Source organism: Sphingopyxis sp. GC21 (genome assembly GCF_025727575.1).
In the GTDB taxonomy this organism is placed as follows: Bacteria; Pseudomonadota; Alphaproteobacteria; order Sphingomonadales; family Sphingomonadaceae; genus Sphingopyxis; species Sphingopyxis terrae_A.
Genome location: NZ_CP095845.1, coordinates 2,213,049 through 2,440,844 on the forward strand (window position 1 = coordinate 2,213,049; position 227,796 = coordinate 2,440,844).

At 64.4% G+C, this 227,796-nt stretch carries 213 protein-coding genes, 5 tRNA genes, 3 pseudogenes and 1 riboswitch (2 of these 222 running past the window's edge); of the genes and pseudogenes, 94 read left to right on the plus strand and 127 right to left on the minus strand.

The window, feature by feature from the left end:
- Both MU856_RS10665 and MU856_RS10670 read left to right on the plus strand, forming a co-directional pair.
- Positions 1-483 carry the 3' end of an AMP-binding protein gene (locus MU856_RS10665; RefSeq protein ID WP_263587528.1) on the plus strand. Its footprint begins 1,401 nt before the window's first position, so only the last 483 of its 1,884 coding nucleotides appear in the window; its start codon lies beyond the left edge, outside the window; its stop codon occupies positions 481-483.
- 165 nt (positions 484-648) lie between these two features.
- Positions 649-723, plus strand: a tRNA-Thr gene (locus tag MU856_RS10670).
- A 200-nt stretch (positions 724-923) separates the two neighbouring features.
- Here the strand turns inward: MU856_RS10670 and MU856_RS10675 are convergent.
- Positions 924-1,754 carry a 23S rRNA (adenine(2030)-N(6))-methyltransferase RlmJ gene (locus MU856_RS10675; RefSeq protein ID WP_263587529.1) on the minus strand — a complete coding sequence of 277 codons (831 nt, stop codon included), beginning with the start codon at positions 1,752-1,754 and terminating at the stop codon, positions 924-926.
- A complete protein-coding gene (locus MU856_RS10680) occupies positions 1,754-2,794 on the minus strand; it encodes a hypothetical protein (RefSeq protein ID WP_263587530.1) in 1,041 nt (346 codons plus the stop codon). The genes MU856_RS10675 and MU856_RS10680 overlap by 1 nt, the downstream gene beginning before the upstream one ends.
- A gap of 172 nt (positions 2,795-2,966) precedes the next feature.
- Between MU856_RS10680 and MU856_RS10685 the strand changes: the two genes are divergently transcribed.
- Positions 2,967-3,042, plus strand: a tRNA-Thr gene (locus tag MU856_RS10685).
- Positions 3,043-3,163: 121 nt separating this feature from the next.
- A pseudogene (locus MU856_RS18750) lies at positions 3,164-3,685 on the plus strand (tyrosine-type recombinase/integrase); the annotation flags it as partial.
- A 263-nt stretch (positions 3,686-3,948) separates the two neighbouring features.
- On the opposite strand, the pseudogene traG reads toward MU856_RS18750, so the two are convergent.
- From traG to MU856_RS18760, 3 genes and pseudogenes are all read right to left on the minus strand, one after another.
- A pseudogene (gene traG / locus MU856_RS18730) lies at positions 3,949-6,822 on the minus strand (IncP-type conjugal transfer protein TraG); the annotation flags it as partial.
- A 903-nt stretch (positions 6,823-7,725) separates the two neighbouring features.
- A complete protein-coding gene (locus MU856_RS18755; RefSeq protein ID WP_412072788.1) occupies positions 7,726-8,082 on the minus strand; it encodes a DUF2285 domain-containing protein in 357 nt (118 codons plus the stop codon).
- Between the two features lie 130 nt (positions 8,083-8,212).
- The gene (locus MU856_RS18760) at positions 8,213-8,449 is read right to left on the minus strand and encodes a transcriptional regulator domain-containing protein (RefSeq protein ID WP_412072829.1); all 237 of its coding nucleotides are present in this window, start codon (positions 8,447-8,449) and stop codon (positions 8,213-8,215) included.
- 285 nt (positions 8,450-8,734) lie between these two features.
- On the opposite strand from MU856_RS18760, the gene MU856_RS10705 reads away from it, so the two are divergent.
- The 7 genes from MU856_RS10705 (at position 8,735) to MU856_RS10735 (ending at position 14,387) form a co-directional block, all read left to right on the plus strand.
- On the plus strand, positions 8,735-9,487 hold the full coding sequence (locus MU856_RS10705) for a helix-turn-helix transcriptional regulator (protein WP_263587533.1): 753 nt from the start codon (positions 8,735-8,737) through the stop codon (positions 9,485-9,487).
- A gap of 78 nt (positions 9,488-9,565) precedes the next feature.
- The gene (locus MU856_RS10710; RefSeq protein WP_263587534.1) at positions 9,566-10,207 is read left to right on the plus strand and encodes an acyl-homoserine-lactone synthase; all 642 of its coding nucleotides are present in this window, start codon (positions 9,566-9,568) and stop codon (positions 10,205-10,207) included.
- Positions 10,197-11,084, plus strand: coding sequence for a phytanoyl-CoA dioxygenase family protein (locus tag MU856_RS10715; protein WP_263587535.1), 888 nt, complete (start codon positions 10,197-10,199; stop codon positions 11,082-11,084). The genes MU856_RS10710 and MU856_RS10715 overlap by 11 nt, the downstream gene beginning before the upstream one ends.
- Positions 11,081-11,683 (plus strand): GntR family transcriptional regulator, encoded by a 603-nt coding sequence (locus MU856_RS10720; RefSeq protein WP_263587536.1) that lies wholly within the window; start codon positions 11,081-11,083, stop codon positions 11,681-11,683. The genes MU856_RS10715 and MU856_RS10720 overlap by 4 nt, the downstream gene beginning before the upstream one ends.
- Positions 11,684-11,800: 117 nt before the next feature.
- A complete protein-coding gene (locus tag MU856_RS10725; protein ID WP_263587537.1) occupies positions 11,801-11,935 on the plus strand; it encodes a benenodin family lasso peptide in 135 nt (44 codons plus the stop codon).
- Positions 11,936-11,985: 50 nt separating this feature from the next.
- Positions 11,986-12,645 (plus strand): lasso peptide biosynthesis B2 protein, encoded by a 660-nt coding sequence (locus tag MU856_RS10730; protein ID WP_263587538.1) that lies wholly within the window; start codon positions 11,986-11,988, stop codon positions 12,643-12,645.
- Entirely contained in the window at positions 12,642-14,387 is a 1,746-nt protein-coding gene (locus MU856_RS10735; protein WP_263587539.1) for an asparagine synthetase B family protein, read from the plus strand. Before MU856_RS10730 ends, MU856_RS10735 begins: the two co-directional genes overlap by 4 nt.
- On the opposite strand, the gene MU856_RS10740 is transcribed toward MU856_RS10735, so the two are convergent.
- From MU856_RS10740 to MU856_RS10775, 8 genes are all read right to left on the minus strand, one after another.
- On the minus strand, positions 14,379-16,451 hold the full coding sequence (locus tag MU856_RS10740; protein WP_263587540.1) for an Atxe2 family lasso peptide isopeptidase: 2,073 nt from the start codon (positions 16,449-16,451) through the stop codon (positions 14,379-14,381). The two genes, MU856_RS10735 and MU856_RS10740, sit on opposite strands and share 9 nt — an antisense overlap.
- Positions 16,445-19,333: a TonB-dependent receptor gene (locus MU856_RS10745; protein WP_263588981.1), complete on the minus strand. Its 2,889-nt coding sequence runs from the start codon at positions 19,331-19,333 to the stop codon at positions 16,445-16,447. Before MU856_RS10745 ends, MU856_RS10740 begins: the two co-directional genes overlap by 7 nt.
- Positions 19,334-19,454: 121 nt before the next feature.
- Entirely contained in the window at positions 19,455-20,450 is a 996-nt protein-coding gene (locus MU856_RS10750; RefSeq protein ID WP_412072789.1) for a FecR family protein, read from the minus strand.
- A complete protein-coding gene (locus MU856_RS10755; protein WP_263587542.1) occupies positions 20,447-21,031 on the minus strand; it encodes an RNA polymerase sigma factor in 585 nt (194 codons plus the stop codon). The genes MU856_RS10750 and MU856_RS10755 overlap by 4 nt, the downstream gene beginning before the upstream one ends.
- A gap of 775 nt (positions 21,032-21,806) precedes the next feature.
- Positions 21,807-22,217: a VOC family protein gene (locus MU856_RS10760; protein ID WP_263587543.1), complete on the minus strand. Its 411-nt coding sequence runs from the start codon at positions 22,215-22,217 to the stop codon at positions 21,807-21,809.
- 154 nt (positions 22,218-22,371) lie between these two features.
- Positions 22,372-23,061, minus strand: a complete 690-nt coding sequence (locus MU856_RS10765; protein WP_263587544.1) for an SDR family NAD(P)-dependent oxidoreductase — start codon at positions 23,059-23,061, stop codon at positions 22,372-22,374.
- 89 nt (positions 23,062-23,150) lie between these two features.
- Complete coding sequence (locus tag MU856_RS10770; RefSeq protein WP_263587545.1) at positions 23,151-24,278, minus strand: DUF819 domain-containing protein; 1,128 nt, start codon at positions 24,276-24,278, stop codon at positions 23,151-23,153.
- Positions 24,279-24,300: 22 nt separating this feature from the next.
- A complete protein-coding gene (locus MU856_RS10775) occupies positions 24,301-25,113 on the minus strand; it encodes an SDR family NAD(P)-dependent oxidoreductase (RefSeq protein ID WP_263587546.1) in 813 nt (270 codons plus the stop codon).
- Positions 25,114-25,211: 98 nt separating this feature from the next.
- Here MU856_RS10775 and MU856_RS10780 point away from each other — a divergent pair, with 98 nt between their 5' ends.
- The 4 genes from MU856_RS10780 to MU856_RS10795 are packed head-to-tail and all read left to right on the plus strand — an operon-like array spanning position 25,212 to position 29,258.
- Positions 25,212-26,792, plus strand: a complete 1,581-nt coding sequence (locus MU856_RS10780; protein ID WP_263587547.1) for a phytoene desaturase family protein — start codon at positions 25,212-25,214, stop codon at positions 26,790-26,792.
- 22 nt (positions 26,793-26,814) lie between these two features.
- On the plus strand, positions 26,815-27,975 hold the full coding sequence (locus MU856_RS10785; RefSeq protein WP_263587548.1) for a nitrilase-related carbon-nitrogen hydrolase: 1,161 nt from the start codon (positions 26,815-26,817) through the stop codon (positions 27,973-27,975).
- A 10-nt stretch (positions 27,976-27,985) separates the two neighbouring features.
- The gene (locus MU856_RS10790; protein WP_263587549.1) at positions 27,986-28,270 is read left to right on the plus strand and encodes a hypothetical protein; all 285 of its coding nucleotides are present in this window, start codon (positions 27,986-27,988) and stop codon (positions 28,268-28,270) included.
- Positions 28,271-28,292: 22 nt separating this feature from the next.
- Positions 28,293-29,258: a sugar kinase gene (locus MU856_RS10795; RefSeq protein WP_263587550.1), complete on the plus strand. Its 966-nt coding sequence runs from the start codon at positions 28,293-28,295 to the stop codon at positions 29,256-29,258.
- On the opposite strand, the gene MU856_RS10800 is transcribed toward MU856_RS10795, so the two are convergent.
- Together MU856_RS10800 and manD are read right to left on the minus strand one after the other, a co-directional pair.
- On the minus strand, positions 29,255-30,511 hold the full coding sequence (locus tag MU856_RS10800) for an MFS transporter (RefSeq protein WP_263587551.1): 1,257 nt from the start codon (positions 30,509-30,511) through the stop codon (positions 29,255-29,257). The genes MU856_RS10795 and MU856_RS10800 overlap by 4 nt on opposite strands.
- Positions 30,512-30,542: 31 nt before the next feature.
- Positions 30,543-31,751, minus strand: a complete 1,209-nt coding sequence (manD, locus tag MU856_RS10805; RefSeq protein WP_263587552.1) for a D-mannonate dehydratase ManD — start codon at positions 31,749-31,751, stop codon at positions 30,543-30,545.
- 100 nt (positions 31,752-31,851) lie between these two features.
- On the opposite strand from manD, the gene gcvA reads away from it, so the two are divergent.
- Positions 31,852-32,784 (plus strand): transcriptional regulator GcvA, encoded by a 933-nt coding sequence (gcvA, locus tag MU856_RS10810; protein WP_263587553.1) that lies wholly within the window; start codon positions 31,852-31,854, stop codon positions 32,782-32,784.
- Here gcvA and MU856_RS10815 read toward each other — a convergent pair.
- The 10 genes from MU856_RS10815 to MU856_RS10860 form a co-directional block, all read right to left on the minus strand.
- A complete protein-coding gene (locus MU856_RS10815) occupies positions 32,768-34,246 on the minus strand; it encodes an aldehyde dehydrogenase family protein (protein WP_263587554.1) in 1,479 nt (492 codons plus the stop codon). The genes gcvA and MU856_RS10815 overlap by 17 nt on opposite strands.
- Positions 34,247-34,252: 6 nt before the next feature.
- The gene (locus tag MU856_RS10820; RefSeq protein ID WP_263587555.1) at positions 34,253-35,362 is read right to left on the minus strand and encodes a pyridoxal phosphate-dependent aminotransferase; all 1,110 of its coding nucleotides are present in this window, start codon (positions 35,360-35,362) and stop codon (positions 34,253-34,255) included.
- 7 nt (positions 35,363-35,369) lie between these two features.
- Positions 35,370-37,007 (minus strand): thiamine pyrophosphate-dependent enzyme, encoded by a 1,638-nt coding sequence (locus MU856_RS10825; protein WP_263587556.1) that lies wholly within the window; start codon positions 37,005-37,007, stop codon positions 35,370-35,372.
- Between the two features lie 154 nt (positions 37,008-37,161).
- On the minus strand, positions 37,162-37,668 hold the full coding sequence (locus tag MU856_RS10830) for a flavin reductase family protein (RefSeq protein ID WP_263587557.1): 507 nt from the start codon (positions 37,666-37,668) through the stop codon (positions 37,162-37,164).
- Positions 37,665-38,453, minus strand: coding sequence for a 3-oxoadipate enol-lactonase (gene pcaD, locus MU856_RS10835; protein ID WP_263587558.1), 789 nt, complete (start codon positions 38,451-38,453; stop codon positions 37,665-37,667). Before pcaD ends, MU856_RS10830 begins: the two co-directional genes overlap by 4 nt.
- Positions 38,450-39,154: a CoA transferase subunit A gene (locus MU856_RS10840; RefSeq protein WP_263587559.1), complete on the minus strand. Its 705-nt coding sequence runs from the start codon at positions 39,152-39,154 to the stop codon at positions 38,450-38,452. Before MU856_RS10840 ends, pcaD begins: the two co-directional genes overlap by 4 nt.
- A complete protein-coding gene (locus MU856_RS10845; protein ID WP_412072830.1) occupies positions 39,151-40,059 on the minus strand; it encodes a dioxygenase in 909 nt (302 codons plus the stop codon). The genes MU856_RS10840 and MU856_RS10845 overlap by 4 nt, the downstream gene beginning before the upstream one ends.
- A 19-nt stretch (positions 40,060-40,078) precedes the next feature.
- The gene (catC, locus tag MU856_RS10850; protein ID WP_263587561.1) at positions 40,079-40,363 is read right to left on the minus strand and encodes a muconolactone Delta-isomerase; all 285 of its coding nucleotides are present in this window, start codon (positions 40,361-40,363) and stop codon (positions 40,079-40,081) included.
- A gap of 11 nt (positions 40,364-40,374) precedes the next feature.
- Complete coding sequence (locus MU856_RS10855) at positions 40,375-41,490, minus strand: muconate/chloromuconate family cycloisomerase (RefSeq protein ID WP_263587562.1); 1,116 nt, start codon at positions 41,488-41,490, stop codon at positions 40,375-40,377.
- Positions 41,491-41,661: 171 nt separating this feature from the next.
- Entirely contained in the window at positions 41,662-44,187 is a 2,526-nt protein-coding gene (locus MU856_RS10860) for a TonB-dependent receptor (protein ID WP_263587563.1), read from the minus strand.
- A gap of 404 nt (positions 44,188-44,591) precedes the next feature.
- Here MU856_RS10860 and MU856_RS10865 point away from each other — a divergent pair, with 404 nt between their 5' ends.
- The 10 genes from MU856_RS10865 to MU856_RS10910 are packed head-to-tail and all read left to right on the plus strand — an operon-like array spanning position 44,592 to position 55,487.
- Positions 44,592-47,804: a S41 family peptidase gene (locus tag MU856_RS10865; protein WP_263587564.1), complete on the plus strand. Its 3,213-nt coding sequence runs from the start codon at positions 44,592-44,594 to the stop codon at positions 47,802-47,804.
- 2 nt (positions 47,805-47,806) lie between these two features.
- Positions 47,807-49,171 (plus strand): amidohydrolase family protein, encoded by a 1,365-nt coding sequence (locus MU856_RS10870; protein WP_263587565.1) that lies wholly within the window; start codon positions 47,807-47,809, stop codon positions 49,169-49,171.
- Entirely contained in the window at positions 49,168-50,301 is a 1,134-nt protein-coding gene (locus MU856_RS10875) for an amidase (protein ID WP_263587566.1), read from the plus strand. The genes MU856_RS10870 and MU856_RS10875 overlap by 4 nt, the downstream gene beginning before the upstream one ends.
- Complete coding sequence (locus MU856_RS10880; RefSeq protein WP_263587567.1) at positions 50,298-51,443, plus strand: acyl-CoA dehydrogenase family protein; 1,146 nt, start codon at positions 50,298-50,300, stop codon at positions 51,441-51,443. The genes MU856_RS10875 and MU856_RS10880 overlap by 4 nt, the downstream gene beginning before the upstream one ends.
- A gap of 20 nt (positions 51,444-51,463) precedes the next feature.
- Positions 51,464-51,823 carry a hypothetical protein gene (locus tag MU856_RS10885; RefSeq protein ID WP_263587568.1) on the plus strand — a complete coding sequence of 120 codons (360 nt, stop codon included), beginning with the start codon at positions 51,464-51,466 and terminating at the stop codon, positions 51,821-51,823.
- Positions 51,820-52,347 carry a nuclear transport factor 2 family protein gene (locus MU856_RS10890; RefSeq protein WP_263587569.1) on the plus strand — a complete coding sequence of 176 codons (528 nt, stop codon included), beginning with the start codon at positions 51,820-51,822 and terminating at the stop codon, positions 52,345-52,347. Before MU856_RS10885 ends, MU856_RS10890 begins: the two co-directional genes overlap by 4 nt.
- The gene (locus MU856_RS10895; RefSeq protein ID WP_263587570.1) at positions 52,344-53,579 is read left to right on the plus strand and encodes an aromatic ring-hydroxylating oxygenase subunit alpha; all 1,236 of its coding nucleotides are present in this window, start codon (positions 52,344-52,346) and stop codon (positions 53,577-53,579) included. The genes MU856_RS10890 and MU856_RS10895 overlap by 4 nt, the downstream gene beginning before the upstream one ends.
- Entirely contained in the window at positions 53,576-54,067 is a 492-nt protein-coding gene (locus MU856_RS10900; protein WP_263587571.1) for an aromatic-ring-hydroxylating dioxygenase subunit beta, read from the plus strand. The genes MU856_RS10895 and MU856_RS10900 overlap by 4 nt, the downstream gene beginning before the upstream one ends.
- Positions 54,064-54,810: an SDR family oxidoreductase gene (locus MU856_RS10905; protein ID WP_263587572.1), complete on the plus strand. Its 747-nt coding sequence runs from the start codon at positions 54,064-54,066 to the stop codon at positions 54,808-54,810. The genes MU856_RS10900 and MU856_RS10905 overlap by 4 nt, the downstream gene beginning before the upstream one ends.
- Before the next feature lie 14 nt (positions 54,811-54,824).
- On the plus strand, positions 54,825-55,487 hold the full coding sequence (locus MU856_RS10910; RefSeq protein WP_263587573.1) for a 3-oxoacid CoA-transferase subunit B: 663 nt from the start codon (positions 54,825-54,827) through the stop codon (positions 55,485-55,487).
- A gap of 7 nt (positions 55,488-55,494) precedes the next feature.
- On the opposite strand, the gene MU856_RS10915 is transcribed toward MU856_RS10910, so the two are convergent.
- On the minus strand, positions 55,495-56,727 hold the full coding sequence (locus tag MU856_RS10915; RefSeq protein WP_263587574.1) for a tyrosine-type recombinase/integrase: 1,233 nt from the start codon (positions 56,725-56,727) through the stop codon (positions 55,495-55,497).
- A 111-nt stretch (positions 56,728-56,838) separates the two neighbouring features.
- Between MU856_RS10915 and MU856_RS10920 the strand changes: the two genes are divergently transcribed.
- Positions 56,839-57,147 (plus strand): hypothetical protein, encoded by a 309-nt coding sequence (locus MU856_RS10920; RefSeq protein WP_263587575.1) that lies wholly within the window; start codon positions 56,839-56,841, stop codon positions 57,145-57,147.
- Here MU856_RS10920 and MU856_RS10925 read toward each other — a convergent pair.
- Together MU856_RS10925 and traA are read right to left on the minus strand one after the other, a co-directional pair.
- On the minus strand, positions 57,129-57,881 hold the full coding sequence (locus tag MU856_RS10925; RefSeq protein WP_263587576.1) for a DUF6118 family protein: 753 nt from the start codon (positions 57,879-57,881) through the stop codon (positions 57,129-57,131). The genes MU856_RS10920 and MU856_RS10925 overlap by 19 nt on opposite strands.
- A gap of 10 nt (positions 57,882-57,891) precedes the next feature.
- Positions 57,892-60,777 (minus strand): Ti-type conjugative transfer relaxase TraA, encoded by a 2,886-nt coding sequence (gene traA / locus MU856_RS10930; RefSeq protein WP_263587577.1) that lies wholly within the window; start codon positions 60,775-60,777, stop codon positions 57,892-57,894.
- A gap of 172 nt (positions 60,778-60,949) precedes the next feature.
- Between traA and MU856_RS10935 the strand changes: the two genes are divergently transcribed.
- Together MU856_RS10935 and MU856_RS10940 are read left to right on the plus strand one after the other, a co-directional pair.
- Positions 60,950-61,255 carry a conjugal transfer protein TraD gene (locus tag MU856_RS10935; protein WP_263587578.1) on the plus strand — a complete coding sequence of 102 codons (306 nt, stop codon included), beginning with the start codon at positions 60,950-60,952 and terminating at the stop codon, positions 61,253-61,255.
- 22 nt (positions 61,256-61,277) lie between these two features.
- On the plus strand, positions 61,278-61,499 hold the full coding sequence (locus MU856_RS10940; protein ID WP_263587579.1) for a conjugal transfer protein TraD: 222 nt from the start codon (positions 61,278-61,280) through the stop codon (positions 61,497-61,499).
- A gap of 34 nt (positions 61,500-61,533) precedes the next feature.
- On the opposite strand, the gene MU856_RS10945 is transcribed toward MU856_RS10940, so the two are convergent.
- The 4 genes from MU856_RS10945 to MU856_RS10960 all read right to left on the minus strand — a co-directional run bounded on the left by MU856_RS10945 (position 61,534) and on the right by MU856_RS10960 (position 65,124).
- Positions 61,534-62,970 carry a hypothetical protein gene (locus MU856_RS10945; RefSeq protein WP_263587580.1) on the minus strand — a complete coding sequence of 479 codons (1,437 nt, stop codon included), beginning with the start codon at positions 62,968-62,970 and terminating at the stop codon, positions 61,534-61,536.
- 92 nt (positions 62,971-63,062) lie between these two features.
- Positions 63,063-63,980, minus strand: a complete 918-nt coding sequence (locus tag MU856_RS10950) for a nucleotidyl transferase AbiEii/AbiGii toxin family protein (RefSeq protein ID WP_263587581.1) — start codon at positions 63,978-63,980, stop codon at positions 63,063-63,065.
- A gap of 4 nt (positions 63,981-63,984) precedes the next feature.
- Positions 63,985-64,773 (minus strand): type IV toxin-antitoxin system AbiEi family antitoxin, encoded by a 789-nt coding sequence (locus tag MU856_RS10955; RefSeq protein ID WP_263587582.1) that lies wholly within the window; start codon positions 64,771-64,773, stop codon positions 63,985-63,987.
- A gap of 162 nt (positions 64,774-64,935) precedes the next feature.
- Positions 64,936-65,124 (minus strand): hypothetical protein, encoded by a 189-nt coding sequence (locus MU856_RS10960; protein WP_263587583.1) that lies wholly within the window; start codon positions 65,122-65,124, stop codon positions 64,936-64,938.
- Between the two features lie 829 nt (positions 65,125-65,953).
- Here MU856_RS10960 and MU856_RS10965 point away from each other — a divergent pair.
- Positions 65,954-67,201: a reverse transcriptase domain-containing protein gene (locus MU856_RS10965; RefSeq protein ID WP_263587584.1), complete on the plus strand. Its 1,248-nt coding sequence runs from the start codon at positions 65,954-65,956 to the stop codon at positions 67,199-67,201.
- Positions 67,202-67,214: 13 nt separating this feature from the next.
- On the opposite strand, the gene MU856_RS10970 is transcribed toward MU856_RS10965, so the two are convergent.
- Positions 67,215-69,446 (minus strand): DEAD/DEAH box helicase family protein, encoded by a 2,232-nt coding sequence (locus MU856_RS10970; RefSeq protein ID WP_263587585.1) that lies wholly within the window; start codon positions 69,444-69,446, stop codon positions 67,215-67,217.
- On the opposite strand from MU856_RS10970, the gene MU856_RS10975 reads away from it, so the two are divergent.
- Entirely contained in the window at positions 69,399-69,842 is a 444-nt protein-coding gene (locus tag MU856_RS10975; protein WP_263587586.1) for a hypothetical protein, read from the plus strand. The genes MU856_RS10970 and MU856_RS10975 overlap by 48 nt on opposite strands.
- Here the strand turns inward: MU856_RS10975 and MU856_RS10980 are convergent.
- From MU856_RS10980 to MU856_RS10995, 4 genes are read right to left on the minus strand one after another with little or no spacing between them, the layout of a single operon-like run.
- Positions 69,761-71,356, minus strand: a complete 1,596-nt coding sequence (locus MU856_RS10980) for an Eco57I restriction-modification methylase domain-containing protein (protein ID WP_263587587.1) — start codon at positions 71,354-71,356, stop codon at positions 69,761-69,763. The genes MU856_RS10975 and MU856_RS10980 overlap by 82 nt on opposite strands.
- The gene (locus MU856_RS10985; RefSeq protein WP_263587588.1) at positions 71,353-72,240 is read right to left on the minus strand and encodes an N-6 DNA methylase; all 888 of its coding nucleotides are present in this window, start codon (positions 72,238-72,240) and stop codon (positions 71,353-71,355) included. Before MU856_RS10985 ends, MU856_RS10980 begins: the two co-directional genes overlap by 4 nt.
- 16 nt (positions 72,241-72,256) lie before the next feature.
- Entirely contained in the window at positions 72,257-72,592 is a 336-nt protein-coding gene (locus tag MU856_RS10990) for a HigA family addiction module antitoxin (RefSeq protein WP_263587589.1), read from the minus strand.
- Positions 72,593-72,601: 9 nt separating this feature from the next.
- A complete protein-coding gene (locus MU856_RS10995; RefSeq protein WP_263587590.1) occupies positions 72,602-72,892 on the minus strand; it encodes a type II toxin-antitoxin system RelE/ParE family toxin in 291 nt (96 codons plus the stop codon).
- Between the two features lie 434 nt (positions 72,893-73,326).
- On the opposite strand from MU856_RS10995, the gene MU856_RS11000 reads away from it, so the two are divergent.
- Complete coding sequence (locus MU856_RS11000; RefSeq protein ID WP_263587591.1) at positions 73,327-73,539, plus strand: helix-turn-helix transcriptional regulator; 213 nt, start codon at positions 73,327-73,329, stop codon at positions 73,537-73,539.
- Positions 73,540-73,580: 41 nt separating this feature from the next.
- Here the strand turns inward: MU856_RS11000 and MU856_RS11005 are convergent, their stop codons facing one another.
- Positions 73,581-74,804 (minus strand): tyrosine-type recombinase/integrase, encoded by a 1,224-nt coding sequence (locus MU856_RS11005; protein ID WP_263587592.1) that lies wholly within the window; start codon positions 74,802-74,804, stop codon positions 73,581-73,583.
- Positions 74,805-75,022: 218 nt separating this feature from the next.
- A tRNA-Leu gene (locus MU856_RS11010) sits at positions 75,023-75,109 on the minus strand.
- Positions 75,110-75,322: 213 nt separating this feature from the next.
- Between MU856_RS11010 and MU856_RS11015 the strand changes: the two genes are divergently transcribed.
- The 8 genes from MU856_RS11015 (at position 75,323) to MU856_RS11050 (ending at position 86,511) form a co-directional block, all read left to right on the plus strand.
- Positions 75,323-76,249: a complex I NDUFA9 subunit family protein gene (locus MU856_RS11015; RefSeq protein WP_263588982.1), complete on the plus strand. Its 927-nt coding sequence runs from the start codon at positions 75,323-75,325 to the stop codon at positions 76,247-76,249.
- A 193-nt stretch (positions 76,250-76,442) separates the two neighbouring features.
- On the plus strand, positions 76,443-77,243 hold the full coding sequence (locus MU856_RS11020) for an undecaprenyl-diphosphate phosphatase (protein ID WP_263587593.1): 801 nt from the start codon (positions 76,443-76,445) through the stop codon (positions 77,241-77,243).
- 158 nt (positions 77,244-77,401) lie between these two features.
- Positions 77,402-78,844: an NAD(P)-dependent oxidoreductase gene (locus MU856_RS11025; RefSeq protein ID WP_058811918.1), complete on the plus strand. Its 1,443-nt coding sequence runs from the start codon at positions 77,402-77,404 to the stop codon at positions 78,842-78,844.
- Positions 78,802-79,467 (plus strand): DUF2059 domain-containing protein, encoded by a 666-nt coding sequence (locus MU856_RS11030; RefSeq protein WP_156000893.1) that lies wholly within the window; start codon positions 78,802-78,804, stop codon positions 79,465-79,467. Before MU856_RS11025 ends, MU856_RS11030 begins: the two co-directional genes overlap by 43 nt.
- The gene (locus tag MU856_RS11035; RefSeq protein WP_263587594.1) at positions 79,464-80,627 is read left to right on the plus strand and encodes a DUF2059 domain-containing protein; all 1,164 of its coding nucleotides are present in this window, start codon (positions 79,464-79,466) and stop codon (positions 80,625-80,627) included. The genes MU856_RS11030 and MU856_RS11035 overlap by 4 nt, the downstream gene beginning before the upstream one ends.
- A 29-nt stretch (positions 80,628-80,656) precedes the next feature.
- Complete coding sequence (gene gltB, locus MU856_RS11040) at positions 80,657-85,183, plus strand: glutamate synthase large subunit (RefSeq protein WP_263587595.1); 4,527 nt, start codon at positions 80,657-80,659, stop codon at positions 85,181-85,183.
- Between the two features lie 141 nt (positions 85,184-85,324).
- Positions 85,325-85,747 carry a hypothetical protein gene (locus MU856_RS11045; protein ID WP_263587596.1) on the plus strand — a complete coding sequence of 141 codons (423 nt, stop codon included), beginning with the start codon at positions 85,325-85,327 and terminating at the stop codon, positions 85,745-85,747.
- Positions 85,748-85,839: 92 nt separating this feature from the next.
- Positions 85,840-86,511: a glutathione S-transferase family protein gene (locus MU856_RS11050; RefSeq protein ID WP_062902946.1), complete on the plus strand. Its 672-nt coding sequence runs from the start codon at positions 85,840-85,842 to the stop codon at positions 86,509-86,511.
- Between the two features lie 170 nt (positions 86,512-86,681).
- Here MU856_RS11050 and katG read toward each other — a convergent pair whose 3' ends face one another.
- The gene (gene katG, locus MU856_RS11055; protein WP_263587597.1) at positions 86,682-88,880 is read right to left on the minus strand and encodes a catalase/peroxidase HPI; all 2,199 of its coding nucleotides are present in this window, start codon (positions 88,878-88,880) and stop codon (positions 86,682-86,684) included.
- A 346-nt stretch (positions 88,881-89,226) separates the two neighbouring features.
- On the opposite strand from katG, the gene MU856_RS11060 reads away from it, so the two are divergent.
- A complete protein-coding gene (locus MU856_RS11060; protein WP_186402752.1) occupies positions 89,227-89,376 on the plus strand; it encodes a hypothetical protein in 150 nt (49 codons plus the stop codon).
- Positions 89,377-89,447: 71 nt separating this feature from the next.
- On the opposite strand, the gene MU856_RS11065 is transcribed toward MU856_RS11060, so the two are convergent.
- Both MU856_RS11065 and MU856_RS11070 read right to left on the minus strand, forming a co-directional pair.
- Entirely contained in the window at positions 89,448-91,871 is a 2,424-nt protein-coding gene (locus tag MU856_RS11065; protein ID WP_263587598.1) for a TonB-dependent receptor, read from the minus strand.
- Between the two features lie 87 nt (positions 91,872-91,958).
- Positions 91,959-92,129: a YezD family protein gene (locus tag MU856_RS11070; RefSeq protein WP_082813399.1), complete on the minus strand. Its 171-nt coding sequence runs from the start codon at positions 92,127-92,129 to the stop codon at positions 91,959-91,961.
- Between the two features lie 193 nt (positions 92,130-92,322).
- Between MU856_RS11070 and MU856_RS11075 the strand changes: the two genes are divergently transcribed.
- The 4 genes from MU856_RS11075 to MU856_RS11090 all read left to right on the plus strand — a co-directional run bounded on the left by MU856_RS11075 (position 92,323) and on the right by MU856_RS11090 (position 96,950).
- Complete coding sequence (locus tag MU856_RS11075) at positions 92,323-93,327, plus strand: NAD(P)H-dependent flavin oxidoreductase (RefSeq protein ID WP_062902947.1); 1,005 nt, start codon at positions 92,323-92,325, stop codon at positions 93,325-93,327.
- Between the two features lie 33 nt (positions 93,328-93,360).
- Complete coding sequence (locus tag MU856_RS11080) at positions 93,361-94,080, plus strand: hypothetical protein (RefSeq protein ID WP_234178592.1); 720 nt, start codon at positions 93,361-93,363, stop codon at positions 94,078-94,080.
- 76 nt (positions 94,081-94,156) lie between these two features.
- The gene (gene ptsP / locus MU856_RS11085) at positions 94,157-96,454 is read left to right on the plus strand and encodes a phosphoenolpyruvate--protein phosphotransferase (protein ID WP_062900471.1); all 2,298 of its coding nucleotides are present in this window, start codon (positions 94,157-94,159) and stop codon (positions 96,452-96,454) included.
- Between the two features lie 79 nt (positions 96,455-96,533).
- Positions 96,534-96,950: a GFA family protein gene (locus tag MU856_RS11090; protein ID WP_217372556.1), complete on the plus strand. Its 417-nt coding sequence runs from the start codon at positions 96,534-96,536 to the stop codon at positions 96,948-96,950.
- Positions 96,951-96,954: 4 nt separating this feature from the next.
- Here the strand turns inward: MU856_RS11090 and MU856_RS11095 are convergent, their stop codons facing one another.
- The 11 genes and pseudogenes from MU856_RS11095 to MU856_RS11145 all read right to left on the minus strand — a co-directional run bounded on the left by MU856_RS11095 (position 96,955) and on the right by MU856_RS11145 (position 106,273).
- Positions 96,955-97,350: a beta-lactamase family protein gene (locus MU856_RS11095; protein ID WP_263587599.1), complete on the minus strand. Its 396-nt coding sequence runs from the start codon at positions 97,348-97,350 to the stop codon at positions 96,955-96,957.
- 18 nt (positions 97,351-97,368) lie between these two features.
- Positions 97,369-97,860: a serine hydrolase gene (locus MU856_RS11100; protein ID WP_263587600.1), complete on the minus strand. Its 492-nt coding sequence runs from the start codon at positions 97,858-97,860 to the stop codon at positions 97,369-97,371.
- 9 nt (positions 97,861-97,869) lie between these two features.
- Positions 97,870-98,172, minus strand: a complete 303-nt coding sequence (locus MU856_RS11105) for a hypothetical protein (RefSeq protein ID WP_263587601.1) — start codon at positions 98,170-98,172, stop codon at positions 97,870-97,872.
- Between the two features lie 153 nt (positions 98,173-98,325).
- Positions 98,326-98,682: a hypothetical protein gene (locus tag MU856_RS11110; protein WP_263587602.1), complete on the minus strand. Its 357-nt coding sequence runs from the start codon at positions 98,680-98,682 to the stop codon at positions 98,326-98,328.
- Positions 98,679-100,005, minus strand: a pseudogene (locus MU856_RS11115) (replication-associated recombination protein A). Before MU856_RS11115 ends, MU856_RS11110 begins: the two are co-directional and overlap by 4 nt.
- Before the next feature lie 6 nt (positions 100,006-100,011).
- Positions 100,012-101,169: a glycosyltransferase family 4 protein gene (locus tag MU856_RS11120; protein ID WP_062900473.1), complete on the minus strand. Its 1,158-nt coding sequence runs from the start codon at positions 101,167-101,169 to the stop codon at positions 100,012-100,014.
- Positions 101,170-101,209: 40 nt separating this feature from the next.
- Positions 101,210-102,151: a hemolysin family protein gene (locus tag MU856_RS11125; RefSeq protein WP_062900474.1), complete on the minus strand. Its 942-nt coding sequence runs from the start codon at positions 102,149-102,151 to the stop codon at positions 101,210-101,212.
- A gap of 17 nt (positions 102,152-102,168) precedes the next feature.
- Entirely contained in the window at positions 102,169-102,675 is a 507-nt protein-coding gene (gene ybeY / locus MU856_RS11130; RefSeq protein WP_062900475.1) for an rRNA maturation RNase YbeY, read from the minus strand.
- A gap of 118 nt (positions 102,676-102,793) precedes the next feature.
- Positions 102,794-104,878, minus strand: coding sequence for a transglycosylase domain-containing protein (locus MU856_RS11135; protein ID WP_263587603.1), 2,085 nt, complete (start codon positions 104,876-104,878; stop codon positions 102,794-102,796).
- Positions 104,879-104,951: 73 nt separating this feature from the next.
- Positions 104,952-105,824: a sigma-70 family RNA polymerase sigma factor gene (locus MU856_RS11140; protein ID WP_062900477.1), complete on the minus strand. Its 873-nt coding sequence runs from the start codon at positions 105,822-105,824 to the stop codon at positions 104,952-104,954.
- Entirely contained in the window at positions 105,821-106,273 is a 453-nt protein-coding gene (locus MU856_RS11145) for a carboxymuconolactone decarboxylase family protein (protein ID WP_263587604.1), read from the minus strand. The genes MU856_RS11140 and MU856_RS11145 overlap by 4 nt, the downstream gene beginning before the upstream one ends.
- A 138-nt stretch (positions 106,274-106,411) precedes the next feature.
- On the opposite strand from MU856_RS11145, the gene MU856_RS11150 reads away from it, so the two are divergent.
- Entirely contained in the window at positions 106,412-106,795 is a 384-nt protein-coding gene (locus tag MU856_RS11150; protein ID WP_058813372.1) for a DoxX family protein, read from the plus strand.
- Positions 106,796-106,824: 29 nt separating this feature from the next.
- Here the strand turns inward: MU856_RS11150 and MU856_RS11155 are convergent, their stop codons facing one another.
- The 9 genes from MU856_RS11155 to MU856_RS11195 all read right to left on the minus strand — a co-directional run bounded on the left by MU856_RS11155 (position 106,825) and on the right by MU856_RS11195 (position 113,484).
- Complete coding sequence (locus MU856_RS11155) at positions 106,825-107,832, minus strand: PhoH family protein (RefSeq protein ID WP_086456848.1); 1,008 nt, start codon at positions 107,830-107,832, stop codon at positions 106,825-106,827.
- Positions 107,833-107,967: 135 nt separating this feature from the next.
- Positions 107,968-109,320: a tRNA (N6-isopentenyl adenosine(37)-C2)-methylthiotransferase MiaB gene (gene miaB, locus MU856_RS11160; protein ID WP_263587605.1), complete on the minus strand. Its 1,353-nt coding sequence runs from the start codon at positions 109,318-109,320 to the stop codon at positions 107,968-107,970.
- Positions 109,321-109,327: 7 nt separating this feature from the next.
- Positions 109,328-110,122 (minus strand): lysophospholipid acyltransferase family protein, encoded by a 795-nt coding sequence (locus MU856_RS11165; RefSeq protein WP_263587606.1) that lies wholly within the window; start codon positions 110,120-110,122, stop codon positions 109,328-109,330.
- Positions 110,094-110,519, minus strand: coding sequence for a Fur family transcriptional regulator (locus MU856_RS11170; protein WP_003039883.1), 426 nt, complete (start codon positions 110,517-110,519; stop codon positions 110,094-110,096). Before MU856_RS11170 ends, MU856_RS11165 begins: the two co-directional genes overlap by 29 nt.
- A 124-nt stretch (positions 110,520-110,643) precedes the next feature.
- Positions 110,644-111,075, minus strand: coding sequence for a MucR family transcriptional regulator (locus MU856_RS11175; protein WP_086456850.1), 432 nt, complete (start codon positions 111,073-111,075; stop codon positions 110,644-110,646).
- 112 nt (positions 111,076-111,187) lie between these two features.
- Positions 111,188-111,667 (minus strand): GNAT family N-acetyltransferase, encoded by a 480-nt coding sequence (locus MU856_RS11180; protein ID WP_062768585.1) that lies wholly within the window; start codon positions 111,665-111,667, stop codon positions 111,188-111,190.
- Positions 111,664-112,308: a tRNA (adenosine(37)-N6)-threonylcarbamoyltransferase complex dimerization subunit type 1 TsaB gene (gene tsaB, locus MU856_RS11185; protein ID WP_263587607.1), complete on the minus strand. Its 645-nt coding sequence runs from the start codon at positions 112,306-112,308 to the stop codon at positions 111,664-111,666. Before tsaB ends, MU856_RS11180 begins: the two co-directional genes overlap by 4 nt.
- Positions 112,283-112,876 (minus strand): malonic semialdehyde reductase, encoded by a 594-nt coding sequence (locus tag MU856_RS11190; protein WP_263587608.1) that lies wholly within the window; start codon positions 112,874-112,876, stop codon positions 112,283-112,285. The genes tsaB and MU856_RS11190 overlap by 26 nt, the downstream gene beginning before the upstream one ends.
- Positions 112,877-112,905: 29 nt before the next feature.
- Positions 112,906-113,484: a NifU family protein gene (locus tag MU856_RS11195; RefSeq protein ID WP_003039891.1), complete on the minus strand. Its 579-nt coding sequence runs from the start codon at positions 113,482-113,484 to the stop codon at positions 112,906-112,908.
- A gap of 62 nt (positions 113,485-113,546) precedes the next feature.
- On the opposite strand from MU856_RS11195, the gene MU856_RS11200 reads away from it, so the two are divergent.
- Entirely contained in the window at positions 113,547-114,419 is an 873-nt protein-coding gene (locus MU856_RS11200; RefSeq protein WP_263587609.1) for a hypothetical protein, read from the plus strand.
- Positions 114,420-114,437: 18 nt separating this feature from the next.
- A tRNA-Thr gene (locus tag MU856_RS11205) sits at positions 114,438-114,513 on the plus strand.
- 287 nt (positions 114,514-114,800) lie between these two features.
- Here MU856_RS11205 and MU856_RS11210 read toward each other — a convergent pair.
- The 5 genes from MU856_RS11210 to MU856_RS11230 form a co-directional block, all read right to left on the minus strand.
- Positions 114,801-115,034, minus strand: coding sequence for a hypothetical protein (locus tag MU856_RS11210; protein WP_263587610.1), 234 nt, complete (start codon positions 115,032-115,034; stop codon positions 114,801-114,803).
- A 49-nt stretch (positions 115,035-115,083) separates the two neighbouring features.
- Positions 115,084-116,361 (minus strand): DUF2254 domain-containing protein, encoded by a 1,278-nt coding sequence (locus MU856_RS11215; protein WP_263587611.1) that lies wholly within the window; start codon positions 116,359-116,361, stop codon positions 115,084-115,086.
- A gap of 84 nt (positions 116,362-116,445) precedes the next feature.
- Positions 116,446-117,438 carry a cation diffusion facilitator family transporter gene (locus MU856_RS11220; RefSeq protein ID WP_263587612.1) on the minus strand — a complete coding sequence of 331 codons (993 nt, stop codon included), beginning with the start codon at positions 117,436-117,438 and terminating at the stop codon, positions 116,446-116,448.
- A gap of 50 nt (positions 117,439-117,488) precedes the next feature.
- Positions 117,489-119,885 (minus strand): membrane-bound PQQ-dependent dehydrogenase, glucose/quinate/shikimate family, encoded by a 2,397-nt coding sequence (locus MU856_RS11225; RefSeq protein WP_263587613.1) that lies wholly within the window; start codon positions 119,883-119,885, stop codon positions 117,489-117,491.
- A 241-nt stretch (positions 119,886-120,126) separates the two neighbouring features.
- Complete coding sequence (locus MU856_RS11230; RefSeq protein WP_202988359.1) at positions 120,127-121,116, minus strand: MHYT domain-containing protein; 990 nt, start codon at positions 121,114-121,116, stop codon at positions 120,127-120,129.
- A gap of 144 nt (positions 121,117-121,260) precedes the next feature.
- On the opposite strand from MU856_RS11230, the gene MU856_RS11235 reads away from it, so the two are divergent.
- Positions 121,261-121,779 (plus strand): carboxymuconolactone decarboxylase family protein, encoded by a 519-nt coding sequence (locus tag MU856_RS11235; RefSeq protein WP_234178579.1) that lies wholly within the window; start codon positions 121,261-121,263, stop codon positions 121,777-121,779.
- A 349-nt stretch (positions 121,780-122,128) separates the two neighbouring features.
- On the opposite strand, the gene MU856_RS11240 is transcribed toward MU856_RS11235, so the two are convergent.
- Entirely contained in the window at positions 122,129-123,451 is a 1,323-nt protein-coding gene (locus MU856_RS11240; RefSeq protein WP_263587614.1) for a sigma-54-dependent transcriptional regulator, read from the minus strand.
- On the minus strand, positions 123,448-125,130 hold the full coding sequence (locus MU856_RS11245) for a sensor histidine kinase (RefSeq protein ID WP_263587615.1): 1,683 nt from the start codon (positions 125,128-125,130) through the stop codon (positions 123,448-123,450). The genes MU856_RS11240 and MU856_RS11245 overlap by 4 nt, the downstream gene beginning before the upstream one ends.
- A 231-nt stretch (positions 125,131-125,361) precedes the next feature.
- On the opposite strand from MU856_RS11245, the gene MU856_RS11250 reads away from it, so the two are divergent.
- Genes MU856_RS11250 through MU856_RS11265 form a run of 4 tightly spaced genes read left to right on the plus strand, consistent with a single transcriptional unit; the run spans position 125,362 to position 131,957 of the window.
- Positions 125,362-126,714, plus strand: a complete 1,353-nt coding sequence (locus MU856_RS11250; protein ID WP_263587616.1) for a dicarboxylate/amino acid:cation symporter — start codon at positions 125,362-125,364, stop codon at positions 126,712-126,714.
- Entirely contained in the window at positions 126,711-127,655 is a 945-nt protein-coding gene (locus MU856_RS11255) for an alpha/beta hydrolase (protein ID WP_263587617.1), read from the plus strand. Before MU856_RS11250 ends, MU856_RS11255 begins: the two co-directional genes overlap by 4 nt.
- Positions 127,656-127,684: 29 nt before the next feature.
- Complete coding sequence (locus tag MU856_RS11260) at positions 127,685-130,750, plus strand: TonB-dependent receptor domain-containing protein (RefSeq protein ID WP_263587618.1); 3,066 nt, start codon at positions 127,685-127,687, stop codon at positions 130,748-130,750.
- A 4-nt stretch (positions 130,751-130,754) separates the two neighbouring features.
- Entirely contained in the window at positions 130,755-131,957 is a 1,203-nt protein-coding gene (locus tag MU856_RS11265; RefSeq protein ID WP_263587619.1) for a M14 family metallopeptidase, read from the plus strand.
- A gap of 76 nt (positions 131,958-132,033) precedes the next feature.
- On the opposite strand, the gene MU856_RS11270 is transcribed toward MU856_RS11265, so the two are convergent.
- Positions 132,034-132,213, minus strand: coding sequence for a hypothetical protein (locus MU856_RS11270; RefSeq protein WP_062900524.1), 180 nt, complete (start codon positions 132,211-132,213; stop codon positions 132,034-132,036).
- A gap of 272 nt (positions 132,214-132,485) precedes the next feature.
- On the opposite strand from MU856_RS11270, the gene MU856_RS11275 reads away from it, so the two are divergent.
- Positions 132,486-133,301, plus strand: a complete 816-nt coding sequence (locus tag MU856_RS11275) for a hypothetical protein (protein ID WP_234178577.1) — start codon at positions 132,486-132,488, stop codon at positions 133,299-133,301.
- 16 nt (positions 133,302-133,317) lie between these two features.
- On the opposite strand, the gene MU856_RS11280 is transcribed toward MU856_RS11275, so the two are convergent.
- Positions 133,318-134,151, minus strand: coding sequence for a TauD/TfdA dioxygenase family protein (locus MU856_RS11280; protein ID WP_062900526.1), 834 nt, complete (start codon positions 134,149-134,151; stop codon positions 133,318-133,320).
- 75 nt (positions 134,152-134,226) lie between these two features.
- Here MU856_RS11280 and MU856_RS11285 point away from each other — a divergent pair, with 75 nt between their 5' ends.
- On the plus strand, positions 134,227-134,877 hold the full coding sequence (locus MU856_RS11285) for a Crp/Fnr family transcriptional regulator (RefSeq protein WP_263587620.1): 651 nt from the start codon (positions 134,227-134,229) through the stop codon (positions 134,875-134,877).
- 67 nt (positions 134,878-134,944) lie between these two features.
- On the opposite strand, the gene MU856_RS11290 is transcribed toward MU856_RS11285, so the two are convergent.
- Positions 134,945-138,190, minus strand: coding sequence for a TonB-dependent receptor domain-containing protein (locus tag MU856_RS11290; protein ID WP_263587621.1), 3,246 nt, complete (start codon positions 138,188-138,190; stop codon positions 134,945-134,947).
- Between the two features lie 349 nt (positions 138,191-138,539).
- Between MU856_RS11290 and MU856_RS11295 the strand changes: the two genes are divergently transcribed.
- Together MU856_RS11295 and MU856_RS11300 are read left to right on the plus strand one after the other, a co-directional pair.
- Positions 138,540-139,046, plus strand: a complete 507-nt coding sequence (locus MU856_RS11295; RefSeq protein WP_263587622.1) for an RNA polymerase sigma factor — start codon at positions 138,540-138,542, stop codon at positions 139,044-139,046.
- Entirely contained in the window at positions 139,043-140,038 is a 996-nt protein-coding gene (locus MU856_RS11300; RefSeq protein WP_263587623.1) for a FecR family protein, read from the plus strand. The genes MU856_RS11295 and MU856_RS11300 overlap by 4 nt, the downstream gene beginning before the upstream one ends.
- A 16-nt stretch (positions 140,039-140,054) precedes the next feature.
- Here the strand turns inward: MU856_RS11300 and MU856_RS11305 are convergent, their stop codons facing one another.
- Entirely contained in the window at positions 140,055-140,690 is a 636-nt protein-coding gene (locus MU856_RS11305) for a TetR/AcrR family transcriptional regulator (protein WP_234178575.1), read from the minus strand.
- A 177-nt stretch (positions 140,691-140,867) separates the two neighbouring features.
- Here MU856_RS11305 and MU856_RS11310 point away from each other — a divergent pair, with 177 nt between their 5' ends.
- Entirely contained in the window at positions 140,868-141,725 is an 858-nt protein-coding gene (locus MU856_RS11310; RefSeq protein WP_062902957.1) for a metal-dependent hydrolase, read from the plus strand.
- On the plus strand, positions 141,722-142,147 hold the full coding sequence (locus tag MU856_RS11315; RefSeq protein ID WP_062900531.1) for a DUF2147 domain-containing protein: 426 nt from the start codon (positions 141,722-141,724) through the stop codon (positions 142,145-142,147). The genes MU856_RS11310 and MU856_RS11315 overlap by 4 nt, the downstream gene beginning before the upstream one ends.
- 32 nt (positions 142,148-142,179) lie before the next feature.
- Here MU856_RS11315 and MU856_RS11320 read toward each other — a convergent pair whose 3' ends face one another.
- Both MU856_RS11320 and MU856_RS11325 read right to left on the minus strand, forming a co-directional pair.
- Positions 142,180-143,118, minus strand: a complete 939-nt coding sequence (locus MU856_RS11320; protein ID WP_062900532.1) for a winged helix-turn-helix transcriptional regulator — start codon at positions 143,116-143,118, stop codon at positions 142,180-142,182.
- Between the two features lie 100 nt (positions 143,119-143,218).
- Positions 143,219-145,504 (minus strand): TonB-dependent receptor, encoded by a 2,286-nt coding sequence (locus MU856_RS11325; protein ID WP_238929711.1) that lies wholly within the window; start codon positions 145,502-145,504, stop codon positions 143,219-143,221.
- Between the two features lie 124 nt (positions 145,505-145,628).
- Here MU856_RS11325 and MU856_RS11330 point away from each other — a divergent pair, with 124 nt between their 5' ends.
- The 18 genes from MU856_RS11330 (at position 145,629) to MU856_RS11410 (ending at position 160,739) form a co-directional block, all read left to right on the plus strand.
- A complete protein-coding gene (locus MU856_RS11330; protein WP_263587624.1) occupies positions 145,629-146,600 on the plus strand; it encodes an NAD(P)H-dependent flavin oxidoreductase in 972 nt (323 codons plus the stop codon).
- On the plus strand, positions 146,597-148,093 hold the full coding sequence (locus MU856_RS11335) for a carotenoid oxygenase family protein (RefSeq protein WP_062900535.1): 1,497 nt from the start codon (positions 146,597-146,599) through the stop codon (positions 148,091-148,093). The genes MU856_RS11330 and MU856_RS11335 overlap by 4 nt, the downstream gene beginning before the upstream one ends.
- A gap of 2 nt (positions 148,094-148,095) precedes the next feature.
- Complete coding sequence (locus MU856_RS11340; protein WP_186402688.1) at positions 148,096-149,787, plus strand: class I adenylate-forming enzyme family protein; 1,692 nt, start codon at positions 148,096-148,098, stop codon at positions 149,785-149,787.
- Position 149,788: 1 nt separating this feature from the next.
- Complete coding sequence (locus tag MU856_RS11345; RefSeq protein ID WP_186402687.1) at positions 149,789-151,018, plus strand: acetyl-CoA acetyltransferase; 1,230 nt, start codon at positions 149,789-149,791, stop codon at positions 151,016-151,018.
- A 1-nt stretch (position 151,019) separates the two neighbouring features.
- Positions 151,020-152,186: an acetyl-CoA C-acyltransferase gene (locus MU856_RS11350; protein WP_062900538.1), complete on the plus strand. Its 1,167-nt coding sequence runs from the start codon at positions 151,020-151,022 to the stop codon at positions 152,184-152,186.
- 85 nt (positions 152,187-152,271) lie between these two features.
- On the plus strand, positions 152,272-153,480 hold the full coding sequence (locus tag MU856_RS11355; RefSeq protein WP_263587625.1) for a serine hydrolase domain-containing protein: 1,209 nt from the start codon (positions 152,272-152,274) through the stop codon (positions 153,478-153,480).
- Entirely contained in the window at positions 153,477-153,968 is a 492-nt protein-coding gene (locus MU856_RS11360; protein ID WP_062900540.1) for a MarR family winged helix-turn-helix transcriptional regulator, read from the plus strand. The genes MU856_RS11355 and MU856_RS11360 overlap by 4 nt, the downstream gene beginning before the upstream one ends.
- A 275-nt stretch (positions 153,969-154,243) precedes the next feature.
- Positions 154,244-155,575, plus strand: coding sequence for a tyrosine-type recombinase/integrase (locus tag MU856_RS11365; RefSeq protein WP_263587626.1), 1,332 nt, complete (start codon positions 154,244-154,246; stop codon positions 155,573-155,575).
- On the plus strand, positions 155,572-156,423 hold the full coding sequence (locus MU856_RS11370) for a hypothetical protein (RefSeq protein WP_263587627.1): 852 nt from the start codon (positions 155,572-155,574) through the stop codon (positions 156,421-156,423). Before MU856_RS11365 ends, MU856_RS11370 begins: the two co-directional genes overlap by 4 nt.
- A 193-nt stretch (positions 156,424-156,616) precedes the next feature.
- Positions 156,617-156,811, plus strand: a complete 195-nt coding sequence (locus MU856_RS11375; RefSeq protein ID WP_263587628.1) for a helix-turn-helix transcriptional regulator — start codon at positions 156,617-156,619, stop codon at positions 156,809-156,811.
- A 200-nt stretch (positions 156,812-157,011) separates the two neighbouring features.
- Positions 157,012-157,242, plus strand: a complete 231-nt coding sequence (locus MU856_RS11380) for a hypothetical protein (protein ID WP_263587629.1) — start codon at positions 157,012-157,014, stop codon at positions 157,240-157,242.
- 176 nt (positions 157,243-157,418) lie between these two features.
- Complete coding sequence (locus MU856_RS11385) at positions 157,419-157,784, plus strand: hypothetical protein (protein WP_263587630.1); 366 nt, start codon at positions 157,419-157,421, stop codon at positions 157,782-157,784.
- 194 nt (positions 157,785-157,978) lie between these two features.
- Positions 157,979-158,776 (plus strand): hypothetical protein, encoded by a 798-nt coding sequence (locus MU856_RS11390; protein ID WP_263587631.1) that lies wholly within the window; start codon positions 157,979-157,981, stop codon positions 158,774-158,776.
- Between the two features lie 29 nt (positions 158,777-158,805).
- The gene (locus MU856_RS11395) at positions 158,806-158,940 is read left to right on the plus strand and encodes a hypothetical protein (RefSeq protein ID WP_263587632.1); all 135 of its coding nucleotides are present in this window, start codon (positions 158,806-158,808) and stop codon (positions 158,938-158,940) included.
- Between the two features lie 2 nt (positions 158,941-158,942).
- Entirely contained in the window at positions 158,943-159,791 is an 849-nt protein-coding gene (locus MU856_RS11400; protein WP_263587633.1) for a hypothetical protein, read from the plus strand.
- Positions 159,745-159,924 carry a hypothetical protein gene (locus MU856_RS18765; RefSeq protein ID WP_412072790.1) on the plus strand — a complete coding sequence of 60 codons (180 nt, stop codon included), beginning with the start codon at positions 159,745-159,747 and terminating at the stop codon, positions 159,922-159,924. Before MU856_RS11400 ends, MU856_RS18765 begins: the two co-directional genes overlap by 47 nt.
- A gap of 210 nt (positions 159,925-160,134) precedes the next feature.
- Positions 160,135-160,476, plus strand: coding sequence for a hypothetical protein (locus MU856_RS11405; RefSeq protein ID WP_263587634.1), 342 nt, complete (start codon positions 160,135-160,137; stop codon positions 160,474-160,476).
- 26 nt (positions 160,477-160,502) lie between these two features.
- Positions 160,503-160,739 (plus strand): hypothetical protein, encoded by a 237-nt coding sequence (locus MU856_RS11410; RefSeq protein ID WP_263587635.1) that lies wholly within the window; start codon positions 160,503-160,505, stop codon positions 160,737-160,739.
- 46 nt (positions 160,740-160,785) lie between these two features.
- Here MU856_RS11410 and MU856_RS11415 read toward each other — a convergent pair whose 3' ends face one another.
- The 6 genes from MU856_RS11415 to MU856_RS11440 form a co-directional block, all read right to left on the minus strand.
- Positions 160,786-161,388, minus strand: coding sequence for a hypothetical protein (locus MU856_RS11415; protein ID WP_263587636.1), 603 nt, complete (start codon positions 161,386-161,388; stop codon positions 160,786-160,788).
- 90 nt (positions 161,389-161,478) lie between these two features.
- Positions 161,479-162,231 carry a hypothetical protein gene (locus tag MU856_RS11420; protein ID WP_263587637.1) on the minus strand — a complete coding sequence of 251 codons (753 nt, stop codon included), beginning with the start codon at positions 162,229-162,231 and terminating at the stop codon, positions 161,479-161,481.
- Between the two features lie 191 nt (positions 162,232-162,422).
- Positions 162,423-162,638, minus strand: a complete 216-nt coding sequence (locus tag MU856_RS11425) for a hypothetical protein (protein ID WP_263587638.1) — start codon at positions 162,636-162,638, stop codon at positions 162,423-162,425.
- Between the two features lie 109 nt (positions 162,639-162,747).
- Positions 162,748-163,104 (minus strand): hypothetical protein, encoded by a 357-nt coding sequence (locus MU856_RS11430; RefSeq protein ID WP_263587639.1) that lies wholly within the window; start codon positions 163,102-163,104, stop codon positions 162,748-162,750.
- Positions 163,101-163,412, minus strand: a complete 312-nt coding sequence (locus MU856_RS11435; RefSeq protein ID WP_263587640.1) for a hypothetical protein — start codon at positions 163,410-163,412, stop codon at positions 163,101-163,103. The genes MU856_RS11430 and MU856_RS11435 overlap by 4 nt, the downstream gene beginning before the upstream one ends.
- Positions 163,409-163,798 carry a hypothetical protein gene (locus MU856_RS11440; RefSeq protein WP_263587641.1) on the minus strand — a complete coding sequence of 130 codons (390 nt, stop codon included), beginning with the start codon at positions 163,796-163,798 and terminating at the stop codon, positions 163,409-163,411. The genes MU856_RS11435 and MU856_RS11440 overlap by 4 nt, the downstream gene beginning before the upstream one ends.
- Positions 163,799-163,977: 179 nt before the next feature.
- On the opposite strand from MU856_RS11440, the gene MU856_RS11445 reads away from it, so the two are divergent.
- Positions 163,978-164,301, plus strand: a complete 324-nt coding sequence (locus MU856_RS11445) for a hypothetical protein (RefSeq protein WP_263587642.1) — start codon at positions 163,978-163,980, stop codon at positions 164,299-164,301.
- Between the two features lie 60 nt (positions 164,302-164,361).
- Here MU856_RS11445 and MU856_RS11450 read toward each other — a convergent pair whose 3' ends face one another.
- Positions 164,362-164,643: a hypothetical protein gene (locus MU856_RS11450; RefSeq protein WP_263587643.1), complete on the minus strand. Its 282-nt coding sequence runs from the start codon at positions 164,641-164,643 to the stop codon at positions 164,362-164,364.
- 252 nt (positions 164,644-164,895) lie between these two features.
- On the opposite strand from MU856_RS11450, the gene MU856_RS11455 reads away from it, so the two are divergent.
- Genes MU856_RS11455 through MU856_RS11470 form a run of 4 tightly spaced genes read left to right on the plus strand, consistent with a single transcriptional unit; the run spans position 164,896 to position 172,160 of the window.
- The gene (locus MU856_RS11455; protein ID WP_263587644.1) at positions 164,896-165,201 is read left to right on the plus strand and encodes a hypothetical protein; all 306 of its coding nucleotides are present in this window, start codon (positions 164,896-164,898) and stop codon (positions 165,199-165,201) included.
- Between the two features lie 11 nt (positions 165,202-165,212).
- Positions 165,213-165,668, plus strand: coding sequence for a hypothetical protein (locus MU856_RS11460; RefSeq protein WP_263587645.1), 456 nt, complete (start codon positions 165,213-165,215; stop codon positions 165,666-165,668).
- Positions 165,669-165,687: 19 nt separating this feature from the next.
- The gene (locus tag MU856_RS11465) at positions 165,688-166,740 is read left to right on the plus strand and encodes a hypothetical protein (protein WP_263587646.1); all 1,053 of its coding nucleotides are present in this window, start codon (positions 165,688-165,690) and stop codon (positions 166,738-166,740) included.
- Complete coding sequence (locus MU856_RS11470) at positions 166,722-172,160, plus strand: thermonuclease family protein (protein WP_263587647.1); 5,439 nt, start codon at positions 166,722-166,724, stop codon at positions 172,158-172,160. The genes MU856_RS11465 and MU856_RS11470 overlap by 19 nt, the downstream gene beginning before the upstream one ends.
- 238 nt (positions 172,161-172,398) lie before the next feature.
- On the opposite strand, the gene MU856_RS11475 is transcribed toward MU856_RS11470, so the two are convergent.
- Positions 172,399-173,394: an SDH family Clp fold serine proteinase gene (locus tag MU856_RS11475; protein WP_263587648.1), complete on the minus strand. Its 996-nt coding sequence runs from the start codon at positions 173,392-173,394 to the stop codon at positions 172,399-172,401.
- 217 nt (positions 173,395-173,611) lie between these two features.
- Positions 173,612-173,687, minus strand: a tRNA-Trp gene (locus tag MU856_RS11480).
- Between the two features lie 141 nt (positions 173,688-173,828).
- On the opposite strand from MU856_RS11480, the gene MU856_RS11485 reads away from it, so the two are divergent.
- Positions 173,829-174,761 (plus strand): DMT family transporter, encoded by a 933-nt coding sequence (locus tag MU856_RS11485; RefSeq protein ID WP_062900541.1) that lies wholly within the window; start codon positions 173,829-173,831, stop codon positions 174,759-174,761.
- Positions 174,758-175,390 (plus strand): glutathione S-transferase family protein, encoded by a 633-nt coding sequence (locus tag MU856_RS11490; protein WP_062900542.1) that lies wholly within the window; start codon positions 174,758-174,760, stop codon positions 175,388-175,390. The genes MU856_RS11485 and MU856_RS11490 overlap by 4 nt, the downstream gene beginning before the upstream one ends.
- On the opposite strand, the gene MU856_RS11495 is transcribed toward MU856_RS11490, so the two are convergent.
- From MU856_RS11495 to MU856_RS11655, 33 genes are all read right to left on the minus strand, one after another.
- Positions 175,385-176,593 carry an acyl-CoA dehydrogenase family protein gene (locus MU856_RS11495; RefSeq protein ID WP_186402684.1) on the minus strand — a complete coding sequence of 403 codons (1,209 nt, stop codon included), beginning with the start codon at positions 176,591-176,593 and terminating at the stop codon, positions 175,385-175,387. The genes MU856_RS11490 and MU856_RS11495 overlap by 6 nt on opposite strands.
- Positions 176,590-178,149 (minus strand): fatty acid--CoA ligase, encoded by a 1,560-nt coding sequence (locus MU856_RS11500; RefSeq protein WP_263587649.1) that lies wholly within the window; start codon positions 178,147-178,149, stop codon positions 176,590-176,592. Before MU856_RS11500 ends, MU856_RS11495 begins: the two co-directional genes overlap by 4 nt.
- A 124-nt stretch (positions 178,150-178,273) precedes the next feature.
- Entirely contained in the window at positions 178,274-178,909 is a 636-nt protein-coding gene (locus MU856_RS11505; RefSeq protein ID WP_186402682.1) for a DUF938 domain-containing protein, read from the minus strand.
- A complete protein-coding gene (locus tag MU856_RS11510; RefSeq protein WP_062900546.1) occupies positions 178,906-179,430 on the minus strand; it encodes a CcdC protein domain-containing protein in 525 nt (174 codons plus the stop codon). The genes MU856_RS11505 and MU856_RS11510 overlap by 4 nt, the downstream gene beginning before the upstream one ends.
- Positions 179,431-179,437: 7 nt before the next feature.
- A complete protein-coding gene (locus tag MU856_RS11515; RefSeq protein ID WP_058812652.1) occupies positions 179,438-179,887 on the minus strand; it encodes an ABA4-like family protein in 450 nt (149 codons plus the stop codon).
- Positions 179,888-179,899: 12 nt separating this feature from the next.
- A complete protein-coding gene (locus MU856_RS11520) occupies positions 179,900-180,244 on the minus strand; it encodes a hypothetical protein (protein ID WP_062900548.1) in 345 nt (114 codons plus the stop codon).
- Complete coding sequence (gene gcvPB / locus MU856_RS11525; protein ID WP_186402681.1) at positions 180,244-181,791, minus strand: aminomethyl-transferring glycine dehydrogenase subunit GcvPB; 1,548 nt, start codon at positions 181,789-181,791, stop codon at positions 180,244-180,246. The genes MU856_RS11520 and gcvPB overlap by 1 nt, the downstream gene beginning before the upstream one ends.
- Positions 181,788-183,146, minus strand: coding sequence for an aminomethyl-transferring glycine dehydrogenase subunit GcvPA (gene gcvPA, locus MU856_RS11530; protein ID WP_263587650.1), 1,359 nt, complete (start codon positions 183,144-183,146; stop codon positions 181,788-181,790). Before gcvPA ends, gcvPB begins: the two co-directional genes overlap by 4 nt.
- Before the next feature lie 3 nt (positions 183,147-183,149).
- Positions 183,150-183,965 carry a glycosyltransferase family 2 protein gene (locus tag MU856_RS11535; protein WP_062900551.1) on the minus strand — a complete coding sequence of 272 codons (816 nt, stop codon included), beginning with the start codon at positions 183,963-183,965 and terminating at the stop codon, positions 183,150-183,152.
- Positions 183,966-184,010: 45 nt separating this feature from the next.
- Entirely contained in the window at positions 184,011-184,382 is a 372-nt protein-coding gene (gene gcvH / locus MU856_RS11540) for a glycine cleavage system protein GcvH (protein ID WP_003039997.1), read from the minus strand.
- 3 nt (positions 184,383-184,385) lie between these two features.
- Positions 184,386-185,540, minus strand: a complete 1,155-nt coding sequence (gcvT, locus tag MU856_RS11545; RefSeq protein ID WP_263587651.1) for a glycine cleavage system aminomethyltransferase GcvT — start codon at positions 185,538-185,540, stop codon at positions 184,386-184,388.
- Between the two features lie 173 nt (positions 185,541-185,713).
- A riboswitch (glycine riboswitch) is annotated at positions 185,714-185,813 on the minus strand.
- Between the two features lie 58 nt (positions 185,814-185,871).
- A complete protein-coding gene (locus MU856_RS11550; RefSeq protein ID WP_186402677.1) occupies positions 185,872-186,528 on the minus strand; it encodes an NAD(P)H-binding protein in 657 nt (218 codons plus the stop codon).
- Positions 186,521-187,693, minus strand: coding sequence for a deoxyguanosinetriphosphate triphosphohydrolase (locus MU856_RS11555; RefSeq protein ID WP_062900554.1), 1,173 nt, complete (start codon positions 187,691-187,693; stop codon positions 186,521-186,523). The genes MU856_RS11550 and MU856_RS11555 overlap by 8 nt, the downstream gene beginning before the upstream one ends.
- A complete protein-coding gene (locus tag MU856_RS11560; RefSeq protein WP_062900555.1) occupies positions 187,690-189,438 on the minus strand; it encodes an SPOR domain-containing protein in 1,749 nt (582 codons plus the stop codon). The genes MU856_RS11555 and MU856_RS11560 overlap by 4 nt, the downstream gene beginning before the upstream one ends.
- Positions 189,439-189,495: 57 nt before the next feature.
- Entirely contained in the window at positions 189,496-190,935 is a 1,440-nt protein-coding gene (gene ftsZ, locus MU856_RS11565; protein WP_062900556.1) for a cell division protein FtsZ, read from the minus strand.
- A gap of 152 nt (positions 190,936-191,087) precedes the next feature.
- Positions 191,088-192,344: a cell division protein FtsA gene (gene ftsA / locus MU856_RS11570; RefSeq protein ID WP_003040016.1), complete on the minus strand. Its 1,257-nt coding sequence runs from the start codon at positions 192,342-192,344 to the stop codon at positions 191,088-191,090.
- Between the two features lie 5 nt (positions 192,345-192,349).
- Positions 192,350-193,288 carry a cell division protein FtsQ/DivIB gene (locus MU856_RS11575; RefSeq protein WP_263587652.1) on the minus strand — a complete coding sequence of 313 codons (939 nt, stop codon included), beginning with the start codon at positions 193,286-193,288 and terminating at the stop codon, positions 192,350-192,352.
- Positions 193,289-193,298: 10 nt separating this feature from the next.
- Positions 193,299-194,225, minus strand: coding sequence for a D-alanine--D-alanine ligase (locus MU856_RS11580; protein ID WP_062900558.1), 927 nt, complete (start codon positions 194,223-194,225; stop codon positions 193,299-193,301).
- On the minus strand, positions 194,222-195,121 hold the full coding sequence (gene murB / locus MU856_RS11585) for a UDP-N-acetylmuramate dehydrogenase (protein WP_217372600.1): 900 nt from the start codon (positions 195,119-195,121) through the stop codon (positions 194,222-194,224). Before murB ends, MU856_RS11580 begins: the two co-directional genes overlap by 4 nt.
- Positions 195,118-196,548 (minus strand): UDP-N-acetylmuramate--L-alanine ligase, encoded by a 1,431-nt coding sequence (gene murC, locus MU856_RS11590; RefSeq protein WP_186402672.1) that lies wholly within the window; start codon positions 196,546-196,548, stop codon positions 195,118-195,120. The genes murB and murC overlap by 4 nt, the downstream gene beginning before the upstream one ends.
- A complete protein-coding gene (gene murG, locus MU856_RS11595; protein WP_186402671.1) occupies positions 196,548-197,726 on the minus strand; it encodes an undecaprenyldiphospho-muramoylpentapeptide beta-N-acetylglucosaminyltransferase in 1,179 nt (392 codons plus the stop codon). The genes murC and murG overlap by 1 nt, the downstream gene beginning before the upstream one ends.
- 10 nt (positions 197,727-197,736) lie before the next feature.
- Complete coding sequence (locus MU856_RS11600; RefSeq protein ID WP_003040034.1) at positions 197,737-198,987, minus strand: FtsW/RodA/SpoVE family cell cycle protein; 1,251 nt, start codon at positions 198,985-198,987, stop codon at positions 197,737-197,739.
- Positions 198,980-200,287, minus strand: a complete 1,308-nt coding sequence (gene murD, locus MU856_RS11605; protein WP_186402670.1) for a UDP-N-acetylmuramoyl-L-alanine--D-glutamate ligase — start codon at positions 200,285-200,287, stop codon at positions 198,980-198,982. The genes MU856_RS11600 and murD overlap by 8 nt, the downstream gene beginning before the upstream one ends.
- On the minus strand, positions 200,284-201,354 hold the full coding sequence (mraY, locus tag MU856_RS11610; protein ID WP_062900564.1) for a phospho-N-acetylmuramoyl-pentapeptide-transferase: 1,071 nt from the start codon (positions 201,352-201,354) through the stop codon (positions 200,284-200,286). The genes murD and mraY overlap by 4 nt, the downstream gene beginning before the upstream one ends.
- Positions 201,354-202,730, minus strand: a complete 1,377-nt coding sequence (locus MU856_RS11615) for a UDP-N-acetylmuramoyl-tripeptide--D-alanyl-D-alanine ligase (protein WP_263587653.1) — start codon at positions 202,728-202,730, stop codon at positions 201,354-201,356. The genes mraY and MU856_RS11615 overlap by 1 nt, the downstream gene beginning before the upstream one ends.
- Positions 202,727-204,166: a UDP-N-acetylmuramoyl-L-alanyl-D-glutamate--2,6-diaminopimelate ligase gene (locus tag MU856_RS11620; RefSeq protein ID WP_186402668.1), complete on the minus strand. Its 1,440-nt coding sequence runs from the start codon at positions 204,164-204,166 to the stop codon at positions 202,727-202,729. Before MU856_RS11620 ends, MU856_RS11615 begins: the two co-directional genes overlap by 4 nt.
- The gene (locus MU856_RS11625; protein ID WP_263587654.1) at positions 204,166-205,860 is read right to left on the minus strand and encodes a peptidoglycan D,D-transpeptidase FtsI family protein; all 1,695 of its coding nucleotides are present in this window, start codon (positions 205,858-205,860) and stop codon (positions 204,166-204,168) included. The genes MU856_RS11620 and MU856_RS11625 overlap by 1 nt, the downstream gene beginning before the upstream one ends.
- Positions 205,857-206,453 (minus strand): hypothetical protein, encoded by a 597-nt coding sequence (locus MU856_RS11630; protein ID WP_062768706.1) that lies wholly within the window; start codon positions 206,451-206,453, stop codon positions 205,857-205,859. The genes MU856_RS11625 and MU856_RS11630 overlap by 4 nt, the downstream gene beginning before the upstream one ends.
- A complete protein-coding gene (rsmH, locus tag MU856_RS11635) occupies positions 206,447-207,439 on the minus strand; it encodes a 16S rRNA (cytosine(1402)-N(4))-methyltransferase RsmH (RefSeq protein ID WP_082819788.1) in 993 nt (330 codons plus the stop codon). The genes MU856_RS11630 and rsmH overlap by 7 nt, the downstream gene beginning before the upstream one ends.
- Entirely contained in the window at positions 207,436-207,936 is a 501-nt protein-coding gene (locus MU856_RS11640; protein ID WP_062900568.1) for a division/cell wall cluster transcriptional repressor MraZ, read from the minus strand. The genes rsmH and MU856_RS11640 overlap by 4 nt, the downstream gene beginning before the upstream one ends.
- 274 nt (positions 207,937-208,210) lie before the next feature.
- Positions 208,211-209,365 carry a hypothetical protein gene (locus MU856_RS11645; RefSeq protein ID WP_186402666.1) on the minus strand — a complete coding sequence of 385 codons (1,155 nt, stop codon included), beginning with the start codon at positions 209,363-209,365 and terminating at the stop codon, positions 208,211-208,213.
- Positions 209,362-209,748 carry a hypothetical protein gene (locus tag MU856_RS11650; protein ID WP_186402665.1) on the minus strand — a complete coding sequence of 129 codons (387 nt, stop codon included), beginning with the start codon at positions 209,746-209,748 and terminating at the stop codon, positions 209,362-209,364. Before MU856_RS11650 ends, MU856_RS11645 begins: the two co-directional genes overlap by 4 nt.
- Positions 209,745-210,725, minus strand: coding sequence for a cysteine synthase A (locus tag MU856_RS11655; protein WP_062768714.1), 981 nt, complete (start codon positions 210,723-210,725; stop codon positions 209,745-209,747). Before MU856_RS11655 ends, MU856_RS11650 begins: the two co-directional genes overlap by 4 nt.
- Before the next feature lie 195 nt (positions 210,726-210,920).
- Between MU856_RS11655 and MU856_RS11660 the strand changes: the two genes are divergently transcribed.
- Positions 210,921-212,993 (plus strand): TonB-dependent receptor, encoded by a 2,073-nt coding sequence (locus MU856_RS11660; RefSeq protein WP_263587655.1) that lies wholly within the window; start codon positions 210,921-210,923, stop codon positions 212,991-212,993.
- A gap of 65 nt (positions 212,994-213,058) precedes the next feature.
- Here MU856_RS11660 and MU856_RS11665 read toward each other — a convergent pair whose 3' ends face one another.
- The 4 genes from MU856_RS11665 to MU856_RS11680 all read right to left on the minus strand — a co-directional run bounded on the left by MU856_RS11665 (position 213,059) and on the right by MU856_RS11680 (position 216,282).
- Positions 213,059-213,598: a hypothetical protein gene (locus MU856_RS11665; protein WP_186402663.1), complete on the minus strand. Its 540-nt coding sequence runs from the start codon at positions 213,596-213,598 to the stop codon at positions 213,059-213,061.
- 29 nt (positions 213,599-213,627) lie between these two features.
- On the minus strand, positions 213,628-214,368 hold the full coding sequence (gene fabG, locus MU856_RS11670) for a 3-oxoacyl-[acyl-carrier-protein] reductase (protein WP_003040073.1): 741 nt from the start codon (positions 214,366-214,368) through the stop codon (positions 213,628-213,630).
- A 22-nt stretch (positions 214,369-214,390) separates the two neighbouring features.
- Positions 214,391-215,329, minus strand: coding sequence for an ACP S-malonyltransferase (fabD, locus tag MU856_RS11675; protein ID WP_062900573.1), 939 nt, complete (start codon positions 215,327-215,329; stop codon positions 214,391-214,393).
- Between the two features lie 125 nt (positions 215,330-215,454).
- Positions 215,455-216,282, minus strand: a complete 828-nt coding sequence (locus tag MU856_RS11680) for an LD-carboxypeptidase (RefSeq protein WP_263587656.1) — start codon at positions 216,280-216,282, stop codon at positions 215,455-215,457.
- A 102-nt stretch (positions 216,283-216,384) separates the two neighbouring features.
- On the opposite strand from MU856_RS11680, the gene MU856_RS11685 reads away from it, so the two are divergent.
- From MU856_RS11685 to rplI, 4 genes are all read left to right on the plus strand, one after another.
- Positions 216,385-217,773, plus strand: coding sequence for a Mur ligase family protein (locus MU856_RS11685; protein WP_062900575.1), 1,389 nt, complete (start codon positions 216,385-216,387; stop codon positions 217,771-217,773).
- Between the two features lie 158 nt (positions 217,774-217,931).
- On the plus strand, positions 217,932-218,297 hold the full coding sequence (gene rpsF, locus MU856_RS11690; RefSeq protein ID WP_003040085.1) for a 30S ribosomal protein S6: 366 nt from the start codon (positions 217,932-217,934) through the stop codon (positions 218,295-218,297).
- A gap of 11 nt (positions 218,298-218,308) precedes the next feature.
- Positions 218,309-218,533: a 30S ribosomal protein S18 gene (rpsR, locus tag MU856_RS11695; RefSeq protein WP_003040094.1), complete on the plus strand. Its 225-nt coding sequence runs from the start codon at positions 218,309-218,311 to the stop codon at positions 218,531-218,533.
- 13 nt (positions 218,534-218,546) lie between these two features.
- Positions 218,547-219,176 (plus strand): 50S ribosomal protein L9, encoded by a 630-nt coding sequence (gene rplI / locus MU856_RS11700; RefSeq protein WP_058812625.1) that lies wholly within the window; start codon positions 218,547-218,549, stop codon positions 219,174-219,176.
- 173 nt (positions 219,177-219,349) lie between these two features.
- Here rplI and trxB read toward each other — a convergent pair whose 3' ends face one another.
- Positions 219,350-220,315, minus strand: a complete 966-nt coding sequence (gene trxB / locus MU856_RS11705; protein WP_062900576.1) for a thioredoxin-disulfide reductase — start codon at positions 220,313-220,315, stop codon at positions 219,350-219,352.
- 101 nt (positions 220,316-220,416) lie between these two features.
- Between trxB and MU856_RS11710 the strand changes: the two genes are divergently transcribed.
- From MU856_RS11710 to MU856_RS11725, 4 genes are all read left to right on the plus strand, one after another.
- On the plus strand, positions 220,417-221,043 hold the full coding sequence (locus MU856_RS11710; RefSeq protein ID WP_062900577.1) for a class I SAM-dependent methyltransferase: 627 nt from the start codon (positions 220,417-220,419) through the stop codon (positions 221,041-221,043).
- A 64-nt stretch (positions 221,044-221,107) separates the two neighbouring features.
- Positions 221,108-221,578, plus strand: coding sequence for a hypothetical protein (locus MU856_RS11715; protein WP_062902960.1), 471 nt, complete (start codon positions 221,108-221,110; stop codon positions 221,576-221,578).
- A 184-nt stretch (positions 221,579-221,762) separates the two neighbouring features.
- Positions 221,763-222,008 (plus strand): hypothetical protein, encoded by a 246-nt coding sequence (locus MU856_RS11720; RefSeq protein WP_186402661.1) that lies wholly within the window; start codon positions 221,763-221,765, stop codon positions 222,006-222,008.
- Positions 222,009-222,066: 58 nt separating this feature from the next.
- A complete protein-coding gene (locus MU856_RS11725; protein ID WP_263587657.1) occupies positions 222,067-222,828 on the plus strand; it encodes an alpha/beta fold hydrolase in 762 nt (253 codons plus the stop codon).
- Here the strand turns inward: MU856_RS11725 and MU856_RS11730 are convergent.
- From MU856_RS11730 to MU856_RS11740, 3 genes are all read right to left on the minus strand, one after another.
- The gene (locus tag MU856_RS11730) at positions 222,773-223,816 is read right to left on the minus strand and encodes an alpha/beta fold hydrolase (protein WP_062900579.1); all 1,044 of its coding nucleotides are present in this window, start codon (positions 223,814-223,816) and stop codon (positions 222,773-222,775) included. The two genes, MU856_RS11725 and MU856_RS11730, sit on opposite strands and share 56 nt — an antisense overlap.
- Positions 223,817-223,865: 49 nt before the next feature.
- Positions 223,866-225,254 carry a DEAD/DEAH box helicase gene (locus MU856_RS11735; RefSeq protein ID WP_263587658.1) on the minus strand — a complete coding sequence of 463 codons (1,389 nt, stop codon included), beginning with the start codon at positions 225,252-225,254 and terminating at the stop codon, positions 223,866-223,868.
- A gap of 140 nt (positions 225,255-225,394) precedes the next feature.
- Positions 225,395-225,589: a hypothetical protein gene (locus MU856_RS11740; RefSeq protein WP_263587659.1), complete on the minus strand. Its 195-nt coding sequence runs from the start codon at positions 225,587-225,589 to the stop codon at positions 225,395-225,397.
- Here MU856_RS11740 and MU856_RS11745 point away from each other — a divergent pair.
- Entirely contained in the window at positions 225,588-227,060 is a 1,473-nt protein-coding gene (locus tag MU856_RS11745) for a glycerol kinase (RefSeq protein ID WP_062900580.1), read from the plus strand. The two genes, MU856_RS11740 and MU856_RS11745, sit on opposite strands and share 2 nt — an antisense overlap.
- Before the next feature lie 33 nt (positions 227,061-227,093).
- Here the strand turns inward: MU856_RS11745 and rpmE are convergent, their stop codons facing one another.
- Both rpmE and fabZ read right to left on the minus strand, forming a co-directional pair.
- Positions 227,094-227,321, minus strand: a complete 228-nt coding sequence (rpmE, locus tag MU856_RS11750; protein ID WP_003040127.1) for a 50S ribosomal protein L31 — start codon at positions 227,319-227,321, stop codon at positions 227,094-227,096.
- 139 nt (positions 227,322-227,460) lie between these two features.
- Positions 227,461-227,796, minus strand: the 3' portion of a protein-coding gene (fabZ, locus tag MU856_RS11755; protein WP_186402657.1) for a 3-hydroxyacyl-ACP dehydratase FabZ. 138 nt of this gene lie beyond the right edge of the window; only the last 336 of its 474 coding nucleotides appear in the window; its start codon lies off the right edge, out of view — the gene reads right to left on this strand; it ends in the stop codon at positions 227,461-227,463.

The following is a 227,796-nucleotide window of genomic DNA, read 5'->3' on the forward strand; positions in this document are numbered from 1 at the left end:
GAAAGCTTCCCCGGCTATTATGAGACGGGGGACGCGGGCCATTTCGATGCCGAGGGTTTCCTCCACATCATGGGCCGCACCGACGACATCATCAATGTCGCGGGCCACCGCCTGTCGACGGGTCAGATGGAACAGATCGTCGCGCAGCAGGACGGCATCGCCGAATGCGCAGTCATCGGCGCCGACGATGCGATCAAGGGGATGATCCCCGTCGCCTTCGTCGTCCCGCGCGCCGGAGCCGCGGATCCCGACACGCTGGTACGCATGGTCATCGCCGCGGTGCGCGCCGAACTCGGCGCGGTCGCGGCGCTCAAGACCGCCTATGTCGTGCCGCAGCTTCCCAAGACGCGGTCGGGAAAGATACTGCGCAACCTGCTGCGCAACATCGTCAACGGCCAGCATGTCGAATGCCCGCCGACGATCGAGGATCCGGGGGTACCCGCGATCGTCCGCGCAGCCGTCGCGGCGCGGTCAGCGCCCTGACATTGGAGAAAGACCGTAGCGTTCCGCGCCGATGCGGCGGCCGGACAGAAATGGCCGCTATCGTCGTCACACATCGCCCCCGCAGGCGCACGAAATCGCCGGAAACAGTTTCTTCGCAAGGACGCTTGTCTTCGCCACAGCACGCTGATAGAGGCGCCCATCGTTGCCGCTTTAGCTCAGTTGGTAGAGCACATCATTCGTAATGATGGGGTCACAGGTTCGAGTCCTGTAAGCGCACCACTATTCTCTCTAAGCAATCCCGACACATGCGGCTGAAAAGCCCTTTGCGTGGGCGCTTGATTGGGTCTTGTCCGGGACGCCTTTAGCAGCGTCGCGTTACAATTGGCCGCCTATCCTTTGAATTTGGCAACAAAGTCCGGGACACGCTGGAAAACGGGGCTCGCTGTGACCTCTTCAGCGAAATCTGCGATGGGGATGTTTTAATCCCCCAACCAATCCGCCGCGATCTCGCCCTTGTGCCCTTCCGGCGCGAGCGCGGCGCGGAGGGCTTCGAGCAGCGGGGGCAGCGCCTGCGTGAAGGCGTATGGCGGGTTGATGATGAAAAGACCCGCGCCGTTGTAGATGCCGGGCTGATCGGCATCGTACAGCCAATGTTCGACCCACAGGAATTTCGGGATACCCAGCCGCCTGAGCTGCTGCTTCCATCGCACATGCGCCGCGCGGTCTTTCAGCGGATACCAGATCACCGTTACGCCATGCGCCCATTTGCGGTGAGCGGCAGCGAGAGTGGCGGCGATCCGGGCGCGTTCATCCGTTTGCTCATAGGGCGGATCGACCACCACCACGCCGCGAGACGTGCGGGTCGGCAGCATCGCCAGCCACAGCTCATAAGCGTCGCGCTCATGCAAGGCCGCGGATGTGCCACGCATCGCGCTGCGCAGGGCCATGACGTCTTCGGCATGTTTTTCGTTGAGGATCAGAAAATCCTGGGGCCGCAATAGCTGCTCCAGAATGCGCGGCGAGCCGGGGTAGAGGTGCGGCTCGCCCCCGGCATTCACTGCCTGTACGGCGGCGCGGTAGTCGTCGAGCAAGGGATTCGCGTCGGCAAAGGCCCGCAGCACACCCTGCGCAGCCTCCCCGGTGCGTTGCGCCTGATCGCCCTTGAGATCATACAGCCCACAACCGGAATGGGTGTCGATCAGGGTCAGCGCGCCGGGCTTTTGCTGCAAGGCCCGCACGAGAGCGATCAGCAGGCTATGCTTCACGACATCGGCGCTGTTGCCTGCATGGAAGGAATGACGATAATTCATCAGAATTCAAAGCTCTGCGATCTGCTTTTCCATGAAGGGCTGCGCGCGGCGGCCGACCGCGAGACGAGTGACGCAATCGATCTGGGCCCCATATAGCGTCGGGCGGAAAGCATCAAAGTGCTTCTGCGCAAGACCTCAAGCCCGCGCTGCAGCAAATGACCCTTACCCACGGCGATATCGCCAGCGATCAATTCGAGGCGCTGGACCTTGGCGTCGCGAAACGACCGCCGCGGACTGGCGTCCCAGAAATAGTGCTGATCGAGTTCGAATGAGAGCTGTCCGGTGGGATGATAATCCCATTCGGGAAACCGAGGTGCGAACTCGAAGCCGAAGTCGTCGTCGTCATCCCAACCCCGCGGCGTTCGGCGCTTGGCCCAGTATCGCTCCTGCTTCTTTTCCCAAGCTTCGCGCTCTTTCTGCTCCTTCTCGGTCAGCACATGCTTCTCGCGCCGCGTTAGCTCCGTCACCGCGAAGCCGACGGTCTCCCCGTCGCAGAGAAAAACAGCGCCCTTCTCTCCTGCCCGGAGCGTGATGCCGAGAGCCTCTGCCGCCGCGACGATCCGGTTGAGCACCAGTTCGAAGCGGTCGATCGATCCGGTGTCAACCAGCGTAGGGATGATGCCGCTTCCGCTCGCTGCGACGAGGATGGAATCGGCGTCGGGTTTTGCTTTCCGAAGTTTCGCGACGGTGGCCGCGACTATCCGATGCGAGGGGACCTCGGCTTCGCTGTCGATCCCCGATGCCGCAATACGTGCCCGCTCGCGGGCAGCCGACATCACCTCCGACTCCTTGCGCAGCTCGCCGCTCATGATGCTGATCTTGGCTGCCGCGCCCTCCTTCGTTGGCGGCAGGGGCGTTTGCTCGACCGGCTTGCCGGCATGTTTCTTTGCCCACCAGCCGAGCGGAGGCTTGGGAATGTCGTGCTTCTTGCAAATCTTGTGCAGCGCCACGTCCGAAAGGAAAAATTCCTTGGCGAGCTGGGTCATCGGCTTCGACCAGACGAGGTCGTAGAATTCCTGGCGGCTGAAAGATTGGGACATCGCGCGGCTCCGGACCGTTGGGAAGACAGGATTCTGGGGTGGACGATATCCCCATGCCCGGCGCCGGAAATCAAACCCTTTCGGCTTCGAACGCGATCGCCGCACGCTCAGAAAACAATTGCCAGACGATGCTTGTCATCGCACGGCGGCGCTGCTAGTGGCGCCCCTCGTTGCCGCTTTAGCTCAGTTGGTAGAGCACATCATTCGTAATGATGGGGTCACAGGTTCGAGTCCTGTAAGCGGCACCAGCCAACTCATTGAAAATAAACGATTTTCTCGGGCCGCTTGGCACTGATCGCAACCTCTTGCCCCCGTGCAGCAGGGGGCGCAGCATCCGACCATCGTCAACCAACAGTTGAGGTGATGCCGATGTTGTCCGTCCGTCAGATCCAGTCGCTCCGCCCCCGCCCCAAGCCGTACAAGGTCTATGACGGGAATGGGCTATTCCTGCTGATCCAGCCCAATGGTTCGCGCCTCTGGCGCTTTCGATACCGACTCTATGGTCACGAACGCAGGCTGTCGCTCGGCAAGTATCCGAACGTGGGACTGAGGGCTGCGCGCGCGAAATGCTTCGACGTCCGCGACCAGCTTGCGGCCGGGATCGATCCCGCGGTCGCGAGGAGAAACGGAACCCCTGAGACCATCGCGGCATGCCGAGCCACCTTCCGGGCTGTCGCCGACGAATATATCGCCAAGATGCAGGCCGAAGGAAAAGCGCCGGCCACCCTCGCCAAGCTCCGCTGGTTTCTTGACCTGCTCGACCCGCATATCGGTGCCATGCCGATCGGCGGCGTATCACCGCACGACCTGCTCTCGGCTCTAAAGGCGATCGAGCGCCGCGGCCACCATGAAACCGCCGTCCGTACCCGCGGCTTCGCCGGACGGATATTCCGATACGCAATTGCGACCCTTCGCGCCGAGCATAATCATGCAGAGGTGCTCCGTGGTGCCTTGCTCGTCCCGCGGGTAACGCACCGCGCCGCGATCGTCGATCCGCGGCATGTCGGCGAACTGCTGAGGGCGATCGACCGATATTCTGCTGCGCCGCCTCGCGAAGCGCACGCACGAGGTCGGTTTCGCCGCTTCCGAACCCTATCTCGGTCCCGACACCGAGCAGAGTCGAAAGAGCGACGCCCTTGGCCGCGCACGATCGTGGCGCGAACTCGGTCCATGACGCGCTTGTCGGCGGCGGCATCGGGATCGTCGCGTTCGAGATCGGGCAGTTCGAGCTGCTGGGCCGGCGCGGACACTGGTGCCGGCCCCTCGATCGCGGGATGGCGCTGCTGCTCGAGCCCGCCATCATCATCGGCACCGGTGCGAGCGTCGGCAGCGAGGCGATCGTCGGCTTCGCGGACGAGCCCGCTCCAGTCGTCGGCCCGCGGCGCGGGCCGGTCGGCATAGCCGCCAGTCCCGAGGGCCGGAGGCGGCAGGACGCGTCCGCGAAAATTGCGATCCTCATAATAACGCAGCTTCCGGGCACGGATCGGCGCCATGCCCGAGACGAGAACCAATTCATTGGCGGGCGGCAGCTGCATCACCTCGCCCTGCGTCAGCAGCGGGCGCGCGGTTTCCTGCCGGCTGACCATGACATGCGCGAGCCAGGGCGCGAGGCGATGCCCGGCATAGTTGCGCATCGAGCGCTGCTCGGTCGCGACCCCGAGCGCATCCGAAATGCGCCGCGCGGTCCGCTCGTCGTTGGTCGCGAAGGCGATACGGACATGGCAGTTATCGAGGATCGCATTATGCTCGCCATAGGCCTTCTCGATCTGGTTGAGGCTCTGCGCGATCAGGAAGGCGCGCACCCCATAGCCCGCCATGAAGGCCAGGCTCGTCTCGAAGAAATCGAGCCGTCCGAGCGCCGGAAATTCGTCGAGCATCATCAGCAGCTGGTGCCTGCGGCCGCTCGCGCCGTCGGCGTCGAGCTTCTCGGTCAGCCGCCGGCCGATCTGGTTGAGGATGAGGCGGACCAGCGGCTTGGTCCGCGAGATGTCGGACGGCGGAATGACGAGATAGAGCGAGACGGGGTGATCGGCCTCGACAAGGTCGGCGATCCGCCAGTCGCAGCGCGAGGTCACCGCCGCGACCGTGGGATCGCGGTAGAGACCGAGGAACGACATCGCGGTCGAGAGCACGCCGCTGCGTTCATTCTCGCTCTTGTTGAGCAGTTCTCGCGCGGCCGAGGCGACGACCGGATGGACGCGCGGCGCATCGGCGCTGCCGAGATGATTGGTGGTCATCATCCGCCGCAGCGTCGCCACCAACGGCCGCTGCGGATCGGAGAGGAAGGTCGCGACCCGCGCGAGCGTCTTGTCTTCCTCGGCGTAGAGGATGTGGAGGATCGCGCCGACGAGGAGCGAATGCGAGGTCTTTTCCCAATGGTTGCGCCGTTCCGCAAGACCGGGCGCCAGTCGCCAGTGCGCCGCACCAACCTTCGTCGCCAGCCCGAGACCTTCGAGCTTCCGGAGCCGGCCCATGCGGATGGACTGACCGAAAGCCCCGCGCCCCTGCGAACTCACGAGGACACCGCTGTCGGCTTCGCGCAGCATGGCGCGGTCAATGCTGGTAAGCCGCTCCTGTTCGACCTCGGCTCGCAACCGCTGTTCGATAGCCGCTTCGGTACGCGGGCCGAGATCGAGATCGACCAGCTCAGAGGCGCGTTCGCGCAAGCCGTGGCTGATATAGTCGCGCGCGATGACAAGATCGGCCCCGCGCTCGTCCTTGCCGCGCACAATGATAAGGTCCGTGTCTCCTCCGCCGTCGCGGTAGATCGAGAAGTCTCTCACGCGGGCGAACCGTCCTTCGGCCGCCATGGTGACGACGACGGGCGCGTGGCGCGCTATGGTGTTCGCAACCTGCGCCTGCTTGAGCGCCGTGTCCGCCGCGAGGGCGGCGATCGCGTCTTCGTTGGCGTCGTTCCCTGACTCGTCGAGCGCGGCCTTGGCGTCGGCGAGATCTTTCTCTGCCTTGGCGAGCTTGATCTCTTCCTCGAGCTTCTCAAGCTTCGACTTGGAGTTGGCGCGGTCGGCCTCGACAACGGTCGAGACCTCCGCGGCCAGCGCGTCGAGCACGCCGACGACCGCTTCGCCAGCGGCCTTCTTCTGCTCGTAGCCGGCACTGGTGAGCACGCCGCTCTCGGCAAAGGTGGCCGAGAGGGCGCCGTTGGTGAACGCCTTGCTGTGGAAAGGCAGGAAAAAGGTGGTGTCGCGGTTTAGGAGCGTGACCGGTAAGGTCTTGAAGAGTTCGCCCTCCTCGACGCCAACCTTGGTACAGGGTCCGCCCTTGCACGCCCTCAGCACGGCGGGGACGCCGACGCGGTAGCGAACCCCTGCCTCCGGCCCCGGGTCGCTGGCATCCTTGAGACCGGTGTCGCCGGGCTTTCCGGAGGCGGCGACCGCCCTCGCCTTCGCGGGATCGACGAGCGCAGTCGTCGACTTGAGCTCGAGCCAGGTCGCGGCCTGCGCCGCGAGCCCCTCGACGCGCGTCTTGAACTGGTCGTCGGTTTCGAGAGGTTTGCCAGCGGCATCGACCTTGCGCGCCACCCATTTCGCGAGGGTGGCCGCGGGGATCGCGATCCCCCTGGTCGAGGCGATGACCGAGCTGGCCTCGGGGAACACGACGGTCGACGCGTGGCTCACCGCCTTGGTGCGCTCCTCGAGGAGTCCCTTCGCACTGTCGAGGTCGATCTGCGTCGCGACGACGTTCGAGATCGCGGTGTCGTGCGACTGCCGAAGCGAGCGGCTGATCGCGGCGCCGGCGCGGGTCACGCGTGCGCTCGACGCGTCGAGGTCGCGCGTAGGCGGCATGGACGTTCCGCCGGTCCACGAAGTCCGCCGGGGCAGCCGACCCGTAGGTGACGAACACCAGCGACGACACGAGCCCATCGAACGCGAACTCCTGCCCTTGCAGCCATTTCCCGTAACGATGGAGCTGGGTCGCCTAGAGGCTCGCGACTGGATCCGCGCAGGCCGCGCGTCACCGACAGCCGGGACGACGCCGCCGACGTCGCGGCGGGCCTCGAGCTCAACCATTTCCGCGACGTGGTACGGCAAGTGCTCTTCCAGGCGCTCCACGACGCCGGCGAACCCACTGCCGATCGATTACGGGAAATCGCGGGGAAGGAGGCGGAAGCCGCCGAGCTCGACGACGAAGAGCGCGCGATCGCGGACCTGGTCCAGCAACGCGACGCCTCGTGCTGGCTAGCTTTCATGATGGAGTCGCAGGGCGCCGCCAAGCAGGGACACCTCGAAAAGATCGCGGCTTACCTCGACCGGTACAGCTCTAGCGAGGCCATTGCCTGGGGGACACTGGTCGAGCGCGTACAGCAAAAGCTCCTGGCGCGCGGGATCAACCCGGCCGGCCCCGCGGCGTCGGAACAGCAGCAGGGTGGCGAGCCTTGGTGGCGCTACTTCGTGCCGCCACCGGGGCTCTCTTGGGACGCGCTGTCGCCCGAGGCCGCGAAATCGACGCGTGAACGGCTGGCAAGCCTCTTGTCCAATCACCTCGCCGGGGCGTTGTTCGACCGCGGCGGCAGGGACCTGGAATCGGTCGGCGTCGCCTATGTCGTGCCGACGGGCGCGCACGGTGCGCGGCTCGGCACGGACGACGAGAACGCGCGGCGCGTACTCGGCAACGTGCTGCGCGTACTTGGCCAAGCGAAGTATTTCGAGGGACAAGGAAAGAACTCGACTTCGACCGACGCCCCGAGGCCGCTGAGAGGCTATCTCGAGCGCGTCGCGGCGCTCCTCCAGCAACCCGTATCGGCCTTCTCGGAGGCCGTTCGCGTAGCTCTCCGTGATAGCGGGGTCATCAACGACAACTGGGTCATCCGCACGGCTCGTGCCGCGGGTCTCGGCATCGAGGTCCGCCCCGCCAAGAAGGACGACCTGTATGCCTGCACGACCTGCTCCAAGGTCACGGCCATTGTCTTCGTGTCACATGTCGGTGCCATCAATCGCCAGAAAGGACCGATAACCACCCGCCGCCATATGCCGCGCCCTGCTCACCAGCCGCCTGACCTGCGAGCGCAGCGAGTCGGAGGCGGCGCGCCAGTCCCGCGAAATCCGCTCTGTCCCGAACAAGCAGGCCGCGATTTCGCGCTGCGAAGCCCCGGCGCTCAAGGCGTCAGCCACCCGCAAAACCTCGATCAGCCTTTCCACCTTTCGCTCTCGAGGAAAAAGCGCTGGCAGGAATTGGCCCGTCCGGTAGAGACCCGCCAAGCGCCGAAGCGGGAGAACTTGCGCTTCGGCGTCGCAGCCGACAGACCCAATGAGCGCATAACGGAGCAGCACGGGATGTCCGGCTGCCAGGCTGCCCGCTTCGACATCGATACGGATCCGCCGATAGCCGTCGGATATGACCGCGTGCTCCTGGCCCTCGGGGTCGGTGACGACATAAAGCCAACGCCCGAAACGTTGGTGATCAAACCGGTCGACCGTCGCCGGATCGACCGGTACCGCGGAAACCGGCAGCGCGCCAGGATCGACGCACGCATCCCAGATCAGCCGTGCATCGGGAGATGCGCGGGCCGGATCCTCGGCGAAAGTGCAGGCCCCACTGCAGCGAGCCGGCCCTGCCCTTCTGGTCACGGGTCGCCTTGCTCGCCGAGGTGTACCAAGCGACATAGGCGGGATCGCGCCGCAGCCATTCCCACATCATGCCGGCGCGATCGATCCCGGTAAGCCGCCGATAGGGTGCCGGGTCGCGCCAGTCGGGTCGAGGCACCGGCGGCGGCAATCATTCCCCCGTGCAGATGGCGCGACGAGCGGACAAATCGCCCGGAAACAGGCTGTTGCCTCCCGAAGCGCGATTGTTACAATCGGGCCTCGTCCCAGCAGCGGGACTCGGCGGATACGGAAAGCCGCCTGCGGGTTCCCACGAGCAGGAAAGGACGGCCGCGAGGGTTCGTGCGGCTTGAGACGCCGCCTCGGGTCGATGTCGCGCATGAGAGACATGCGTGCGGAAATCGAATGGTTCGTGGATGCCATCGCACTCGTCCGCGATGCCGGTACGCTTGCGATGGTTCTCGGAGAGATGACAGGCCGGCTCGGCTTCGGGCATTTCGCGCTCACGCATCACGCCAATATCCTCGACGTGCCGCGCCCGATGATCCGCATTCACAACTACCCGGCGGGGTGGGTCGACTTTTTCGACCGGCGACGCCTCGGTTTTTCCGACCCGGTGCACCGCGCGAGCCACAAGACGAGCGCCGGCTTCCGATGGAACAGGATACCCGACCTGATCCAGATGACGCCCGGCGACCACCGACTGCTCGAGCTGGCGCAGGACCATGGGCTCGCCGACGGCTTTACCGTGCCCGCCAATATCGTCGGGGAAGCGACGGGCTCGTGCAGCTTCGCGTCGGGACCGGACCATTGCCTGCCGTCGGACGCCTTGCTCTGGGCACAATTTGCCGGGACCGCCGCGTTCGAGGCGGCGCGTCGCATATGGCTTGTGGACGTTGCTCCGCCAGGCCCCCGGCCCCAGCTTACCGATCGCCAGCGCGACTGCCTGATCTGGGCGGCGCGCGGCAAGACCGCGTGGGAGATCGGCCGTATTCTCGGGATCAGCGAAGAGACGGCGGTGCGCCATCTCAAGCAAGCCCGCGAAAGATATGGGGTCGATAAGCAGACATCATTGCTGATCCTTGCCCTGTTCGATGGGATCATCAGCTTCTCCGACATCTTCGGGCATTGATATGCCCATTTCTGGGAATAGCGTGATCGCGGCCTGAACCCGACCCTCCCGTGCACACGCAAGACGGGAGTTTCCAACATGCTGCATCTTACGGAAGCCGATTGTTCCGCGACAGAAGATGATGTGCTGCGCGCGATGTTCGCAGCGCGCAAGGAGGTGTTCGTCGACCTCCTCGGCTGGGACGTTCCGGTCCTTGCCGACCGGTACGAGGTCGACCAGTTCGACGACGAACATGCGATCTATCTCGTCGTGACCGACCCCGCGGGCGGGCATCTTGCCTCGGCGCGGCTGCTGCTGACGACGCGGCCGCATATCCTCGCCGATCTCTATGCGCCGCTCTGCGACGGCAATGTCCCGCGCGGCCCCGGCATCTACGAGGTGACCCGCTTCTGCCTCGACCGCCATATCGGCGCGAAGCAGCGGCGTTTCGCGCGCGACCGGCTGGTCATGGCGCTCGCCGAATTCGCGCTCGCCGAGGGTATCGAGCGCTACACCGGAGTCGCCGAGACGGGTTGGCTCGAGCAGATTCTTGCCTTCGGCTGGCGCGCCGCGCCGCTCGGGCGCCCCCGCCCGATCCGCGGCAGAAGGCTCGGCGCGCTGGCGATCGAGATCGATTCCGACACGCCGCGCCTGCTCGCGGAAGCCGGCATCCGAGCGAACCCGGCTCAAGTCGAGACACGGCCACAGGCACGGGCACAGGAGCCGCATCATGCGCTCTGACCCACTGCAAGCCGCCGAAGCCAACCTCGTCCGGTGGTCGGCCGAGCTCGCGCGCGATGGCTATTGCATCATTCCCGATGCGGTCCCCGAAGCGCTGGTGCGGCAGCTCGACGCGGACCTGCGCCCGGACTTCGAGACGACGCCCTTCTGCGAGGGCGGCTTCTACGGCGTGCGCACCAAAAGGTTTGGACGGCTGCTCCGACGCTCCGTGCTTGCCGATGCGTTCGTGCGTCATCCGCTCATCCTCGCCATCGCCGAGGAACTGCTCGCGCCATGGTGCGACCGCATGCAGCTCAATCTGACGCAAGCGATCGCGCTTCATCCTGGCGCGCTGCCGCAGCTTCCGCACCGCGACCAGGACATGTGGCGCGGCGCGATCGGCGAAACAGAATATCTGGTCAACGTGATGTGGCCGTTCACCGACTACCGCGCCGACAATGGCGCGACATTGCTCTGGCCGAACAGCCATGGCGCCGCAGCGCTCGCCGATGCGCCGATACGCGATCCCGTCGTCGCCGAGATGGGACCCGGCTCGGCGCTGCTTTTCCTCGGCTCGACGCTGCACGGCGCGGGCGGCAACGAAAGCAACGATATCCGCCGCGGCATGATCGTGAGCTACTGCCTCGGCTGGCTCAAGCCCTATGAGAATCAATGGCTAGCCTATCCGCCCGAGGTCGCACGCGGATTCGACCCCGAACTCGCCGCGCTCGTCGGCTATCGCCAGCACCGCCCCAACCTCGGCAATTTCGAGGGACAATGCCCCTCGATCCTGCTCGGCGACACCGTCCCCACGCGAATCGGCGCGATCGACGCCTTGCGTCCCGACCAGCAGGACCTCGTCACCGCCTATGTCGCGGACCAGCGTCGGCGGCCATGAACGCCGGCGTGACCTCGGAGCGGGTGTATGAGGCGCTCAAGGCGCGCCTCCTCGCCGGCACCGTCCCGCCCGGCGAGCGGCTCGAGCCGAAGAAGCTCGCCGCGCTACTCGCGAGCAGCGTGTCGCCGGTGCGCGATGCGCTACACCGGCTCGCGGGCGAGCATATCGTCGAGATGCGGACCGCCGAAGGATTCCAGCTGCCGCTCGTGACCGAGCCGGCCCTGCGCGATCTCATCCAATGGAACGGCGAGCTTCTGCGGATCGCGCTGCGGCGCTGGCCCGCCGCGGCGTCGCGGGAGATCGAGCTACCACCGCCCGAAGACTATGCGGCGCGCCTTCGGGCGCTGTTCGGCATTGTCGCTGCGCGCTCGGGGCTCACCGAACTCGCCCGCCAGGTCGAGGCGGCGAGCGACCGGCTCGCCGTTTCGCGCGCGGCCGAAAGCCGGGTCGCGGCCGACGCGGGGGGTGACCTCGCCGAGATCGACGCCTTGATCGAAGCGGGCGATGCACGGTCGATCGCGCGGCGTATCGACCTCTATCACCGGCAGCGCATGGCGCTCGTCCCGGCGATCGTCGAGACGATCTACCGGCTCGCCTGACGCGCCCGCTATAGCCCGTCTACATTCGGCATATCATCGGCGTATAAATTTCGGATAGCCGCCCCCCTTTCCTAGGCTTCCCGGTGCCGCAATCCCGCGGCATCGAGGAGAAACCTCATGAAACCCGGCTATGAACCGTCCGACCTGATCGATCTCGGCGCCGCCAGCATCGAGACGCAGGGCCCGCCCGACCTGCAGATCGAGTTCAGCGCCTTCACCCAGGTGCGCGACGGCATCAGCGACGAAGACTGATGATGGCGCGGGCGGGCCCCTTGCCCGCCCGCGTTTGGGGGATACTCCAAATGCACAGCCTTAGAATTTGCCCCGGGATCTCGCACCGGGGTTTCGCCGACTGCGCGATCATTCTCGACATCCGCCGCGACCGCTACTGGAAGGTCGATGCCGGAGCCGCCTTTGCGCTCGACTGGATCACCGGGCGCCGGTCCGGCCCAATCGACATGGGAAGCCTGGTCAGGCTTGAACAACTCGGTCTTGTCGACTGGCGACCAGCCGACGAAATGGACATTCACCCACGAGAGCCCGCGATTCCGCGGAGGAGTGCGATCGAAGGTGATGCGCGGCTGCCTGGATTTGATCTATTAGAGGCCATCGAGGTCGCGTGCCTGGTCTTCGCCGCGCGCCGGGCGCTTCGCCGCCATTCGCTCTATTCTATCCTCTGGCAGGTCCAGGCTTCTCGCACGGTAGATATATCAAGCGGGGAAAGCGCCGACCTCGCTCGGCGCTTCGACCGATATCGTCGCCTTGTTCCGCTTGGAAATCAATGCCTTCCCGATACGCTCGCCTTCCTACGATTTTCGGGTCGTCGCGGCTGTTTTCCAACGCTCATATTCGGTGTCGAGGCATGGCCATTCGCCGCGCATTGCTGGGCGCAATCGGACGATCTCGTGCTCAACGACGTCCTCGACCATGCCCGCGCCTTTTCGCCGATCCTCGCCATATGAAGCCCGCCCGCTTCCTTGCGATCGTTGATCCGGGCGCTTCGAGCGTCGGCGCGAGGCGCAGGTCCCGGGCAACCAAACAGCAAGGCCTCCTTCCCGTCTTTGATAGCGGTCCGCTTTCCGTCTTTGTCACGGCCGAAACGCACGTAGTCAGAGCAGGAAACCAAGGCCTTGTCATCGGCGATCTTTTTCGTGCTGGCATGTCGTCGAGAGTGACCAGCCTGGACGGAGACGAGACCCGCGCCGGCGAGCCAATAGCGATGGATAGATACTGGGGCGACTATGTTGCCTTCGCCGCCGCGGGCGAGGGTAAGGGGCCCCTCTCCATAGCCCGGTCGGCGTCGGGCGGCGTACATGCCTTTCGCGCGCGGTTTGGCCCGATCCTCTGCATCGCCTCGGATATCGAACTGTTGATCGATCCAACGATGCAACCGCCAAAGATCGACTGGGCATTCGTCGCACACCACCTTGCCTTCATGCACCTCCATTGCGCCGGGACCGGCATCGTCGGCATCGACGAGATCCTGCCCGGCGATTGCTCGATCGAGCATGACGGGTCGTCCGAGCGCCGCTCTCTATGGACTCCCTGGATCTTTACGGCCCATGACAAGCACGCGCCGAGCTTCGCAGATGCTACTGCAAGGGTGCGCGGTGCCGTGTTGAAGGCGACCGCGGCGCTGGTTCCGCCGGACGAAACCGTGTTGCTCGAACTATCCGGCGGTCTCGACTCCTCGATTGTCGCCGCAGCGCTGGCCGCGGTGGGACGCAGGGCGATCGCGGCCAACCTGGCAACTCCGGGACCGGAAGGCGATGAGCGCCACTATGCACGCGCTGTCAGCGAAAAGACCGGGATCGCGCTCCTCGAAGCGCTGATCGATGGAGAAATCGACCTTACCGAGGTGGGACGGCGCTTGGAGGCTCGGCCGGGGATGCTGGCGATTTTGCGGCTCGCGGACCGATATTTTGCCGAACAGGGCCGCGACCACCGCATCGGTGCCTTCGTCAACGGCACCGGGGGCGACTGCGTCTTCTGCTCGCTCGGGACCGCAGCGCCGGCGACCGACCGGTTGAAAGCCCATGGCCCGTTCACCGGATTTGCCACGACGGTGCGCGACGTCGCGCGGGTGCATGGGGACAACATCTGGAATGTCACGCGTATGGCGCTCCGCCGTCATTGGCGCCGGCCGCCCCTTCCCGCCTGGCGGCGAAACCAGCTTTTCCTGAACGACGACTGCCTGCCCGCTGCGCCAAGCTACCATCCCTGGCTCGACGCGCCGCCGGATACGCCTTCCGGAACCCGTGCGCACGTCCATGCGATCGTCGCTTCCTATGCACATCTCGACGGCTATGGCCGGCACGCCGTGGCACCGTCGCTCTTTCCGCTGCTGTCGCAGCCCGTCGTCGAGGCCTGTCTTTCGATACCGACCTGGCTATGGGTAGCGGGCGGCCGCGACCGGGCTGTCGCGCGGGCCGCGTTCCGGACCGAGCTGCCGCGGATCGTCGCGGAACGGCGTACCAAGGGCGGTATGGATGCCTTTTGCGCGCACATGTTCGAGATCAACCGCATAAGGCTCCGGCCCTTTCTGCTCGACGGCCAGCTCGCCGCTGCCGGTTTGCTCGACTGTCGCGCAATAGAAGCCTATCTCGCGCGCCCCTTTACCAACCGCGACCAGCTCTTCTATCAACTGCTGCCAATCGTCGATGCCGAGGCCTGGGCATATGGCGTTACTGCCGCGTCATCTTGACCCAGATCCGCGCATCGCTTGCCAGCGCCTATATTGCTCGGCCTTGGCCGGGTCCGGATCGACATAGCCCTGCAGCCAGAATCGGAACCAGTCGAGGTTGCGCTCGTAGATCGCCAGCTTGTGCCTCGGCTGGTACTTGAGATGGGTCTCCTCGGGAAAAGCCCATAGCTCGACGGGTTTGTGCGCCTGGCCCAGCCTCGCTGCCAACTCGACGTTGAAGCGAAACTCGCGTTCGGGAAGCTGCATCAGCAGCGGCGCGTGTATCTTGTCGGTCGAGAATGTGGGCGAGAGCATTTCCCAGCGCGCGGGATCGTCTTCCGGGCGCCCGATTCCCCAGACTTGCTTGAGGATCGGCGAGATCTGGCTGCCCGGCAGGGCGTTGAACCAGTAATAGGTAGGAGAAAGCAAGGTATTCCCGATCGAGATCGCCGAGAGCAGGTTGCTGTTCTGGGCGACCCACATCGTGGTTTCGCCTCCGAAGCTGACCCCGCCCATGCCCACGCGCGAGCGATCGACGATACCGCGATCCGCCAATATCCGGACAGCCTCGCGCACTCCTTCATGGCCGATACGATATTGCTCGACCGGGTCCATCAAGCCGGCCCGCATCGCGACGCGGTCGATGCAGAGAACGGCCATGCCCGATGCCGCAAGTTGCCGGAGCGGGAACTCGTCGCCAATACCCCCGCGCAGGTAACCCTCGCAGAGATAATAGGTGACGAAGAGAGGCAAAGCGCGGCGATTGCCTGCCGGCAGCATCAGTTGCCCGGTGAATTCCTGCCCCGACAAGCCGGACCATCGCATCGGCTCGAACTGTAACGTACCGGGCCGAACCAGGTCATGATTGGGATTCGCGAGCGTGGTTACCACTCCGGAGGAGATCGCGACGCGAACGAGGCGCGGCGGCGTGTTGGCGTCCGCCACGACGCAGTAAATCGCGTCGACATCGACGGCGCACCCCGCCCGGTCACGCCCGCCTCCCCATCGCCCGGCACCCCCGCCGATCCGGCGGACCTTATCGTCCCTCGGCGTCCACAGCTGGAAGGCTTGCCCGCCTCCCCGATCGGTGGTGGCGAAGACGACCGCGTCGCGCGCGCCCTGCCAAGCGATCTTGCCGATCCGCAGCTTGCATGAAGACTGCGCGCAGGCGATCGAGCGACCATTCGGCCGGACGATCGAGAGACGCGAAGCAAAATCCTCCGCAGTGACACGAGCATTGCCGCGATGATCTCCGGACCGCGCTTCGTCGGTGACGGGACGCGGGTTTCCGATATCCGGCGTGCGGGGCGGGTCGGTGACCCGCGCCGCTTCCGACGGCGTTGCGTCGCGCACGACGCCGGTGCCGAGATCCAGCGCGCGATAGGTCAAAGGCGCCCCCGCGAGCAAGTGCCCGAACGTAAACCATCGGCCCGAGAATCGATCGCTGCCCTTGCGACCTTCGAGCAGCGCCCCCCGAAAGAGCTGGCGCGCCGGATCGACCGTGGCATCGATCAGCACGCCGTCATCATATTCGCGTCGTTCTGCCTCCTCGACCGCCGCGCGGGTCGCACCGACCGAGTACAGGATCGTCCCTGGCTCCGGGCCAAGCGCGAACCGTCGGACATTGGAGGCGTCGCGGGTCACAGCTTCGCTCTTCGAGCCGTCGACCTCGGCGCGCCAAACCTGCACCTCGCCCCCCGCGACCTTGCGAAAGAGAATGGCACGCCCGTCGTGCGTCCAGACCGGCGGCTCGGTTGCCAGTTCGCCATCGCGCCTTTCGCCCTCACCGGCGTCGGCGACCCTCCGCGGCGGCGCCGAGCCGTCGGTCGGCACGACATACCAGCCAAGTTCGAAATCGTTCGCGGCGACCGATGCGTGCTCGATACGGAAAGCGAGCAAATGCCCGTCGGGCGAGACCGCGATGCTCGACATATCGGCAAGCTCGATGGTTTGGCGCAGTGTCGGCCCAGCCTCGACTGCGCTCGCCGTGAGCGGGGGCGGACCGGCCCGCCCGGCGTCGACCGTTCCTTCGCTGACCGGACTAGCGACTAGCAGCGTGATCGCCGGGAGCACGCCGATCACCATGTCTTCACCAGTTGCAGCGCGAAGAGGCGGCCCACCGGGCTCGCATTGTCGGGATCATATCCCGATGCCGAGAAGATATTGGCATTTTCGACATAGGGTGGTTTGCGATCGAACAGGTTCGATACGCTGAGCGCGATCCGCGTACCCGGCAGAATCTCTTCCAAATCATAGCCGAGCTGCAGATCGACCGTGGTCCAGCTCGATACCCGTGCCGCCGGCACGACCGCGGTGTTGCGGTAGTCGTTCACATAGTTGGCGAAGGCGGCCAGGTTCCAGGGACCGTTCGACAGGTTGAAGCGGCCGCGCAGCCTGAGATCGACGGGATTGCCGGTCGTCGACACCACGTCTTCGGCGGGCGCGGTCGGGGTGATCCGCTGGCGCTGCTTGAAAATCCATGCCCCGCTGACACCTGCCGATATGGCCGTCTGCCCCGCGGTGAAGGCGTAACCAAGGTCGAAGTCGAGCCCGGTCATATGCACCGAGGAAAGGTTGAGCGTGCGCCCGTCGACGATTGCACCGATGGCACCCGCCGGGATGCCGAACGGATTGCGAAAATTCTGGTCGCCATAGTAGCGCGCGAGAAGCTCGGCCGGCGGATTATCGCTGATCAGCGAGCCGTAGAGGCTGCGATTGCCAAGAAACGACATATAGTCGGTCCCGAGATTGGCGATCCGGTCGCGGTAGCGGATATCGAAATAGCCGATATCGAGCTTGAGGCCCGGCAAGCTCGCCGGTGCATAGACCGCGCCGAGCGTCCAGGTATCTGCCTTTTCGGGTCCCGTGTCGGGATTCGAGCCGATCAGGGCCAGGACGTTGGTCGAGCCCGTCGGCGACGCGGGATCCGGAACGGGAAGCGGTATGTAGGCGGCGGTCCCGGGCCCGGTCCGTATGTCGGCAAAGCTCGGGGCGCGAAACGAGGTCCCCCAACTGCCGCGAAGCGCGAGACCGCCGCCGATCTTCCATGTAGCCCCGATCTTGGGATTGGATGTGGTGCCGAAATCGCTGTAGCGCTCGATACGGGCCGCCAGCGAAACGTCGAGCGCCTCGACCAGCGGAACCGACTGACTCGGCCCAACCAGCGGCAGTGACAGCTCGGCATAGGCAGCCTTTACCCGGCGCGCGATCGGAAATCCGGCCGATCCGCCATCGACCGGTTCGGGCGAGAAGTCGAACGTGACCGAGCGCGCGTTGTAGCGCTCCGAGCGGAGTTCGCCGCCGATGGCGAGCCGCGCCGACCCGCCCGGCAGCGCGAACAAGGGCCCGTCGAGTTTGAGGGCCGCAGCGCGAACGCGCGACGTCCCATCGGTTTCCCGGAATCCCCGGACGCGCTCGATCGTCGCGCGCGGGGTGAAGGAGCCATCGCCGAAGAGATTATAGGCGGTCGCCGGGTCGGGATCGGCAAGTGCCTGCGCGAGGCGAACATAGTTGGGGACGTTGTCCGTGCGGTTGCGCTCGCGCTGGACACCATAGGACCCGCGCAGTTCGGCGCGCCATTGCCCGAGGCTTGCCTCAAGCCCGGCATTGGCACTCCACGCCCGGACATCGGCACGCCGCGTCTCCGGCCCCAAATCCTCCGTAAAATCATAATTGACCCTGACCGGCCTCCCCGTCCCGATCGGGTCGACGTAGAAGGGATTGGTCACCGGCACGACGATATTGCCGTAGTTGTCGGGCGTGGTGCGGACCTCGCTGTGACGCACCGCGTAAAAGCCCTGCGCCGTAAACCGGAGCCAGGGCGCGAGCGACTGGGTCAGCGACGCAAAGGCGGCATGCCGTTTCTGCTTCGGCAGGATATCGCTGCTCGCGCGCCCGTCTGAAAGATTGGGTTGCCCGGTAAGCAACTGCCCCGGCGTCAGCCGCGTGCCGTCCTGCCCGCGCGGGATGCCATAGACCGACCCGTCGGCGGCGATGATCGTGCCGGGATTGGCGAAGCTCTTGCGATAGTCCGGGCCGCCGAACGGCCGCAAATCTTCGGTGACATAGTCGCGGTCCGATGCGGCGAGATTGCCGCGCTCATAATATTCATAACCGAGGGTCAGATGGCCGCTCGACCAGCCGGCACCGACAATCTGGCCGAGCTGCCATTCTTCGAACCCCTTGGCCGACCCGAAGCGGGCCCGCGTCTCCGCCCCTTCGAAATCGTTGCGGAGCCGAACGTTCACCACTCCTGCCACGGCATCGGAGCCATAGATGGCCGACGCGCCGTCGGCGAGCACCTCGATGCGGTTGATGGCCGAGGCCGGGATCAGCGAAAGGTCGACGAACATGCCCGACACGCCCCCCAGCGCGACGCGGTTGCCGTCGATCAGCGTGAGCGTCGAGGTCGATCCGAGCCCGCGCAAATTGACGCCCGAGCCATAGCCGAGATTGGCATTGCTGTTGCCGCGAAGGGTAAAACCGATCGTCCCCTCATTCGGGCCGCCGCCGAAATTCTGGGGCAGCGCCTGAACGATCTGCTGCGTCGTCGCGTAGCCGCTCTGCTCGATGTCGTCGCGGTCGACCGTGACGACGCGCGCGCCTGCAGGCGCCGTGCCGCGAATGCGGCTGCCGGTCACGACGATATCGTCATCGGCGCCCACGGTGCCATCGACTGCGGCCGCAGCCTGCGCGCGCCGCACCGCGAGCCCGCGCCCCACGCGAACAACGGTCAAGTCGCTGCCGCGCAGAAGCAGCGCGACGGCTTCTTCGAGGCTATAGCGCCCTTCGACCGCAGGGGCAGTCCGGCCCTCGACGAGATCGGATGCTACGCTGACGTTGCGCCCGAATTGCGCCCCGACCGTACGCAGCGAGGCGCCAAGCGATTGCCGGGGCAGGCGCACATCCTGCCGCGCCTCTTCGCGTGCCAGAACCGGTGCGGAGGCCAGCGCCGCCGCCGAGCCCATCAAGAATATCAATAAATCCCCGTTTCGCATCATCGTCTCCCAATCGAGAGAGCAAGCTGCATGCCCTCTTCGACCGGTGAGACGATGATGCCGGAATTAACCCTGTGACTTTTTCGATCGATCAACCACGGGACGCGGCGCGCGCGCGCAAGGCCAGGCTGCCGTCCGCGGCTATCCCGACGTCGAGCCCGAAACTGACCGCGAGCGCGTCCGCAAACCCTTGCGGATCGTCGCGCCGGAACGCGCCCGAAAGACGCCGAGACGCAAAGTCGCCCCCTTCGAGCCGGATCGCGCGCCCACTCGTCCGATTGAAGGCGGCGACGGCCTCCGCAAGCGGCATTTCGTCGAAGCTGATCATCGCGTCGGGCCAGGACAAGAGCCGCGCGCTTGCCGGTGAAGGCGCTCCCGCTTCGCCATGCTCCACGAGCAATTGTTCGCCCGGCGCGAGGAGCCGCGATGCGCCAGCGGAGGATTGTGCCGCCCGCCGGCCGCGCACCTCTACCGAGCCCTTGATGAGAATGACACGGACATTCCCTTGTTCGAAACCGACATCGAAGACCGTGCCATGCGCGACGACACGCCCCTCGCCGGCGTCGACCAGAAAAGATCGCGCGGCATCATGTGCCACTTCGAAGCGCGCGCGTCCGCGCAGCAGGACGAAGCGCCGCTCGTCCGACGTGCTGACGTCGCGAAGCGCCGCACCGCGGCCCAGCGTTACGCGCGAGCCGTCGGGCAACCGGATCGTCCGGACCGCGTCGTGAGCCACGAACTGTGCGGGAGCAGACCGGTTGACAGCCGCGGGACCGAACCATCCCACCCGCTCGGCGTAGAGGCTTCCCGACAGCAATGTGAACAGGCCGATTCCAGCCGCCAGCAGGGCGCCACGGGGAAACTTTCTGCGCGCCCCCGCGAGATTGCGCGAGCGGCCTGCCGCGCTGTTGGCGAGAAAGCGGCTCTCGTTCCAGGTTTCTTCCAGCCGCGCATAGGCGGCGGCATTTTCTGGCAAAGCGTGCCACTCTTCGAAGGCGCCGCGTTCGGTGTCGGCATCGGCCCCTCGCATGACGGTGAACCATTCCGCTGCGCTGCGCGCCCTCTTTCCTCGCGGATCGTTCGTCATGCTTTCACACGCGATTGGTCGAGATAGGCAATGGCGCGCGTCATATGCATTTCGACTGTCTTGATGCTCAACCCCGTGCGGAAGGCGATTTCGGCATAGCTATAGCCGTCAATTCGATGCGCGAGAAATATTTCGCGGGTTCGCGGCTTGAGGCGGAGAAGCGCGTCCTCGAGGCGGCGCAGACGATCGCGCGCCTCGAGCGCGGCCCACTGATCTCCCGCGTGCAGAACGACCTCATCCTCGCCCAGATGAAGCGATGCAGAGCGCCGTTCGTCCTGCCGCGCATTGTCGCGCAGCATGTTGTCGGCCGCGCGCCGAAGATAGGCGGCGGGCGCGACAATCCCCTGCTGTTCCTGCTCGGTCAGACCGGCGAGCCTGCAGAAGACCTGCTGCACCACGTCGTGGGCGCGCTCGTCGCGCCCACGACGGCGGATGAAGCGAATGAGCCCGTCGTGATGCGCGCGATACAGCCTTTCGAGAAAGGCACCGCGCGTCCGCGGTCTCACGTCGTCGGGCGGCAGCGGGTCCGATTCCTCGAGGCCGGCGATGCGGGGATGATCGGGAACGGATTTCAGGCGCATAAGCACACCATGCGAGCGCGCGCGGCGCCCCGCATATGTCGACCGCACGCGCCGCGCACGATCGGATAGCCCAAAGCCATGGGCAGTTCTCCGGCAGGAGGCCAGCCGGCTACGCCGGTTGTCAGACGCCGGCCCGGAACATGTGCTGCCGCCTTTAACCGCCTGCGCGGCCTGGACATTCGCGGCTGCGGCCCGGACACAAGATGCTCCGGCCCAATTTCCCGTTAACGCGGCGATCTTGCCTCATGCGCCGCACGCGGGCGGCGCATGTCGTCATCATAAGCCCGGCGCGAGGCGAAGCAAATGATTAGGAGCCGAACCGGGCGACGGAAACATGCTTGAGCATGTGCCAAGACCTTTAGCCCGGTCGGGCCTGGACATACGTCTTGGCCGCCCGGCCACCGGCTCTTGCACGCGCATCGCGTCTCCGCCGGCCGTTTCGACAGTGCCGGATCGCTCCGCCGGCGACACATCGATGCGCCAAGCAGCACGGGCCGGAACCGACGCCACGGCGTTCCATCCGGCTGGGCGACCGGGAAACTGCGCACCGGCTATTCGTGCAGTATCGCTCGCTCGCCTGCCGCACGGCCTCGGCATTGCGCAGCGCGCGAGCGTGGATTTCCTCGTCTTGTGTCGCCGCGCGGAGGAAAGGATCGTCGGCCGGAGAAGATACCGATCCTTCCATCGTGTCAGTTCGGCTCCTTCCCTTTCGTCCTTTCTCCGCCGCGCGCGCTGTGAGTGCCCTTCGCAGCCTCAAACCCCAAGCGCTGGAAATTCATGGGGTATAATCGATCAGGCAGGTGCCGCCGCGGAACTGCATGCTGTTCTCGCCATATTCCTGCAGTTCGATCAGGATTCCGCTTGGGTCGCGGCACGTCACGACCCATGTCTGGTCGGCGCCGAGCGTCTTTTCGCTCGGCGCGTGGCCGCCGGCGACGAGGCGCTCGCGCAGACCGTCGATATCGTCGGTCTCGATCGCAAAATGCATGACCCTTCCCTCGGCTTTCACGTCGGAAACCCGAACGACTTCGAGAAAGCTGACGTCGTCGAAGCGCAGGTAATAGCCAATTGGTTCGCCCTGCAGGTTCCGGAAATCGAACTGCCGCGACAGCCCCAGCCGAGCATAGAATTGCTCGGTCGCGTCGAGATCGACGGATTCGATGCAGACATGCGCGAGCCTGGTCACAGCCCGGTTCCGACCCAAATTGCACTCATGGCCTCATCTCTCCCTTCCTTCCCAAGATCCGGCGACCGCCAATCCCTCCCGACATGAGGCCCGCATGTCCTCGCGGTGGATTCCCGTGGTCCCCTTCCCGCGTCCATGCCCGTGCCCCGCCGGTCTATTTCGCCATCGATTCAAACAATGCCGTCGCCCGCGACCCGTCGTCGATGTGCAGAGCGGCTGCGACGCGCCTGCCGACCTCTCCGAGCGGGTTACGAAAGGGTGCCTTGCCAGACGCGATAAGCCGGGCGATGTCGCTCGCCACGAGAGCGGGCGGATCGCCATGCATTGCGCCTGCGAAGCCGGTCGCGACCGCGCTGGGTTCGAAGACGAGCACCCGGATAGCCTCGGGCGCGAGTTCCGCTGCCAGGCTTTGGCTCATTCCCTCGAGCGCGAATTTGCTGGTGGCGTAGGCCCCGTCGTTCGGAGGGCCGACCAATCCGGACAGCGAGGAAATCATCGCCACGGTCGATCCTTGGGCGAGATGGGGCTTGGCCGCGCGCGTTAAACGCCATGCTCCGAGAAGATTGATATCGAGCGTCTTTTTGAACGCGTCGAGGTCAAGGGAAAGGAGCGGTCCGGCGAGGTGCACACCGGCATTGTTGATAAGCAGGTCGATCGCGCCCTCGGCTTGCACGACATGCGCGACAGCGCGTCGCACGCTGTCGTTGTCGGTGACGTCGAGTTCGACGGGAGTTCCGGGCACTTCGGCATCGCGCGAACGAATACCGCAAAATACCCGGTCGCCACGGGCGACATATTCGGCCGCCAGCGCGGCACCGAGCCCGCGCGAGGCGCCGCTGATCAAAACGGTAGACACGAGGGTTCCCCTTCCAACGAAATCGCTGCGAAAAGATCGGACACGATCTTCGGCAAATTTGTCACCGCCCCTGGCACCTAATTGAGAAGCTGAAACACGGCGACGCCGAAGAAATTGGCGATCGCCTTGCCCAGCATGCCTGTCGCAATCGCCGGGGTTACCAGCGATTTCCATCCCTTCGACGTCGCGATCCCGGCGGCGGCGGCGGCCCCAACGATGTTCGCCCCCGAGCCGATGATCGCTTCCGCGAGATCGGAACGGAGCAGGCGCGCGACGATCAGAACGATCAGGACATGAACCAGAATGATGACCAGCCCGAACACGAAATAGAGTGGTGCAGAGGTCAGGAACGCGGTCAAGTTGGTGGTGGCGCCAATCATCGCGAAGAAGAGATACATGATGAACATGCCGAGTTCGAAATCACCTTTGAGCGCGTGCATCGGCCCCGGAAAGAGGTTGGCGATCGCAACTGCGATCAAGGTGACAATGAACAGGCTGTAGTGGCCAAATCCGGTCGCGTTGGCGATCCATGCGCTTGCCCAGCAGATGGCGGCGCTCAGCGCGAGCGCGAAGCTGATATGCACAAGGTCGAGTTCGGGTCGCGCCTCGACGATCGCCGTGTCGGATTCGACCTGCGCGTCGACGATTGGCGACGGCAAGTGCCGCCGAACCCAAGCCACATTGGGCAGGGTTACAAGGATCATCAATCCGACGATGCTGACGGGTGCGCTCGCACTCACGGCCACCGCAAACACCTCGGGCGGCAATTTGGTGATCTCCGCCATCGCAACCATGTCGGTCATTCCACCGATCCATGCCGCAGCGTAAGTGGCCGCGATATGCGGTCCATATGGCCCGATATCGACGAGCGCATAAGCGACGACCGCACCGATACAAACGGCCACCGCGCCGACAAAGAACAGCGGAAGCACCCGCCCGCTTTCGCCCAAAATGCGAGTGAAGGTCGCCTTGAACAGCAGGAGCGGTATCGCGATCGGCATGATCACGCCGACGATGATGCCATAAATCGGGGCGTCATGCGGGATGACGTTAAAGTTCGACAGCAAGGCGCCGCCCAACAATACCCAGACGACGGCAGGAATCTTCGACGCGAGACGGTTGCGCTCGCTCCATAGCCCGAGCAGGACCAGGCCGAGCATGACGGCGAGCAAGGCCGCAGGATTATCAGCTGCAATCAGGGTCATGGAAAAATGTCTCTCTGCAAAGTCAGCCAACAGTCTGCGCGGCGGACTGCCATTGCCAGTCACACCCTGCCACCGCGCGCACCATCGCCTCGGCGTGTTGACCGCGATCGACGCCGAGCTCGGCAAACACATGCTCCGCGTCGCTGCCAATCGGGTTACGGAATGGGGCGTCAGGGCTGGCAATCGCCGCCGCGATCGATTGCGCGGCAAGTTCTGGCGCAAGGCCATCGACGATGCCGGGGAATTCGGTTGCGACGCGGCCAGGTTCGAAAACGATGACGCGAATGCCGGCGGGCGCCAGTTCAGCTGCCAGCGACTGGCTCATCCCCTCCAGCGCGAATTTGCTGGCCGCATAGCCGCCTTCATCCGGCAATCCGACAAGACCCGACAATGAGGAGATCATTGCGACAGTTGCGCCGCGCCCCATGTGCGGCACGGCCGCCTTGGTCAGCCGCCACGCGCCGAGAAGATTGACATCGAGCGTTTCCTTGAACGCATCCTGATCGAGCGAGGTCATGGCGCCCGCGAGATGGATGGCGGCGCTATTGACAAGAATATCGATGCTATCGACCGCAGCGACCATTTGGCTGACCGCGGCCTCGCAGCTTTCGATCGAACGAACATTGAGTTCGATATCGCGCTCACGGTAAGGCTCGGTCGAACCTGCGAATACCGTATGGCCACCCTCGCGGAACGCGCTGACCAATGCCATACCCAATCCACGCGACGCACCGCTGACCAGCACACTTGCCATCCAGATCCTCTCCGAAACATACGGTCTATTGGCGCCGCATCCCCCCTTCTTAGGCGAAGCCGGGAAAAGTTCGGATGACAATTGCTAATCCCCACCGTGAGCGAGCCTAATTTTTCAGGCGCAGCGCACCGCCCTACGTTCGCGCGAACCTGCACCGAACAACATGGGCAAAAGGCGATATGGCGGAAACCGAATATGACATTGTGATCGCTGGTGGCGGCGTGAACGGGCTTGCCTGCGCCGCGACCCTAGCGCGCAAAGGGCTGCACGTCTGCGTGGTGGAGCGCAATCCCTGGGTCGGCGGCGGCGCGGTGACGCGCGAAGTGACCCTGCCCGGTTTCAAGCACGATCTTTACGGATCGTCACACGTGTGGATCCAGTGCAACCCCGATTTCAAGGAAATCCGGCCCGAGCTGGAAGCGCTGGGGCTCAAATATATCGAGCCCGCCGACCATATTACGGGCCACCCCGACAGGAATGGCGGCCCGGGGATCGTCATTCACAAGTCGATCGACAAGACTTGCGCGTCGATAGCGGCCTATTCGGCAAAAGACGCTGAACGGTATCGCGGCGTTTACGCCGATTTCGAGCAGGTCCGCGAAGGGTTTATCAAGGCCTTCTTCTCGCCTCCCGCGGCGCCGTCGGCGCTCGCCAGCGCGCTCGAGACGAGCGACGCGGGCCTTCGCCGCCTCCGCGAATTCTCGATGTCGGCGCGGGCATGGGTCGAAGCCAATTTCGAGAATGATTTCGTGAAAGCAGTGATGCTCAACTGGGCGCTCGCGCCGCAAATCCTTCCCGACCAGGAGGGCGCCGGGCAGTCCTTTTACATCATGATCCCGGCCATCCACTACTACGGCCAGGCCATACCCCAAGGCGGCAGCATGGAGCTTCCGAACGCCATGGTCCGCTACATCGAATCGAAGGGCGGCACCGTCCACCGCGAAGCGCCGATCGCGAAGATCTTGATCGAAGACGGCCGCGCCGCCGGGGTGAAGCTCGAGAATGGAAGCATCATCCGGGCACGACGCGCGGTGGTCTCGGCGCTCGAACCGAAACAGACCTTCCTCAAATTCGTCGGCGAAGAGCATCTGGAACCCGGCTTTACCGACATGGTCCGCGGTTTTTCCTTCGGCAAGATCAGCATTTGCCGGCTGCAACTCGCGCTCTCCGAGGCGCCCGAATTTACGAACGGCGCCGATATGAGTGCCTGCCCTTTCCACCGGATCGTCGATTCGATGGAGCAGATGATCAATTTCTACGCCGAACTTGCCACCGGCAAGCCACCGAGCGATCCGTTCCTCTGGTCGGCCTGTTGGACGAAGCTCGACCCGACGCGCGCGCCCGAAGGCAAGCACACGTTGATCCTCGACACCTATGTCTCGAACTGGCTCGCCGACGGGCGAACCTGGGACGAAATTGGCGAGGATTATGCCCGTAACGTCCTGATCCCGAAGCTCCAGCAATATGCGCCGAATATCAACGAGCAGACGATCCTCGGCCTGCACGTGCAGCATCGCCACACGCTCGAGGAAGGAAATCCGAGCTTCGTCGATGGCACCACCAACGGCGGCGAGCGGATCGCGGCGCAGCTCGGCTCGTTCCGCCCCTTCCCCGGCTACGCGCATTATCGCTCGCCGGTTCGCGATCTCTACATGGCAGGCCCGCATTGCCACCCAGGCGGCGGCATTTCGGCCGCCGGCACGATCACCGCACGCGTGATGCTCGACGACATGGGCATCGAGCCGGCCGATTTCTGGTAATTTCTCAAGAAAGGAACAAGCGATGACCGCTTCCAAAAAGATCGACAAATATACGGCGCTCGTCATGCAGCCCCATGTCTGCGTCGCCGAGGACCGCGACGGCATCACCAAGAATCTCGACCGCGCGCTCAACATGATCGACTTCGGGGTCGGCTATTTCTGGGAGCTGCCCGCAAAGCTTGCGGTCTTCCCCGAATATTTCATGCAGGGCGTGACGACGCCGGGCAAGGGCGAGCATGGTATCGACAGCTTTATGAAGAAAGCGATCACCCTCGACGGTCCTGAAATGCAGCGCCTCGGCGAGAAGGCGCGCGAATATGGCATGTATATCGCGGGCGGCGGCGTGATCGAGCAGGTCCCCGAATTCCCCGACCGCTGGTTCAACACCGCCTTCATCATCGGCCCGTCTGGCGAGGTCGTGCTGAAATACCATAAGTGGCACATCCCGGCCTCGATCGGCCTCGGCACCAGCCCGCACGACATCTTCGACGAGTATTGCCAAGCGTTCGGCGGCGACATCAAGCAACTCTTCCCGGTGATCGACACCGAGATCGGCAAGCTCGGCACGATGACCTGTCACGACGGCTGCACCCCCGAGGTGTCGCGCGCGCTCGGCTACAATGGTGCCGAAGTCATCTGTCACCCGGTCGCGCTGCAAGAGGTCGAGGGCGTGTCGGAACCGTGGGATTTCTGGGTCTTTACCCGCCGCACCCGTGCGCATGACAATATGGCGTATGTCCTGGGATCGAACTGGGGCAGCGTCGATTATGCCTATTACCCCAAGGCCTTCTGCCCAGGCGGCAGCTTCGGTATCGACTATACCGGCATGATGATGCGTCATGCGCCCTATCCGCAGGAGCAGGTGCTGGGGGTTACGATCGATATCGAGGGGCTGCGCGAGCATCGGTCGCGCTGCAACCACAACACCTGGGTCGATGTGCGGACCGAAGGGTTCCGCCAGATTTACGAGAAGCCGATCTATCCGGCGAACCAGTTCCCGAGCGGCCGACCGCCGCGCACCCTCGCCGACAAGATGGGCCCGGTAAAGGAAGTGTTCCGCGATCTATACGGCCGCGGCCAGTTCACGCCGCCCGCCGGCATGACCACCGACGACATGGCGAACCAGCATGAGCGCCGCGTCAAGGCGGCGCAGGCGATCGGTACCTTGAAGCGCGACGACTGAGGGGGCCGAGATGCGCGTCGTCAGTTCACTCGCAGACATCGATTTCGCGATCGGCCGCATTGCGCGCGCCGGGCGTGACCTGGTCATCGAAAGCAGCGCGGACAGCACCATCGCGACCAAGGTCACGGTCACGCCGGCGGACGCGTTGCGGTCGGTCGCAGCGCTGCTGACGAGCCCCTCCGTCTGGCTGTTTCTTGTTACGTTGCCCTTCGCAGCATTCCGGCGTCAGGCGCCAGGCACAAGCGACGCGTGGCAGGAGCGGCGGCGCCGCACCGGCCTCAACAAGCCATGGTGAGGTTCACGGCGCGGCGCAGCGCATGACGGTCCTGTGCTTCGGCGAAATGCTCATCCGTCTCGCCCCCGACACCGACACGGGGCTGCGCGAGGCCGAGACACTGCGCCCTCACGTCGCCGGCGCCGAAGCCAATGTCGCGATTTCCCTGGCCTCGCTCGGGACGCCGGCGCGGATGGCAACCGTGCTTCCCGACAATGCGCTGGGCGCCCGCGCGCTGCACACGCTTGCGGCGCACGGCGTCGGAACCCAAACCTGCGTGCGCCGTCCGGGCCGCATGGGTCTCTATTTCATCGAGGCGCCGCGCTCGGGCCGCGAGGGCGGCTTTTTTTATGACCGGGCCGATACGGCTTTCACCCGCGCGGCGACCGAGATCGATTGGTCTGAGGCGCTACGAGGCGTAACGTGGCTGCATATTTCGGGGCTCACAGCCGCGCTCGGCGACGTTCCCGTCGCAGCGATGCGCGGTGCCGTCGCCGTCGCCCGCGAGCGGGGCGTGGCGATTTCGTTCGACTGCAATTTCCGGCCGCAGCTGTGGGCGGGTCGGAGCGACGACGCGCGGGCGCTTATCCGCGAATTTGCGGAAGCCGCCACTCTGCTGTTTGCAAGCGATTGGGATGCGCGGCTGATCCTCGCGGACGATAGCGCCGCTCAAGCATCGCTGCTCGATATATTCCCCGACGCGCGCTGGATCGCCATGACCCGCCGGACCGAGGTGCAAGGAGACCCTTGCCTTGGCGCGGTTCTCGCCGGCCGCCGCGCCATCTGCGAAATCACGCCCACCCTCATCAGTCCCTTCGTTGAACGTATCGGCGCGGGCGACGCCTTTGCCGCGGCGCTGCTCCACGCGCTGGCTAGCGACTGGGACGATCCGGACGCGCTGGCGTTTGCGCATCGCGCCTGTCTGCGCAAACACGCATTGCCCGGTGATTTCAGCACCCTTTCGGCGACCGACATCCTGTCGGCCGAAAGGACCGTCTCCGCGCCTTAGACCGGCTGGGTCCGCCAGCCGGCCATCACAGCCGCCCCGCCCAGCGCGACCGCCGCGATGATCAGCAGCATCGCGACCGCACCGCCGGCGCCGACGATCGGTCCCAGCAGCGCCGCGCCCAGCGACATCGTCAGGTTCCCGCACACCATCGTGACGGAAAATTGCGTCGCCGCGATCGCTGGTGCACACTGGCTCATCGTCGCGGCGAAAAAGGTGGTGAAGGTGAAGACCAGCAACATCTCGTACAGTATCAGGTAAGCGACGGCGCCTCGCTCGCCAAAGACAAGCGCCAACGACAGGTTGGCGACGGCGATGGCTGACAAGGCCGCCACGAGCATGTTGCGATGTCCGAGCCGGTCGATCGCATAACTGCCGACAAGCATCCCGGCGAGGCCCGCGGTCAGTTTCAGCGACGAGCGGAACTGCGCATAATCGCTTTGCTCCCAGCCAAAATCCTTGATCATCAGGAGCGGCGCAAGCGCGCCGGTCATTCCGACCATCAGGCCGATTGCCAGTGACAGGACCACCAATCTTTGGGCTTGTCGCCCACCAAGCGCACGTCGTAGTTCGCCAAATATCGATCGCCAGTCGTCAAGCCGGTGCGCGAAGGCGTCCGCGGATTGCGCGCCGCGCGTCCAGGGAAGCAGACGCTCCCCCGGCCGCTCACGGACCAGGATCAGAAAGCAGAGCACGGTCAGGAGCAGCCCGGCGGCGCCCAGGACCAGGGCGGCAAACCCGAACCCCGCCAGGACAGCAGCGCCAAGGCTCGCGGCCCCCGCGGTGCCCAATGTCTTGCTCCCCCACATGATGCTGTTCGCGCGTCCCTGTTCGAGCGGGGGAACGAGGTCCATCGCCGTCGCGTCGGTGGCGACATCCTGGAAAACGGTGGCGAGCGTGATCGCAAAAGCGCCCGCGGTGAACCAGCCGGCATGGCGGACGGGATCGTCGAGCAGTGCGAGCACCGCAAAACTCGACGCGATTCCGATCTGCCCCGCCATAAGCCAGGGCTTGCGCCGCCCCATCGGCAGGAAGGCGTGCCGATCGATCAGGGGGCCGACGACCAGCTTTGCCGCATTGGGCACCATGGCGGTCGCGAGGAATGTGCCGATCACGCCGGCCGTCGCGCCGCTGGCGGCGAGATAGGCGGGAAAGAGGATTAGCACCATGGCATCGGGAATGCCCTGCGCGGCATATAAAATCCCGAATGTTGCCAAACGGAGACGGCGGCTATCGCGCAGCGAGCGCCCCGTCATGTCGCCGCTGCCCGACCCCGCGGGCGGAAGGCTACCAATGCCAGAGCGTCCCGTCCTCAAGGCGGTTTACCGGAAGAAAGGCGCGCTGGTAAGGATATTTGGCCGCGAGCTTTTCGTCGATATCGACGCCATGCCCGGGAACGTCGCCAGGGTAGAGCATGCCCTTCTCGAACCGGTAGGAATGGGGAAACACTTCGTCGGTTTCCGCGGTGTGCCGCATATATTCCTGGATACCGAAATTGGGGACCCAGATGTCGAAGTGCAGCGCGGCGCCCATGCAGACCGGCGAAAGATCGGTCGCGCCGTGGCATCCGGTGCGCACCTGGTAGAGCGACGCGAGGTCGGCGATCCGCCGCAGGTGCGTGATGCCGCCAGCATGGACCACGGTGGCGCGAATATAGTCGATGAGCTGGTTCTGGATCAGATCCTTACAGTCCCAGATCGTGTTGAAGATCTCGCCGACCGCGAGCGGGGTCACCGTGTGCTGGCGGATCAGCCGAAAGGCCTCCTGGTTTTCGGCTGGCGTCGCATCTTCCATCCAGAACAATCGATAGGGCTCGAGCGACTTGCCGAGCCGCGCCGCCTCGATCGGGGTGAGCCGGTGATGCACGTCGTGCAGCAAGTGATGATCGAACCCGAAACGGTCGCGCAGCGCCTCGAACAGCTTGGGCGTGTGATCGAGATATTTCTCGGTCGACCAGATATTTTCGGTCGGCAGCGCGCCATCGGCGGGCTCGTAATACATTTTGTCCTTGGCGACGCCATAGGTCGAAGCCAGCCCCGGTATGCCCGACTGCGCCCGGATCGCTTTATACCCCATGTCGATATATTTCGCGACTTCGTCGCTCGTTTCCTCGATATCGCGGCCGTTGGCATGGCCATAGACCATGACGGCCTCGCGGCTCTTGCCGCCGAGCAGCTGGTAGAGCGGCAGTCCCGCCGCTTTCGCCTTGATGTCCCAAAGCGCCGTGTCGACCGCCGCGATCGCGCACATGGTGATCGGTCCGCGCCGCCAATAGGCGCCGCGGTAGAGATAGTTCCAGATGTCCTCGATCTGATGCGCATCGCGCCCGATCAGGCACGGAATGACATGATCCTCGAGATAGGAAGCAACCGCAAGTTCGCGTCCGTTCACCGTCGCATCGCCGATGCCGTAAATGCCTTCGTCGGTCTCGATCTTGAGTGTGACAAAATTGCGACCGGGGCAGGTAATAATGACGCTGGCGCGAGTGATTTTCATGGATGGTCCAACCGCTTTGTGTATGAGGATTTCCAACGCCTATGGGCGGGGTGCAGCTGTGACAAACTGCAGTTTTTTATCGAGGCGATTAGCTGGCCTCATGATCGGATGGACCGTGTCGAGAAAGCTTCCTCCCTTGCTCGCGCTGCGGGTTTTCGAATGCGCTGCACGCCACCTGAGCTTCACGCGCGCGGCTGAAGAGCTTTGCGTGACCCAGGCGGCGGTCAGCCACCAGATCCGCGCGCTCGAGGAATGGTTCGGCCAGCCGCTTTTCCGCCGGTTGAACCGGGCGCTCAAATTGACCGAGGCCGGCGAACGGCTCGTCGGCCCGCTCACCGGCGCGTTCGACATGATGGCGGAAATCACGGCCAACGTCGCGGCGGGCGACGACCGCCAAGTGCTCAATGTCGCGGTTCTCGACAGCTTTGCCAGCGCCTGGATCCTGCCGCGCCTTTCCAATTTTCACCGCCGCTTTCCCGATATCGACCTGCGGTTCATTGCGCGACCGATGGAACAGGATGCGCTCGCGGCGGGCGATGCCGATGTCGAGATCCGCTATGGCCAGGGCCATTGGCCGGGCATGCATGTCTATGAGTTTCTCAAGGAAGATATTTTCCCGGTGTGCAGCCCCTCGCTGCTCGAAGGCTGCGAGGCGCCGCTGGAGCTCGCCGATCTCGCGCGATTCGACCTGCTCCACGACGTAATGTCGATCGACTGGCAGCATTTTCTGGCGCATTTCGACGTGACATCATTGAACGTCCGGCGCGGCTTCGGCTTCAGCCACTCGCACCTTGTGATCCAGGCCTGCATCGCAGGCAACGGTTTTGCGCTCGGGCGCGAGGCGCTTGTCGCGGCGCCGCTCGAAAGGGGCGAACTGGTGCGCCCGCTCAAGGAAACGATGCCGTCGGACCAATCCTATTATATCGTGTGCCGCCACGAAGATGCCGACACTGCTTCGGTGAAGGCCTTTTCCTACTGGCTGATGGACGAAGTCGAAACGCTCGGCCTGCAGACGGTTACAGCCGAAGCATGACCGAGCGCGGCTCGGTAAAGGCCTTGAGCCCTTCGAGCCCGTGCTCGCGCCCGAGGCCGGATTGCTTGACGCCGCCGATCGGCATCGCGAGCTCTGGGATGCCATGGTCGTTGATCCAGATGATCCCCGCTTCGACATCTTCAGACATCCGCAAGGCGCGGCCGACATCGCGCGTCCACAGGCTCGCGGCGAGCCCGTAGCGGCTGTCGTTCGCCAGGGCCAGCGCCTCGCTCTCGCTGTCGAACGGCGTCACGACGACGACTGGACCAAAGACTTCCTCCTGGACGATCGCGCTGTCGCGGGCAGCTCCAACAAGAAGCGTTGGCATGTAATAATGGCCGCGCTCGCCGACGCGTTGTCCGCCAGTCACAAGATTGGCACCGTCGGTCTGCGCCTGCTCGACCATCGCATGCACCCGTTCGCGATGCGCAGCACTGATGAGCGGCCCCATCGTACTCGCGGGGTCGAGACCCGGGCCGAGCCGGTATGCCCGCGCGATGTCGGCGAGGCCTTCGACGACCGTTTCGAAAGCAGAGCGTTCGACATAGATGCGCGAGCCGGCGACGCAGACCTGCCCCGCATTGGAGAAGATCGCATCGGCCGCAGCCGGAATCGCGAGCTCGAGTTCGGCATCGGCAAAGATGATGAAGGGCGACTTTCCGCCCAGCTCGAGCGAAACGCGGGCGATGTTCTGTGCGCTGTCGATGAGCAGCTGACGTCCGACCCCGGTCGAGCCCGTGAAGGAAATCTTGCCGACGCCGGGATGCCGCACGAGTGCCGATCCCACATCGCGGCCCGCGCCCGGCAGGATGCTGACAACCCCCTCGGGTACGCCGGCTTCCTGAAGCAGCGAGCCGAGATAGAGCGAGGAGAGCGGCGTCAGCTCGGCGGGCTTGAGGATGCATGAACATCCCGCGGCTAGGGCCGGCGCAAGCTTCCAGGCCGCGGAAACGAGCGCTCCGTTCCACGGCGTAACGAGCGCGGCGACACCGATCGGGTCCTCGCGCACGAAGCCGTGATAGCGCCGACCGGGAACCGACGGTTCGAAGAGCCGCCCGCCAAGCTTGGTGACCCACCCCGCATAGTAGCGAAAGGTTTCGGCGGCGTGCGGGACTTCGCCATGAACGGCGCCGCCATACAGCTTGCCGCCGTTGATCGTTTCGAGTTCGGCGAGGATTTCGGCATCGCGCATCATCAACTCGGCGACCTTGAGCAGGATCGCCTGCCGTTCGGACGGCGTCTTTCCCCGCCAGCGCCGATCGTCGAACGCACGCCGCGCGGCGGTTACCGCCTCATCGACATCCGCCGCTGTCGCGAGATACACTTCGCCGATCTGGCCTTCGCTCGCCGGATCGAAACAGGGCAGCACCGAGCTCGCTCGCCCTGCCCGCCAATGCCCGCCCGACAGGAACAATTGCGTGGTCGCCAGATATTCGGACGTCGACGCGGACACCATGCGCATGGCCGATCAACCCTGCATGAAGGCGAGCAGCGCCGCCACAACGCGGTCGTTGTGATGCGGACGCCCGACCGTCACACGGAGGCAGCCGGCGGGACCACCGGCGTTGACCGGTCGCGGGATGATCCCGTTCGCTTCGAGAAAGGCGGCGGCACCCGTGGCATCGCGATCTTTTCCGGCAAAGCGCAGCAAGTAGAAGTTGGCCGCCGAGCGAATGAATTCGATGCCGCTGCCAGCAAGCGCCGCGGCAATCCGCGATAGTTCGACACCATTTTCTTGCCGGACAAACGCCGCATGACCGGTGTCGCGCACCGCCGCTTCGGCGGCCGCCAATGCTGCCGCATTGGCATTGAACGGCGTGCGGATGCGCTGGACCGCATCGAGAATTCCCGGGGGCGCATACATCCAGCCGATCCGCAGTCCGGCGAGGCCGTAAAGCTTCGAAAAGGTCCGGGTCATCACGACATTGCTGCGCGTTTCGACGAAAAGCTCGCCGGCGTCGAAATCATCGGCATCGACATAGTCGGCATAGGCCCCGTCGAGCAAAAGGATGACGTCGCTGGGCAGTGCATCGACAAGCCGGGTCAGCTCACGCTTCGGCAGATATTGACCGACGGGATTGTTTGGGCTGGCGACGATCACGAGTTTCGTGCGCGGGGTGACCGCAGCGAGGATATGATCGACGTCGGGGCAAAGGGCGGGTTCCTCGGCCACCACCGTCCGGGCGCCCTGCGCCGTTGCATGGATGAAGGCCATGGCGAAGCTGTACTGGCTGAGCACCACCTCGTCGTCTGGAGCGACGAAGGCGCGGATGACGAGCTGGATCAGCTCCTCCGATCCGTTCCCGCAGACGATCTCTTCTGCGTCGAGCGAATAGACTTCTGCCAGGGCATTGCGAAGCGCGCGCTGCGACCCGTCGGGATAGAGCGCCAGCCGGTCCGCCATACCCTTGTAAGCCGCGATCGCTGCCTTGCTGGGGCCGACCATCGACTCGTTCGACGACAATTTCAGCGGCTCGGCGACGCCGGCGATCTCGATTTTGCCTTGGCGGTAGGGCGCGAGGCTCGCGACGCCAGCCGTGGGAACGGGCTTAGCCCGATCGGAAACTTGCACGGTCATTGCTCCCTCACCTTCCCTGCTCGAACACGGGCGGCCGGATGATGAACGGCCAGGGCGACGCCATGTCGGGCGTCGGCACTTCGATCAGCGCCGGCGCGCGCCGCTCGAGCGCAGCCTTGACCGCGCGTTCGAGATCGGCGGGGCTATGGACCCGCTCGCCGCGAATTCCGAAGCTCTCGGCAAATTTGACGAAGTCGGGATTTGTGAGGTCGGAGGCGATCAAGCGCCCGCCGAACCACTCTTTCTGCTGGCGCTGGACGTTCTGGAACTTGTTGTTGTTGAACAGAACCGTCACGAGCGGCAGATTATATTGGGCCGCGGTCGCCATTTCATTGGCGGTGAACATGAAACCGCCATCGCCGGCGATGTTGACGACGGCCTTGTCGGGATGCGCGGCCTGGACCCCGAGCGCGGTTGCATAGCCATAACCCAGCGTCCCTTGATATCCGCAGTTAATCAACGTGCGCGGAGCATAGACCGGAAGCGTGTACCAGGACGCGTAGCCGCACTGCGTGATTTCATCGACAAACAGGCCATCGTCGGGCAGCGCGCGCCGGATCGCATCGAGATAGTCGAACTGGGGCTGCACGGTCGCCTGGATCTCGCCGCGGACACGCGCCTTCACCCCCATCAGCTCCTCCTCGCGCGACGCCGCGGGCGTCGCGATGCGCTCAAGCGCTGCGATCAGCGCCGGAACGGCTTCGGCGGCGTCGGCATGAATGCGCACGTCGGGCGACTTGACGCGGTCGAACTCGGCATCGTCAATATCGATGCGAATGACCTTCATGTCGGGACCGATGCCCCAATAGAGATATTGCTGCTCCATCCGCGACCCGAGCCCGACGATCACATCGGCGGCCTTCCAAAGATCGTTACCGGCAGGGAACATCTGCGACAAATGGCTGCGATCGCTCACGATGCCGCGGCCGCTGCGGAACGCGACAACCGGGGCCTGAAGGAACCGGGCAAGCCGTTCGACGTCGGCACCTGCTGCGATTGCGCCGCCTCCCGCGATGATCAGTGGGCGCTTGGCACCGGCCAACATTTTCGCCGCAGCGTTGATTGAGTCGTCGTCGAGCAGCGGGGCTGCCGGGACGATCGCGGCTGGAAGCGCAGCGACGTCGCGGCTCTGCGCCATGATGTCCATCGGCATTTCGAGGCTGACGGGGCGCTGGCGCCCGCCGAGCATCTGGCGGAACGCTTCGTTGACCAGTTCGGGCGCCGCCTCGGGGGTCATCGCCCGGTCCGCCCATTTGGTGAGCGTGCGCATCGTGGCGAGCTGGTCGGGAAGCTCGTGCAAATAGCCGATCCCTTTGCCGATCCCCTCCGAAGGAATCTGGCCGGTGAGGCAGAGGACGGGCGCGTTCGTCGCATAAGCCGAACACAGCGCCGCGGTGCTGTTGAGGACGCCCGGCCCCGGCACGACGGTATAGACACCGGGTTTCCCGGTCGAACGCGCATAGCCGAAGGCCATGTAGGCCGCGCCCTGCTCATGGCGCGTACAGAAGACGCGGAGCTTGTCGCCCGCGTTAAACATGGCATCGAAGAAATAGTCGAGTTGGCCGCCAGGCAGTCCGAAAATCGTGTCCACGCCATTGGCGCGGATCTGTGTCAAAAGTGCCTCGGCCCCGGTCATTGCTGTCATTTTGTTTTTCGATCCCGTCAGTTTTCGGTTGCGTGCGCCCTGCCCGGCGGGCCGGCGCGCGCTTCTTCCTGTCGGTCGAGTTTTCGGAAATTGCCGCGGCGCGGACAATTGAAACAAACTGCCCCTACGGATTAGCCCGCCTAATTCGGCGCGCTCAGCGGAGCAGTTCTGCGGGCACCGCATAGCCGCGGCGCGCATAGATGAGCGGACGACCCTCGCCGGACAAACGCACGGCTTCGACCTCGCCGAACAGAACATGGTGCGTGCCGATCTGCCGGTGCAGGCTGACCCGGCAGTCGAAGGACACCAGCGCCGCGTCGAGAAGCGGCGCGCCGGTGACGCCGACGTGCCAGCGCGCGCATGCGAAGCGCGCTGCCCCGATGTCGCCCGTCCGGCCGGCAAAGACGTCGGAGACGCTGGACTGCCCTTCGCCGAGCACATTGACGGCGAAAACACCGTTGGCGAGGATCGGCGCGGCGCCGGCGCTCCCCGCATTGATGCAGATGAGCAGCGTCGGCTTCGGCGTATCCGCCGAGACTGCCGTCATCGCGGAAACTGTGAGTCCGGCTCGCCCGGCTTCCCCGTCGGTGGTGATGATGTTGACCGTCGCCGCGGCGCGGCTCATGCCTTCGAGAAATTCGGCGCGCAGGTCGGGCATCATTCAGCCTCCAGAAATTCGGTAAGAGCGCAGTTGAACGCATAAGGCTGCTCGAGATTGGCGAGATGCGCGGCATCGAGTTCGACCAGGGCCGCGCCGGGAATATGCCCGCCGAGAAACCGGGCGTGATCGAGCGGCGTCGCGGGATCGCGCGCACCCGCGATGACGAGGGTCGGCACGTCGATCAACGCAGCAGTCGCTCGCAAATCCATATCGCGGATTGCCGCGCAGCACCCGGCATAGCCTTGCGGATCGGTGCGCACGAGCATCGCGCGCGCATGGTCGACACGTGACGGATGCGCTGTACGAAATTCAGGGGTGAACCAGCGTTCGATGACGGCGTCGGCGAGCGCGGCGGCGCCATGCTCACTCACCGCCGCGATCCTTACCGCCCAGCCTGCGGGCGGCCCCATATAGGCGGAGGTGTTGGCGAGCACGAGGCGCAGCAACCTTTCGGGGGCGCGGTAACCCAGCCATTGCCCGACCATGCCGCCAAGCGAGACACCTACAAAATGGGCACGTTCGATGGCAAGATGATCGAGCAATGCGACGGCGTCGCGTCCAAGCCGATCGATCGAATAGCCCCCGGCGGGCGTCTGCGACTGCCCATGCCCGCGCGGGTCGTAGCGCAGGATTGAATAGCGGTCCGCAAGGGCGTCGATTTGCGGCTCGAACAGCGCCATCGTCGTACCGAGCGAGGGCGAAAGCAGCAGCGCCGGTCTGCCGTCGACGGGCCGGAAGTCGTATGCGATGCCGCAGCCGTCGTCGGTGTGCAGCAACCCGCTCATGCGGCGCGCTCGCGGATGGTCAATTTCTCGATCCGGCGTTCATAATGGTCGCCATGCACGATCCGCGCGACATAGATGCCGGGGGTGTGGATCATGTCGGGATCGAGGTCGCCCGGGGCCACCAGTTCCTCGACTTCGGCCACCGTCACCGTCGCCGCAGTCGCCATGGGCGGATTGAAATTGCGCGCTGTTTTGCGGAAGACCAGATTGCCGTGGGTGTCGCCCTTCCAGGCCCGGACGATCGCCAGATCGGCGCGGAGCCAGCGCTCGCGAACATAGCGCTTGCCCTCGAACTCCTCGACCGGCTTGCCCTCGGCTACGACGGTACCGACGCCGGTCGCGGTGTAGAAAGCGGGGATGCCGGCACCGCCGGCACGGATCCGTTCGGCGAGCGTGCCCTGCGGATTGAGCTCAAGCTCGAGCTTGCCTTCCAGATAGAGGCTTTCGAACAGCCTGTTGTCGCCAATGTAGGAGGAGACCATCTTGCGGATCTGCCCATTGGCGAGCAGAGTATAGAGGCCGAAACCCTCGGCGCCGCAATTGTTCGAGATCACCGTCAGATCGCGCACCCCGCTGTCCCGAAGCGCGGCGATCAGATTCTCCGGATTGCCGACAAGACCGAAACCACCCGACATGATCGTCATGCCGTCGAAGAGAATGCCGGAGAGCGCGCTCGCTGCATCGGGGCAGACTTTTCTCATGCCGAAGCTCGCGGCCGCGAAGAAAATGCTTCATCGTCGGCGCTCGCCGAGCGTTGGAGCACGAAGTCGAAATGCACCGCAGGCGACCCACCACTCCGGTCGGGAACGGGCAGTAGGCCTTCACGCGTACCGAAGGCGAAATCGTCGCGGGCGTGCGGATCGTCGCCGAAGTTGATCTGCGTCGTCAGTGTCCGGTAGCCCGGCGCCTCGATGAAGAAATGGACATGCGCCGGACGATTGCCATGCCGTCCGAGCGCAGTCATCAGCTGGTCCGCAGCGCCGCCCGGAGGCACGCTGTAGCCCTGCGGCATCTTCGAATGGAACGCATAGCGCCCATCGGCGCCAAGTCGGATTCGCCGGCGGTTGTTGAACGGGGACTGGGCCCCGGTCGGATCGAAGTGCGAATAGAAGCCTTTCGAGTTGGCGTGCCACACATGCAGGATCGCATTCTCCACCGGCTCGCCATCGGGCCCGGAGACGCGCCCGGACATGGTAAGTTCCTCGGTTTCATCGGGGTCGTCGGTGAGATTGACGTCGTTGGTGCGCGTGAGATCGCCATCGACAAGCGGAGCCCCGGCCACGTAAAGCGGCCCCTCGATCGTACGCGGCGTACCGCCGACGCGGCCGGCCGCCGCATCCTTCGCATCCATGTGAAGATCGAGGAAATGCTCGATACCGAGTCCCGGAACGATAAGGCCGAGCTCGCCGGCTCCGCGCCCCAAGAACTCGACTGCCCCCCAAAATTCGCTTTCGGAGATATCGTGGCGCTCGATGACTGACATCAGGGCCTCGAGCAGGTCGCGCACGATAGCATTGAGACGTGGCCCCGGGGCCTGTCCGGATATGCCGGCCGCGCGGTCGAGCAATTGCTGCACGGCCTGCGTGCGGACAATATCGGTCATTATCTTTCTCCCATTTCGGTGCTTATTCGGGGTCGATCGCCGAGGGGTGGCGACAGAGCGCGGTCACGCGCACATCCATGAAGGGGTAGAGCGGCAGGCTGATCATGATGTCGTGGAGCTCGCCCGCATCGGCGACATCGAAGACGCTGATGTTCGCGTACCGGCCGGCCACGCGCCACAAGTGGCGCCACTTGCCCTCACGCTGCAGCCCTTCCGCGCGGGCGCGCTCCTCGGCCTTCAGTCGCTCGAACATCACCTTGTCGACCTCGTGCGGGACCTTCACCGTCATTTCGACCTGGAAAAGCATGTCTGTCTCCTTCAATTTCGCTCGAAGCGCCGCAGGCGGGTGCGGTCGACACGGACGCCGAGACCGGGCCCGTCGGGCACGCGAAGCGAAAAGTCGCCGTAGACCAGCGGCTGCTCCATGATCTCCTCGGCGAGAAGCAATGGGCCGAACAGCTCGGTCCCCCATTCGAGCTCACCGAGCGCCGCGAAGAGATGCGCCGACGCCGCGGTCCCCACCGCGCTTTCGAGCATCGTGCCGCCATAAAGCGCCAGATGCGCCGCATCGCCGATCGTGCCGACCCTGGCGGCGGCGGCGAGCCCTCCTGACTGGGCGATCTTGATCGACAGGACGTCGGCCGCGCCGGCGACGGCGTAGCGCCATGCGCTTGCCGGGCCGGTAAGCGCCTCGTCAGCCATGATCGCGCAATCGAAGCGATCGCAGAGGATCCGCATTCCTTCGACATCGCTGCCCGGTATCGGCTGCTCGACGAGTTCGACTCCCGCCGCTTCAAGATGCGCGATGCCGCGGGCCGCCTGCGCGCGTGTCCAGTGCTGGTTGACATCGACCCGCACCGAAGCCCGCCCGGCAAACGCCTTGGCAATCGCGGCGACATGCGCGCAGTCGGCGGCGACGTCGCGCTTGCCGATCTTGAGCTTGAAGACCCGGTGCCGCGCTGCAGCGAGTGCGGCTTCGCCCTCCTCGATATCGCGGCCGGTATCGCCGCTCGCCAGCGTCCAGGCGACCGGCAGCACATCGCGTCGGCGACCGCCGAGAAGTTCGGAGAGCGCGAGCCCCCTGCGCTGCCCGAGCGCGTCGAGAAGCGCGGTCTCGATCGCGCATTTCGCGAAACGATTGCCGACGATCGCCTGGCCGAGGAGAGCCATAAGCTCGGCCGGCCGGTTGGCGTCGCGACCCAAGAGCAGCGGCACAAAATAGGTTTCGATTGCGAGCTTCGCTCCCTCGGGGCTCTCATCGCCATAGGCGAGCCCGCCGATCGTCGTCGCCTCGCCGACCCCGACACTTCCGTCGCTGCAGTGGATGAAGACCAGCACGATCGCCTGGGTCGTCATCGTGGCCATCGCGAGGACATGCTGCCGGATGGTCGGCACGTCGGCGATCACCACCTCGATTTTATCGATGCGCTCCATGGCCTTCCCTCCTTCAAGAGGAATAGCCCAGGCATGCCCCGCCCTCGCCGCGAGAAGTTTTCATGCGATATATTCGGCCCGCTAATCCGAGTGCCTCCGCACCAAAAATCAGCCCGCTCCCTTTCGGAAGCGGGCTGTAGGCGAGGAGAGCGTCCTTCTCCCGGGGAGAGATCAGAACTCGGTGGTCCACTTCACCGACCAGGTTCGCGGGTTGTAGCTGAGCTGCGGGCCCACGAAACTGAAGCCCTCGGTCGCCGTATAATATTCGCTCCCGAAGAGGTTATCGACGTTGATCGACAGCTTGTTGCTCCCCCAATCCTGGGTGACTCGAAGATTGAACAGGCTGACGGCATCGACAGCGGCGGGAAAGGTCTGTGTCGTTTGCTCGACCACCCCGAGCGACGTTTTGCCGCGGTAGCTCCAGTTGAGGCCGATCGCCGCATCGCCGCCCGCGAAGGGGAAACGCTGTTCGATATTGGCGGCGGCGGTCCAGCGCGGCGAATTGCCGATCCGGATGCCGTCGAGCGGCTGCAAAGAGCCGCCGATAAGCCCCTGCCCCTTGACGTATTTCGCATCGAGGTAACCGACAGAGCCCCCGATCGTGAGACCATCGGTCACGCGCGCCGTCGCCGAGAATTCGAAGCCCTTGGAACGCGCCTTGGGAAGATTGGTGACCGAGTCCACCTGCAATTGCCGCGAGCAGGTCGACAGGTCGATGTCCGACGTCACCACGATGATCGCGCCGTCCGATGCGCGAACGCAGAGCGTCTGGCGCGACGTGAACTGGAAGTCCTTCCAGTCCATGTAGAACAACGCACCCTGGAGCAGGAGCCGGCGGTTCGCGAGATAGGCATTGCCACCAAGCTCATAGTTCCACAGCTTCTCGCGGCCGAACGACGAGTTGCCGCCGATTCCGCTGTCGGGGTTGGCTTGCCCACCAGCGGGCTTGTAGCCCTTCGAGACGCTCGCATAGATCGACGCGTCGTCGCTCGGCTTCCAGTTGATCGCGACACGCGGCGAAAAGTCGTGCGCCGCGCCGGTCGCAAACCGCCCCGTCAGCTGTTCGTACCGACCGCCGGTGACAAAGCCGCCATAGACCGGAAGCTGGCCGCGGGCATTCATGAGTGCCTGCTCCGGAGTCAGCTGGCATGGGCCGTTGCCATCGGCGACCGTCGATGTATCGAGCGGATCGCCTACTGCCCGGCGTCCGCACGCCGCATAGACGTCGCTCCAGCGATTGGTACCACGGTCGTAGGAATAGCGGGCACCGACGATCAGCGAGAGCTGGTCGGTCACATGCCATTCGGCGTTCGCGAAAGCCGCCCAGCCTTTCAGGCTGTTAAAGATCCGGTTCTCGTTGGCCTTGTCGCCAGGCACCCACGGTCCGAGCACCTGCTCGATCAGGATCTGGTTCACCGCAGCGAACTTCTCCTTGTATGCGATACCCCCGATCGTCCAGTCGATGGCATTGTCCTCACCGACCGACGAAAGGCGCCCTTCGACGCTGTACGACTTGGTGGAGAAGGTCCCCAGACGATTGATCGCGTTGATCCCGGAGCGATCGAGGTCGAGGAACTGGTCCTGATCGGACTCGGCGTAGCCACCGACGAGGGTCAGCCCGACCTTGTCGCCGAATTCGTGATAGGCCTTGCCGATGACGAGCGTGGTTTCGTTGTTGGTGTGGTCGCGGGTGTCCTGATACAGTGAATCGCGGTTGTCGCGGATCGAAGCGACATTGAGCCCGCCGAGCTGCGGCCGCGTTCCGCCCGGCCCCGCTGCGACCCATTTGCGAAATTCGCCCTTGGCATCATAGCATCCGATCCCTCCCAAGAGCTCGGGGGTCGCGAGATTATAGGGAAGCCCGAAGGCACCCTGGTTGATACAGCTGCCGATCTTGGCCTGCATCCCCGAATTGTCGATCGTGTGGTTGACCTGCAGATCGACCGTCGTCGCATCGTCAGGCTGCCAACGCAGCTGCCCCCGGACGTTCAGATAATCGGCGTCGGTCCCGCCGCCGATCGGGTGCCGGTTGCGCAGCGGCCCCTTCGTCGTTTCGCCTTGAACCGACAGGCGTGCGAACAAGCCGTCCGCCACCTTACCGTTGATCACGCCGGCCAGACTGTACGTGCTGAACCGGCCGAATCCCGCGTCGATGCGGCCGTAGAATTCCTCGGTCGGCTTTTTCGTCCGGATGTTGATCGCGCCGCCCTCGGAATTGCGTCCGAAGAAGACGCCCTGCGGACCGCGGAGAATTTCGACCGATTCGATGTCATAAATGTTCGGATTCGCCTGCCCCGAGGCGAGCGTGCCCGCGGAGAACTCGTCGACATAGGTCGCGAAAGCGCTTTGCGTCAGCACCTTCTCGCCGCCTTTCAGATCGGCGATGCCGCGGATCGAGATGATGATTTCGCGCGCGCCGTTGCGCCCGCCTTGCTGGAAGGAGACGTTCGGCGTTTGCAGCAGATAGTCTTTTGCGTCGGTATAATTGCGGTCTTCTATCGTCTCGGACGAGAAAACCGTCGCGCTCACCGGCACGTCGAGGATGGTCTGCAATTTGCGCTGCGCCGTCACGACGATGTCGGTGTCGCGCGTGTCGTCGGCGGCAGGCGCCGAGCCGGTGGAGCTGTCCTGTGCCGCGGCCGCCGCAGGCAGCGCCATCGCAAGCAGCGACGCACCGATGACACCCTGAATTCGCATGGCGCGAGGCCGTCTCCCAAGTGCACTATTATCATATGTCATTTGCATGTCCTCCCAAAACCCGGCTGGAGCAATCGCGGTCTGGAGCAGTGCTCCGGCAAGGGGGCGGAGCAATGCCGTCCACATCGCCGCCGCCGCCTGTCCTGCGCCCCACCCGGTCCCATTTCCGGAGGCCAAGGAGTTATGGGATGCGCCGCGCGCGCCACAAACGAGATAAATTTGCGCAATGGATGAGCCCCGCTCATGCCGCCGCGCCGTAACGGCACCCCGCATTAGATCGCGTCATGCGCCGCCTTAGCAGCATTTGATTGTCGGCCCCGCCGGCCCGCCTAGTCTCGTTCGCCGGGGACGACCGGTGCGCAGCGAGCGACGAGCCGGCACCCTTTGAGGGAGGGTTTTCGGCCATGAGATCAGCGGTGCGTATCATGCTTGCGGGAATATCCGCGCTTGGGCTCGCGGCAGCGTCGCTGGCCCAGCCCCCTGCGCCGCAGCCCAAGCTGATGCGCTATCCCGACCTCGCCGGGAAGCGCATCGGGTTCGTGTATGCGGACGGACTCTGGACCGCCAACGACGATGGCACCGACGCTCGCCGGATCGAGGTCGCCGGTACCCAGCTCTCGCGCGTCCGCTTCTCGCCCGACGGCCGATGGATCGCTTATTCGGCGGCGGTCGAGGGCAATGTCGACGTCTATGTCGTCCCCGCGGACGGCAGCAGCGGCGCGCGCCGGCTGACGCATCATCCGGCCGCCGATCTTGTCGTCGACTGGCGACCCGACGGCGGCGCGGTTCTTTTCGCCTCGACGATGAGTAGCCCGCGCGCCACCTATGACCAGCTTCATCTGGTACCGGTCGAGGGTGGGCTGCCCGATCGTGTTGCGGTTCCCTATGGCGAGACCGCAACCTTCACGCCCGACGGCAAGGCGTTGCTCTTTACCTACAAGCGCGACTTCCAGGAAGAGGCCTGGAAGCGTTACTACGGCGGCCGGGCGCCCGATATCTGGCGCTTCGACATCGCAACGGGCGCGACCCGGCAGCTGACCGACCATCAGGCCTCTGACTCAATGCCGATGATCGTCGGCGGGGAGACCTATTTTCTCTCCGAGCGCGATGCGGCAGGTCGCTCGAACATCTGGCGGCTGGGCGCCACGCCCGCTGGCGATACGCCGGTCACCCGCTATCTCGATACCGACGTGCGCCGCCCGGCGACCGACGGACGCCGCATCATCTTCGAAGTCGGCGGCGATTTGGCGATCTTCAACCCCGCAAGCGGCGACACCCGAAAAATTGTACTCGCGATCGACGCCGCCCGCTATCGCCCGGCACCCCGGGACATGAAGGTCGGCGAGCGATTGACGAGCGCGGCCCTCGCGCCGGGCGGGGTAACGGTGGAGGCACGCGGCGACATCTTCCTCTACGACAGCCGAAAAAACAGCAGCACCAATCTCAGTGCCACATCGAACGCGGCCGAGCGCTTTCCACGTGCCAACACAAGCGGCGACATCGCCTTCGTCAGCGACGCCGATGGCGAATATGCGCTCTATGTCCGTCCTGCGAGAGGCGGTGAGGTGCGAAAGCTCGCCGACTTCGGCGCCGGCTTCCGCTACAACCCCTTCTGGTCACCCGACGGCGCGCGGATCGCGATCTTCGACCAAGAGCAGGTCCTCTGGGTCGTTGACGCGGCGACAGGGGTTAAGCGGCGGGTCGATCAGGGCAAATGGGGCTATCACCCCGATATGGTCGATGCGACCGTGTCCTGGTCGCCGGACAGTCGCTGGCTCGCCTATTCGCGCGGTCTCGATAACCGTAACAACGCGATCTTCGTCTATGACAGTTGCAGCGGCGAAACCCGACAGCTGACCTCTGGCGCGTTCGACGACGCCAGCCCGGTGTTCGATCCGGGCGGAAATTATCTCCTTGCCCTTTCGCATCGCCGCTTTGATCCGACCTTTGGCGATCTCGCCTTCGATGCCACCTGGACTTACACGAACGGAACGGTGGTCAGCGTCATTCCGCTGCGTGCCGGCGTGGCTGCCCCGGGCAGCGATGGCTGGACGATGCCCGTCGCCGCGCGCGATGTCGAAATCGACTTCGCCGACGCCGAACGAAGGCTCCGCATCCTCGGCGCCAAACCCGGCTTGCTTGCGAACCTTCGCACGATCGACGGCGGCTATGTCCTGATCCGTCCCGGCGAGGGTGACACCCCGAACCGTCTCGAGGCCTATGCCTATGACAAGCCGGAGCCGACGCTCCTGCAGTCGGAGAAAGGTCTCACTCTCGTCGATGCCTGCGGTAATCGGCTGCTTACACGAAGCGACGGGCAGCTGTTCGAAGTTGGCAGACGGAAGGCGAAGGCTGCGAAGCTCGACATGGCGCGGTTCACGGCGCGGGTCGATCCCATGGCCGAGGCGCAGCAGATGTTCAACGACGCCTGGCGCTACGGCCGGGATTTCTACTACGATCCGGGCATCCACGGGATCGACTGGACCGCCGAACGCGCCCGCTTCGCGCCGCTTGTCCCCTATGTCACCAACGACGACGACCTGACTTTCATCGTCCGCGAGATGATGGGCGAACTTAACGGCGGCCATGTCTATGCGTCAGCGACCGCCCCGCGGCCGCGGGGGGATGCGACGAGCGTCGGACTCCTCGGCATCGATTTCGAGGCCGTGAACTCCGGCTACCGGATCAAGCGCATCTATCGGTCGGGGTCGCGGGAATTCGATATCCGCTCGCCGCTCTCGGACCCTGCGCTCGGCGTCAGCGAAGGCGATTTCATCCTGTCGGTCAACGGCCAGGCGCTCGCATCGTCGGCCGACCCCTGGAAGCCGTTCGCCGGACTTGCGAACAAGGTCATCGAACTCGAGGTCGCCCCGGCGTCGGGCGAAGGACCTGTGCGCAAGATCCGGGTCAAGGCGCTGGGGAGCGAACGCAAGCTGCGCGAACTTGACTGGGTCGAAGAGAACCGCCGCAAGGTGGACGCGGCGTCTGCTGGCCGCATCGGCTACATCTATGTCCCCAACACCGGCACTGAAGGTCAGAACGAGCTGATGATCCAGTACCGGTCGCAGGTCGACAAGGATGCGCTGATCATCGATGAGCGTTTCAACACCGGCGGCGCGCTGGGCGACCGCATGGTCGAACTGCTCGATCGCCCGCCCCTCGTCTATTTCCGCGCCCGCAATTCCGGCGATTATCCACTGCCCGAATTGGCGCACCGTGGTCCCAAAGCGATGCTCACCAACGGCTGGAGCTATTCGGGTGGCGACGGCTTCCCGCTGCTGTTCAAGACCGCAAAGGTTGGACCGCTGATCGGGACGAGGACCTGGGGCGGCCTCATCGGCCCGGGCCTCAGCCTCCCTCTCATCAACGGGGGGTTCATCTCGCCAGCGCCGCAGCGCGTCTACACGACGTCAGGGACGTGGGCGGAGGGCAACGAGGGCGTTCATCCGGATATAGAGATCGACAACGATCCGGGCGTTCTCGCGCGCGGCGTGGATCAACAGCTCGACGCGGCGATCAAGCTGCTGCGCGAACGCATCGCCGATCTGAAGCCCGTCGAAGTCCCTGCATTCCAAGGCAAGGGTAGCTGGAACCCAGCGTCGAGGAAGGAGAAATGACGATGAAGAGACTATCGCTGCTGCTCGCGGCATGCGCCGCTGTGTGCTGCCCGGCCTTGGCCCATCCGGGCGAATTCGGACTGCCAGAGCCCGACGCAAATTCACATGCCCCGGTGCGAGACAAGGTGGTGCTGGTCCAGGCCGGCTGGCTTCTGGCCGTCCCGGGAGCCGCGCCCGCGCGCGAGCGCACGATCGTCGTTCGCAATGATCGGATCGAGCGCATCGACACCGGCTATACGCGTCCCGAGACGATCACGAACGCGGATGTCAGCGTCCTCGATCTGCGCAACCGTTATGTTCTGCCAGGCCTCATGGATATGCACGTTCATCTCTCGATGAACTCGGGCGGCGAGACCGCGTTCCGGATTCGCGGCGTGTCGGACGAGATCGAGGGGGCCACCGCGGCTCAGCGGAACGACGTTACCCAGCTGATCGATTCCGAGCTCAACGCACGAAAGACGTTGATGGCGGGCTATACGACCGTCCGCAACGTCGGGAGCGAAGGCTGGCACATCGTCGCGCTGCGCGAGGCGATCGCAGCCGGGAAGCTCGAAGGGCCGCGTATCCTGACTTCGGTTGCGACGCTTTATCCTGGATCAGACGATGGGTCGGGTGCCTGTTCGGGGGTGGAGAGCTGCCGCCGCGCGACGAGGCGGCAGATCGACATGGGCGCCGACCTCATCAAGATCTACGCCAGCTGCAGCGGCAGCCGGCCATGCGGCCGACAGGATGCGCCTCCGACCTTTCTTCCCGACGAACTGAAAGCGATCGTCGATACCGCCCATTCGCGCCAGCTGCGCGTCGCGGCGCATGCGCACGGCGAAGCGGCGATCCGCGCGGCACTGGATGCGGGGGTCAATTCGATCGAGCACGGGTCGTTCACACCGCCCGATGCTATCCCCCTCTTCAAGAAGACCGGCGCCTTTCTCGTTCCGACGTTGTCGGTCCAGGACAATATTCGCAAGGATATCGTCACCGCCAAGGGATCGATGCTGGCGGTGATGCAGAACTTTCTCGCCAAGCACGGCCCGCGCATGATGGCGGCATATCGCGCGGGCGTGCCCATCGCGGCGGGAAGCGACGCCGGGATCGGCGTGCACGGCAATAACGCGCGCGAACTCGAACTCTATGTGAAGGAAGGCATGCCGGCGGCCGACGCGATCAAGGCAGCAACCGTCAATGGCGCACGTTTGATCGGACGCGATGCCGAACTCGGAACGATCGAGCCGGGAAAGATTGCCGATATCATCGCGGTCGGCGCCGACCCGCTCGCCGATATCACCGCGCTGCAGCATGTCACCTTCGTTATGAAGGACGGACATGTCTTTCGCGACGACCCCGCGCCCGCGGAAAGCCCGGCGAAATGATGCATGCGCCGGCGCACCGCGCAATCTTCCTCACGGGTCCTTTCCCCGGCAACGGGATGCGGGTTGCGGTGAAGGATTGCTTCGACGTTGCCGGCGAAGTCACTGCTTCGGGGAGCCGCGCGCTAGCGTGGCGGGAGCCGGCGCCCGCCGACGCGGAAGCTGTGGCGCGGCTGCGCGCCGGTGGGTGCACGATCTCCGGCCGCGTGACGATGCACGAACTCGCCTACGGGGTGACCGGGATCAACGGCTGGACGGGCACTCCGATCAACCCCTTTTATCCTTCGCTCGTTCCGGGTGGTTCATCGAGTGGCTGCGCGGCGGCCGTCGCCGCCGGGCTCGTCGATGTCGCGATCGGAACCGATACCGGCGGCTCGGTCCGGGTTCCGGCCGCCTGTTGCGGTATCGTCGGCTTCAAGCCGAGCTTCGGACGGGTCAGCCGACGGGGCGTCGAGCCTGCGGAAAGCAGCCTCGATTGCGTCGGGCCGCTTGCGCGCACCGTGCCAGCCATCGAGCAGGCCATGGCCATGCTATGCGAATGGACCGGCCGAGCGACGCCGCTCGCCGCACGAATTGGTTTCATTTCCGGTGGGCCCGCCGATCCCGTGATTCAGGCAGCGCTTGCCGGGGCCGCTTTCCGCGCGACGATCGAGACTGTCACGCTGGCGCGCCTTGGCGACGCGCAGGCAGCGGGACTGGCAATTATCGGGCGCGAGACGGCGCGTGCGCACGCCGCATTGCTTGGTAGCGGCTTGCTGGGCGCCGACGTGGAGGCTCGCCTGCGAGCCGCCAGTCAAATCGACGATTGCGACATCGCCGAGGCCGAGAATGTCCGGTCGCTGTTCTGCGCCGAAGTCGATCACCTGCTGGAAACATTCGATGCGATCGTCCTGCCGACCCTCGCGGGTATGCCGGTTCGGCTGCACGACGCCGACAATGCGGCGGCCGCCATCGCCATGACGGCCCATTGCCGCCCCTTCAACCTGTCGGGCCATCCGGCGATCGCGCTGCCGGTCGGCGAAGTGGACGGCGTTCCGGTGTCGCTCCAGCTCGTCGGCCGCCCGGGTGGCGACGAGGCGCTTTGCGCACTCGCGCGTGCCATTCCGCTGTTCAGCAAAGGAGAATCCGCATGACGACGGCGTCCCCGTCAATGGGGCTCGCGAGCCCTGCCCTCACCCCGCTTCTAGCCGACATCCGAAGCCGGCGCGCCGAATTGCACGCGCTCGGCCATATCCCGCAGGATATCGTCGCGCAGTTTCAGGCGATCGGCCTTTATCGTGCCTTCGTCCCCGAGCAGTTTGGCGGTGGGGGCATGACACCATCGGAGTTTCTGCGGCTGATAGAGAAGATTTCGGCGGCTGACGGCTCGGCGGGCTGGGTCGCGAGCTTCGGCTTCGCGAGCAAATATCTCTCCTCGCTTCCCGCATCGACGCTTGCCGACCTTTATCGCGACACGCCCGACGTCGTTTTCGCGGGCGCGGTCTTTCCGCCGCAAGTCGCGACGCCCGAGGGCAAGGGCTACCGCGTCAGCGGCCGCTGGGGCTTCGGGTCGGGCAGCATGGGCGCGTCGCTGATCGGGGTGGGCATCCGCGTCGAAGGCGAAAGTGGCGGCCTGCCCCGTATGGCGGTGATACCTCGCGAACAGGTCGGGATCGAGGAGAATTGGGACACGATCGGTATGTTCGCGACCGGAAGCCACGACCTCGTCGTCGACGATGTGCTGGTTCCCGAGGAATGGACGCTGATCCGTGGTGCACCGCCATCAATCGACACCGCAGCCTATCGCTATCCGACGATGGCGATGGCGGCACAGGTTCTGGCGATCGTTGGCGCGGGGGTCGCACGCGAGGCGATCGACGAGGTCGTGAAGCTTGCCACGCGAAAGAATTCGATCACCGGCGCGCCGTCGATGGCGGACCGCCCTGCATTTCAGACCGCGCTCGCGCAGATGGAAGCGAAGCTCCGCTCGGCGCGCGCCTGGTTCTACGAAGAGACCGACGCGATGTGGGATCGCGTATCGACCGGGAGCGAGGTCACGCCTGTCGATGTCGCCGCGCTGCGGATCGCTTCGACCCATGTCGCCAAGACCGGGGCCGATGTTGCGAGGCGCGCGTTCGAGATGTCCGGAACGACAGGCATCTTCAACAGCCACCCGCTTTCGCGGCTCCTCATGGACGCGCTCGTTGTCGCGCAGCATGCCTTCATGAACGACGGGACCTGGCAACCGGGCGGCGCGGTGTTGCTCGGGAAGACGCCGCCCCCGGGATATCCCTGACCCCAATCATGAGGAACAACATGAACGACACCCCCAAGAAAATTCGTGCCCTCTTCTGCGGCGCGGTGCTGCAAAATTTCTTCGACCTTCCCGGCAAGGATATTCCGACGGTGCTCAAGGCGACCGGCGGCCTGCTGCGAGCCGTCCGCGAAATGCCGGGCGTCGATGTCCTCGGCACCTTCGACGACGATGAGACGATGGTCGGCACCTCCCCTAACGGCTGGCCGTGGACCTTCTACATCCTCGCCGATGTTCCCGATCGCGATACCGCCGTCGCGATCTGCGGCCTCTTCCGCACAATCGAGGTCGGCGAACATCGCCTGTGGAAATATATGCGCGTCGAAGCCCGCCTCGGCCGCGAACTGGTCATGCCCGAATGAGCGACGCCGCGATCCTCGCGCGGCTCGACACGCTGGAGGCCGAAGGGGCCATCCGGCGTGTCGTCGCGCGCTACTTCCAGATTTGCGATCATCTCGGCCCCGACACGCCGTTCGAGGAATTGGGCGAGTTATTCACCCGCGATGCGCGGTGGCAGGGCAGCGGCCGCTATCAGGCGGCGTTCGGCGGCTATGAAGGCCGCGATGCAATCGTGGCGATGATCCGCAGCTATTGCCTGCCGCAGCCCCATTTCGCGATGACCGCGCATTTCTTTTCGGCCGAAAGCATCGCCGTGACCGGCGACAGCGCGGTCGGCGACTGGATGATGCTCCAGACCTCGACCTATGCCGCCGGGAACGCCGACCTGCGCAGCGCCGCGCTGACCCTGCGCTTTGCGCATGAAAACGGCCAGTGGCGGATCGCCGACTTTCGCACCGCGAATATTTTCTCGCGCCGCGTCGATCATTGGAACGACGCGGCCGACATCCCCGTGCCCGAACAGGCCAGCAGTGGAGACAGCAAGTGACTGCAAATGATTTCGACGCCTTGGTCCTTCCCGACCGCGTCCACACCTCGCTCTATCGCGATCCCGCGATCTTCGAGGAGGAGATGGACCGCATCTTCAACCGCACCTGGGTCTGGGTCGCGCACGACAGCGACATTCCTAAACCGGGCGATTTCATCACCACCCATGTCGGGCGCCAGCCGGTCATCGTGAATCGCACCAAGGCGGGCGAGGTCAATGTCATGGTCAACCGCTGCCGGCATCGCGGCGCAACGGTGTGCGAAGCGCGCAAGGGCAATGCCGCGGGCTTCGTCTGTCCCTATCACGCCTGGACCTACGCGCAGGACGGCAGGTTGCGCGGCATACCGCTGCCCAAGGGGTACAAGGATTTCGACAAGGCCGATTACGGCCTGATCCAGCTGCGCGTCGAAGAATATAATGGCCTGATCTTTGCAACCTTCAACGAAGAGATAGAACCGCTCGACAGCTTCCTCGGCGGTGCCAAGCCGTGGATCGACCTGTTCATGAAACAGGGCGGCGGCTTCCCGATCAAGACGATGGGCGAGCATCGCTTCACTTTCCCGGGCAACTGGAAAATCCAGCTCGAGAATACAACCGACGCCTATCATTTCCCGGTCGTTCACAAGAGCTTCCTGACGTCGCTCGACGGCGATACCGAGGACCTCTTCTCGTTCATGGATGCCGGCGGCTATGTAGAGGATCTCGGCAACGGCCATAGCGTCATGGTCATGATCCCCGAACTCGTCGATCTGGAGAATGATCTCGACGCAGACATCCCCGACCGCTTTGCCGCGATCGCCGCAGAGCTGCGCAAGGATTATAGCGAGATCGAAGTCCGCCGGATCGTCCGCGCGGTTGGCGGGTCGGGATTCAACCTCAACCTCTTTCCCAATCTCGCCTGCTCGATGGCATTCTTCCGGGTCCTGCGCCCGCTCGCCGTCGACGAGACCGAAATTCGCCACATTGCGATCGGCATGGACGGCGGTCCCGACGTTGCCAACCGCGCGCGCCTGCGCCTGCACGAGCATTTTCAGGGCCCGATGGGCTTTGGCACCCCCGACGATGCCGAGGCGTGGGAACGGGTGCAGCGCGGCTCCGCCGGATCAGCCGATCCGTCGTGGATCATGGTCAACCGGGGCGAGGACAAGACCGCGACCAACGCCGGCGACGTCACGGCCGAAACCGGGATGCGCGCCGCCTATCAAATGTGGAAAAGGATGATGTCGGCATGACCCGAACAATCGATGCGATCGCGCTGGACGACGCGGTGAACTTCATATCGATGGAGGCCGATTGCCTCGACCATCGCGACTATGCCGCCTGGCTGTCGCTATGGGCCGATGACGGCATTTACGCCATTCCGATCGACCCAGCCGCCGCCGATCTCGCCGACCGGCTCAACTATGCCTATGACGACGCAGCCATGCGCCGGATGCGCGTTGCGCGCCTCACCAGCGGCGAATCCATGTCGGCGCGCGATGCGGCGAATACGTTACGCAGCGTCTCGCGCTTCCGTCTCCTCGACGCCGACGGCGACGGGGTGACGCGCATCCGCTGCGCCCAGAATCTGGTCGCATATCGGCGCGGCACGCATCGCACCTATGCCGCTAACGTCACCTATGCGCTGCGCCGGGAAGGCAGTGAGATCCGGCTGACTGAAAAGACCGTCCGCCTGCTCAATTCGACCGACGCGCTCGCCGGCATGAGCTTCCTGCTGTGACACGTCCCGCCTGGCACAATGTCGCGATCGTGACCGGCGCGGCCGGGGGACTGGGCCGGGTCATATCGAACCGGCTGGCCGCTGACGGCTTCCGCGTGTTGGTGACCGACATCGACGGTGAAGCGGCGGCCCGCGCGGCGGAGGGTTTGCCCGGCGACGTTGCCTCGTTCGCGATCGACGTCCGCGCCCCCTCAGCCTTCGAGGCGGCCTTTGCCGCGGCGTCGGCCCGGTGGGGCGGCGTCGGCATCCTCGTCAACAATGCCGCACTGACCCGCACGACACCGCTGTTCGACATTTCGCCCGAGGAATTCGACGCAGTCACTGCGGCGGCGCTGAAGGGCAGCTTCATCGGCTGTCAGGTCGCCGGGCGCTATATGCGCGCGCAGCGCTACGGCCGGATCATTAACATCGCTTCGCTCGCCGGACAAAATGGCGGGTCAGCGACCGGCGCCCATTATGCCGCGGCCAAGGGCGGGATTTTGACGCTGACCAAGGTGTTCGCTCGCGAGCTCGCCGCCGACGGAGTAACGGTCAACGCCATTTCTCCCGGTCCGCTCGATCTCGACTCGGTACGCGAACTGCTGCCGCCCGAGAAACTCGCGGCCGTGGTTGGCACGATCCCGGCCGGGACACTCGGCGACCCCGACTATGTTGCACGCCTTGTGTCGCTCATCGCCGCTCCTGAGGCCGTTTCGGCAATCGGCGCGACATTCGACATCAACGGCGGGCTATATCTGCGATAAGGACCGAAAGACTCATGCCCTGGACCCGTGACGAAATGGCGGCCCTCGCCGCGCGCGAGTTGCGCGACGGCTATTATGTCAATCTTGGCATTGGCATCCCGACGCTGGTGGCCAATCATATCCCCGAAGACGTGCAGGTCACGCTGCAATCCGAAAACGGCATGCTCGGGATCGGCCCCTTTCCGTTTGCGGACGAAGTCGATGCCGACTTGGTCAACGCTGGCAAGCAGACTGTGAGCGAACTTGCGTACAGCAGCTATTTCGACAGTAGCGATAGCTTCGCGATGATCCGCGGCGGCCATATCGACGTTGCGATCCTCGGGGCGATGGAAGTGGCCGAAAACGGCGATATCGCGAACTGGACGGTCCCCGGCAAAATGGTCAAGGGAATCGGCGGCGCGATGGACCTGGTGGCGGGGGTGCGACGGATCATCGCCGTGATGGATCATTGTTCGCGCGATGGCCGCCCGAAATTCGTCGAGCGCTGTACATTGCCGCTCACCGGCGAGGGCGTCGTCGACCTGCTCATCACCGACCGGGCAATCTTCGAACGCACCGCGCCGGGCGCGGGGTTTCGCCTGGTCGAGCTGGCACCGGGCGTCGAACGGGACGAACTGGTCGCGATGACCTCGGCCCGCTTCGCCACATATATCGATGACCCGATCCGCCCAGATTGATTGCGCTTTAAGCCGACCGTCGGCCACCGAAATTCGGCTTGAGGACCTTGGCGCCGCCGCGAAGCCGGTCGAGTTCGTCCGACCAGAATTGCATCATCGTCACACGCTCGTCCCAATACTCGCCGCGCGTGTAAGCACGCCGCACACCGTCATTCTCCATATGTGCCAGTTGTCGCTCGATGGCGTCGGGATTGAACCTCCCGCTCTCGTTCAGCAGCGTCGCCGCCATCGCACGGAAGCCGTGGGCGGTCATTTCCTCCTGCCCGAAGCCGAGCGCACGAAGGGCCGCATTCACCGTGTTCTCAGACATCGGTCGGCGGTCTGTGCGGAACGAGGGGAAGCAATACCGCCCGGTCCCGGTCAACTCCCATAGCTCTTCGAGCAGGCCGGCAACCTGCCTTGAAAGTGGCACCCGGTGGGCACGCCGCATCTTCATCTTCTCCGCAGGGATGTTCCAGACGGATCGGTCGAAGTCGAACTCGCTCCATTCGGCCTGGCGCAACTCGCCGGGGCGAACGAACAGGTGCGCCGATAGCCGCAGCCCGAAGAGGGTGATCGCGTGGCCGGTATAGCCTTCGATGGCGCGCATCAACTCACCGGCGCGGTTGGCGGTCGTAATCGCCGCAAGGTGTTTGGGCTTGGGCACGGTGAGAGCGCCCCGCAGGTCGCTCGTGGGATCACGCTCGGCCCGCGTCGTGGCGACGGCATAGCGGAACACCCGTCCGACGACGCTGCGCATCCTGCGCGCGCTTTCATAGCGGCCGGTCGCCTCGACCGACCTTAGGACGACGAGCACTTCGTGAGCGGTGATCTTGGCGATCGGACGGGCGCCGATTTTCGGATATGCCTTGTCGAGCAGCCAGCGGATCTTGCTCAGCGTGATCTCGGCCATGCCTTCGCGCTCGTTCTTGGCGATCCATTCTAAGGCGACCGATTTGAAGCTGTTATCCTCTTCGATACGGGCTTTCGCCAAATCGACTTTCCGCTGATGCGCAGGGTCAGTGCCTAAGGCCAGCAAGCGTCTTGCTTCATCGCGCTTCGCTCTTGCATCCGCGAGGCCGAGGGCCGGCCACTGTCCAAGCGACTGGGTCTTCTGCTTGCCGAGCCAGCTGTAGTTCAGGCGCCAGAGCTTCGAGCCGTTCGGCTTGATGAAGAGGTACAAACCGGCACCGTCGAACAACTTGTAGGGACGCTCGCGGGGTTTCGCGTTCGCGATGGTCGTGGCAAAGAGCTTGCTCATAGGGGTATCGCCTTTTCGAAGAGGCGAAAGCGATACCTATCAGGGTGCCCGATTTGTTCCCGATTGGTGCCGTATCCGCCCGGATTTGACCGGACGGCTATAGCACAAAAAATGGCTGAAATCTCCCGTTTTTCGGACGGTCTCGGACGTCCACGGAAGAACAAATGGTGCCCAGAAGAGGCGTCAATAGTAACAAGTAACAATTTGATATTGTTTTTTAAAGGGAATTTGGTTTTTGTTCGTGGCACAAATGGTGGCACTGAATTATTTTTATTGAGTGGTTCGTTTCCCGAATCTAACTCAACTCATATTGTCTCAATACATTCCTTTCCGCTTCACGGCAAGCCAAATTCCAATTTTGACTTAACTCGCCGTGAGTCGAACGGGTGTCTTCCTGTGCGTCAATTGCCCATAGGCTGAACCCTGACGCTGCACCTGACCGACTGCCTGGTCGCGTTCGCGTTCTTTACACAGCCAGTGATGGCTTCCCGGTTCTCGTGCTCAATCCTGGACGCCTGCACAATCGCATTCCACATCGCTGGATCATCGGCGCGCATCAACCGGATACCGGCAGCCCAAGGTGTCTCCTCGCCCACCATCCTTGCTGCCATACGCTCTGGCAAATGCCAGCTATCAGGCATGATGCGGGCTATGGTGCCGGGAAGGAAGGACCATAGCAGGATGCCAGCCATCACGCCGCCGCCTGCCGTCTGAAACAACTTCCGGCGTTGCTCCGCACTGGTGCGGGCGTGCGATGTGACACCCCGCATGTCCTGCGCCGCTTGCCGTAGCTCGTTGTGCGCGTCGTTGATCCGGCCTTGATCGTCGCGCCTCGCCGCCTGCGCTGCGGCTTCAATCCGCCTGCCAAAGCCGTCGGGCGTTACCTGCATCGCCGGATGCTCGGCGATGTCGCCAATGCTGCCAGCGATTGCGCCGAGCCGCTTGGTCATCTCCGTCAAGGTCGGGCCGTAGTCAGGAATTACGATATCGGCGCGCTCAGCGGCAAGATGCTGGACCGCCCGGCGCATGAGCGCCATTTCGCCCTCAAGCCGCGCAAACGCCTCGGCGGCCTGGTCGATCTCGACCTTGGCAGGTTCAGGCTCGGGTTCGATCTCCATGTCCAGTGTCACTTCTTCGGTTTCGGCATTTTCCACTTCACTTCTCCTACAGGCTCATTCCAATCGAGCGGGTCCGCTCGAACGACACGGAGGCGGCAAGCTCGCGAGACAGATCGCGTGCGATATCCTTGTCGATTCCGAGTTCTCGCGTGCGGTTGCGCAGCAGTGATTCCACCTGAGGATCGCGCTCAAGACCCTTCGCCATATCGGCCATCCGGCCGGACATGTGCTTGGCGCTGTCCGTGTCGCCGCCCTGCTGCATGGTCGTGCGGGCCTGCCCCAGCCGCTGCCAGTCGCTGACGAAGCGGTCGGCGCGCTTCACAGGGTCGATGCGGATTTCCGCTTCAAGCTGCATGGCGCGCATCGCGCCCTGGCTGCGACCATCGGCGGCCTCGCGGGTAAGCGAGGGCTGGCGCTGCAAGGCACTGGAAAGATCGACTGAGCCATGGGGCCGGATTGCATCGAGCGCCTTTCCGGCCTTCTCCAGCGCCTCGCGCTGGTGGGGTAGGGTGGGCAAGCCCTGTTCGCGCATCTGCCCGACGTCAGCGGCTGCCCGCGCGTAGCGTTCGACCGCCCTGCGCTGATCGGACTGTCCGGCCTGTTCGGGCGGCAGTGCTTCGAGCTTGTGGGTCTGGGGACGGAAGCCCGCAAAGATCGACTTCGCCCGCTCCGGCAACTGCCGGGCAATCTCGACAATGCGCTCGCGGAACGTGATCCCGCGCCGCTCGGCGAACTGCTGCTGAGGCTTGTAGTCGCTCGCCATGTCCTTGCCGCGCTCGCGGCTGAGCGTGCGGACAAGCTTTGACTGATCGGCGAAATCGTCGCGGCCATAGTGTAGGTCCACGCCGTCGCGGTGGCGCGACAACGCGACATAGGCCCCGTGGCTGTCCGTGCCGGGCGTGGCGAGCACATGCGCCCAGTCCACCGTCATACCCTGCGCCTTGTGGATCGTGGCGGCGTAGCCGTGATCGATGTGCGCATAATCCTTGGTATCGAAGGCGACGCTGCGACCATCGTCGGTGCGCACGGCCATGCGCTGCGGTGCCACCTGCTCGACGGTGCCAAGCGTGCCGTTCTTCACACCAAGCCCGCGCTCGTTGCGCAGGAACATGATGCGGTCGCCGGAAGCAAAGGCACGTTCACCGCGCTCGGCTTTCACCGACAAATCGCTGCCCAGCTCACCCGCGTTTCGCATCCGCCCGCGCGCAGCTTCATTCAGCTCGCGCACTTCATCGTTGGTGTGGGTGAGAATGATCCGTGTATCGTCGGGACTGGCCTGCCGGTCGCGATCCCAGCGATCGATCAACGCTTCGCGCGCTGCCTCGCGCGTCCCGGCAGTGTGCACCATGCCGCGCTCGTCATAGGCGTGAATGGCCTGCCCGGTGCGCCCGGTGGCGAGGTGCCGCGTGGCGTCCTGCTGCCAGCCGTCATGCTGGCGGCGGACCTCGCTGATTTCGACGCCGCCATGCCGTTCATGGATCGCGCGGAAGGCGGCTCCAGCTTCGATGGCCTGGAGCTGTTGGGGATCGCCGACCAGCACCACTTTCGCGCCTGCATCGGCGGCATGAGACAGCACACGTTCCATCTGGCGCGTGCCGACCATGCCCGCTTCGTCGATCACCAGCACATCGCGCGAAGTCAGATGCTCGCGGCCCTGGCCCCACTGATGCTCAAGGCTGGCAATGGTGCGCGAGGCGATGCCCGAACCGTGCTCCAGCCCCTCTGCCGCGATGCCGGACAACGCCGCGCCGCGCACGGTGTAGCCCGCGCTTTCCCAGGCCTCCCGCGCCACGCCCAGCATGGCGCTCTTGCCCGTCCCGGCATAGCCGACCACAACACTCAGACCGCGCCCATCGGTCACATGCCCGAATGCAGTGCGCTGCTCCCCGGACAGCGCCAGCCCGCGCCCTTCCGCGCGCCCCAGCGCTCCTTCCCGGTCCTGCTGATCGACGCCGTGCCGTTCACGCTCCGCCATCAATTCGCTGGCGCGTTGCAACCGCTGTTCGGTCTCGATCATCTGGCGCGATGTGAACCGGTCTTCGCCGCGACCGTCCTTGCCCAGTGCGATCAGGTCGGACGAACCGCGCACCGCGCACATTGCAGAATCGAACTGCTCTTTTCCGTCGCTGTGCCGATGCACGAACATGGCAAGGTCGCGGCCCGTGAAGGTGGCTTGCTGGTGCGTGATCGCGTCAAGCGCGACAGCGGGATTGGCGATAATCCGCATCCCGTTGCGCTGCGCGACAGCGCGGTGTTCCTCGATCCGCTCGGCCTCAAGCCCGCGCACGCCCATGCGCGATGCGGCGGGGCCGATCTTGTCCTGCGGTTCGAGCGCAATGCCCTGCGCCTCCAGGCTGCGGTGATCGACGCGCGCGTCGATATCGAGTTCGGCCATCCGCTCATTGACATGTTCGGCCCAGCGCTCGCGCCACTGCTCGACCAGCTCGGACTTGTTCCAGTCGCGCACCTTCGCGCCGAACCCGTCTTTGCTGACTTCGCGCATGGTCAGCATGACATGGGCGTGGGGCTTGGGCTGGCCGTCTGCGCCAATATCCCAATGGACATTGAGGTCGGCGATCATGCCTTTTGCAACAAACTCGGTCTCGACAAACTCGCGGGCCAGCTCGATGCCCTGCTCCTGGCTCAGCTCTCTGGGAATCGCGAACTCGACCTCGCGGGCAAGCTGCGCGTCCTTGCGCTTCTCCGCCGCCTCGACCGCGTTCCAGAGCTTTTCGCGGTCGGCAAACTCGGGCGGCGCGCCCTCGGGCAACATCACTTCGGAATGGACGACCCCCTCCTTGTTGGTGAAGTCATGGTCGCGGTCGAGCCGTTCGTCATGCAGCCGCTCGGCCCCGCGATAGGCCGCTGCCGCCACGGCGCTGCGCCCGCTCGACCGGCTGATGACTTTAACGGAGAGATGGAAGATCGCCATGACGGCAATCCATCTACGCCATGAGCGCCACGTCGGCACGACGTATAAGCGCGCCCTCCCATGATAAAATCCTGCTCGGGACTATCCGGTATCAGACTGTCTCGACGACTCTACAGCATTGGAAGCGGGTCGATATTATCATGGGCGCATCAACTCTCAATGGAGACTTTCGATGCGCAAACCCCGTGACTTCGATTCGGAACTGAAGGCGCTCGCCGACAAGGCGAGGCAACTGAAAGAACGCCGCGTGCAACAGCTTGGCGAACTGGTCATCGCTACCGGGGCCGATGCGACCGATGCGGAAACGCTGGCCGGTGCGCTGCTCGTCATTGCGGAAAGCAGCGATGCCCAAAAGAAGGAGGCGTGGCGCAAGCGTGGCGCAGCCTTCTTTCAGAACAAGGCGCGCAAGCGTGGCGACGGAACTCAGGGCCAGCCGGATGGCACTCTCCCGCTTGATGGCGGCGCGGCATCGGCTTGAGGCACGAAAGGCGCGAACTGACATGCGCGAATGGCAGGTCAAAAGGCGCGAACGCACGCGGCAACTGATCGAACTGGGCGGCCTGGTCGTGAAGGCTGGGCTGGTGGAACTCGCCGATGATGATCGCGCGACGCTTTACGGCGCGTTCCTTACTGTCGCTGGCAAGCTGCGTGGCGAGGATCGCGATCAGGCGCTCATGCTGTGGAAGCGCAAGGGGAAAAGAGCGTTTGAGGCTGAGCAATGATAGAAAATCACTGCCACATACATCGGCCCGCTGCCTATCGTTTGCTGGCCGATTTCTGGCGTCGCGCATCAATCATCACGATCTCAGAGGCCCGCTCGCCACGAGCCTCAGCATCCGCTTTCATTTTTTCGATCGTACGGAGCTTTCTACCCATGCCACCAATATCCATGACGACGAAGATGCCAGCTTTGGTCGTCGCCGCCTTTTTGTAGGCTTCGAGCTGGGTCTTGTAGCCATGCACAACGGAGCCTTTGGAGAGCTTTAGCTCTACGAGAACACGTCCGCTGAAGCCGGTCGAGAATTTGAAATCGACCGGCCCGCCACCCGAGTTGGTCTCTGGTGAGATGTCGACGTCGTTAACCGCACACATGACGTTCGCTACGGCGAAAAAGAGTAGCTGGCTTGCTCGTTCGTGCCGGGGAGTAGTGCCGTTCCACAGCAGCTCCCACATATTGTTGTCCTCGACCATTGCCTGGAACCGCGCGATGATTTCGTTCACAGTCTGCTCAAGTGCATTCCCGTCGTTCGTCGCTGGCTTCTTCAGCATTCCTACAAACGGCGTCGGGTCTTCGCTCAAGACGCGTCGGAACTGGTAATAGCCGTCAAGGTCTGCCTTTTCGTCGTAGCTTTCCGACGCAACGGCGACCGCATCGATAAGTTTGCGCAGCAGAGTTCGCGATGAGAATACAACGCGGCGCAGGGCCGCCTTTTTCTGTGATACGCTTGCCTTGGCGATGTTTCCGAACATCTGATTTACGGCATCTCGGATTTCCCGCACCTCCATGACAACCCGGCTCACGTCGGACCAGTCGGCTGCAAGAGGCAAATCACGCAAGATATCTCGTGGAACGAGGAGCACCGGCGCGCCTGCATGATAGGGATTCACTGGGAGCTTGCGATCCGAGTATTTGGGACCAAACTGTTGGACCGAAACGCCGTTGGCGACGCAGAATTCTTCGGTGATCTGGCTGAGTGCCGGCAACAGAAAGTTAGTTGTCATGTCGCTGAGCGTGTCGGGACCAACGCCCTCTTCGAACAAGCCCATGAGGGGGATCATGTTTGGGTTTTTCTCTCCGAGAGTAATGATCTCCTTGGCGGTGCGCAGAATGCCATTGCGGAGCTTGGGCGGGCGTGAACTGCCGCTCGTACCTGCTGCGCCATAGCCAAGGCTGGTCTCAGGACGCTCATCAAGATTAAGCGCTCGATATGCGCCCTTCCATGCGACATCCCCCTCGGCAGCTGAGATATCGAGAAGGCCGATCACATTCTCAAAGCTCGCTTCGACGGCTTTGCGCCCCTCCTTTTTGATCACGGCGTTCTGGCTTTTCCACAAGAGTAGTGGATCAATGAATAGCTTGGTGTCGCTGTTCAGAATCGGGTCTAGTAGCTTTGCCGAGTTCAGCGCATTCGCCGACAACCCGAAGCGGGTGGAAAACAGAACAGGATGTACCAGACTTTTGCGCGCTGCCACGACGAACTCCGCTCTTGTTTTCGTGCTTGGAGATCATGCTGAGGAGATTAATAGAAATCAGTACGGCCATAATGACACGGTGCGCTACTTCATCACGGAAGCAATAACTTCTCAAGTACGTCGGCCAGTTCGCGCCGCTTGTCGGCGGGAAGCCTGTCCAGATTGCGCTGCTTCCACAGGACGGCGGGCAAGTGCTGGGCTTCCGGTATCCCGAGAAGTTTCCAATCCGGTTCGCCGCGCTTGAACCCGACAAGGAAATGCCGATGCGCGTCGGGCATGTCGGCGACCATCGCGGCGATGATTGTTTCACGCGCGGCTTCAAGATCGGTAAGGGCAACAGGTTCCTGCGTCATACCGACAAACCCCCGTGCAAATTCCTCCGCCAGTGGCTTGCTGGTCGGTGCCAGGACTTCGGCCATCGGGCGATTATGGCTGATAAGATAGACAAGGAATGCGCGCCGCAGTTCGTTGCTGATGCCTTCGTGTGCCAACAGGTCGCGTACGTCGAAAAGATCGCGCGGATGCTGGCGGTCGAGCGCTGCCACGATCTTACCCGCATAGAGGTCGGCGAAGGACACAACCTGCATTTCAGCAAAGCCAAAGGCGTCTTCCACGGTCGGCACTACGGCCATCACCACTGGATCATAGACGGTGCCGCGCAGCACCGGTGTAATCTCGATCTTGATCTGCACTTCCCCAGCACGGACGATCAGCTTCGTGACAATTTTCTCGTCAGCCGAGCGGGAAGGGTTGACCTTCGCGCCGGGGACTCCGGACTCGATCTGTTCCTTGATCCGCAGCATGGCTGCGTCGATTGCGGCAAGCGATGTGGTGCGATCCTCGACGGGCAGATATGTCAGGTCGATGTCCACCGACAGGCGCGGCATGTCGCGCACGAACAGGTTGATTGCCGTTCCGCCCTTGAGCGCAAATGCCTCCTCCGTCGCCACGAAAGGAATGGTGCGAATGAGAAGTGCGACCTGCTGCCGGTAGGTGTCGAGAAAGGCCATGAATTCACTGGCCTCCCAGATCGGACGGCACGGTTATATGGTAAGTGGGGTCTAGCTTGCCGCCTTTGACAAGGACGCGCTTGCCCGATCCGAGATCAACGCGGGACACGTCGAGCCGGGATCGCCAAGCATGGCGGTGCCGGTCGGCAAAGAACAGGAAAAGCCGCTTCACCTTCACGCTCGCGCACGCTTCCAACAAGGTTTGCAGTCGGCGCGGACTGAGATCGCTCAGCCCCTCCATCAGGGCGTCAACCTGGTGGAAGCTCTCACGCTCGGGCAGCTCGTCCAGCAACTCCAGCACGGCGCGTTCCTTGCTCGAATATCGGATAGGCAAGTGCATCCCTGCGGCGCTGAACATGATGGGACTAGGCTCAGGCGGTGCATCGGCATCGCCGGGAAACAGGCGCAGGCTGTTATGCCAGTGGAATTTCACGTCGAGCGGCAGATCGCCCAGCCATGTCGGCACTCGCTTCGGGCCGTAGAGATGGACCTCCTGCATTTCCGCCGAAAGGTAGTGCGCATATCCTAGTTGTTCGAGCGCGGTGCGCCCTCCAACGGCTAGCGGTAAATCCAGCAAGGTTTGGAGAGATATGACGGCCTGTTGCCATGTCAGCGGCGTTCGCGAACGGCGATAGACGCGCCGCGCTGGGCTATCGAGCCACCCGGCACGAACATACTGGCTGCGGAGCGCCGATGAATAGCCGTTGGCTTCCATCCATGCGGCATCGGCCAGGAGTCCCTCGGGGAGTTCCTGTTGGAGTCGGTTTAGCTTGCTATCAGAACGCGTAGCCATGCTTAGCGTTTTGGCAGATTTTCAAACCAATGTCGAGTTTACATTTTTCAGATTTTACTAAGCGTGGCTTGGGCTTTAATGTGATCGATAAACCCGCAGGGCGACAAGTCCGACCTTTGCCTCAGCTGATAGAGATAGAGAAATGCGCTTCCCTACCGGTGGTCATTGCACTGCCCTCCCGCCGCATTCGCACAAGTGGACCAGCTCGCCGAAATCCTCGCGCTCGCCCAGTTCCTCGGCCAGACGCTGCACCGTCCCGAACGGCAAACCGTTCTCGTTGGCCAGCATCCGCAGCCAGTCCTCGCGGCACTCGGCCCCGCAAGCCCGGTAGTTCAAGATCAGGTCACCCATTTTCTGCCTCCTTCCGGCAAAGCCGCATTCGACATGCGACATGCGGACTGCCTTCCGGCGAGGATGGGAGGGGGAAGGGAAACCGGAATCGATGCCCTGGCGCGGGCCAGCGGGCAGAGCCCGCCACACGGGGGTGTCTATTCCGGTTTGGGGAACGAGAGGGCAAAGCCCTTGGCGTTCCTGCCCGGATCGCGAAGCGATCCAGCCAACTACGGCACCCTTGCAACGGCGCGAAGCCGCCGGACACCCTGCGCGCGCAAGTGCGCCAGCGGGCGTCCGGCAATGAGAGAGGCAAGAGTGCCAGCGGGTCAGGACAGGAAACTCCGCACCCTCAGGAGCGCTAAGCGCGGGACAGAGTGCGACCGCCAATCCTCCCGCTCAATTGCCCGGCTCCCGATCGTCACCCGGATGGGCCGGGACTACAGGCCTGGTCCGCGCCAGCGGATAGAGCGGGTTGCCCGCAGGGCAGCGGTAGAATCGACCCGACAAAAAATGCCAATGCGCCCTTGATCGTTGCCAATTCGTTCCTATGTCGCCGATGCCCTCGGAATTGGCCGACGGGTGCGGTCGTTTACACTGTCAACCTGCCAGAGCGATATGATTACGGCGATGCCGTGGATCAGCCACTCTGCGAGTTGCAGCGGCGAGACTTCGATCTTCATTGATCGGACCTCCTCGACCATACAATACCACCTAGCGTTTACAGGCTCGCGTGGTTGCATTTGCGAGAAGGCAACCACGGATGGTGGCGTGCCTCTGGGGGGTCTAGCGGCGCAAGCCGGGTTCAGAGCCAGAACTATCCCCCAGAGACTGCTAGAAATGAGGGGGGATGGCAAAGCCGTCTTGGTTCAAGCCGCGACACTACAAACACTTCGACGTGCCGATTGGCAGCGACTGGGCAACCGCGCTCACCCCTGAGCACGTCTCGGCCCACTCGTGGTCGCCCCTGCTCCACTGGATCAAGGAAACACCGCGCTATCGCTTGAACGATCAGGGTGTGATGGAGCTGAAGGTGAAGCCCCGTGACATCATGCACGCTTCGCACCGTGATGCCTGCATCCTAGCCAAATACTCGCATGAGCTGACCAGCAGGCTGGACACATGGTATGGCGCGAACGGGCTGGATGACGCCGTGATCGCCTATCGCTCGCTTGGCCAATCCAACTACCATTTCGCCGCCACCGCGCAGGCCTATGTGCGCAAACATCAATCGGTCGAAGCCATGTGCTTCGACGTGACCGGCTTTTTCGACAACATCGACCACAAGCGCCTCAAGCGGCGGCTCAAATGGCTGCTTGGCGTCGATGAACTTGTCGATGACTGGCACCGCGTTTTACGCTCCGTCACCCGCTATAGCTATGTCCGCAAATCCGATTTGAAGGCCCATCCCGTTTTCGGCCAGCGTATGAAGCAACGCGGCGCAGATCGTCCGTTGGCGACGGTCAAGGAGTTGAAGGCTGCTGGCATTGCCATGCGGCCAAATCCCAACACCTACGGCGTTCCCCAAGGCACGCCGATCAGCGCCAGCTTGTCTAACCTCTATCTGGTCGATTTCGACATGGCGATGAAGGCGCTGGCCGATCAGCACGGTGCGCTGTATCAACGCTATTCCGATGACATCCTCATCATCTGCGAACCTGAACACGCCGATCAGATTGCCGCTGCCGTGGCGGATGCGCTCACCAACGAAGCCTTGGAGTTGCACGGCGACAAGACCGTCCGCCTGCGCTTCACCGGCGATGAGCGGGACAACTTTCAGTATCTCGGATACCAGCTTGGCCTTGGACCGGCATTGATCCGCCCCGGCTCGCTGTCGCGGCAATGGCGGTCAACCAAGCGGGCTATTCGCCGCTCCGAACGAAAGGCGGAAAGGCTCGCCAAGTCGGGCCAAAAAGACAGAATCTATACTAGCAAGTTGCGCGGTCGATTGACTCATGTCGGGCTGCGTAATTTCTTGGCCTATGCTGATCGCTCATCCAATGAGCTTCAAAGCGAGGCCATAAAGCGCCAAGTGAAGGCGCTGGGGAAGTATGCCTTGCAGGGTCTGGCGCGGGTAAAAGCCATCAAAAAGAGCTAGAAGCGCTCAATGGTCATGCCGCAACCACAGTGTCATAGCCCCCGATCTGCGTCAGACCCTCATGGCTATCGATGCCGGTATAGGCGAGCGAAGCGTTCTCGTAGCGGCGGAACGCAAACACTGCCGCGTTCATCCGTTCAGTGTTAAACACTTTTAGCCGCACCAGCAAATGGAAGTCCTCGACGGTCAGCCCGGTCACGGTCAGGAACAGCTCCGGCTCCAACTTGGTGATCACATCCTGAAGCGTGTTCTCGCGGAAATCGGTCAGATACATGAAGGCCGGAATCCGCGTCGCAAATTTGATCAGCTTTTCCTGAACCAGCTTGCGCTTCGATTTGTATTCCTTCTCCTCGTCGCTGAGTTCCTTCTTCTCGGCCTTTGAGAGCTCGCCATCCTTGGCCTTCTTTTTGAGTTCTTTGACGTTCTCGCTCTTGTTGATGATGGTCTCGATCACATTGTCGCCCAGCGCGCGCCAGCCTTCGATCCGTTCTACCGCCGCCATCGCTTCTGGATTGTCCAGCACGCGCCGCAACGTCTCGTTGTCCACATTGACCAGCATCGCCGATTCCCACTTGCGCGCGAGCAGCGTGCCGGTGGTGCCGGCCATCGCGTAATCCAGCACCTCGCCGGCATCGAGTTGCCGCAGCACAGCGCCATCGTGCGCCAGGACCGGTAAGTAGGAGAGGAGATCGTGTACCGCACTTTCGGGGTTCGGCTCCCCGGGCGACAGATTTGCACCATATTCAGAAAGCTGCCGCAAGGCGCGGGTTGGTGCGAAATCGAAGACAAAGCATACCGGTTTCAATATCTGCTCGACGTTCGGATCGTCGCCCTCGGGGTTCTTGATCGACCATGGCGATTGAACGCGAAACGCCGCCTGAAAATAGGTCTCAGGCGATTGCAGGTTGCGGAGCATCAGGATCGACGACCATTGCGGCACGGTGACGCCGGTGGTCAGCTTGCCGCAGGACAGCGTGATCGACTTGCTGTCATGCCCGCCGCCGATGGCTTTACGCACCGGATCAAGCGCGGCGAGACCCATCCCAGCCGCCGTTCCCGCCGCGACGATCACCTTGTATTCATGCCAAAAGACATTCTGCTTTTCTTCCAGAAGATTGGCCATTGCCTGACAGGCGGCGACATTGGGCAGGAACCAGAAGGCGTGGTTCAGATAGGGCAGCAGCCGCGCGTTCTCGTAGGGAAAGGGCGCTTTCGTCCCCGATTTCAACTGATCCACGGTCTGCGGATTGTAGGAGCCGCGAATGATATTCAGCCATTTCTGCACATCGTCCTTGTGCTTGAAGGTCGCGAGAATCCCGGCACCGCTGGCGGCGAAAAATTCATTGAGGTCGAATTCGTCGAATTCGCCTTGGCTAGCGATTGCGGTCAGCTCGTCTGGCATTTGATAGGTGAACAGGCTGACCATCGGCAGCGCGGCGTAAGGGTTGCGCTTCCCCGGATTGGCCGCGCCGAAGTCCTGTTTCGCACGCTGTTCGTCGGTGTAGGTCCAGTTGAAAATCTGTTCCTCGATAAACTCGCCCGTCCTGATCTGGCGGAACGGAGTGCCGGAGAGGTAGAGATAGGCGCGGGTGGTGATCGGCAAGAAATCCGTCTCGGGTTCGAGAGGTTGCTGTAAGTCCGCCGCCTTTTCGTTGATCCGCTCGATTAGCTTCTCGGTCCTCGCAGTAAGCGCGGCCTCTTCACGAGCGATGGCTTCTTCCTCACCTTCGAACAGCTCCTTGGCGCTCTCGCGCCACGCGCCGAAGTGATATTCGTCGAAGACGACGAGATCCCAGTTGATCTCGTGAATCCATTCGTTCCGCGCTTTGATCGCGCCGCCTTCCTTACCGAGCAAATCCTGGAACGAACCGAAATAGACCAGCGGCGCGTCCTTGGGCACCGCGCGCGGGTCGCCCCCGGTGTTTCGGGATAGATATTGCCACCCATCGAAATCGACATGATTTTCAAGATCGGTGCGCCAGGCATCTTCGACGGCGGGCTTGAACGTCACAACCAACACACGCTTTGCCGCAAGCTTCTTCGCGAGCTGATAGCTGGTGAAGGTCTTGCCGAAACGCATCTTCGCGTTCCACAGAAAGCGCGGGACGGCCTTGGCGTCCTCCGCCCAGCGCGACTGGAAATAGGCGTAGGTCTGCTCGACCGCCGCCGCCTGCTCGTCGCGAGGCGGGAATGTTTCGTGGTGCGTGCCGGTAAAGGCTTGGCCTGTGCGCAACTCGGTGAGCACGGTGCGGACATCGGCGACCGTGCAGACCATCCATTCGAGCTGCGGATTGGCAAAGCCCTTGGTGGCGAGCGCAGCGCGGACAGCATGATCGGTGATGATGCCGCCGCCCTCCAGTGCGGCGCTTTCGTCGAGTTCGATGGTGTAGTTGGCGATCGCAGCGGTTTTGAGCTGTTCGGCAACGCGCGCCTTCACGTCGCGGGTTGTCTGGCCGATCTTGAGCTGCCCCTCATGCGCCGCGTCGGCAATCGCGTAGGCGTAGATGCGCGGGTTGGCTTCGGGTTTGGGAGCGAGGATGTCCTCGATGGTCGGTTTGTTCACTCGTCGCCGCCATTCGTTGGGCGGATCATGCTTTCAATGAAGGCGATTTCGTCGGCGGTGATCCCGTATTTCTCGTAGAGAGCGGCGTCAGTCCAAGTGCGGTCCCACGATTGTATGGGTAGCCAGCGATACATTCCGCGAAATACATGCTGGGCAGGCTTGCGAAGCGAGATGAGAAACCGCGCGAACCGAGTGCGAAGGTATGACTCGACGCTCTTGCATTCTACCTCTGCGTCAAACGGCGCTGCGACGAGATAGGTTTGAGTGCAAACGGAGCCAGGCTCGCCAATAAGAGATGGGCCGAGGACCAAATCAACTCCGCTTCGCTCCCGTTCGCGGCCAGAGCCAGCAACCGGGAGAAATAGCTTCCATACGTCGATTAGTTGGGCGTTCTTCTCTATAGCATTGCGTGCCATTGCACCCTTGACGCGGGTGGTCCCAACATTGGCATAGAGCCGAACCTGCCCAGCTTTCGGAGACTTGTCGCGTGCGTAGTTCGTAAAATTTGTGGCCAAGCCAAATGGTGTATCACCGCTGACAAGCTCCTCAAAGGCAGGCTCGCCAAGCACCACGACTTTACGAAGAATGTCCACGGCCCGCTTGTCGCGGACGAATACATCAAACTCGCCAAGAACTCGTGGATTCGGTCCAATGGTCGCGTTGTTTTTGTGATATATTGATTGGCAATGCCCGGGGTTATCGCGTTCCCATAGGAAATAGCAGATGCCACCGCCAATCCCTACCGTTGGGAATGCGTCCTTGGCGTTTTCATAATCAACGAGAGTGCGGATGCGATCGTCGGCAAGGAACTCTGCGCGAAATTCACCAAGGCCGCGGCCCCCGGCCATCCATCTTGAAGGGATGACCATGCTCAGAAATTTCGGTTCCAGTCGCATGGCTTGTTGCACAAACTGCTGATAGATTGGGGAATCGTTCGTTCCTCCTCCCCCACCAGTGATTTGATACGGCGGATTGCCGATTATAACGTCGAACTGCATGTCACCTCCGAAAATCTCGGACATTCGAATCCCAATGTCGTCTGTATGAGTGAACGCGTATGCGTGGCTCTCAAGACCTTCATCGCGATCAAAGATTGCGTCACCAGCACCGCAGAAGCTGCATCTGCCCTTGTCCCAGCTATGCTCCGTCCGCTCAAACCAGACGTTCCCGTCATCGCTCGCAAACCCCGTGGCGACCGAATGTTCGCCGCTCGCGTGTTTCGAGCAATAGAGGCTGCGCCGCGCAAGCAGGCTGGTCATCCGAGTGATGCCGATGCCGAACACCTGCCGCGTCAGGATGTGATCAACGCGGGTTTGCAGGTCCGGGATTTCCGCCGCCAGCCCCTTGATCAGCCGCGTCGCGATCTCACGCAGGAACACGCCTGATTTGGTACATGGATCGAGAAAGCGGACTTTGCTGTTCGCCCAAATGTCCGCGCCGTCATTCCCCGCCGCCCAGCCTGCCGCCAGCGTATCGAGCATCCGGTTGGCGAATTCGGGGGGCGTAAACACCTCATCATTCGACAAATTGGCGATACAGGTCAGCACATCGGGATTGCGACTGCGCAACGGCGATGGGGCCTGGACGTTCATTGGACAGGCTCCGGCTCTTGCGCTGCCATCTCGCGCACCGTCATCGGCGGGTAGCGGTCAGGCGTTGGCTGGAAAATTTCGTGGCGGCCCAATCCGGCAAACAGTGTTCCCTCCTCCCGGAACGCCGACATGCCGGTCAACCTGTCCAGCCGGAAATCGCGGCGCTGGAACTTGCCTTTGCCCATATAGCCCCATTCGACGACCAAGATCGGATCGCCTGCATTGTCGAGCATCGTCATCGCATCGCCGTGGATCAGGTTTACCGAGAGAACATGCGCGGCGGCTCGATAATGCTCGTCGGCCTCGTCCAGCTTCAGATAGGCGGCAAACACCTCCAGCATGTTGGCGCGACACTCGGCGATGTTGTCCGGCAATAGTTCGATCCCGTAGCAGCAGGTCAGTGCGACCAGAGCATAATGCCGCTTTTCGAATTCGGACTTGCCATAGGTCAGCTCCACCGCCGCCAGCTTGCGCTGGAGGATCGGCACAAGGAAATTGCCGCTGCCGCAGGCTGGTTCCAGAAAGCGCGAGTCGATCCGTTCGCTCTCGCCCTTCACCAGATCGAGCATCTTTTCGACAAGCCAGGGCGGCGTGAACACCTCGCCATGATCGGCAACGCGCTTCTTCGATTTGATCAGGCTATCGGATTTGAACAGCGGCACCTCGTCGCGGGTGACGGCAAACTCCGGCTGACGCGGCTTCAGCCCCACAGGCTTTTCATGCGCGCTCATCTTGCCGATAAGATCGAGCGACCGGATGACATGCGCGGGCGGCTGCGCCTTGCCGTCCTCCCAATCGCGCGCAACATCGGGCGATATACCAAATTCCTTGGCGACATCGGCAAGGGTTAAGCCCGCTCCCGCTCGATGTGTGGCGAATGACATATCAGTCGTGCGCCTGTTAAGCCGCAGCCGCAGAATGGGAATCGCCCGGCAACCCCTTGAACGGCGCAACCTTGATCTCTCCCTCGCGCTTGCGCGCCTGGGCAATGTCGTAGCTGTTCTGCATCCGCATAAGCGTGTCCATCGACACGCCGAATGCCTTTTCGATCCGCAGCGCCATTTCGGACGAAAGCTGCGAATGCTCGTTGAGCAAGGTCGATAGCGTCGCGCGGGTGACGCCCAGCACCTGCGCCGCCGCTGTAACCGACAGGCCAAGCGGCTCGATAATCTCGGACTTCACGAAGCCGCCCGGATGCGCCGGGTTCTTCATGCGGATGCCTGCTAGACTGCTCATAGCCAACTCCTAGTGGTAATCTTCATAATCGAGGTCGATGATCTCGATTTCCTGTCGGTCGATCCGGAAGGTCATTCGCCAGTTCTTGGTGACGAAAAGGCTCCACGTTCCCTTGCGGTCGCCGGTCAGCATATGGGCTTTCCAGCTTTGCACGGTGCGAAGTTCGTCTTCGTTCTCCATGTCCTGGAGGAAGGAGACGATGCGCTGCACCTTGACGACAACGGCGGGCTGCAACCCGCTGGCGTCATCGTTCTCGATGAAGCGCCGCAACCCTTTGTGGATGACGTTCCGAATCTTCATGCACACTCCTAGCGAAACATCCGTTCGGCGTCAAGTGACGCCATACAGGCTGAGTTCGGTTCCTACAAACACCCGTGCGCAAACCGTTCGGTGAAGCGAATCACCGAGTTCGAAGGGGTGGCGCAAAATCGACCAACACCGGCGCAGATTCCGGCGCAAGCCGACGCAATTCTGCGCAGATAGCAACGATGATCGCCGCCGTCGGCGCGAAGTCGATCCGGGCCGCAAGATTTTTTCCCACCGCATGCCGCCGAGGGCCGCCGTCCATTGTCGCCCGCACCCCGCTCTAGCCGTCCGTTGCCGTTCGCTTCGTATCGCTTCTCAATGCGCGCCTGCACTTCCCTGCCTTGAAAACGCTCTTGCGCGGCCGGATGTGACGGCCAATCTTCGGCTCATGGGGAGCCAACCACTGTCAAGGAATGAAAGAGCGTCCCATGTCCAATTCCGAAAGAATCATCCGTCTCAAGACCGTCCTCGCCCGCACCGGCCTTTCCCGCTCGACCATGTATCGCAAGATCGCCGAGGGCACCTTCCCGGCTCAGGTGAGGATCAGCATCCACGGGGCGGGCTGGCACGAGTCCGAACTCAACCGCTGGATTGCCGATCCGGTTGGGTATCGAGAAGAGCAGCACGGGCGGAGTTCGTAGTGTGCCGCTTCGGCTCGGCGTCACCAAGATCAGGGCACGCGCTAGGCGCGCGCCCTGATCTTGTCGGGCTGGTCCGTGGGCGCGTTTTCGCGCATCTCGTCCAGATAATCGCTCCACCATTGGTGCATGGCGACACGTTCGTCCCAATAGCGACCCCGGTTGTAGACGCCGCGAATGCTGTTGGCGTCGGCATGGGCAAGCGACCGCTCGATAGCATCCGGGGACCATTTGCCGCTCTCATTGAGCAAGGTCGAAGCGGTGGTACGCAGCCCGTGCGCCGTCACTTCGCCCACCGCATAACCCATCCGCCGGAATGATTGATTTACGGTGTTTTCGCTGAGCGGACGCCGCGACGTGTGGAACGCCGGAAAGACATAGCCGTCTGGCCCGGTCAGCGCGAACAACTCGTCCAGATAGGCCAGCACTTGCCGGGACAGGGGAACCTCATGGGGGCGGCGCATCTTCATGCGCTCGGCGGGGATTTTCCAGACTGCCTTTTCAAGGTCGAACTCCGACCATTCCGCCATGCGCAGTTCGCCAGGTCGCGCCATGACGTGCGGTGAAACCTGCATGGCCAATCGCGTGATCGCATGGCCGGAATAGGCATCTATCGCGCGCAAAAGCTCGCCCATCTGTTTGGGATCAAGGATCGCCGCATGATGCTTGACCTTCGGCACAACCAGCGCGCCGCGCAAGATCGAGGAAGGATCGCTCTCGCCACGTCCGGTGGCGACAGCATAGCGGAAGACGCGGCCGGCGAAGGATCGGCAACGCCGGGCAGTTTCATGCTTGCCCTTGGCCTCGATACGCTTGAGCGCGGCCAGCAGGTCAATGGGCTTGAGGTCTGCCACTGGTCGTGCCGCAATAGGCTCCAGTTGCTCCAGCAGCCAGTTGGCCTTCTGCGTCGTGGTATCTGCCTGGCCCTGGGCCACCTGCTTGTCGATATACTCTTTGGCGATCTCACCGAAGGTGTTGGCGGACTTGAACACTGCAACCAGCTTCTCGTGCTTGCGTTCGGCCAGCGGATCGGTCCCGGCTTCCAACTGCCTGCGAGCATCGTCGCGACGTTTCCGCGCCTCAGCCAAGCCGACATCGGGATAGCGACCAAGGGCCAACCGCTTCTGCTTGCCCATGTAGCGATATTTGTAGCGCCACAGTTTCGAACCGTTCGGATGAACCTCCAGATAGAGGCCCCGGTCATCGGTGCATTGGGTCACTCTGTCGGTCGGACGGATGTTCCGGATTTGCAACTCCTTCAGTGCCACGGTCGAATCTCCTCAGCTGATCCGTGAGAGGACCGGCGAGGGCTTTTCGGGGCAATGGGGCCATCAAATTTTCCGTGGGGCCATATTAGCCCAACCGTGGCACCTCATGGCCCCGGATTGCCTGATATCGCCTGGCACGCTCCGGGATTGGTGAGGCTTGAAAATGGCAGATTTCCGCCGGTTTGTCGACCCTTGTGGGATGCCCTGAAACGGAAAAATGGTGCCCAGAAGAGGACTCGAACCTCCACGACCTTGCGATCGCCAGCACCTGAAGCTGGTGCGTCTACCAATTCCGCCATCTGGGCACGGGGTAGGAGCGGGCGCTTAGCGGCGGGGCGGCGGGCTTGTCAACCGCGTCGGCCCGCCCCGCGGCAAATTTTATTTCAAAGTCGCGGATTTGTTGCCCTCGCGCGCCCTGCCCCTCCCTTCGCGCTTGCCCCTTCGGGCGCTTCGCGGCATGGGGACGCGAGGGACGCTGCGGCGTCCGGCTTCGAGAATCGGCAAGACAGGCAAGGGTGATGCAGAATCTGAGCGGGCAATTGATCACGGTGTTCGGCGGCGGCGGCTTTCTGGGCCGCTATGTCGTCCAGCGGCTGCTGGCGCGCGGCGCGCGCGTGCGGATTGCGCAGCGCGACCCGCGCCAGGCGGTGTTTCTGAAGCCGCTCGGCGGGCTGGGCCAGACGCAGTTCGTCGCCGCCGATGTGCGCGATGCACGCAGCGTTGCCCGCGCCGCGACGGGCAGCGACGCCGTGGTCAACCTCGTCGGCAGCTTTGCCGATATGGCGGCGGTCCAGGCCGCCGGCGCCGGCCATGTCGCGGCCGCGGCAAAGGCGGCGGGCGCGAAAGCGCTCGTCCATGTCTCGGCGATCGGCGCCGATCCGGCCAGCGCGTCGGCCTATGGCCGCAGCAAGGGCGACGGCGAAGCCGCCGTGCGCGCCGCTTTCGCTGACGCGGCGATCCTGCGCCCGTCGATCGTCTTCGGCCGCGAGGACAAGTTCATCAACCGCTTCGCGGCCCTGATCCGCGCGCTGCCTGCGGTGCCGGTCATCGCGCCAAAGGCGAAATTCCAGCCGGTCTATGTCGGCGACGTCGCCGATGCGGTGGTGGCGGCGCTCGACACCCCGGGCCAGACGCTCGAGCTCGGCGGTCCGCAGCAGTTCACCATGCTGGAGCTACAGCAGTGGATTGCGAAGGCGACCGGGCGGAACCGCCTGTTCGTCGAGCTTCCCGATGCCGTGTCGGGCTTTCTGGCGAGCGGCTTCGGCTGGGCGCCGGGCGCCCCGATCACCAAGGATCAATGGCTGATGCTGCAGCACGACAATGTCGTCAACGGCACCAACGGCCTTGCCGCACTGGGCATCGCCCCCACCGCGCTGGCCGACGTCGCCGATGGCTGGCTCGTCCAGTATCGCCGCCATGGCCGCTTCGCAGCGGTGGCCCGCTGAGCCGCGCGCACGACGAAAGGCGCAATTAGCGGCTGGATAATTCCGTCCGCGCTGCGTAGGTCTGACATCAGGACAGGGGCGTCCGGCACCGCGCGGGCGCCCCTTCGCATGTCATCTCCAGCTTCGGGAAATCCATGATCCAGTTTGCCGCATCGCCCCGCCCCGCCCTCCTCCTGCGCGCGGAGGCCGGACGATGAGCCTGTGGCTGACCGCGATCATCCTCGGCATCGTCGAGGGGCTGACCGAATTCCTGCCCGTCTCGTCGACCGGGCATCTGATCCTCGCCACCGAATTGCTCGGCTATGACGCGTCGAAATGGGCGATCTTCAACATCGCGATCCAGCCCGGCGCGATCCTTGCGATCGTCGTCCTCTATCGCAAATTATTCTGGGACATGTTCACTGGCTTTTTCCGGGGCGATCCGGTGGCGATCGCCTTTGTACGCAACCTGCTCGTCGCCTTCATTCCGGCGGTGGTGCTGGGGCTCGCGTTCGGCGACTATATCGAGACGTTGCTGGAAAATGCCGTCGTCGTCGCCTGGGCGCTGGTGATCGGCGGCTTCGCGATCCTGCTGGTCGAAAAGCTCGCCAAGCCGAAGGAGAGCGGCGGCGTCGCCAAGCTGACGCTGCGCCAGTCGATCATGGTCGGGCTGGTCCAGTGCCTCGCGATGATCCCCGGCGTCAGCCGCTCGGGCGCGACGATCATGGGGGCGATGGCGATGGGCGTAGACCGCAAGACCGCCGCCGAATTCAGTTTCTTCCTCGCGCTGCCGACGCTGACCGGCGCGACGGTGCTGCAGCTCGCCAAGCATCGCGATGCCATCACCTCTAACGATATGGGCCTGATCGCGCTCGGCGCCGCGGTGTCGTTCGTCGTCGCCTGGGCGGTCATCAAGGCGTTTCTGGCCGTGGTTACGCGCTATGGCTTCGCACCGTTCGCCTGGTATCGAATCATCGTCGGCGGCGCGGCGCTTATCTGGCTCACCATGAGATAGGGCCGATAATTTACTAATTGCGAAACTTAATTGCGCACCTTCGTCTCGACTGACTGAAGTGGCATATTTTTAGGTCAGTTTAGCTGCCCTAATGCCCAATATGTCCGTGACAGCGGCGCTCCCGCCATGCATCCGCGCTTCAACGAAGGGGATTTTGCATGGCTTCCGAACGCATGCTCCGATTTGTGGGGCGCGAACAACATTATCCGGACAAGCGCTCTGCCGACGAACGCGCGCGCGATTTTAACGAGATCGCCGCGCGCTACGCGCAGCCCGAGGCAGACGATCAGGCATCGCGCTGTTCGCAGTGCGGCGTACCCTATTGCTCGGTCCACTGCCCGCTCCACAATCATATCCCCGACTGGTTGCGCCTGACCGCCGAGGGGCGGCTGCGCGAAGCCTATGAACTGTCGAACGCGACGTCGACCATGCCCGAAATCTGCGGCCGCATCTGCCCGCAGGACCGCCTTTGCGAAGGCAATTGCGTGATCGAATTTTCGGGTCATGGGGCGGTGACGATCGGCAGCGTCGAAAAATATATCACCGACACCGCTTGGGCCGAGGGCTGGGTCGAACCCGTCCATGTCGGCCCCGCGACGGGCCAGTCGGTCGCAATCGTCGGCGCGGGCCCCGCGGGCCTGACCGCCGCCGAATATCTGCGCGCCGAGGGGCATGAGGTGCATGTCTACGACCGGCACGACCGCGCCGGCGGCCTGCTGACCTATGGCATCCCCGGCTTCAAGCTGGAAAAGGATGTGGTGATGCGCCGCGTCGACCGCCTCGCCGAAAGCGGCATCCATTTCCATCAGGGCTTCGAGGTCGGGCGTGATGCGACGCTGGACGAGCTGCGCCGGCGCCACGATGCGGTGCTGATCGCGACCGGCGTCTACAAGGCGCGCGAGATCAACGTCCCCGGAAACGGCGCCGAAGGGGTGATCGCGGCGCTCGATTATCTGGTTGCGTCGAACCGCAAGGGCTTTGGCGACGCGGTCCCCGCCTTCGACGACGGCAGCCTGAATGCCGAAGGCAAGCATGTCGTCGTCATCGGCGGCGGCGACACCGCGATGGACTGCGTCCGCACCGCGGTGCGTCAGGGCGCCAAATCGGTGAAATGCCTCTATCGCCGCGACCGCGAGAATATGCCGGGATCGCAGCGCGAAGTCGCCAACGCCGAAGAGGAAGGCGTCGAGTTCGTCTGGCTGTCCGCCCCCGCAAGCTTCGCCGCCGACAAGCATGTAAAAGAGGTCGCGGTTGCCGGGATGCGCCTTGGCGCCCCTGACGCAAGCGGACGGCGCAGCCCCGAACCCGATCCCGGCCGCACCTTCGACCTGCCCGCCGACATGGTGATCAAGGCACTGGGCTTTGATCCGGAGGAACTGCCGCACCTGTTCGGTTCGCCCGATCTGTCGGTCACGCGCTGGGGCACGCTGCGCGTCGATCATCAGACGATGATGACCAGCCTGTCCGGCGTTTTTGCCGCCGGCGACATCGTCCGCGGCGCCAGCCTGGTCGTCTGGGGTATCCGCGACGGCCGCGATGTCAGCGAACAGATGTCGAAATGGTTGAAGGCGAAGGCGAAAAGCGAAAAGAAGGCAGCCTGACCAACAGGGAAGGGAACATGCTTATGAGACACTGGAAATTCGCCTTGCCAGCCGCCGTGCTAATTGCATTCCCCGTCGCAGTACAGGCGCAAGGCACCGGCGGAACAGCTTCTTCGGCTAAAGTCGAAAGCGACCGGCTTGCCGCAGCCACACAACTGGTAAGCCTGATGCTACCCGCAACGCAGCGCGACGCGATGGTCGATCAGATGATGCAGTCCATAATGTCGACGATGATTGCCAGCATAAAAGGCCAGCCAGAGATCGCGTCAGCTCTCGAACAGCCGAAGGTGGAGGCAGTATTCAACCGGTTTCTCGATAGACAGCGACAGCTGGCTTCAGATCAACTGAAGGCCGAGATGCCGGGCATGCTCACCGCAATGTCACGTGCTTATGCACGGCGCTTTACGACACCACAGCTTGCAGAACTGCATGCATTTTTCGACACGCCCACTGGACAATTATACGCGCGGGAATCCTCCGGAATCCTGTCCGATCCCGACATCGTCGAATGGCAACGCAATCTGATGACTAAAAGCTTTGCGAGATATCCAGACGAAATCAAAGCATTGGTGAACGAATTGGAACACGCTCTGGCAGAGCCAGTCGAGGAGCCCAAGGCATGACGAACTCGAAACTAAAAAATCTGCTGCTCGCCGGTGCAATGGCGATGGCACCGGCCCACGCCTATGCGGCACCCAAGGAAGCGCCGATCGCCGAGGCGGTCACCGTCGCGATGCCCGCCGAGAGCGAAGCCGAACCCGACAGCGAACAGTCGCTCGCCGACGCCAAGGCGAAGATGCAGAAGGAAATCGATCAGGCGATCGCGCTGATCGAAAAAATCTTCGAGGTCGACAAGCTGCCGCCGGTCGATCCGGCGCAGCTTGCGCTGGCGCAGCAGACGACGAACGCGCTGATCCCGGCGGGCAGCATCGAGAAGATGCTCGACAATATGTACGGCAAGCTGTTCCGCGCCTTCATGGATCAGACGAGCAGCATGTCCGACCTGATGCTCTCGATCAAGACGGGGGTCGATAGCGAAAAGATCGCCGCGCTCGATGCGACGAGCAAGACCGCGATCGCCGATATGTTCGACCCGCACCGCAAGGAACGCGAGGATCAGATCAACAAGGTGATCAAGCCGCTGATCAGCGAGGCGCTCGGCGATCTCGAGCCGCCGATGCGCGACGGCCTCGCCCGCGCTTACGCCCGCAAGTTCAGCGCGCAGCAGCTCGGCGACCTCAACGCCTTTCTCGCAACCCCGACGGGCCAGGCCTATGGCGCCGAATGGATGTCGCTGCAGGCCGATCCCGAAGTCATGATCGCGATGGTCAAGGCCGTGCCGCCGCTGATCAACAAGTTCATCGACCGCGGCCCCGAGCTTGAAGGCAAGCTCAAGGATCTGCCCAAGGAAAAGGCGATGAGCGACCTGACCGACGCCGAGCTGGCGAAGCTTGCCAAGCTGATGAAAGTCGACGTCAAGACGCTCAAGAAGAACCGCGATATGTGGAACGACGACATGACGACGGACGCCACCGCGGTCGATGCCGTCGATGCAGCGGGCGATGCCGCAGACGCGGCCGCTGACGCCGCGGATGCAGCCGCAGCGGCGGCCGACGCGGCCGGTGACTATGACGAGGCGTATGACCGCAGCAACTGGTCGACCGCCGATCTGCAGAAGGTCGAAGATCTGGAGGCCGAGGCCGACAAGGCATCCTCGGCCGCCTACGACGCCGAACAGGAAGCCGTCGCCAACGCGCGCAAGCGGCTCAAGCCTTCGACCTGACCCACGCCCATTCCGGCAGGAACCACGACATGACCTATTACCCGACCCCCGATCACCAGCGGCTTGCCGAAGACGGCATGTATCGCCCCGACCTTGAATCCGATGCCTGCGGCGTCGGCATGGTCGCGGCGACCGACGGCAAGGCCTCGCGCCGCGTCGTCGAGGCGGCGATCGAGGCGCTGCGCGCCGTCTGGCACCGCGGCGCCGTCGATGCCGACGGCAAGACGGGCGATGGTGCGGGTATCCATGTCGACCTGCCGGAACGCTTTTTCGACGATGCGATCGCGGCATCGGGGCACAAGGTGCTGCCGAACCGCCTCGCCGTCGGCATGATCTTCCTGCCGCGCACCGATTTGGGCGCGCAGGAAGCATGTCGCACGATCGTCGAATCCGAAATCATCGACGCGGGCTACACCATCTACGGCTGGCGCCAGGTGCCGGTCGACGTGTCGGTGATCGGCGACAAGGCGCAGCGCACGCGCCCCGAAATCGAACAGATCATGATCGCCGGCCCTTTGCCCGAGGAGCAGTCGATCGACGAATTCGAAAAGCAGCTCTATCTCGTCCGCCGCCGCATCGAAAAGAAGGTGATCGCGGCGCAGATCGCCGATTTCTACATCTGCAGCCTGTCTGCGCGATCGATCATCTACAAGGGACTGTTCCTCGCCGAGAGCCTGGCGGATTTCTATCCCGACCTTGCGAACAAGCTGTTCGAGAGCCGGGTTGCGATTTTCCACCAGCGCTATTCGACCAACACCTTCCCGCAATGGTGGCTCGCCCAGCCGTTCCGCACCCTCGCCCATAATGGCGAGATCAACACGATCCGCGGCAACAAGAACTGGATGAAAAGCCACGAGATCAAGATGGCGAGCCTCGCTTTCGGCGAACATTCGGAAGACATCAAGCCGGTGATCCCGGCTGGCGCCAGCGATACGGCAGCGCTCGACGCAGTGTTCGAGACGTTATGCCGCGCGGGCCGCGATGCGCCGACCGCAAAGCTGATTCTGGTCCCCGAAGCCTGGGCCACCGATGAAGAAATGCCCGCCGCGCACAAGGCGATGTACAACTTTCTCGCAAGCGTGATGGAGCCGTGGGACGGCCCAGCCGCGCTCGCGATGACCGACGGCCGCTGGGCAGTCGCGGGGATGGACCGCAACGCGCTTCGTCCGCTGCGCTACACGCTGACGGCCGACAATCTGCTCGTCGTTGGCTCTGAAAGCGGCATGGTGCTGCTGCCCGAGGCGAGCATCCGCAAGAAGGGTCGCCTCGGCCCCGGCCAGATGATCGCCGTCGACCTCGACGAAGGCACTCTCTACGAAGACCGCGCGATCAAGGACAAGATCGCGGGAACGCACGATTATGCGGCGCGCGTGAAGGGTTTCCGCACGATGGCCGACCTGCCCAAGGGCGGCAAGTCGAGCCTGCCGGGCTTTGACCGCGCCGAACTGCTGCGCCGCCAGGTCGCCGCCGGCTTCACGATGGAAGATATGGAACTCATCCTTTCGCCGATGGTCGAGGATGCGAAGGAAGCGATCGGCTCGATGGGCGACGACACGCCGCTCGCGGTCATTTCCGACAAGCCGCGCCATGTCGCGCAGTTCTTCCGCCAGAACTTCAGCCAGGTCACCAACCCGCCCATCGACAGCCTGCGCGAACGACATGTGATGAGCCTGAAGACGCGCTTTTCGAACCTTGCCAATATTCTCGACGAAAAAGGCCAGAGCCCGCACGTGCTCGTCATCGATTCGCCGGTGCTCGTCGGCGACGACTGGGACCGGCTGCGCGCCTATTTCGGCGATGCAGTGGCCGAGATCGATTGCACTTTCCCAACCGGCGGCGACGCCTCGACGCTGCGCGACGCGATCGCGCGCATCCGGCGCGAGGCAGAGGACGCCGTGCGCGCGGGGCGGAGCGAGCTGTTCCTTTCCGACCAGACTATCGGCGAAGATCGCGTCGGGGTCGCAATGGTGCTCGCCGCTGCGGCGGTCCACACGCACCTCGTGCGCAAGGGGTTGCGCAGCTACGCCTCGATCAACGTCCGCTCGGCCGAGATACTCGACACGCACGGCTTTGCGGTGCTCATCGGCGTCGGCGCGACCACGGTCCACGCCTATCTCGCCGAAGCGGCGATCGCCGACCGTCTGTCGCGCGGCCTGTTCGGCGACCTAGCGCTCGCCGACGCGCTGCAGCGCTTCCGCAAGGCAATCGACGACGGCCTCTTGAAGATCATGGCCAAGATGGGGATCGCGGTGATCTCCTCCTATCGCGGCGGCTATAATTTCGAGGCGGTCGGCCTTAGCCGCGCGCTCGTAAACGATCTCTTCCCCGGCATGCCGGCCAAGATTTCGGGCGAAGGCTATCAGTCGCTCTTCATCAACGCGACCGAGAAGCATGAGGCGGCATTCGACGCGCGCGTCACGACGCTCCCCATCGGCGGCTTCTATCGCCAGCGCGCGGGCGGCGAAGCGCACGCCTATTCGGCGCAGCTCATGCACTTGCTGCAGACCGCCGTCGCGACCGACAGCTATTCGACCTATCTGCAATTCGCGCGCGGGGTCGCCGACCTGCCGCCCATCTATCTGCGCGACCTGATGGAATTCAACTTCCCAGCGCAGGGCATAGCGCTCGACAGCGTCGAGGCGATCACCGAAATCCGCAAGCGCTTCGTTACCCCGGGCATGTCGTTGGGCGCACTATCCCCCGAAGCGCATGAAACGCTGGCGATTGCGATGAACCGCATCGGCGCGAAGGCGGTGTCGGGCGAAGGCGGCGAAGCAAGCGAACGCTACAAGCCTTATGCCAATGGCGACAATGCCAACAGCAACATCAAGCAGATCGCGTCGGGCCGCTTCGGCGTCACGGCCGAATATCTCGGCGCCTGCGACGAGATCGAAATCAAGGTCGCACAGGGTGCCAAGCCGGGCGAAGGCGGCCAGCTTCCGGGCTTCAAGGTCACCGAATTCATCGCGCGCCTGCGCCATTCGACGCCGGGCGTGATGCTGATCTCGCCGCCGCCGCACCACGACATCTATTCGATCGAGGATCTTGCACAGCTCATCTACGATTTGAAGCAGATCAATCCGAAGGCGCGCGTCTGCGTGAAGCTCGTCAGCTCGGCGGGCATCGGCACCGTCGCGGCGGGCGTTGCCAAGGCGCACGCCGACGTGATCCTTGTCTCGGGCAATACCGGCGGCACGGGCGCTTCGCCCCAGACGAGCATCAAATATGCCGGCACCCCGTGGGAAATGGGCCTCAGCGAAGTCAATCAGGTCCTGACGCTCAACGGCCTTCGGCACCGCATCCGCCTGCGCACCGACGGCGGGCTCAAGACCGGGCGCGACGTCGTCATCGCCGCCATCCTGGGCGCCGAGGAATATGGCATCGGGACGCTGAGCCTTGTCGCCATGGGTTGCATCATGGTGCGCCAGTGCCATTCGAACACCTGCCCCGTCGGGGTCTGCACGCAGGACGAGAAGCTGCGGCAGAAGTTTACGGGGTCGCCCGAAAAGGTCATCAACCTGATGACCTTCATCGCCGAGGAAGTGCGCGAAATCCTCGCCAAGCTCGGCTGCCGCAGCCTCGACGAGGTGATCGGCCGCACCGAGCTTCTCCGCCAGGTCAGCCGCGGTGCCGAGCATCTCGACGACCTCGACCTCAATCCGATCCTCGCCAAGGTTGATGCGCCCGACGAGCAGCGCCGCTCGCAGGGACCGAATTTCCGCAACCCGGTGCCCGACAGCCTCGACGCGCAGATCTTGAACGATGCGAAACCTTTGTTTGATCGCGGCGAGCGGATGCAGCTCACTTATAACGTCCGCAACACCCACCGTGCCGTCGGCACGCGCCTCTCGGCCGAAGTTACGGCGCGTTTCGGGATGACCGGGCTTGCCGACGACCATGTGCAGGTGCGTCTGCGCGGAACCGCCGGGCAGTCGCTCGGCGCCTTCCTCTGCCAGGGCATCACGCTCGAAGTGTTCGGCGATGCGAACGACTATGTCGGCAAGGGCCTGTCGGGTGGGCGCATCATCGTGCGGCCGACCGTGTCGAGCCCGCTGGTCAGCCAACATAACAGCATCGTCGGAAACACCGTCCTCTACGGCGCGACCGCAGGCACCTTGCTCGCGGCGGGCCAGGCGGGCGAACGCTTTGCGGTCCGCAACTCGGGCGCGAAAGTCGTGATCGAAGGCTGCGGTGCTAATGGCTGCGAATATATGACCGGCGGCACGGCGGTGATCCTGGGTGCGGTAGGGTCGAATTTCGGCGCCGGCATGACCGGCGGCATGGCCTTCGTCCTCGACGTCGATGAAAGCTTCGAAAGCCGCGCCAATCCCGAATCGATCGTCTGGCAACGGCTGGACAGCGCACATTGGGAAGGCGCCTTGCGCTCACTTGTCGAGGAGCATGCGGCGGCAACCGGCAGCAAATGGTCGGCCGAAGTGCTTGCCGACTGGGATCGCTGGCGCACGCGTTTCTGGCAGGTGTGTCCCAAGGAAATGATCGGGCGTCTCGCGCATCCGCTCAGCGACCGGCCTGCACAGGCGGTCGCCGCCGAATAGCTGGTGTCCCCGGCCGTCGCCGGGGTCGTCTGCCGCATCAAGGCCCCAGTCTGCCGCAAGACGATAGGTTATTCAGCCGCGCGAAAGCGTCGGGCCGCTATGTGCGGCGCTGATGTTTCGCGCTTCCAAAAGGATGACCCCATGCGACCGATCCGCGCCGCCCTTCCGCTTCTCGCACTCCTCGCCCCCGTGCCGGCGTCGGCGGCGGATGCGCGCGACGCTGCCGCCGTGCTGAACGATCCGGCGACGCAGGACCGGATGGCCGACACGATCACGGCGCTGGTCGGTGCAATGATGCAGATGCCCGTCGGTCCGCTCGCCGAAGCCGTCGCGCGGATCGATCCGTCGTCCGATGCCGCCCGCATACCCGCCGACGCAACCGTCGGTGACATCGCGAGGCGCGACCCCGGCTATGCCGAGCGTATGGGCGGCGACGTTCGCGCAAGCGCGCGCATGGCCGGTCATGCCGCTTCTGCCGTCGCCGCTTATGCTCCGGTTATCAAGGATATGGCGCGTGATCTTCTGGCGCAATGGGAAGCTGAACGCACCACTGCGCGGCGATAGCGCACCGCTTGCGTGCTGACCCGAACCGACCCGGTTGATAAGTCCGCCATAGCCATTGGACGCGCCGCCTCGCTGACGCTATGCGGATGATCATGTGGCAACTCTATCAATTCCCTCTCTGTCCCTTCTCGCGCAAGGTCCGGCTGCTGCTCGGCGAAAAGGGCGTTGGTTATGAATTGGTGCGCGAATCACCGTGGGAACGCCGTGACGAATTCGTCGACCTGAACCCCGCCGGGCGTACCCCGGTCATGGTGGACGAGGGGCGCGGACAAGTGCTCATCGACAGCAACGCCATCGCCGAATATTTCGAGGAGACGGTCGAGGGCAAGGCAATGATCAACGGCACTGCCGCCAATCGCGCCGAGATCCGCCGCCTGGTCGCCTGGTTCGACCAGGAATTCTATTTCGAAGTCACCGGCCCGCTGCTTTTCGAACGGATGCAGAAGCGCATCGTCCACCGCCAGCCACCCGACGGCGGCGCGCTGCGCGAAGCGATGAAGGCGGCGAACCAGCACCTCGACTATATCGACTATCTCATCGACCATCGCACCTGGCTTGCCGGTGCGACGATGAGCCTCGCCGATCTCGCCGCCGCGGCGCACATCTCGGTCGCCGACTATCTGGGCGGCATCGACTGGACCGGGCACGATCAGACTAAGGGCTGGTATTCAGGCCTCAAGTCGCGCCCGAGTTTCCGGCCGCTGCTGGCAGAACGGATGGAAATCGTGACGCCGCCCAAATATTATGAAGACGTCGATTTCTAGTAAGTTCGCCGCCGGGCAAATGAACGACCGTTCGAAGCTTTCGGCATTGACCCCCTCATAAAAATATGACCCGCCTCCCGGGCCCATGTCCCCGGAAGGCGGGTCGCGACCCGTCGCCATGAGGGTTGGCGGCCGGTCCCGAGGCATGTTCGGGACCGGCGCCTGCCCGGTTACGCGAGGTCGAAACGATCGGCGTTCATGATCTTCGTCCAGGCTTTGACGAAGTCCCTGACGAACTTTTCCTCGTGGCCCGTCTCGGCGTAGACTTCGGCGACAGCGCGCAGTTCCGAATTGGAACCGAAGACGAGGTCGGCGCGGGTTGCGCGCCAGGTTTCGCCCCCGCTCTTGCGATCGGTTGCCACATATTCCTGGTCATCCGATCCGTCGACGGCCTTCCACACATTGGTCATGTCGAGCAGGTTGACGAAATAATCGTTCGTCAACTGGCCCGAACGCTTGGTGAAATGGCCATGCCCGCGATCGCCATGATTGGCACCGAGCACGCGCAGGCCGCCAATCAGCACCGTCATTTCGGGCACCGACAGGCCGAGCAGCGACGCGCGGTCGAGCATCATTTCCTCGGTCTTCACCGCCAGCTTCTTCTTGCCGAGATAGTTGCGGAATGCATCGGCTTCGGGTTCCATCACCGCGAAGCTGTCGGCATCGGTCTGTTCGGCCGTCGCGTCGCCGCGGCCGCCGGTGAAGGGCACCGCGACGTTGAAGCCCGCGTCCTTGATCGCCTTTTCAAGACCCACAACGCCGCCGAGCACGATGGCGTCGGCCATCGACATCGAACCACGCAGCCCGTCGAGCGTATCGAGCACCTTGGCCAGCATCGCCGGTTCGTTGACTTCCCAGTCCTTTTGCGGCGCGAGGCGAACCCGCGCACCATTGGCACCCCCGCGAAAGTCCGACTTGCGGAAGGTGCTGGCGGAGGCCCACGCCGTCTTGATGAGTTGGCTGACGGTGAGGCCGCTCGCGGCGATCTTGTCCTTCACTGCCTTGACCTCGGCATCCGAAGGCATGGTGCCTGCGGGGATAGGGTCCTGCCAGATCAGGTCTTCGGCGGGCACTTCGGGGCCGAGGTAGCGGGTTTTCGGACCCATGTCGCGGTGCGTCAGCTTGAACCAAGCGCGCGCGAAGGCGTCCTTGAACGCTTCATGGTCACTGCGAAACCTCTCGCTGATCTTGCGGTATTCAGGATCGCGCTTCAGCGCCATGTCGGCGGTCGTCATCATCGTGGGCACCTTGATGTTCGGATCCCACGCCGCCGGCGCCATATCCTCTTCCTTCTGACCGATCGGCTGCCACTGGTTCGCGCCCGCGGGCGATTTCACCAGCTCGTAATCATAGTCGAACAGCAGCCGGAAATAATTTTCGGTCCATTTGTCGGGGGTGTTGGTCCAGGCGCCCTCGATGCCGCTCGTGACGGCATGTTCGCCGATGCCGCCATGCTCCTCGCCGCTGACCCAGCCGAAGCCCTGCGCAGCGAGATCGCCGCCCGCGGGTGCGGCCCCCAGCTTCGAGGCGTCGCCATTGCCATGCGCCTTGCCGAATGTATGCCCGCCCGCGGTCAGCGCGACGGTTTCCTCGTCGTTCATCGCCATGCGCGCGAAGGTTTCCTTCATGTCGCGCGCCATGCCTTCGTCATCGTGCGGATTGCCCTGCGGTCCTTCGGGGTTGACGTAGATCAGCCCCATCTGGATCGCCGCGAGAGGTCCCTCGATCACTTCGAAGCCGTGCTTGGGATCGATGCGCGTCTGCACGCCTTCGTTCACCCACTTGTCTTCGCTGCCCCAATAGATGTCGCGTTCGGGTTCATAGACATCGACGCGGCCGCCGCCGAATCCGAAGACCGGACCGCCCATGCTTTCGATCGCCACATTGCCGGTGAGGATGAACAGATCGGCCCAGCTGATCTTGTTGCCATATTTTTGCTTGATCGGCCAAAGCAGGCGCCGCGCCTTGTCGAGATTGCCGTTGTCGGGCCAGCTGTCGAGCGGCGCGAAACGCTGTTGCCCGCTATTGGCGCCGCCGCGGCCATCGGCGGTGCGGTAGGTACCCGCGGCGTGCCACGCCATGCGGATGAAGAAGGGCCCATAATGACCATAGTCGGCGGGCCACCACGGTTGGCTGTCGGTCATCAGCGCGGTCAGATCATCCTTCAGCGCCTGATAGTCGAGCGATTTGAACGCTTCGGCATAGTCGAAATCTTCGCCCATCGGGTTGGAAGGCCCGTTGGGGGTGAGGATGTCGGTCGCCAGCATGTCCGGCCACCAGTCCTTGTTTGTTCGGCCGAGCAGCGCGCGCATGCCGCCCTTGTGGACGGGACAGCCGCCTGCGGCGTCGATGGGGGTCTGGTCGTTCATGCAATCTCTCCTCTTTTAGATTATTGGATTGTGACGCGGCACGGTGACGGACGCGTGACGGGCAAAGTCGGGCCGACCGGCATTGCGCCGAGTCGGTGGCGCTATCCTCTCCTTCTGACAGGCCGAGGATAGGCTGCGCGGTCCCATCGACATAACCGAATAAGCTGTATTCAGTGATCGACCCTTCCGATCATTAACACGCGAAGGACGATCGGGATCAGTCACTCGTCGCCCCGCCGCCACGACCGGACGCGGATGCGACGAACCGAGGAACATCGCGCGTTCGCCGCGGGTTTTTCATGGGTCCGGCCGCGATACTTGCAGCCGGACTGCAAGGAGAAGGAAAGTGGCTAATACCCCCAACCAGAACCAGCAGAAGCCGCAGGCGGATCGCGAAGAAGAACAGCGCCGTCAGCAGCAACAGCAGGACGGCCAGAACCGCCAGCCGGGCGAACAGCGCCGCGAAGAAGAGCGCAATCCCGGCCAGCAGCGCTAGCGCTGCCTGCCTGTGAAAGGGGCCGCCCATCGGGCGGCCCCTGTTCCGTCGGCCTTGCGCTGCCGCCCCGGTCAGAAGCCGAATTTGATCGTCCCGCCCCACGTCCGGGGATCGCCTGGAAGCCCGGTGATCAGGCCGGTATTGCCCGGACCGACAAAAAGCTGATCGATATAATCGCGATCGAACGCGTTGCGGACCCAGGCAAAGACATCGAGGCGGCGTTCTGCCCGGAAGCCGACGCGGATATTCGACAGCGAATAGCCGTCGACCCAGGTGTAGATCGATGGGCTCGCGTTCGACGAAAAGTTCGAACGATAGCTGCCGTCATAGCCCAGATAGACCTGTCCCTCCTGACCGAACAGCGATGCCGGCACATTGGCCTCGGCGCCGAAAGACAGCGCCCATTTCGACACGCCCGGCAGCCGCGCGCCCGATATCTCGCAGTTCGCGGGGCTGTTCGCACCGCCCGACAATTCGGGCGGGCATGGCGCATCGACGAAGCGCCGGTATTTGGCGTCGGTGTAGGCGCCGTTGACATAGGCATTGAAGCGTTCGCTCGGGCGGATCGCGACGTCGGCCTCAATCCCCTGTGTGCGGACCTTGTCGGCATTGGCGAGATAGCCGCGCAACACCCCGAACTGTCCGTTGTTCACATTCGCCTGATAATCACCGATGTCGGTGCGGAAGACTGCCAGGTTGACCGTCCCCTTCCCGTTCCAATATTCGGTCTTCAACCCCGCCTCGTAATGATCGACCGCTTCGGGCTTGATCGTCGCGGCGCCGAGCAGCGGGTTGCCGGCTGCATCGGTCGGCACGCCATTCTGATTGATACCGCCCGATTTGAACGTCCTGGCATAGGTTGCATAGACCAGCACACCGCGCGCCGCCTTGTAAGTCGCGGTCAGGTCGTAACTGAAGTTCCAGTCGCTGAAGCTCGGCGCATATTCCTGCGGCGCAAACACGCCCAGCCGCGCGACCGACACCGGGTCGTTCAGCGCCCGCGTCACCGGTGACCCGTCGCCCGCGAAGACCAGCCGCTGATAATAGCCCTCCTTCTTGTCATAGTTGATCCGCGCGCCGGGCTGGACCGTCAGCCGATCGGTGATCTTCCAGCTCAGCTGCCCGAACAGCGCGAGGCTGGTGTTCTTGAGAAATTGCGTGTTGCGCGCCGTCAGCCCGTCGAGCACGGTCGGATCATTGGCGAGCGCGCTCGCCGGATTGAGCGTCCAGCGGCTCGAGGCCGCGCCATGCGCCTCGGTCCCTTGCGTGTCGATGCGCTGGTGGAACGCGAAGCCGCCAAGCACGAAATCGAAGCGGTCGCCCGAAACATTGTAGCGCAATTCCTGCGTATATTGATTCTGCTGCGACGGGTTCTGCGACCTGGTGACGATCGGCAAGCCGGTGAAGTCGCGGTCGTTCTCGGGCTGCCAGTCCCAATAGCGCCACGCGGTGATCGAGGTGAGCGTGCCGGGACCGACATCCCATTTGGCGCGCAGCGCTACGCCGCCGATTTCGTTCCCGGCATTGAGATTGGCATCGAGGTCGGTCAGCCGGTCAAAGGGATTGGTGCTCGGCACCGTATAGCCCTGCGCCGCCGCGAGCGCGGCATATTGGCGGGCGAGCGGCCGCTGCGTCGCGCCGGTGCGCACGAACACCGAACCGCAGCATACAGCGTCCTGCTTGTTCCAGTCGCCGACGAGCGTGACGCTGAGCGTGTCGGTGGGTTTCCACAGCAATTGCCCGCGCAGGCCGATATTGTCCTGGCTCTGTATCCAGCGGTCGGTCGTGACATTGTAGATTGTGCCGCGGCGGCTCGTCGCCGACACCGCGATGCGCGCCGCCAGCCGGTCGGACAGCGGCCCCGAAATCGCCGCCTTCGCCTGCTTGAAATTGAGGTCGCCGATGCTGAGTTCGGCCTTGCCCTCGAAATCGAAGGTCGGCTGGTTCGTTGTGATATTGATCGCCCCGGCGGTCGTGTTCTTGCCATAGAGCGTGCCCTGGGGACCGCGCAGCATTTCGATCTGCGCGACATCGAGGAAGTCAAAGGTCGCGGAGGCGACGCGCGAATAATAGACGTCGTCGACATAGATGCCGACGCCCTGTTCGATACCGTCGTTGGTCAGGCCGAACGGCGCACCGATTCCGCGGATATTGACCGCCGAGTTGCGCGGATTGCTCGTGTAGAATTGCAGCGTCGGCGCGAGTTGCTGGAGGCGGCCGACGTTGAAACTGCCGGTGCTGTCGATCTGGTCGCCGCCGACCACCGAAATGGCGATCGGGACGTCCTGTGCGGTTTCGCTGCGGCGTCGGGCGGTGACGACGATTTCATTGCCATAGGCGGCCTGCGGGCCTTCGCCCGCGAGGGTGTCTGCTGCTGCGGTTTCGTCAGCGGCATTTTCGGCTGCAAAGGCGGGACCGTCGCCAAGAAGCAGCAGAAGGGTAAGCGGGATGGCGGCCGGAGCGACCCGGCGGCGAGACGATGACTTTGGGGTCATGACAATTTCCTGTTGCAAGAAATTGCCACATCCGGTGGTCCGGTCTGCGGCAGGTGGCGGGGAGTATCCCCGTCGGGAGCTTGAGTATCAGTTGGGGTAGCGGTGCCGTTCGGTCACATCGACCTGCACCAGCCGCCCTTCATGGACGGTCAGTTGGATGGCGCCGAAGCGGAGCTTTTCAAGCGCATCGAGCACGGCTTGAACCGCGCGCGAGGGCGGCTCGCGCTCGCCGGGCGATGGGTCTTGGGACGACGTCATGACATTTCCTTTCCCCTTTGGTGGATTCGGCACCAAGACTATCCCAATTGTTTTAGTTGACAATGATTGTTTTGCTTTGGGCGCCGAAAGGAGAGTTTCCCGCGCCCAGCCGAACGGCGAAATCCGTGCCGCCTTCGGGGCTGTGCGCGGCAATGGATTGCGCGCGCGCGCGGCTGCTGGCAAAGGCGCAGCAATGAGCAAATTGAACGAACTCATGGCGCGCGGTACTGCTCTGCTGGGCAGCGACTACGCCATTCTCTGCGGCGCGATGAGCTGGGTCTCCGAGCGCCACCTGGTCAGCGCGATCAGCAATGCCGGCGGCTTTGGCGTGATCGCCTGCGGTGCGATGACGCCCGAGCTGCTGGATGCCGAGATCGCGGCGACAAAGGCGCTGGCGACCCGCAATTTCGGCGTCAACCTGATTACCATGCACCCGCAGCTTTTCGAGCTGATCGAGGTGTGCGCCAAACATGGCGTCGGCCATGTCGTGCTGGCGGGCGGACTGCCTCCGAAAGGCAGCCTCGAGGCGATCAAGGCGTCGGGCGCCAAGGTGATATGCTTCGCGCCGACGCTGGCGCTCGCAAAGAAGCTGGTCCGCTCGGGCGTCGATGCGCTGGTAATTGAAGGGATGGAAGCGGGAGGTCATATTGGCCCCGTGTCGACGAGCGTACTCGCGCAGGAAATCCTGCCCGCGCTCGCTTCCGAGGTGCCGATCTTCGTCGCCGGCGGCATCGGCCGCGGTGAGGCGATCGCCGGCTATCTGGAAATGGGCGCGGCGGGCGTCCAGCTCGGCACGCGCTTCGTCTGCGCCACCGAAAGCATCGCGCATCCCAATTTCAAAAAGGCGTTCATTCGCGCCTCCGCGCGCGACGCCATCGCCAGCGTCCAGATCGATCCGCGCCTGCCCGTCATCCCGGTCCGTGCGCTAAAGAATGCGGGCACCGAAGCCTTTACCGCCAAGCAGCGCGAGGTTGCCAATCTGCTCGACGGGGGCACCGTCGACATGGCGGCGGCGCAGCTCGAAATCGAACATTATTGGGCCGGCGCGCTGCGCCGCGCGGTGATCGACGGCGACGTCGAAAACGGCTCGTTAATGGCAGGGCAATCTGTCGGTATGGTAACGCAGGAAGAGAGCGTTGCCGAGATCATCGCATCTTTGGTGCAACAGGCCGAAACGGCCTTGCACGCACGGGGTTGACGCCGCATGAAGCATGCGGCTGGGGAGAAGGTCATGAATTTGTCGCGTAAAATCATCGTTGCCGGCCTGCTGGCAAGCGTCGCCGCCTGTGCGCCGAAACCCCCGCCCCCGCCCCCCCCGCCGCCGCCGCCGCCGCCGGTGGCCGTGGTCATCCCGCCGCGCCCCCTGCCCCCCGGCAACGCCTCTCTTACGCAAATCCTCCCCGCGCGCGGCCTTGACGGCCGGTTCATGACCGCGAACAGCGGCATCAGCGGCGACCGCGCATTCTGGCAGCTCAAGATTGCGCTCAACGTCGCGGCGATCGGTTGCCGCGGCGCCGAAGAAGCGACGCTGGTGTCGGCGTACAACAATATCATCAAGGCGCATGCCAAGCAGATCCGGTCTACCGAAAAAACGGTCATCGCCGATCTGGGCAAGGAAACGCGCACCAACGGCATCGCCGCGCGCGACAAGCTGTCGACGCAGCTTTTCAACTATTTCGCGCAGCCCCCGGCGCAGCGCGCCTTCTGCGCTCGCGCCAACGAGGTCGCCCAGCTCGTCTCATCGACCCCGTCGGCACAGGTCATCCCGCAGGCTCCGGCCCAGCTTGCGCAGCTCGACCAGCCCTTCGTCGATTTCTATGAAGCCTATGCCAAATATCAGGCCGATGTCGCCGCGTGGGACGCGAAATATGCCCCGCCCCCGCCGGTGATGACCGCACCCGCCACGACGGCGGTTTCGGGACCGTCCGGGGCGCCCGTCGGCGGCAACTGAAACCGCCAGAATAGCGGGATAAAAGTCGCGCCGGGCAATGGCGTTGGCGCCGTGCATCTGTTAGCAGGATTGCACGATGACCAACGCCCCGCCCCCGCCGACATCCGCCGCCCAGTCGGCCCGCACGATCCTGACGCGGCTGCACGAGGTGATGGCAGCGCGCACCAACGCGCAGTCGAAGCTCAACCAGGTTGTCGGCATCATCGGCGAATGCCTCGATAGCGAGGTCTGTTCCATCTATCTGCTGCGCGAAGGCGCGCTCGAACTTTATGCCACGCGCGGGTTGAAGCAGGAGGCGGTGCACGTCACGCGGCTGGGCCTCGGCGAAGGCCTGGTCGGCACGATTGCCGAGCAGATCGAAACGCTGAACCTCGACGAAGCGGCGGCGCATCCCGACTTTTCCTACCGTCCTGAAACGGGCGAGGAGCTGTTCCACAGCTTTGCCGGCGTGCCGATCATCCGGCGCGAGCGCGCGGTCGGCGTCCTGTGCGTCCAGCATGCCGAACCGCGCCGATATGAAGAGATCGAGATCGAAACGCTGCAGACGGTCGCGATGGTGCTGTCCGAACTGATCGCCAACGCCGACCTGGTCGATACCGCAGCGCGGATCGATGCGGGCGAAACCGACCAGTCGATGCAGCGCCTGTCGGGCCAGAAACTGGTCGACGGCATGGGCGCCGGGATCGCGGTTTTCCATCAGCCGCGCGTGCATATCGAACATACGGTCGCCGACGATATCGAGGCCGAACGCCACCGCGTTTACGCCGCGTTCGACAAGATGCGCGAACAGATCGACCGCATGGCGAGCCAGGCCGAATTCGGCGTCGGCGGCGAGCATGAGGAGGTGCTCGAAACCTACAAGATGTTCGCCTATGACGAGGGCTGGTCGCGGCGGATCAACGAAGCGATCGACAGCGGGCTGACCGCCGAAGCGGCCATCGAACGCGTCCAGCAACGCACCCGGATGCGGATGCGCCAGATCGACGACGCGCTGCTGCGCGACCGCATGCACGACCTGGAAGACCTGTCGAACCGGCTGATCCGGATCGTGTCGGGGCAGATGGGGACGGCGGCGCAAGTCGGGCTGCGGCAGGATTCGATCCTCGTCGCCCGCAACCTCGGCCCCGCCGAGCTGCTCGAATATGATCGCCGCCGTCTCAAGGGCGTGATCCTGGAAGAAGGGTCGCTGACCGCGCACGTCATCATCGTCGCGCGTGCGATGGGCGTCCCCGTGCTGGGCCGGGTCCGCGACGTCCGGACCTCGATCCGCGAGGGCGACATGCTGCTCCTCGATGCCGCCGCCGGAACGCTGCACGTGCGCCCGACGCAGGCGGTGCAGGACGCCTTCGATGCCAAGCTCGTTATCTCGCAAAAGCGCCGCGCGAGCCTCGCGTCGCTGCGCGATCTGCCCGCCATTACTAAGGATGGGGTCCCGATCGAGCTGATGATCAACGCCGGGCTGCGCGAGGATGTTGCGGCGCTCGACCTCACCGGCGCACGCGGCATCGGTCTCTTCCGGACCGAATTCCAGTTTCTCGTGTCGGCGACGCTGCCGCAGCGCGAGCGGCAGCAGCGGCTCTACCGCGACGTGCTCGACGCAGCGGGCGACCGTCCTGTCATCTTCCGCACCGTCGACATCGGGGGCGACAAGGCGCTGCCCTATATGAATGTCGACGAAAATGCGCTGGAGGAAAATCCGGCGATGGGGTGGCGCGCGCTGCGCCTCGCGCTCGAACGCGAAGGCCTGTTGAAAGTCCAGGCGCGGGCGCTGATGGAAGCGGCCGCGGGACGCACGCTGAACGTGATGTTTCCGATGGTGTCCGAACCCTGGGAATATGAGGCGGCACGCCAGTTGTTCATCAACCAGCGCGCCTGGCTGAAACAGCACAACAAGAAGCTGCCCTCGGCGATCCGCTATGGCGCGATGCTCGAGGTGCCGGGTCTGATCGAGACGCTCGATCTGATGCTGCCGCACCTCGACTTCCTGTCGATCGGCACCAATGACCTGACCCAGTTCCTCTTCGCCGCTGACCGCGCGCACCCGCGGCTCGCCGAGCGCTATGACTGGCTATCGCCGACGGTGATGCGCTATCTGGCGCGGGTCGTGAAAATGGTGTCGGGATCGAAGGTCACGCTTGGCGTCTGCGGCGAAATGGGCGGCCGCCCGCTCGAAGCGATGGCGCTGCTCGGCATCGGGATCGAACGCTTGTCGATTACGCCGGCCGGGGTCGGTCCGGTAAAGGCGATGATCCGCTCGCTCGACCTTGGCGCGCTGCGCCGCGACGTTCCGGCGATCCTCGCCCACCCGGCCGCCAACCCGCGCGGGCAATATCTCGACTGGGCCCAGAAGCACCACGTCGATCTGGGCGAGTAACCGCGCGGCTTGACCGCCGACGTAATTGCCTTTGAGAAAATGTTTATGGTATGTTCTCTTCCCAGCCAAGGAGAGAGACATGACCGATTCCCCTGCCCGCGCTTCCGGCCAGTGCCATTGCGGTGCGATCCGATATTCGATGCCGACAGCGGTAGAACATCACGCCCTGTGTCATTGCAGCGATTGCCGCCGCCACGCCGGCGCGCCGATGGTCGGCTGGGCGCTGGTCGCACAGGCCGATCTGGAGCTCAGCGGCACGCCGCAGGTCTACGCCTCCTCGGAGCATGGGCGGCGCCATTTCTGCGGCGATTGCGGTACCGGCCTCTTCTATACCAACGACCAGATTTTCCCCGGCAAGATCGACGTGCAGTCGGGGACGCTCGACGATCCCGACCTGATCCCCGCAGGCGCGCAGATCCAGGTCGCCGAACGGATCGGCTGGATGGAAAAGCTCGACGAGATGCCCAGCTTCGTGCGCTACCCCGGCCAGGAGTGAGGCCTTATTTCCGAGCGTCGGCCTTGTCGTCGCCGGCGACGACGGCGGCGGTGAGTTTGGCAATATCGAGCCGCTGCGCCGCGTCGTCATAGCCCTGCCGGACGATGACCAGCCGCCGCGACGGAATGACGATTACATATTGGCCGCGATTGCCGAAAGCGCCGAAGGCATCGGATGGCACGCCCGCCGATTTGTCGAGCAGCCAGAAACCGGCACCATAGCCGAATGGCCCGTCCGGCTGCGGGCCGCTCGGCGTCGAAACGAAGCGCCGCCAGTCGGCGGGCAGAATGCGCTCACCGTCCGCCATGCCATCGTTGAGATAGAGGAGGCCGAGCCGGGCAAGATCGCGCGCGGTCGTCCACACCTGGCTCGACAGGATGAAATCGCCGTCCTTGTTCATGTTCGACGAAGGTGCGCGTCATGCCCAGCCGGTCGAAAAAGCCGCAGGATCGAGCGCCTCGCCCTCCTTCGTCAGCGCGGCCTTCAGCGACAGCGTCGCGAGCAGCGTGTCGTTGTTGGCGTAGCGATAGCGGCTGCCCGGCGGGTTGAGCAGCGGCCACTGCGTCGTCCACGCGCGCACCGATGCGCCGCCCATATAGATGGCATCGGTGCGATTGCCGGCGCTGTCGCTCGTCAGACCGCTTGCCATGCGCATGAGCTGTTCGGTGGTGATGAGCGCGCGCGGATCGCCAGCCGATTGCCATTCGGCGATCGCCGCGGGCGCGGCCACGTCGAGCTTGCCGCGCAGCACCGCGTTTCCGATCAGCGTCGCCGCCAGCGACTTTGCGACCGAAAAGGTGCGCTGCGCGGTATGGACGTCGTGCCCGGCTTGATAGTGCTCGACGACGATCCGGCCGTCCTTGACGATCAGCAGCGCGCTGGTCCGCCCGCCGAAACCGGCAATGTTCATCACTGCGCTTCATAGCGCGTCAGACCGCGCGGGATCGGCGCGCGCGCACCCTGATCGCCGAGCGGCCATGGCCGTGCGTCGAAGTCGGCGCGCTTCTGCGGCGAAACTCCGGGCCCCGACGCGGGATCGGCGCCAATCGCAGCGCCACGCAGCCGTCCCGCCCGGTCCACTGCGCGATGCGCGCGGCATGTCGCCGCGATAGCGGACAAGGACGCGGCGTGCCGTCTGGTCGACATCGGCGGTCAACGCGCGGACGTCGGCCTCGATTTCGGGATAGATGCCCGTCAGCTCGTCGCGTTCGATATCGGCCATCGCCTTGCCCGCGCCGTCCCAAAGCGCCGAGCAGGTGAAGGCGGCGCGATAGCCGCCGCCCAGGCGCGATTGAGATCGGCCCCCGCGTCCGCGGCCTGCGCCGGCATCGCCGTGAGCGCCATGGCTGCGACGAGAAACGCGCGCCCGCGCACGTCAGGGCCGCGGGCCGAACGCCGCGCGCTGGGCCTTTTTGGCGCGATCCCACCAGGCGCGGCGGGATGACGTCGGCGACCCGGCCGGGATCGGCGGGCGCGAAGCGAACGAGCAGGCCGGGCCAGCCTTCATAATGCGGGGTTTGCCAGAAGATACGGGGTCGGTTTCAAGCAACAGCTCCTTTTCCTCGATCGGGCACATGACGTGAAAACTGCCGGCCTCGCGGCCCGGCGAAACGAAGGCCTTGCGTTCACTTTCGGGCAAGGAGTGCCATAGAAGAGCGCCATTTCGACATCGGGGCAGTGCGCAGGCAAAGGCGACGACATCGTCCCAGTCAACGAAACGGAAGGCGCTCACTGCTCCTCCCGCGCGGCGCGGCGGCGCTCGTCCCACCAGGCGATGCGCTCGGCGACGCGCTTTTCGAAACCGCGATCGACGGGCCGATAGAAGGTCGCGGGCGCCATGGTATCGGGCCAGTAATTGTCGCCCGAAAAAGCCGTCGGGGGCATCATGGTCATAGGCATAGCCTGCGCCATAGCCTAGATCCTTCATCAGCTTGGTCGGCGCATTGAGAATGTTCGCGGGGGGCGCAAGCGAGCCGGTTTCGCGCGCCGCGGCCCACGCCGCCTTTTGCGCAGCATAGGCGGCGTTCGATTTGGGCGCGGTCGCGAGATAGAGACACGCCTGCACGATCGCGAGCTCGCCTCGGGGCGAGCCGAGAAACTGATAGGCGTCCTTGGCGGCAAGGCATTGGGTCAGCGCCTGCGGATCGGCGAGCCGATATCCTCGCTCGCAAAGCGGACGAGGCGGCGCAGGACATAAAGTGGTTCCTCCCCCGCGACGAGCATGCGCGCAAGCCAATAGAGCGCCGCTTGCGGATCCGATCCGCGCAGCGATTTGTGCAGCGCCGAGATCAGATTGTAATGACCGTCACGGTCCTTGTCGTAGACCGGCATGCGGCGGTGCAGGAATTGCGCAAGCTGGACCGCGTCGAGCGGATCGGCGATCGCTGCCGCGAACAGGGTTTCGACCTGGTTGAGCAGGAAGCGCCCGTCACCGTCCGCGCTGGCGATCAGCGCCGCCCGCGCGTCCGCGGTCACCGGCAGGCTCCGCCGACATCCGCTTCTGCGCGTTCGACAAGCAGCGCGAGCGCCGCTTCATCGAGCCGGTGCAGCACCAGCACCTGCGCGCGGCTGAGCAATGCGGCGTTCAGCGCAAAACTTGGGTTCTCGGTTGTCGCGCCGACGAGCACGACCGTCCCGCGCTCGACAAAAGGCAGGAAGCCGTCCTGCTGCGCGCGGTTGAAGCGGTGAATCTCGTCGACGAAAAGCAGCGTGCGCTTGCCCGCAGCCGCCATCTTCTCGGCTTCGGCAAACGCCTTTTTAAGGTCGGCGACGCCCGAAAACACCGCCGACAACGGCGCGAAGCGCATCCCCACAGCTTCGGCCAGCAGCCGCGCGATCGTCGTCTTGCCCGTGCCCGGCGGCCCCCACAGGATGATCGACGACAATTGCCCCGCCGCAACCATGCGCCCGATCGCGGCCCTCGGCGCCGGTCAGATGCTCCTGTCCGACGACATCGGCGAGGCTGCGCGGGCGCAACCGTTCGGCGAGCGGAACCGGCCCGGTGGCATCGGCTGCCCCGACCGGGCGCATCGTTGCCGAACAGATCCCCGGCCATGCCGCGCTACCTCCGCTGCCGCTGCTTCTGGCGGATCAGCCGCAAATAGGTGTCGGCAACCGACTGATTGATCGCGTCCCATTCATAGGCCATGCTTTCGGCCAGCGCCGCCGCACCATGCGCCGCGCGCAGCCCGGCATCGGTGCAATAGCGCTCAAGGTCGTCGGCAAAGCCGGTGATCGACCCCGGATCGACGAGATAGCCCGTCTGGCCATGCTTGACGATGCTGGCGCTGCCCGTCGCGCGCGCTGCGACCACCGGCAGGCCGCACGCCATCGCTTCCAGCGTCACATTGCCGAAGGTTTCGGTGACGGACGGGTTGAACAGCATATCGCACGACGCGATTGCCCGTGCGAGATTGGGACCGCCCTGAAAGCCGACGAATTTCGCCTGCGGGAGCCGCGATTCGAACCAGTCGCCCGCGGGGCCTTCGCCGATCACGACGACCTGATGGCGGACCTTGCGGCGTTCGAGCACGTCGATCGTGTCGGCGAAAACGTCGAGCCCCTTTTCCATGACCAGCCGTCCGAGGAAAGCGATGACGGGCATGTCGTCGGCGAGGCCCCATGACTGGCGCCAGCTCGCCTCGCGCCTGTCGGGCCGGAAAATGTCGCGCTCGACGCCGCGCGTCCAGATGCCGATGTCATAGTTCATCCGCTGTTCGCGCAGCACCTGCGCAAAGCTTTCCGACGGCGCGATCAGCGCGTCGCAGCGCCGGTAGAGCCGGCGCAGCCACGCGACCATAATCGGTTCGAGGAAGGACAGGTTGTAATATCGGAAATAGGTTTCGAAGCGTGTGTGCACCGAACAGGCGACTGGGATATTGCGCCGCCGAGCCCACGCCGCCACTTGCCGCGAAACGCGGTCGGGGCTGGAGATATGCAGGATATTGGGCGCGAATTTCGCGATATCCTCGCGCACGCGGGCCGAGAAATGAAGCGGAATGCGATATTCGGGGCGGTTCGGGATCGCCATCGACGGCACGCTGACAAGATCGCCGGTCGGTTCGAAATCGGGTTCGGCAACCGTCGGCGAATAGACGCGCACCGATGCGCCCTGGCGTAGCAGATAGCCTACAAGGCGGTTGAGCGCCTTGTTCGCGCCATCGACCGTCATATTGTAATTTCCGCTGAACAGCGCGATGCGAAGGTCCGAAACGTCCATCCGGTTTGCGCTAGTCCTTTGCCCCGTCAAAGGCAATTCGTCAGAAGTCGGCGCCGCGGTCGGCCGAGGCTTCCAGGTCGACAACCACCGGCGGATGCAGGCGCAGACGATGGACGCGCTTTTCATCGGCCTCAGTGATTTCGATGCGCCACCCGCTCGAGTGGTGCAGCACCTCGCCGACCGCCGGGACATGCCCCGCGAGCACCGCAGCGAGGCCGCCGAGCGTGTCGACATCTTCGTCGACTTCGGCAAGGCGCGGGTCGATTACTTCGCCAATATCGTCGAGTTCGGCGCGCGCATCGGCGTCCCAGCAGCCGTCGGCGCCGGGCACGAACAGCGCGGTCGGCTCGTCGTCATGCTCATCCTCGATCTCACCGACGATTTCCTCGACCAGATCTTCGATCGTGACCAGGCCGTCGGTGCCCGAATATTCGTCGATGACGATCGCGAGGTGCGTGCGCTTCGCGCGCATTTCAGCGAGCAGGTCGAGCACGCCCATCGATTGCGGCACATAGAGCGGCTGACGCAACAGGTCGAGCAGCGGCGGCGGCGTGCGCCCTTCGGCCAGGACCGCGAACACGTCCTTGACGTGGATCATCCCGACGACCTCGTCGAGCGTTTCGCGATAGACCGGCAGGCGGCTGTGCCCCGCATCGGCAAAGATCGCGACGATTTCCTCGAAGCTGGCGCTTTCCGAAATCGCGATGATCTCGCCGCGCGGCACCGCCACATCGTCGACCGTCTGTTCGCCGAAATGCAGCAGGTTGCGCAGCATCTTGCGTTCGATGGGCGACAGATCGCCGACGATGCTGCTGCCGCGGCGCTCGGCGCCCTCTTCCTCGGCCTCGTCGATGACCTCTTCGATCTGCTCGCGCAGCGACGGTTCGCTGTTACCGCCGAACAGCAACGTCCGTATTCCGGCCCACAGGCCGGACCTACTGTCCTCTTCCGATCGGGTCGAAGACCCCTGCTCGTCGGGCATGTCTCTCGCTTTTGCCGTTAATCCTGCACCGCATATGGATTGGCGATGCCCAGCGATGCAAGGGCTTTCACTTCCAAAGCCTCCATCGCCTCGGCGCCATGATCGTCGACATGGTCATAACCGACCAGATGCAGCATCCCGTGCACGATCAGATGAGTCGCATGATCGGCGACCGAAACCCCCTTCTCCGCGGCCTCCCGCACGCAGGTTTCGCGCGCCAGCACGATGTCGCCGAGCAATATCTCGCCATCGTCGCTGTTGCTCATCGTTTCGAGAAGATCGGGCTGGACCTGCGGGAAGGACAGGACGTTGGTCGGCTTGTCCTTCCCGCGGAAATCGCGGTTGAGCGCGTGAACTTCATCATCGTTGGTCAGGCGGATCGCCACCTCGACAAGCGGCGCGGCATCGGCCAGCGCGGCGTAAGGCGTCAGCGCGAGCGCGGCCGCGGCCGCCTCACCGGCGCGCACCTGCCAATCGAGATCGTCGGGCCAGGGGCTGGCCTCGTGCGTTTCGACGCTCAGCATGGCCGGATCGCGGCCGCGGGCCGGCTGCGCTTGTCAACGGAGAGAATCGGCGTGATCATTGCCCCTCGCTACTGCCGCACCGCGCCATGCGCCATGCGAAACTGCTTGCCCACGCCTGTTACGGCGGCGGGGCCGGTGCCGGCTGGGGCTGCGCCGACGGAGTTGCCGGTGTCGGGGGCGGCCCTTGCCTCGAGGGTGGCTGACGGTCACCGATCGGGAGGCGCAGATCGACGCGTGTGCCGCCGATTTCGGTGCTGATGACCGCATTGCCGTCCTCGACCCCGATGCTCGTCTTGTCCCCGACCGGGATCGTCCCGATGTCGGGCACGTCAAGCGGCTGGACCGGTCCCGCAGGATCGGCAGCCGGCGGCGGCTTCTTCGGTTCGGCGCCGCGGCCGCTGGCCTGCACCATGAAATCGCGCCAGATTCGCGCCGGCACGCCGCCGCCGGTCACACCTTGCAGCGGCGAATTATCGTCGTTGCCCACCCACACGCCGACGACCAGCCCATCGGTATAGCCGATGAAATAGGCGTCGCGATTGTCCTGGCTCGTCCCCGTCTTGCCAAAGCCGGCGATCGGCAGCCGCGCCGCGCGCCCGGTACCGCGATTGACGACGGCGCCCAGCATATCCTCTATCCCGTCATGCTCGCGCGCCGAAAAATGGCTGGGCCCCCAGACCATATTTTCGAACCAGCCCTTGTCCTCGCTCTTGAAGGCGTGCGGCACGACCGGATAGGCGTTCGCCGCCACCGCAGCATAGGCGGCGGTCAGTTCCATCAACGTCATCGTCGAGGTACCGAGCGCCAGGCTCGGATCATCCTTGGCCAGCGGCGCGGTCACGCCCAGATCGCGCGCCATCGCGATGACGCGGTCATCGCCCACCTCCTGCAGCAGTCGCACCGCCGCGACGTTGCTCGAGGTCGCGAAGGCGTCTTCCAGCGTGATGCTCGGCGAATAGATGCCGCTGGCGTTTTTCGGCCGATAGGTGCCGGTTTCGATCGGCCCGTTGGCGATGCGGTCGTCGGGGCGCCAGCCCTTGCGCAGCGCCGCGAGATAGACGAACAGCTTGAAGGTCGATCCGGGCTGGCGCCGTGCCTGCGTAGCACGGTTGAACGGCGATGCGGCATAGTCGCGCCCGCCGATCATCGCGACGACCTCGCCATCGGGGCGCATCGCGACCAGCGCCACCTGCGATTTGCCGAGCGCGGCGCGATTGACCGCACGCCGCGCCGCCGCCTGCAAACGGGCGTCGAGCGTCGTCGTGATCGTCTGGCGCGCATAGCCGATGTCGCTTAGCTTGCGGGCCTGCGGCAGCGCCCAGTCGGCGAAATAGGTGCCGGTGGGCAGGTCGTCGCGCTCGCGCACGTCGATACGCGGCGGCCGCATCGCTTTCGCCTCGGCTGCGGTCAGATAACCCTCGCGCGCCATCGCCTGCACGACCAGCCGCATCCGCTTTTCAGCCAGATCGGGGTTCTTGGTCGGGGCGAGCCGCGACGGCGCCTGCACCAGCCCCGCCAGCATCGCCGCCTGCGCCGGGGTCAGCTTTTCGGGCTGGCGATAGAAATAATGGAGCGACGCGGCGCGCAAACCATAGGTGTTATCGCCGAAATAGGCGTTCGACAGATAGCGTTCGAGGATCTCGTCCTTGGTCAGCCAGGCTTCGAGCCAGAAGGCGATCAGCGCCTCGCGCGCCTTGCGGCCCAGCGTACGCTTGGGCGTCAGGAAGGTGAATTTGGCGAGCTGCTGCGTGATCGTGCTGCCGCCCTGCGTGCGGCCGCCGGTAACATTGCTCCACACCGCCCGCGCGACGCTGCGCGGATCGACGCCCCAATGATTGTAGAAACGGCGGTCCTCGATCGCGATGAAGGCCTGCGTGACATGATCGGGCAGGTCGGCGACCTTCACTGGCTTGTCGACTACCGCACCGATGCGCGCGATCGGGGTGCCGTTCGATGCGAGCAGGGTAATCTGCGGCGGCGCAATCGGTTCGAGCGATTTCGACAGCGGCGCCGTAATCGCCAGCCAGCCGACGAGCAGGATGAAGAGGACCGCAAAGGCCGCAATGCCGCGCGACAGCCAGCGCAGCCATCGTGGCCGCGGCTTCTTCGCGCCCGCCGGCGTCGCAGGCGTTTCGGCAAGCGGAAACAGCGGTTCTTCAATCGCCGGAGGCGGAGGATCATCGGAAAACGGGAAAGCGGTCATTCTTCGCGCCGTATTACACGCCCAATACAGAGCGCGCAATCGCTCCTGCGGCGAAGCGCAATCGGGCGGCGCTTCAGTGCATGTGGCGCAGCTTGTCGGGGTTACGCACGATATAGATGCCGACGACCAGCCCGTCCTCGATTTCCAGCGCGGTCGTCTGATATTCGCCGTCGGCCTCGCGCGTCACGAAGCCGGGCAGTCCGTTGATCGTCCCGACCTCGACCAGCATTGAGGCATGTTTTCCGAACAGGACCGCCAGGCTGCGATGCACCCGCATGACGAGGTTGAAGCCGAGTACCGGCTGCATCGCCGCGGGCCGCTTGCCGCCGCCGTCGGACCACATGCCGACATCGGCCGCGAGCAGGCTGCCGAGCGCGCTCATGTCACCGCTCCGCGACGCCGCGAAGAAGGCGCTCGCGATTTCGAGTCCGCGCTCGCGCTCGAGCCGATAGCGCGGGCGCGCGTCGCGGACGTGGGCGCGGGCACGGGTCGCGAGCTGGCGCGTCGCCGCCGCATCGCGGCCAATCGTCGCCGCGACTTCGTCGAAACCGACGCCGAAGACGTCATGGAGCAGAAAGGCTGCACGTTCGAGCGGCGACAGCCGTTCGAGCGCAAGCATCAGCGGCAGCGTAACATCGTCGTCGGGTTCCTCGCCGACGATCGGGTCGGGGAGCCACGGCCCAACATAGGTTTCGCGCCGCGCCCGCGCCGATTTGAGCTGGTCGAGGCAGAGCCGCGTCACGGTACGCCGCAGAAAGGCAGCAGGCTCATGCACCGCCGCACGATCGGCGCCGAGCCAGCGGATGAAGGCGTCCTGCACCACATCCTCGGCATCGGCGACCGACCCGAGCATGCGATAGGCGACGCGCGTCAGCAGCGGACGCAGCGGGTCGAAACTCGCCGCCGCATCCGCCGCGTCCGCGTGCGAAGGTGCCGTCCCCGTCACGCGGCGCGGGCCGGCTGTTCGTACCAAAGGTCGAAACCGACCGCGATGCGGTTCCATCCGTTGATGATGTTGATCATCAGCGTCAGCTTCACCTGTTCCTCCGGCGTGAATTCGGCCTCGAGCGCCGCCTTGGCTTCGCCCTGTGTGTGCCCCTGCGACAGGCGCGTCAAGGCGTCGGTCCAGGCGAGCGCCGCGCGTTCGCGAGGCGTATAGCAAGGCGCCTCGCGCCATGCCGCCAGCAGATAGATGCGCTGCTCGCTCTCGCCGCCGGCGCGCGCTTCGGCGGTGTGCATGTTGATGCAATTGGCGCAGCCGTTGACGATCGAGGCGCGGATCTTGACGAGTTCGATCAGGCTTTTCTCGAGGCTGTCCTGCACCGCGAGCGAAACCGCCATCCACTGCTTCATCAACTGCGGCGCTGCGGCGAAGGGTTCGGTTACCTTGGTCATGTCATCACTCCTTTGTTCGGGTTGTGCCGACATGACGAGGCAGCGCCGGTCGATTGTGACATGGCGCGCGAATAAATTTCGCGACGACGCTCTTTTGCGATAGCGTCGCGCATCAACAACGACCGAAGGGGGCGTGTGATGAAGTTTCTCGATGGATATCGTGAACAGGCCTATGCGCTGCTGCGCATCGTCGCCGGCCTGCTGTTCCTCGCGCACGGGGTGCAGAAATTCTTCAATTTCCCGACCGATTTTCCGATGCCGCTCAACCCGATGCTCTATGCCGCCGGAACGATCGAACTCGTCGCGGGCGCGCTGATCATCATCGGCCTGTTCACGCGGCCCGCGGCCTTCATCGCCAGCGGCATGTCGGCGGTCGGCTATTGGGTCGTTCACGCGCCGAACGGGCTCTATCCGATCGTCAACGGCGGCGAGACGATCATCCTCTATACCTTCATCTTCCTGTTCATCGCGACGCGCGGCGCCGGGATATGGAGCATCGACGCCAGCCGCTCCAAAGACTGAACGGCTTTCGCGTCAGGGCGCCGTCGCTCTCAGCTTCCCGGCCCCTCATAGGCTTCGACGATCCGCCCGACGATCGGGTGACGCACGACGTCGGCGCTCGTGAAGCGGCTAACGTTGATGCCTTCGAGCCCTTCGAGCCGCGCGACCGCATCGGCGAGGCCCGATGTCGCGGGCAGCGGCAGGTCGACCTGCTTCGGGTCGCCGCAGATCACCATGCGGCTGTTCATGCCGAAGCGGGTGAGGAACATCTTCATCTGCGGGATCGTCGTATTCTGCGCTTCGTCGAGGATGATGAAGGCATCGGCAAGCGTGCGCCCGCGCATGAAGGCGAGCGGAGCAATCTCGATCTCGCCGCTCGCGATGCGACGTTCGACCTGCTCGGCGGGCAGGCAATCGTGCAGCGCGTCGTAGAGCGGACGCAGATAGGGATCGACCTTTTCCTTCATGTCGCCAGGCAGGAAGCCGAGCTTCTCGCCCGCTTCGACCGCGGGGCGCGACAGGATCAGGCGCTGGACGCTGCCGGTGATGAGCTGGGCGACGGCCTGCGCAACCGCAAGATAGGTCTTGCCCGTGCCCGCGGGACCGAGCGCGAAAATCACGTCGTCGCGTGCCAGCGCCTGCATATAGGGAATTTGCGAGGGCGCACGCGGGACGATCGTCTTTTTGCGCGTGCGGATCATCACCGGCGGCGCGTCGTTGGTTTCGTGGCGGATGATGCCGTCGAGCGTCGGCTGCGCCGTCATCGCGATCACCGCGTCGACCAGCCCGCTGTCGATCTCTTCCCCGCGTTCGATCCGCGTATAAATTTCGGTCAGCACATCGCGCGCGCGCGCTGCGGCTTCGGCCTCCCCTTCGATCTGCACGCGGTTGCCGCGCGCCGAAATATAGACGCCGAGCCTGTTCTCGATCGCCACCAGATTACGGTCGAACTCGCCGAACAATATGCCCAGAAGCTGGGTTCGCTCGAACTCCACCGACAATCGGACGCGGTCGCCGGGTTCGGCGGGCGATGCGGCGGTCAGCGGGCGTTTCGACACGTGGGCAGGGCTCCTTCTTTCAGTAACAACCTGTGTACTCCCGCGAAGGCGGGAGTCCATCTCCCGTGGCACCGGAATGCGGCGAAAGGAGATGGGTCCCCGCCTTCGCGGGGACACCCAAACTCAAAGCCGGCGCTAGGCAACCGCTTCCATCAACGGCTCGGCGCCAAGGCTGTTGGGCCCGGCCGATGTAATCCGCACATCGACCATGTCGCCGATCGCGAGACCCGGCGCCGTCACATGCACCGATTGCAGCCAGGGTGACTTGCCGATCAACTGGCCGTCATGCTTGCCCTTGCGCTCGAGCAGCAGGCGCGTCGCGCGCCCGACCGTCGCTTCGTTGAACGCCTGTTGCTGCTGATTGAGCAGCGCCTGCAACCGCTGGAGGCGGTCGTTCATCACCGCTTCGTCGATCTGTTCGTCCATCGTCGCGGCCGGCGTGCCGGGGCGGCGCGAATATTTGAAGCTGTACGCCATCGCGTAATTGGTCGCGCGCACGATATCGAGCGTCGCCTCGAAATCGGTCTCGCTCTCACCGGGAAAGCCGACGATGAAGTCACCAGAGATCGCAATATCGGGACGCGCCGCGCGAACGCGTTCGATGACGCGCAAATAGCTGTCGACGCTATGGCTGCGGTTCATCGCCGCCAGAATGCGATCGCTGCCCGCTTGCACCGGTAGGTGAAGGAAGGGCATCAGCTTGTCGACCTCGCCATGCGCCGCGATCAGCCCGTCGGTCATGTCGTTGGGGTGACTGGTGGTATAGCGGATGCGCTCAAGCCCGTCCTCCCGCGCAAGCTCGCGGATCAGGCCGTCGAGGCCGATCGCCCGGCCCTTGTCATCCTCGCCGTCCCACGCGTTCACATTCTGCCCGAGCAGGGTGATTTCGCGCACCCCGCCCGCGATGAGCGCGCGCGCCTCGGCGATCAGGTCGGCGAAGGGTCGGCTGATCTCGGCACCGCGCGTATAGGGCACGACGCAATAGGTACAGAATTTGTCGCACCCTTCCTGCACGGTCAGAAAGGCCGTCGGGCGCTGACCACCCGCGCGCTTCGGCAGCGCGCCGAACTTGCTTTCGAGCGGCATGTCGAGGTCGATCGCCTTTTCGCCGCGTTCGGCGCGCGCGATCAGGTCGGGCAACCGGTGATAGGCCTGCGGGCCGACGACGACATCGACGCTCGGCGCGCGACGCGCGATCTCGGCGCCCTCGGCCTGCGCGACGCAGCCGGCGACCGCGATCGTCGGCGTGCTCCCGTCCTCGCGCTTCAGTCGGCCGATGTCCGAATAGACCTTCTCGGCCGCCTTTTCGCGGATGTGACAGGTGTTGAGCACCACCAGATCGGCATCGGCGCCGTCGGCGGCGGGAAGATAACCCTGCATCCCCAGCATCTCCGCCATGCGTTCGCCGTCATAGACGTTCATCTGGCAGCCGAAGGATTTGACGTGGAAGGTCTTGGCGGGATTTTTGGCGGGGGAGTCGGATGTCATCGGCGCCCTATAGGCGATGGCGGCTGATCGCGGAAGGGTTTGGCGTCTCCGCCATGGCGCCGGCGATCGCAGCCCGCGCCGCCTCGGCCAACAGCTTGCGGTCCGCCTCGGCATCGTTGGGCAGCGGATCGAGATAATGGATGGTCAATGTGATCGGCCGCTTGCGCGCCAGCAGACGCTTGAAATTGTCGAGGCCGGATTCGGGATCGAGCCACGCGATATCGGGCGCATCGACCCCATAGTCGAGGAACACCGGCTGCACCTGAAGCCGCGGCGGCGTCGGGATCACCGCCTGCAACAGCGACGGCCGGAATGGCAGCAAGCCGTCGCCCGGCCCCGTCGTCCCCTCGGGAAACAGCGTCACCGGGCGCCCGCGCGCAAGCGCATTGCGCAGATCGTTCGTCTGATTGTGAATCTCGCGCTTCGCCTCGCGCTGGACATAGATGGTGTGATTCTGGTCGGCGAGCCAGCCGACGAGCGGCGTCGTGCCGACCTCGGCCTTGGACACGAAGGCCGATCGCGCCGCACCGCCGAGCGCCAGAATGTCGAGCCAGCTGACATGGTTCGACACGAACAGGACATCGCGGCGCAGCCGCGTGCCGGTCGTCGTGATCCGCAACCCCGCGATCCAGCCGACCGCATTCAGAAAGGCCATGACCATCGGCGATGGCCGCCCGATGGCGCGGTAGAAAAGGTGCGGGACGATCAGGAAAAAGAGCGTCAGCACCATCAGCGCAAGGCGAAAGACCGAGCGCCAGGTGATCCGGGCGCGATCAGTCGCGCTTGCGATCGATGGCGACACCGTAAAGCTCCATGCGGTGATCGACGAGGCGGAAGCCCAGCCGTTCGGCGATCACCTTCTGCAACGCTTCGAGTTCGGGATCGACGAATTCGATCACCTTGCCCGTTTCGACGTCGATCAGATGATCGTGATGCGCCTCGGGCGCGGCTTCGTAGCGCGAACGGCCGTCGCCGAAATCATGGCGGTCGAGGATGCCCGCTTCTTCGAACAGGCGCACGGTGCGATAAACGGTCGCGATCGAAATGCCGCTGTCGATCTTCGACGCGCGCTCGTACAGCGTTTCGACGTCGGGATGATCTTCGGAATCCGAAATCACGCGCGCGATGATGCGACGCTGTTCGGTAATCCGCAGGCCCTTTTCGTGGCAAAGGGCTTCAAGATCGATGGAACCGGGCATGATGGCCTTTCGTGCAAAGCGCGCAGGTCGCGTCCTGTTTCTTCAATCTGTATAGGGTCGCCCCGCGCATAGAACAAGGGCGGCGCCCCCCGGCACCGCCCCTGCATTCTGCGCCGTGAAAAGCTCAGACTTTCTTGCGCTTGCGGCCACCGCCGCGTCCCTTGGTGCCAAGGCCGATCTCCTTGGCGAGCGCGCGGCGCCGCTCGGCATAATTGGGCGCAACCATCGGATAATCGGCCGGAAGGCCCCACTTTGCGCGATAATCGTCGGGGGTCATGCCATAGTGGGTCATCAGGTGGCGGCGCAGCATTTTCAGCTTCTTGCCGTCTTCCAGACACACGATATGGTCAGGCTTCACCGACGCGCGGATCGACACCGCGGGCACCGGCTTTTCTTCTTCGACCGGCTTTTCGCCAAGGTTCGACAAGGCAGCGTGGACGTTGTTGATCAGGATCGCGAGATCGGAAATCGCGACGCTGTTATTGCTGACGTGCGCCGCGACGATGTCGGCAGTCAGTGTGACGAGCATTTCATTTGTATCGGCAGACTCCGACATGAAACTCATTCCCCATATAAAGACCCGGATAATCAGCGATTTGATTATTGGGGGGTTCCTACCCCGAGGAAATTCATGCCATTTTGGTGGGAATTTCGCAATGCCTCAATTGCTAATGATCGGCGTCCTTGACTGGGCGGCGCATCGTAATCGCATCGCGCATTACGCCGTCGCGCCCGCGATAATAAGCAGGGCGCCGTCCGCACTCCGTAAAACCGGATGTCCGGTAAAGATGAATAGCGTCATTGTCGGCCCGCATTTCAAGGAAATAGTCTTCGGCGCCTTCGCCCGATGCCCAATTCTGCCAGTCGGCCATGAGTTTTTTTGCGACGCCGCGGCCGCGAAAGGCCGGGTCGACGGCGAGCAGGAGCAACTCGCTTTCGGGACCGGCGATCCGCGCCGCATAAAAGCCGCACGCCAGCTCCCCTGCCCATGCCAGACAGATGCGTGCCGAAGGTAGTGCGAACAGCGTCAGCAACTGACCTGCGCTCCACGCTTCGCCATAGGCGGGATCGAAGGCCGCATCCATGATCCGCATCGCCGCGTTCAGGTCCGCGACGCGCGCGGTGGCGATCCGCACCGCCTCGCTCATGGGGTCGCCATCGGTTTTGCGTCGGGCGCCCGCCCGTAAATGGGACGAGGGTCGTCGAACAGGGCTTCCGCCGGCAGCGCAGGCAGCGCCCGCGCGTCGGGCAGCATCGCCAGCGCCTCGCCGAAGCCGCGGCGCGCCACAAAGGCTTCAGCGCGATTGCCGACGATCAACGCATCCCCGTTCGCGATGGCGGCGTCGGGCAACAGCGATTGCACCGGCCCGCGCGGCGTCAGGTCGGCGTCGAAGGGCTGGACGAACCATTGGCCGTGCCCGCCCTCCATGACGACGAGCGCGCGGCCTGCCGCCGCAATCGGCGCGGCCGCCGCCGCGGCGACGAGGGCCGGGGTCGAAAAGCCGCGCACGGGGATTCCCCAGGCCAGTCCCAGCGCGCGCGCCGCCGCGACGCCGATGCGCACGCCGGCAAAGCTGCCCGGCCCGCAGCCAACCAATATCCCGGCCGCTCGCCCCCCGCCTTGCAGTTCGGCGATCAGGGGAACCAGCCGCTCGGCATGGCCGCGTCCGATCACCTCGTGCCGCGCATCGACCACGCGCGCGCCATCGATCAGCGCGACCGTGCAGGCCTCGCTGGCACAATCGATGACGAGCCGGAGCGCGTCAGGCGATGCGGTTGAAGCGGTCAAAGTCCGGCCGCGGGCTGCGGTCGAAGATGCTCGCCGGATCGCCATAGCCCAGCGTCGAGATGAAATTGCTCTTCACATTGGGCGTATCGGCAAAAAAGGCGGCGTCGACAGCGTCGTTGTTGAACCCCGACATCGGCCCGGTATCGAGCCCCAGCGCCCGCGCGGCTAGGATGAAATAGCCGCCCTGCAGGCTGGAGTTGCGGAACGCGGTGGTCGCGGCGTGCGGCGCATTGCCCGCAAACCAGCTCCGCGCGTCGGTGTGCGGAAACAGCTCGGGCAGATGTTCGTAGAATTCATTATCCATCGCGATGATCGCGGTGACCGGCGCCTTCAATATCTTTTCGGCGTTCGCGGGCATCGACAGCGCGGCGAGCTTTTCCTTGGCGGCGTCCGAAACGCACCAGACGATGCGCGCCGGCAGACTGTTCGCGCTCGTCGGACCGAATTTCATCAGATCCCAGATCGCGCGAAGCTGTGCGTCCGACACCGGCTTGTCGAGATAGCCGTTATAGGTACGCGCGGTGCGGAAAAGCTGGTCGAGGGCGCTGTCGGAAAGCGGCTCGCTCATCGGGACATACTCCTGTGGCTGGGATCAGATCAGACCGCGTGGACGGCGGTGACTTCGGGAACATAATGTTTGAGCAGCGACTCGATCCCGTTCTTGAGCGTCGCGGTCGACGAGGGACAGCCGGCGCAGGCGCCCTGCATCTTCAGATAGACATTGCCCTTGTCGAACCCGCGATAGACGATATCGCCGCCGTCGTTGGCGACCGCCGGGCGGACGCGCGTTTCGATCAATTCCTTGATCTGGTCGATGATGTCGGCATCGGCCGGGTCGTCGGCAAAGCCCCCCTCCGCCTCGCCCGGAACACTGATCCCCGCGGCGCTCGCCGGGTTGAACAGCGGCATATCGCCCAGGAAATGATCCATGATGATGCCCAGCACATCGGGCTTCGCCATCGACCATTCGGCGCCGGGCGCGATCGTCACCGACACGAAGTCGCGCCCGAAGAAGACGCCGCTCACATCGCCGAGCGTGAACAACGCCTGCGCCAAGGGCGAGGCTTCGGCCTCTTCGGGGCTGGCAAAGTCGCGGGTTCCCGTTTCCATGACCGGACGGCCGGGCAGGAATTTGAGCGTCGCGGGGTTCGGCGTCGATTCGGTTTCGATCAGCATGGGTCGCATTTGGGACCGGGCGGCCCTTTGTGCAAGGCGCCGCGCCGCGCTACACGCCAAATATGCGCCCATTCACCCATTTTGCCGCCATCGACTGGTCGGGCGCCCGCGGCGCGCGCCAGCGTGGTATAGCACTCGCCGTGGCGAGCGGCGCGGCGGCGCCCGCGCTCGTCCGGCCGGGGCATGTCTGGTCGCGCGCGGAAATATTCGACTGGCTCTGCGACGTCGCCGCCCAAGGCACCGACATGCTGATCGGCTTCGATTTTTCGGCTGCTTTCGCCTTTGCCGACCGCGATGCCTATTTCCCCCAATGGTCCGACAGTCCGCCCGATATGCCCGCGCTGTGGGCGCTCGTCGCGCGCCATGCGGCGGACGATCCGCATTTCGAGGCGCATGGCTTTCTCAGTCATGCGGAGGCCCGCCGCCATTTCCGTCACGCAAAGGGCGATGTCGGCGACTTGTTCGAGGGTGGCGCAGGACGGCTGCGTATCGTCGAACAGCATCAGCGCGCGACCCGCCAGGCGGCGAGCGTAAGCAATTTCAACCTCGTCGGCGCGGCGCAGGTCGGCAAGGCCAGCCTGTCCGGAATGCGGCTGCTCCACCATCTTGGCGGCGCCCTCCCGCTCTGGCCGCTCGACCCGGCGCCCGAACGCGGCCCGCTGCTCGTCGAAATCTACACCGCGCTTGCCGCGCGCGCCGCGGGCGTGCCTGCCGGGCGCAGCAAGATCCGCGACGGCGCCGCGCTCGATACCGCGCTCGCGGCGCTCGGTTCGCCGCCGGCGGGGCTCGCAGGGCCGGTCAGCGACCATGCGAGCGACGCGCTGCTCAACGCCGCATGGCTTCGCGCGATCGCCGCCGATGCGGCCCCTTGGTCCCCCGAACCGCTCACCCCGACGATCGCACGCACCGAGGGCTGGACCTTTGGCATAATTTGACGCAAGGGGCGCGAACGCGCCGGCTTAGCTCAGTTGGTAGAGCAACCGCCTTGTAAGCGGTAGGTCGTCAGTTCGAGTCTGACAGCCGGCACCACCTAAGATACCGAAAACTTAGTATTATTGTCGATTTTTGGCAGTCATTCTGGTATCGCCGTGGTTATCCGTGGGTCCAGATTGTCTCCGTTTGCTCCACCCCATCGCTCGGCTGAGGGGCCAAGAATTGAAGGGCCGTTTCGGCAAGCAGTTTGGTGGCCCCACATATGCTCTCAACATTGCAGATTCGCGCCCCTTTACATAGGGCAAGCCCTACAAAGTAGCGAATTCGAAGGACCTTTTTTTTTCTCGTTCCGCCATCCGGTTCGCTGCTCTGGAAGCCGACTTTTATGAGCAGCTCAAAGTGATCGGCGAACAAATACATGATCCCCGCTCGTCGGCCACCGACGGGCCCGACAGCAAATGGTCGAGCGCGACCACGAGGAGCGACGCGACGGCGCCCATGATTGTCAGGCCTATACTGGTCGGCAGGCCGATGAAACGGTGATTGATATAGCCAAGCGCCGCGGCGAGCACGATCATGATTGCCGCCGCATCAAAGGGCGTGATGACGAGGCTCATCGCGTCGCTTCCCTTCTTGTCGCCCTCCGCTGCCGCCGTTGCACCGCTTCTATTCTTCGGGCGGGGCGGCGGCCCATGCAGCGCGTGCCTTTAGACGGTCGAGGTCATGGACGAACATCCCGGCCTTGCCTGCCCGTTCGAGCGCCAGCGCCGCATGCGACCGCGCGCAGTCTTCATAAAGCGCCGGGTCGTTCCTCGCCAGCGCCTCGAGGGCGAACTGGAGGCGCATCTGGACTTCGACCAGTGCCGCACCGTCGCGGGCGATCGGATTGAAGAAATCGTCGAAGAGGTCGCGCGGTGCCAGGTCATGGGCGTGAAGCCCCTCGAAACAGGGCTCCTGTGGCTCGGACCGGGCATCGCCATAGGCGAGCATGACGCGCAGCCCGGCACCGATGACTTCGATTGCGGTGCCCGGGTCGTTGACCGCGGGCGACAAGGCTCGCGACGCGATTTCGGAGAGCACGATCAGCCCGAAGCGTGGATCCTGATCATATTCGCGATCGGCACCAATGGTGATGCATTTGGCGATCCGGGCGGCGCAGTCATCGTGCGCGGGCGGCGACACGTAGGCGACGGGACGCGCGGCATGAACGAAGGATCCCGCGATAACGTCTATATGAATGGTAACACCGGCATTGGCGGCGATGTCGGCGAGCGCGGCCATGTCGATGTGCCGGACATAACCGACGTCCGGGCACATAACTTCGGACGCGCCATAAGGGATCATCGTCCAGGGCCGCGCCCCGAGGCGCGGGCGGCTACCCCATTGCCCCGCAGGTGCGGTCGCGGCCTCTTCTACACGCTTGATCGTGTCGCCTACGCGCCCGAACTTGCCCAGTTGCTCGATCCAGCGCAGCAGGGTGCCGGCAATGATCAGCAGGACGGCAAGTGTGGCGCCGAACAGGATGATCCGCCCCTTGTCGCTGTAGAAGCCGGCGGCGAGGCCGATGATCCCCACGATGCTGAAGAGAAAACTGCCGATGAAGGTCGCGAGGGTGTTTTGCGCGACGGAATCGCTCAGCAGCAATTTGGTCGACCGCGGGGTGACGTTAGCCGCCGCCGCCGAATAGGCCGACACCATGACCGAAAGCGAGAAAGTCGTGACCGCCAACATGCTCGAAGCGAGGATATCGAGGATATTGCCGACCGACCCTGCCGCCAGGGTGAGGTTGAAGTCATAGGGGATCAGAGGCTCGGCTATCGCAGCGAGCACTGCTGTTGCTACCGCCGCGAGGCTGAACATCGCCGCGCGGACCCATATCTGCTTCCTGAACTGGCGCAGCAGCCAGCTGGTCCGGCCGATGAACGGCCCGTCGAGCGGCATCATTATGGCCTTCCGAACGCCATCGCAGCGTGCCGTATGGGCGGATATTGCACCTTCATCCTCCTGTCGCTGCTGCCTTTCCCCCGGTTATCGGGTGGGGGGAGCGCTGCCCGTGTTGGTAGCACGGGCGGACCCCGACTGCATCAGCCGCGCATCCTCGTGCCGTTCAGGCCGGATGTAGATGGAGCTGATGTCGGGTGCCGCCGCCTTGAGCTCGGCCTCGATCGCCGCGATGAGCGTCTCGGCGTCGCCCATGAGCAAGTCATCCTCGAAATCGACGCTCACCGCGACGAATATCGCCTTTGGCGCGGTGTGAATGGTGCGAACATGATTGACCGCACTGACGCCCGCACGCGCGCCCACCATCATCCGGATCATGGCAATGAGCGCCGGATCGGCGGCTTCACCGATCAATAGCCCCTTCGCTTCGCGGGCCAGCAGCGCGGCGACTGCAGCGAGGATGAGGCCGATCGCGATCGATGCGGCCCCATCGATCCGCGCATCGCCGGTCGCATGACTGAGCCAGACTCCTGCCGCGGCGATGAGGAGCCCGGCAAGCGCCGCGCTATCCTCGAACAGGACAATGAAGGCTGCGGGATCCTTCGACTGCCGGATCGCCTGCCACCAGCTGCGTCCGCCGCGCCCGGCATCGAAAGCCCGCACGGCCAGCGCCCAAGATGCACCTTCGAGCAGGAAGGCGATCGCGAGTACGATATAGTTTATCGCGGGATCGCGGAGCGGAGCTGGGGCGCGGATATGGATCCAACCCTCATAGATCGACATGCCCGCGCCCGCCGCGAAGATGAGGATCGCCACCACGAATGCCCAGAAATAGAGTTCGCGGCCGTAGCCGAAGGGATGGCGGGCATCGGGCGAGCGGCTCGCCCGGCGCTGGCCATAGAGCAGCAACATCTGATTGCCGCTGTCGACGAGCGAGTGAATGCCTTCGGAGGCCATCGATGAGGACCCGGTAATGGCGGCGGCGACGAATTTGGCCGCAGCGATGCCAAGATTGGCGAAAAGCGCGCCAAAGAGCACGATATTCGCCTTGAGATGACGAAGCGAAAGCGCGTTACTCATCGATCCGTCCTGACGAGCATCGACGGCCTGACTGTCAACATATCCCGCGATCAGGGCAGCGCATAGGCCACGACCTCATCACCGACGGGTGTCTCCATGAAATGATGGCCGCCAGCATAGATGACGATATATTGTTTGCCATTGGCTTCATATGTCATCGGCGTGGCCTGGCCACCGGCGGGCAGGACGTCGGACCAGAGCGTCTTTCCGGTGGCGAGGTCGATTGCCCGGATCAGATTGTCGGTGGCGGCGGCGACGAAGATGAGACCGCTCGCCGTCACCACGGCGCCGCCATTGTTCGGCGTGCCGATGGTGACGGGCAGCATCGAGGGGATGCCGAACGGCCCGTTGGTGCGGGCGGTACCGAGCGGGCGGTCCCAGATCGTCTTGCCGGTCGCGATGTCGATCGCGCGAATGCCGCCATAGGGGGGCTGTTTGCACAGCAGCCCTGTAAAGGGCAGCCGCCATCCGGCGTTGACGTCGATCGCATAAGGGGTATGGACTTGGGGATCGCCTGCCCCTTCCGCCCCGCCGATATTGCCGCGGGCCTGATCGCGCGGCGCCCAGCCCATTTCATTTGCTTTCCGCCGCGGTACGAGGCGCACATAGTTAGGCATGTCGTTATAATTGGCAACGATCACCCCGCGCACGGGATCGACAGCGACCCCGCCCCAGTCCGTGCCGCCATTGTAGCCGGGATATTCGATCGAGCGCCGCATGCTTTCGGGAGGTGTGTAAAAGCCCTTGTAGCTCGCCTGGCGGAACTGGATACGGCAGATCATCTGGTCGATCGGCGACATGCCCCACATATCCTTTTCCGTCAGGTCGGGCTTGCGCAGCGTGTGCCAGAGCGACACGATCTGCGTCGGCGCGCGATCCTTGGGCTCGACGCCGCCGCCAGGCGCCCTGATCGTCCCGATCGGGGTCAGCGGCTTGCCCGTTCGCCGATCGAGCACATAGATGTCGCCCTGCTTCGACGGCAGCACGATCGCTGGCACGGTTCCGTTCGCACCCGGAAAATCGATCAGCGTCGCTTGCGCACCGAAATCATAATCCCACACGTCCTTCTTGACCGCCTGGAAATGCCAGCGGGGCTTGCCCGTCGTCACGTCGAGCGCGACGAGCGAGGTTGCATATTCATTCTCAGCGGGGCGCCGCAGGCTCGAGTAATAATCGGCCGCGGCATTGCCCATCGGCAGATAGACGAGGCCAAGCGCTTCGTCGCCCGAAGCGATCGTCCACATGTTCGGGGTTCCCCGCGCCCATGTTTGGCCTGCGGGAGGATAGCCGTCCCAATCGGGATGCATCATGTCCCATGCCCATTTGAGCTTGCCGGTTACCGCGTCGAAGCCGCGGATCACACCCGATGGTGCCCAGCGGTCCTGCCCGTCGAGCACTTGGTGCCCGGTCACCACGACCCCGCGCACGATCGTCGGTGGCGAGTTGATCGAGACATAGCCGGGGGGCGTGTTCCCCATGCCGATTTTGGTATCGACCTGACCGTTCGCGCCGAAATCCTGGCAGGGTCTGCCGGTGGCGGCGTCGAGGGCGAAGAGCCGCGCGTCAAGCGTTCCGAAGATGATCCGCCGCGCGCAGGGCTGAACGTCAGCTGCGGTCGGAACGGCATAATAACTCACGCCGCGGCAAGCCGCTGTATAGGGGATTGCATCATCGGGGACCTTCGGGTCGAAACGCCATCGCTGCTTGCCGGTCGCCGGGTCGAGCGCCATGACGATATTCTTCGGTGTGCAGATGTAGAGGCTGTCGCCAATCTTGAGCGGCGTATTCTCCGCGCCATAAGTCCCTTTGGCGGCGCTGGACGGTAGATCGCCGCTATGGATCGTCCAGGCGCGCTTGAGCGTGCCGACATTGGCGGGCGTTATCTGTGCGAGCGGCGAATAGCGACGCGCGCTTTCGGTGCCGCCATAGGCAGGCCAGTCGACCCCGGTCTGCATGAGCGCCGGGTCGGTCATCGCCATCCGGCTCGCCGGCAACGGCCCGAGCGGGCGCGATGCATTCAGCCAGCCAAGGGTGGCGCCGCCTGTGGCCAGCAGGAGAAGGACGAGCCCGCTTCCTGCAAGCGCAAATCGCCAGCGCCGGGGCCGCGCCGACAGCGCGGCCATCGCGAACAGCACAGCGACAAGGAGCACGGCCGGCGCGACGACGCGCGGTACGAGCGCCCAGCCGTTGCCGCCCACTTCCCAGAACGCCCAGAGCAGCGTGAACAGCATGACGGCGCCGTAAAGCCAGCCGCCAAGCATCCGCCCGCGCATCAAGAGCAGGCCCGCAGCCAGCATTGTAGCGCCTGTGGCAAGATAATAGAGGGACCCGCCGAGCAGCGCGAGCCAGAGCCCTCCTGTCACAAGCACAAGCGCAATGAGTGTCAGGAGCGCGCCGACGAAGAGCGCGATAAGGGGAGCCGGAAAAAGCGTGCGGAAGCGGATCATCGCCAGTCCTTCTTGTGGGGCGCGTATAAAGCACCGGACGCGCGGCAGGGCGGCCGCATCGCGCACCCCGACAAGGCAGTAACACGCCGCAGCGCCGAACGATGCGTCGCGCCGAAGTAAATGTTGCGCGGGCGGGCCTCCCCCGCGACCGCGCCGCCGACAGATATTCAGGGGCGGGCATTATTCTGGGAGACCTAGGCCGTGTTGACAAAAGGGATTCCCAAGCCCGCCTCCTTCTGATTCAAGACTGCTTTTGAGGAGCAGTCATGGGTCGCGGGGATTTGTCGGATGCGGAGTGGGAACTGATCGGGCCACTGCTGCCGCCTGAGCGCGGCCGTTGGGCGCGGCCCGCGGGCGATAACCGGTCGGTCAGCAGCCGATCGAGAAAGGCGCCAATAAGCACGAGGCCGATAAGCGCGATCGTCGCGACGACGGTTGCGGCGACGAGCCAGCCATCGCCGGTTCCGGCCGCCGGAGGCCCGCGGGCCGGATCGGGCACGAGCAAGGTCGCCGACATGGCGGTAAAATGCAGCAGCAGCACCGCCGCGACCGCCAGCGACGCGGGCAGCAGGATACGCCATTTTTCCTTGAGCTTGCCGAACAGCCAGAAGGCAGCGACAAATATCATCGCGGTAAGCACGAAGGCAGCGGCGATCGCCGGCCAGTCGTATTGCACCGCGACCGGCGCATCGATCGCGGCCATCCCGGCAAAATGCATCGCTGCGACCCCGATTGCCGCCATCAAGCCCGCCATCCCGCTCGCGGCGGGCCGAAATTCCCTGCCGAGAACAAGAAAGGCCGACCAGAAGGCGAGGATCGCAATGACGACCGAAGTTGCGGTCATCCCGGGCGCGAAACGCAGCGGGACCGCGCCGCGATAGGCCAGCATGGCAATGAAATGGGTTGCCCAAACGCCGACCCCGGCGGCCAGCGCGGCGATCGCGAGCCATTGACGCCGCCGGGCATCGACGCAGTCGAGCGATCGGCCGAGCAGGAGGAAGATCGCGGCGCTCCCCAATATCCAGACAAAAGCCGCGAGAAGGACGAGCCGCATGTCATGCTCGCCTGAAATGCATTCGAGAACCTTGAACATCGAGCTGCCCCTTTCACAAGGCGTCCGGCTTGCCTGCAAAGCGGTAAATCGCCTTCTAGCAGCAGCGCGCGAGACTGGTCCGAATTGAATGTTTGCCGCGCGCTCCCAATCAAAAATGCAGGTTGATTGCTTGCCCATGTCGATTTGCCGGTGGGTCGGCGCGCCGGGCTGGCTTGGAGTTGGGAACCGCGATCCTGCCATTATGGACGCAAAAGCCGGTCTCCCTGCGCGGCAAGCGGACAATGGCTTTAACGGGACTGCAGACGAAATTTTTCGGCTGCGATGTCACAGTCTGCCTCTCTCCCTCGTCAAGCAGGTGATGCCGCCACCGGCTCGACAGGAAAGGATGATGATATGAAGCGCTTGAACTGGTCCGAAGTCGCTCCCGCCGGAGCCAGGGCATTCTTCGGCGTGCATCAGTATGTGACAAACAGTAGCGCGCTTCCTGCAGAATTGATCCACCTGGTCTTCCTCAGGGTTTCCCAGATCAACGGCTGCGCGCATTGCATCGATCTGCACACGCGAGACCTTCTCCAGACCATGCCGGTCGACAAGGTCGCTCTGCTTCCCGTGTGGGAAGAAGTCCCTCACCTTTTCCCGGAACAATATCGCGCAGCGCTCGCTTGGGCGGAAGAGGTCACGCGCATCAGCGAGACGCATGCGTCCGACGCAGCCTATGCCGCCGCGTCCGCCGCATTCGAGGCGAAAGATCTTGTCGATCTGACAATCGCGATCGCTGCAATGAACGCCTTCAACCGGCTGGGCGCGCCCTTTCGCCTCCCGGTGGCGGCGAAGCCCTGAGCACCGGAACGCAAGCCTGCGAGCCGGCTCCTGGCCCGCGCTGGCCGAACCGGTCCGATTATTTTAGCAGGAAAAGCGGACGCTAGGCCGCTGCGAGCGGAACAAGAGCGCTGCGCCGATGAGCACGAAGCAGAGGCATAATGCATATTTCCACGCGAAGCGCTGCAGATCGCCCAGCTCGATCCCGAGAAGAGCACATTTCATATAGACCGCCGCGACGAGCGGGCTGGGCCACATTAAGGTCACACATCCAGAAACCAATAATTCGACATTTTGTTTCACTATATTAATGGCTTAGATAGGCTCCGGAAGCCGCGCCACCGTTCCTCCTCCGATACGACAGTCCGAATTACCGTCGATAATCCTTGGCCCTGAGGCCATATTTCGTCAATCGGTCGTAAAGCGTCTTGCGCGGCAGCGACAACCGTTGCTGCACCTCGTCCACCTGTCCCTTTGCATCGCGCAGCGCGTCCTCGATCACTGCGCGTTCAAAGCGGGCGACCAATTCACGTAGGCTTTGCGGCTCCGCATTGTAGGCTGAGCCCTGTGCGATTCGCGTCAGACCAGTGGCGAAGTTGCGCGCAAAGGTGCGCAGTTCGCGTATATTGCCCGGCCAGTCGTGACTCAGCAGATGGCGCCACTCGGCCTCGCCGAGTTCGCTTGTCTCCAGTTCCAGTTCGGCCTCGAACGCGGCCACAAATTCGCGGAAGAGATCGGGAATATCCTCGCGCCGGCTGGCCAAATTGGGCAGCGCGATAGCAATGCCGCCGAGCCGGTGGAGCAGTGCGGGATCGAGCGGCCGCGCGCCTTCTCCTTCGCCCGCGCTGCGCGAGATGGCGATGATACGGACGTCCACCGAACGTGGTCGCTCGGCGCCGATCGCGAGGAAACGGCGCGTGTCGATCAGGCTCAGCAACTGCCCTTTGGCGCGCTCGGGAATGCTCTCGATCTCGTCGAGAACCAGCGTGCCACCCTGCGCCCGTTCGACGAGGCCCGACCGTGACAGCGCCACCGAAGGATCGCGCCCGAACAGGATCAGATTCGCGTCGTCGTGCATCAGAACGCCTGCATCGACGGTCACGAAAGGCCGGTCACGCCGCGGGCTGAGGTCGTGGACCAGCCGCGCGACGAAATTCTTGCCCACACCCGTCGGCCCGGAGATCACCAGATCAACATCGGCACGCGCCACTTCGGCGATCAGGCGCTGCAGCCGCTCGGCGGTCTGCGAGGAGCCGCCGATCCGCCGATGCTCCCGCTCGCGCAGCGCGTCGCGCAGGCGCCGGTTTTCGAGCACCAGCGCGCGCCGGTCGTGCGCCCGGCGGATCGCATGCACTAGCCGCGAGACCGAATAGGGTTTGGTAAAAAAGTCCGCCGCACCATTTTTCATCGCCTCGACGGCCATCGCGACATCGCCATGCGCGGTCGTGAAAATCACCTGCATTTCGGGATCGAGCGCGCGCAGATGGTCGAAAAAGGCGATCCCGTCCATTCCGGGCATACGGATATCGCTGACGATCACGCCGGCAAAGGCGGGGGTGACGGCACGCAGCGCGGATGGAGCGTCGGCGTGGGCCGACACCTCGAAACCTTCGAGCGTCAGCGCCTGCACCGTCGCCTCGCGCAGCGTCTCGTCATCCTCGACGAAAAAGATCGTGGGCGGCGCGCCGGTCATGCGCGCGGGATCGTCATGACGAAGGTCGTCGCGGATGCGTCCGCTTCATAGGCAAGCTCGCCGCCAAGATCGCGCATGATGTCGCGCGCGATGACAAGTCCGAGGCCGAGGCCGTCGGGCTTGGTCGTCGCGAAGGGCCGGAACAGATCGTCGGCCTGCGCCAGCGAAAGCGGCGTCCCGCTGTCGATCACGCGCAGACAGACGGCATCTCCCCCTGCCTCGACGGCGACGGTCACCCTGCCCCCTTCTCCGGCGGCATCGAGCGCATTTTGCAGCAGGTTGACCAGCACCTGTTCGAGCCGGACATGTTCGGCGGCGACGACGACCTGCGTTGCCTCCTCGGGCGGCAGGGCAATGGCGACGTGCATCGACCGGATGCGATCGCGCAGCAGCAGCAGCGCCCCGTCGATCGCCTCGCCGAGCGGCATTTCGCGGCGGTCGGCGGGTTGCCGCCGGCTGAAGCGCCGCAGTTCGCCGGTGATCCGCCCGATCCGGTCCGCCAGATCGACGATGCGGGCAAAATTGCCCGACGCCTGCTCGACTTCGCCGGCCGCGAGCATCTTTTGGCCATTTTCCGCAAAAACCCGCGTCGCAGCGACCGGCTGCCCGATCTCGTGCCCGACGCCGGCCGATATCTGGCCGAGCGTCGCCAGTCGGTTGGCCTGCGACAGCTGTTCGCGCAGCGTGCGGGTTCGCTCGTCGAGCAGCGCCTGCGCTCGCGCATCGCGGCGGCGGCGCATCACGACGCCCGTCGCAGCAAGGGCCGCCAGCACCAGAAAGCCGAGCGCGAGCGCCAGCCGCCCGGTCGCCACCGCCGCATCGACGCGCTGCGCCGGATCGGCGAGAAGGTGCAGCACCCATCCGTCGGGAAGGATCGGCTGCCGCGTGTCGAGCAGCGGGATGCGCACCGCCTCGCCCTCGTTGGGCGAAACGATCGCGAGCGGGCGCAGCGTCCGAATGCCGAACTGCCGCAGATCGGCCTCGGCGTCGCGCGCGTAGGCGCTCGCGCCTTGGGCCAGATGAAACCGCCAACGCTCGTCGCTTGCCAACAGCACCACCCCGTCGCGATCGGTCACATAGACGCGCTGGGCCGTGTCGCGCCAACTCCTCTCGAGCCCGTCGAACTCGACCTTCACTGCCACCACACCCAGCGGCGCGGCGCGCGTCCCGATGCGCCGCGCGATGTAGAGCCCCGGCTCGCGGCTGACAGTGCCGAGCGCGAACTGGGTGGCCGAGCCGTTGGCGAGCGCATCGTGAAAATAGCGGCGAAAGGCATATTTCGACCCGACGAAACTGGTCGGCAGCCGCCAGTTGCTCGCCGCGAGCGTCGTGCCGTCGGGGCGCATCACATAGATCGCCGCCGCCGCCGATTGGCGCGCAAGCGCCTCGAGCCGCCCGTTGAGCGGCGCCACTGAAGCACCGTCGCCCGCGGCCAGCGCGCGCACCTGAGGATCGTCGGCGAGCGCGATCGGAAGCAGGCTGAACTTGTCGAGCTCGCTGCGCAGGCTCGACGCCAATATCGCCGCATCGTTACGCGCGAGCCCGGCCTGCTCGGACAGCGCGCGATCGTGCATTACCCGATCGGTGATCGCGACCGCGAGCGCGATGACGAGCAAGGCACATAGCCCCGCAGCCAAGGCCCAGCGCCGCGCGCGCAGATCGATTCCCAGCACCGTCATCGGCCGATTGATGTGCGAATATCCGCACTTTGTATATCCAAAATATGCGGAAATCTGCACAAAACTGATAGGAGATCATCGTAAGCTGTTGTTTTATATAGAGCCGAAGGAAGGCAGCGCGATCGTTGCGCCCGCCGCGAACCATCCTAGAATTCCCGCAACAGCCGGTTCGAGCCGGCGGACAGGGGACAGGATGGCATGGGGTCGATCAGCATCGCGGCAGATAAAGGCATGGCCGGACGCAAGCGCGTACCGCTCTATCGCCAGCTCTATTTCCAGGTTGTCGTGGCGATTTTGCTCGGCGCGCTGCTGGGGCATTTCTATCCCGATGCCGGCGAGGCGCTGAAGCCGCTGGGCGACGGCTTCATCAAGCTGGTGAAGATGATCATCGCGCCGGTGATCTTCCTGACGGTCGCGACCGGCATTGCCAGCATGAAGGACATGTCGTCGATCGGCAGCGTCGCGGCCAAGGCCTTCATCTATTTCCTGACCTTTTCGACACTGGCGCTCATCGTCGGCCTGGCGGTCGCCAACATCGTGCAGCCCGGCGCCGGGCTCAACATCGATCCCGCCGCGCTGGATACCACCGCAGTCGCGACCTACGCGCACACCGCCGATGAACAATCGCTCGCCGGCTTCCTGCTCAACATCATCCCGACGACGCTGTTCAGCGCGATGACCGACGGCGAAATCCTGCAGGTTCTGCTCGTCGCGATCCTTTCGGGCGTCGCAATCTTCACGACGCGCCCCAAAAGCGACCTCGTGCTCGATCTGCTGACGTCGTTCAGCGAAGTGATCTTCAAGCTTGTTCACATGCTGATGAAGTTCGCGCCGATCGGCGCGTTCGGCGCGATCGCCTTCACCATCGGCAAGTTCGGGATCGGGTCGCTTGCCAGCCTCGCGACGCTCGTCGCGACCTTCTACCTCACCTCGCTGCTGTTCGTGATCGTCGTGCTCGGGTTGGTCGCACGCTTCACCGGCTTTTCGATCTTCGCGCTGATCCGCTATCTTCGCGAAGAGCTGCTGCTGGTACTGGGCACCTCGTCGTCTGAAGCGGCGCTGCCCAGCCTGATGGAAAAGCTCGAAGTCGCTGGCTGCCGCAAGACGGTGGTCGGGCTCGTCGTGCCGACCGGCTATTCGTTCAACCTCGACGGCACCAACATCTACATGACGCTCGCCGCGCTGTTCATTGCGCAGGCGACGGGCATCCACCTGTCGCTCGGCGAGCAGCTCGCGCTCGTCCTTGTCGCGATGGTCAGTTCAAAGGGCGCGGCCGGGGTGACCGGCGCGGGCTTCGTGATCCTTGCCGCGACGCTCTCGGTCGTCCCGTCTGTTCCCGTCGCGGGCATGGCGCTGATCCTCGGGATCGACCGCTTCATGAGCGAATGCCGGGCACTCACCAACTTCATCGGCAATGCGGTGGCGACGATCGTCGTCGCCAAATGGGAAAAGGCGCTCGACACCGATCGGCTGGCGGCGGCGATGGCCGGCACGCCGATGGCGCTGCCGAGCGAGGATAGCGAGCGCCACGAACGCTCCGGCCCGCACAGCCTTGCGATGGCCAAGTCAGGAGAAGGCGCATGATCTCGCGGCGGTCAATCCTTGCCGGCAGCGCGGCGCTCGCAGGTGCCTTCGGCGCTGCCGGATCGGCCCCGGCGCTTGCCTTTGCGGTTGAGGAAATTCCGCTCTGGCCCGGCAAACCGCCGGGGGGCAACGGACCCAGCGGTCCCGAAAAGATCGGCGGCGCGGGGTCCGGCTATGGCGCAGTCTCGAATATCGCGACCCCGCGGCTGCGCGTCTACCGGCCCAATATCGCCAACGGCCGCGCGGTGATCGTCTGCGGTGGCGGCGGCTATTTCCGTATCCAGCTGTGGAAGGAAAGCACGCCCGCGGCGAAATGGCTCCAGCTGCACGGCTATACCGTGTTCGAGTTGATCTATCGGCTTCCGCGCGACGGCTGGGACGCAAGCGCGCCCTTCGCCGACGCGCAGCGGGCGATGAAGATCGTGCGCACCCGCGCCGCCGATTTCGGCATCGCGCCCGACCGCATCGGAATCATGGGCATGTCGGCGGGCGGGCACCTCGCAGGCTTCACCGCGCTGCGGCCCGACCAAAAATTCTACGACGGCACCGATCGTTTCGAAAACGCCCCGGCACGCCCCGACTTCGCGGCGCTGCTCTTTCCGGTGGTGCAGTTGCGCAAGCCGTTCGACACGACGCGGACGCGGCGCGAGATTATCGGCGAGCATCCGACCAAAGTCGCCGAAGATGCCTGGTCGCTCGATACGTTGGCGAACAGCGACGCGCCGCCGATGATCCTATTTTCGGCATCCGACGATCCGATCGCACCGCCCGGCCATAATCTGTCGCTGTTCCAGGCGATGCTCGCCAAGGGCGCGAAGGCCGAGCTGCACATTTTCGAGGAGGGCGGCCACGGATGGGGCCTCGGCACGCCCGACCAGATCCTCAGCCAATGGCCCGATCTGTTCGAAGCCTGGATGACCAGGCGGCCATTCGATCGATGAATACAGACAACAGGGGAAGGGAAATATCCATGCGTGCAATCACCATCGCAAAGCTGGCGCTACTCTGCGGACCGAGCTTGCTTGCGGCGACCGTCGCACAGGCACAGGAACCGCTCGCCGCCGAAACCGCGGCGGGCCAGAGCGCCGACCAGCCGGCACCGCCCGCAGACGCGAATGAGGCGATCGTCGTTACCGGCTCGCAGATTCAGGGTGCGAAGATCAACGACGTCCTGCCCGTCACGGTGCTCGACGAAACGGCGATCGAAAACACCGGGGCGTCGTCGGGCGACGAGCTGTTCCGGGCGATCCCGCAGGCCGGCACCGTCGCGTTCAACGAACAGAATTCGTCGACCGTCAACAATGTCCGCGGCGACGTCGGCTCGATCAACCTGCGCGACCTCGGCACCGGCAACACGCTGCTGCTGATCAACGGCCGCCGGATGACGCTTCACCCCGGTTTCCAGACCGAACTGCTCGTGCCCGTGGTGAGCTCCGACACCAACGAAATCGCGCCAGGCAGCGTCAAGCGGCTCGAAGTGCTGCGCGACGGCGCGTCGGCGATCTATGGCGCGGACGCGGTGGCGGGCGTGATCAACACCGTCCTCAAGGGCGACATGAAGGGCGGCTTCCTCGAAGGCGACTGGCGCGCCTCCGACGGCACCAGCCTCTACAGCTACCAGATTTCAGGCGGCTATGGTTTCGACTTCGGCGGCGGACGCGGCAACCTGACCGTCTATGGCGGCTATTTTTATGAAAACGGGCTATCGAATGCCGCGCGCGACTATGCCGCGGACGATAATCGCCTGCCGCTGGTCGAAGGCACCGATTTCGAAGGCGACGCGTCGTTCAACAATCGCAACACCTTCGGTCCGTTCGGGCAATTCGACATCCAGGGCTCGTCGCCGTCGAGCCGGACACCGATCGGCGACGATGATTTCTATCTCCAGCCGTCGAGCTTTCCCGGCTGCAAGCTGGACTTCGGAGACGGCCTCTGCGCCCGGAACGGCACGACGCCGACCACGGACGTCCGCTACAACACGATCTACGGTAACAGCCTGATCAGCCAGAAGCGTCGCTACAATGCGATGGCGCTGCTGAGTTACGAACTCAGCAACAATGTCGAGGCCTATTTCGAAGGCAGCTTCTACCGGTCGGAAAACAACCGTCAGCTCGACGCTTCGGCCATCCTGAGCGCGGTGCCGGTCGGCATTTCGAAAAATGCCTATTGGAACCCGTTCGGCCCGGTCGGCAGTCCCAACCGCCTGCCCGGCACCACCATCGCCGCGAGCGGTGTGGATGTCATCATGGAGCGCTATCGCTTCGTCGATGTCGGCAATCGCGACGTATCGGTCGACAAGAATGTCTATCGTCTCGTCGGCGGGCTGCGCGGCAATATCGGCGCGTGGGACTTCGATACCGGCTTCGTCTATTCCGAAGCGAAGCTCAACGATGTGACGCGCAACCGCGTGTCGCTCACGCTGATGCAGAACCAGATCAACCTGACGACGCCCGACGCCTATAATCCCTTCAACGGCGGCTGCGTCACCTCCGATCCCGGCATCGGCGACTGCACGCCCAACCCCGACTCGTCGATCGATCCCTTCCGTATCGACGTCTACCGCAAGGGCGGTACCAGCCTCGCGCTCGGCGATTTCAAGATCAGCCGCAACGATCTGCTGTCGCTGCCGGGCGGCGATCTGGGTATCGCCGCGGGCGTCGAATGGCGCCGCGAAACCTTTTATGACGACCGCGATCCACGGCTCGACGGGACGATCACCTTCACCGACAGCGTGACCGGCGAAGTCAATGGCAGCGACGTTGCGGGCACCAGCCCCTCGCCCGATACCAGCGGCTCGCGCGAAGTCTATTCGGCCTTCGCCGAACTGCTGGTGCCAGTCGTCAGCCCCGAAATGAATATCCCGCTGATCAACCGCTTCGATGTCCAGCTTGCCGGCCGCATCGAGCATTTCAAGGATATAGACGAAACCGCTGCGGTGCCGCGCATCGCCGCATCCTGGTCGGTCTTCCCCGGCGTGACCTTCCGCGGCGCCTGGTCGCGCGGTTTCCGCGCGCCCAATCTGGTGCAGGTCAATGACGCGGGAACGACGCGGTCGAACACGCGCGACGATTTCGTCCTGTGCCAGGCGCAGCTCGAGAAAGGGCTGATCTCCAGCCTCGGTTCCTGCACCGGCGCGGGCACCATCAGCTATCGTTCGGGAACCGAGAACCTTAAGCCCGAGGACAGCACCAGCATCAATCTGGGTATCGTGCTCGAACCGCGCTTCATCCCGGGGCTGACGCTGACCGCCGATTATTGGCGCGTCAAGCAGACCGGGCTGGTCGGTACGTTCGGCGATGACAATGCCATCGCGCTCGACCTGCTGCGCCGCCTGAACGGCAGCAGCAACCCCAACGTCATCCGCGCCGATCCGACCGCGGAGGATATTGCGCTGTTCACCGGCACCAGCCTCGCCCCCGCAGGCAAGATCACCCAGGTGCTCGACCCCTATCTCAACCTCGACAGCCGCGTCTCGAAGGGCTGGGACTTCGGCCTGTTCTACAAGGTCCCCGATTTCGGGATGGGCAAATTCCGCCTGAGCCTCAACGTCGCGCATCTGATGAGCTTCGTCCAGTCGGCGGGTCCCGACGGTCAGGAAATCATCGACGGCATCGCCTCGGGCGTCCTGCCGCTCGACGTTACTGTCGGCGGTCTGGGCGAACTGGTCGAGATCGAGGGTCGCCCGAAATGGCGCGCGACCGGCGCGATCAACTGGGGAAGCGGCCCGGTCGATATCGGCCTGTTCGGCCAATATACGGGCAAGGTATATGACACGAGCGTGATCCGCGACGTGCTGATCGATTCCGACGATCCGAATGCAAACTATTACCCGGTGCACGATCAGTTTACGCTGAACCTCTCGGTCGCCTACACGATAAAGAATGACACCCCGCTCGACGGCACCCGTTTGCGCTTCGCGATCAACAATCTGTTCAACGAAGATCCGCCGCTGGCTGACGAAGATTATGGCTTCTTCAGCAGCCTCTACACCGCGCGCGGCCGCGTCTTCCACGTCGAGTTGCGCAAGAAGTTCTAGCGCAATGCGGCTGTCCAGCGCCCTGGCGCAGCGCGTCGCGCTTGCGCTGGTCATCGGAGGGACGGGGGCGTGCAGCGGCACACCCCCGCTTCCGCCGTCCCTCGCCGCCGCGACGGTCGAGCGCGGTTCGGGATGCACGACGAGCACGGTGCGGATCGACTTCGATTTCGACGAAGCGCCCGCATCGCGCTGCGTCATCCGGGGCGAGCGGTCGTTCACGATATTGATCGGCCCCGAACATGCGCCGCCGATCAACCCGAGCCCCTGGTACGCCTTCCGCTACCGGGCGAGCGGGTCGGCGGACATTTCGGTCGAACTCGACTATCTTGGCGCGGCGCATCGCTATGCGCCCAAATTGGCCGTAGGCGGCACCGCCGCGCCCCTTTCCGCCAGCGTTGCGGCGGACGGGATGAGCGCCACGCTCTCGCTGCCCGCCGGCGAAGGGATCGTCAGTGGGCAGGAATTGTTCGGCAGCGACCGCTATGATGCGTTGCTCGACCGGCTTGCGGCGCTACCCGCAGCCGAGCGGCTGACACTTGGCGCGTCGCTCGACGGTCGGCTGCTATCGGCGGTCCACATCGGCGACACGAAGGCGCCGCGGCTCGTCGTCCTGATCGGACGCGCCCATCCGCCCGAAATTACCGGCGCGCTCGCGATGGATGCCTTTTTGCGCGCGCTCGCGGACGAGATCGCCGCGGGGCGCGTCGACACCGCAGCGACGCAATTCCTTATCCTGCCCTTGCTGAACCCCGACGGTGTCGCGCGGGGTCACTGGCGCGCGAACCGCGGCGGCGTCGACCTCAATCGCGACTGGGGCATCTTTTCGCAGCCCGAAACGCGCGCGGTCAAAACCTGGCTTGATCGCCTGCCCGCAGGCGTGCGCCCGGTCGCCATGGTCGATTTCCATTCGACGCAGCACAGCCTCTTCTATGTGCAGGGCGCCGACGAAACGACGCCCGCGGAGGAGGCGTTCCTTGCAGCATGGCTTGGCGGGAAGGAGAAGGCGCTGCCCGGCTATCCCTTCACGATCGAACGCCGCAACGCCAACCCCGGCTCGGGCACGTCGAAAAACTGGTTTCACGCGACCTATGGTATCCCCGCCTTTACCTATGAAGCCGGCGACGAGGCCGACCGCCCCGGAATCGATGCCGCCGGAGAGAAACTCGCACGCGCCTTTCTGAGCGCACTTCCGCTCCTCGCTCGATAATCTTCCGGCGCCGGACGCCGAAAGGCCGGTCCGCATCGGCGGACCGGCCTCGGCGACCGGGAACTGACGCTGGCGATCAGCCCTTGGTTGCGGCCTTCTTTTCGGCCTTCTTCATCTTTTGCGCGTGGTGCGTCGCCTTTTTCGCGGGCTTCGACGTCGCCGCCTTGGTCGGCGTCGCGTCAGCGGCGAAAGCCGAGCCGCTCACCATGGCGAGCGAAAGGACGGCGGCGGCAGCGAGTTTGCTATAGTTACGCATGAGACTTCCACTCCTTGACAGTTCAACCACCCGCAATCGGGGGCTGTCAGGGCGGCCGATCCGTTCCAGGGACGGGGGAAACGGTTCGGATCGGCCTTGCCCGACGACCGATCAATAGACCCGGGGCCCTGCCCGGCCGATGGCGGCGGGATTACAAGTTGGTCATCTGTCGGCGCGCTCAGGTCGCGGCGAGCGACCGCTTAGCGAGTAGCGCCCGCTGCGGGCTTGCAGGCACCCTTGTCAAAAATCGCCCTCCCGCCTATCGCTCGCGCGTGCCTCCCCGGCCCGCGACCAGCGCGCGCCGCCACCGAAGATTGCGTCCGCTGAACCCTGTTCCAGCCACTCCCTACGTCGAACAGCTCAGCATCGGGGCGGGGCGCCGGCTGTTCGCGATCGGCCTCGCTGTCCTGATTCCGGCGCTGCTGCTCCTGCTGCTTCTCACCACGGGCCTGGGATCGCTGCCCGACAAGCAGCAGGAACGGATCACCATGGTGAGCCTGGAAGCCGCCGAAGTCGCCGAGCAAGCACCCGAGTCCGCCAGCAAGGCGCGCGAACAGCAGAAGGAGGCGCCGACGCCGCCGGTGACGAGCCCCCCCGTTCCGGCGCCACCGCCCACCCCACTGCCGCCACAAGTCCCGCAGCCCGCGACGCCCCCGCAACCACCGGCGCCGCCAGCCACCCCGCCGACGAAACGCATCGGCGTACGCCTCAACAGCGGGCAGTCCTTTGGCCCGCCAGACAGCGGCGGGTCGGCGGCATCGCGCGACACGCCGCGCGTGGGGAGCGCTCCAAACGGCGAGCCGCTTTATGCGGCGGCATGGTATCGCGAGCCGAGCCGCGACGAACTGCGCGGCTATCTGTCCACCGCCAGTGGGCCGGGATGGGGGCTGATCGCCTGTCGCACCGCCCCCGAGTTTCGCGTCGAGGATTGCGTCGGGCTCGACGAATATCCGCAAGGATCGCAGATCAACCGCGCGGTGCTGGCGGCGGCGTGGCAATTCCGCGTGCGGCCGCCGCGGGTCGGCGGGCGCTCGATGGTCGGGGCCTGGGTCCGGATCAGGATCGATTACGGAATCGAACGACCCTAGGGTCTGGCCCCATAAATCAGGCGAGCGGTTCGCCCGAAATGGTGATGCGGTGCATCAGGCGGCGATGGCCGTGATAATCATTCATCGCATAATGCCAGGTCGACCGGTTGTCCCAGATTGCCAGCGATCCGGGCGCCCATTGGACGCGGCAATGAAACTGCTCCTGCATCGCGACCTGATAGAGATAGGTGAGCAGCGGCACGCTCTCCTCGCGCGTCCAGCCGTCGAAATGCAGCGTGAAGGCCGGATTTACGTACAGGATCTCGCGCCCGCTTTGCGGGTGCCGGATCACCACCGCATGCACCGCGCGCGTTCGTTCCTCATGCCCCTTCAGGTCGACACCCTGATCGGTCTTCGAATAGAGGCCATCGGCGCTGTAGATATGATCGGCCGAGTGGACGGCGCGAAGCGTCCGCAACATGTCCTTCAGGCCCGGTGACAACGAATCGAAAGCCGCGCCCATCCCCGCGAACAATGTATCGCCGCCGCTGGGCGGAGTTTCGCGGGCGAGCAGGATGGAGCCCATTGCGGGGATCTGGTCATAGCTGTGATCGGTGTGCCACCCGCCGCCGATATTGGTCTGCTGGCTCTCCGACTTGCGGACCTCCGCAATTTCCGGGTGCCCGCCATTTGCAGGGAAATATTTGTTGATGTCGATCTCGCCCCAGCGGCGGGCGAAAGCGATATGCTGTTCGGGGGTGAGCGTCTGATCGCGCACGAAGAGGACGCCGTGCTCGGCGACGGCCTGCCGCAGAAGCCCGATATCCTGCTCGTCGAGATGGTTCAAATCGATCCCGGTCGCTTCGACACCGACGTGCGGCGACAGGGGGTGCATCTGTATCGACGTCATGGAACTCTCCCGCATTATCCCGGCGACGATAGCGCAAACGCTGGCATTCAAATGCCACCTTCGTTACAATTCTTCATGACGATCGGCGATCAGCTCCGGCAATGCAGATGGTTTTGCCGCTGCGATCCTGCGGTGCAGCAGGCGATCGCCGCCGATGGCCGGCTGGCAACGCTCGCGCGCGGGCAATGGGTCTATGGCGAGGGGGAAATGGCGACCGGCATCGTCATCGTGCTCGACGGGATGCTGCGCCTCGAAGCCGCGGCGGGGGAAAAGATCGTGCTGGTCGGCATCGCCCGCGCCGGCGACGCCTTCGGTCAGTCGCGCCAGATAGGCGGCGGTCCGCGTATCGTGACCGCGATCGCCAGCCGGCCGAGCCGCGTCCTGACGATCAGCGACACGATGCTCGACCGGATCGGGCATCGCCTCCCCGCGCTCTGGAAGGCGACGAGCGAACTGGTGTACGGGCAACTCGACGCCAGCGTGCACGGGCTGGCGCAGATGCTGTCGCTGAGGCCCCGCGGACGCATCGCCGCGCGGCTCCTGACCTTCGCGCGTGACGCCGAGGTACCGCTCAGCCAATCGGATCTGGCCGAACTCTGCGGCCTGTCGCGCAAGGTCGTGAGCGCTCATCTTGCCGCGCTTGAGCAAGCGGGCGCGATCCGGCGCGGCTATCGCACCATCCGCCTGCGCGACATGGCTCAGTTAAGCCGTCTGGTCGGTGCTTAGCAGACCCGAATCCCAAAAAAGAAGGGCGCGCCCGAAGACGCGCCCGAGGCGGAGCGGCCGTGCCGGATCAGAACCGCTTGGTGACGTTGAATCCGATGATCCGGGGGTCGAGCGTGAAGATATTCGCGCTCAGCCCGGTGTCGTCGCTGTTGGTAAAGGTGTTTGTGATCGGCGTGTCGTTGAACAGATTCTTGACATAGAGTTGCACTGCGAACTGCGATTTCGGTCGCTCGATCGTGATCGCCAAATTGGCGTTGTCCCAGGCGCGAAGCCGATCATATTCGGTGTTGTATATGCGCGCATAGCTTTTCGCCTGGCGATAATAGTCGCCGCGCAGCGTGACATTCCATTCGCCGGCAAAGACCGTGTATTGCGCGCCGATATTGAAGGTATAGCGCGGTGAATTGGGAAGTTCTTTTCCGCTGAGGTCCGCATAAAAGCCGCGCCCGCCATTCGGCGCGTCGATCAGCGGGTCATAGGTAAAGCCAAGGAACTGGTCCCAGCGCAAATTTGTCTCGACATTCGGGTTGAAGCTGCCGTAGCGCGCCGACCCCGCACAAAGCGCCGAGAGCATGAAGTCCCCGAGCCCGCCCGGCCCCGCAAAGAAGGATGAGAGGATCGCCTCGACCTTGTCCTTGGGCGCGATGCAGTTCGACGGCACACCGAGCTGTGGACGCACGACGACCCAGTCGGGATTGCCCTGCGTTCGGTTCATCACATCGATCGACTGCTCCCCCTTGCCGATCCGTGTGCGCAGATAGCCGAAGTTGGAATCGACACGGAAGTTGCGCGAAGGCTGCCACGCCGCTTCAAGCTCGAGTCCCCAGGTCGTCGCGTCGAAATTTTCGTTGAGCGAGATGCGATCGACGATCTGAGAGACCTGATAGTCCTTGTATAGATTGAGGAATGCGGTCGCGTTGAGCATGACCTTGCCGCCGGCGAGACTGTTCTTCATCCCGATCTCGAACGCATTGACATATTCGGGCTCGAAGGTTTCGGCGAGCGGCTGGTACTGGATTACCTTCGGATCGATGTCGACGCGTGGCGGATTGGAGCCCCCACCCTTGTAACCAAGCGAATAGGACGCATAGACCAGCGTGTCGTCGGTGAACGACGTCTGCGGCGACCAATCGACGACAAGACGACCGGTGAAGGCATTCCATTCCTGGTTGATCGGCGGAAGGGCCGGATAGCCGCGACTTACGCGGCCGCCGCTCGAGGGGCCGCTTTCGGTTCCGAATTTGAACCCACCGAGCAAAAGCTGGCTCGGAATCGGGGTCGAACGCTTGCGGTCGTTGGTATAGCGCGCGCCGGCAGTGATCTTCACATCATCGGCGATCTGCCAATAGGTTTCTCCGAACAGCGCCCATGAGCGCGTCTGCACGACATTCTTGCTGCGGAAATAATTATGGCCCTCGCCGTTGATCTGGTCGATCGGATTGGGATCGACATAGACGCATTCGCGAAATTCGTTGCCTGCATCGCAATTGCGGGTGCCCGTCCCGATCTCGCCGGGCGCATCCTCGCGATTGTAGAAATATTCGGCGAGCAGGCTGAACAGGTTGCTGAACACATAATAGTCGTCCTGCGATTTGAAGTTCAGCGCATTCGCTCCCACGCTAAAGTTGAAGGGGCCGCTGAAATCGGACTGAAGCCGGAGTTCCTGCGTCCACTGACTGTTCCGCGACTGGCTGACGTCGACGGCGAGCATCCGGTCGGATGGACCAAGCTGCGGATCGGTGTAGACGCCGCCGGGCGTCGGCCCCGGTATGTTGTTCGGTCTGCCGAGCACGTCGACGAGCCGCGGGTCCAGTGAATCAGCGAAGACCGGAGCAGAGACGAAGCGGTTGTAATCCTGCGACGAATAATAGCGATCGCGCGCATAGGCGGTTTGCGACACCAGCTTGAGATCGCCGAGACCGGCCTCCAGATTGAGCTGGAAGACGTCGTTTTTGGCGCGAAATACAGGATCGTAGCTTGTCGAAATTTCGCGCAGATTGCGCGATTGATTGATCCCTGCGTAGGGATCGGACAAATTGTTGACGATCGGCACCGGCGCCAGGCCCAAGACGGGATCGGGCAGCAGCCCGACGTCGATCAATCCCGCTGTGTAATAAAAGGCAAAGCTGGTCGCGTTCGGTGCGCCAAAGGCAGCCTCGCTGTAGAGCGATCCCGGAAGGCACCCCTGGCTCAGCTTGCCGCGAAGATGATCGGGAACCGGGGTATCGCCGACCATTTCGGGGCCGGGATCGCGGGTGCAAAGCTGCTTGCCAGTCCGCGATCGCCGATCCTTCTCCTGGAAATGCTGCCAGACGAAATTCGCCTTCAGGTTATCGCTCGGCTCCCACTGCGCCGACAGGCGCGTCGACCACAGATCGCGGTCGTTGACGTGACGATTGGTAAAGCTGTTGTAGTCGAAGCCTTCGCGCTTCGTCATGGCCGCGGCGCCGCGGATCGCGAACCGGTCGCCCAGCGGGATGTTCAGCATCCCGTTGAGGCGCATCGTCCCAAAGCTGCCCACCTCGGCCTTCGCCAGACCCTCGAAGCTGTATTTCGGCATTGCGGTGATAATATTGACGACGCCTCCCGTTGCGTTGCGGCCATAGAGGGTACCCTGTGGGCCGCGCAGCACCTCGACGCGTTCAAGGTCGAAAAACTCCTGTTCGAACAATCGATTGCGGATCAGCGGCGTATTGTTGAAGCTTACCGCGACGGCCGGGTCGCTCGACGCGGATATCGCTTTGGTCCCGATCCCGCGGATCGTGAAATCATAGCCCGAAAAATTGCTCTTCGAAAAATTGACGTTGGGCACCGCGCGAACGAGTTCGGCCCCTCCTTCGACCTTCTTGTCGTCGAGTGCCCGCGGCGTGAAGGCACTGATCGCAATCGGAACGTCGATGATCTTTTCCGCACGCTTCTGGGCGGTGACGATGATTTCATTGTCGCCGTCGGTCACCGCCGCGGCGGTCGGGGTCTCGTTTCCCACAGGCTGCACGACGAAAATATTGCCCTCACGGCGATAGCCCAGCCCGGTTCCGCGGAGCAGCACGCGCAACGCGGTTTCGGGATCGGACCGGTCGCTATATCCGCCGCTGCGCTTGCCGTTGACGATCATAGCGTCGGCCATGATTGTCATGCCGCTCTGTAACCCGAAATCCCGCAGCGCGCGGCCCAGCGGCTGGGCGGGAATCTTGTAGCTGGTCGCTTTGTCCTGTCCCTCGCGCGCCTGCGCCGTGCCGACCGATAGCGCGAGGCACCCGATGGCGACCCCGCTCAGAAAAATCTTGCGCAACCCACATGCCCGAAATTGCATGCTTCCTCTCCCTAGCCCATGTTCCGCGGGTCTTCCCGCTAGATGCGACGGAGTTCCCTCCCGTCATATGCTAGACGCCCATCCCCTTGTTTCGGGGGGATGAGTGCGTGATAATTTTCAACGATGTTAATGTTAACAACGCACCAACGCATGATAAAATTGTACAATTATGGTTATTTGCTCCCCCCTCTCTTCGCGCGCGGGCGTCTATCTTAACGAGCCTTGCTCCGGTTTGCCGGGTGAGGAGGAAAAATGGATTGGACCGATAGCTCAATGACGGCGATGAAGGCGATCAACGCGCAATGCCTTTGCGGGCGCCCCTGCCGAGCGGGCACGGTCTGACATGGGCGTGCCGCGCCCTGACCAGGACCTGGAGGCGTGGATGCACGCCTATGGTCCGGGATTGCGGCGCTATTTCCGGCGGCGGGTCAACGACGGGGACGTAGATGACCTGGTGCAGGACGTATTTCTGCGCCTGCAGGCGGCTCAGTTCGGAACGCCAGTGGAAAATGTCGAAGGCTATCTGTTCGCGACCGCGCGGAATGTGCTGATCAGCCGCTACCGCAAACAGGCGCGCAGCAGCGCGGTCCTCCAGGCGGCATGGGCGGACGGCGTCGAAGAGGCCGACCAGCTTTCGCCCGAACGCATTGCGATCGGCCAGGAGGAATATCGCCGCGTGGTGGCGGCGATCGTCAATTTGCCTCCACGGGCGCGACAGGCGTTCGAATTGCACCGGTTCGAACATCTGACCTATCAGGCGATTGCGCAGCGCATGGGGATCACCAAGGATTCGGTGAAGGAATTGATGCACCGCGCGCTGGTCAGGATTGCCGAAGAAATGGAGGCCGAACTGTGAGCGCCACCGACCATGGCAATCGCGCGGCCGCGCGTTCGGAAGCCGCGCATTGGCTGAACCTGCATCTTGCCGGCGACATGACGGTCGACGACGAACGCCGCTTTCACGAATGGCTCGATCATTCCGACTTGCATCGCGACGTCTATCGCCGGGTCGAACGGGCGTGGGCGCTTGCGGGCGCCGCTGCCGACGATCCCGCGTTCGCAGCGTCGCGCGCGGAGCCGGACATCGACGACAGACCGTCTTCACGCCCTATGGGCTGGTGGATGGCGATCGCGGCGTCGATCTTGCTTATGGTCGCCGCAGCTTTTTTGGCGCCGCCGCTGATGCGCGGCGAACCGGCGCAGCTTGCTCAGACATTCCGTACAGAAACCGGACAGCGCAGCACCGTCACCCTACCCGACGGGACGGTGGTAACGCTCGATTCCGAAACCGACATGCGGTTTCAGGAGCGCGGTGGCCGGCGCTTGGTCGAACTGATCGGCGGCCGGGCCTTTTTCCGGGTCGCGCACGACAAATCGCGTCCCTTCATCGTTCATGCGAACGGCAAGAGCGTTCGCGCCGTCGGCACAGCCTTCGAAGTCAGCCTCGATGGCGGCAATGTCGTCGTGGTTCTGGCCGAGGGTAAGGTGCGCGTCGAGGAGAGCGCCTCAGGGACCGGTGATGGCGCCGATATGGTCCCCGGTCGCAAGCTGACGATCGGGACCGATCGCAATTGGACCCTGCGGCGTGTCGATGTCAGCAAGGAAACGAGCTGGACCGAAGGTCGCCTCGTCTTCATGCAGGACCCGCTGGTCGAGGCGGTTGACCAGATGAACCGCTATTCAATCCGCAAGCTGACGTTCGCAAACGGCGTGGTGCCCGATCGCCGCATTGTCGGCGTGTTCGAGGCGGGCGACGTCGACGGGTTCGTCAAGGCCATGGAACTCAACGGCATTGCGCATCGCGTGTCGACATCCGACGAAAGCATCCTGCTCGCGGCTGGCCCCTGACCCCAAGATACTGACCCTAGTCCTCGGCCAGCCCCAGAAAGCCGGGAGACAGGAACAGCGGCAGAAAGCGGGTGACGAGATCGCGCATCGCATCATCCTTCTGGCCCAGCATATCGCGTAGATAGGGGCCGATCACCGCATCGCCGAACGCGCTGACAGCTACCATCAGCACTGCGGCGCGGACGCGCTCGCGCGCGGCGGCATCCTTCGACTGACCGACGATCGCGGTGACGAGCGCACCGACCGCTTCGCGGATCGGCTCGAGGCGGCCAACATCGCCCGACAGAACGATCCACGCCGCGAGCGGCCCGGCGCCGCCCTTGTCAAAGGCATCGAAAACATGATCGGTAATCGTGCGCGGCGCCGCATCGTCGGTTTCCAGCAGGTCGACGACATTATCCAGCGCGCCCGTCAGATCCTGGATCATCGATCCCATCAGCGCCGATTGCAGACCCGCCGCTGAACCGAAATGATGCAGCACATTGGCGTGCGACATGCCGATTGCTTCGCCGACGTTGGCAAGCGTCACGGCACCCGGACCGCCGTCGAGCAGCAGACGACGCGCCGCGGCCAGCCCTTCTTCGCGCACCTCCGCGCCCGATCGCTTGCGGCGTTTCGGGGCGGGCCGCGCCATCTTGTACATTCGCGCCATCGCTCTTTCCTCCACCTGCGGTCCACATGGCCTTAGACCAATGTACGCAAGCGAAACAGCCTTCCGATCGGCTTCCGAAAAAGCCGTTCTGAAACAGGATAGTAGCATCTCTTGCGAATGGCGAATATTTGCATTATAAACATTGATGTTAATGTTGATGATTCGCAGGAGCTGTTCATGACCCTCGATACGCCCACGCCTCCTGATCTCAGGATCGAGAAGCGCGACATGAAGTTCGGCCGCGAGCAGGCCCCGCCGCGCTGGTGGCACAGCGGCGACCCCGGTCGCACCGCCTTTTTCAACGCGCTGTCGTCCACCTTCCCTGTCGGCGAGAAATTCTTCATGACATCGGTCCGGCAGTATCGCGAAGGCACGCCGCAGCCGCTGCGCGGCCAGATCGACGATTTCATCTATCAGGAATCGATGCATTCGCGCGAACATGTCGTCTTCAATCGCCAGGCCGAAGATGTCGGTTACGACATCGCCCCACTCGAAGAACGCGCGCGCCGGACGATCGCATGGGCGAAACAGCGCCCGCCGCTCCAGCAATTGGCGGCAACCTGCGCACTCGAACATTTTACCGCGACGCTGGCGCATGACGCGCTCGCGAATCCCGGGCATCTGGGCGGCGCGAGCGAGGAAGCGCGGCGTTTGTGGCGGTGGCACGCGATCGAGGAAATCGAGCATAAGGCGGTCGCCTACGACACCTATCTTCATGCAACGCGTGACATGATGCCGCTGCGGCGCTGGTTGAAGCGCTGCGCCGTCATGGGCGTTACGACTTTGCGCTTTCACTATGTGATTTTCCGCAATACCGCAGATCTGTTGCGGCAGGACGGGCGCAACGACTGGACGACGTGGCGGCACTTGCTCGCCTATCTCTATGGAAGGCACGGCCTGATGCGGCATCTGCTCAAAGGTGTGGTCGGCTATATGCGGCCGGGCTTTCATCCCTGGCAGCACGACGACCGCCCCCTCCTGGCCGAAGCGCTCGCTTTGCTGAACGCGCCCGCGAGCCGGGAGCAGGCGGCATGAGCCGCCGCGCGATTGCGATGGGCCTCGCTGCCGCCGCCGCTCTTGCCCCCGCAAGCGCCATGGCTGCCGATCCCGTTGGGCTGTGGGCGACGGGCAGCGAAGGCGGACGGGTCGAAATCTATCGCTGCGGCGCGGCGCTATGCGGCAAGGTGGTCGATGCAAAGCGGCTGCGCGCCAATCCCGATCTGCGCGACGTGCGGAACGGCGATCCCAAGCTGCGCCAGCGTCGGTTGATGGGGCTGGTCGTGCTCCAGAATTTCAAGGGCGGCCCGTCCCAGTGGAAGGGCGGCCCCGTGTACGACCCCGAAACCGGCGACGGAGCGTCGCGCGGCGAACTGCGACTGCTCGGCAACGGCAAGCTGGAAGTGAAGGGCTGCCTCGCCTTTTTCTGTCGAACCAAGACGTGGACGCGGCTTAACTAGCGCGGCTGCGCATTACTATCGGCTCCGGACGCTCATTCGATCTCGAACGTCAGATTGTGGATGCCGATTTCGCCGTCGCAATGGTTGCAGGCAACGATCATCCGAAGGTCGTGGCCGCATGGCTTGTGCGTCAGGATCAGCGGCGGGCCGCGTTCGTCGGAAAACCAGCGGTCGCCCCACTGGAGCAGCGCCAGCAATACGGGATAAAGGTCGCGGCCCTTTTCGGTCAGCCGATATTCGACGCGGTCGGCGTGCGCCGAATAGGGAATGGTGCGCAATATGCCCTGCCGGATCAGCCGTTCGAGGCGGCCGGTCAGGATATTGGTCGCCATCAACGTGTCGCGCTGAATGTCATCGAAGCGGTTGATGCGCGTGAACATCGCGCGCACCACAAGCGTCGCCCATCGATCGCCGAACAATTCGATCATCGTGTCGACCAGCGGGCGCCCGCCCGGGCGGCGCGCCGTCACCGCGCCGTTGAAGCGCCGGCGTTCATAGTGCGGAACGACCTGGGCCAGCCCCGGCCCTTCGCGCCAGTCGACGTCGCGCGGGTCGATTTCCTTCCGGCAATGGGCGCATATCGGCGTCGGCTCGGTTTCCGCGCCGCACGCGCTGTGCCGCAGACGAACGCGAAAGTCGCGGCTTGCGGCTTCCCAGCGATGCTGCCAGCGCAGCATCATCAAGGCGTTGGGAAACTGGTCGCGCCCCTTCTCGGTCAGCGCATAATAGGAACCGCGCCCTTCCTTCTTCGGCCGTTTGGCAAGGCAGTCCTCGTCGACCAGCTTGCGCAGCCGTCCGCTGACGACCGATCGCGCGAGCCCGGTCCGCGCCACGAATTCGTCGAAGCCATGGGTGCCGAGAAAGGCCTGCTCCATGATGAGCAGCACCGGAACGTCGCCGACGACATCGAGCGCGCGCCAGATCGAACAGGCGCGGATGGTGCGATCTTCTTTCACGGCTGATGCGTCCATTGCTGGGCCCGCCCTACTCCGCGGAACAGCACGCGACAAGGCCGGTCCGACGGAAGATGGGCGGTGCCCGCGCCCATGCTTCCGTCGGGGGAGAGCTGGTTCAAAAGCGCCCCGTAACCTGCACCGCAATCGTTCGCGGCCGATCGACGATCCCGTTATAGGCATTGCCCGCCCCGCCCGTAATCGTCGTCGCAAGCGGCATCGCGCTGCCGGTCTGAAGGATCCGCTGGTCGGTCAGATTGCGGCCGATCAGCGCCACTTCCCAGCGATTGTCGATCTGTCCCAAGCCGATGCGGGCGCCAAGCTTCGCATAGCTGCCCTGATAGGTCCGCGGGTCGAGGTTCGCCGCCGCGATATAGGAGGAGGAAAAGTCGGCGTTGACGTTGAATGACAGCTTGAGGTCGCTGCCGACCGGCGTCCAGTAATCGACATTGAGATTACCCGACCATTTCGGACTCAGCGCGTTACGCTTGCCGCTATAGTCGCAGAAGCCACCCGGTCCCGGCGTCTGCAGATAATAGCATTGGCCGTCGGTGAAGTTGGTGAATTTGAAATCGAGATAGGCGATCGCGCCGCTGATGGTCAGGCCTTCGGCGAGCGCCGCGCGAAAATCCGCTTCGATCCCCTGCGTCCGCGCCGCCGCCGCATTGCGGACGTTGAAGTTGAGCGTCCCGTCGAAGATGTTGACCTGCAGATCCTTGTATTTGGTGCGATAGAAGGACAGGTTGAAGGCGACGTCGCGGCCCTTGTATTTCAGCCCCGCTTCGAAATTGTCGGCGCTTTCGTCCTGGAATTCGAACGCGCCGGGCTTGGCGACCGTGGTCGACGTCGGCAGCGAGTTCGACCGGATGTCGAAGCCGCCAGCCTTGGTTCCGCGCGCGTAGGACGCGTAGAGCATCAGGTCGTCGGTCGCGTCGAACTGGACGTTGACCATCGGATTGAAGCTGTCCTCGCTCAGCTTGCCGGCGATGCTGTGCGCCTCGATGTTGAGCGCGCGGAACACCGCAGCGACGACGGCAGCGGGCGCGGTGCTGAGCGGGCCTTGCACGATGGCGAGCGATCGGCGGCCGCTCTTCTTCTCATGGTTGAAGCGCGCGCCGGCGGTAACGCGAAGCTGGTCGGTCAGCGACAATTCGCCTTGCGCAAAGGCCGATATCAAGTCCGACGTCTGGCTGTAGTCGCGGTCGTTGCGCGTGTCACCGAGCGCGTTGAACGGTGCGCCCAGCCCCAGGAAGGTCGGATTGAAGAGGGTGAAATCCTGAACGTCCAGCTTGGCGTGCTGATAATAGACCCCGCCGATATAGTTGAACGCCTCGCCGCCGGGCGAGGTCAGGCGGAGCTCTTGCGAAAACTGCCGATAATCCTCGCGCAAATTCGTACCGTCGAGAAAGCTGATCCCCGAAAAGTCGACATCGACGATCTCGCGCGTCTTATAGTCGAGCAGCGACGTGACCGAGGTCAGCGTGTGCTCGCCGATTTCCAGATCGGCGTTCAGCGTCGCCCCGAACACCTTGTTGCGGCTTTCATAGCCATTATCCTCGCGCACATAGTCGGGAACGGTGCTGACGAAGAAGGGGCCCTGGAAGACCGCATTGTAATTCCCGACCGCGCCGAACACGTCGCGTGGCTGGCCCTTCATCGCGAAGTCTGCATATTCGAGCTTCAGTTCGGCCGCGAGCGGCCCGCCCTTGTCGAACTCCACCTTGCCGCGGACATAATATTCATCGACGTTGGGCTCGTTGCGCTTCAATTTCTGGTTGTAGAAATATCCGTCCATCGAGCGATGATAGCCAACCACGCGCGCTTCGATGCCGTCGCTCAGCGGCCCCGACAGAACGCCGGTCAGCTGCAGTTCCTTGTGATTGAATTCATAGAGGCCGCTCACCGTCCCCTCGAATTCGTCGGTCGGGCTGCGTGTCGTGATATTGACCGCCCCTGCGATTGCATTCTTGCCGAACAGCGTCGGTTGGGGGCCTCGCAAAACCTCGACCCGCTCCATATCGACGAGCGGCAGGCGCGAAAGCTGGTCGCGTCCATAATAGACGCCATCGACGAACATCGCGACCGACTGTTCGAACCCCTTGTTGTCGCCCGAGGCGATGCCGCGGATCGCGATGCGATTGGCGATCGCGGTCTGGGTGATCTTAAGATTCGGCACCGACGAACTGATCTGCTCAAGGTTGGTCTGCCCATAGCTTTCGACCTGCTTGCCGCTGACCGCGGAAATCGAGATCGGCACATCGGACAAGCCCTCGGCGCGCTTCTGGGCAGTAACGATGATGTCGTCGAGGCCGCCCTGGCTTTCGGCGGGGGCCTCCTGCGCGAACGCAGCCGCGGGACCGGCAAGCGCCGACGCAGCCAACAGCATGGCAAGTGAATGCTTCATGATTCTCCCTCTCCCCACTGCCGGCGACGGGCCGGCATGTTTTGCTTGCAAATGCCTCTTGAACGGGCATAAGTTCTGTTACGCAAGTTAGTATCACTATGCAAGTAAGTTTTGGGAGACAGGAATGAAGCCGAAGCACGGCCTTCCCGCAGCTTTGACGCGCAATTTGCGCCTGCCCGCAATCGCGGCGCCGATGTTCCTCGTCTCGGGCCCTGATATGGTCATCGCCGCCTCGCGCGCCGGAATGATCGGCAGCTTTCCCGCTCCCAACGCGCGGACGACCGCCGATCTGGAAGCCTGGGTGAGCCGCATCGATGCGGCACTCTCGAACGATCCCGACGCCGCCGCCTGGGCGGTCAATCTGGTGGTGCATCCGTCGAACAGCCGGCTTGCCGACGACCTCGCCTGCGTCGTGCGGCACAAGGTTCCGCTCGTCATCACTGCGCTCGGCAGTCCCGCCCGCGTCGTCGAGCAAATCCACGCCTATGGCGGCATCGTTTTCGCCGACGTCAATTCGGTGGGCTTCGCCCGCAAGGCCGTGGCTGCGGGCGCCGATGGACTGGTGCTCGTCGCGGCGGGAGCCGGCGGCCATACCGGCGCCACCGCCGGTTTCGCCTTTGTCGAGGAAGTGCGACAGTTCTGGGACGGGCCCTTGGTGCTGGGCGGCGCAATCTCGACCGGCCACGCGATACGGGCCGCCGAAATATTGGGAGCCGACTTCGCCTATCTTGGCACGTCGCTGATCGCCTGCACCGAGAGCATGGCGGCGCAGCCTTACAAGGACATGGTGGTCGCGGCAGGCGCCGAGGACATCGTGCCGTCGAACGGCATCACCGGCGTGACCGCCAACTGGCTGAAATCGAGCCTGATCGCTGCGGGCTACGACCCAGCGAACATGCCCGAGGACAAGCGCCCCAATTTCTCCGATGCGCAGGACGACGCCAAGGCATGGAAGAATGTCTGGTCTGCGGGTCAGGGCGTCGGCGCGGTGCGCGCGACCGAACCCGTCGCGGACATCGTCGACCGTCTCTTGAAAGAATATGATGCGGCCGCCGCCAGGCCGCGCTTTGCAGCCGCCGAAGGAGTCATCGCATGACCGCTCAGCTTGTCGACACGATCCGGACCACCGTTCAACCGAACGACCATCCCTATATGAAGGGCGCGTGGCGGCCGACCTACAATGAGTGGAATGCGGTCTTCGCCAATGGCGATGTCGAGGTGATCGGCACGATCCCGACCGACATCGACGGCGTTTACGTCCGCACTGGCGAGAACCAGATTCACGAACCGATCGGCCGCTATCATCCCTTTGACGGTGACGGCTTCATCCATGCGATCTCGTTCAAGGACGGCCGCGCGAGCTATCGCAGCCGCTTCGTGCGCACCAAGGGGTTCGAGGCCGAGAAGGAAGCCGGCCGCTCGCTCTGGGCCGGGCTGATGGAACCGCCGCACAAATCGACCCGCCACGGCTGGGGTGCGCAGGAATGGCTCAAGGATTCATCGTCGACCGACGTCGCGATCCACGCGGGCAAGATCATCTCGACCTTCTACCAGTGCGGCGAGGCCTATCGGCTCGACCCGTTCACGCTCGAACAGTTCGGCACCGAAAGCTGGGTGCCGCTCGACGGCATTTCGGCGCATTGCAAGGTCGATCTCGCGACCGGCGAACTGATGTTCTTCAACTATTCGAAGCACGCGCCCTATATGCATTATGGCGTCGTCGGCGCGGACAATAAGCTGAAACATTATATTCCCGTCCCGCTCGCCGGACCGCGGTTGCCGCACGACATGGCATTCACCGAAAATTACACCATCCTCAACGACATGCCGCTCTACTGGAACGCGGAACTGCTCGAAAAGAACCTGCACGTCGTCCAGTTTCACCCCGACGAAAAGACGCGCTTCGCGATCATCCCGCGGCACGGAACCCCTGAGGATATCCGCTGGTTCGAGGCCGAACCGACCTACACGCTCCACTGGCTCAACGCGTGGGAGGAAGGCGACGAGATCATCCTCGACGGCTATTATCAGGAAGAGCCGATGCCCAAATCCTATCCCGATGCTCCCGAGGGGCTGGAGCGGATGATGGCCTATCTTGACCAGGGCTTGCTCAAGCCGCGCCTTCATCGCTGGCGCTTCAATCTCAAGACCGGAAAGACGACCGAACAAAGGCTCGACGAGCGCGACCTCGAATTCGGCATGTTCAACCAGCGCTATGCGGGCAAACCCTATCGCTATGCCTATAGCGCCATCCCCGAGCCGGGCTGGTTCCTCTTCCGCGGCCTCGTCAAGCATGACCTCGATGCCGGCACGAGCGAGGAGTATCTTTTCGGCCCCGGCCGCTTCGGCAGCGAAGCGCCGTTCGCGCCGCGCATCGATGCCAAGGACGAGGACGACGGCTATCTCGTGTCCTTCATCGCCGACCTTGAAACCGACACGTCCGAATGCGTGCTGGTCGACGCGAAGAATATCGCGGCGGGGCCGGTGTGCCGGATCATCCTGCCAGAGCGCATCTGTTCGGGCACACACACCGTCTGGGCGAGCGGCGATGACATAGGCATGGGTCCGAACAGCGTGCTGGCCGGCTGACGATGATCGTCGCGGGAGAGGATAAAAGGCGGCGCTACCGCGAAAGTGGCTGGTGGGGCGATCGCACCTTCGACGATCTGTTCGCAGCCAATGCGGCCGCCCATCCGGACCGGCTCGCACTGGTCGATGCCCCCAATCGCGGCGGCTTCGCTTTCGGCGATCCGCAGCGGTTGACCTATGCCGAGCTGACGGCGGAGATCGATCGGCTCGCGGGCGCGCTCGTCGCGGCGGGGATCGGCAAGGATGATGTACTGCTCGTCCAGCTTCCGAACATCAGCGAGTTCGTCGCGCTCTATTTTGCGGCGGCGAAGATCGGCGCGATCGTCAGCCCGGCGGCGGTGCAATATCGCAGCCATGAGCTGAAAGGCATGATCGGCGTGGTCGAACCCAAAGCCTTCGTCTGCGCGACGCAAATGAAGGGTTGCGATCATGTCGGCGTAGCAGCGCCGCTGCTGGATGGTATCCGGCTGATGACCTTCGGCCCCAAGGCGCCCGTCGGCGCGATCGACCTGTCGACCGCCAGCGGCGACGCCGAGGCTCTTGCAGCCCATGTCGCCGCCAACCCGGTCGATGCCGACGACATCTTCACCATCTGCTGGACCTCGGGAACCACCGGCGTGCCCAAGGGCGTCCCGCGCAGCCATAACCACTGGATCGCGGTCGCAGGGGCAGGATACGAGGCGATGAAGGTCGGGCCGGGCGATGTCCTGCTCAACCCCTTCCCGCTCATCAATATGGCGAGCATCGGCGGCATCACCATGTGCTGGCTGACCAGCGCGGGCACGATGGTGCTGCATCATCCCTTCGATCCCGGCGTCTATTTGCAGCAGATCGCGACCGAACGGCCGAGCCTGACGATCGCCCCGCCCGCCGTGCTCAATATGCTGCTGCAGAATGAGGCTTTGCTGGCGAGCGTCGATCTCTCCAGCCTGCGCGTCATCGCCTCGGGTTCGGCACCGCTAGCGCCCGCGATGGTGCGCGGCTTTCAGGAAAAGCTCGGCATCGTCATCGTCAACGTCTTCGGGTCGAACGAGGGGATGAGCTTCATCACCGGCGAGGGCGACATGCCCGATCCCGACAAGCGCGCGAGCCTGTTCCCGCGCCGCGGCACTTATCGGCGCCCCTATGGCGAGGGCCGCGCGCCCAATATCGAAAGCCGCCTCGTCCCGCCCGGCGGCGGCGATCCGATCGAGGCGGACGGCATCTCGGGCGAACTTCAAATCCGCGGACCGACCTTGTTCGAAGGCTACCACAACGTGCCCGAGCGCACCGCCGAAGCCTTCACAGCCGACGGCTGGTTCCGCACCGGCGACCTGTTCGAAATTGCCGAAGGCGGCGATTTCTACCGCTTCGTCGGGCGCTGCAAGGATCTGATCATCCGCGGCGGCGTGAACATCTCGCCCGAGGAGATCGACCAACTCTTGGGCGGCCATCCCTTGCTGGCCGAGGCCTGCTCCTTCTCGCTGCCTTGCGCGAAGATGGGCGAGCGGATCGGGCTCGCCTATGTCCCGCGCGGCGGCGTGGATGTGGGGCTGTCCCACGTAACCGACTATCTCCGCGAAAAGGATCTCGCGGTGTTCAAACTGCCCGAACGGCTGTTCCGCTTCGACGCCTTGCCGCGCAACGTCACGAACAAGGTGATGCGTAGCGAAGTGCGCGAAATGGCGCTCGCCACTCTCGAAAAGGAAGCCTGACATGGCGAAAGATGTCTTCATCCTCGGCGGCGCGCAAACCGACTTTGCACGCAATTTCGAACGCGAAGGCGGCGGGTTGTTCGAGCTGTTCCGCGACGTTGCAGAGGCCGCATTCGCCGCGACCGGTATCGAACCCCGCGAGGTCGAAACCGCGCACGTCGGCAATTTCGTCGGCGAACTGTTCGCGGGCCAAGGCCAGCTCGGCGGCTTCTTCGGCCATGTCCACCCCGACCTTGCGGGCATCCCCGCCTCGCGCCACGAGGCCGCCTGCGCCTCGGGCAGCATTGCGATCCTCGCCGCAGCGGCCGAGATCGAGGCCGAGCGCTATGGCCTCGCGCTCGTGCTCGGCATCGAACTGATGCGCAATGTGCCCGGCCAGCGCGCCGCCGAATATCTCGGCGTCGCCGCCTGGGCCGGGCGCGAGGCGCAGGAGGCGCGTTACCTGTGGCCGTACATGTTCGCGCGCGTCGCCGAGGAATATGACGAGCGTTTCGGGCTCGATCGCGCGCATCTGCGCGCCATTTCGGCGAATAACTTCGCCAATGCCAAGAAGAACCCCAACTCGCAGACGCGCGGCTGGGCGGTGACCGACGATCATCTCGGCGAGAATGACGAGGTCAATCCGCTGATCGAAGGAAGCCTGCGCAAATCCGACTGCGGACAGGTGACCGACGGCGCTGCCGCCATCTTCCTCGCCTCGCGCGAGGTTGCCGAGGCTTATGCGAAGCGCCGCGGCATCCCGCTCGAAAGCATCCCGCGCATCAAGGGCTGGGGCCACGCCACCGCCCCCCTGCTCTATTCGACCAAGGTCGCCGACAGTCGCGGCGGCGACTATGTCTTCCCCAGCGTGCGCAAGGCGATGATGGACGCGCTGCGCCGCGCCGAGATGCCCGATATCTATGCCTGCGACGGGGTCGAGGTGCATGATTGCTTCTCGATAACCGAATATATGGCGATCGATCATTTCGGCATCACCAAGCCAGGCGAAAGCTGGCGCGCGGTCGAGGACGGGACGATTGCGCTCGGCGGCAAGCTGCCGGTCAATCCGTCGGGCGGGCTGATCGGGCTCGGCCATCCGGTCGGCGCGACGGGCGTGCGGATGCTGCTCGACGGCTGGCGGCAGGTAACGGGCAATGCCGGCGACTATCAGGTCGAAGGCGCGCGCAATTTCGCGACCTTCAACGTCGGCGGCAGTGCCACGACCGCAGTCAGCTTCGTCGTCGGCACCTGATTTGACCGACGTCTATATCTACGACGCGGTGCGGACACCGCGCGGCAAAGCGCGGCCGGACGGCGGCCTTGCAAAGCTCAGCCCGCAGGAACTGGTTCGCCAGCAGATCATCGCGCTGCGCGCGCGATGCGGCGATGCGGCGGCCGCGCCCGACGCGCTGCTGCTCGGCTGCGTAACGCAGAGCGGCACGCAGGGCGGCCACATCGCGCTGGTCGCCAAACTCCACGCCGGTCTGCCGCACGAAACCATCGCACACAGCATCAACAATTACTGCGCATCGGGCCTTTCGGCCATCGGCCAGGCGATTGCGAAGGTGGCGAGCGGCGAGATGAATTCGATCCTCGCCGGCGGCGTCGAATCGATGAGCAGCGCGCCCTTTCTGGGCGACCGGGCGAGCTTCTACACCAACGCCGAGTTGCCGCCGCATGCTCGCTTCGTTCCGCCGGTTCTCGGCGCCGACCGGCTCGCCCATGCCGAAGACATTGCGCGTGCCGACCTAGACGCTGTCGCCCTCCTGTCACAGCAGCGCGCGGTGGCGGCGGAGGACAGCCTGGCGCTGCAACGCTCGCGCATCGACACCGGGGCGCTGTCGCGCGAGGAATGCCTGCGCCCGCAAACCAGCGCGGAGACCCTCGCCGACACACCGCCAGCTTTTGGCGACCTGCAGGATCAATATGCTGGGGCGCTCGGCGGCGTGCGCTTTGCGCCGCTGCACAGCGTCGCCCACACGCCGCCGATCTGCGACGGCACCGCCCTCGCGCTTCTCGGAACCGACGGGCTCGGCGACGCCCCGCGCGCGCGCGTCGTCGCCTTTGCCGAATGCGGCGGCGATCCGGCCGCGTCGCTGACCGCCGGCTTCGCCGCGATGGACAAGGTATTGGCACGCACCGGACTGACGATCGACGCCATGGATCGCATCGAATTCATGGAAGCCTTCGCGGTCACCATCGCCAAATTCCTGCGCGATTATGATGTCGATCCGATGCGGGTGAACGTCGGCGGGGGGCATCTGGCAAAGGGACATCCAATGGGCGCCAGCGGCGCGATCCTGACGTCGGCACTGCTCGACGCGCTCGATGCGTGCGACGGGCGTTTGGGGCTCGTGGTCGTAACGGGCGCGATGGGGGTTGGCGCCGCCCTGATCGTGGAACGGATCGATCGCTCCTGACGCAGCGGCAATGCGACGGCGAGTGCATAGGGACGCGCGAATTACCTGTCTTGACAATATATGTAGGTGCCTACATTGATAGCCAATGATCGATGATCCTTCGGCCGCATCGACGGCGTCCATGCATGCGGCGGTTGGCCGCCGATCCTTTCTTGCCGGAGCGCTTTCGGCCGTTGCGCTCGCGCCACCAGCGCTCGCGCGCTCCCCCGCCGCCGAGAACCTCGACCGCTTCCTTGCGGACCAGAGGCGCAGCGGCGGGATGACAGGCCTTGCCGTCGGCCTTGCGCGATCGGGCAAAGTGCTGCTGTCGCGAACCCGCGGCCATGCCGACATTGCCATGCGGCGGCCTGTCACCGTCGATTCGATGTTTCACCTCGCGTCGGTGACGAAAACGATTACCGCCACCGGGATCATGATGCTGGCGGAGGAGGGACGGCTGGATATCGACGCGCCGATCAACCGCTACCTCGACTTCGCGGTCGTTTCTCCGGCAGCGCCCGAGCAAAATATTACCGCGCGCCACCTTCTCATGCACATGTCGGGCATCTCGGATGCGACCTATTATGCGGTCGATTTCCGGACGCACGGCGGCGATTCGCCGCTCGCACTCGGCGATTTCCTGCACAGTTACCTGGTTCCCGGCGGAACGCATTATTCTGCGACCGGAAGCTTTTCCGGCGCGCCACCGGGACGGGCCTATGACTATTGCAACGTCGGCTATGGCCTGCTCGGCTATATCGGCACGCGCGTCGCCGGCGTCGATTTCAGGACCTATCTGCAGCGCCGGCTGTTCAGCCCGCTCGGCATGGATCATCTGTCGTGGACCCTCGCCGATGTTCCGGTCGCGCTTCGCGTCACGCCCTATGAAAGCGACGCGCAGCGTCTTGTCCCTGTTGCGCCCGTCGGATTTCCCGATTGGCCTGCGGGCATGCTCCGCGCCTCGATCTCGGGCCTCATGCCCTTCGTCGCGGCGTCGGCAAATCGCGGCCGCACCGGGTCTCACCGGATGCTCGCCGAACCCTCGATGGACGAGATGCTCCACATGCAAAAGCCGCCAGGTCTGCCGGTTTGGCTGACCGGTCAAGGGCTCGGCTGGATGGAATCCGAGGGCGAAGGCGCGCCGCGCATCAATCATTGGGGCGGCGATCCCGGCGTTTTCACGGCGGTCTACCTCGATCCCGCGACGACGACCGGGATCGCAATCCTCACCAACGGCTCGGCGACCGCATCCAGCAAAGCCGCGATCAAGGCCATCGCACGCAAGTTGTTCACGCTCGGGAACGCGCTCTCATGAGCGAACAACCCGATTACAGCCGACTCGCCGGCGGCGCGGCACTGGGCGCCAGGCTGCGCCGGCTGTCCGAACGGATCGATCGCGAGAGCGCTCAACTATACGCCGCATACGGCATCGAATTCGAGCAGCGATGGTTCGGGATTCTCAATCAGATCATGCGCAACGGGCCGATGACCGTAGGCGACATCGCGTCGGCGCTACGTCTAACCCATGTCTCGATAAGCCAGGCGCGGCGTTCGCTGGAGGCCAAGGGCTTCGTCCACAGTCTCACCGACGGCAAGGATGCGCGAAGACGTCCGATAGCGCTGACGCCGAAAGGCGAGGCGCTGACCAGAGAACTCGCCGGACTCTGGCAGGCGCTCGGCGCCAGCGCGGCCGAACTCAATGCCGAAGCCGGCGATCTGATACCGCTCCTCGACCGCCTGGACGATGCGCTGGCGGAGCGCTCGCTTCTCGACCGCGCTTTGGCACATGCGGCGCGGCCTTGAGCGCGACGGCACGAAAGCCCCTATCAATTACAATATTCGCTGGAACGGCGCACACTTCGAGAGCCGCCGTGGTCCGGCCTGGCAGGGGCAGCAGGATTCGAACCCGCGACCCTCGGTTTTGGAGAACTGCGCTCACTATCTCTTCCAGTCTCCATGTCTCCACGCAGGCCCTTATCTTCCCTGTTCGTTCACTCCCTGTTTCCCTTTATGTCCACGGGAGCCTTTGCAAACCCACGGCAGCGTGATAGTCCGGTGCTTATCCCGGAGGTATCACTATGGCGACTGGAAAGATTACCAAGACAGCGGTGGAGGGATTGGCGATCCCGGCGGAGGGGAAGCGCTCCTATCTATGGGACGCCACCCTTAAGGGCTTCGGCGTCATGGTGACAGACAAGGGAACGCGATCCTACCTGATCCAGTACCGGATGGATGGCAGGGCCAGCAAGACCAAGCGCGTAACCATCGGCAGGCATGGTTCGCCGTGGACAGCGGAGAAGGCCCGCGACCGCGCAGCGGAACTGCTGGAACAGGTGCGACGGGGGACCGATCCTTTCGACGCAGCAAAGGCGGCCCTTGCCGCGCAGCGCCGCGAGCAGGAGGAACAGGAGCGTGAGCGCGCAAAACTGGCAAAGCTCGCATTCTCCGTCATCGCCGCGGAATATATCGCTGCATCGAAAAAGACTCTGCGCCGCTGGCAGGAGCAGGAACGCATCATTGAGCGCGATCTGACTCCAAGTTTCGGAATGACCCCCCTGCCCTCGATCACCGCCGATGCTATCAACGACTGCATCGCGAAGGCGGGAGAGCGTGCTAGCTCTGCTGCCCTGAAAGCCTATTCGGCGCTGCGCTCGATCTTCGCATACGTCCATAACGACAGGCAGCTTAAGCGCCTGTTCCCTGCTTCTGCCTCGCCCTTTGGCGATGTGCAGCGTCCTGAGGGCGGCGGCAGGCGGTCTGACTTTATCGCCAACAACGAATTGCGGCTGATGTGGCTTGCCTGCGACGAAATAGGCTGGCCGTTCGGCTCCATGTATCGTCTGCTTCTGCTGACTGGCCTTCGTTTGCGGGAGGTTGCGGAGGGGCGCTGGTCAGAGATTGACCTAGACGAGTGTAATTGGCTGATCCCCGCCGAGCGCATGAAGAACGGGGAGCCGCATTGGGTGGCCCTTAGTCCTCCCGCTGTCGAAATTCTCAAGTCCATGCCTCGCATCGACAAGTGCGATCTAATGTTCTCGACGAACGGCAAGACGCCGGTGTCTGGATTCTCCCGCGCCAAATCCCGGCTTGATGCTGCGATGCTCAAGATTGCCAAGCAGGAGGCAGAGAAAGCGGGCGGGGACCCTGGTGGGATTACCCTGCCCGCCTTTGTAGTCCATGACACACGCCGCACCGTCGCGCGTGGCTGCCAGATTGATGGTGCATCGTCGGAAGTCATCGAAAGGATGCTAGGCCACGTCACCCACACCAAGAGCGGGCTCAAGGGCGTCTATCAGGTTTTCGAGTTTGAGGACGAACGGCGCGCGGCTTTCGTCAAATGGGGGCAGCGCCTAACCGCGATATCGTCTGGCGGTGCGAATGTCGTCCAGCTTCGCGAGGTGGCGGCATGACAACCTCGCGTCGCTTGCTCGATCCTAGTGCCTTCGACGCTCCACGGGTGGGCGGGAGATATGTCCCTTGGGCGCTGGCGGTCAGGGCGGTTGGCGAATATTTGCACAAGGAGGAATGGGAGGGGGCCGAACTGGCGCTCTCGCAATACACCCCCCTTGATCGGAGGGCTGAGATTGATGCCAAAGTTAGGCAACAGTTTCCCCCGAACGCTATCCCGATCCTGAAAGTTTCGCCAGACTTTGCCGCCAAGCGCGAGGCTGAGAGAACGGCGATGGCTGATGCAATATCTAAGGAAATGCCCGTCCTTCCCGACCTAGTTGTTCGTAACGAAGGCAGAAAGCGGCGCCTTTTGGAGGCGCAAACCGCGCTGTTTGACGCGATACTCAATTCGGATATCGCGGCTTACTGGTATGCCGTGGGGAGTGCCATCGAACCTAAGAGGGTGCCAGGCGGGGAACTTATAAGGGCTTGGGATGCGGATCGAGGCAACCTTAGAAGTCGGGGTGTTATCTGGCGCGACAGGGCAACGCGATATGTCTATGTCGATGCCGCTGACTTGGCTTCTGCGTTCCCTCTCACACCAAAGGTTGCCGCGCCTTCGGGCTTAGATGAATCCGCCCTCTCAGATTACATGCGCCTCGCGCTCCACGTCGTTTCGTTAGGCTATGGCGTCGGCTTCGATGGCTACAAGAAGCAAATCAAAACGAAACTGCTTGAGCTTGCGCCTTCATTCGGCCTCGGGGATGGCGCGCTGTCCGACACTGCGGCGGAATATCTCGCGACGTTTCTAAGAAACGTGGATGCGCAAGGCGGGATGGCTGGAGAATTGCGAAAAAATGGCCCCTGAGTGGGCCCTAGGGTCCGACCCTTCAACTAATTGAAAATATTAGGTTGTTTTCCGGGTCAGAGCCATTGCGAGCGCCAAATTTTTTTCAAGGGTCCAAGCCTTAGCCTGATGTTGCAAGCCTCATTTTCCACATAACTCAACTGCCGTCCCCGCTGGCGCAATGGTGCGCCACGGAAGTCTGAAAGGACGGCAAATGTATCTTCGCACTCCAGAAGCTGCCAAATATCTCGGCATCGCTCCCGGCACTCTCGAAAATAAACGATACAGCGGAGACGGCCCCACGTTTCGCAAGCTCGGTGGTCGGGCTGTTGTGTATGCAACGGCTGATTTGGACGCATGGGCGAACAAGGCGGTTCACGCATCTACCAGCGAACTGGCGGCGGCCTGAACGATGCGCGGGGTATCGAACGGTCATCCCCACCGCGACGGGGAACAGAAAACGCGCGTCCCGGTGATGCCGAAACTATCGGCATTGCGAGAGATGGACGCCACAGAGGCGCGCCGCCTGCAGGTTTTCGGAGAGCGCATTATCGCTGACATTGTGGCTTTTCGTCATCGCAGGATGCGGCGACGTGAGGGGGTTCGGCCATGAGCGCATCTGCGACGCCGACGCGCCGCGCTGTGGCCCTCAAAGCCCTCTACGGTCATCAGCAGTTGGCAAGCGAAGCCATCGCAACGGGGCGCGGCATTCTCAGCCGCAATGAAACCTCGTTTCTCCACCGCATCCGCGAGCAAATCGACATCACCGAAAAGCAGCGTCGGTGGCTGTCCGATATCAATGTTCGCCTCCAGTGGGAGCTTTCCCATGAACGCATCTGATTCCGCTTTTGCGCTCCTAGAAGCGCATCGTCTTGGTCGCACACGCCTTACTCGCAAAGCAGGCTCGCTGTGCGGGCAGCTAGTTGCCGATCCCCAGCCCCTGACCGACAAACAGGCCGAATGGATTTCCACCCTGCTTGAACGCGCTGGGCTGCCTCAGATTGGGGAGGCCGCTCATGGATGACCTTCCCAGCTACCGCGATGGCGAAGGCGCAGGCTATCGGCGCAACAGCGAGGCCAGTCAGGACGGCGCTCGCATGGTCAACCCCAAGCGCATGACGCTCTGTGATCGGTATTATGACCTCATCCTTCAATCAGGGCACAAAGGAATGTCTGCGGAGGACATTTCGGCAATCGTGGACAGTGCGCCCTATCTCGTCCGTCCGCGGCTGACCGACCTCAAGAACAAGGGCAAGGTCGTGGTGAAGGCCGACGAGCGCCGAACGGGCCATTACGGGGTCGATAACACCGTATGGATTGCCAGGTGCTTCGCGCCGCGCCTTCCATGCGATCAAGCCGACCTCTTTAATGAGGCTGCCTGACATGGGCCGCGTAACCCTGTTGCGCGCTGGGAGCTTCTACCGGGTTCAATGTGACCCGGTGGAGGCCCTGCCCCGCTCGTTCGCCCGCCCGTCCACCTATACCAATCTCCAGCTCGCCCGAGACACGGCGCGATTGCTGTCGGACGCTACCGGATTCCCGCTCGTCGATAACGCAGACAAGAAGGGAGCTTTGCATGGCTGACAGAACAAAAAGGCCCAACAGGAAGGGGCGCAACGATAACCCCCGTGACGCTTTCACGCGGCTCCCGCACGTGATCCAATCCTCTGGGGCATATTCAGCGCTCAACCCTAATGCCCGCGCCCTGCTGCTCGAAATCCTCTCGATGCATAACGGCAACAACAATGGCAGCTTATGGCTATCGGTGCGTGACGCAACTCACCGGATGGGGCTGGCCAGCGTGGACTCGGCCCGCACGGCTTTTGAGGACCTGATGACCGTTGGGTTCCTTCGGATGACAAAAGACGCGCATTTCTCAGTGAAGGCGGCCGACACGTCCCGCGCTCGCTGCTGGCGCGTGACCTTCGTTCACGCACCGGGAACGGGGGTGACCGAAGAATGGCGGAAGTTTGAGCCGACTGACAAGGCGACCGCGCGGAGGATGAATAGAGGCCTGAGCGTTCGGAACGCCTACTACAAAGCGAAGGCCCAAGAAAAATTGCCGGTACTGGATTCCGGTACGATCAAGGCTGCTGCATCCGAAATTGCGGCCCGAGCGGTACTGGATTCCGGTACCGCTAAACCCGCAAATGACGCAAAACAGCCAAAGTCCGTTGTACCGGATTCCTGCACATATATAGCTATGACCATGGGGATAGGGCGCGCGGCGGTCCCTTTATCGTGGAGGGACGGCAATAAGCTGGTCGTCGTCCCTTCGCTGGATGGTCGCCGCGACGATAGCCTCCCGCGTCCGGATTGGCGGCTGATGCTCGGCAACACTCTCCCTGATCGAAAACTGAAGATCGCGGCGTGAGCGCGCCTTCCAGTCGGTGCGGCGCTGCCGTGGACGATCTGACGACGGACCTACCGCCTATCGATGATGGCGAACTGATCGATCCCGATTTCGACGATGACGGATGGTCGCCCGACTGGTTGCCGGATTGGCGCCGCGACAATGAACTGGATGATTGGATTTGAACATGACAGCAACGAAACGAAAGGGCCGGAAAGGTGCCACGCCGGAAGTCAGCGAGAGTGAGCGCAAGGCGGTAGGCTTCGTGATCGATACGGATGATCCCGCAGAAGTCGAGCGAGGACTGGCGAACAAAATGCCCGAATGGAACACCCTGAAGCGCTCCCGCCAGCTCGAACTTATCAGGCTCTCAATGTCCAGTCGCGCTCGGCCTTCGCGGCCCAAGGTTGCGGTGTCAAAGCAACCGGGAACCGGCAAGACGCAAATATCCCCTCCCGAAGCGGATCAGGCTAGCTACGCCCTGACGATATTCGAGACATTCGCAACTTCGTCACCGGACGCCGTGCAAGCTCGTCTCACTGAGATATTTCGGCATTTCAGCGGGCGCGACGCGGACACACCGGAGAACATCAACAGCGCCCTTGCCTTCGTCGGTGGATGCTCCCCTGAAAACGAGCATCAATCTGCGATGGCAACACAAATGGCACTTGTGCATGATGCCGCGGTTCACGCGCTCCGCTGCGCCGGAAGCACTGACTCGATGCACCATTACGAAGCCTACACCAACCAGGCGAACAAGCTGTCTCGAACCTTTGCCATGCTCACCGAAAGCTACGCGAAACTTCAGCGGGGCGGCGTCCAGACGGTGAAACACGTCAATGTCTATGAGGGCGGCCAAGCGGTCGTCGCTGATAATGTCCATACCGGGGGTGCAAGTGTCAGAACAAACAATCCAGCCCACGCAACTAGCCTCGGCGCCCCGCTGCTTAGCCAGGACGCGCAAGGGTTCGGAGTGCCAATCTCCAGCGGTGAAGGGCAAAAAACGGTGCAGGATGCACGGTGGTGCGAAGGGTAGCGGCGCGCAGCCGGGGAATCGTAACGCCGTTACTCATGGGATGCGCACTGCGAGCTTCTTGTCTCGACGCGCGCAAGTCCGATCGCTCATAGCGGGGGCAAAGGATTTGATCGCCATGACAGATAAGCGGTAGGCGATGGCAGGCGGTTAAACGGCTCACTTTCCGGGCTAAGGTGCGCGTGGCGTGCCTCCGCCCGCCTTCCGGTTGGGGCGCATCCCTGATGCCGAGGCGATCAGGGAGTTGCCTCGCGACACGCCACGACGCGGAAAGGTCCGTATCCGGTTCTAGTTGCCATAGCCCTAACGCGGTGGGTCGTGCATCTTGCCGCCGAAGGGAATCGATATGGGCAAAGATGGCTGCGGGTGGGTCGATTACATTATCGCGAGCGACGATCCTGCCGACCGTGCGCTTCTCGATGAGTTTCGCAATCAGGCATGGGAATATGGCGAGCTGATGCGGTTCATCACTGCTGATCCCGCCAACGTCAATGCGGACAGTTGGGCGCAGATGGAGCAGATGCAGGAACGCGATAACGATCTGCAATCGCGGATTTGCGCGCGTGGGAAGGCCCTACGCAATACAGGACAAGCTCCGGCCGATGATGCGGCGTTCAAGGCTTGGCGGGCGTCGTGGGTGCCGCTGGCCTCTCATCTGCCGCAAGATGGAGATATGCCCGCCGCTTGATAGCGCCTCACATAACGGAGGAAATTGTGACCCAGGAAGACTTGACCCAGCACGCGACGCTGTTCCGCAAATCGGGCGGCATGGCTACCGCGCCAGATGAGCCGATCTGGGTGAGCGCAGGAAAGGTAGCAGAAGGGCCGCTCGGGGATGTTCTCGAAAAGTGGAAAAATCTTCCGCCTTCGCATCAGCCCAGCCACGCTATCCTGATTGGCGATCGAACTTTGGGTGAGCGTGAAATTCGCGCAATGTTGGGCAGCGAATAGCGAAGCTTGCGCCCTTCTCCTAACCGCTGCGCGCGGCTCAACACCTTCACGGGTTTCGCTCATCTTCTGCCACAACAGGCTTATCCAGATTTCGGGTGGTCATGTTGGCGCGCATTCGCGCGATGCCAGCTAGTATTAGCAGGATAGCCCAAGGCCATACTGCCATCATCCCAGTTGCAAAAAGGGTTGATCCGAGATCCTTGTAGCCAGACGAGCGGGACCATTGGTCGATTGCGCGTCCCAACCTCGATATGGGATTGTTAGGAACAATGGCCTCAACCGCGACCGTTGTAACAACAAGGATCGCCATATTTAAGAGCGCAAAGAGTCCAAGAACTGGAAAGCAGCCGTCTCCATCGGCGCTTGGCCGTTCAGTATCAAAAATGGTGCGGAACAGAGTGAGCAAACCATATGCCCCTATTCCGGCGAAGGCGAACAGGGGGATAACTCCCGCAGTCGTCGCAACTTTTTCCCAATTTATATGTATGCGATCAGCCAACAAGGAGGCCCCGGCGCTCAATGCCACCAACGCAGCGATTACTACACCGACAACTGCTATTGTCGCAGCGACAGCAAACAATGAGTGTCGGAATCTGATCACAAGATAGGCTAGGACAATTCCGGCTGCGACTTGAATGACGAGTAGCATCCACCCCTCCACGCGTATTATAATAGCGCGATAAGAAAGGGGCGGCGAGCATAAACCTGCGGCCCCCACCCGTTTCGGACCTTTCTCGCGTCACATCGCTAGGCGATGCTCCAGCGGCACAAGGCTGGCCGGGTCTGCGATCCTGTCGCCAAGCATATGCTTTGCCCCGTGATAGGCTGGTTCATTGAGCGAGCGCGGGGCAAATTTGCTTTCCCATTGATCGACCGCGCGCGAAGCGTATCGGCTTGCTTCCTTGCCAACGTCGTTAGCCGATAGATGCCCTTCTAGAACTGCGAGATAGATATCGCTGATCGCGTCGTCTCTCGTTGCCTCCGACAGCCAGCGCGGCACCGCTGCGGCAATGCGTGTGTATAGCTGGTCGGTGTGGGGCCGGAACGTGCAGGCCTGTCCGCGCTCGGCCTGCAACTGGCGCCGCTTCGCCCGCTGGTCGGGCGTGAGCCAGCGCAAATAGCCCTTCGCGCCCTCGCTCGTTATGCCCCACCGCTGACCGATCGCCGCGAACGTGTCGCCTGCCATGATCGCTGCGACGATAGCCGCGCGCTTTTCCCGTTGCTCCAGTGTGTCCCACCGTCCAGCGGGATTCGTTGCGGTGCGGGAGCAAAAATGGGGATGAAACCGCTCGCGCCCGCAAGTGCATTGCCCAAGCGTCCCGGCCGCCCGCATGGCCTCGATGAAGGGTGTTGCGTTCAGCCGCACCGCTTCCTTGCCGAGATTCATTGTCTCTGCGATCTGGCGCAAGCTGTTCGCCGTCTTGGCGCGCTCGCCAATCTCCGCGACCTGTTCGGCGGTGAGCCTGACAGGCTTGGTGATGTTGCGGGGCATGGGGCGGGATAGCTCCCCTTGCTCGCGCAAGATTCCCACGACGGGGGCAAGCCAACGGTTCACGGTTCCGAATGACAGGCCGACATTGCGGGCAATCTGCTGCTGGCTTTGTCCCGTGCGAAGGGCCGCGACCATTTCGGCAAACAGGCGTGGCGTCACTTGGACGGCAGGGGCCGGACCTCGCGCCCGCATTAGCTTGCCCTCCATGCTGTAGGCTCGGCACCGTTGGCACCGGGCAAGATGATGGTTCCCGCGTCCTCGCCGTCATAGATGGCGTTTGCAGCATCCTCGACGATCTGCGCCGCCAGCCGCTCCAAGATATTCCGCGGCAGGCTGGGAATGACCGAAAGGGCGATATCGGCGGGGAGCCGCGAAGCCCCCCGCCACAGACGAACCCCGGCGCTCATTTCAGCACCGCCATTGCAAGGTCAACCATCTGGATGGTGAACCATGAGACAGCGAGCGCGGCGACGATGGCGGGGACCGGCGAGGCCCCCACCTTGACGCGCGGGGCGCTCACTGCCCGATCCTTTCAAGGGCATCCATTACAGCGAGGCTCAGGCCCGTGCCGCCCTTGGCAAGCTGCATCATCCCCCTGATTGCCGGTTGTCCGTGGACAGCAAAAGCGGTCAGCTTCTCGAACGCCTCGGCGGGCATGGCGTGGAGCATGGCGACCATTAGCCAGCGTTCCGGCGTCATGGGATAGATTGCACGGGCGATGGCCTCGGCTTCACGGCGCAAGGGCGGGCAATAGTCGAAGCGCACGGGCTGGGCCTCGCGCATGGCCCGCTTCGCCTCCCGCGACCATTTGTTGCACGGCTGCTTGACCTGACGGCGCGCAGCGGTGGGCAGCTTCACGACGGCGGCGCTCATGCTGCACCCCCGATCTGACGCGATGGAAGGATGCGGCTGGCGTCGATAGCAAGCATCGATGCCGCTTCCTTGGCGCACCACCATTCATCGAAAATATCGTGATCGCGGATCACTTCGATCTTGAGCCGGATATCGGCGGCGGTTTCGGCGGGCGCCAACAGGATCGCGTCAATCGCGTCCGTGAAGGCGTTGTGGGTTGCGTCACTGTAGGTCGCGGCGCTTTCCAGTTGCGCGCGGGCGGCCCGGTAATCGCGCTCCAGCCTGATCCACATGCCGCGCAGGCGCTCGGGCAGTTCGTGCCGGTTCATGCTGCACCGCCTTGCGCGCGAAGCGAGCGGATTGCCGAAATGATGAGGCGGACGTTCCAATCGAACGCGGTTTCGTGGTCGAGGAAGTGGGCAAGATCGCAGCGGTTTGCCGCCGCGTCGTCCGTGGCTTCGGTGACGGTGTGCGCCAGCGCAAGCCAAAGCTGACGCTCTGCGCCCTCGGGCGTCTGCGCAATCGCGCGCTGGATCGAGATTTCCGCACGATCCATTGCGTCGGTCTGCGCCATTTGGGCGGGGGTCTGTGCGCATCCCTTGCCAGCCTGTTCGAGCAGCGCGTCAAGGGCTGCGTTCGCCTCGACATACTGGCTCCATGCCGTGAGGATTGCCGCGTCTTTCGCGGGCGCAATTGTGGTGGTAACGGTTTCCATAGTCGTATCCCTCTTGTGCAGGGTTGCGATTAGCGCCGGGGTTGGGACGGCAATCCCTACCTCGGCGCGCCTTGGCTTCCGGCCTTGGCAGTTCGTTACGTAACGGCGAAAGGGCTAACAGTCAAGCCCGTTACGTAACGACCTTGCGCGTCGCGCTGGTTTCCGTTATGTAACGGCGCATGGTTTTATCTAATGCTGAGCGGCAGGCCCGCTATCGCAAGAATCTGAAAGCTCGCGCTCTCGGGGTTAGTCCCGATGACGTCTTGGCGGCTGTTGAGGCCATGGTCAGCTTTGAGCGCCGCACCAATCCAGACGCGCCGGAATGGGAGGAAATATTGAAGCGCTCTCGCGCTCGTGGCGGCCTTGCAATCTGGCGGCAATGGTTCGCTGAACCGTTCGACCCTGAGCTTTGCGACGATCTGACAGCGGCGGGCTTAGATGGCGATATCGTGCGCCGTGTGTGGCCTGTCGCCCATGCGGTCCTTAATCCGCCGCAGGGATGAACCTATCACCCTTCTGTGCCGTTAGGATTGGTTCGCCACGATCATAGCGTTGCGGCCCGTCTATTTGGTTGGCGCCTCGGTGCTTGGGCATCCCTTTTCGGCGTAGTCTGACGCTTCGTCATACACGCCTTGTTCTGGGTAATCACTGTCGCCGTTGGTAATCTCGACGATACGAGATAGCGCCATAGCCTTTTGGCTCTGATCGTCGCTACACATCGCCAGGACGATGTTCTTACTCAATCTTCGGCTCTCTTCCGCCGTCGCCCTGTGCGGCGCCTCATTGCACCCGCAAAGCGCCAAAATCCCTACAATGGTTATAACGCCCCTCATGGCGGGCATCATGCGTCCTGCTCGCCGTCATTGGCAAGAGCCGAATAGCCCACCCCAATTCTAGGCAAAGTCTGGCGAAACTTTGCGGGTATCGGCAATATCGGTTTAGCCGATCACTGGCCCCATTCTGATTGACTTTTTCGATCAATCGTGCTAAGCAAAATCCCACGGCTGCGGCTGGTTTGTCGCACTAACGGTTAGCCGATACCCCGCCAGCTTACGCGCTGCCGGTCGCAGCCATTACCCTACATCGCGGAGAGTGCCATGCACCCCACCAACGACGATTCCGGCGGCGACGACTTGCGCCCGCTCGATGCCGCATTGCGGGCCAACCGGGAAGGCCGCGAGGCGCGTTACCGCATGACGAACGCCGATATTCATTATTGTGCCAATGCCATTGCGGCCCACCACGGCCTTGACCCCGCCGTCATCGTCAACGGGCTGGCGAATAGCTCGGTCGATCTGCTCGCCAAGCTCGATACGCCTACCGGCCTAGCTGAAATCGGGCTGCTCTTTGCTGAGCATTTCGGCGGGCAGACCAACCGCCTTTTCTCCCCCGCTATCCACTGAGGAGCCGGACAATGGACGTAACCCCCACCGATGCGCAAAACGTGGCCGATCTGCGCTTAGCGGCAACCGGCGATGCCTCGGCGCAGCTTCGCTTGTCTCGCACCGCTCGCGACCTCGTATTGGCAGGCGTTGCCGATGACATTGTAGGATCAATCGAGGGGGTGAACTTTGCCCGCCTCGCTGCCGCTCAGGGTGTGCCTGACGCGCTGGTCTTGCTGTCCGATCATTGCGCCCACCTTGGGCAAGCCTTTGCCGAGTGCGGCGAACATGACGCCTCCGAAAACTGGATAGGGCAATCGCTCGCAATGCTCGAACTCGCGGCGGAAGTGCTGCCAGCCGCCAACGCTGCCGCGCTGATGGATTCGCTCAACATCGCCGCTGACAATGCGAACCCCGCAATCATGCAAGCCGCGAAGGAATATCGGGCGATCTTCGCCCCTGCCTTCGGCGCCGCCGCTTTCGCCTGACAGATAGGACCAACAGACAATGACCACCCGCCAGCCGCAGACCGCACAAGAGGCCGCAATGCTCGGCCTGATCCCGTTTCCCGCTCCGAACCTTCCGCGCGGGCTGTTTGGTGGCTCGCGCCGCCGCCCCCTGTCGGGAACGTCCGGCATGTCCCCTGTCGAGCCGGGAAGCCCCACGGCCTACGTTGCCGCAAGCCCCGACACTATGGCGCCCCCGTCCATCGATCAGGCCCCACCGCCGCCGAGCAACTGGCCGCAGCTTGTCGGTCCTGACCTTATGGACCAACTGCCCACGCAATCGGTTACTCCCGCGCCGTCGATGCGTGGCGGTCCCTTCGGCGCGCCTCGCAGCCTCATTGGCTCAACCCCGCCCGCTGGCGTCCCGGCCGACAGTGCAACCCCGCAAATGGGCATCGCGCACGATCAGAAGAAGAAAGGCGGGCTTGATTTCCGTATGCTCGCGGGCATCCTTGGCGATGCGCTGCTGGGCGCGAACGGACAAGCGCCGATGTTCGCGCAAACCCGCATCCGTGAGAACCAAGCCGCAGCCGATCACCGCCGCCGCCTCGCTGAGATGGCGCAGGAATGGCAATTCCGCAATTCGCAGCCTGACTATGCCACGGTCGGCAATCGCCGCTTTGCTTACAACCCGGCAACCGGAGAATCGCAGACGCTCTACGTGGCGCCGTCTGAGGCCCAGGACTATGCCGCGGCGCTCGGCGCGCAGCCGGGAACGGAGGAATATAACACGTTGATGGCGGATTACGTGCTGCGCCACAGCGGCCCGACCGCGACCGCGAACGCGATGCAGGAAGAGGACAACCGACAGAGCAACCGCGTCAGCCTTGAGGGCGTCCGTCAACAGAACCGCATCGGAATGGAAGGCGTGAGGCAGGGCAACCGCCTACAGCTTCGCGGCTCCCCGACCTATCGCGAGACGCACCCCCGGCCCACGTCTGGCGGGCGTGGTGGCTCGGCTGCTGGCACCGTGCGCGACGGCCAGACCGCAACCAATCCCAAGACGGGCGAAAAGGTCGTGTATCGCGGCGGCAAGTGGGTGCCGGTCAAGTGAGTGAACTTCCCCCCGGCTTCCAGCTCGACACGCCGCCCAGCGGCTTTCGGCTCGACAATCCGCCTTCGCGTCCCAAGCGCGGACGGGTGAACCTCGATCCCTATAGTGGCCCCGATATCACTGATCGCGGCTCGGTCTTTACCGCGACCGGCGAGGCCGTGGACGGTGACACCATCCGGCTTAACAACAATCTGCTTGGGCGGCTGTTCGGCGTCGATGCGTTCGAGAAAGGGCAAATGGGCTATCATCCCGGCCAGCCCCCGGTGAACCTTGGGCAGATGGGGACCGAAACCCTATCAAGCTATATCCGCCCTTCGCAGCCCGCGTTCGGCACTGGCAAGGAATCCTATAACCGGCCTGTCGTGACGCTCGGCAATGGCTGGGCTGATCCTGTCCGCAAGTCGCTGCTGAGCGGGACCGCGCTGGCTGCGCCTGATTACATGGGCGCCGATCCCGCGCGCCGCGCTCGCTATTTGGAGGACGAACGGCTTGCCCGCCTCAACCGACAGGGCGCGCACCAAACTGAATATATGTCGCCGGACATTTATCGTTCGGCAAAGCGCTGGAATCAGAAGCTCCGCCCCGATGAAGAAATGGTGTGGTCGAGCGACGTTCCCGAACTCAAACCCGATCTAAAGCGCCTGACCAACGAACAGGAAGCGGACTATTTTTCGTGGCTGTCCACGCAATACGGCAAGCCTGACTTTGGGCAGGCTGATCTTGATGCCTATTGGAAACAGCGCGGGTTCAAAGGTTCGGCACCGGCCGACGAGAAGTTTTTTGACGCCATCCGCAAAGGGCAGCGGATTGGCACAATCGACTATTCCGGCTGGGACGCGCAGGCGCTCCGCGATTTCAAACTCGCCAATGGCTTTGCCGGTCTGCGCCCCGAAGTGCAGCAAGCCTATAACGCCGTCCTGAGCGATCCCAAGGCCGACGCCAACGCGCTGCAACAGTTTGCCGATGTGAACGGCCTGACCTTCGATCCCCGCGACGTTGATGCGTTCTTCAAGGCCCGCGCTCGCGGTGAGAATCCGAACGTCCCGATCCCGATTATCGACCCCGGCGACGGTGCATGGGGTGCGGCTGGTCGCGGTCTTGCCGATCCGTTCGGCTTTATCGACGAGGCTGGCGGCGCGATTGATGCGGTCGCCCCCGCGTGGCTGCAAGGCGCTATCGGTGGCCCGACCAACCGCGAAACGATCTGGAACAGTGATCGCGGCTTCGGTGATATCTACGAAAACAACACGCGCCAGAACCGCGCAATCATCGATTTCGACGAGACGCGGCACCCCTTTGCACGGGCTGGCGGTCAACTCGCGTCGGGCCTGCTGCTGCCTTATGGCGGTGGTGTGCGGAGTGCGAGCGGCCTAGCCAAGCTGGGCGCCGCAGAGGGGGCAATCTACGGCTTTGGGTCCGGTGACGGGACGCTAGGCCAGCGCCTTGCCAATGTGCCGCTAAATGCCGCTGCTGGGGGCGTCCTGGGCGGTGCCTTGGGCAAAGGTGGCGAACTGCTTAGCCCGCTGCTCGGTCGCGCTGGCAGGCTGCTGGGGCGTGGGGAGTCTGCGCCCGCTGTTCCGCGCGCAATTGATAGGATCGACATTGCCCCTTCCGATGGCGGCGGCATTGGCTTGCCCGCGCTGGGTGAGCGGGTCGCGTCTGCCTATCCCGGCCCGGTGACTGGCAAGGCCCCGACGCTTGGCGACATCATGCCCAAGATACAGGATTGGGCAAATTCCCAAGCAAAGGGAACGATGTTTCACGGGTCCCCTCGCGCTGGTATTACGGAATTTGACCCCTATGGGCGCGCTGATTACGGCCTATTTGGACAGGGCACCTATTTGACGGACAATCCGTCTGTCGCGGCTGGATATACCGCAAAGGGTATGAAAGCCGCTGGGGGGCCAGAAGGGCGCACGATCTATGGCGTCCAGCAGAATGTGCGCAATCCGTTGGATATGGATGCGCCAGCCGATCTGACCCTATGGGAAAAGGCCGCGGGTCAATACACCGACCAATTCAGGCCGGGAATGACGAACGCGGAAGCCTTCCGCGAAGTCGAGGACGCTATCAGGCAAGAGGGCCTGCCCAAATGGGAAGGCGCCGAGATGATGAACGATGTTGTTCGGGGCATGGGTCACGATGGCGTCACCCACATCGGCGGGGGGCGTTATGGCAGGGGCGATGGCCCTAGCCATCGGGTTGTGATTGCGCTCGATCCCGAACAGACGCAAATCACCAACAGTCTTTCGCTTGGGGAACTGCTCCGCGCACCGCAGCGTGAGCGTAGCTGGATCGACGTTCAAGCGCAGGATGCGCCACCTAGCGGCTTCGTGCTGGATGCGCCGCAGGGCCGAGCCAATATGGATGCAGAGGCCATGCCCGCGCTGTCCTCGCCGCGACTGCGCGACGTGTTGGACGTGAACGCCAATCGCCCCACGCGCCTGCTCGATGGCCCCACAGACGCCATGATGCGCGCTGCTACTGCTCGCGTTGAACCGGGCGACGTTCTCCCGCGTCCCGCCAATGAGGCGACGGCGGAAGATATGGCGGCGCTGGGTCGTGGTCCCTATCAGGACGTTACCGCGCCCCGTGAGCGTGATTACCTTCAGACGCAGCAATATCCCTCGGCCCGCAATCCTGACGTGATGGTCAATCGTCGCGGTCCTGCTGACCTTGTGACGTTCGCCCGCGCGCAAGGCGGTCTACGTGATGAAGGCGGCGAGCTAGCCGCGTCGGGTATCACCAACGCGCCCCGCAAGGGCGAGGACTTCACCGGGGGCGAAAACCGCCTCGGTCGCCTTGTCGATCAGGAACGGGGCCTGTCTGTCGAGGATATGGCACAGAAGGCTTACAATGAAGGGTATTTCCCCGAACTGGACCGGCCGCCGACCAATCAGGAATTTCTAGCCGCGCTCGATGATACCTATCGGGGTGTCGGTCGCCGGTTCCGTCCTGAGGACGAAGGGCAGATTCAGGCTTTCGAGGGCGCACGGGATCAGCGTTACGCGGTCGAACGCGCACGGCAGGAAGGCGCGCCGCTGGCGCAGGACGTGGGGCAGCCCGCCACCCTAGACGATGTGATCGCCAATACCCCGCCCGCAACGGCCTATGACGATTGGGCTAATGCCGTAGTGTCCAAGGTCGGTAACGTGCGCGTCGATAAGCTGGAGACGCCGCAGGATATCGGGCAGGCGCTCAAGATTGCAGACAATGTGGCCGGCGGATTCGATGCTGCACGGCGCGGCAAGATCAGCTTTGCCGAGACGCAGGCGCTTGCGCAAGATCTCGGAATGACGGCCGACGATTTGCTTGCCCGTCGCAAGGGGCAGGCTTTCAGCGCGGAGGAAGCCTATTCGGCCCGCGTGATCCTCGCCAAGTCGGGCAACGAACTGGTCAACATGGCGAAGCGTATCCGCTCGCTGGGTGACGATCCGGGTTCGGAGGCGCTGGCGATGTTCCGCAAGGCCCTTGTGCGCCATACCGCAATTCAGGAGGCGGTTAGCGGCATGACGGCGGAAGCTGGGCGCGCGCTGTCTGCGTTCCGTATGGCAGCGGATAGCCGCGACCTGCCCGGTCGAGTGCTGGAAGGGCTGGCAAGCGCCGGGGGCGGTGCTGGGCGGTTGAAGGATGCCGCCGACCGCATCCTTGATCTGGCCCAAGACCCTGCCAACCTGAATCGCTTTGTCGAAAAGGTGAGCAAGCCGACCTTTGCCGATCGCGCGCAGGAAATTTGGTATAATTACCTGTTGTCCGGCCCGCAAACTCACATGGTCAACATTCTGTCCAATACCATGACGGCGCTAGGCCAGCTTCCCGAACATGCGGTAGCGGCTGGCGTCGGGGCAGCTCGGAAAGCCTTCAAGCGTGACGAGGCCGACCGCGTTCTATTCGGCGAGCTGGGCGCCCGCGCCGTTGGCCTGCTGCAAGGGACCAAGGAAGGCTTGCGAGAATTTGGGCGCGCGTTCCGCACTGGTGAGACTGCGGACTTTGTGACGAAGATGGAATCGCAGACCCAAAAGGCTGTGCCGGGTATCAAGGGCGAAATCCTCCGCGTTCCCACGCGCCTGCTGACTGCTGAGGATGAACTATTTAAGGCGATGGCTCGGCGTATGGAACTGGCGGGCCTCGCGGTGCGCCAGGCGGGCAAGGAAGGGCTAAAGGGACAGGCGGCAAAGGAACGCGCTGCCGAGCTTCTTGCCGATCCCACCGACGCGATGATGGAAAAGGCGCTCGATTACGGGCGCTATGTCACGTTCCAGCGCCCGCTAGGTGACGGGCCTGCCGGTGGGCTGTCGCGCATTACGCAGAATCATCCCTATCTGAAAGCCGTTCTCCCGTTCGTCCGCACCCCGACCAATCTCATCAAGTTTACGGCCGAACGTTCGCCGCTTGCCCCGATGGTGAAGGAGTGGCGGAAGGACTTTGCAGCCGGTGGCGCTCGCCGCGATCTGGCGCTTGCAAAGGTCATGGTCGGTTCGGGTATCGGCGCGATGATTGCCGAGCTTGCCCGCGATGGCGTCATTACGGGTTCCGACCCGAGCGATCAGAACAAGCGCCGCCTTCTGCTCGCGAGCGGCTGGCAGCCCTACAGCATCAAGATTGGCGATACCTATTACAGCTACAAGCGCCTTGATCCCTTCGCCATGACGTTCGGGACCGCCGCGGACATTGCCACGATGGGCGATGACGTGCCGACCGACGAAATGGACCAGAACGCGTTTCTGTGGGTCGCCTCGGTCATGTCGAACTTTGCAAGCCGCACTTGGCTTTCAGGGATTACCGACGCCCTAGACGCGCTGAAAGACCCCGAACGCTATTCGGGCAACTTCATCAAGCGCCTTGTCGGCTCGGCCACTGTCCCGACCGGCGCAGCGCAGCTTGCCCGTGTCATCGATCCCATCATGAGGGAAGCGCCGGACATTGGCAGCTACATGCAATCGCGCATGCCCGGTAAGTCTGACGAGCTTCTGCCAAAGCGTGATGTTTGGGGGCAGCCGATTGTCAGCGAGGGCGGCGTCGGGCCTGATATCATCTCGCCCATTTGGACCAGCACCGACCGGAAAGACCCGCTTACGCAGGAGGCGCTGCGCGTGGGCGCAACGGTATCGCCGCCTAAGATCGGTGACATGACGCCGCAGCAATTCGACCGCCTGCAACCCATTGTCGGCAACCTTGCTCGCAAGTGGATCGGGGAGCTAATGGCCTCGCCTGATTACCGGGCGATGGATCGGGAGTCACAGGCAGAAGAAATCAGCAAGGCCCTTGCTGCGGCGCGCAAGGCTGCAAAGGCGCACGTTGTGGGCGGTGAGCCGCTGAACGCTGAGAGGCCGGAACGCAAGCGCAAGGGTGGGCGCTCGTCGCCGCCTGCCGGGTTCCAAGTCGATCCGCTGCCAGATGGGTTCGTGCTGGATAGATAGCACCAAATCACATCCGTGCGCGCGGTGGCGGCGGCGCTGTATTACTGGGGATCGCTACGGACGCTCGCAACGAACGGGAACTGGACCGGCTCGTCCATATCTCGGACGAGGATGGCCCCCCGGCTTATGGAGCTGAGGGATTCAGGCGCTGCGGCGGTTTCGAAGAAAGGATTAGGGGTTGCTGCCCCATCCCGCCTGATGAGGTTAATGTCGATTCCGAAAGATATGCTGTCCATCGTCATGCAACCTTCTGCCAAGCTTCGAACTTTCGTTCGTCCTTTAGTCCAATCTGCGGCGGCCCATTTGGGTTTGGTATGCTGAGCTGTGTCAGTGTACCCTTGGAAGCAAATTGATGGGAGCCGTGGGTAGTACTTTCTATCAGCGCCCTTGGAACATCATAATCAATACTCGGATTGCCCGCAAGCTGCGTGTCCGGGTTCCACGGCACTCGAATCATAAGCTCTTCCACGTAGCTTGCCTCAATTTTTCTTAGCATCTCGTAAAAGTCGGCGCTGGGCTTCTCAACGGCCAGCCCGAGTTCGGACGCCTCCCGTCGGTTGATCGCGTGATCGTGACTTCCTGACTCGCTGCAAAGAAAGGAGACGATCTTCTCAGCCTGTTGCAATTCGACCTTCTGATGCTCGAGCAGCCGTTTAGCGAGATCGCGAATTTGCTGACGGGTGCGGTAAATCTGCCCAAGGACAAGCGGATGGATTTGGGCGCTTAGATTGTTCCAGATCGACGCGAGTGCGTTCGCGTCGGTGATCCCAAGCTCAGACTGGGCTACGTTCAGGTAACCCTGTATAGCTTCTACGCTCACAGCCGCTCGGTGAGGCGATCCGGGAATTTGAGGTCCTAGCGGGCTGTTCAAGCTGGGATCAATGGGCCCAAGAACGGCCTGCTTAGTCATAACGATACGGTTAGCGCCGAGCGATATCAGGGTGCCGGCGCTCAGCGCCCGTGAGGGAACTACAACTTCCAGTTCATCGCAAAATGTCCGGAGGAGATTAACTAGCTGCCAAGCGATAGCGGTGTTCCCGCCCTTAGTGTGCAGTATCAGAGAAATGCGATTGGCTGGCCACATCGTATCGAGGTGATCGACCACCATGTCGATCACATCTGAAATCTGCGTCTCCATCCCTGGTCGATCACCGGTCACGTACAGTAAGGCGCGAGAGCTGCGCTCCTGTTCGATTTGCTCCAGCAGGCTCTTTCGAACCGAATAATCGCTCACTACCCGAAGCCCCTCCCTGAAAAGTTACAGGTGGTTGCCAGCGGGGGAGGCAAGGAGTCAAGGATCGTTAGCGCAGGGCGTTTTTCAGAAATCATCGTCTCTCGGTCGTGGTGATCCGCTAAACCCGGCTTCTTCGTTCTGGTGCTTATCTTGTGATTATCCACACTGGGAGCCATGCGCTCGACCAGCTTTGTGTCCGGCTAAACCATTGAAACAATGGCAGGGGCAGCAGGATTCGAACCCGCGACCCTCGGTTTTGGAGACCGATGCTCTACCAGCTGAGCTATACCCCTAGGCCGGAGTGCGCCCTTAGCCGTAACGGGGGGCCGCGCGCAAGGGGATTGCACGATCGATCCCAACATTGTTGTCGCCGCTTGGCTCGGGCCGGAACCCTAGCTTGCAAAGCATCGGCAGGCTGATATGCGAAACGGCGCATGAGCACCGCCCCGTCCCCCGAGGTTCCGCAGCATTATCTGGGCGGCATCGCGCTGCGGCTGCTCGCCATGCTCAGCCTCTCCTTGATGTTCGTGCTCGTGAAGCGGATCGACGCCGCGGGCATCCATATCGTCGAGAGCCTGTTCTGGCGGCAGGCGATCGTGCTGCCGATGCTCGTCGGCTGGGCGCTGACGCGGGGCGGCCTTGCCATCTATCGCACCCACCGGATCGGCACCCATGCGCGGCGAGCGATGATGGGGCTGACCGGCATGGCGCTCAACTTCGGCGGGATGATCTTTTTGCCCATGGCCGAGGCGACGACGATCAACCTGTCGGTGCCGATCTTCGCGGTGATCTTTGCCGCGCTGTTCCTCCGCGAGCCAACGGGGTGGCAGCGGTGGAGCGCCGTGCTGGTCGGTTTCCTTGGCGTCCTGCTCGTCCTCAATCCGACGACGCTCGTCGCGCAGGGCTTCACCGGCCATCACGGGCTCGGCACGCTGATTGCGCTCGGCGGGGCGGTGATGACCGCGCTGATCACGATCCAGGTCCGCGATCTGGCGCGCACCGAAAGTCCGATGACGATCGTCTTCTGGTTCAGTCTGATCTCGATGCTCCCGCTCGGTCTGGCGCTGCCGTTCGTGATGACCGCGCATGGCGCCGGCGAATGGGCGTTGCTGATCGGGCTCGGCCTGCTCGGTGCAGTGGTGCAATTGTCGCTGACCGGCGCGCTGCGCCTCGCGCCTGTCGCGGTGGTGACGCCGATGGATTATTCGAGCCTGCTGTGGTCGATTGCCTGCGGCTGGTTCTTCTTTGGCACCCTGCCTGCGGAGACGACCTGGGTCGGCGCGCCGCTGATCGTCGCGAGCGGGCTGTTCATCGCCTGGCGCGAGCATCGCCTGCATATCGAACGGATGAAGGATATCACCGCATGACCCCGCCCATCCTCTACCATTGCCCCGATGCCCGCTCGCTGCGCTGCCTGTGGGCGGTCGAAGAGGTGGGCGCAGACGTCGACCTGCGCGTCCTGCCCTTTCCGCCGCGCGCCTTTGCGCCCGAATATCGCGCCGTCAATCCGCTGATGACGGTGCCGGGCTGGGTCGAAGGCGGACGGGTGATGACCGAATCCGCGGCCATATGCGAACGCATCGTCGAGGACAGTGCGCTCGAGGTGCGCCGCGACGAAGCGGATTATTGGGACTATCGCAACTGGCTGCACCGCAGCGATGCCACGCTGACCTTCCCGCTCGCGGTCATGATCCGCTACACGCGCGTCGAACCCGCCGAGCGCCGGCTCGCGCAGGCGGTCGACGATTACAAGGCCTTCTTCGGCGGCCGCGCCAAGAGCATCGAGGCGGCGCTCGCCGACGGGCGCGACTGGCTGGTCGCCGGCCGTTTCACCGCCGCCGACATCGTGATCGGCTATGCCGCCTTCCTTGCGACAACGCTGGGCGCGGCCGACGTGCTGGGCGAAGCGACGACGGACTGGCTGCATCGCTGCACTGCCCGCCCCGCCTTCCTTCGCGCCCGCGAACGCCAGCGCACCGACGCGCCGCAGCTATAGCCCCAGCATCAGCTTGGCCATGATATTGCGCTGAATCTCGTTCGACCCGCCATAGATCGACGCGGCGCGACCGTTGAAATAGCGCGCCGAAGCGGTGAGATCGTCTTCGGGTCCGACGAAGGGCAGATTGCTGCCCGGCGCGCGCGCCGCGAACTGGTGCGGCGCCGCGTAGGGACCGGCGATGTCGACCGCCAGTTCCTGTATCCGCTGCTGCGCCTCGGTTCCCTGCACCTTCAGCATCGATGACGCCGGACCGGGGCTGCGCCCGAGCGCGATTGCCGCCATCATCCGCTGCTCGGCGGCATGGATCGCGTGGACATCGGTATAGAGCCGTGCGAAACGCCGCCGGATCGCCGGATCGTCAAGCAAGGTGCCGCCCTCGCCGAAATCGCGCGCCGCCGCGCCGGCCAGCAGGCGATCGAGCGCCGCGGTCAGCCCCGCAGCGTAAGCCGCCGAGCGTTCGAACTCGAGCAGATATTTGGCGACGCCCCACCCCCGATCCTCTTCGCCGAGCCGCCCCGATTGCGGCACGCGGACATTGTCGAAAAAGACCTGGTTGAAATCATGGTCGCCCGACAGCGTCAGGATCGGCCGCACCTCGATCCCCGGCAGCGTCATGTCGAGCAACAGGAAGGTGATGCCCTGTTGCGGGCGGCCGTCACGGCTGGTGCGCACCAGGCAGAACATGCGGTTCGCGAAATGGGCGTGCGTCGTCCAGATCTTCGACCCGGTCAGCACATAATCGTCGCCATCGCGCTCGGCGCGGAGCGACAGGCTGGCAAGATCCGATCCTGCCTGCGGTTCGGAATAGCCCTGGCACCAGAAATCCTCGCCCGACAGGATACGCGGCAGATAATGCGCCTTCTGCTCGGGGGTGCCGAAGCGCATGATGCACGGCGCGACCATGCGCAATCCCATCGGCGACAGGCTGGGCGCGCCGGCAGCGGCGAGTTCGGAATCGAAGATATGCCGCTGTGTCTCGTCCCAGCCGGTCCCGCCATATTCGCGCGGCCAGTGCGGCGCCGCCCAGCCATGGCGATGCAGGATCGCCTGCCACGCCATCGCATGCGGCTTGTCGACGAACACGCTCGTCGCGCGCGCCGCGGCATCGCGCAGATCGTCGGTCAGATTGGCCGCAATCCAGCCGCGAACCTCCTGCCGGAAGGCCTCCAGCCCCTGCCTCTGGATCGGATCGGCCGTCAATTCACCATCCGCTCATAGCCTTCCCAATAAGGGGCGCGGAGATCCTTGCGAAGAATCTTGCCGCTGGCGTTGCGCGGCAGCGCCTCGATCACGTCGACGCTGCGCGGACATTTGAATGGCGCTATGCGCTCGCGCGCCCAGGCAATGATGTCGGCCTCTTCCACCGTCGTCCCGGGCTTGGGCACGACGACCGCCTTGACCGTTTCACCCCATTTGAGATCGGGGATGCCGATCACGGCGACTTCCTGCACCGCCGGGTGGCCGTAGATCGCGCTTTCGACCTCCGCCGGATAGACATTCTCGCCGCCGGTGATGATCATATCCTTCACCCGGTCGTGGATGTAGAGATAACCGTCCTCGTCCATATAGCCGGCGTCGCCGGTGTGGATCCAGCCGTCGCCCGTCATCGTGCGCGCGGTCGCCTCGGGCAGGTTCCAGTAACCGAGCATATTGTTCGAAGAGCGCGTGACAACCTCGCCCACCGCGCCCACGGGCATATCCTGCGCGTCGTCGCCGATGATCCTGATCTCCACGCCGGGCAGCGGCTTGCCCGCCGACCGCATGCGCTTGTTGCCTTCGGGATCATGATCCTCGGGCGGCAGCATGCAGATGGTGCCTGTCGTTTCGGTCATCCCATAAGCCTGGATGAATTCCGCCCCGAACATCTTGATGCACTGGCGCAGCAGTTCGAGCGGGATCGGCGCCGCGCCATAGAGGATATATTTGAGCCGGCTGTAATCGACCGTGCCGCAGCGCGGGTGGAGCAGCAGCATCTGAAGCGCCGCGGGAACGATGAAGAAGCGCGTCACGCCATGCTGTTCGACCGCATCGAAAACCCCGTCGGGATTGAATTCGGCGAGGATGATGCCGGGCAGCCCTGCCGCCAGCGCCATGATCCCAAGCCCCGTTCCGCCGATATGCGCGCAGGGCATCGCGACAAGCACCGCCTCGTCATCGTCCCATTTCGTATAGGCCAGATCGGCGTCGGCCGAGTTTTTCCGCAACGCGAACAAATTGCGGTTCGACAGCACGGCACCTTTGGGACTGCCGGTGGTCCCCGAGGTATAAAGTTGCAGCACGGCATCGTCGGGACCGGACGGGGTGAAGGGCGCGCGCGGCGTCGCGTCGATCAGCGCGCGTGCCTCGGTATCGCCGACGATGCGCGGCGCATGGTCGAGCTTGCCCGCCAACTGATCGGGCACCGCGTCGAAACCGGGGCCGGTGAAGACGATCTTCGCCCGGGTATCGTTGATGATATAGGCCCATTCGACGGGCGAAAGCCGCCAGCCGATCGGCGCCATGACGATCCCGGCGCGCGCGGCGCCAAAGAAGAGCGTGAAATAGAGGTCGCTGTTCTTGCCGATCCACGCGATGCGATCGCCCTTCTCGAGCCCCGCGGCGCGCAGCGCGCTTGCCACGCGCGCCGTCCGCTCCTCAAGCTCGGCATAGGTGAACAATCGGTCCTCTTCGCGCATCGCAATGCGCGACGGCCGGTCGGCGGCCCAGTGGGTGATGAATTCGTCGAAACTGACAAGGTCCGAAACGTCGGCAGCCATCGATCCTCTCTCCTCGAATCGCGTTGCTATTTGCAATCGAGAAGGACGCTAAAGCTTCGGCGGCCAAGGTAAAGCGCCGAACGCCCAACCTGACAGCAGTGACAGCTTGGGCGCGCCGCCGGACTCAGCTGTGTTTGCGGAACAGCAGCATCAAATTGTTCGCCGGCATGGTGCGGCGCTCGGTTAAGCCAAATCCGTGCGGCGCGGCCGCATCGACGACCGCCTCCACTTCGCGCAGCCCCCAGGCGGGATTGCGGCTGCGCAGGCTCTCGTCAAAGGCAAGGTTGCTGTCGGCGGTCGCGACATCGGCTTCGAGATAAGGGCCGTAAAGGATCAGAGGGGCGCCCGATCCCAGCAATCGCGCCGCCCCCGCGAACAAGCCCAGCGTCGCCGCCCACGGGCTGATATGCACCATGTTGATGCACAAGAGGGCATCGGCATGTCCCAGCGGCCAGTCCGGCGCCGATGCGTCGAGGTGCAGCGGCGCGGCGATGTTCGGCAGCCTTGCCTCGGCGCTCCAGGCCGCGATCGAGGCGAGCGCGGCTGGGTCGGGGTCGCTCGCCTGCCAGTCAAGCTTCGGGAAGGCGGCGGCGAAATGGACGGCATGCTCGCCCGAACCGCTCGCCACCTCAAGCACCGTGCCCGACGCGGGGAGCCAGTCGCCGAGCACCGCGGCGATCGTGTCGCGATTGCGCAAGGTTGCGGGGGCATGGCGCTTGTCGCCCTCGCCGCCGTCCGAAGGCGTCCACGGCCCCTTCATCGCCGCGACGAACGCGCTGCCGCGAGCAGGCGCCGGGCGCGCAGCGCGATCTCGACCCGCTGAAAAACGATGAAGCCGAGCGCGAAGGCCATCAGGATATCGGTAACGGCCATCAACCCCGCCTGTCCGTGGCCGGCGACGCCTTCGGCCATGTTGCGCGACACACCCCGGATGAAGATGAGCGCGACGAAGAAGAGCAACGCTGCGGGCGACACGGTCTGGCTGAGTTCATGCGTGTCGGGATCGACCGCAACCTGCATCAACTTGCCGCGCATCCAGCCGAGGCCGCTGCCGACCGCGAGCGCGACAAGGCACCATATCCACACCAGTCCGTGCGGCGGAGCGTTCCAGAAAATGAAACCCAGCAACAGCGCGTAGAAGGTCGGCAATATCCACAGGCGTTCGAGCCGCAACCGCCGTGCCTTGCCGACCGAGCGCAGCCTAAAGAACAGCACGAGCAGAACGACCCCGGCGGGGATCAGATAATGCAGCAGCGGCGACGGGGCGGTTCCGGCGTTCATGACCGCCTCACTTCGCCTTTGCCTGCGCCCGCGCGCGACGTTCGCGCACGATCAGCCACGCCAGCAGCCCGACCGGCCCGACCATCAGCGTCAGGAACAGGAAAGGGAACTGGACGATCCGGCTGAAACCCTTGGCATCGGCATCGCGGGCAATCCACATGCCCGTGAACAGGTCGAAGGCCAGATAATGCGTCCAGCCGAGCGTCGCGCCGCCGGGACTGTCGAATAATTTCATCACCCCCGCCAGCGTCGTGAAATTGCCGCCGCCGGTTCCGCCGGCATCGATCGTGCCGGAGAGGAAGCCGCCGAGCATCACGGCATAGGCGAGGCAGAGCAGGAAGACCCCGGCATAGAGGATCAGCGCCAGCACTTTCGGCCCGCGCGGCGCGAAGGCGAGAAGCAGCCAGCCACCGATCGCCCAATAATTGGCCAGCAGGAAAACGCTATCCCAGCTCATCGCTTTTCCCCTTCAGATCAGTCCGCCGACGCCGAGAAAGATGATTCCGCCGAACAATGCAACCAGCCCCGCCGACAAAATCAGCAGCGTCATTCGCGCCGCGGCCCGCCGCCGCATCACGACGAAGGCGGTGAGCAGCGCGAAACCCAGCGCGATGAGCGGCGCATAGCCGAACACCCAGTGGTGCGCGAGCGCGCGGCGGGGCCGGACGATTTCCCATTGTTCGGCGACAAGGCCGTAGCCGGTTACCGCGGCCAGCCAGATCGCGGCGAAGACGACGAGCGACAAGGCGGCGGCGAGACCGCAGCCGCCCCGGCGCGGCGCGGCACCGCTTTCATCCTCGCCCGCGGCGCGCATCAATCCTCCCAGCGAAGCACCGGCTTGCGCGCCGCCAGCGTCTCGTCGAGCCGCGCGCGCGGCGCGAAATGCGGCGCCGACTTGAGCGCCGGATCGCCGTTCTTTGCGCGAAGCGCGATGCTGCGCAGCGCACCGACGAACTGGTCGAGCACCGCCTTCGATTCGGTCTCGGTGGGTTCGACGAGCATCGCGCCGTGGACGACGAGCGGGAAATAGACCGTCATCGGGTGATAGCCTTCGTCGATCAGTCCCTTGGCGATGTCGAGCGTCGAGAAGCCCTCGGCAAGCCCGCGATCGCTGAACAGCGCCTCGTGCATGCATGGTCCCGACGCGGCGAAGGGCGCATCGAGCACATCCTCCAGGCTGCGCAGGATATAGTTTGCGTTGAGCACCGCATCCTCGGCGACCTGCTTCAGCCCGTCGGCCCCGTGGCTGAGAATATAGGCCAGCGCGCGGGTGAACATGCCCATCTGGCCGTGGAAGGCGGTCATGCGACCGAAGGTGTCGGGGTGCTCGGCGCCCGCGCTTTCTTCCTCGACCAGCTTGAAAGACCCGTCGGCGTAGCGCGCCGAATAGGGGATCGGGCCATAGGGCGCGAGCGCCTTCGACAGCACGACCGGCCCCGAACCGGGACCACCGCCGCCGTGCGGGGTCGAAAAGGTCTTGTGCAGGTTGATGTGCATCGCGTCGATGCCAAGGTCGCCGGGGCGAACCTTGCCGACGATCGCGTTGAAGTTGGCGCCGTCGCAATAGACATAGCCGCCCACCGCGTGCACCGCGTCCGAAATCGCTTTCATGTCGCGTTCGAACAGGCCGCAGGTGTTGGGGTTGGTGATCATCACGCCCGCCACATCGGGGCCGAGCCGCGCCTTGAGCGCCGCGAGATCGACGCGCCCCTCCGCGGTCGCCGGAATATCCTCGACCGTGAAGCCGGCAAAGGCAGCTGTTGCGGGATTGGTCCCATGCGCGCTTTCGGGGACGAGCAGCACCCGCCGGTCCTCGCCGCGCGCTTCGAGCGCCGCCTTGATGCACAGGATCCCGCAAAGCTCGCCGTGCGCGCCCGCCTTGGGCGACATGGCGACGCCGTACATGCCGGTGAGTTCGATCAGCCACACCGCGAGTTCGTTGATGACCGCAAGCGCGCCCTGCACCGTTTCCTGCGGCTGGAGCGGATGCACGTCGGCAAAGCCCGGCATCCGCGCGACCTTTTCGTTGAGGCGCGGGTTATGCTTCATCGTGCAGCTGCCAAGTGGGAAGAGGCCGAGGTCGATCGCATAATTCTGGCGCGACAGGCGCGTATAGTGGCGCACCGTTTCGGACTCGCTGAGCCCCGGCAGGCCGATGGGATCGCGGCGCATCAGCGCGCCGAGATCGGCAGCGGGCGCCGCCTCGTCGAAGTCGACGCCGGTGGTCGCGGTCGAGCCGATCTCGAAGATCAACGGCTCCTCGAGCATCAGCGCGCGGTTGCCGGTAAATGTCGCGGTATCGGCGGCACCACCAGCGCCGTGCATTTCGGGGCGCCAGCCGGCGGGGTTGAGCGCGGTCATGCCAGCACCTCCTTCAGCGCCGCGGCAAAGGCGGCGATATCCTCTTCGGTCGCGGTTTCGGTGACGGCGACGACCAGGCCGTTCGCCAGCGCGTCATTGTCAGGATAAAGGCGCCCGAGCGACACGCCGCCGAGCACGCCCTTTTCGGCGAGCTTGTGAACCGTCGCGCGCGCGTCGACGGGCAGCCGCAGCGTGAATTCGTTGAAGAAGCCGCTGTTGACGACCGACACACCCGGCACTTGCGCCAGTTCCGCCGCTGCCACCTTGGCGCGCCCGTGGTTGATGCCGGCAAGCCGCCGCAACCCCGCTTCGCCGAGCAAGGTCATGTGGATGCTGAAGGCCAGCGCGCAAAGCCCTGCATTGGTGCAGATATTGCTCGTCGCCTTCTCGCGCCGGATATGCTGCTCACGCGTCGACAGTGTCAGAACGAAGCCACGCTTGCCATTGGCATCGACCGTCTCGCCGCACAGCCGCCCCGGCATCTGGCGGACATATTTGGTCTTGCACGCGAACAGGCCCACATAAGGCCCGCCGAACTGGAGCCCGACGCCGATCGCCTGCCCCTCGCCCACCACGATATCGGCGCCCATCTCGCCCGGCGACTTGATGAGGCCCAGGGCAACGGGTTCGGTGACGACCGCGATCAGCAACGCACCGGCCGCCTGGCATGCCGTAGCAAGCACGCTCATGTCGTCGATGCGGCCCAATATATCGGGATATTGAACGACGACGCAGCTTGTATCTTTGTCGACAGCGGCGGCGAGCGCGGCCCAGTCGGTGCCGGCCTCAAGCGTCGGATCGCCGTCGACAAGCTGGTCACCGGTATATTTCGCCATCGTCCGCGCGACACTGCGATAATGGGGATGGAGGCCGGTCGAGAGCAACGCCCTGCCGCGCTTGGTGATGCGCCGCGCCATCACGATCGCCTCCCAGCAGGCAGTCGAGCCGTCGTACATCGACGCATTGGCGACGTCGGTGCCGAACAGACGTGCGACCTGCGTCTGGAACTCGAACAGCATCTGCAGCGTGCCCTGCGCGATTTCGGGCTGATAGGGCGTGTAGGCGGTCAGAAACTCGCCGCGCTGGATCAGATGGTCGACACTCGCCGGCACATGATGGCGATAGGCGCCCGCACCGAGGAAGAAGGGACCGTCGCCGGCGGCGCGATTCTGCCGCGCGAGCGCGGCCATATGGCGCTCGACCGCCAGTTCGCTGGCATGGCCGGGCAGGCCGGCGATCGGGCCGTCGAGCCGCGCTTCGGCAGACACGTCGACGAACAGATCGTCGATCGAGGCAGCACCGACCGCCGCGAGCATCGCGCTGCGGTCATCGGGCGTGAGGGGGAGGTAACGCATGAACTACTCCGTCGAAGAAGCTGATTTTATGGCAAGAAGCTGGGCCAGATCGGGAAGCGACCCGGTAAAGATCGCCGGCCCGCTGTGTGTGGTCTTCACCCAAGGGGCGAGCCAGATGCGAAGCCCCGCATCGCGCACGCGGCGGCAAAAGGCATAATCGTCCGACAACTGCGCCCGCGTGTCGGGTTCGATCATCGGCAGGAAATAGGCATAGGCCTCCTCGCCGATCCCGTGCGCGGCGCGCTCGGCGGGATCGGTGCGAAAGACCAGTTCGGGATGACGCGCGCGCAACCTGTCGAACACGTCGCGGCGGATCATCATCATCCCGCTGCCGACCCGCGTCAGTTCGACCAGATCGGTGAGCGCGAAGGATTGGTCGGGATGCAGGAAATGCAGCGCAAACTCCCCCGAAAAGCGCCCGAGCGCCGCCGGATCGGCGTCACCCAGCCCGGCTTTGGCGGCCAGCGCCGCATTGCGCCAGTTGAGCATCCGCCGCGGACAGGCAGCCCCCAGAATCGCGCAATCGTCGCGGCCGACCATCGCGCGCAGCATCGCGAATACATCCTCGGCGCCGAAGTCGATGTCGGCATCGACGAACAGCATGTGGGTGCAGTCGCTTTCCGCGAAGATCGCGGCGAGCATGTCGCGCGCGCGCGTCACCGACGGCTGGTAGAGGATGAACTCGAACCGCACCGTCAGGCCGATCGCCTGCGCGCGTAACGCAAGGTCGAGCAGCGCGCGGACATAGCTACCCTGCGCCCCGTCATAGATGGGCGTCGCCACCATCAGGCGGCAATTGGCAAGCGCAGGGTCCGTCATGGTCTTGCGGCCTTTCCCCCTCCCGCGACCGGAAGGGGTTTGCGATCACAGATCGGCGATGAAATCCTTGTACGCCTGCGCATTCATCAGCCCGTCGAGCTGGCTCTTGTCGCTGAGCGTCATGCGAAAGAACCAGCCTTCGCCTTCGGGGTCCGAATTGACGAGCGCGGGGTCCTCCTCGAGCTGGCCGTTGCCTTCGGTGACGGTGCCATCGACGGGCGCGTAGACATCGCTCGCCGCCTTCACCGATTCGACCACCGCGGCGTCGCCGCCCTTCGACAGTTCGGCGCCGGTGTCGGGAACCTCGACGAAGACGATGTCGCCGAGCTGGCCCTGCGCGAAGTCGGTGATGCCGACCGTCGCCACATCGCCATCGACATCGATCCATTCATGCTCTTCGGTATAAAAACGCGGCATCGATCAGCCTCCCTGTTTGCGCACGTAACGATGTGGAACGAAGGGCATCGGCGTCACCGTCACGGCGACGCGCTTGCCGCGGACTTCGGCGGCGAGCGCCGTGCCGGGCTCGGACAGGCCGGTGGGCACATAGCCCATCGCTATGGGGGCGCCGACGCTCGGCGCAAAACCGCCCGAGGTGACGACACCGACTTCGCTGTTGCCGTCGAAAATCTTGGCGCCCTCGCGCACTGGCATCTTGCCATCTACGGTCAGGCCGACGCGCTTGCGCGGACTGCCATCGGCAAGATGGCCGAGGATGCGCGCGGCGCCCGGAAAGCCGCCTTCCTCGCGGCGGCGCTTGCTGATCGCAAAGGCCAGATCGCCCTCGACGGGGTCGATGCCCTCGTCAAGGTCGTGGCCGTAGAGCGGCAATCCCGCTTCGAGCCGCAGCGAATCGCGCGCGCCGAGGCCGATCGGTTTTACCGCATCCTGCGCGCACAGCGCATCGGCGAGGGCCGAGACGTCGCTCGCCGGCACCGAAATTTCGAACCCGTCTTCTCCGGTATAGCCCGAACGGCTGATCCCCAGCCGCACGTCGCCCCACAGATAGGGGCCGGCCTGCATGAAGACGAGGCGATCGATGGGAAGAATATCGGGAAATTCGGGAACCACGCCGAGCGCCGTCAGCGCGGCCGCGGCCTTTGGCCCCTGCAGCGCGAGCAGCGCCTGTTCGTCAAGCAGGTTCATCTCGATCTCGTCGGGCAGATGTTCGCGCAGATGCGCGATGTCGTCCCACTTCACTGCGCCATTGACGACCATGTACAGGCCATGCCCCGTATTGGTGACCATCAGATCGTCGAGGATGCCGCCATCGTCGGCGAGCAGCAGCGAGTAGCGCATCCGCCCCGGCTTCAACGCCGAAATATCGCCCGGAACCAGCGCCTCGAGCGCTTCGGCGGCGCCTTCGCCGCTGAACACGAGCTGCCCCATGTGGCTGACGTCGAACAGACCCGCATTGTCGCGCGTCCACAGATGTTCGGCCATGATGCCGTCATACTGGATCGGCATGTGATAGCCGGCGAATTCGACCATCCGCGCGCCCCTTGCACGGTGCCAGGCGTCGAGCGGAAGCGTTTCGATCGCGACCGTTTCGCCCATTTCTTCGGTTTCGCTCATATCGGCCTCCCGTCGTTGACATGACGCGGCGCGGCCCGATGCCGTTCCTTCGCCATGCCCCCTCTGTCACGGGAACCTGAGAGTTTTCGTCCATGCGCCCACGATGACGGGTCGGCATGGAGTTACCCCTTCGGTGGTCCGGGCGACGCCCGAACGCTTTCCAGAGTGTCCGTTCCAGCCGCGCGGTCCGTTGACCTGAGAGTTTCCGGGGCGGTTGCTCCTTCGGTGGCGACGGCCGGTTTCCCTGCCCCCGCGCTCTCCCGCGTGGCCGGTCGAATCTCTTTGAGAGGCTCGACAGACGCCTGAGCCTTGGCGCTCGCCTTCGGCAGAGTCAATCGGCGAGCTGTTGCATCGCGTCATTTTCGTGGACGAACTGTCCCGGCGCCGCGAGCGACGCCGCGGCTACGATCGCGCGCGCCACCGTTTCGGCCGGAATCGAGCGATAGCGGCGCAGCGATCCGTGCAACAGCGCGTCGGTGAGCGGCGCGGCAAGCATCGCCAGCCCCTCGCCAATCCGCTTCGGCCCCCGCCGGTCACCGGTGAGCAGGCCGGGGCGCATCAGGTCGAGCCGCAGGAAATTGAGCGCGCGCAGCGCCTCCTCCACCTCACCCTTCGTCCGCAGATAGAAGTTCGCGCTATGCGCCGCCGCGCCGACGCTGCTGACCGCGATCATGTGCGCCGTCCCCGCCGCCTTCGCCGCACGGGCGCAGGCGAGCAGCAGATCATGATCGACCGCGCGAAACGCGTCCTGCGACCCCGCCTGGCGGATCGTGGTGCCGAGGCAGGAGATCAATATCCCGGGTCGCTCCGCCGCGATGATCTCGGCCCATTCGCCCGGATCGGCGGTCATGGCGCGATGGCCGGCCCCCGCCTCGACCAAGCGGCGCGCCAGCAGGGTAAGCGGCAGGGAATGGCCGCAGCGGGCAACCGCCTGTCCGACAAGCCCCGTCGCTCCGATCAGAAGCGCGCGGGGTGCGGCATCAGACATGCGCCAGCGCCTCGGGCACCGCGGCCCGCCCATTCATCTCAGCAAAGCGATCGATCGCGAATCGGTCGGTCATCCCGGCAATATAGTCGCCGATGTGGCGCACCGTCGCCCCGTCCGTATCGGGCAGCCGCGATGCCCATTCCTCGCCCATCAGCGCAGGATCGTCCCTGTAGGCCGCAAACAGCCCCGAAACGACGGTGCGCGCCGCGTCGGCGGCCGCGATCTGCGACGGATGGTGATAGAGGTTCGCATACATGAAGCGTTTGAGATCGCGCTCCTGCCGCGCCAGCGTATCCGAAAAGCCGCCGAGCGTGCGGCCCGCCGCGCGCACTTCCGCTACGCTCTCCACCCCCGCATCGGCGACATTGGCCTTGGTCGCGGCGATCACGTCGTTGACCATCACGCCGATCTGGTCGCGCACCAGCTCGCGCAGCAACCGGTCGCGCGGCGCGCCCGGAAAGCGGGCTTCGACGAGGCGGAAATTCTCGGCGACGAAGGGCTGCGCCATCAACTGGTCGATCGTCAGCAGTCCCGCGCGCAGGCCGTCGTCGATGTCGTGATTGTCGTACGCGATGTCGTCGGCGACCGCCGCCACCTGCGCCTCCAGGCTGGCATGGCTCGTCAGGTCGAGCGGAAATTCCGCGTCGATTTCCGCCAATGCCCAGCCGGGGTGACGCACCGGACCATTGTGCTTCGCCAACCCCTCCAGCGTCTCCCACGTCAGATTGATGCCATCGAAGCGCGGATAGGGACATTCGAGCCGCGCGAGCGTGCGCAGCGTGTGCCCATTATGATCGAACCCGCCATGCGCCATCATCGCCGCTTTCAGCGCGTCCTCGCCCGCATGACCGAAGGGCGGGTGACCGATGTCATGGGCAAGGCACAAGGCCTCGGTCAGATCTTCGTTCAGCCCCAGCGCCCGGGCGATACCGCGACCAATCTGCGCGACTTCGATGCTGTGCGTCAGCCGGACGCGATAATGGTCGCCGTCGGGCGCGACGAAGACCTGCGTCTTGTGACGCAGCCGGCGGAAAGCGATCGAATGGATGATGCGGTCGCGGTCGCGCTGAAAGGCATCGCGCGGCCCGCGCACGACGCGGCCCGGTTCGTCATGGCGGCGTCCGCGTGTCGCCCTGGGGTCACTCGCACAGGCCGACAATGTCATTTGAAGAGATCGACCTCTTGCCCCGCATCGCTGGTAAAGACGAAACCATCGCCGCCCGCCTTCTTATATTGCGCGAGCCAGTCGGCAGCCGCCTTCTTGTCCTTGAACGGCCCCACGAGCAGGCGGCGGGTGCGGCCCCATTCGGTCGAGCCGCCATCCTTGCCCTTGAACAGCGCGGCATTCTTTTTGGCGAAGCGGTTGAAATCGAAGGCGAGCGCCTTCTGGTTCGACCCCGCCGCAACTTGCACCCAGATGCGCGAGGGATTGGCCTTTTTCTTCGCGGCCTCTTCCTTCGCCTTGGCGTCGGCCTCCGCCTTGGCCTTGGCCGCGGCTTCTTCCTTTTCGCGCTTTGCCGCTTCGGCGGCATCTGCCTTGCGCTTGTCCTCGACCAGCTTGGCAAGCGTATCGGCGCCGACCGCGCCGCTGGTGCGCTCAAGCTCCTCGGGCGGAATCTCGATCGAGCTGACGATCTGCGCCAACGAGGCGAGCGGAGCCGCAGCACTCGGCGCTGGCGTGGTCGTCGCCGACGGCGGCGCAGCGGCAGCGGCCGGCGGCTGGCCGACATCGCTCAGCGAGAAGCCCGGACCGACCGGACCGGCACCGCTGTTCACCGCGACGCCCACCGGTTGGGCCGCCGCTGGCGCCGGTGTCGGCGCGGGAGGCTTCGCTGCCGGGACGGACGGTGTATCAGCACGGCGCACCGGCACGGCGGCTGGCGGCTGCGCCAAGGTCGGCGCAGGCGCTGGCGTGGGCGCAGGTGTCGGCTTCGGGGTCAGCGTCGGAGCCGGTCGCGTCGCCGGTGGCGGCGTGGCAGTGGCCACCTGCACCGGTTTGCCCTTGTCGCCGCGCCGTTTGCTCGGCGTCGAAGTCGGGGAAGGCGCTGGTGTCGGGGCCGGAGCGGCCGCAGCGATCTGCACGGGCTTGCGCACCGGGCCAAGTTCGCCAGCCGGGAAGCGCCCGAAATGCGCGGCGGCGGCCTGCTGCGCCGGATTGAGCCGGTCCATCTGGGTTAGATAGGGCAAAATGCTCTGCGCCAGCAGCGCCGGCATCGTCGCCTTGACGATCTCGGTCGCCTCGTCATTGCGGCCGTTGATCGCTAGGATCATCGCGCGCGACCGCCATGCGGCACGGTCCTGCGTGCGAAGCTGCGGCGTGAGGAGCTGAATCGCGCGGTCGGCCTGCCCCGTGATGCCGAGCGAGATCGCATAGCGGCGGATCACTTCGTCGCTCGGCGCGATCGACAGGGCGAGTTGATAATCGCGCTGCGCCCCATCCTGCTGGCCCAGCAAATCGCGCGCAAGCCCGCGGTCGGCAAGGAATAGCCGCTCGGGGGCGCCGAGAAGCTGCGCCTCGCCGAAATAGTCGAGCGCCCGCGACGGCTTTTCGAGATGGAGCATCGCCGACCCGAGCGCCGCCTTGACCCCGCCGTCGCGCGGGCTCGCCTGCTCGGCACGGGTCAGAAAGCCGAGCGCGGCGCGATAATCCTCCAGCTCGATCGAAGCGCGTCCGGCATCAAGCAGCGCGGCGCTGTCGGCGGCGTTCGAGGCGAGCCGAGCGATCGCCGACGACAGCATCGTCCGCGCGGCGGTGCGTTTTTCCATCGCCGCCTTGGTGGCCGCATCGGGCGGCGTCACCTGAAATGCATGCGCCGCTGCGAAGGGGGCAGCGGACAGGAACAGCAGGCCGAGCGCGCCGACATGAAGTCGAACGCGCCGCGGCCCCGCCGTCAATATGGATCGCCGCATGGGCAAATCATCCCGTGTTCGGGCCGCCTGCCCATCGGGCGGCCGCGATGAACCCTGTTACTGGTTGTTCTGACGGCCCAGGAAGCGCGGAATATCGACTCCGTCTTCCTTGTCGCCTTCTTCGGCAGGGGCCGAACCGCCACGCGACAGACGCGACATGCGTTCGAACAAGGTGCCGCCACCGATCGGCCGCGCAGGCTCGGCCGCGGGGGCCGGGTCGGCAGCCGGCGCGGGCGCCGGTTCGGGTGCATCAAGTACGAGCTCGTCGCTGGTGTCGTCATAGGTCGCGGCGACCTGCGACAGTTCCATCGGCTCTTCCTCGGCCGGCGCCGGTGCTTCGGCCGCGGGAGCATCGCCCAGCGAGAAGCCCGGTGCGGGGTCGGTGTCGACTTCGGGTTCCGCAGCTTGGACCGGCGCTTCCACAGCCGCCGCCTCGACCGGCTCCTCGGCAAAGGGCGCCGGCGCCGGGCTGCGCGCGGGGGCGAAGGAGAAGCTGCGCGCCGCCGGAGCCGCCGGAGCCGCCGCGTCGCCAGAACCGTCGATGCCGGTCGCGACAACCGATACGCGAATCTTGCCTTCCAGCCCTTCGTTGAAGGCGCTGCCCCAGATGATGTTGGCGTCGGGATCGACGAGTTCGCGAATATGGTTCGCCGCTTCGTCGACTTCCATCAGGCGCATGTCTTCGCCGCCGGTGATCGAGATGATCACGCCCTTCGCGCCCGCCATCGACACGCCATCGAGCAGCGGGTTGGCGATCGCCTTCTGCGCAGCTTCGAGCGCGCGACCGTCGCCTTCGGCTTCGCCGGTGCCCATCATCGCCTTGCCCATTTCGCGCATCACGCTGCGCACGTCGGCAAAGTCGAGGTTGATGAGGCCGGGCATGACCATCAGATCGGTGATACCGCGCACGCCCTGCTGGAGCACTTCATCCGCCATGGTGAAGGCTTCCTTGAAGGTCGTGTTCGGGTTGGCGACCAGGAAGAGATTCTGGTTGGGAATGACGATCAGCGTGTCGACATGGTCCTGAAGCTCGGCAATGCCGGCTTCGGCCGACCGCATGCGGCGGTTGCCCTCGAAGGTGAAGGGCTTGGTCACGACGCCGACGGTCAGAATGCCGCGGTCGCGGGCCGCCTTGGCGATGACCGGAGCCGCACCGGTGCCCGTGCCGCCGCCCATGCCGGCCGCGACGAAGCACATATGCGCGCCGTTCAGCGCCTCTTCGACCTGCGCAATGCTTTCCTCGGCCGCCGCCCGGCCGACTTCGGGACGCGAACCCGCACCCAGACCCTGGGTGATCTGCGTTCCGAGCTGGATGCGACGCTCCGCCGGCGAGGCGTTGAGCGCCTGCGCGTCGGTGTTGGCGACGACGAAATCGACGCCCTCGACCTTCGCCGCGATCATGTTCGCGATGGCATTGCCCCCCGCGCCGCCGACGCCGATCACGGCGATACGCGGCTTCAGTTCATCGACCTGCGGCGGGCCAATATTGATGCTCATCAACCAATCTCCCTGTAGCGGCGGACCAACGCCGCTTCCCTCACCTTGCGACCCATTCGGGCGGTAGTCCGGCCGCCCGTCATTGATTTATCGCATTGCACTATTGTGACGCCGGAATCACCCAAAAAATTAACCTTTCGCGCAACCGCGCGTCAGAAACTGCTCTTCAGCGCGGTGATAAGTCGGTTGATGATCGACGACCCCTTGGGACGGTACACATCCTGCGCCATCGTGGGCAGGTCGCGCAGATCCACGGGGTCGGATGCGGCATAAAGAACCAGACCGGCAAGCGTCGCGAAAGCCGGTCCCGAATGGGCATCGGGCAGGCCGTGCAAGCCGCGCGGTCGCCCGACGCGCGCCGCCCGGCCGAGTGCGATCTGGGTATAATCGGCGATGCCTTTCAGATCGGCGCCCCCGCCGACGAGCACGACCTGGCGGCCGATCGGGCCGACGAAGTGAAGATCCTTCAGCGTCCGTCCGATGTCGCCCATCATCTGGTCGAGCCGCTGGCGAATGACCGAGATCAGCTGCGCGCGCGTGATGCGCGGCGCATCGCTGCCCGCGGGCGCGCCGGGATCGAGTTCGATCAAATCATTGTTGTCGCGCGGGCTGGCCGAGGCCGAGCCGTAGAAGCTCTGCAGCCGCTGCGCCTGGCTGCGCCGGATACCGAAGGCCGAGGCGATGTCGTCGGTGATGTCGCTCGCCCCGAACGGCAGCGAAACCATCTCGACGAGCATTCCGCCCGCATAGAGCGATACCGTCGTCACCGCCGCGCCGAGCTCGACAAGCGCCACGCCAAGGTCGCGTTCTTCTTCCGACAGGCAGGCGAGCCCCGCCGCGATCGGCGAGGCGACCACCGCATTGACGTCGAGATGCGCCTGCCGCACCGCGGCTTCCAGATTTCGCACCGGGGCGCCGTCGGCCATGATGATGTGGATGTCGACGCCCAGCCGGTCGGCGTGCAGGCCGATCGGATTCTTGACGCCGGTCAACCCGTCGAGCGTGTAGAGCGCCGGCTGCGCGTGCAGGATCATCCGCCCTTCGGGATCGATCCCCGCGCGCCCGGCGGCGAGCAGATCGTCGATATCTTCCTGTTCGATGCGGTGACCGCCCAATTCGCTCTCGATCGGGGCGACGTCGCTCAAGAGGCTGCCCGCCGAGAAGCTGACCCAGACGTCGTCGATATTGAGACCCGCGATACGCTCGGCCTGTTCGATCGCCTCGCGCACGATATGCTCGGTCTGCTCCATGTCGGCGACATAGCCGCGCTGGACGCCGCGGCTTTCGCGCTGGCCGGTGCCGAGCACGTGCAACTGCCCGTCGGCAGTCTGGCCCGCGATGAGCGCACAGACCTTCCACGACCCGACATCGAGCGCGGTGATAATCTTTTCGATGCGCGGCGGCGCCATCGCTTCTATCCCTCGTTCGCCTGACCCGCCGACACCGCGTCGGCGGCGGCACGCGCGTCGTCGATCTTCGACGGCGCCACCTGCCCTTCGTGCGGCATGCGTAGCACGAAACGGCTGGGGTCGCGCATGTCGAAACGCAGGATGCCGCGGCCAAGGAGGCGGTTCGCCCCGTCCATGTGCGCGAATTTCGCGAGCGCCGCCTTCGCTTCGGTATCGCCTTCGGGCAGCGACAGCGTTTCGCCGCTGCGGAAGCGCAGATCCCAGCGGCGGTTGCCGACCCAGGTCGCGCCCGCGAGCAGTTCCTTGAGCGAACTGGCCTCGGCGAGCAGCGCATCGAGATCCTGCGCGCGCCGATTGGCATTGGGGCCGATGACGAGCGGCAGGTCGGGCATGGTCGCGACCGTCACGGGTTCCAGAACGACCCCGCTGTCGTCGATCAGCGACAGTCGGCCGTCATTCTGCCAGATCGCTGCCGGGGTGCGCTCGACGATATCGACGACCAGCGTATCGGGCAGGCGGCGCGACACGCGCGCATCCTTGATCCAGCCATACTGCATCAGGTCGCGGCGCACATCGTCAAGCTCGACCGCGGCCATCGAGCGGTCCTTCTGCGCCAGCGCGATATCATAAACCTTCAGCCGGTCGATGCGATCGGCACCGACCACTTCGACCTTCTTTACCTGAAATCCGGCGCGCCCGACCGCCTGCGCCCACTCTTCGTGAATTTTCGCGGTCACACCCGTCACCTCGGCACCGAGCACCAGCACGCCCGCCAGGCCGATACCGATCGTCCAGTTGGCGACGCGCTGAAGCTGCGCCGGGCTGATCGGCAAGGCGTTGATGACCATGTTGAGGCGCGAATGCTTGACCGACCGGCGCCTTTTGGGCGCGCGCGACGGACGGCGCGGCGGCGCCTTCGCGCGTTTGATCCTGGTGCTGCTCATACTCCGCTGCTCATGCCAATGCTTCCCCCACGATGCGTTCGACGAGTTCGGCATAGTCCATGCCGATGGCGCGCGCCTGTTCCGGCACGAGGCTGAGCGGTGTCATCCCCGGCTGCGTATTGACCTCGAGCAGGAAAATGCCCGCAAGTCCATGCTCGTCGTCCCAGCGAAAATCGGAACGCGACGCGCCCTTGCAGCCGAGCAGGCGATGCGCTTCGACCGCCAGATGCTTCATCCGCTGCGCAACGTCGGCGGGGACATCGGCAGGACAGACATGTTCGGTCAGACCGTCGGTATATTTGGCGTCATAGTCGTAGAATCCCGACTTCACGCGCAGTTCGGTGACACCGAGCGCCTCATCGCCGAGTACCGCGACGGTCAGTTCGCGCCCCTTGATGAAAGGCTCGGCGAGCAGCCGATCGAACTCCTGCCACGGCCCCACAGCTTCGCGCGCAATCGGGTTGCCGTAGTTGCTGTCGTCCTTGACAATCGCGACGCCGACCGACGATCCTTCGTTGACGGGTTTCAGGACATAGGGGCGCGGCAAGGGATCGGCTGAAAACAGGCTTTCGCTGTCGACCATCGTCCCCGTCGGCATGGGAATACCATGCGGCACCAGCGCCTGTTTCGTCAATTCCTTGTCGATCGCGATCACCGACGTGACGAGCCCGCTGTGGGTGTATTTGAGGCCCATCAGGTCGAGCATGCCCTGCACGGTGCCGTCTTCGCCCGGAACGCCGTGGAGGGCGTTGAAGACGACATCGGGCCGCGCTTCGGCAAGCCGCTGCGCCACATCGCGGCCCATGTCGATGCGCGTGACCTTGTGCCCGCGGCTTTCGAGCGCGTCGGCAACGCCCTTGCCGCTCATCAGCGACACTTCGCGCTCGGCGGACCAGCCGCCCATCAGCACGGCGACATGCCACGGACCCCGGCTCACTTCGCCACTCCCAAGCGCTGAATCTCCCATTGCAATTCGATGCCGCTCTTCGCCTTCACCCGGCGGCGGACTTCCTCGCCGAGCGCTTCGATGTCGGCGCTCGTCGCCGCACCGGTATTGATCAGGAAATTGGTATGCTTCTCGCTCACCTGCGCGCCACCGATGGCGAAACCGCGGCAACCGGCCTCATCGATAAGCTGCCACGCCTTGCGACCGTCGGGGTTCTTGAAGGTCGAGCCGCCGGTCTTCGAGCGCAGCGGCTGCGACGCCTCGCGGCTCGCCGAGATGCGGTCCATTTCGGCCTGGATGGCTTCGGGTTCACCCGGACGCCCGCGGAACGTCGCGCCCACGACGACCGCACCTTCGGGCAATTCGCTGTGGCGATAAGTGTAGCCCAGATCGGCAAGCGGCAAGGTCCGGCGCTCGCCCGAGCGCAAGACGATGTCGGCCTCGACCAATATGTCCTTGACCTCGCTGCCATAAGCGCCGCCGTTCATCCGCACGAAGCCGCCAACGGTGCCGGGGATCGACCGCAGGAACTCCATCCCCGCGATCCCTGCGTCGCGCGCGGTCGACGAGACGAGGATGCCCGAGGCACCGCCTCCGCAGCGCAAGCTGGTCGCGTCGACGGCTTCGACCTTAGCAAAGGCCTTGCCGAGCCGGACGACGACGCCCGGAAAGCCGCCGTCGCGAACGATGAGGTTCGAGCCAAGGCCGAGTGCCATCACCGGAATCGCGGGATCGAGGTCGCGCAGGAAACCGGCAAGATCATCGGCGTCCTTCGGCTCGAACAGCCAGTCGGCAGGACCGCCCGACTTGAACCAGACGAGCGGCGCCAGCGGCGCCTTTGCGGTTAGCTTGCCGCGGACCGCCGGAAGCGTATCGGCGGTGCTCATACCGCCTCCACCGCGCTCGCCAGCCCCGCCGCCATCTTGGTGATGTCGCCTGCGCCGAGGCAGATGATCATGTCACCCGCGCCGAGCGTTTCGGTGCGGATCGCGTCGGCGATCGTTGCAGCGAGCGCGCCGGCGTCGGCAACGGTCGATGCATGGCGATGGCCGCGGTCGCGCAGCCCCTGCGCCAGCGCATCCGACGACACGCCCTCGATCGGGCTTTCGCCCGCTGCATAAACGGGCAGTGCGAGCACCATGTCCGCGTCGTTAAAGGCCTGCTGGAAATCGTCCATATGATCGCGCAGGCGGGTAAAGCGATGCGGCTGGACGACGGCAACGACGCGTCCCGCCCCGGCACCTTCGCGCGCTGCCGACAGCACGGCCCGGATCTCGACCGGATGATGGGCATAATCGTCGATCACCGTCACGATGCCGTCCCCGGCTGCAATCTCGCCGACCTTGGTGAAGCGGCGCTTGACCCCGGCAAAGCCGTTGAAGCCCGACGCGATATTTTCGTCCGACACGCCCATGTGCAGCGCGACCGCAATCGCCGCGAGCGCGTTCTGGACATTGTGGCGCCCCGACATCGGCAGGTGGATACCCTCGATCGTACGGCTATTGCCGTCGCGGTCGCGCACCACGACGTCGAAGCGATTGCCGTCGGGCCCCGGTGTCACATTGGTGCCGCGCACGTCGGCCTGCGCCGAAAAGCCATAGGTGACGATGCGGCGGTCGCGGATGCGCGGGATGATCGCCTGCACTTCGGGATGGTCGAGGCAGAGCATCGCCGCGCCATAGAAGGGCACATTTTCGATAAACTCGACGAACGCGTCCTTGATCGCGTCGAAGCTGCCATAATGATCGAGATGTTCGGGATCGATGTTGGTGACGACCGCGATCGTCCCGTCGAGGCGCAGAAAGCTGCCGTCGCTTTCATCGGCTTCGACCACCATCCAGTCCGACGCACCGAGCCGCGCGTTCGAGCCGTAATTGTTGATGATGCCGCCGTTGATGACGGTCGGGTCGATGCCGCCCGCATCGAGCAAGGCGGCGACCAGGCTGGTCGTCGTCGTCTTGCCGTGCGTGCCCGCAATCGCGACGGTGGATTTGAGGCGCATCAGCTCGGCGAGCATTTCGGCGCGGCGGACGATCGGGATGCGATGCGCGAGCGCGGCCTCGACCTCGGGGTTGCCGCGCTTCACCGCCGTCGAGGTCACAACCACGGCAACGCCATCGACGTTCGCGGCTTCGTGCCCGATCGCGACTTTGATGCCGCGTTGGCGCAGGCCCTCGACAACATAGCTGTCGGCAATGTCGCTGCCCTGCACCTGATAGCCAAGGTTGTGCATCACCTCCGCGATGCCCGACATGCCGATGCCGCCGATCCCGATGAAGTGGATGATGCCGATATCGGTCGCAACGCCGCGCATCAGTTCGCCTCCCGCCGCGCGGCGGCGACACCCGAAGCGGCGCGCTGGGTGCCGGCACCGACGCGGATGACATCCATCATCGGCGGCGCGGCAAAGCTTTCGACAAGGTCGGCAAGGTCACGGGTCGCATCGGGCAGGCCGCAGCTCGCCGCCCGGTCGGCAGCTTCTTCGAGCGCGCCGGGTTCGAGCGCCATGCGCTGGATATGCTTGGCGAGCGCAGCGGGATTGAAATCGCTCTGCTGGATCGAGATCGCGCCACCCGCCGCGACGAGATCGCCGACATTATAGGTCTGGTGATCGTCCATCGCGTGCGGATAGGGCACGAAAACCGCCGGCCTGCCGGCGCAGGCCAGCTCGGCGACGGTCGACGCCCCCGCCCGCGCTATGACGAGGTGCGCCCAGCGCAGCCGCTCGGGAAAATCGGTGATATAGGGAGCACACTCGGCCGCGACGCCAAGGGCGGCATATTTGGCGCGCACCGTTTCGATGTCAGTCTCGCGGCATTGCTGGACCACCTGCAAGCGGTCGAGCAGCGCGCGCGGGAGCATGGCGACGGCAGCGGGAACGACGTCACTCAGCACCGTGGCGCCTAGGCTGCCGCCGACGACGAGCAGACGAACGATGCCGTCCTCGGGCAGCGGCGGATAGCCGTCCTCGCGGATCGCGATAATTTCCTCGCGCACCGGATTGCCGATCAGGTGGCGCTTGTCGGCACAGGCGGGCGGGAAACGGCGGATATGATGGTAGGCGACCGCAATCGCATCGACCCGTCCCGCCATCAGCCGGTTGGTCCGGCCCAGCACGGCATTTTGTTCGTGGATGACGCTGGGCGTCTTGGTCGCGCGCGCCGCGAGCAGGCTGGGCAGCGAAGGATAGCCGCCGAAGCCGACGACCACCGCCGGGTCGAAATCGCGGATCAGGTCGATCGCCATCGCGCGCCCCTTGCGGATCGCCAGCGCCGCCTTCACCCAGCCGACGGGACCGCCCTGAACGCGGCCGGCGGGCAGAACATGCGTTTCCAGCTCGGCCGGCGCGCCCGGAATCCTGAGGCCGCGGTCGTCGCTGACCAGCGCGACGCGGTGCCCGCGCGCGATCAGTTCACCCGCCAGCGCATAAGCGGGCAGCATATGGCCGCCGGTGCCTCCGGCGGCGAGTAGATAGTGGCGCGTCGCGGTCATGGCCGGGCCGTCATTTCCTGTTCCAGTTACGGGTCATCGATACCCGCGCCGCATAGGGGTTTCGCCGGGTCAGCGACAAGAGCAAACCCATGCCGATCGACAAGGCGATGAACGACGAACCGCCATAGCTGATAAAGGGCAAGGTCATCCCCTTTGACGGAAAGAGCTGGGTATTCACTGCCATGTTGATCGTCGCTTGCCCGCCGAACTGCGCAATCAGACCCGCGACGGCGAGAATGAGAAAGCTGTCCTCTTCGTCGAGCAGCCGCACCAGAACGCGGACGATGATCGCCAGATAAAGGACGGCGATGGCGATGCAGGCGATGATCCCGAATTCCTCGCCGATGACCGAGAAGATATAGTCGGTGTGCGCCTCGGGAAGCTGGAACTTGGCAAGTCCCGCACCCGGCCCCGTGCCGATCAGCCCGCCGGCGGTCAGCGTCGCATGCGCCTTGTCGACCTGAAAGCTGTCGCCCTCGGCGAACAGCCAGATGTTGATGCGCTGCTGCGCCACCGGGTAGAAGAAATAGGCAAGGACCAGCCCCGCGAGTCCCGTGCCCGCGAGCCCCGCCATGATCCGCATCGACAGGCCGGCGACCATGACGAGAACGAACCATGTCCCCGCGAAGATGATCGTTTGCCCCAGATCGGGCTGGCTCATCAGCAGGATCGCGATGATCCCGGTAAAAACGAAGGACAGCGGCACGACCGGCAGATTCTGATCGTGCAGCCGCAGCGACAATATCCAGGCCAATGACACCGCGAAGAAGGGCTTGAGAAATTCCGACGGCTGGAGGCGGAAGATGCCGCTGCCAATCCAGCGCTGCGCGCCGTTCACCGTCGTGCCGATCAGCGGCACCATGAACAACAGGAAGACGAAGGTGATCGTGCCATAGATGGCAAAGCGCCGCGCCTGCGGTTTGGGCAGCATCGATACCGCGAGCATGACCGGCACGCCGACCATGACCCACATGAGCTGGCGATAGAAATAATAGAGCGGATCGAGGCTGGCGGTCGCGGTCGACAGCTTCTGCGCGGCGACCGGCGATGCCGCCGCCACGGCGACGAGGCCGATGGCGATCAGCATCGACACAAGCAACAGCAATACGCGGTCGATTTCCCAGAACCACAGGCCCAGCGGCGTGCGGTCGGCGCGGCTGAGGCGCGGGCCGCGGCGCTTCGTCGTCCGCGTCGTCGCGATGACGGGCCGCTCCGTGGTCGCATCCATATTGTCCGCCCCCCCGTTCATATCGTCATCCATTCCCCAACGCCTGCACCAGTTCGCGGAAGCGATCGCCGCGCTGTTCGTAATCCTTGAACTGATCGAACGAAGCGCAGGCGGGCGACAGCAACACGATGTCGCCGGGCGTCGCAGCGGCGGCGGCGGCTGCGACCGCGGCGGCCAGATCGCCCGACCGTTCGACGGGCAGCGCGTCGCCGATCTCGGCCGCGAAAGGCTCCATCGCCTCGCCGATCAGATAGGCGCGCTTGACATGGCCGAACCAAGGACGACAGGCGGTCAGCCCGTCGCCCTTGGCCTGCCCCCCGGCAATCCAGTGGACACGCTGGTCCGGCGCCGGCGGAAATGCCGCCAGCGCCGGTGCAGCGGAAGCCGCGTTGGTCGCCTTGCTGTCGTTGAACCAGCGGACGCCAGCGACTTCGCCGACCAATTCCATACGGTGCGGGAGCGCGCGATAGCTCGCGAGTCCGCGTTCGATCTGTTCGTCGTTCAGCCCCAGCACGCGGCATACCGCGATCGCGCACACGGCATTCTGCGCATTGTGCGGACCGTGCAGCGCGGGCCAGCGCGCCTGATCGGCGGGATCGATGTCCTTCGCCGAAACGCGGTGGAGCCGGTGATTGATGCGCCCCGCGATCATCCGCGACGGGTCATCGTCGACCGCGACGATCGCGACCTGATCGCGGTGCTGGAGCGCGAACAGCCGCTCCTTCGACGCGGCATAGCCGGCGAAACCGTCATAACGGTCGAGGTGATCGGGGCTGATGTTGGTCAGCACGGCGACATCGCACGCCAGGCTGTGCGCCAGGTCGATCTGGTAGCTCGACAGTTCGAGCACATAGACGCCGTTTTCGGGGAGCGGATCGCGGGCAAGGATCGGCAGCCCGATGTTGCCGCCCATCAGCGCCGGAACGCCCGCGCTTTCCAGCACATGGGTGACAAGCGCGGTCACCGTCGATTTGCCGTTGGTGCCGGTGATGCCGACGATGCGGTGCGGCGGCAGATCAGCCGCAGCTTCGGCAAACAATTCGATATCGCCGAGGATCGACACACCGGCTTCGCGGGCATGGTCGGCGATGGGATGGCGGTTGAGCGGCACGCCCGGCGACACGACGACGCCGGCAAAGCCGACAAGGTCGATCTCCAACGGATTGCCGATGTCGGCGCCGAGCGCCATCGCGGCATCGCGCGCCGCTTCGCGCTCGTCCCACGCGGTCACCCCCGCGCCGCTGGCGATCAGCGCCTCGCAGGTCGCCAGCCCCGAGCGCGCCAGTCCCAGCACCGCATAGCGGCGACCGGCAAAGGCGCGCGCGGTGATCACCGCAGCTTGAGCGTCGCGAGTCCGGCGAGCGCGAGGACGATCGAGACGATCCAGAAACGGACGACGACGGTGGATTCGGGCCAGCCCAATTGTTCGAAATGATGGTGGATCGGCGCCATGCGGAAGATGCGTTTGCCGGTCCGTTTGTACCAGAAGACCTGGATGATCACCGACAAAGCCTCGACGACGAACAGCCCGCCGACGAGCACCAGCACCAGTTCGTGCTGCGCCGTCACCGCAATCGTCGCTAGCGCGCCGCCGAGCGCGAGGCTGCCCGTATCGCCCATGAACACCGCCGCGGGCGGCGCATTGAACCACAGAAAGGCAAGGCAGGCCCCGATGATCGCGGCGGCGAAGATTGCAAGCTCACCTGCCCCCGGCACATGGGGAATGCCCAGATAGCCCGCGAATTTCACGTTACCCGACAGATAGACGATGACGAGGAAAGCAAGGCTGGCGATCATCACCGGAAAGGTCGCGAGCCCGTCGAGCCCGTCGGTCAGGTTCACCGCATTGCCGAAACCGACGATCAGCACCATCGCGAAGACATAATAGAGCGGCCCCAGGGGAATATAGACTTCGCTGAAAAAGGGCAGATAAAGGTCGGTGCCGGTCCGCGATACGATCAGCAGCACCGCGATGCCCGCAATCACGAATTCGACGAGCAGGCGCACGCGCCCCGGAATCCCGCGATGGCTCGACTTGGTCACCTTGTCGAGATCGTCGAGAAAGCCGACCAGCGCGAACCCGCCGGTGACGAAGATGCAGGCCCAGACGAAGCGGTTGGACAAATCCATCCACAGCAGCGCCGAAATCATTAGCGAGATCAGGATCATCAGCCCGCCCATCGTCGGCGTGCCCTTTTTCGCAAAATGGCTTTGCGGTCCGTCCTCGCGGATCGGCTGCCCCTTCCCCTGCCGCATCCGCAGCATGAGGATGAAGCGCGGCCCGATCCACAGACCGATGATCAGCGCCGTCGCAACCGCGGCGCCCGAGCGGAAGCTCAGATAGCGGATGAGGTTCAGAACCCCCGGAAAGCCAAGCCATTCCGCCAGCCAATATAGCATCAATAATCCCCATTGGTCAGCGCGGTCACGACATGCGACAGTCCCACGCTGTTCGATCCCTTGACCAGCACCGTATCGCCGGGCCGGATCAAGGCCCCCAGCCGCCCTACCGCAGCCGAGTGGTCGGCCACATGCTCGAAATCGATCCGCCCCTCAAGCGCTTTGGCGAGCGGCGCCATCTCTTCGCCGACAAGCAGGGCGAACTGCACACCAGCTGCGACGAGCGGAGCGGCCAGACCGGCATGATAGGCCTCGCCGCCGTCGCCAAGCTCCTTCATCGCGCCCAGAATCGCGACCCTGCGCGCACCGGATTCGCTGCCGAGCTGGCCGATGGTTGCGGCCATCGATGCGGGATTGGCGTTATAGCTTTCGTCGATGACGAGGATCGAACCGCCCGGCACCTCGACGCGGGTGCGCGCGCCGCGACCCGCAAGACCGCCCATCTCGGCGAAGGCCAGGCCCGCGGCGGGCAGGTCACCGCCAACCGCCTTGACCGCAGCAAGCACCGCCATCGCATTGGCCACCCAATGCGCGCCGCCTTGCGCGATGGTGAAGCAGAGCAGCGCGTCCTGAACCTGTGCCGTAACGAGCGATCCCCCCTGCCCGTCGGGCAACCAGTCGACCGCGCGCACATCGGCCCCTTCGCCCAGCCCGAAGCTGACGACATGCGCCGCATGCTGTTCGGCCTTGGCGCGCAGCCGCGCGTAATGCGGGCTGTCAAAGGGAAGGATTGCGGTGCCGCCCGGCTCCAGCCCCTCGAATATCTCGCCCTTCGCGTCGGCGATCGCTTCCTCGCTGCCGAAAAATTCCATGTGCGCAGGCGCGATGGTGGTCACGATGGCGACATGAGGGCGTACCATCCGCGTCAGTGCCGCCAGCTCGCCCGCATGGTTCATCCCCATTTCGAAGATGCCGAAATCGGCGGTCGAGGGCATGCGCGCCAGGCTCAAAGGCACGCCGACATGATTGTTGTAGCTTTTGACCGAACGGTGCGCTTTGCCCGGGCGAAAGCGGTCGAGCGCCGCGAACAGCGCCTCCTTGGTCCCCGTCTTGCCCGCCGAGCCGGTGACGCCGATGATCCGCCCATGGCTGCGCGCGCGCGCCGCGGCGCCGAGCGCGTTCAACGCTGCGGCGCTGTCGGCGACGCGGATGTGCGGAAAGTCTATATCGTTTTCGCAGATGATACCCGCTGCGCCGGCGGCAATCGCCTTGTCGATGAAGTTATGGCCGTCGGTCGCCTCGCCCTTCATCGCGACGAACAGGTCGCCCTTCGTCACTTCGCGCGAATCAAAGGCAACACCTTGCACCGTGAAATCGGCGCTAGCGGTGCCGCCGCACGCCGCCGCGATCGCGCGCGCCGTCCACAGCGGGGTCATGCCGCCACCTCGCGCGCGACGCTCACATCGTCGAAGGGGATGACGCGCAGCGCGTCACCGCGTCCGACAATCTGCCCCTGTTCGTGCCCCTTGCCTGCGACGCAGATAATGTCGTCGGCGCGCGCCATCTCGATCGCGGCAGCAATCGCGGCGCGGCGGTCGCCGATCACCTGGGCACCCGGCGCGCCTTCGGCGATGGCGGCGCGGATCGACGCGGGATCTTCGCCGCGCGGATTGTCGTCGGTGATGATCGCGATATCGGCCTTGGCGGCGGCGATGCGGCCCATTTCCGGGCGCTTCGCCTGATCGCGGTCGCCGCCCGCACCGAACACCAGGATCAACCGCCCCGTGGCGTGCGGCCGCAACGCATCGAGCGCCGCCTCCAGCCCGTCGGGGGTGTGGGCATAGTCGACATAGACGGGGGCGCCCGCGCGCGTGATCGCCGCACGCTCGAGCCGTCCGCGTACCGGCTGGAGCCGCGCCAGATTGGCGAGCGTCTGCGCACCATCGCCGCCGGTCGCGATGACCAGCCCGGCCGCGACCAATGCGTTGGCGGCCTGATAGGCGCCGATAAGCGGCAGGTCGACTTTCTGCGTCAGAGCACCTGCCGCAACGGTCAGCGTCTGCCCGAGCTGCGTCGGCGTCCGCCCGACAAGGCGCAGTTCCTCACCCTTCGTTCCCACGGTAAGCAGGCGCAGTCCGCGCGCGCGCGCCGTCTCCACCACTTTGGGCGAATGGGCATCGTCGGCCCAGACCACCGCGGCTCCGCCGGGTTCGACAACCTCGGTGAATAGCCGCAACTTGGCGCCCAGATAGGCTTCCATCGTGCCATGATAATCGAGATGATCGTGGCTGAGATTGGTGAAGGCCGCCGCCTTTACCGGCAGGCCTTCGGTGCGATATTGATCGAGCCCGTGGCTCGACGCCTCGAAGGCCGCATGGGTCACGCCCTCGGCCGCCAGGCCCGCCATGTTCGACAGAAAGGTCACGATGTCTGGCGTCGTCAGTCCGGTGACGACCCGGTCGGCGCCGGTGGTCACGCCAAGCGTTCCGATCGATGCTGCGTGAAGGCCCGCCATTCGCCAGAGCTGACGCGTCATCTCGACCGTCGAAGTCTTGCCATTGGTGCCCGTGACCGCGACGCAGGTTGCGGGAAAACGGTGAAAGAAGCGCGCCGCAAGCCGCGCGAAGGCGCGCCGCGGATTGGCATCGGCGATATGCACCGCGCCCTCGACCACGGCTTCGGGCCGCGCGACGACGGCGACGGCGCCCGCCGCCACCGCGGCGGCAATAAAGTCCTCACCGTTGAATTTTTCGCCGACGAAGGCGCCGAAGACATTGCCCGGCGCAACCTTGCGATGATCGATGGCAAGCCCGGTCACCACCGGACCGTCCCCATCGACATGATCGCCGCCGGTCAGCGCCGCGAGCCGCATTATTCGCTTTCCCCGTTCTTCCACAGCAGCGGCGTCAGTTCCGACACGTCGACGTCGCGGCTTTCGTCGGGGAACAAGCCGAGCATCGGTCCCGCACGCATCACTACTTTCTTGACCACCGGCGCGGCGGTGTAGCCAGCGGTGCGCTGCCCCGAGCTGAAGGCGTTGCCCTTGGGTTCGTCGATCATCACCAGCACCACGTAACGCGGATTGTCCATCGGGAAGACGGCGGAGAAGGTCGACACGAGCGAATGGCGACGATAGCCGCCGGCGCCCGGCTTTTCGGCGCTGCCGGTCTTGCCGCCGACGCGAAAGCCCGGGGCGTCGGCCTGGCGGCCCGTGCCGTCGGACACGATCAGGCGCAGGAGCTGGCGCATCCGCGCACTCGTCGATGCCTTGAACACGCGGCGTCCCTGCGGCGGCGCCTTGTCGCCCAGCTTCAGGATCGTCGCCGGACGCCAGATGCCGCCGTTGACCAGCGCGGCATAGGCGCTGGCAAGGTGCAGCGGAGTGACCGCAATGCCGTGGCCATAGCTGGTCGTCATCGTCGACAGCCGGCCCCATTCGCGCGGCCACAGCGGGAAGGCACGCTCCTTGAGTTCGATTTCGGGGCGTTTGTTGAATTCGAGGCTACGGAACATCGCCTCCATCTTTTCCTTGCCGAGCTGGTCGGCGATCTGCGCGGTGACGATGTTCGAGCTGTGGATGAGCGTTTCGGGGACGTTGAGCCAGCGGTTCATCATGTGCGAATCGCGGATGCGGAAACCGGCGATCGCCAGCGGCTGCGTTGCATCATAGCGCTTCGCCATGCTCGTCACGACGCCATTGTCGATCGCGGCGCCGATCGAGAGCGGTTTGACGACCGATCCAAGCTCGTAGAGATTATAGGTCACGGCGTTGCGCCGCGTCGTCGGATCGCTACCCGCCAGCTTGTTCGGATTATAGGTGGGCAGCGACGTCATCGCCATCACTTCGCCCGTGTGGACGTCGAGGATGATGCCCGCCCCGCCGATCGCCTCCAGATTGGTGACAGCGTTCGACAACTCGCTTTCGAGCACGCCCTGCACGCGCGCGTCGATCGACAGCGTCAGCGGATCGCCGCGCGTCGCCTTGTCGATCAGCCGCTGGTCAAACGCGCCCTCGACGCCAGTGACGCCATGGCCTTCGGCGTTGGTGAAGCCCAGCACATGCGCCGCGAGCGACATCTGCGGATAGAGGCGCTCCTTTTCGCGCGGAAAATCGAACCCTACATCGCCGATGGCATTCACCGCCGCCACCTGATCGGGCAGCGCCCGTCGCCGGATATAGGTCGGGCGCGGGCCCGTCAGCTTGGCGAGCAGGTCCTCGCGCGTCATGTCGGGAAAGATCTTGTGCAGTTCGTCGGCGAGATACTGGCGATCGTTGAGCAGTTTCGACGGCATCACACGGATCGAATAGCCGTCGATCGTCCGAGCGAGCGGCACGCCATTGCGATCGACGATATCGGCGCGCGCGGGCACGAAGGCCGTGCTGTTGCCGCCGCGGCCGGCATCGCTATCGAACAGCGCAAAATAGAGCAGCCGCACCGAAACGAGGAAAAATGCCGCCATGAACAGCAGCATGAGCATCATCAGCCGCTGTTGCGCGGTCAGCAATATCTGCTGCCGCACCCCAGCGGTTCGAACCCGGGTCGGACGGACGACCAGCGTGTTCATTGGCCCGATTTGCCCTCCTTCGCTTCACGCGCCGCGGCACGCTTGAGGTCGGCGAGCGTCGATTCCGCAAGGAGCTGGTCCTCGATCATCTTGAGCTGTTCGCGGCGACGCGTCGGCGCCAGACGCGGCGCGCTGTCGCTGCGCACCGGCGTTTCGGCCTGCGCCAGTACGACGGGCTTTTCGGCGGCCGGCTTCGCCTCGGCCTTCACCGGCGTCGCGGCGGGTTCGGGTGTTCCGACGGGGCTGACCATTGCCATCAGCACCGGCGCGACTTCATTGGCGCCGCGAGCGCGCGGCAAACCGTCGAGCGAAGCAAGCTGGCGCTCGCTCGACAGATATTGCGAGGCATCCGGCGCCGAGTAGCCGAAGCTGTCGGCGTTCCACTGTTCGAGCTGGCGCATCGAAGCGCGCACCGCGAGTTCGGATTCAAGGTAGCGGATATTGTCGCGCGTGCGCTCGATCTGATGATTGATGCGCGCGAGTTCGCTGCGCGTCGCAGCGACCTTCAACGAGACCGGATAGAGCATCATCGCGAAGATGAGCACGAGCAGCACCAGGCCGATCCCCTGAAGCTTGCGGGCCGCCATCAGCATGAGATTGCCTCCTTCGTCGTCAATTGGGTCGGCCAGGCCGGGGCTGCGGTGCGCACGGCGCTGCGCAGCGTCGCGGAGCGCGCGCGCGGGTTGCGCGCCTCTTCGGCCTTGCCGGGGCGCACCTTGCGCGCCGGCGGCTGAAAGGTGGCGGCCCGCGCCGCTCCGATCGGCGCGGGCCGGTGGCGCGAGCCGGCGGCGTCGCCGCCGCTACGCTCGCGCAGAAAGTTCTTCACGATCCGGTCTTCGGTGCTGTGGAAGCTGACCACGGCAAGCCGGCCGCCGGGGCGCAGGACGCGCTCCGCCGCGGCGAGCCCCTCCATCAGTTCGTCGAGCTCGCCGTTGATGTGGATGCGGATCGCCTGAAAGCTCTTCGTTGCCGGATCCTTGGGCGCGCCCGGCGGATGGCGCAGCGCCTTGCGGATCACCGTCGCCAGTTCGCCGGTGCGCGACAGCGGGCGCGCAGCGACGATTGCCCGCGCGACGCGGCGCGACTGACGTTCGTCGCCATAATGATACAGCACGTCGGCGATCTCGGCCTCGTCGGCGCGATTGAGCCATTCGGCGGCAGTCTCGCCCTCCTGCGCCATGCGCATGTCGAGCGGGCCGTCCTTCTGGAACGAGAAGCCGCGCGCATCGCGGTCGAGCTGCATTGACGAAACGCCGATGTCGAAGGTGATGCCGTCGACCGCGCCGATGCCCCGTTCGGCGAGCAGGCGGTCGATTTCGCCGAAGCGGCCGTGGATCAGCATCAGCTTGCCGTCGGCTTCGGCGACGAGCGCCTGCCCCTCGGCAATCGCATCGGGGTCGCGGTCGCACGCGATCACCTCGGCCCCCGCGGCGAGCATCGCACGCGTGTAGCCGCCGGCGCCGAAGGTCGCGTCGACATGCCGCTCGCCCGGAGCGATGGCAAGGGCGGCGATGACTTCTTCGCGGAGGACCGGATCATGGCGGGGATCCCGAGGCAGGTCGGGGGAAAGATCGGTCACTTGCGCCCCTTCCCCTTCGTCTCTTCCCAGGCCTTGGCAAGTCGCTGGAGCACCGGATCGGCATCGACGCAGTCAGCGAGCGTCGGCAGCCACCATACTTCGAACCGGCGGCCCGACCCGACAAAGGCGGTCGCGCCGGCATCGCCGACGCGGTCGCGCGCGGTAAAATTGGGAAGGAAGCGCCCGCTGTCGTCGAGCGTATAGGCCTCGGTATAGCTGAACCGCTTCTTGAACGCCTCGTCCTCGTCGAAATCGATATTGCGGGCGAGCGCGGTGTCGCGGTCGCGCTCGATCTCGTCGGTCAGGCGATCATATTGATCCTGGCCATAGGCGACCAAACAAGGCAGCTTTTCATGGAAACCAACCCAAAGCACGCGCTGACCGTCCGCATTGAGGGGCACATTATTGCGGAACTGCGAAGGGACGGCGATGCGTCCCTTGCCATCGATCGCGGCGAAGTTGGTACCCGAATACCGGCCGGGCGTCACAACTGCCATCGCTGAAGCCCCCCGTTTCGCGCCTCCGGGCAAAACTTCCCCGTCCGCGAAAATCGCAGGATTTCGCGCCAAAAGACTCGGGTGGAGATTGCCCCTCTCCGATTCCTGAGTATCAAGAGTCGATTAGGGTGAAAAGGGGTATTTTAGGGTGAAACAGGGTAATTGCGCCCCAAATGGGCAAAAATGTGCTCAATTGATCAAGCAAAGCGGGCTCCGGCGCCGAAACGCCAGCCGCGGGAAGCAGAAATTCGGGGTGTAATGGGGCCGCGACCTCTCAGTCGGCGGCGGCGCCTATCCAGAGCGGGCGCAACCAGCCGCGCGCGTCGGCTCCGCGCAAGCGCGCATCCAGCCACTCCATCGTGTCGGCATGGCGCAGATGCGCCGCCCAGCGGGGCTGCGGCTGCCAGAGCGGGGCGAACAGCATATCGGCGTCACCGACCAGCCACGCTTCGCCCTGCCCGATCCGGCAATGGAGCAGATGACCGCCCGCGATCCGCACGCAGGCAGGCGGCACCTGCGTAAAGCGACCGGCGCTGAACAGGCGCAGGCGGGCGCCGCCCCCATCGACGGCGATCGGCCTTGTTTCCGTATCGGGCGCCGCGGCGAGCGTGATGCCCCAATGGTCGAGCAACGGGGTGAGCAGACTCGTCACCGGCGGATTGCGCGGATCGCCGAGCGGGTGGCGCGGCGGCCAGCCCGAAAGCGCATCGGCGAGGATCACCGCGCGCCCGCCGCCACGCACAAAGGCGTCGATCGCGACAAGATCGCGCGGTGCAAGCGCGGGGGGATGCGCGAGCAACAGGGCATCGCCGCGCGCGAGCGGGTGGTCGGCAAGACTGTCGACGAGCCGCAGCGGCCCGCCGCGCGCGATCCGGTCGAGTGCGGGGTCGTCGCGGGCGCCCTCGGCAAGCATCGCGGCCAGATCGCCGCCCGACCAGCGCAGCGGCAGGCTTGTCATCATCGTCACCGGCACGGCGCGCGGCGCCGGAGCACGATAGGCAAGCGCCAGCAGCCCGTGTGCGGCGGCAAACCAGCTAAGGATCGCGGCGGCGATCAGCAGCACGCGAAAAAGCCCGCGCGGCCGCGCGGCCTGGACCATGCAGTCGGCCCAAACTGCCACCACGCTCCCGCAACCCGCGCTCAGCACGAGTTGCAGCCAGGGGAAGGCTCCCGCGAGCCAGGCCGCAAGCAGCGCCTGCCCGATCAGCGTCAAAGCAATCGCGACGCCAAAGGCGGCGCGGCGTTCAGTTCGGGAAGCGCGGCGCGCCGTCCACGCCAGCGCCGCCAGCGGCAACGGCCATAGAGGCAGCAGCAGCGCGGGATCGATCCGGCCGAGCATCGCCTGTCCGCCGACGAACCAGCCCAGCGCCAGCACCGCGGCCGCCGCCAGCGCGCCACGCAGCAGAGCGCCGGGAGGCGGCAATGTCACTGTTTCGACTGGCGAACGCGCTCGAGTTCAGGATCGGGTTCGAGGTCGGGGACGGCGGGCGCGGTCGGCACCTTCGCCGCGGGGTCGTCATTCTGCTCCTTCGAAACCGGCTGCACGCCCAGCTCCTCGAGCGGCGCGCTCGCGGGCTTCTGGTCGGCGCCCGGCACCTTGACCTCCGCCGCAGTGTCGGGGTCGGCGGCGGCGCGTTCGCGCGCCCGGTCGCCGATCAGCCCCGCCATCCCGACGAGCAGCAGGACGGTCAACACCCCCGCAATGCCGATCTGGAGCCGCCGCATCGCATCATGTGGCGGCGGCGGCGCCGCATCTGCGGGTGCCGCGGGGTTCGGCGCGATCGCTGGCTTGATCTCGGGCTTGCTGCTCATGCTGCCGCCTCGGCGAGGCCTTTGCTCGCCAGCCATTCGGGATTGTAGAGCGTCGACAGATAGCGAAAGCCGCTGTCGCACAAGATCGTCACGATGCGCTTACCCGGACCAAGCTCGCGCGCGAGCGCCATCGCGCCCGCGACATTGATCCCCGACGACAGGCCGACGCACAGCCCCTCGTCGTCGAGCAGGCTGCGACAGACCGCGAGGCCTTCGGCATCCGAAATGCGGAATTGCGTGTCGATCGGCGCGCCGTCCAGATTGCCGGTGATGCGGTTCTGCCCGATGCCTTCGGCGACGCTCGACCCCTCGGGTTTCAGCTCGCCGCACTTGTAGTAATTATAGAGGCCGGCGCCGTGCGGATCGGTCAGCGCAATGGTGATCCGCTCGTCCTTGGCCTTGAGGCCCAGGCCGGTTCCCGCGATCGTGCCACCGGTCCCCGCCGCGCAGGTGAAGCCGTCGACGCGCCCCTCCATCTGCTGCCAGATCTCCTCGGCGGTGCCGCAGATATGCGCCTTGCGGTTCGCGATATTGTCGAACTGGTTGGCCCAGATCGCATTGTCGGTTTCTTCGGCGATGCGGCGCGAGGTGTGCACGAAATGGCCGGGGTTTGCGAAGGGCGCCGGCGGCACCAGCACCAACTCGGCACCAAGCGCGCGGATCGTCGCCATCTTCTCGGCACTCTGATTGTCGGGCATGACGATGATCGTCCGGTAGCCGAGCGCGTTGCCGACGAGCGCCAGCCCGATACCGGTGTTGCCCGCCGTACCCTCCACGATCGTCCCGCCCGGCCGCAGCAGGCCGTTCGCTTCGGCATCGCGGACGATGTAGAGCGCGGCGCGATCCTTCACCGATCCGCCGGGGTTCGCATATTCGCACTTGGCCCAGATTTCGCAGCCCGTGGCTTCGCTGGCGCCCCGCAGCAACACGATCGGCGTGTTGCCGATCAGGTCGAGGCTGTTCTTCGCATTGATCATGTCCTTGATCTAGGCCCGCGCCCCTGCGCCTGCAAGACAGCTTCGCTTGCGGCGCGCATGGCCGCGCTTTGTCGACGAACGGGGCACCGGCGCCGACCAACGACGGGGCCCGGTCCCAGCGCGGGGTTGCATCTGTAACAGTATATCATTACTGCGCCCGTCGAACTCGTCACGATATAACAGGAAATTGTCGCCATGCGCTTGCTCCCCGTCACCAGCCTGACCCTCGCCCTACTCCTCTCCACCCCCGCTTTCGCGCAGCAGGGCGCCGCCCGGTCGGGCAGCGACGATGATTTTCACACCGACCAGGGCATCGTCGTCACCGCGCCCTATGTCCGTAGCCTCGACATCCTGGGCAATGTGTCGGTGATGCAGGGCGAAAAGCTGGCACAGGATATTCGCGGCCAGATCGGCGACACGCTCGCATCGCAGCCCGGCGTATCGTCGAGCAGCTTCTCACCCGGCGCGTCGCGCCCCATCCTGCGCGGCTTCTCCGGCGAACGCGCCGCGGTCCTTGTCGATGGCCTCGGCGCGATCGATGCGTCTTCGACGTCGGCCGATCATGCCGTGTCGATCGATCCGCTGACCGCCGATCGTATCGAAATTCTGCGCGGCCCGTCGGTGCTGCTCTTCTCGAGCCAGGCCGTCGGCGGGGCGGTGAACGTCTTCGACCGCCGTATCCCGCGCGCCATCCCCGAAAGCCCCGCCCACATCGATGCGCTCGCCAGCTATGGCACCGCGGCGCAGGACAAGAGCATCGGCGCCTCGATCGACGTGCCGCTCGGCCAGCGCTTCGTCGTCCATGCTGACGGCAATTATCGCGATTCGAACGACGTGCGCGTCGGCGGGCTGATCTATGCGCCTGCACTGCGCGCGCATCTACTCGACCTCGCCGCCGATGCGAGCGCCGGCGGCGACGCCGAGGAAGCGGCGCGGCTGACTGACGCCGCGAACAGCCGCGGCCGCGTGCCGAACAGCCAGAGCACGAGCAAGAGCGCCGGCGTCGGAGCCGCCTTCGTCGACGACGGCGGGTCGCTCGGCATCAGCTTCGGCTACCTCGAGGACGAATATGGCATCCCGCCGCGCGCCGACATCAACGAGCTGCCGACGATCAAGGCGCGCCAGTATCGCGTTGATGTGCGCGGCGAGGTCAATCTGGGCGACGGCCTGTTCGACAAATTGCGTATCCGCGGCGCCTATGCCGACTATGCCCACACCGAATTCGACGATGGTCAGCCCGGCACGCGCTTCACCAATCGCGGCATCGAGGCGCGCGCCGAACTCGCCCAGAATGATCGTGGCGGCTGGCGCGGTGCGAGCGGGGTCCAGTACAGCTTCCGCGATTTCGCGGCGATCGGCGACGAAGCCTTTCTTCCCGCCAACGAAACGACGCGCCTCGCCGCCTTCACGCTGCAGGAGCTCGAACGCGGCCCGGTGACGCTCGAAGGCGCGCTGCGTTTCGAAAATTCCAAAGTAGCGGCGAACAGCATCGGCTTCGACCGCTCGTTCGACAGCCTGTCGGGCGCGGCCGGCCTGTCGTATCAGCTCGCCGACGGCCTTAAGGCCAGCGTGTCGGTTTCGCGTAGCGAACGCGCGCCCTCGGCCGAAGAGCTGCTCTCGGACGGGCCGCATGCCGCAACGCTGACCTATGAACGCGGCAACCCCGATTTCGCCAAGGAAACGAGCTGGGGCGGCGAGGCATCGCTCAAGTTCACCCGCGACGGCTGGTCGATGGGGCTGACCGGCTATGCAAGCTGGTTCGACAATTTCATCTATGAAACCGACACCGGCCTGATCGCCGACGACTTGCCGCTGTTTGAATTCCGCCAGAACAAGGCGCGGGTATGGGGATTTGAATTTCAGGGCACCGCCCCGCTGGCGCAGGCGGGGGGCTTCAACTTCGTTGCCGACGCGACCGCCGACATGACGCGCGCCAAGATCGTCGACGGTCCCTATGTCCCGCGCATCCCGCCGCTGCGCATCCGGGGCGGGCTCGAAGCGCAGAGCGACCGCGTCGATGCACGCGCCGAGGTCGAATGGACCGACGACCAGACCCGCATCGCGCCGTTCGAGACCGCGACCAAGGGCTTTACGCTGGTCAACGCCTCGCTGACCTGGCGCCCGCTTCCCGACACGAAGAATCTGTCGCTGACGCTGGCAGCCGACAATATCTTCGACGTCGATGCCCGCCGCCATGCGAGCTTCACCAAGGATTATGTGCCGCTTGCCGGCCGCGACATCCGCATTACCGCGCGCGCCAGCTTCTGACCGCGTGCCGAAAAAGGGGCCGGGTTTCCGTGCGAAACCCGGCCCTCTTTTTTGCCCCTTGGCTTCTAGTGGCTCAGAAACTGCTGGCGGCGGTTCCAGTAAATTGAACTGGCCGCGGCATAGGCGCCGACTTTTTCCCATACCGATTGATCGACGCTTTCGACATCGACGCCGGCGGCGGTATAGGCATTAATGATCGTGTTGATCTGATCCTCGGTCATCTCGCTGCTGAGATCCGGGTTGGCCCCCTTCGGCCCGAAGTCGAGCGAGCGATCGACCGGGTCGACCGACAGGCCGGCCTTCCTGATCTGACCTGCGAACCATTCGCGCGACACGCGGGCAAGATTATAGTCGAAATAGACATCCTTGCGATCGGCCGCGATCCCGTTCTTCGTCATACAGTCGGTCGAGAGCGCACCGAACTGTTCGAACAGCGGCCGCGCGGCGTCGCTGTCACTACCCGCCATCGCCGCGCCGATCTGCGCGCGCAGGTCGGGCGAAACCGTCTTGGCGACGCAATCGAGCGCGGCTCCGTCCTGCGCCAGCGCGGCGCCGGGCACGCCCGCGAACCCGAGTGCAACCGCCGCTATCCAAATCCTTGTCATTTCTGCTTTTACCCCCTGAAACGCGCCCCTCAGGACAGCATGGCCATGCCGCCGTTCACGTGCAAGGTCTGTCCGGTGACATAGCCCGCTTCTCTCGACGCGAGATAGACAACGGCGGCGGCGATATCGCTCCCCTCGCCCATGCGGCCCGCGGGGATGCGCTGGTTGAGCGCTTCCTTCTGCGCATCGGGCAAATCGTCGGTCATCGCAGTTGCGATGAAACCGGGAGCGACGCAATTGGCAGTGACGCCCCGGCTCGCCAGTTCCTGCGCCAAGGCCTTGGTCATGCCGGTCACGCCCGCCTTCGACGCGGCATAGTTCGCCTGCCCCGGATTGCCGGTGGCTCCGACGACGCTGGTGATCGAGATGATGCGGCCGAAGCGCGCCTTCATCATCGGCTTGGCGGCAGCGCGCGCGAGGCGGAAATTGGCCTCGAGATTGATGCGGATGACGTCCATCCACTCTTCGTCCTTCATCCGCATGATCAGATTGTCGCGCGTCACGCCCGCGTTATTGACGAGGATATCGAGCTGACCAAGCGCCTCGACCGCGGAGGGCACGAGTGCGTCGACCGCCGCGGCATCGCCCAGGTTGCACGGGAGCGCGACATGATCGCCGCCCAGACTATCGCGAAAGGCATTCAGCTTGTCGGCATTGGACCCCGACACCGCAAGCCGCGCGCCCTGCGCCGCAAGCGCCTGCGCGATTGCGGACCCGATGCCGCCACTGGCGCCGGTAACAAGCGCGGTCATACCGGTGAGATCGAACATATTATTCTCCTGGAATCCGTTTTCAGAGCGTCTTGAGCAATGCCTCGATGTCGTCCATCGATATCACGCTCACCGTCTCCACATCACCCGATGCGCTGCGCTTGACCATCGGGCCGAGCACCTTGCCGCCGAATTCGACGAACTGTGTCACCCCGATTGCTTCCATGGCGCCGACGCTTTCGCGCCAGCGGACACGGCCCGTCACCTGTTCGACGAGCAGGTTGCTGATGGTATCGGCATCACTCACCGGACTGGCGGTGACGTTCGCGATCACCGGCACCAGCGGCGCCGTCGGCGGGTTGGCTCCTAGCGCCTCGGCCATCGCATCCGCGGCGGGCTGCATCAACGGGCAGTGGAAGGGTGCGGACACCGGCAGCAATACGCCGCGCTTGATGCCATAATCCTTTACCATCGCCACGGCGCGCTCGACTGCGCCCTTGTGGCCCGAGATGACGACCTGCGACGGATCATTGTCGTTGGCGACGGTGCAGACCTCGCCCTCGGCCGCGGCGTCGGCGAGCTTCTGCGCAGTGTCGATGTCGGCGCCGAGCAGCGCCGCCATTGCGCCGACCCCGACGGGGACCGCCGCCTGCATAGCCTGCCCGCGCGTTTTCAGAAGCCGCGCAGTCGTCGCCAGGTCAAAGGCACCGGCAGCGCACAGCGCGCTATATTCGCCGAGGCTGTGGCCCGCGACATAAGCGGCCTTGCCCGACAGCGTCACGCCGCCGTCCCGTTCGAGCACGCGCAGCGTGGCGATCGCGTTCGCCATGATCGCGGGCTGGGCGTTTTCGGTCAGCGTAAGCTGATCTTCCGGCCCTTCGCTCATCAGCTTGAAAAGATGCTGGCCGAGCGCCTCGTCGACCTCCTGAAACACCTCGCGCGCATGCGCCGACGCCTCGGCGAGCGTCTTGCCCATGCCCACGGCCTGGCTGCCCTGACCCGGAAAGATGAATGCGCGCATGACCTAGCCCCTTCTCGTCGGCCCCGCGAAGGCGGGGGCCGCTGTCGTTTTACACCTTGCCGTCGACCAGGCCGACGACGCCCCCCGCCTTCGCGGGGGCGACGGAAAGTGCCGCGCCTATTCGCTCACCCCGCGCGATGCAAGCCGAAGGGCACGACCTTGTTGGCCACGTCATGGCCGATGTCGGCGCGGCCAAGCCAGGTGATGCCGGTCCGCGCGCACCAGTCCTGCGCGATTTCCTCGGCCTCCATTCCGAACGGCCGGTCGTTTTCGGGAATGTCGCTGACGCGTCCCAGCCGGATGCCCGCCAGACCGCGCGGCGCCAGACAGGTCGCGACATGGAAAAAGGCGCGGTCGAAGGCGTAGAGATATTCGCTCACTTCTTCGACGATCAGCAGATGCCCCGACAGATCGGGCTCGAGCGGCGTGCCGAGAAGCATCGACAGCGTCATCACGTTGAACGCGGCATGGCGCGCGCCGTGCCGCAGGCCGGGCTCGCAGGCCGCCGGATCGCGCGCGACGAGCCAGTCGAGCGCCCGCGTCACCGCCGCTTCACCGCCTTCGCGCCGGATGTCGGCGACCATCGGGCCGTGCGCGACATGATCGAAGCCCTCGCGGTACAGGCAGCCGAGCAGATTGCCCTGATCCGAATAGCCGAGATAGGCCTTGTGGCGCGCCGCCTCGCCCATGGCGGCGACGGCATCCTCGGCGATGCGGCAGGCACCATAGCCGCCGCGCGCGAACCAAATCGCGTCGATGTCGGGGCGGTTGGCCATCGCCACCAGCGCTTCGCGCCGCACCGCATCGGCGCCCGCAAAATGCCCGTGAACGACAAAGCATTGCGGATCGAACACCAGTTCGACCTCGGGATAGCCCAGCGCCGCAATGGCCCGCACCGCTTCCGCATCGTCGGGAAGAATGGGGGTGGAGGGGGCAATGATGCCTATGCGCATGACTTGAAATAACCCAACGATCCGTTCGCATCGAGCGAAGTCGAGATGCCCCTCGGCCTTGCGCCAGTTGCAAACCCTTCGCCAACGCCATATCGCGCCGGCATGGCCGAAAACAAATCCTATTTCTTCTGCGGCATCGGCGGATCGGGGATGCTGCCGCTCGCGATGATTGTCGCGGCGCGCGGCGCGGCGGTCGCGGGGTCCGATCGCAGCCGCGATCAGGGTCGCAGCGCCGACAAGTTTCACTGGATCGAAAGCCGCGGCATTGCGCTGTTCCCGCAGGATGGCAGCGGCGTTGCCGCCGGGCAGACGCTCGTCGCTTCGGCGGCGGTCGAGGACAGCGTGCCCGACGTCGCAGCGGCAAACCGGCTCGGCCTGCCGCGCCTGACGCGCGCCGAACTCAACGCGGCCCTGTTCAACGAAGCGGGCCGCGCGGTCGGCGTCGGCGGGACAAGCGGCAAGTCGACCGTCACCGGCATGATCGGCTGGATCCTCGATCGCGCGGGCGCCAATCCCACCGTGATGAACGGCGCGGTAATGCGCAATTTCGCCGACGATCAAACCCCCTTCGCTAGCGCACTCGTCGGCGATACCGCGACTTATGTCAGCGAAGTCGACGAAAGCGACGGGTCGATCGCCCTCTACCAGCCCGACGTTGCGGTCGTCACCAACATCAGTCTCGACCACAAGAGCCTTGCCGAACTGCACAGCCTGTTCGGCGATTTCGCGGCCAAGGCGCGCGTTGCCGTGGTCAATGCCGACGATCCCGAATCGGCGCCGCTGCTGGCGGGAGGAAACGTCCTGCGCTTTGGATTTTCGGAGAGCGCCGCGATGCGCGGCAGCGACTTCGAGGCGCTTCCCGACGGGTGCCGCTTCAAGGTCCATTTCGCCGGCGACACCCACGCGGCGGTGCTGCGGATGCCCGGCCGACACAATGCCGCCAATGCGCTCGCCGCAATCGCCGCCGCGCGCGCGCTCAACATTCCGGTCGTCCGCTCGGTCGAGGCGCTCGCCAACTTCGCCGGGCTCGCGCGCCGGTACGAGGTGCTCGGCCAGGCGAACGGCGTCACCGTGATCGACGATTTCGCGCATAATCCCGACAAGGTCGCCGCGACGCTCGCCGCAGTTGCCGAGCTTCCCGGCCGCGCTTTGCTCTTCTTCCAGCCGCACGGCTATGGCCCGCTCCGCCAGATGGGGCGCGAGCTTGCCGCCAGCTTTGCGCGCGGCATGCGTCCCGGCGACCGGCTCTTCGTCTGCGATCCCGTCTATTTCGGCGGCACCGTCGATCGCAGCATGGGGAGCGAAACGCTCGTCGCCGACATCGTCGCGGGCGGTGCCGACGCTGTCCATGTGCCGGTCCGCGCCGATTGCGGCGCTGCGATGGTGCAGGAGGCGGCGCCCGGCGACCGTATCCTGATCCTCGGCGCGCGCGACGACACACTCACCGATTTCGGGCGGGAATTGCTGGAAAAGCTTGCATCGCGCGCTTGATTAATCCCCGCGAATCTGTATAGGCGCGCTCATTCGGGGCGAGGCCACGTTGCCATCGCCCCGTTTGCTTTGCACCAATACGCAAAGCCGGACGACAGCCGGAGGGGTTTCGCGATTGGCGCGAAATCAGCGATCGGCCAAATCGAAGGACGCAAACCATGCCGTTTTACGAGCATGTTTTTATCGCGCGTCAGGATCTGAGCCAGGCTCAGGTCGATGCGCTCGCCGAAGGCATCACGAACATCGTGACCGAATTTAAGGGTCAGGTCCACAAGACCGAAACCTGGGGCCTGAAGCAGCTCGCCTACAAGATCGCGAAGAACCGCAAGGGTCATTACGCGATGCTGTCGGTCGAAGCGCCGGGCGAAGCCGTCGCCGAAATCGAACGCCAGGCGGCAATCAACGAAGACATCATCCGCTGGATGACCATCAAGGTCGACGAACTCGAAAAGGGTCCGTCGGTAATGATGCGCAAGCAGGAACGTCGGGGCGGCCGTGGCCGTGACCGCGACGGCGAAGAATAAGGAAAACGACCATGGCACGACCCTTTTTCCGTCGCCGCAAGACCTGCCCCTTCAGCGCGAAGGACGCACCGGTCATCGATTACAAGGACGTCCGCCTGCTCCAGGGTTACCTGTCGGAGCGCGGCAAGATCGTCCCGTCGCGGATCACCGCGGTGTCCACCAAGAAGCAGCGCGAGCTGGCGAAGGCGATCAAGCGCGCCCGTCACATCGGCCTGCTCCCCTACATTGTGAAGTAAGGAGCGCGGACCGATGGAAATCATCCTGCTCGAACGCATCGAGAAACTGGGCGGTATCGGCGACGTCGTCACCGTCAAGAACGGCTTTGCCCGCAACTATCTGCTGCCCAACAACAAGGCACTGCGCGCGAACGAAGCCAACAAGAAGCTCTTCGAAGCCAACCGCGCGAAGATCGAATCGGACAACGCCGACCGCCGCGCCGCGGCAGAAGGCCGCGCGAAGGACATCGACGGCAAGCAGGTCGTCCTGATCCGTCAGGCGTCGAACACTGGCCAGCTTTACGGTTCGGTTTCGGTGCGCGACATCCTCGACGCGCTGATCGAAGACGGTGCGACGAACCTGACCAAGGCGATGTTCGAACTCGAACGTCCGATCAAGTCGCTCGGCCTGTTCGACGTCAAGGTGAAGCTGCATCCCGAAGTCGCGGTCACCGTGGGCGTCAACGTCGCCCGCTCGCCGGACGAAGCCGAAATGCAGAAGCAGGGCATCGACGTCATTGCCGCCATGTTCGAAGAAGAACAGGCTGCGGCGGCTGCGGTTGCTCTCGAACCCGACAGCGAAGACGAATTCGACGACGCCACCCCGCCGTCGGACGCTCCGGCCGCGGAAGCGCCAGCCGCTGACGAGGACGAAGACGCTTAACGCATCTTCGGCTCGCACGAAACAAAAAGGCCCCGGAACCACATCGGTTCCGGGGCCTTTTTCGTGCGCGGGCTATTTCGGGAGACCGGCTTTGGGGTGGGAGCCTGCGCCGGGATGACGATGGAAGAAAAGTCGGCCAACCTCCACAATCGGTCGCTGTCCGCCCTCAGCGTTCAAGCATCAACCATCGCATGATACTCCGCTTCCGCAAGGAAGCGTTCGGCGTCGAGTGCGGCCATGCAGCCCATACCCGCCGCGGTGATCGCCTGGCGATACACCTTGTCGGTCACGTCACCCGCCGCGAAGACGCCCGGCACCGCGGTCAGCGACGTGCCCGGCGTCACCGCAAGATAGCCGTCGGCGTCGAGCGGCAGCTTGCCCTTGAACAATCCGGTCGAGGGGCTGTGGCCGATGGCGACGAAGCCGCCGTCGGTGCGCTCGTGGCTCGCCTCGCCCGTTACCGTGTCGATCAGGTCGACTCCAACCAGCCCCGCCGTCCCTTCGCCCGCGACGAAGCGATCGACCTTCTTGTTCCAGAGCACCTTGATCTTCGGATTGGCGTGCAACCGGTCCTGCAGGATCTTTTCGGCGCGCAGGGTGTCGCGACGGTGGATCAGCGTCACGTCGTCGCTATGATTGGTCAGATACAGTGCCTCTTCGACCGCGGTATTGCCGCCGCCGATCACCACCACCTTTTTGCCGCGATAGAAAAATCCGTCGCAGGTCGCGCAGGCCGAAACGCCCTTGCCGCCCAATTCCTGTTCGCCGGGAACGCCCAGCCATTTCGCCTGCGCGCCGGTCGCGATCACCAGCGTTTCGGCGACATAGACGTCGCCGCCGTCGCCGATCAGACGGAACGGCCGCTGCGACAGATCGACGTCGACGATCGTGTCCCAGATCATGCTGGCGCCCACATGCGTCGCCTGCGCCGTCATCTGCTCCATCAGCCAAGGGCCCTGGATCACTTCGGCAAATCCGGGATAGTTTTCGACGTCGGTGGTGATCGTCAACTGCCCGCCCGGCTGCAGCCCCTGCACCACGATTGGCTGCATCCCGGCGCGCGCCGCGTAGATGGCGGCCGAAAGCCCTGCAGGGCCGGAACCGAGGATCAGCATCTTGGTGTGGTGCGTGGCGGGCATGACGGTCTTTCGTTGTTGGCGGCTATGAGCGAGGACGCCCAGATGGGTGTTGCCAATCGCGCTAGCAAGGGACAGGCTGCACGCCAAGGGGAGAGACGGGAATGGCGAGTTGGTGGGAACGTCATGGGGTGCCGCGGCTGATCAAATGCGCCTGCTCGCAGGGGCAGATCATGAAGGCGCGCAGCAAGGTGGTGCCGGCGGCATCGGGCGACGTGCTGGAGCTTGGCTGCGGCGGCGGCATCAATATGGAATTTTACGATTGGAACCGGGTGACGCGCTTCACCGGGCTCGATCCGTCGCCCGAACTACTCGCGATGAGCCGCGCGGCGGCGCAGGCGCGCGGCATCGCGGCGACGATCGAAGGTGGCATCGGTGAAGCGATGCCCTTCGAGAGCGGCCGATTCGACACCGTCGTCACTACCTTCACCCTCTGTTCGGTGCACGATCAGGCGGCGGTGCTGGCCGAGATCCGCCGCGTGCTCAAACCGGGCGGAACCGCCTTGTTTCTGGAACATGGCGGCGCCCCCGACGCGGGGGTTGCGCGCTGGCAACGGCGGATCGAGCCCGTCTGGAAACGCATCGGCGGCAATTGCCATCTGACGCGGCCGATCGCCGACGCCTATGCGGGCGCGGGCTTTGCGGTGGAACGGCAGGCGGCACATTATATGCCCAAAACCCCTCGCCCTTTCGGCTGGGTCGAATATGGAACCGCGCGCGCTCCTGCCTGATTACCGAGCGCAGCAATTCCTTAATATGGGCCGCCTAGACTTGGGGGCGAAGGATCGGATTCGCGTGCGTCATCAATACCCTCTTCCGCTGCATCACAGCTGGCCGCTTTTCGAGCGGGGACATCATTTCGATCTGGGCTGGGTCGACCGGCGATCGATCCGTCCGCCGGGCCGCACGCCAGCGATGGCCGACGACGCGGCCGCAGTCATGGAGCGCCACGGCGTCGGCAGTTGGACCTGCGACCTTGCCGACGATCATCTTGTCTGGTCCGACACAGTCTATGACATCTTCGGTCTGCCGCGCGGCGTCGAAGTCGCGCGCAGCGATGCCGTCGCGCTCTATCGCGAGGAATCGCGCGCCGCGATGGAAAAACTGCGCGCGCACGCGATCACCCATCGTCGCGGCTTCACCCTTGATGTCGCGATCGAAGCGTCGCGGCGCAAACCACGCTGGGTCCGGCTGATCGCCGCACCGGTTTGTGAAGACGACCGCGTGGTTGCGCTGAACGGCTTCAAATATCTGATCGGCGCTTAATTCGAACCCGATTCTCGTTCCGGCATGGCCACTCCCGGTTCCTATCCACGAAACCCGCTTCATAGACGGTCAATTACCGCCGCCCTTCCCTAACATGTCGGATTAACTTACAGTTTACCATAAGCCGGTGGCGGCGAATCCCTGATTTGCGCCACTGGCACATCCCTTGCTTCGGATGGTGGCGATGCTGAAGAAAATCGGACGGCTGTTTATCATCAAGACCAGGTTCGAGGCCTGCCTGATCATCTATGCATTGGCGGCGGGTGCCATGGCGCGCGGAACAGCCTATCTGCATGAATTTCCGGGGTACGGCGGCCAGTTGCTGCTCGTCGCGTGCAGCGGTTCGGTATTTCTTGCTGGCGCCAAAATCTTCGACTGCCTGCGCTACGAGCAGGCCGAAAGGCGGGCGGCCGAGCCACCCGCCGGCTAGGATCAGGAAACTGGCGAGGTGCTTCCGTCCACGGCCAAAACATGCCAAAGCCATGGGCATGAGCAGGATCAGCGGCCGCCCGGTCATCGGCACCGAACATCTTTATGGCCTCGCGCTTCGCACGGCGCGCTGGCGTAAAGGCAGCACCGGGGTGCCGTTGCTGTTCCTCAACGGGATCGGCGCCGACATCGCCGCCGCGGCACCGCTGCTCGCGCAGATACATGGGCGCGAGGTGTGGACGCTCGACATGCCTGGCGTCGGCGGGTCGCCCGACGCAATCCTTCCCTATACCGCGCCGACAATGGCCGCGATCGTGATGGAGATTGACGAACGCTTCGGCCACCCGCAGCTCGACCTTGCCGGCTTCAGCTGGGGCGGTGCGTTGGCGCAGCAGATCGCGGTGCAATTTCCGGCACGTATCCGGCGCATGGTCCTGATGGCAACGACGCCGAGCGTGGGGGCACCGGGAATCGGGTGGGCCGCGCTGCTCGACGACGACATGCTGGCGAGCGGACTGAAGCTTCCCGCCGCAACGCCGCTTGGCCTCACTTATCAGGCGATGGCAATGGCCGGCTGGACCAGTGCGCCTATGCTGCCGCAGCTCAAGAACATGCCGACGCTGATCCTGATGGGCCGGCGCGACGGCGTCGTGCCGGCCGCGCACGGCCAGGCGATCGCCGACCTGATCGACGGCGCGATACTGGAAGTCGTGCCGGGGTCGCACCTTTTCCCCTTCACCCACGCCGCGAACACGGCGGCGCGGATCAGCGCTTTTCTGGAGCAGCCGGCAGAGGCGACGGCGGAGCAAGCCGCCGCGTAAGGAAATCCGCGATCGTCATCGCGGTGGCGTCGGGCGCTTCCTCCATCGGCAGATGGCCGACATCGTCGAGCAGAAGGACCTCCGATCCCGCAATCCGGTCGCGAAAGGTCAGCGCGGCGCTCGGGTTGATCAGCCGGTCCCGCTTGCCGAAAAGGATGAGCACCGGCACCTTTATCTCGCCGATCCGGTAGGCCATCGCGGGCTCGCGGTCGAGCGTGGCGCGCAGCGCCGTCGCCTCGCGATTGCCCGGAAAGCGGAGCAACTCCCAATAGCGGTCGACCATCGCATCATCGACGATGCCGGTTTTCGCGACCGATTGGCGGAGCGACTTTTCGACCAGCGAGCGCGGCGTGATCTGTCCGGCGAGCCAGCGTCCGACCGGATTTTTGAGAAGCCGGAAGCCGAGATTCGATTGGGGCGCCTTTTCGGCTTTTCGCAGCGGCATGCCCGCCGCATCGAGCAACAGGAGCGCATCGACGCGTCCCGGCTCGGCGAGCGCATAGCGCCACGCCACCCAGCCGCCCATCGAATTGCCGCCCAGGATGAAATGATCGAGGCCGAGCTTGGCCGCCACCACATCGACCGCGGCAATCATCCCCGCAGCGCTGTAATCCTTGTCGGGCGTGCCGCCGGTCAGGCCATGCCCCGGCAGATCGAGCGTCACGATCCGGTAATCGCCGCCGAGCCTTTTGACGAGCGGCTCCCACGTCTGAAGGCTGCTGTTCGACCCGTGGAGCAGCACGATGGTGCGGCCGTCGCGCCTGCCCTGATCGCGATAATGGATTCGCTGCCCTGCCGGCCCCGCCGCGAAGCTCGCGTCGGGGCCGCCATATTTGGCGATCATGGCATCGCGGTCGGTGTCGGGCGTGCGCAGCGCAAGGAAGATCGCTGCGATGACGAGCAACACCGCCAGCGGGATGAGCACCCGCTTGCGGCGGAAGAGCGGCCGCCGCGGCGGCAGCGGTTCATATTCGTCGTCGTCGATCATCGTCCGTCCCCTCGACCCGCGCGCAAACCTAGCGTGCCGGGGGCGGGCGTCAACCGACCCGCTTCACCGATCCCTTGTGCGCCCCGACCCCGCCGCGCGGACGAAAGCGACGCTTGCGCTGCGGCTGTGCGCCGTCGCCGGCCGCTGCCTCGCGGCGCGGGCCGCGATGGCCGCCGTCGCGCGAACCGCCCTCGCCATGCCCCTTGCGGCGCTGCGCATCGTCGCGCTGGCGCTGCGGGTCACGACCCTTGCTGCCGGTGTCGCGCGGCGGCTGTGCCGGCTTGGGCAGATTGCGAACCATCTCGCCGAAATTGTCGGGCAGCTTCGCCGGCTCGGCCTTGGTCCGCGTCACGCGTTCGATATCGCGCAGATAGGGGCGCTCGTCAGGCGCGACAAAGCTGATCGCAACACCCTCCGCCCCGGCGCGCGCGGTGCGGCCGATGCGGTGAACATATTGTTCGGGGACGTTCGGGATCTCGAAATTGATCACATGGCTCACCCCCGACACGTCGATGCCGCGCGCTGCAATGTCGGTCGCGACGAGCAATCGGACCTGACCCGAACGGAACGCCTGCAGCGCGGTCGTGCGCTGCGCCTGGCTCTTGTTACCGTGGATCGCAAAGGCTTCGATGCCCGCGCCCTTCAAATGGCGGACGACGCGGTCGGCGCCGTGCTTCGTGCGCGTAAAGATCAGGGCGCGGTCGATGTCCTCGCTACGCAGCACATGATGGAGCAGCGCCTGCTTTTCCTTCTGCTCGACGAAGGTCACGCGCTGGCGAATCTTTTCGGCAGTCGTCGCCTGCGGCGCGACCGACACGGTGACCGGATCGTTCAGGAACTGATCGGCAAGGCCCGCAATCTCCTTCGGCATCGTCGCCGAGAAGAAGAGATTCTGGCGCCGCGACGGCAGCAGCTTGGCAACGCGGCGCAGCGAATGGATGAAGCCCATGTCCATCATCTGGTCGGCTTCATCGAGAACGAAGATTTCGACATCGTCCATGCGCAGCGCACGCTGATCGATCAGGTCGAGCAGGCGGCCCGGGGTGGCGACGAGAATATCGACGCCCTGCGCGAGGTCACGGATCTGCTTGTTGATCGGCACGCCGCCAAACACGGTCGAAACGCGCAGCTTGGTGAAACGACCATAGTCGCGGCAGCTTTGCGCAATCTGCGCCGCGAGCTCGCGCGTCGGCGCCAGCACCAGCATGCGGCAGCCGCGCGGATTGGCGCGATGCGGATAGGTCAGCAGATGGTGGATCGACGGCAGCGAGAAACCGGCCGTCTTGCCGGTACCCGTCTGCGCGATGCCGCATAGATCGCGGCCCTTCATCAGCGGCGGGATCGCCTGCGTCTGGATCGGGGTCGGGGTTGTATAATCCTTGGCGGCAAGCGCGCGATTGATGTCGACGTGCAGGCCAAAGTCGTTGAAACTCGTCATAACATACTCTCAATGGGCGACGCGCACAGCGCCCGTTCGCATCGAACGGACGGCGCACGGCCGCGGGTTCGAAACGACCCGCGTGAAAGGGTGCCTCAAGGGACAAAGCGCGGTGCCGGCTCGTCCCGCGCTGGCGGCCTTTACGGCGCCTCGGGCGGGAAAATCACGCTGCCGGTGGTTGCGGCGGTGAAGTCCGCCATGCTGCGCTGCACAAGCATATGGCGAATATTACGCGAAATTGCAAGATGATTACTCGGGCCGGGATTGCCCCCCTCGCCGGTTCGTGCTGATCTTGATCCTGCAAGACCGAATAAAGGGGAGAGCCGGAGCGCCATGCCGGAAAAGATTATCGTTATCGACGAAGGCACGACATCGACCCGCGCCATGCTTTTCGACGCGAGCGGCACGCCGCTCGGCAGCGCGCAGCGCGAGTTTCGCCAGCATTATCCGGGCCCCGGCCTCGTCGAACATGATGCCGAGGAAATATGGCAGGCGACCCTCGCGTGCACGCGCACGATGATCGACAAGGCGGGCGGCGCGGCCAATATTGCCGCGATCGGCATCACCAACCAACGCGAAACGATCGTGTTCTGGGACCGGACGACCGGCCGGCCGCTCGCCCCCACAATCGTGTGGCAGGATCGGCGGACCGCCGCCGATTGCGCGAAGCTCAAGGAGGCCGGTCACGAACCGGCGGTACAGGCCAAGAGCGGTTTGCTGCTCGATCCCTATTTTTCCGGCAGCAAGATCGGCTGGGCGCTGCGCAACTGGCCGCAGTTGGCCGAGGCGGGCGATCGGCTTGCCGTCGGGACGATCGAATCCTATCTCGTCTATCGCCTGACCGGCGGCGCGCATGTGACCGACGCGACCAATGCCTCACGCACGCTGTTGATGGCGATCGACGGCGATGAGGGCTGGGACGGCGGCCTGTGCGACCTGTTCGGCGTTCCCATGCGACTGCTGCCCGAAATCGTCGATTGCACTGCCACGGTCGGCACCACCGACCCGGAGCTGTTCGGCGGCGCGATCCCGATTGCGGGGATGGCGGGCGACCAACAGGCGGCAACGATCGGCCAGGCCTGTCTGGCTTCGGGCCAGACCAAGGCAACCTTCGGCACCGGCGCCTTCATCCTGTCGGCGAGCGGCACGGAACGGCCGCATTCGGCCAACCGGCTGCTCGCGACAATATTGGTTCAGGAAAACGGGCGCCGCAGCTATGCGCTCGAAGGATCGGTATTCGTGGCGGGAAGCCTGATAAAGTGGCTCCGTGACGGCCTCGGCCTGCTTGCGAACGCAGGCGAGAGCGAGGCGCTGGCCCGCTCGGTTCCGGATAATGGCGGTGTCTATCTGGTCCCCGCGCTTGCAGGACTGGGTGCACCGCACTGGCGACCCGATGCGCTCGCTGCAATATCGGGGCTGAGTTTCGCGAGTGGCAAGGCGCATGTCGCCCGCGCCGCGCTGGAAGCACAAGCCTATCAGGCGCATGATCTGAAAGCCGCCTTCGCGGCCGATGGCGTCGATTGGGCCGATCTGCGGATCGACGGCGGCATGGCGGCGAACGACTGGATGGCGCAGGATCTGGCCGACATGCTCGCCTTGATCGTCGAGCGGCCCGAATTTGTCGAAAGCACCGCCCTCGGCGCCGCGATGCTGGCGGCCTGCGGCGCAGGACTCTACCCCGACCTCGCCACCGCAGCGGGGACGATGCGCGGGCGTGCGACACGCTTCATCCCGGCGTTGAACGACGCGCAACGCAAAACGCGCCTTGCCGGCTGGCAAAGCGCGCTCGCGAAAATTTTGACGTGATCGTCGCTCCCGCGAAGGCGGGGGCAACGTCGATCAACGCTTGAGGGTAAGACCGCCGAAGCGCTTGTTGAACTTGGCGACCTGACCGCCCTGATCGAGCAGGCGCTGGTTGCCGCCGGTCCACGCCGGGTGCGCAGTCGGGTCGATTTCGAGCGTCATCACGTCACCTTCGCTGCCCCAGGTCGAGCGCGTCTGATATTCGGTGCCGTCGGTCATCTTGACCGTGATCATGTGATAAGCGGGATGGATGTCTTTTTTCATGTCTTAAGCTCCTGTGCCGCTGGTTTCCGACCAGCGGCGTGAGTCGGTACGATCCCCGCAGGGGGCCGCGAAGCGGCTGCCCCTAACGACGAACGGAAGGAATTGCAACCCGCCGTATTGCCGGGCGGGCGCGTATCATTCAATCGCTGGGCGGGTCGGCGATCATCGCGGTGAACTGGCATTCGGTTGCCAGTTGATCGCCCAGCATCGCCCGGCCTTCGAACTTGCAGATGTTCCGCTTGGCCTGCAGGATCGTGACGTGCAGGTCGAGCAGATGGCCCGGCTCCACGGGTTTGCGGAACTTAACCCCGTCGATCCCCATGAAATAGACAAGCTTGCCCGACCCCGCGAGACCCAGCGATTCGATCGCGAGCACCCCGCCCGCCTGCGCCAGTGCCTCGATAATGAGGACACCGGGCATGATCGGCCGGCCGGGAAAATGACCCTGGAAAAAGGGCTCGTTGATCGTGACCGC

Excerpts from the sequence above, each read along its gene's own strand:
- MU856_RS10755 (WP_263587542.1), bottom strand. The coding sequence starts at position 21,031 with ATGCGCCTGAAATCCGTTCCCGATCATCCCCGCATCGCCGGCCTCGAG.
- MU856_RS10745 (WP_263588981.1), bottom strand. The coding sequence starts at position 19,333 with ATGGGCTCGGCGGCGGCGCTGGCCTCCGCACCGGTTCTGGCACGCGAA.
- MU856_RS11465 (WP_263587646.1), top strand. The coding sequence starts at position 165,688 with ATGACCACCCGCCAGCCGCAGACCGCACAAGAGGCCGCAATGCTCGGC.
- gcvPA (WP_263587650.1), bottom strand. The coding sequence starts at position 183,146 with ATGCGTTACCTCCCCCTCACGCCCGATGACCGCAGCGCGATGCTCGCG.
- MU856_RS10675 (WP_263587529.1), bottom strand. The coding sequence starts at position 1,754 with ATGAATTATCGTCATTCCTTCCATGCAGGCAACAGCGCCGATGTCGTG.
- MU856_RS11330 (WP_263587624.1), top strand. The coding sequence starts at position 145,629 with ATGAAGCCGAAGCACGGCCTTCCCGCAGCTTTGACGCGCAATTTGCGC.
- MU856_RS10880 (WP_263587567.1), top strand. The coding sequence starts at position 50,298 with ATGACGACGGCGTCCCCGTCAATGGGGCTCGCGAGCCCTGCCCTCACC.
- MU856_RS11555 (WP_062900554.1), bottom strand. The coding sequence starts at position 187,693 with ATGACATTGTCGGCCTGTGCGAGTGACCCCAGGGCGACACGCGGACGC.
- MU856_RS10875 (WP_263587566.1), top strand. The coding sequence starts at position 49,168 with ATGATGCATGCGCCGGCGCACCGCGCAATCTTCCTCACGGGTCCTTTC.
- MU856_RS10915 (WP_263587574.1), bottom strand. The coding sequence starts at position 56,727 with ATGAGCAAGCTCTTTGCCACGACCATCGCGAACGCGAAACCCCGCGAG.
- rpsF (WP_003040085.1), top strand. The coding sequence starts at position 217,932 with ATGCCGTTTTACGAGCATGTTTTTATCGCGCGTCAGGATCTGAGCCAG.
- murC (WP_186402672.1), bottom strand. The coding sequence starts at position 196,548 with ATGCGCGGCGTTGCGACCGATATCGGCATCATCCACTTCATCGGGATC.
- gcvT (WP_263587651.1), bottom strand. The coding sequence starts at position 185,540 with ATGAGCGAAACCGAAGAAATGGGCGAAACGGTCGCGATCGAAACGCTT.
- MU856_RS10900 (WP_263587571.1), top strand. The coding sequence starts at position 53,576 with ATGACCCGAACAATCGATGCGATCGCGCTGGACGACGCGGTGAACTTC.
- MU856_RS11255 (WP_263587617.1), top strand. The coding sequence starts at position 126,711 with ATGATCTCGCGGCGGTCAATCCTTGCCGGCAGCGCGGCGCTCGCAGGT.
- MU856_RS10990 (WP_263587589.1), bottom strand. The coding sequence starts at position 72,592 with ATGAGCAGTCTAGCAGGCATCCGCATGAAGAACCCGGCGCATCCGGGC.
- MU856_RS11425 (WP_263587638.1), bottom strand. The coding sequence starts at position 162,638 with ATGAGCGCCGGGGTTCGTCTGTGGCGGGGGGCTTCGCGGCTCCCCGCC.
- miaB (WP_263587605.1), bottom strand. The coding sequence starts at position 109,320 with ATGACATCCGACTCCCCCGCCAAAAATCCCGCCAAGACCTTCCACGTC.
- MU856_RS11170 (WP_003039883.1), bottom strand. The coding sequence starts at position 110,519 with ATGCCCGGTTCCATCGATCTTGAAGCCCTTTGCCACGAAAAGGGCCTG.
- ptsP (WP_062900471.1), top strand. The coding sequence starts at position 94,157 with ATGACCAACGCCCCGCCCCCGCCGACATCCGCCGCCCAGTCGGCCCGC.
- MU856_RS10935 (WP_263587578.1), top strand. The coding sequence starts at position 60,950 with ATGCGCAAACCCCGTGACTTCGATTCGGAACTGAAGGCGCTCGCCGAC.
- MU856_RS10730 (WP_263587538.1), top strand. The coding sequence starts at position 11,986 with ATGCACAGCCTTAGAATTTGCCCCGGGATCTCGCACCGGGGTTTCGCC.
- MU856_RS11025 (WP_058811918.1), top strand. The coding sequence starts at position 77,402 with ATGGCTTCCGAACGCATGCTCCGATTTGTGGGGCGCGAACAACATTAT.
- MU856_RS11740 (WP_263587659.1), bottom strand. The coding sequence starts at position 225,589 with ATGGCGCTCCGGCTCTCCCCTTTATTCGGTCTTGCAGGATCAAGATCA.
- MU856_RS11385 (WP_263587630.1), top strand. The coding sequence starts at position 157,419 with ATGGATGACCTTCCCAGCTACCGCGATGGCGAAGGCGCAGGCTATCGG.
- traA (WP_263587577.1), bottom strand. The coding sequence starts at position 60,777 with ATGGCGATCTTCCATCTCTCCGTTAAAGTCATCAGCCGGTCGAGCGGG.
- MU856_RS11725 (WP_263587657.1), top strand. The coding sequence starts at position 222,067 with ATGAGCAGGATCAGCGGCCGCCCGGTCATCGGCACCGAACATCTTTAT.
- MU856_RS11280 (WP_062900526.1), bottom strand. The coding sequence starts at position 134,151 with ATGACGTCGATACAGATGCACCCCCTGTCGCCGCACGTCGGTGTCGAA.
- MU856_RS10735 (WP_263587539.1), top strand. The coding sequence starts at position 12,642 with ATGAAGCCCGCCCGCTTCCTTGCGATCGTTGATCCGGGCGCTTCGAGC.
- MU856_RS11105 (WP_263587601.1), bottom strand. The coding sequence starts at position 98,172 with ATGGCCGATATCGAACGCGACGAGCTGACGGGCATCTATCCCGAAATC.
- MU856_RS11380 (WP_263587629.1), top strand. The coding sequence starts at position 157,012 with ATGAGCGCATCTGCGACGCCGACGCGCCGCGCTGTGGCCCTCAAAGCC.
- MU856_RS11340 (WP_186402688.1), top strand. The coding sequence starts at position 148,096 with ATGATCGTCGCGGGAGAGGATAAAAGGCGGCGCTACCGCGAAAGTGGC.
- MU856_RS11125 (WP_062900474.1), bottom strand. The coding sequence starts at position 102,151 with ATGCCCGACGAGCAGGGGTCTTCGACCCGATCGGAAGAGGACAGTAGG.
- MU856_RS10740 (WP_263587540.1), bottom strand. The coding sequence starts at position 16,451 with ATGGTGATCGGCGTGCTCCCGGCGATCACGCTGCTAGTCGCTAGTCCG.
- MU856_RS11285 (WP_263587620.1), top strand. The coding sequence starts at position 134,227 with ATGACGATCGGCGATCAGCTCCGGCAATGCAGATGGTTTTGCCGCTGC.
- MU856_RS11625 (WP_263587654.1), bottom strand. The coding sequence starts at position 205,860 with ATGAACACGCTGGTCGTCCGTCCGACCCGGGTTCGAACCGCTGGGGTG.
- MU856_RS11510 (WP_062900546.1), bottom strand. The coding sequence starts at position 179,430 with ATGAACGCCGGAACCGCCCCGTCGCCGCTGCTGCATTATCTGATCCCC.
- MU856_RS10785 (WP_263587548.1), top strand. The coding sequence starts at position 26,815 with ATGACCGCTTCCAAAAAGATCGACAAATATACGGCGCTCGTCATGCAG.
- MU856_RS11460 (WP_263587645.1), top strand. The coding sequence starts at position 165,213 with ATGGACGTAACCCCCACCGATGCGCAAAACGTGGCCGATCTGCGCTTA.
- MU856_RS11000 (WP_263587591.1), top strand. The coding sequence starts at position 73,327 with ATGTCCAATTCCGAAAGAATCATCCGTCTCAAGACCGTCCTCGCCCGC.
- MU856_RS11120 (WP_062900473.1), bottom strand. The coding sequence starts at position 101,169 with ATGGACGTTTCGGACCTTCGCATCGCGCTGTTCAGCGGAAATTACAAT.
- MU856_RS11250 (WP_263587616.1), top strand. The coding sequence starts at position 125,362 with ATGGCCGGACGCAAGCGCGTACCGCTCTATCGCCAGCTCTATTTCCAG.
- MU856_RS11305 (WP_234178575.1), bottom strand. The coding sequence starts at position 140,690 with ATGGCGCGAATGTACAAGATGGCGCGGCCCGCCCCGAAACGCCGCAAG.
- MU856_RS11440 (WP_263587641.1), bottom strand. The coding sequence starts at position 163,798 with ATGGAAACCGTTACCACCACAATTGCGCCCGCGAAAGACGCGGCAATC.
- rpmE (WP_003040127.1), bottom strand. The coding sequence starts at position 227,321 with ATGAAAAAAGACATCCATCCCGCTTATCACATGATCACGGTCAAGATG.
- MU856_RS11415 (WP_263587636.1), bottom strand. The coding sequence starts at position 161,388 with ATGCTACTCGTCATTCAAGTCGCAGCCGGAATTGTCCTAGCCTATCTT.
- MU856_RS10995 (WP_263587590.1), bottom strand. The coding sequence starts at position 72,892 with ATGAAGATTCGGAACGTCATCCACAAAGGGTTGCGGCGCTTCATCGAG.
- MU856_RS11175 (WP_086456850.1), bottom strand. The coding sequence starts at position 111,075 with ATGTCGGAGTCTGCCGATACAAATGAAATGCTCGTCACACTGACTGCC.
- fabG (WP_003040073.1), bottom strand. The coding sequence starts at position 214,368 with ATGTTCGATCTCACCGGTATGACCGCGCTTGTTACCGGCGCCAGTGGC.
- murG (WP_186402671.1), bottom strand. The coding sequence starts at position 197,726 with ATGACCGCGACGCGCCACTATCTACTCGCCGCCGGAGGCACCGGCGGC.
- MU856_RS11620 (WP_186402668.1), bottom strand. The coding sequence starts at position 204,166 with ATGCGGCTCGCGGCGCTGACCGGCGGCGATCATGTCGATGGGGACGGT.
- MU856_RS10980 (WP_263587587.1), bottom strand. The coding sequence starts at position 71,356 with ATGAACGTCCAGGCCCCATCGCCGTTGCGCAGTCGCAATCCCGATGTG.
- MU856_RS10770 (WP_263587545.1), bottom strand. The coding sequence starts at position 24,278 with ATGACCCTGATTGCAGCTGATAATCCTGCGGCCTTGCTCGCCGTCATG.
- MU856_RS10920 (WP_263587575.1), top strand. The coding sequence starts at position 56,839 with ATGGCTGAAATCTCCCGTTTTTCGGACGGTCTCGGACGTCCACGGAAG.
- gltB (WP_263587595.1), top strand. The coding sequence starts at position 80,657 with ATGACCTATTACCCGACCCCCGATCACCAGCGGCTTGCCGAAGACGGC.
- MU856_RS11650 (WP_186402665.1), bottom strand. The coding sequence starts at position 209,748 with ATGAGCAGCAAGCCCGAGATCAAGCCAGCGATCGCGCCGAACCCCGCG.
- MU856_RS11220 (WP_263587612.1), bottom strand. The coding sequence starts at position 117,438 with ATGAGTAACGCGCTTTCGCTTCGTCATCTCAAGGCGAATATCGTGCTC.
- MU856_RS11550 (WP_186402677.1), bottom strand. The coding sequence starts at position 186,528 with ATGTCTGATGCCGCACCCCGCGCGCTTCTGATCGGAGCGACGGGGCTT.
- MU856_RS11075 (WP_062902947.1), top strand. The coding sequence starts at position 92,323 with ATGAGCAAATTGAACGAACTCATGGCGCGCGGTACTGCTCTGCTGGGC.
- MU856_RS11405 (WP_263587634.1), top strand. The coding sequence starts at position 160,135 with ATGGGCAAAGATGGCTGCGGGTGGGTCGATTACATTATCGCGAGCGAC.
- MU856_RS10940 (WP_263587579.1), top strand. The coding sequence starts at position 61,278 with ATGCGCGAATGGCAGGTCAAAAGGCGCGAACGCACGCGGCAACTGATC.
- MU856_RS11365 (WP_263587626.1), top strand. The coding sequence starts at position 154,244 with ATGGCGACTGGAAAGATTACCAAGACAGCGGTGGAGGGATTGGCGATC.
- rplI (WP_058812625.1), top strand. The coding sequence starts at position 218,547 with ATGGAAATCATCCTGCTCGAACGCATCGAGAAACTGGGCGGTATCGGC.
- MU856_RS11360 (WP_062900540.1), top strand. The coding sequence starts at position 153,477 with ATGAGCGAACAACCCGATTACAGCCGACTCGCCGGCGGCGCGGCACTG.
- MU856_RS11455 (WP_263587644.1), top strand. The coding sequence starts at position 164,896 with ATGCACCCCACCAACGACGATTCCGGCGGCGACGACTTGCGCCCGCTC.
- MU856_RS10725 (WP_263587537.1), top strand. The coding sequence starts at position 11,801 with ATGAAACCCGGCTATGAACCGTCCGACCTGATCGATCTCGGCGCCGCC.
- MU856_RS11310 (WP_062902957.1), top strand. The coding sequence starts at position 140,868 with ATGACCCTCGATACGCCCACGCCTCCTGATCTCAGGATCGAGAAGCGC.
- MU856_RS11195 (WP_003039891.1), bottom strand. The coding sequence starts at position 113,484 with ATGCTGATCGAAACCGAATCGACGCCGAACCCCGCGACGCTCAAATTC.
- MU856_RS11680 (WP_263587656.1), bottom strand. The coding sequence starts at position 216,282 with ATGCGCATAGGCATCATTGCCCCCTCCACCCCCATTCTTCCCGACGAT.
- MU856_RS11135 (WP_263587603.1), bottom strand. The coding sequence starts at position 104,878 with ATGACCGCTTTCCCGTTTTCCGATGATCCTCCGCCTCCGGCGATTGAA.
- MU856_RS10680 (WP_263587530.1), bottom strand. The coding sequence starts at position 2,794 with ATGTCCCAATCTTTCAGCCGCCAGGAATTCTACGACCTCGTCTGGTCG.
- MU856_RS10795 (WP_263587550.1), top strand. The coding sequence starts at position 28,293 with ATGACGGTCCTGTGCTTCGGCGAAATGCTCATCCGTCTCGCCCCCGAC.
- gcvA (WP_263587553.1), top strand. The coding sequence starts at position 31,852 with ATGATCGGATGGACCGTGTCGAGAAAGCTTCCTCCCTTGCTCGCGCTG.
- MU856_RS11575 (WP_263587652.1), bottom strand. The coding sequence starts at position 193,288 with ATGAGCAGCACCAGGATCAAACGCGCGAAGGCGCCGCCGCGCCGTCCG.
- MU856_RS11260 (WP_263587618.1), top strand. The coding sequence starts at position 127,685 with ATGCGTGCAATCACCATCGCAAAGCTGGCGCTACTCTGCGGACCGAGC.
- fabD (WP_062900573.1), bottom strand. The coding sequence starts at position 215,329 with ATGCGCGCATTCATCTTTCCGGGTCAGGGCAGCCAGGCCGTGGGCATG.
- MU856_RS11390 (WP_263587631.1), top strand. The coding sequence starts at position 157,979 with ATGGCTGACAGAACAAAAAGGCCCAACAGGAAGGGGCGCAACGATAAC.
- MU856_RS10820 (WP_263587555.1), bottom strand. The coding sequence starts at position 35,362 with ATGACCGTGCAAGTTTCCGATCGGGCTAAGCCCGTTCCCACGGCTGGC.
- MU856_RS10800 (WP_263587551.1), bottom strand. The coding sequence starts at position 30,511 with ATGACGGGGCGCTCGCTGCGCGATAGCCGCCGTCTCCGTTTGGCAACA.
- MU856_RS10715 (WP_263587535.1), top strand. The coding sequence starts at position 10,197 with ATGCGCTCTGACCCACTGCAAGCCGCCGAAGCCAACCTCGTCCGGTGG.
- MU856_RS10720 (WP_263587536.1), top strand. The coding sequence starts at position 11,081 with ATGAACGCCGGCGTGACCTCGGAGCGGGTGTATGAGGCGCTCAAGGCG.
- MU856_RS11020 (WP_263587593.1), top strand. The coding sequence starts at position 76,443 with ATGAGCCTGTGGCTGACCGCGATCATCCTCGGCATCGTCGAGGGGCTG.
- MU856_RS11200 (WP_263587609.1), top strand. The coding sequence starts at position 113,547 with ATGCGCCCATTCACCCATTTTGCCGCCATCGACTGGTCGGGCGCCCGC.
- MU856_RS11045 (WP_263587596.1), top strand. The coding sequence starts at position 85,325 with ATGCGACCGATCCGCGCCGCCCTTCCGCTTCTCGCACTCCTCGCCCCC.
- MU856_RS11500 (WP_263587649.1), bottom strand. The coding sequence starts at position 178,149 with ATGGCTGCCGACGTTTCGGACCTTGTCAGTTTCGACGAATTCATCACC.
- MU856_RS11640 (WP_062900568.1), bottom strand. The coding sequence starts at position 207,936 with ATGGCAGTTGTGACGCCCGGCCGGTATTCGGGTACCAACTTCGCCGCG.
- MU856_RS11050 (WP_062902946.1), top strand. The coding sequence starts at position 85,840 with ATGTGGCAACTCTATCAATTCCCTCTCTGTCCCTTCTCGCGCAAGGTC.
- MU856_RS10860 (WP_263587563.1), bottom strand. The coding sequence starts at position 44,187 with ATGCGAATTCAGGGTGTCATCGGTGCGTCGCTGCTTGCGATGGCGCTG.
- MU856_RS11145 (WP_263587604.1), bottom strand. The coding sequence starts at position 106,273 with ATGACCAAGGTAACCGAACCCTTCGCCGCAGCGCCGCAGTTGATGAAG.
- MU856_RS11230 (WP_202988359.1), bottom strand. The coding sequence starts at position 121,116 with ATGGGCAAGCAATCAACCTGCATTTTTGATTGGGAGCGCGCGGCAAAC.
- MU856_RS11355 (WP_263587625.1), top strand. The coding sequence starts at position 152,272 with ATGATCGATGATCCTTCGGCCGCATCGACGGCGTCCATGCATGCGGCG.
- MU856_RS11710 (WP_062900577.1), top strand. The coding sequence starts at position 220,417 with ATGGCGAGTTGGTGGGAACGTCATGGGGTGCCGCGGCTGATCAAATGC.
- MU856_RS10870 (WP_263587565.1), top strand. The coding sequence starts at position 47,807 with ATGAAGAGACTATCGCTGCTGCTCGCGGCATGCGCCGCTGTGTGCTGC.
- MU856_RS11685 (WP_062900575.1), top strand. The coding sequence starts at position 216,385 with ATGGCCGAAAACAAATCCTATTTCTTCTGCGGCATCGGCGGATCGGGG.
- MU856_RS11445 (WP_263587642.1), top strand. The coding sequence starts at position 163,978 with ATGGTTTTATCTAATGCTGAGCGGCAGGCCCGCTATCGCAAGAATCTG.
- MU856_RS11080 (WP_234178592.1), top strand. The coding sequence starts at position 93,361 with ATGAATTTGTCGCGTAAAATCATCGTTGCCGGCCTGCTGGCAAGCGTC.
- MU856_RS10960 (WP_263587583.1), bottom strand. The coding sequence starts at position 65,124 with ATGGGTGACCTGATCTTGAACTACCGGGCTTGCGGGGCCGAGTGCCGC.
- MU856_RS11515 (WP_058812652.1), bottom strand. The coding sequence starts at position 179,887 with ATGAGCTGGGATAGCGTTTTCCTGCTGGCCAATTATTGGGCGATCGGT.
- rpsR (WP_003040094.1), top strand. The coding sequence starts at position 218,309 with ATGGCACGACCCTTTTTCCGTCGCCGCAAGACCTGCCCCTTCAGCGCG.
- MU856_RS10710 (WP_263587534.1), top strand. The coding sequence starts at position 9,566 with ATGCTGCATCTTACGGAAGCCGATTGTTCCGCGACAGAAGATGATGTG.
- katG (WP_263587597.1), bottom strand. The coding sequence starts at position 88,880 with ATGAACGACCAGACCCCCATCGACGCCGCAGGCGGCTGTCCCGTCCAC.
- MU856_RS11315 (WP_062900531.1), top strand. The coding sequence starts at position 141,722 with ATGAGCCGCCGCGCGATTGCGATGGGCCTCGCTGCCGCCGCCGCTCTT.
- MU856_RS11325 (WP_238929711.1), bottom strand. The coding sequence starts at position 145,504 with ATGAAGCATTCACTTGCCATGCTGTTGGCTGCGTCGGCGCTTGCCGGT.
- MU856_RS10790 (WP_263587549.1), top strand. The coding sequence starts at position 27,986 with ATGCGCGTCGTCAGTTCACTCGCAGACATCGATTTCGCGATCGGCCGC.
- MU856_RS10840 (WP_263587559.1), bottom strand. The coding sequence starts at position 39,154 with ATGAGAAAAGTCTGCCCCGATGCAGCGAGCGCGCTCTCCGGCATTCTC.
- MU856_RS11600 (WP_003040034.1), bottom strand. The coding sequence starts at position 198,987 with ATGGATGACGATATGAACGGGGGGGCGGACAATATGGATGCGACCACG.
- ybeY (WP_062900475.1), bottom strand. The coding sequence starts at position 102,675 with ATGCTGAGCGTCGAAACGCACGAGGCCAGCCCCTGGCCCGACGATCTC.
- MU856_RS11560 (WP_062900555.1), bottom strand. The coding sequence starts at position 189,438 with ATGCGGCGATCCATATTGACGGCGGGGCCGCGGCGCGTTCGACTTCAT.
- MU856_RS10950 (WP_263587581.1), bottom strand. The coding sequence starts at position 63,980 with ATGGCCTTTCTCGACACCTACCGGCAGCAGGTCGCACTTCTCATTCGC.
- manD (WP_263587552.1), bottom strand. The coding sequence starts at position 31,751 with ATGAAAATCACTCGCGCCAGCGTCATTATTACCTGCCCCGGTCGCAAT.
- MU856_RS11100 (WP_263587600.1), bottom strand. The coding sequence starts at position 97,860 with ATGAACATTGCCGGTTTCGGCGGGCGGACCAGCGCGCTGCTGATCGTC.
- gcvPB (WP_186402681.1), bottom strand. The coding sequence starts at position 181,791 with ATGACCGCGCTCAACCCCGCCGGCTGGCGCCCCGAAATGCACGGCGCT.
- MU856_RS10955 (WP_263587582.1), bottom strand. The coding sequence starts at position 64,773 with ATGGCTACGCGTTCTGATAGCAAGCTAAACCGACTCCAACAGGAACTC.
- MU856_RS11245 (WP_263587615.1), bottom strand. The coding sequence starts at position 125,130 with ATGACGGTGCTGGGAATCGATCTGCGCGCGCGGCGCTGGGCCTTGGCT.
- MU856_RS11345 (WP_186402687.1), top strand. The coding sequence starts at position 149,789 with ATGGCGAAAGATGTCTTCATCCTCGGCGGCGCGCAAACCGACTTTGCA.
- MU856_RS11235 (WP_234178579.1), top strand. The coding sequence starts at position 121,261 with ATGTCACAGTCTGCCTCTCTCCCTCGTCAAGCAGGTGATGCCGCCACC.
- murB (WP_217372600.1), bottom strand. The coding sequence starts at position 195,121 with ATGAGCACCGCCGATACGCTTCCGGCGGTCCGCGGCAAGCTAACCGCA.
- MU856_RS10965 (WP_263587584.1), top strand. The coding sequence starts at position 65,954 with ATGGCAAAGCCGTCTTGGTTCAAGCCGCGACACTACAAACACTTCGAC.
- MU856_RS10985 (WP_263587588.1), bottom strand. The coding sequence starts at position 72,240 with ATGTCATTCGCCACACATCGAGCGGGAGCGGGCTTAACCCTTGCCGAT.
- MU856_RS11630 (WP_062768706.1), bottom strand. The coding sequence starts at position 206,453 with ATGCTGATGGCGGCCCGCAAGCTTCAGGGGATCGGCCTGGTGCTGCTC.
- MU856_RS11745 (WP_062900580.1), top strand. The coding sequence starts at position 225,588 with ATGCCGGAAAAGATTATCGTTATCGACGAAGGCACGACATCGACCCGC.
- MU856_RS11270 (WP_062900524.1), bottom strand. The coding sequence starts at position 132,213 with ATGCGTAACTATAGCAAACTCGCTGCCGCCGCCGTCCTTTCGCTCGCC.
- MU856_RS11070 (WP_082813399.1), bottom strand. The coding sequence starts at position 92,129 with ATGACGTCGTCCCAAGACCCATCGCCCGGCGAGCGCGAGCCGCCCTCG.
- trxB (WP_062900576.1), bottom strand. The coding sequence starts at position 220,315 with ATGCCCGCCACGCACCACACCAAGATGCTGATCCTCGGTTCCGGCCCT.
- MU856_RS10890 (WP_263587569.1), top strand. The coding sequence starts at position 51,820 with ATGAGCGACGCCGCGATCCTCGCGCGGCTCGACACGCTGGAGGCCGAA.
- MU856_RS11035 (WP_263587594.1), top strand. The coding sequence starts at position 79,464 with ATGACGAACTCGAAACTAAAAAATCTGCTGCTCGCCGGTGCAATGGCG.
- MU856_RS11450 (WP_263587643.1), bottom strand. The coding sequence starts at position 164,643 with ATGATGCCCGCCATGAGGGGCGTTATAACCATTGTAGGGATTTTGGCG.
- MU856_RS11335 (WP_062900535.1), top strand. The coding sequence starts at position 146,597 with ATGACCGCTCAGCTTGTCGACACGATCCGGACCACCGTTCAACCGAAC.
- MU856_RS11225 (WP_263587613.1), bottom strand. The coding sequence starts at position 119,885 with ATGATCCGCTTCCGCACGCTTTTTCCGGCTCCCCTTATCGCGCTCTTC.
- MU856_RS11370 (WP_263587627.1), top strand. The coding sequence starts at position 155,572 with ATGACAACCTCGCGTCGCTTGCTCGATCCTAGTGCCTTCGACGCTCCA.
- MU856_RS11065 (WP_263587598.1), bottom strand. The coding sequence starts at position 91,871 with ATGACCCCAAAGTCATCGTCTCGCCGCCGGGTCGCTCCGGCCGCCATC.
- MU856_RS10830 (WP_263587557.1), bottom strand. The coding sequence starts at position 37,668 with ATGATGCCCGACCTGCGCGCCGAATTTCTCGAAGGCATGAGCCGCGCC.
- MU856_RS11375 (WP_263587628.1), top strand. The coding sequence starts at position 156,617 with ATGTATCTTCGCACTCCAGAAGCTGCCAAATATCTCGGCATCGCTCCC.
- ftsA (WP_003040016.1), bottom strand. The coding sequence starts at position 192,344 with ATGGCGCCGCCGCGCATCGAAAAGATTATCACCGCGCTCGATGTCGGG.
- pcaD (WP_263587558.1), bottom strand. The coding sequence starts at position 38,453 with ATGAGCGGGTTGCTGCACACCGACGACGGCTGCGGCATCGCATACGAC.
- MU856_RS11660 (WP_263587655.1), top strand. The coding sequence starts at position 210,921 with ATGCGCTTGCTCCCCGTCACCAGCCTGACCCTCGCCCTACTCCTCTCC.
- catC (WP_263587561.1), bottom strand. The coding sequence starts at position 40,363 with ATGCTTTTCCAGGTCGAAATGACGGTGAAGGTCCCGCACGAGGTCGAC.
- MU856_RS10815 (WP_263587554.1), bottom strand. The coding sequence starts at position 34,246 with ATGCGCATGGTGTCCGCGTCGACGTCCGAATATCTGGCGACCACGCAA.
- MU856_RS11290 (WP_263587621.1), bottom strand. The coding sequence starts at position 138,190 with ATGCAATTTCGGGCATGTGGGTTGCGCAAGATTTTTCTGAGCGGGGTC.
- MU856_RS11655 (WP_062768714.1), bottom strand. The coding sequence starts at position 210,725 with ATGATCAATGCGAAGAACAGCCTCGACCTGATCGGCAACACGCCGATC.
- MU856_RS11095 (WP_263587599.1), bottom strand. The coding sequence starts at position 97,350 with ATGAACAAGGACGGCGATTTCATCCTGTCGAGCCAGGTGTGGACGACC.
- MU856_RS11150 (WP_058813372.1), top strand. The coding sequence starts at position 106,412 with ATGAAGTTTCTCGATGGATATCGTGAACAGGCCTATGCGCTGCTGCGC.
- MU856_RS11615 (WP_263587653.1), bottom strand. The coding sequence starts at position 202,730 with ATGACCCCGCTGTGGACGGCGCGCGCGATCGCGGCGGCGTGCGGCGGC.
- MU856_RS11190 (WP_263587608.1), bottom strand. The coding sequence starts at position 112,876 with ATGAGCGAGCCGCTTTCCGACAGCGCCCTCGACCAGCTTTTCCGCACC.
- MU856_RS11030 (WP_156000893.1), top strand. The coding sequence starts at position 78,802 with ATGGTTGAAGGCGAAGGCGAAAAGCGAAAAGAAGGCAGCCTGACCAAC.
- MU856_RS11400 (WP_263587633.1), top strand. The coding sequence starts at position 158,943 with ATGACAGCAACGAAACGAAAGGGCCGGAAAGGTGCCACGCCGGAAGTC.
- ftsZ (WP_062900556.1), bottom strand. The coding sequence starts at position 190,935 with ATGAGCATCAATATTGGCCCGCCGCAGGTCGATGAACTGAAGCCGCGT.
- MU856_RS10825 (WP_263587556.1), bottom strand. The coding sequence starts at position 37,007 with ATGACAGCAATGACCGGGGCCGAGGCACTTTTGACACAGATCCGCGCC.
- MU856_RS10885 (WP_263587568.1), top strand. The coding sequence starts at position 51,464 with ATGAACGACACCCCCAAGAAAATTCGTGCCCTCTTCTGCGGCGCGGTG.
- MU856_RS11420 (WP_263587637.1), bottom strand. The coding sequence starts at position 162,231 with ATGCCCCGCAACATCACCAAGCCTGTCAGGCTCACCGCCGAACAGGTC.
- MU856_RS11215 (WP_263587611.1), bottom strand. The coding sequence starts at position 116,361 with ATGATGCCGCTCGACGGGCCGTTCATCGGCCGGACCAGCTGGCTGCTG.
- MU856_RS11535 (WP_062900551.1), bottom strand. The coding sequence starts at position 183,965 with ATGACGGACCCTGCGCTTGCCAATTGCCGCCTGATGGTGGCGACGCCC.
- MU856_RS11730 (WP_062900579.1), bottom strand. The coding sequence starts at position 223,816 with ATGATCGACGACGACGAATATGAACCGCTGCCGCCGCGGCGGCCGCTC.
- MU856_RS11735 (WP_263587658.1), bottom strand. The coding sequence starts at position 225,254 with ATGACGAGTTTCAACGACTTTGGCCTGCACGTCGACATCAATCGCGCG.
- MU856_RS18760 (WP_412072829.1), bottom strand. The coding sequence starts at position 8,449 with ATGATGTGGGAATGGCTGCGGCGCGATCCCGCCTATGTCGCTTGGTAC.
- MU856_RS10780 (WP_263587547.1), top strand. The coding sequence starts at position 25,212 with ATGGCGGAAACCGAATATGACATTGTGATCGCTGGTGGCGGCGTGAAC.
- MU856_RS10865 (WP_263587564.1), top strand. The coding sequence starts at position 44,592 with ATGAGATCAGCGGTGCGTATCATGCTTGCGGGAATATCCGCGCTTGGG.
- MU856_RS11240 (WP_263587614.1), bottom strand. The coding sequence starts at position 123,451 with ATGACCGGCGCGCCGCCCACGATCTTTTTCGTCGAGGATGACGAGACG.
- MU856_RS11490 (WP_062900542.1), top strand. The coding sequence starts at position 174,758 with ATGACCCCGCCCATCCTCTACCATTGCCCCGATGCCCGCTCGCTGCGC.
- MU856_RS11180 (WP_062768585.1), bottom strand. The coding sequence starts at position 111,667 with ATGAGCGAGGCGGTGCGGATCGCCACCGCGCGCGTCGCGGACCTGAAC.
- MU856_RS10750 (WP_412072789.1), bottom strand. The coding sequence starts at position 20,450 with ATGACGAACGATCCGCGAGGAAAGAGGGCGCGCAGCGCAGCGGAATGG.
- MU856_RS11520 (WP_062900548.1), bottom strand. The coding sequence starts at position 180,244 with ATGCGCGCCGCGGGCGAGGATGAAAGCGGTGCCGCGCCGCGCCGGGGC.
- MU856_RS10705 (WP_263587533.1), top strand. The coding sequence starts at position 8,735 with ATGAGAGACATGCGTGCGGAAATCGAATGGTTCGTGGATGCCATCGCA.
- MU856_RS11720 (WP_186402661.1), top strand. The coding sequence starts at position 221,763 with ATGCTGAAGAAAATCGGACGGCTGTTTATCATCAAGACCAGGTTCGAG.
- MU856_RS11485 (WP_062900541.1), top strand. The coding sequence starts at position 173,829 with ATGAGCACCGCCCCGTCCCCCGAGGTTCCGCAGCATTATCTGGGCGGC.
- MU856_RS11210 (WP_263587610.1), bottom strand. The coding sequence starts at position 115,034 with ATGAGCCTCGTCATCACGCCCTTTGATGCGGCGGCAATCATGATCGTG.
- MU856_RS11265 (WP_263587619.1), top strand. The coding sequence starts at position 130,755 with ATGCGGCTGTCCAGCGCCCTGGCGCAGCGCGTCGCGCTTGCGCTGGTC.
- MU856_RS10910 (WP_263587573.1), top strand. The coding sequence starts at position 54,825 with ATGCCCTGGACCCGTGACGAAATGGCGGCCCTCGCCGCGCGCGAGTTG.
- MU856_RS11090 (WP_217372556.1), top strand. The coding sequence starts at position 96,534 with ATGACCGATTCCCCTGCCCGCGCTTCCGGCCAGTGCCATTGCGGTGCG.
- MU856_RS11665 (WP_186402663.1), bottom strand. The coding sequence starts at position 213,598 with ATGACAAGGATTTGGATAGCGGCGGTTGCACTCGGGTTCGCGGGCGTG.
- MU856_RS11430 (WP_263587639.1), bottom strand. The coding sequence starts at position 163,104 with ATGAGCGCCGCCGTCGTGAAGCTGCCCACCGCTGCGCGCCGTCAGGTC.
- MU856_RS11320 (WP_062900532.1), bottom strand. The coding sequence starts at position 143,118 with ATGGACGCATCAGCCGTGAAAGAAGATCGCACCATCCGCGCCTGTTCG.
- MU856_RS10855 (WP_263587562.1), bottom strand. The coding sequence starts at position 41,490 with ATGGAGCGCATCGATAAAATCGAGGTGGTGATCGCCGACGTGCCGACC.
- gcvH (WP_003039997.1), bottom strand. The coding sequence starts at position 184,382 with ATGCCGCGTTTTTATACCGAAGAGCATGAATGGATCGATGTCGATGGC.
- MU856_RS11505 (WP_186402682.1), bottom strand. The coding sequence starts at position 178,909 with ATGAAGGGGCCGTGGACGCCTTCGGACGGCGGCGAGGGCGACAAGCGC.
- mraY (WP_062900564.1), bottom strand. The coding sequence starts at position 201,354 with ATGCTATATTGGCTGGCGGAATGGCTTGGCTTTCCGGGGGTTCTGAAC.
- MU856_RS11015 (WP_263588982.1), top strand. The coding sequence starts at position 75,323 with ATGCAGAATCTGAGCGGGCAATTGATCACGGTGTTCGGCGGCGGCGGC.
- MU856_RS11435 (WP_263587640.1), bottom strand. The coding sequence starts at position 163,412 with ATGAACCGGCACGAACTGCCCGAGCGCCTGCGCGGCATGTGGATCAGG.